219 protein-coding genes, 3 tRNA genes, 2 pseudogenes and 2 riboswitches (2 of these 226 running past the window's edge) are annotated in these 224,690 nt (G+C 62.9%); of the genes and pseudogenes, 93 read left to right on the forward strand and 131 right to left on the reverse strand.

Translation table 11 applies throughout. The annotated features are described in order from the left end of the window. From ACO06O_RS15200 to ACO06O_RS15260, 13 genes are all read right to left on the reverse strand, one after another. Positions 1 to 650: the 5' portion of an aromatic ring-hydroxylating oxygenase subunit alpha gene (locus ACO06O_RS15200; RefSeq protein ID WP_421881455.1), read on the reverse strand. 589 nt of this gene lie to the left of the window's left edge; 650 of the gene's 1,239 nt are visible here — the first part of the coding sequence; the start codon lies at positions 648 to 650; its stop codon lies off the left edge, out of view. A 141-nt stretch (positions 651 to 791) separates the two neighbouring features. Continuing rightward, a riboswitch (cobalamin riboswitch) is annotated at positions 792 to 997 on the reverse strand. Between the two features lie 84 nt (positions 998 to 1,081). After that, complete coding sequence (locus ACO06O_RS15205) at positions 1,082 to 2,599, reverse strand: class I adenylate-forming enzyme family protein (protein WP_421881458.1); 1,518 nt, start codon at positions 2,597 to 2,599, stop codon at positions 1,082 to 1,084. Between the two features lie 16 nt (positions 2,600 to 2,615). After that, a complete protein-coding gene (locus ACO06O_RS15210) occupies positions 2,616 to 3,638 on the reverse strand; it encodes an NAD(P)H-dependent flavin oxidoreductase (protein ID WP_421881461.1) in 1,023 nt (340 codons plus the stop codon). Then, positions 3,638 to 4,432, reverse strand: coding sequence for an oxepin-CoA hydrolase, alternative type (locus ACO06O_RS15215; RefSeq protein WP_421881464.1), 795 nt, complete (start codon positions 4,430 to 4,432; stop codon positions 3,638 to 3,640). The genes ACO06O_RS15210 and ACO06O_RS15215 overlap by 1 nt, the downstream gene beginning before the upstream one ends. 1 nt (position 4,433) lies before the next feature. Continuing rightward, complete coding sequence (locus tag ACO06O_RS15220; protein ID WP_421881466.1) at positions 4,434 to 4,856, reverse strand: PaaI family thioesterase; 423 nt, start codon at positions 4,854 to 4,856, stop codon at positions 4,434 to 4,436. A 6-nt stretch (positions 4,857 to 4,862) separates the two neighbouring features. Next, positions 4,863 to 5,999 carry an acyl-CoA dehydrogenase family protein gene (locus ACO06O_RS15225; protein ID WP_421881469.1) on the reverse strand — a complete coding sequence of 379 codons (1,137 nt, stop codon included), beginning with the start codon at positions 5,997 to 5,999 and terminating at the stop codon, positions 4,863 to 4,865. A 2-nt stretch (positions 6,000 to 6,001) separates the two neighbouring features. Then, positions 6,002 to 7,198: an acyl-CoA dehydrogenase family protein gene (locus ACO06O_RS15230; RefSeq protein ID WP_421881472.1), complete on the reverse strand. Its 1,197-nt coding sequence runs from the start codon at positions 7,196 to 7,198 to the stop codon at positions 6,002 to 6,004. Positions 7,199 to 7,211: 13 nt separating this feature from the next. Beyond that, a complete protein-coding gene (locus ACO06O_RS15235; RefSeq protein WP_421881475.1) occupies positions 7,212 to 8,387 on the reverse strand; it encodes an acetyl-CoA C-acyltransferase in 1,176 nt (391 codons plus the stop codon). A 3-nt stretch (positions 8,388 to 8,390) separates the two neighbouring features. Further along, positions 8,391 to 10,490: an FAD-dependent oxidoreductase gene (locus ACO06O_RS15240; protein WP_421881478.1), complete on the reverse strand. Its 2,100-nt coding sequence runs from the start codon at positions 10,488 to 10,490 to the stop codon at positions 8,391 to 8,393. Positions 10,491 to 10,623: 133 nt separating this feature from the next. Continuing rightward, entirely contained in the window at positions 10,624 to 11,460 is an 837-nt protein-coding gene (locus ACO06O_RS15245) for an IclR family transcriptional regulator (protein ID WP_421881481.1), read from the reverse strand. A gap of 9 nt (positions 11,461 to 11,469) precedes the next feature. After that, positions 11,470 to 12,810 (reverse strand): TRAP transporter large permease, encoded by a 1,341-nt coding sequence (locus tag ACO06O_RS15250; RefSeq protein ID WP_421881484.1) that lies wholly within the window; start codon positions 12,808 to 12,810, stop codon positions 11,470 to 11,472. A 16-nt stretch (positions 12,811 to 12,826) separates the two neighbouring features. After that, complete coding sequence (locus ACO06O_RS15255; protein WP_421881487.1) at positions 12,827 to 13,324, reverse strand: TRAP transporter small permease; 498 nt, start codon at positions 13,322 to 13,324, stop codon at positions 12,827 to 12,829. A gap of 32 nt (positions 13,325 to 13,356) precedes the next feature. After that, positions 13,357 to 14,412, reverse strand: a complete 1,056-nt coding sequence (locus ACO06O_RS15260) for a C4-dicarboxylate TRAP transporter substrate-binding protein (protein ID WP_421881490.1) — start codon at positions 14,410 to 14,412, stop codon at positions 13,357 to 13,359. Between the two features lie 134 nt (positions 14,413 to 14,546). Here ACO06O_RS15260 and ACO06O_RS15265 point away from each other — a divergent pair, with 134 nt between their 5' ends. The 5 genes from ACO06O_RS15265 to ACO06O_RS15285 all read left to right on the forward strand — a co-directional run bounded on the left by ACO06O_RS15265 (position 14,547) and on the right by ACO06O_RS15285 (position 20,961). Further along, positions 14,547 to 16,313, forward strand: a complete 1,767-nt coding sequence (locus tag ACO06O_RS15265) for a sensor histidine kinase (protein WP_421881493.1) — start codon at positions 14,547 to 14,549, stop codon at positions 16,311 to 16,313. Next, a complete protein-coding gene (locus ACO06O_RS15270) occupies positions 16,310 to 17,656 on the forward strand; it encodes a sigma-54-dependent transcriptional regulator (protein ID WP_421881496.1) in 1,347 nt (448 codons plus the stop codon). Before ACO06O_RS15265 ends, ACO06O_RS15270 begins: the two co-directional genes overlap by 4 nt. Positions 17,657 to 17,801: 145 nt before the next feature. Then, a complete protein-coding gene (locus tag ACO06O_RS15275; RefSeq protein ID WP_421881498.1) occupies positions 17,802 to 18,809 on the forward strand; it encodes a C4-dicarboxylate TRAP transporter substrate-binding protein in 1,008 nt (335 codons plus the stop codon). 80 nt (positions 18,810 to 18,889) lie between these two features. After that, entirely contained in the window at positions 18,890 to 19,552 is a 663-nt protein-coding gene (locus ACO06O_RS15280) for a TRAP transporter small permease subunit (protein WP_421881501.1), read from the forward strand. Next, positions 19,552 to 20,961 carry a TRAP transporter large permease gene (locus ACO06O_RS15285; RefSeq protein ID WP_421881504.1) on the forward strand — a complete coding sequence of 470 codons (1,410 nt, stop codon included), beginning with the start codon at positions 19,552 to 19,554 and terminating at the stop codon, positions 20,959 to 20,961. Before ACO06O_RS15280 ends, ACO06O_RS15285 begins: the two co-directional genes overlap by 1 nt. A gap of 11 nt (positions 20,962 to 20,972) precedes the next feature. Here ACO06O_RS15285 and ACO06O_RS15290 read toward each other — a convergent pair whose 3' ends face one another. From ACO06O_RS15290 to ACO06O_RS15305, 4 genes are all read right to left on the reverse strand, one after another. After that, positions 20,973 to 21,680: a Crp/Fnr family transcriptional regulator gene (locus tag ACO06O_RS15290; protein ID WP_421881508.1), complete on the reverse strand. Its 708-nt coding sequence runs from the start codon at positions 21,678 to 21,680 to the stop codon at positions 20,973 to 20,975. A gap of 102 nt (positions 21,681 to 21,782) precedes the next feature. Then, on the reverse strand, positions 21,783 to 21,959 hold the full coding sequence (locus tag ACO06O_RS15295) for a DUF1328 domain-containing protein (protein WP_420418408.1): 177 nt from the start codon (positions 21,957 to 21,959) through the stop codon (positions 21,783 to 21,785). Positions 21,960 to 22,001: 42 nt separating this feature from the next. Further along, positions 22,002 to 22,196 (reverse strand): CsbD family protein, encoded by a 195-nt coding sequence (locus ACO06O_RS15300; protein ID WP_421881511.1) that lies wholly within the window; start codon positions 22,194 to 22,196, stop codon positions 22,002 to 22,004. Between the two features lie 14 nt (positions 22,197 to 22,210). Then, on the reverse strand, positions 22,211 to 22,351 hold the full coding sequence (locus ACO06O_RS15305; RefSeq protein ID WP_420418410.1) for an entericidin A/B family lipoprotein: 141 nt from the start codon (positions 22,349 to 22,351) through the stop codon (positions 22,211 to 22,213). 187 nt (positions 22,352 to 22,538) lie between these two features. Here ACO06O_RS15305 and ACO06O_RS15310 point away from each other — a divergent pair, with 187 nt between their 5' ends. Next, positions 22,539 to 22,958 carry a hypothetical protein gene (locus ACO06O_RS15310; protein ID WP_421881514.1) on the forward strand — a complete coding sequence of 140 codons (420 nt, stop codon included), beginning with the start codon at positions 22,539 to 22,541 and terminating at the stop codon, positions 22,956 to 22,958. A 233-nt stretch (positions 22,959 to 23,191) separates the two neighbouring features. Here ACO06O_RS15310 and ACO06O_RS15315 read toward each other — a convergent pair whose 3' ends face one another. Beyond that, entirely contained in the window at positions 23,192 to 23,446 is a 255-nt protein-coding gene (locus tag ACO06O_RS15315; protein ID WP_421881517.1) for a hypothetical protein, read from the reverse strand. Between ACO06O_RS15315 and ACO06O_RS15320 the strand changes: the two genes are divergently transcribed. Beyond that, the gene (locus ACO06O_RS15320; protein WP_421881520.1) at positions 23,422 to 24,384 is read left to right on the forward strand and encodes an OmpA family protein; all 963 of its coding nucleotides are present in this window, start codon (positions 23,422 to 23,424) and stop codon (positions 24,382 to 24,384) included. The genes ACO06O_RS15315 and ACO06O_RS15320 overlap by 25 nt on opposite strands. Positions 24,385 to 24,458: 74 nt before the next feature. On the opposite strand, the gene ACO06O_RS15325 is transcribed toward ACO06O_RS15320, so the two are convergent. The 4 genes from ACO06O_RS15325 to ACO06O_RS15340 form a co-directional block, all read right to left on the reverse strand. Continuing rightward, the gene (locus ACO06O_RS15325) at positions 24,459 to 25,754 is read right to left on the reverse strand and encodes a DUF2254 domain-containing protein (RefSeq protein ID WP_421881523.1); all 1,296 of its coding nucleotides are present in this window, start codon (positions 25,752 to 25,754) and stop codon (positions 24,459 to 24,461) included. A gap of 133 nt (positions 25,755 to 25,887) precedes the next feature. Further along, entirely contained in the window at positions 25,888 to 26,400 is a 513-nt protein-coding gene (locus ACO06O_RS15330) for a hypothetical protein (RefSeq protein WP_421881526.1), read from the reverse strand. Between the two features lie 5 nt (positions 26,401 to 26,405). Further along, positions 26,406 to 26,768 carry a hypothetical protein gene (locus ACO06O_RS15335; RefSeq protein WP_421881529.1) on the reverse strand — a complete coding sequence of 121 codons (363 nt, stop codon included), beginning with the start codon at positions 26,766 to 26,768 and terminating at the stop codon, positions 26,406 to 26,408. Beyond that, positions 26,765 to 27,211 (reverse strand): hypothetical protein, encoded by a 447-nt coding sequence (locus tag ACO06O_RS15340; RefSeq protein ID WP_421881532.1) that lies wholly within the window; start codon positions 27,209 to 27,211, stop codon positions 26,765 to 26,767. Before ACO06O_RS15340 ends, ACO06O_RS15335 begins: the two co-directional genes overlap by 4 nt. Before the next feature lie 259 nt (positions 27,212 to 27,470). Here ACO06O_RS15340 and ACO06O_RS15345 point away from each other — a divergent pair, with 259 nt between their 5' ends. Together ACO06O_RS15345 and ACO06O_RS15350 are read left to right on the forward strand one after the other, a co-directional pair. Next, entirely contained in the window at positions 27,471 to 29,474 is a 2,004-nt protein-coding gene (locus ACO06O_RS15345) for a sensor histidine kinase (RefSeq protein WP_421881535.1), read from the forward strand. Then, complete coding sequence (locus ACO06O_RS15350) at positions 29,471 to 30,199, forward strand: response regulator (RefSeq protein WP_421881538.1); 729 nt, start codon at positions 29,471 to 29,473, stop codon at positions 30,197 to 30,199. Before ACO06O_RS15345 ends, ACO06O_RS15350 begins: the two co-directional genes overlap by 4 nt. Before the next feature lie 153 nt (positions 30,200 to 30,352). Here ACO06O_RS15350 and ACO06O_RS15355 read toward each other — a convergent pair whose 3' ends face one another. After that, complete coding sequence (locus tag ACO06O_RS15355; RefSeq protein ID WP_421881541.1) at positions 30,353 to 30,871, reverse strand: RNA polymerase sigma factor; 519 nt, start codon at positions 30,869 to 30,871, stop codon at positions 30,353 to 30,355. Between the two features lie 554 nt (positions 30,872 to 31,425). Here ACO06O_RS15355 and ACO06O_RS15360 point away from each other — a divergent pair. After that, on the forward strand, positions 31,426 to 32,655 hold the full coding sequence (locus ACO06O_RS15360) for a S8 family peptidase (protein WP_421881545.1): 1,230 nt from the start codon (positions 31,426 to 31,428) through the stop codon (positions 32,653 to 32,655). Between the two features lie 7 nt (positions 32,656 to 32,662). On the opposite strand, the gene ACO06O_RS15365 is transcribed toward ACO06O_RS15360, so the two are convergent. The 12 genes from ACO06O_RS15365 to ACO06O_RS15420 all read right to left on the reverse strand — a co-directional run bounded on the left by ACO06O_RS15365 (position 32,663) and on the right by ACO06O_RS15420 (position 45,586). Then, positions 32,663 to 34,714 (reverse strand): trypsin-like peptidase domain-containing protein, encoded by a 2,052-nt coding sequence (locus ACO06O_RS15365; RefSeq protein WP_421881548.1) that lies wholly within the window; start codon positions 34,712 to 34,714, stop codon positions 32,663 to 32,665. Between the two features lie 250 nt (positions 34,715 to 34,964). Beyond that, positions 34,965 to 35,678, reverse strand: a complete 714-nt coding sequence (locus tag ACO06O_RS15370; protein WP_421881551.1) for an ABC transporter ATP-binding protein — start codon at positions 35,676 to 35,678, stop codon at positions 34,965 to 34,967. Continuing rightward, positions 35,671 to 36,423 carry an ABC transporter ATP-binding protein gene (locus tag ACO06O_RS15375; RefSeq protein ID WP_421881553.1) on the reverse strand — a complete coding sequence of 251 codons (753 nt, stop codon included), beginning with the start codon at positions 36,421 to 36,423 and terminating at the stop codon, positions 35,671 to 35,673. The genes ACO06O_RS15370 and ACO06O_RS15375 overlap by 8 nt, the downstream gene beginning before the upstream one ends. Then, complete coding sequence (locus tag ACO06O_RS15380; RefSeq protein ID WP_421881556.1) at positions 36,420 to 37,331, reverse strand: branched-chain amino acid ABC transporter permease; 912 nt, start codon at positions 37,329 to 37,331, stop codon at positions 36,420 to 36,422. The genes ACO06O_RS15375 and ACO06O_RS15380 overlap by 4 nt, the downstream gene beginning before the upstream one ends. Next, positions 37,328 to 38,215, reverse strand: coding sequence for a branched-chain amino acid ABC transporter permease (locus ACO06O_RS15385; RefSeq protein ID WP_421881559.1), 888 nt, complete (start codon positions 38,213 to 38,215; stop codon positions 37,328 to 37,330). The genes ACO06O_RS15380 and ACO06O_RS15385 overlap by 4 nt, the downstream gene beginning before the upstream one ends. An 81-nt stretch (positions 38,216 to 38,296) precedes the next feature. Continuing rightward, entirely contained in the window at positions 38,297 to 39,463 is a 1,167-nt protein-coding gene (locus ACO06O_RS15390; protein ID WP_421881562.1) for an amino acid ABC transporter substrate-binding protein, read from the reverse strand. Between the two features lie 50 nt (positions 39,464 to 39,513). Next, positions 39,514 to 40,368 (reverse strand): alpha/beta hydrolase, encoded by an 855-nt coding sequence (locus tag ACO06O_RS15395; protein ID WP_421881565.1) that lies wholly within the window; start codon positions 40,366 to 40,368, stop codon positions 39,514 to 39,516. Next, complete coding sequence (locus tag ACO06O_RS15400; RefSeq protein ID WP_421881569.1) at positions 40,358 to 42,679, reverse strand: xanthine dehydrogenase family protein molybdopterin-binding subunit; 2,322 nt, start codon at positions 42,677 to 42,679, stop codon at positions 40,358 to 40,360. Before ACO06O_RS15400 ends, ACO06O_RS15395 begins: the two co-directional genes overlap by 11 nt. Beyond that, a complete protein-coding gene (locus ACO06O_RS15405) occupies positions 42,676 to 43,155 on the reverse strand; it encodes a (2Fe-2S)-binding protein (RefSeq protein ID WP_421881572.1) in 480 nt (159 codons plus the stop codon). Before ACO06O_RS15405 ends, ACO06O_RS15400 begins: the two co-directional genes overlap by 4 nt. Continuing rightward, positions 43,152 to 44,024 carry an FAD binding domain-containing protein gene (locus ACO06O_RS15410; RefSeq protein ID WP_421881575.1) on the reverse strand — a complete coding sequence of 291 codons (873 nt, stop codon included), beginning with the start codon at positions 44,022 to 44,024 and terminating at the stop codon, positions 43,152 to 43,154. Before ACO06O_RS15410 ends, ACO06O_RS15405 begins: the two co-directional genes overlap by 4 nt. Positions 44,025 to 44,028: 4 nt before the next feature. Further along, positions 44,029 to 44,490 carry a CoxG family protein gene (locus tag ACO06O_RS15415; RefSeq protein ID WP_421881578.1) on the reverse strand — a complete coding sequence of 154 codons (462 nt, stop codon included), beginning with the start codon at positions 44,488 to 44,490 and terminating at the stop codon, positions 44,029 to 44,031. Positions 44,491 to 44,506: 16 nt separating this feature from the next. Then, positions 44,507 to 45,586, reverse strand: coding sequence for a hypothetical protein (locus ACO06O_RS15420; protein WP_421881581.1), 1,080 nt, complete (start codon positions 45,584 to 45,586; stop codon positions 44,507 to 44,509). Positions 45,587 to 46,000: 414 nt separating this feature from the next. Here ACO06O_RS15420 and ACO06O_RS15425 point away from each other — a divergent pair, with 414 nt between their 5' ends. Continuing rightward, on the forward strand, positions 46,001 to 46,591 hold the full coding sequence (locus ACO06O_RS15425; RefSeq protein ID WP_421881584.1) for a TetR/AcrR family transcriptional regulator: 591 nt from the start codon (positions 46,001 to 46,003) through the stop codon (positions 46,589 to 46,591). A 125-nt stretch (positions 46,592 to 46,716) separates the two neighbouring features. Here ACO06O_RS15425 and ACO06O_RS15430 read toward each other — a convergent pair. From ACO06O_RS15430 to ACO06O_RS15525, 20 genes are all read right to left on the reverse strand, one after another. Next, a tRNA-Lys gene (locus ACO06O_RS15430) sits at positions 46,717 to 46,792 on the reverse strand. Between the two features lie 122 nt (positions 46,793 to 46,914). Continuing rightward, the gene (gene rodA / locus ACO06O_RS15435; RefSeq protein WP_421881587.1) at positions 46,915 to 48,069 is read right to left on the reverse strand and encodes a rod shape-determining protein RodA; all 1,155 of its coding nucleotides are present in this window, start codon (positions 48,067 to 48,069) and stop codon (positions 46,915 to 46,917) included. Continuing rightward, a complete protein-coding gene (gene mrdA, locus ACO06O_RS15440) occupies positions 48,069 to 50,045 on the reverse strand; it encodes a penicillin-binding protein 2 (protein WP_421881590.1) in 1,977 nt (658 codons plus the stop codon). The genes rodA and mrdA overlap by 1 nt, the downstream gene beginning before the upstream one ends. A 15-nt stretch (positions 50,046 to 50,060) precedes the next feature. Next, positions 50,061 to 50,585, reverse strand: coding sequence for a rod shape-determining protein MreD (gene mreD / locus ACO06O_RS15445; RefSeq protein ID WP_421881593.1), 525 nt, complete (start codon positions 50,583 to 50,585; stop codon positions 50,061 to 50,063). 52 nt (positions 50,586 to 50,637) lie between these two features. Continuing rightward, complete coding sequence (gene mreC / locus ACO06O_RS15450) at positions 50,638 to 51,483, reverse strand: rod shape-determining protein MreC (protein ID WP_421881596.1); 846 nt, start codon at positions 51,481 to 51,483, stop codon at positions 50,638 to 50,640. Between the two features lie 88 nt (positions 51,484 to 51,571). Further along, the gene (locus tag ACO06O_RS15455) at positions 51,572 to 52,615 is read right to left on the reverse strand and encodes a rod shape-determining protein (protein WP_420418487.1); all 1,044 of its coding nucleotides are present in this window, start codon (positions 52,613 to 52,615) and stop codon (positions 51,572 to 51,574) included. A gap of 268 nt (positions 52,616 to 52,883) precedes the next feature. After that, the gene (locus ACO06O_RS15460) at positions 52,884 to 53,486 is read right to left on the reverse strand and encodes a GNAT family N-acetyltransferase (RefSeq protein WP_421881599.1); all 603 of its coding nucleotides are present in this window, start codon (positions 53,484 to 53,486) and stop codon (positions 52,884 to 52,886) included. Between the two features lie 19 nt (positions 53,487 to 53,505). After that, positions 53,506 to 54,774 carry a M16 family metallopeptidase gene (locus ACO06O_RS15465; RefSeq protein ID WP_421881603.1) on the reverse strand — a complete coding sequence of 423 codons (1,269 nt, stop codon included), beginning with the start codon at positions 54,772 to 54,774 and terminating at the stop codon, positions 53,506 to 53,508. Then, on the reverse strand, positions 54,771 to 56,171 hold the full coding sequence (gene thrC / locus ACO06O_RS15470; protein ID WP_421881605.1) for a threonine synthase: 1,401 nt from the start codon (positions 56,169 to 56,171) through the stop codon (positions 54,771 to 54,773). Before thrC ends, ACO06O_RS15465 begins: the two co-directional genes overlap by 4 nt. A 9-nt stretch (positions 56,172 to 56,180) precedes the next feature. Continuing rightward, entirely contained in the window at positions 56,181 to 57,023 is an 843-nt protein-coding gene (locus tag ACO06O_RS15475; RefSeq protein WP_421881608.1) for a mechanosensitive ion channel family protein, read from the reverse strand. A 3-nt stretch (positions 57,024 to 57,026) separates the two neighbouring features. After that, positions 57,027 to 58,514, reverse strand: a complete 1,488-nt coding sequence (locus ACO06O_RS15480; RefSeq protein ID WP_421881611.1) for a carboxypeptidase M32 — start codon at positions 58,512 to 58,514, stop codon at positions 57,027 to 57,029. An 8-nt stretch (positions 58,515 to 58,522) separates the two neighbouring features. Continuing rightward, on the reverse strand, positions 58,523 to 59,242 hold the full coding sequence (locus ACO06O_RS15485) for an SURF1 family protein (RefSeq protein ID WP_421881615.1): 720 nt from the start codon (positions 59,240 to 59,242) through the stop codon (positions 58,523 to 58,525). A 5-nt stretch (positions 59,243 to 59,247) separates the two neighbouring features. Then, entirely contained in the window at positions 59,248 to 59,619 is a 372-nt protein-coding gene (locus tag ACO06O_RS15490; protein WP_421881618.1) for a DUF983 domain-containing protein, read from the reverse strand. 117 nt (positions 59,620 to 59,736) lie between these two features. Beyond that, a complete protein-coding gene (locus tag ACO06O_RS15495; RefSeq protein ID WP_421881621.1) occupies positions 59,737 to 60,576 on the reverse strand; it encodes a cytochrome c oxidase subunit 3 in 840 nt (279 codons plus the stop codon). A gap of 107 nt (positions 60,577 to 60,683) precedes the next feature. Then, on the reverse strand, positions 60,684 to 61,280 hold the full coding sequence (locus tag ACO06O_RS15500) for a cytochrome c oxidase assembly protein (RefSeq protein ID WP_421881624.1): 597 nt from the start codon (positions 61,278 to 61,280) through the stop codon (positions 60,684 to 60,686). A 10-nt stretch (positions 61,281 to 61,290) separates the two neighbouring features. Further along, the gene (locus tag ACO06O_RS15505) at positions 61,291 to 61,461 is read right to left on the reverse strand and encodes a hypothetical protein (RefSeq protein WP_421881627.1); all 171 of its coding nucleotides are present in this window, start codon (positions 61,459 to 61,461) and stop codon (positions 61,291 to 61,293) included. A gap of 25 nt (positions 61,462 to 61,486) precedes the next feature. After that, a complete protein-coding gene (cyoE, locus tag ACO06O_RS15510; protein ID WP_421881630.1) occupies positions 61,487 to 62,398 on the reverse strand; it encodes a heme o synthase in 912 nt (303 codons plus the stop codon). A gap of 91 nt (positions 62,399 to 62,489) precedes the next feature. Then, positions 62,490 to 64,106 carry a cytochrome c oxidase subunit I gene (gene ctaD / locus ACO06O_RS15515; RefSeq protein WP_421881634.1) on the reverse strand — a complete coding sequence of 539 codons (1,617 nt, stop codon included), beginning with the start codon at positions 64,104 to 64,106 and terminating at the stop codon, positions 62,490 to 62,492. 60 nt (positions 64,107 to 64,166) lie between these two features. Next, positions 64,167 to 65,045: a cytochrome c oxidase subunit II gene (coxB, locus tag ACO06O_RS15520; RefSeq protein ID WP_421881637.1), complete on the reverse strand. Its 879-nt coding sequence runs from the start codon at positions 65,043 to 65,045 to the stop codon at positions 64,167 to 64,169. Between the two features lie 336 nt (positions 65,046 to 65,381). Continuing rightward, positions 65,382 to 66,770: a DUF3422 family protein gene (locus ACO06O_RS15525; RefSeq protein WP_421881640.1), complete on the reverse strand. Its 1,389-nt coding sequence runs from the start codon at positions 66,768 to 66,770 to the stop codon at positions 65,382 to 65,384. A 168-nt stretch (positions 66,771 to 66,938) separates the two neighbouring features. On the opposite strand from ACO06O_RS15525, the gene tldD reads away from it, so the two are divergent. Both tldD and ACO06O_RS15535 read left to right on the forward strand, forming a co-directional pair. Next, on the forward strand, positions 66,939 to 68,372 hold the full coding sequence (gene tldD / locus ACO06O_RS15530) for a metalloprotease TldD (protein WP_421881643.1): 1,434 nt from the start codon (positions 66,939 to 66,941) through the stop codon (positions 68,370 to 68,372). Between the two features lie 64 nt (positions 68,373 to 68,436). Next, complete coding sequence (locus ACO06O_RS15535) at positions 68,437 to 69,033, forward strand: hypothetical protein (RefSeq protein WP_421881647.1); 597 nt, start codon at positions 68,437 to 68,439, stop codon at positions 69,031 to 69,033. 13 nt (positions 69,034 to 69,046) lie between these two features. On the opposite strand, the gene ACO06O_RS15540 is transcribed toward ACO06O_RS15535, so the two are convergent. From ACO06O_RS15540 to ACO06O_RS15550, 3 genes are all read right to left on the reverse strand, one after another. Then, complete coding sequence (locus tag ACO06O_RS15540) at positions 69,047 to 69,790, reverse strand: TVP38/TMEM64 family protein (protein ID WP_421881650.1); 744 nt, start codon at positions 69,788 to 69,790, stop codon at positions 69,047 to 69,049. A 108-nt stretch (positions 69,791 to 69,898) separates the two neighbouring features. Beyond that, positions 69,899 to 70,390 carry a 6,7-dimethyl-8-ribityllumazine synthase gene (locus tag ACO06O_RS15545; protein ID WP_421881652.1) on the reverse strand — a complete coding sequence of 164 codons (492 nt, stop codon included), beginning with the start codon at positions 70,388 to 70,390 and terminating at the stop codon, positions 69,899 to 69,901. A gap of 93 nt (positions 70,391 to 70,483) precedes the next feature. Next, a riboswitch (FMN riboswitch) is annotated at positions 70,484 to 70,642 on the reverse strand. A 7-nt stretch (positions 70,643 to 70,649) separates the two neighbouring features. Further along, on the reverse strand, positions 70,650 to 71,618 hold the full coding sequence (locus ACO06O_RS15550; protein ID WP_421881655.1) for a fatty acid desaturase: 969 nt from the start codon (positions 71,616 to 71,618) through the stop codon (positions 70,650 to 70,652). Between the two features lie 69 nt (positions 71,619 to 71,687). On the opposite strand from ACO06O_RS15550, the gene ACO06O_RS15555 reads away from it, so the two are divergent. From ACO06O_RS15555 to ACO06O_RS15580, 6 genes are all read left to right on the forward strand, one after another. After that, entirely contained in the window at positions 71,688 to 72,200 is a 513-nt protein-coding gene (locus tag ACO06O_RS15555; RefSeq protein ID WP_421881657.1) for a PAS domain-containing protein, read from the forward strand. 116 nt (positions 72,201 to 72,316) lie between these two features. Further along, complete coding sequence (locus ACO06O_RS15560; RefSeq protein ID WP_421881660.1) at positions 72,317 to 73,903, forward strand: lysine--tRNA ligase; 1,587 nt, start codon at positions 72,317 to 72,319, stop codon at positions 73,901 to 73,903. A 12-nt stretch (positions 73,904 to 73,915) separates the two neighbouring features. Next, entirely contained in the window at positions 73,916 to 74,185 is a 270-nt protein-coding gene (locus tag ACO06O_RS15565; RefSeq protein WP_420418509.1) for a DUF6460 domain-containing protein, read from the forward strand. Positions 74,186 to 74,196: 11 nt separating this feature from the next. Further along, positions 74,197 to 74,370: a hypothetical protein gene (locus ACO06O_RS15570; RefSeq protein WP_421881663.1), complete on the forward strand. Its 174-nt coding sequence runs from the start codon at positions 74,197 to 74,199 to the stop codon at positions 74,368 to 74,370. Between the two features lie 4 nt (positions 74,371 to 74,374). Further along, entirely contained in the window at positions 74,375 to 74,746 is a 372-nt protein-coding gene (locus ACO06O_RS15575) for a cupin domain-containing protein (RefSeq protein ID WP_421881666.1), read from the forward strand. Continuing rightward, entirely contained in the window at positions 74,746 to 75,366 is a 621-nt protein-coding gene (locus ACO06O_RS15580) for an MliC family protein (protein ID WP_421881669.1), read from the forward strand. Before ACO06O_RS15575 ends, ACO06O_RS15580 begins: the two co-directional genes overlap by 1 nt. Here ACO06O_RS15580 and ACO06O_RS15585 read toward each other — a convergent pair. Together ACO06O_RS15585 and ACO06O_RS15590 are read right to left on the reverse strand one after the other, a co-directional pair. Beyond that, the gene (locus ACO06O_RS15585) at positions 75,363 to 76,364 is read right to left on the reverse strand and encodes a pyridoxamine 5'-phosphate oxidase family protein (RefSeq protein ID WP_421881673.1); all 1,002 of its coding nucleotides are present in this window, start codon (positions 76,362 to 76,364) and stop codon (positions 75,363 to 75,365) included. The genes ACO06O_RS15580 and ACO06O_RS15585 overlap by 4 nt on opposite strands. 9 nt (positions 76,365 to 76,373) lie before the next feature. After that, a complete protein-coding gene (locus ACO06O_RS15590; protein ID WP_421881676.1) occupies positions 76,374 to 76,997 on the reverse strand; it encodes a glutathione S-transferase family protein in 624 nt (207 codons plus the stop codon). A 103-nt stretch (positions 76,998 to 77,100) separates the two neighbouring features. Between ACO06O_RS15590 and ACO06O_RS15595 the strand changes: the two genes are divergently transcribed. Then, positions 77,101 to 78,000 carry a LysR family transcriptional regulator gene (locus ACO06O_RS15595; protein ID WP_421881679.1) on the forward strand — a complete coding sequence of 300 codons (900 nt, stop codon included), beginning with the start codon at positions 77,101 to 77,103 and terminating at the stop codon, positions 77,998 to 78,000. An 8-nt stretch (positions 78,001 to 78,008) separates the two neighbouring features. Here the strand turns inward: ACO06O_RS15595 and ACO06O_RS15600 are convergent, their stop codons facing one another. Further along, positions 78,009 to 78,350, reverse strand: a complete 342-nt coding sequence (locus ACO06O_RS15600; protein ID WP_421881682.1) for a tRNA-binding protein — start codon at positions 78,348 to 78,350, stop codon at positions 78,009 to 78,011. Positions 78,351 to 78,480: 130 nt separating this feature from the next. Further along, on the reverse strand, positions 78,481 to 78,978 hold the full coding sequence (locus ACO06O_RS15605; RefSeq protein WP_420418517.1) for a phasin family protein: 498 nt from the start codon (positions 78,976 to 78,978) through the stop codon (positions 78,481 to 78,483). A 239-nt stretch (positions 78,979 to 79,217) separates the two neighbouring features. Between ACO06O_RS15605 and ACO06O_RS15610 the strand changes: the two genes are divergently transcribed. Then, on the forward strand, positions 79,218 to 80,495 hold the full coding sequence (locus ACO06O_RS15610) for a NupC/NupG family nucleoside CNT transporter (protein ID WP_421881685.1): 1,278 nt from the start codon (positions 79,218 to 79,220) through the stop codon (positions 80,493 to 80,495). On the opposite strand, the gene ACO06O_RS15615 is transcribed toward ACO06O_RS15610, so the two are convergent. Both ACO06O_RS15615 and ACO06O_RS15620 read right to left on the reverse strand, forming a co-directional pair. Then, complete coding sequence (locus tag ACO06O_RS15615; RefSeq protein WP_421881688.1) at positions 80,496 to 80,774, reverse strand: ribbon-helix-helix domain-containing protein; 279 nt, start codon at positions 80,772 to 80,774, stop codon at positions 80,496 to 80,498. Positions 80,775 to 80,873: 99 nt separating this feature from the next. Continuing rightward, positions 80,874 to 81,527: an alpha/beta fold hydrolase gene (locus ACO06O_RS15620; RefSeq protein WP_421881690.1), complete on the reverse strand. Its 654-nt coding sequence runs from the start codon at positions 81,525 to 81,527 to the stop codon at positions 80,874 to 80,876. Between the two features lie 163 nt (positions 81,528 to 81,690). Between ACO06O_RS15620 and ACO06O_RS15625 the strand changes: the two genes are divergently transcribed. Next, positions 81,691 to 82,716 carry a chemotaxis protein CheW gene (locus ACO06O_RS15625; protein ID WP_421881693.1) on the forward strand — a complete coding sequence of 342 codons (1,026 nt, stop codon included), beginning with the start codon at positions 81,691 to 81,693 and terminating at the stop codon, positions 82,714 to 82,716. Positions 82,717 to 82,766: 50 nt separating this feature from the next. On the opposite strand, the gene ACO06O_RS15630 is transcribed toward ACO06O_RS15625, so the two are convergent. The 3 genes from ACO06O_RS15630 to ACO06O_RS15640 form a co-directional block, all read right to left on the reverse strand. Then, on the reverse strand, positions 82,767 to 84,389 hold the full coding sequence (locus ACO06O_RS15630) for a fumarate hydratase (RefSeq protein ID WP_421881696.1): 1,623 nt from the start codon (positions 84,387 to 84,389) through the stop codon (positions 82,767 to 82,769). 64 nt (positions 84,390 to 84,453) lie between these two features. Continuing rightward, entirely contained in the window at positions 84,454 to 84,987 is a 534-nt protein-coding gene (locus tag ACO06O_RS15635) for an SspB family protein (RefSeq protein WP_421881699.1), read from the reverse strand. 116 nt (positions 84,988 to 85,103) lie between these two features. After that, positions 85,104 to 85,808: a glutathione S-transferase gene (locus tag ACO06O_RS15640; RefSeq protein ID WP_420418524.1), complete on the reverse strand. Its 705-nt coding sequence runs from the start codon at positions 85,806 to 85,808 to the stop codon at positions 85,104 to 85,106. 119 nt (positions 85,809 to 85,927) lie between these two features. On the opposite strand from ACO06O_RS15640, the gene ACO06O_RS15645 reads away from it, so the two are divergent. Beyond that, a complete protein-coding gene (locus ACO06O_RS15645) occupies positions 85,928 to 87,748 on the forward strand; it encodes an ABC-F family ATP-binding cassette domain-containing protein (protein ID WP_421881703.1) in 1,821 nt (606 codons plus the stop codon). Here ACO06O_RS15645 and ACO06O_RS15650 read toward each other — a convergent pair whose 3' ends face one another. The 10 genes from ACO06O_RS15650 to ACO06O_RS15695 all read right to left on the reverse strand — a co-directional run bounded on the left by ACO06O_RS15650 (position 87,749) and on the right by ACO06O_RS15695 (position 98,199). Next, positions 87,749 to 91,201: a pyruvate carboxylase gene (locus ACO06O_RS15650; RefSeq protein ID WP_421881706.1), complete on the reverse strand. Its 3,453-nt coding sequence runs from the start codon at positions 91,199 to 91,201 to the stop codon at positions 87,749 to 87,751. A gap of 158 nt (positions 91,202 to 91,359) precedes the next feature. Then, positions 91,360 to 91,911: a PAS domain-containing protein gene (locus ACO06O_RS15655; protein ID WP_421881708.1), complete on the reverse strand. Its 552-nt coding sequence runs from the start codon at positions 91,909 to 91,911 to the stop codon at positions 91,360 to 91,362. 54 nt (positions 91,912 to 91,965) lie between these two features. Then, positions 91,966 to 92,529 carry a PAS domain-containing protein gene (locus tag ACO06O_RS15660; protein ID WP_421881711.1) on the reverse strand — a complete coding sequence of 188 codons (564 nt, stop codon included), beginning with the start codon at positions 92,527 to 92,529 and terminating at the stop codon, positions 91,966 to 91,968. A 93-nt stretch (positions 92,530 to 92,622) separates the two neighbouring features. Further along, on the reverse strand, positions 92,623 to 93,024 hold the full coding sequence (locus ACO06O_RS15665; RefSeq protein ID WP_421881714.1) for a PAS domain-containing protein: 402 nt from the start codon (positions 93,022 to 93,024) through the stop codon (positions 92,623 to 92,625). 215 nt (positions 93,025 to 93,239) lie between these two features. After that, a complete protein-coding gene (locus ACO06O_RS15670) occupies positions 93,240 to 93,587 on the reverse strand; it encodes an antibiotic biosynthesis monooxygenase family protein (protein WP_421881717.1) in 348 nt (115 codons plus the stop codon). Positions 93,588 to 93,590: 3 nt separating this feature from the next. After that, positions 93,591 to 94,550 (reverse strand): 3-hydroxyacyl-CoA dehydrogenase NAD-binding domain-containing protein, encoded by a 960-nt coding sequence (locus tag ACO06O_RS15675; RefSeq protein WP_421881720.1) that lies wholly within the window; start codon positions 94,548 to 94,550, stop codon positions 93,591 to 93,593. A gap of 11 nt (positions 94,551 to 94,561) precedes the next feature. Further along, positions 94,562 to 95,317: an SDR family NAD(P)-dependent oxidoreductase gene (locus ACO06O_RS15680; RefSeq protein WP_421881723.1), complete on the reverse strand. Its 756-nt coding sequence runs from the start codon at positions 95,315 to 95,317 to the stop codon at positions 94,562 to 94,564. Between the two features lie 3 nt (positions 95,318 to 95,320). Continuing rightward, the gene (locus tag ACO06O_RS15685; protein WP_420418532.1) at positions 95,321 to 96,250 is read right to left on the reverse strand and encodes a 3-keto-5-aminohexanoate cleavage protein; all 930 of its coding nucleotides are present in this window, start codon (positions 96,248 to 96,250) and stop codon (positions 95,321 to 95,323) included. A 47-nt stretch (positions 96,251 to 96,297) separates the two neighbouring features. Next, a complete protein-coding gene (locus ACO06O_RS15690) occupies positions 96,298 to 97,056 on the reverse strand; it encodes an SDR family NAD(P)-dependent oxidoreductase (protein ID WP_421881727.1) in 759 nt (252 codons plus the stop codon). Then, complete coding sequence (locus ACO06O_RS15695) at positions 97,057 to 98,199, reverse strand: aromatic ring-hydroxylating oxygenase subunit alpha (protein ID WP_421881731.1); 1,143 nt, start codon at positions 98,197 to 98,199, stop codon at positions 97,057 to 97,059. 307 nt (positions 98,200 to 98,506) lie between these two features. On the opposite strand from ACO06O_RS15695, the gene ACO06O_RS15700 reads away from it, so the two are divergent. The 4 genes from ACO06O_RS15700 to ACO06O_RS15715 all read left to right on the forward strand — a co-directional run bounded on the left by ACO06O_RS15700 (position 98,507) and on the right by ACO06O_RS15715 (position 103,759). Then, positions 98,507 to 99,478, forward strand: coding sequence for an ABC transporter substrate-binding protein (locus ACO06O_RS15700; protein WP_421881734.1), 972 nt, complete (start codon positions 98,507 to 98,509; stop codon positions 99,476 to 99,478). A 97-nt stretch (positions 99,479 to 99,575) separates the two neighbouring features. Beyond that, positions 99,576 to 100,673: a quaternary amine ABC transporter ATP-binding protein gene (locus tag ACO06O_RS15705; protein WP_421881737.1), complete on the forward strand. Its 1,098-nt coding sequence runs from the start codon at positions 99,576 to 99,578 to the stop codon at positions 100,671 to 100,673. Between the two features lie 132 nt (positions 100,674 to 100,805). After that, positions 100,806 to 102,887 carry an ABC transporter permease gene (locus ACO06O_RS15710; protein WP_421881740.1) on the forward strand — a complete coding sequence of 694 codons (2,082 nt, stop codon included), beginning with the start codon at positions 100,806 to 100,808 and terminating at the stop codon, positions 102,885 to 102,887. A gap of 122 nt (positions 102,888 to 103,009) precedes the next feature. Further along, positions 103,010 to 103,759, forward strand: coding sequence for an MBL fold metallo-hydrolase (locus ACO06O_RS15715; protein WP_421881742.1), 750 nt, complete (start codon positions 103,010 to 103,012; stop codon positions 103,757 to 103,759). 18 nt (positions 103,760 to 103,777) lie between these two features. Here ACO06O_RS15715 and ACO06O_RS15720 read toward each other — a convergent pair whose 3' ends face one another. From ACO06O_RS15720 to ACO06O_RS15740, 5 genes are all read right to left on the reverse strand, one after another. Further along, entirely contained in the window at positions 103,778 to 104,803 is a 1,026-nt protein-coding gene (locus tag ACO06O_RS15720; protein ID WP_421881745.1) for an agmatine deiminase family protein, read from the reverse strand. A 74-nt stretch (positions 104,804 to 104,877) separates the two neighbouring features. Beyond that, positions 104,878 to 105,909, reverse strand: coding sequence for a tryptophan--tRNA ligase (gene trpS / locus ACO06O_RS15725; protein WP_421881748.1), 1,032 nt, complete (start codon positions 105,907 to 105,909; stop codon positions 104,878 to 104,880). Positions 105,910 to 106,017: 108 nt separating this feature from the next. Continuing rightward, a complete protein-coding gene (gene murJ / locus ACO06O_RS15730; RefSeq protein ID WP_421881751.1) occupies positions 106,018 to 107,574 on the reverse strand; it encodes a murein biosynthesis integral membrane protein MurJ in 1,557 nt (518 codons plus the stop codon). 105 nt (positions 107,575 to 107,679) lie between these two features. Beyond that, positions 107,680 to 108,915 carry a hypothetical protein gene (locus tag ACO06O_RS15735; protein ID WP_421881755.1) on the reverse strand — a complete coding sequence of 412 codons (1,236 nt, stop codon included), beginning with the start codon at positions 108,913 to 108,915 and terminating at the stop codon, positions 107,680 to 107,682. A 91-nt stretch (positions 108,916 to 109,006) separates the two neighbouring features. Next, positions 109,007 to 111,856 (reverse strand): [protein-PII] uridylyltransferase, encoded by a 2,850-nt coding sequence (locus tag ACO06O_RS15740; RefSeq protein ID WP_421881758.1) that lies wholly within the window; start codon positions 111,854 to 111,856, stop codon positions 109,007 to 109,009. Positions 111,857 to 111,998: 142 nt separating this feature from the next. Here ACO06O_RS15740 and ACO06O_RS15745 point away from each other — a divergent pair, with 142 nt between their 5' ends. After that, positions 111,999 to 112,895 (forward strand): sulfotransferase family protein, encoded by an 897-nt coding sequence (locus ACO06O_RS15745; protein WP_421881761.1) that lies wholly within the window; start codon positions 111,999 to 112,001, stop codon positions 112,893 to 112,895. Between the two features lie 19 nt (positions 112,896 to 112,914). On the opposite strand, the gene ACO06O_RS15750 is transcribed toward ACO06O_RS15745, so the two are convergent. From ACO06O_RS15750 to pcaD, 4 genes are all read right to left on the reverse strand, one after another. Further along, positions 112,915 to 113,757, reverse strand: a complete 843-nt coding sequence (locus ACO06O_RS15750; RefSeq protein WP_421881764.1) for an ABC transporter permease — start codon at positions 113,755 to 113,757, stop codon at positions 112,915 to 112,917. A gap of 17 nt (positions 113,758 to 113,774) precedes the next feature. After that, a complete protein-coding gene (locus tag ACO06O_RS15755; protein WP_421881767.1) occupies positions 113,775 to 114,638 on the reverse strand; it encodes an ABC transporter permease in 864 nt (287 codons plus the stop codon). Positions 114,639 to 114,782: 144 nt separating this feature from the next. Beyond that, the gene (locus ACO06O_RS15760) at positions 114,783 to 116,468 is read right to left on the reverse strand and encodes a methyl-accepting chemotaxis protein (protein ID WP_421881772.1); all 1,686 of its coding nucleotides are present in this window, start codon (positions 116,466 to 116,468) and stop codon (positions 114,783 to 114,785) included. A gap of 306 nt (positions 116,469 to 116,774) precedes the next feature. After that, positions 116,775 to 117,557, reverse strand: a complete 783-nt coding sequence (gene pcaD, locus ACO06O_RS15765; RefSeq protein ID WP_421881776.1) for a 3-oxoadipate enol-lactonase — start codon at positions 117,555 to 117,557, stop codon at positions 116,775 to 116,777. Positions 117,558 to 117,677: 120 nt separating this feature from the next. Between pcaD and ACO06O_RS15770 the strand changes: the two genes are divergently transcribed. The 5 genes from ACO06O_RS15770 (at position 117,678) to ACO06O_RS15790 (ending at position 120,359) form a co-directional block, all read left to right on the forward strand. After that, positions 117,678 to 118,112 (forward strand): acyl-CoA thioesterase, encoded by a 435-nt coding sequence (locus ACO06O_RS15770; RefSeq protein ID WP_421881779.1) that lies wholly within the window; start codon positions 117,678 to 117,680, stop codon positions 118,110 to 118,112. Further along, the gene (locus tag ACO06O_RS15775) at positions 118,105 to 118,506 is read left to right on the forward strand and encodes a RidA family protein (RefSeq protein ID WP_421881781.1); all 402 of its coding nucleotides are present in this window, start codon (positions 118,105 to 118,107) and stop codon (positions 118,504 to 118,506) included. Before ACO06O_RS15770 ends, ACO06O_RS15775 begins: the two co-directional genes overlap by 8 nt. 116 nt (positions 118,507 to 118,622) lie before the next feature. After that, complete coding sequence (locus ACO06O_RS15780; RefSeq protein ID WP_421881784.1) at positions 118,623 to 119,327, forward strand: hypothetical protein; 705 nt, start codon at positions 118,623 to 118,625, stop codon at positions 119,325 to 119,327. Between the two features lie 107 nt (positions 119,328 to 119,434). Then, positions 119,435 to 119,839: a Fur family transcriptional regulator gene (locus tag ACO06O_RS15785; protein ID WP_421881787.1), complete on the forward strand. Its 405-nt coding sequence runs from the start codon at positions 119,435 to 119,437 to the stop codon at positions 119,837 to 119,839. A 25-nt stretch (positions 119,840 to 119,864) separates the two neighbouring features. Continuing rightward, complete coding sequence (locus tag ACO06O_RS15790; protein ID WP_421881790.1) at positions 119,865 to 120,359, forward strand: PAS domain-containing protein; 495 nt, start codon at positions 119,865 to 119,867, stop codon at positions 120,357 to 120,359. A 201-nt stretch (positions 120,360 to 120,560) separates the two neighbouring features. On the opposite strand, the gene ACO06O_RS15795 is transcribed toward ACO06O_RS15790, so the two are convergent. Then, positions 120,561 to 121,523, reverse strand: a complete 963-nt coding sequence (locus ACO06O_RS15795; RefSeq protein WP_421881793.1) for a hypothetical protein — start codon at positions 121,521 to 121,523, stop codon at positions 120,561 to 120,563. A 110-nt stretch (positions 121,524 to 121,633) separates the two neighbouring features. Beyond that, positions 121,634 to 121,720: transfer RNA gene (locus tag ACO06O_RS15800), tRNA-Leu, on the reverse strand. Positions 121,721 to 121,866: 146 nt separating this feature from the next. On the opposite strand from ACO06O_RS15800, the gene ACO06O_RS15805 reads away from it, so the two are divergent. From ACO06O_RS15805 to ACO06O_RS15820, 4 genes are read left to right on the forward strand one after another with little or no spacing between them, the layout of a single operon-like run. Further along, a complete protein-coding gene (locus tag ACO06O_RS15805) occupies positions 121,867 to 123,120 on the forward strand; it encodes a PAS-domain containing protein (protein ID WP_421881795.1) in 1,254 nt (417 codons plus the stop codon). Positions 123,121 to 123,156: 36 nt separating this feature from the next. Next, positions 123,157 to 123,705, forward strand: a complete 549-nt coding sequence (locus tag ACO06O_RS15810; protein ID WP_420418559.1) for a SiaB family protein kinase — start codon at positions 123,157 to 123,159, stop codon at positions 123,703 to 123,705. Positions 123,706 to 123,755: 50 nt separating this feature from the next. After that, positions 123,756 to 124,136: a SiaC family regulatory phosphoprotein gene (locus ACO06O_RS15815; protein ID WP_421881798.1), complete on the forward strand. Its 381-nt coding sequence runs from the start codon at positions 123,756 to 123,758 to the stop codon at positions 124,134 to 124,136. Positions 124,137 to 124,159: 23 nt separating this feature from the next. Further along, a complete protein-coding gene (locus ACO06O_RS15820) occupies positions 124,160 to 124,858 on the forward strand; it encodes a diguanylate cyclase (RefSeq protein WP_421881801.1) in 699 nt (232 codons plus the stop codon). A gap of 21 nt (positions 124,859 to 124,879) precedes the next feature. On the opposite strand, the gene ACO06O_RS15825 is transcribed toward ACO06O_RS15820, so the two are convergent. Then, complete coding sequence (locus ACO06O_RS15825; RefSeq protein ID WP_421881804.1) at positions 124,880 to 125,878, reverse strand: NAD(P)H-dependent glycerol-3-phosphate dehydrogenase; 999 nt, start codon at positions 125,876 to 125,878, stop codon at positions 124,880 to 124,882. Further along, entirely contained in the window at positions 125,875 to 126,957 is a 1,083-nt protein-coding gene (tsaD, locus tag ACO06O_RS15830; protein ID WP_421881807.1) for a tRNA (adenosine(37)-N6)-threonylcarbamoyltransferase complex transferase subunit TsaD, read from the reverse strand. The genes ACO06O_RS15825 and tsaD overlap by 4 nt, the downstream gene beginning before the upstream one ends. An 86-nt stretch (positions 126,958 to 127,043) precedes the next feature. On the opposite strand from tsaD, the gene hemC reads away from it, so the two are divergent. From hemC to ACO06O_RS15850, 4 genes are all read left to right on the forward strand, one after another. After that, on the forward strand, positions 127,044 to 127,964 hold the full coding sequence (gene hemC / locus ACO06O_RS15835) for a hydroxymethylbilane synthase (RefSeq protein WP_421881810.1): 921 nt from the start codon (positions 127,044 to 127,046) through the stop codon (positions 127,962 to 127,964). Then, a complete protein-coding gene (locus ACO06O_RS15840; RefSeq protein ID WP_421881813.1) occupies positions 127,957 to 130,284 on the forward strand; it encodes a uroporphyrinogen-III synthase in 2,328 nt (775 codons plus the stop codon). The genes hemC and ACO06O_RS15840 overlap by 8 nt, the downstream gene beginning before the upstream one ends. Beyond that, a complete protein-coding gene (locus ACO06O_RS15845) occupies positions 130,281 to 131,546 on the forward strand; it encodes a heme biosynthesis protein HemY (RefSeq protein ID WP_421881816.1) in 1,266 nt (421 codons plus the stop codon). The genes ACO06O_RS15840 and ACO06O_RS15845 overlap by 4 nt, the downstream gene beginning before the upstream one ends. A 329-nt stretch (positions 131,547 to 131,875) precedes the next feature. Then, a tRNA-Thr gene (locus tag ACO06O_RS15850) sits at positions 131,876 to 131,951 on the forward strand. A 44-nt stretch (positions 131,952 to 131,995) separates the two neighbouring features. Here the strand turns inward: ACO06O_RS15850 and ACO06O_RS15855 are convergent. After that, on the reverse strand, positions 131,996 to 132,859 hold the full coding sequence (locus tag ACO06O_RS15855) for a LysR family transcriptional regulator (RefSeq protein WP_421881819.1): 864 nt from the start codon (positions 132,857 to 132,859) through the stop codon (positions 131,996 to 131,998). A gap of 99 nt (positions 132,860 to 132,958) precedes the next feature. Between ACO06O_RS15855 and ACO06O_RS15860 the strand changes: the two genes are divergently transcribed. Beyond that, positions 132,959 to 133,555 carry a 5-formyltetrahydrofolate cyclo-ligase gene (locus tag ACO06O_RS15860; RefSeq protein ID WP_421881822.1) on the forward strand — a complete coding sequence of 199 codons (597 nt, stop codon included), beginning with the start codon at positions 132,959 to 132,961 and terminating at the stop codon, positions 133,553 to 133,555. Between the two features lie 34 nt (positions 133,556 to 133,589). Here the strand turns inward: ACO06O_RS15860 and ACO06O_RS15865 are convergent, their stop codons facing one another. Beyond that, positions 133,590 to 134,198: a hypothetical protein gene (locus ACO06O_RS15865; RefSeq protein ID WP_421881825.1), complete on the reverse strand. Its 609-nt coding sequence runs from the start codon at positions 134,196 to 134,198 to the stop codon at positions 133,590 to 133,592. Between the two features lie 231 nt (positions 134,199 to 134,429). On the opposite strand from ACO06O_RS15865, the gene ACO06O_RS15870 reads away from it, so the two are divergent. Next, positions 134,430 to 134,780 carry a helix-turn-helix domain-containing protein gene (locus ACO06O_RS15870; RefSeq protein ID WP_420418570.1) on the forward strand — a complete coding sequence of 117 codons (351 nt, stop codon included), beginning with the start codon at positions 134,430 to 134,432 and terminating at the stop codon, positions 134,778 to 134,780. Between the two features lie 120 nt (positions 134,781 to 134,900). Here the strand turns inward: ACO06O_RS15870 and ACO06O_RS15875 are convergent, their stop codons facing one another. Further along, on the reverse strand, positions 134,901 to 135,269 hold the full coding sequence (locus ACO06O_RS15875; RefSeq protein ID WP_421881828.1) for a helix-turn-helix domain-containing protein: 369 nt from the start codon (positions 135,267 to 135,269) through the stop codon (positions 134,901 to 134,903). A 442-nt stretch (positions 135,270 to 135,711) separates the two neighbouring features. Between ACO06O_RS15875 and ACO06O_RS15880 the strand changes: the two genes are divergently transcribed. From ACO06O_RS15880 to ACO06O_RS15900, 5 genes are all read left to right on the forward strand, one after another. Beyond that, positions 135,712 to 136,236, forward strand: coding sequence for a GNAT family N-acetyltransferase (locus tag ACO06O_RS15880; protein WP_421881831.1), 525 nt, complete (start codon positions 135,712 to 135,714; stop codon positions 136,234 to 136,236). 190 nt (positions 136,237 to 136,426) lie between these two features. Continuing rightward, complete coding sequence (locus tag ACO06O_RS15885) at positions 136,427 to 137,173, forward strand: helix-turn-helix transcriptional regulator (protein ID WP_421881834.1); 747 nt, start codon at positions 136,427 to 136,429, stop codon at positions 137,171 to 137,173. A gap of 190 nt (positions 137,174 to 137,363) precedes the next feature. Beyond that, complete coding sequence (gene acnA / locus ACO06O_RS15890; protein ID WP_421881837.1) at positions 137,364 to 140,129, forward strand: aconitate hydratase AcnA; 2,766 nt, start codon at positions 137,364 to 137,366, stop codon at positions 140,127 to 140,129. Between the two features lie 121 nt (positions 140,130 to 140,250). After that, the gene (locus tag ACO06O_RS15895; protein WP_421881840.1) at positions 140,251 to 141,144 is read left to right on the forward strand and encodes a transglutaminase family protein; all 894 of its coding nucleotides are present in this window, start codon (positions 140,251 to 140,253) and stop codon (positions 141,142 to 141,144) included. 90 nt (positions 141,145 to 141,234) lie between these two features. After that, positions 141,235 to 142,002 (forward strand): DUF1223 domain-containing protein, encoded by a 768-nt coding sequence (locus ACO06O_RS15900; RefSeq protein WP_421881842.1) that lies wholly within the window; start codon positions 141,235 to 141,237, stop codon positions 142,000 to 142,002. Here the strand turns inward: ACO06O_RS15900 and ACO06O_RS15905 are convergent. Then, a complete protein-coding gene (locus ACO06O_RS15905; RefSeq protein WP_421881845.1) occupies positions 141,999 to 142,784 on the reverse strand; it encodes a sterol desaturase family protein in 786 nt (261 codons plus the stop codon). The genes ACO06O_RS15900 and ACO06O_RS15905 overlap by 4 nt on opposite strands. A gap of 117 nt (positions 142,785 to 142,901) precedes the next feature. Here ACO06O_RS15905 and ACO06O_RS15910 point away from each other — a divergent pair, with 117 nt between their 5' ends. The 5 genes from ACO06O_RS15910 to ACO06O_RS15930 all read left to right on the forward strand — a co-directional run bounded on the left by ACO06O_RS15910 (position 142,902) and on the right by ACO06O_RS15930 (position 147,074). Beyond that, complete coding sequence (locus ACO06O_RS15910; RefSeq protein WP_421881848.1) at positions 142,902 to 143,660, forward strand: gamma-glutamyl-gamma-aminobutyrate hydrolase family protein; 759 nt, start codon at positions 142,902 to 142,904, stop codon at positions 143,658 to 143,660. 21 nt (positions 143,661 to 143,681) lie between these two features. Continuing rightward, positions 143,682 to 144,473, forward strand: coding sequence for an exodeoxyribonuclease III (gene xth / locus ACO06O_RS15915; RefSeq protein WP_421881851.1), 792 nt, complete (start codon positions 143,682 to 143,684; stop codon positions 144,471 to 144,473). Positions 144,474 to 144,550: 77 nt separating this feature from the next. Continuing rightward, the gene (def, locus tag ACO06O_RS15920) at positions 144,551 to 145,090 is read left to right on the forward strand and encodes a peptide deformylase (RefSeq protein ID WP_421881854.1); all 540 of its coding nucleotides are present in this window, start codon (positions 144,551 to 144,553) and stop codon (positions 145,088 to 145,090) included. Between the two features lie 31 nt (positions 145,091 to 145,121). Beyond that, positions 145,122 to 146,051: a methionyl-tRNA formyltransferase gene (gene fmt / locus ACO06O_RS15925; RefSeq protein ID WP_421881856.1), complete on the forward strand. Its 930-nt coding sequence runs from the start codon at positions 145,122 to 145,124 to the stop codon at positions 146,049 to 146,051. Positions 146,052 to 146,081: 30 nt separating this feature from the next. Continuing rightward, entirely contained in the window at positions 146,082 to 147,074 is a 993-nt protein-coding gene (locus ACO06O_RS15930; RefSeq protein WP_421881858.1) for a 2-dehydropantoate 2-reductase, read from the forward strand. On the opposite strand, the gene ACO06O_RS15935 is transcribed toward ACO06O_RS15930, so the two are convergent. Together ACO06O_RS15935 and ACO06O_RS15940 are read right to left on the reverse strand one after the other, a co-directional pair. Beyond that, positions 147,071 to 147,862, reverse strand: coding sequence for a ferredoxin--NADP reductase (locus ACO06O_RS15935; protein WP_420420465.1), 792 nt, complete (start codon positions 147,860 to 147,862; stop codon positions 147,071 to 147,073). The two genes, ACO06O_RS15930 and ACO06O_RS15935, sit on opposite strands and share 4 nt — an antisense overlap. A gap of 177 nt (positions 147,863 to 148,039) precedes the next feature. Then, the gene (locus ACO06O_RS15940) at positions 148,040 to 148,537 is read right to left on the reverse strand and encodes a MarR family winged helix-turn-helix transcriptional regulator (protein ID WP_421881861.1); all 498 of its coding nucleotides are present in this window, start codon (positions 148,535 to 148,537) and stop codon (positions 148,040 to 148,042) included. A 108-nt stretch (positions 148,538 to 148,645) separates the two neighbouring features. On the opposite strand from ACO06O_RS15940, the gene ACO06O_RS15945 reads away from it, so the two are divergent. After that, complete coding sequence (locus ACO06O_RS15945; protein ID WP_421881863.1) at positions 148,646 to 149,566, forward strand: DMT family transporter; 921 nt, start codon at positions 148,646 to 148,648, stop codon at positions 149,564 to 149,566. A gap of 10 nt (positions 149,567 to 149,576) precedes the next feature. Here the strand turns inward: ACO06O_RS15945 and ACO06O_RS15950 are convergent, their stop codons facing one another. The 4 genes from ACO06O_RS15950 to ACO06O_RS15965 all read right to left on the reverse strand — a co-directional run bounded on the left by ACO06O_RS15950 (position 149,577) and on the right by ACO06O_RS15965 (position 153,814). Continuing rightward, a complete protein-coding gene (locus ACO06O_RS15950) occupies positions 149,577 to 150,380 on the reverse strand; it encodes a crotonase/enoyl-CoA hydratase family protein (protein WP_421881866.1) in 804 nt (267 codons plus the stop codon). 4 nt (positions 150,381 to 150,384) lie between these two features. After that, positions 150,385 to 151,350, reverse strand: coding sequence for a GlxA family transcriptional regulator (locus ACO06O_RS15955; RefSeq protein WP_421881870.1), 966 nt, complete (start codon positions 151,348 to 151,350; stop codon positions 150,385 to 150,387). A gap of 245 nt (positions 151,351 to 151,595) precedes the next feature. After that, positions 151,596 to 153,137: a trimethylamine methyltransferase family protein gene (locus ACO06O_RS15960; RefSeq protein ID WP_421881873.1), complete on the reverse strand. Its 1,542-nt coding sequence runs from the start codon at positions 153,135 to 153,137 to the stop codon at positions 151,596 to 151,598. Between the two features lie 128 nt (positions 153,138 to 153,265). Further along, positions 153,266 to 153,814: a class I SAM-dependent methyltransferase gene (locus ACO06O_RS15965; protein ID WP_421881876.1), complete on the reverse strand. Its 549-nt coding sequence runs from the start codon at positions 153,812 to 153,814 to the stop codon at positions 153,266 to 153,268. Between the two features lie 119 nt (positions 153,815 to 153,933). On the opposite strand from ACO06O_RS15965, the gene ACO06O_RS15970 reads away from it, so the two are divergent. The 8 genes from ACO06O_RS15970 (at position 153,934) to ACO06O_RS16005 (ending at position 163,229) form a co-directional block, all read left to right on the forward strand. Next, positions 153,934 to 154,353: a DUF1178 family protein gene (locus ACO06O_RS15970; RefSeq protein WP_421881880.1), complete on the forward strand. Its 420-nt coding sequence runs from the start codon at positions 153,934 to 153,936 to the stop codon at positions 154,351 to 154,353. Between the two features lie 173 nt (positions 154,354 to 154,526). Continuing rightward, a complete protein-coding gene (locus ACO06O_RS15975; RefSeq protein ID WP_421881883.1) occupies positions 154,527 to 155,084 on the forward strand; it encodes a helix-turn-helix transcriptional regulator in 558 nt (185 codons plus the stop codon). A gap of 19 nt (positions 155,085 to 155,103) precedes the next feature. Beyond that, positions 155,104 to 156,276, forward strand: a complete 1,173-nt coding sequence (locus ACO06O_RS15980; protein WP_421881885.1) for an efflux RND transporter periplasmic adaptor subunit — start codon at positions 155,104 to 155,106, stop codon at positions 156,274 to 156,276. Continuing rightward, a complete protein-coding gene (locus ACO06O_RS15985) occupies positions 156,273 to 159,644 on the forward strand; it encodes an efflux RND transporter permease subunit (protein WP_421881887.1) in 3,372 nt (1,123 codons plus the stop codon). Before ACO06O_RS15980 ends, ACO06O_RS15985 begins: the two co-directional genes overlap by 4 nt. Before the next feature lie 37 nt (positions 159,645 to 159,681). Continuing rightward, complete coding sequence (pcaC, locus tag ACO06O_RS15990) at positions 159,682 to 160,074, forward strand: 4-carboxymuconolactone decarboxylase (protein WP_421881890.1); 393 nt, start codon at positions 159,682 to 159,684, stop codon at positions 160,072 to 160,074. A 118-nt stretch (positions 160,075 to 160,192) separates the two neighbouring features. Continuing rightward, positions 160,193 to 160,456 (forward strand): glutaredoxin 3, encoded by a 264-nt coding sequence (grxC, locus tag ACO06O_RS15995; protein ID WP_420418594.1) that lies wholly within the window; start codon positions 160,193 to 160,195, stop codon positions 160,454 to 160,456. 27 nt (positions 160,457 to 160,483) lie between these two features. Further along, positions 160,484 to 161,341, forward strand: a complete 858-nt coding sequence (locus ACO06O_RS16000) for a carbon-nitrogen hydrolase family protein (protein ID WP_421881894.1) — start codon at positions 160,484 to 160,486, stop codon at positions 161,339 to 161,341. A 214-nt stretch (positions 161,342 to 161,555) separates the two neighbouring features. After that, the gene (locus ACO06O_RS16005; protein WP_420418596.1) at positions 161,556 to 163,229 is read left to right on the forward strand and encodes a formate--tetrahydrofolate ligase; all 1,674 of its coding nucleotides are present in this window, start codon (positions 161,556 to 161,558) and stop codon (positions 163,227 to 163,229) included. An 82-nt stretch (positions 163,230 to 163,311) separates the two neighbouring features. Here the strand turns inward: ACO06O_RS16005 and ACO06O_RS16010 are convergent, their stop codons facing one another. The 13 genes from ACO06O_RS16010 to ACO06O_RS16070 all read right to left on the reverse strand — a co-directional run bounded on the left by ACO06O_RS16010 (position 163,312) and on the right by ACO06O_RS16070 (position 178,775). Beyond that, positions 163,312 to 164,226 (reverse strand): DMT family transporter, encoded by a 915-nt coding sequence (locus tag ACO06O_RS16010; protein WP_421881897.1) that lies wholly within the window; start codon positions 164,224 to 164,226, stop codon positions 163,312 to 163,314. Between the two features lie 330 nt (positions 164,227 to 164,556). Continuing rightward, positions 164,557 to 166,017: an N-acyl-D-amino-acid deacylase family protein gene (locus tag ACO06O_RS16015; protein ID WP_421881900.1), complete on the reverse strand. Its 1,461-nt coding sequence runs from the start codon at positions 166,015 to 166,017 to the stop codon at positions 164,557 to 164,559. Positions 166,018 to 166,036: 19 nt separating this feature from the next. Then, positions 166,037 to 166,840, reverse strand: coding sequence for an aspartate dehydrogenase (locus tag ACO06O_RS16020; protein WP_421881902.1), 804 nt, complete (start codon positions 166,838 to 166,840; stop codon positions 166,037 to 166,039). After that, a complete protein-coding gene (locus ACO06O_RS16025; protein WP_421881905.1) occupies positions 166,837 to 167,832 on the reverse strand; it encodes a threonine ammonia-lyase in 996 nt (331 codons plus the stop codon). The genes ACO06O_RS16020 and ACO06O_RS16025 overlap by 4 nt, the downstream gene beginning before the upstream one ends. A gap of 82 nt (positions 167,833 to 167,914) precedes the next feature. Continuing rightward, a complete protein-coding gene (locus tag ACO06O_RS16030) occupies positions 167,915 to 168,856 on the reverse strand; it encodes a 3-hydroxyacyl-CoA dehydrogenase family protein (protein ID WP_421881908.1) in 942 nt (313 codons plus the stop codon). Then, positions 168,853 to 169,875 carry an ABC transporter ATP-binding protein gene (locus ACO06O_RS16035; RefSeq protein ID WP_421881910.1) on the reverse strand — a complete coding sequence of 341 codons (1,023 nt, stop codon included), beginning with the start codon at positions 169,873 to 169,875 and terminating at the stop codon, positions 168,853 to 168,855. The genes ACO06O_RS16030 and ACO06O_RS16035 overlap by 4 nt, the downstream gene beginning before the upstream one ends. Then, a complete protein-coding gene (locus ACO06O_RS16040) occupies positions 169,872 to 170,900 on the reverse strand; it encodes an ABC transporter ATP-binding protein (RefSeq protein ID WP_421881912.1) in 1,029 nt (342 codons plus the stop codon). The genes ACO06O_RS16035 and ACO06O_RS16040 overlap by 4 nt, the downstream gene beginning before the upstream one ends. After that, entirely contained in the window at positions 170,897 to 171,796 is a 900-nt protein-coding gene (locus tag ACO06O_RS16045) for an ABC transporter permease (RefSeq protein WP_421881915.1), read from the reverse strand. Before ACO06O_RS16045 ends, ACO06O_RS16040 begins: the two co-directional genes overlap by 4 nt. 5 nt (positions 171,797 to 171,801) lie before the next feature. Further along, on the reverse strand, positions 171,802 to 172,755 hold the full coding sequence (locus ACO06O_RS16050) for an ABC transporter permease (protein WP_421881918.1): 954 nt from the start codon (positions 172,753 to 172,755) through the stop codon (positions 171,802 to 171,804). A 4-nt stretch (positions 172,756 to 172,759) separates the two neighbouring features. Then, positions 172,760 to 174,301: an amidase gene (locus tag ACO06O_RS16055; RefSeq protein WP_421881921.1), complete on the reverse strand. Its 1,542-nt coding sequence runs from the start codon at positions 174,299 to 174,301 to the stop codon at positions 172,760 to 172,762. 41 nt (positions 174,302 to 174,342) lie between these two features. Then, complete coding sequence (locus ACO06O_RS16060; RefSeq protein WP_421881924.1) at positions 174,343 to 175,962, reverse strand: ABC transporter substrate-binding protein; 1,620 nt, start codon at positions 175,960 to 175,962, stop codon at positions 174,343 to 174,345. A gap of 60 nt (positions 175,963 to 176,022) precedes the next feature. Continuing rightward, a complete protein-coding gene (locus ACO06O_RS16065) occupies positions 176,023 to 177,252 on the reverse strand; it encodes a M24 family metallopeptidase (RefSeq protein WP_421881927.1) in 1,230 nt (409 codons plus the stop codon). Next, the gene (locus ACO06O_RS16070) at positions 177,249 to 178,775 is read right to left on the reverse strand and encodes an amidase (protein ID WP_421881930.1); all 1,527 of its coding nucleotides are present in this window, start codon (positions 178,773 to 178,775) and stop codon (positions 177,249 to 177,251) included. The genes ACO06O_RS16065 and ACO06O_RS16070 overlap by 4 nt, the downstream gene beginning before the upstream one ends. 79 nt (positions 178,776 to 178,854) lie before the next feature. Here ACO06O_RS16070 and ACO06O_RS16075 point away from each other — a divergent pair, with 79 nt between their 5' ends. The 4 genes and pseudogenes from ACO06O_RS16075 to ACO06O_RS16090 form a co-directional block, all read left to right on the forward strand. Next, positions 178,855 to 179,772 (forward strand): LysR substrate-binding domain-containing protein, encoded by a 918-nt coding sequence (locus ACO06O_RS16075; protein ID WP_421881933.1) that lies wholly within the window; start codon positions 178,855 to 178,857, stop codon positions 179,770 to 179,772. 175 nt (positions 179,773 to 179,947) lie between these two features. Then, positions 179,948 to 180,451, forward strand: a complete 504-nt coding sequence (locus ACO06O_RS16080) for a GNAT family N-acetyltransferase (RefSeq protein ID WP_421881935.1) — start codon at positions 179,948 to 179,950, stop codon at positions 180,449 to 180,451. Positions 180,452 to 180,494: 43 nt separating this feature from the next. After that, positions 180,495 to 180,701: pseudogene (locus tag ACO06O_RS16085) on the forward strand (integrase core domain-containing protein); the annotation flags it as partial. Positions 180,702 to 180,807: 106 nt separating this feature from the next. Further along, positions 180,808 to 181,083, forward strand: a pseudogene (locus ACO06O_RS16090) (transposase domain-containing protein); the annotation flags it as partial. A gap of 196 nt (positions 181,084 to 181,279) precedes the next feature. Here the strand turns inward: ACO06O_RS16090 and ACO06O_RS16095 are convergent. The 7 genes from ACO06O_RS16095 to ACO06O_RS16125 all read right to left on the reverse strand — a co-directional run bounded on the left by ACO06O_RS16095 (position 181,280) and on the right by ACO06O_RS16125 (position 187,551). Further along, the gene (locus tag ACO06O_RS16095) at positions 181,280 to 182,173 is read right to left on the reverse strand and encodes an alpha/beta fold hydrolase (RefSeq protein WP_421881938.1); all 894 of its coding nucleotides are present in this window, start codon (positions 182,171 to 182,173) and stop codon (positions 181,280 to 181,282) included. A gap of 61 nt (positions 182,174 to 182,234) precedes the next feature. Further along, a complete protein-coding gene (locus tag ACO06O_RS16100) occupies positions 182,235 to 183,251 on the reverse strand; it encodes a 2Fe-2S iron-sulfur cluster-binding protein (protein ID WP_421881940.1) in 1,017 nt (338 codons plus the stop codon). A 17-nt stretch (positions 183,252 to 183,268) separates the two neighbouring features. Further along, entirely contained in the window at positions 183,269 to 184,030 is a 762-nt protein-coding gene (locus ACO06O_RS16105) for a Phenylacetic acid catabolic protein (RefSeq protein WP_421881942.1), read from the reverse strand. A gap of 30 nt (positions 184,031 to 184,060) precedes the next feature. Next, positions 184,061 to 185,533, reverse strand: coding sequence for an aldehyde dehydrogenase family protein (locus ACO06O_RS16110; RefSeq protein WP_421881945.1), 1,473 nt, complete (start codon positions 185,531 to 185,533; stop codon positions 184,061 to 184,063). 14 nt (positions 185,534 to 185,547) lie between these two features. Then, positions 185,548 to 186,777, reverse strand: a complete 1,230-nt coding sequence (locus tag ACO06O_RS16115; protein ID WP_421881947.1) for a thiolase family protein — start codon at positions 186,775 to 186,777, stop codon at positions 185,548 to 185,550. After that, positions 186,774 to 187,157, reverse strand: coding sequence for a MaoC family dehydratase (locus ACO06O_RS16120; protein ID WP_421881951.1), 384 nt, complete (start codon positions 187,155 to 187,157; stop codon positions 186,774 to 186,776). The genes ACO06O_RS16115 and ACO06O_RS16120 overlap by 4 nt, the downstream gene beginning before the upstream one ends. Before the next feature lies 1 nt (position 187,158). Then, positions 187,159 to 187,551, reverse strand: a complete 393-nt coding sequence (locus tag ACO06O_RS16125) for an FAS1-like dehydratase domain-containing protein (RefSeq protein ID WP_421881954.1) — start codon at positions 187,549 to 187,551, stop codon at positions 187,159 to 187,161. A 325-nt stretch (positions 187,552 to 187,876) separates the two neighbouring features. On the opposite strand from ACO06O_RS16125, the gene ACO06O_RS16130 reads away from it, so the two are divergent. The 7 genes from ACO06O_RS16130 to ACO06O_RS16160 all read left to right on the forward strand — a co-directional run bounded on the left by ACO06O_RS16130 (position 187,877) and on the right by ACO06O_RS16160 (position 194,836). Then, a complete protein-coding gene (locus tag ACO06O_RS16130) occupies positions 187,877 to 189,460 on the forward strand; it encodes a benzoate-CoA ligase family protein (RefSeq protein WP_421881957.1) in 1,584 nt (527 codons plus the stop codon). Between the two features lie 111 nt (positions 189,461 to 189,571). Further along, on the forward strand, positions 189,572 to 190,756 hold the full coding sequence (locus ACO06O_RS16135; RefSeq protein ID WP_421881959.1) for an ABC transporter substrate-binding protein: 1,185 nt from the start codon (positions 189,572 to 189,574) through the stop codon (positions 190,754 to 190,756). A gap of 70 nt (positions 190,757 to 190,826) precedes the next feature. Continuing rightward, entirely contained in the window at positions 190,827 to 191,708 is an 882-nt protein-coding gene (locus tag ACO06O_RS16140) for a branched-chain amino acid ABC transporter permease (protein ID WP_421881962.1), read from the forward strand. An 80-nt stretch (positions 191,709 to 191,788) separates the two neighbouring features. Further along, positions 191,789 to 192,670, forward strand: a complete 882-nt coding sequence (locus tag ACO06O_RS16145) for a branched-chain amino acid ABC transporter permease (RefSeq protein WP_421881965.1) — start codon at positions 191,789 to 191,791, stop codon at positions 192,668 to 192,670. Further along, the gene (locus ACO06O_RS16150; RefSeq protein ID WP_421881968.1) at positions 192,667 to 193,407 is read left to right on the forward strand and encodes an ABC transporter ATP-binding protein; all 741 of its coding nucleotides are present in this window, start codon (positions 192,667 to 192,669) and stop codon (positions 193,405 to 193,407) included. The genes ACO06O_RS16145 and ACO06O_RS16150 overlap by 4 nt, the downstream gene beginning before the upstream one ends. 4 nt (positions 193,408 to 193,411) lie before the next feature. Then, positions 193,412 to 194,134, forward strand: coding sequence for an ABC transporter ATP-binding protein (locus ACO06O_RS16155; protein ID WP_421881971.1), 723 nt, complete (start codon positions 193,412 to 193,414; stop codon positions 194,132 to 194,134). A gap of 90 nt (positions 194,135 to 194,224) precedes the next feature. Continuing rightward, positions 194,225 to 194,836, forward strand: a complete 612-nt coding sequence (locus ACO06O_RS16160; RefSeq protein ID WP_421881974.1) for a TetR family transcriptional regulator — start codon at positions 194,225 to 194,227, stop codon at positions 194,834 to 194,836. A gap of 430 nt (positions 194,837 to 195,266) precedes the next feature. Here ACO06O_RS16160 and ACO06O_RS16165 read toward each other — a convergent pair whose 3' ends face one another. After that, positions 195,267 to 196,517, reverse strand: coding sequence for a flavin monoamine oxidase family protein (locus tag ACO06O_RS16165; protein WP_421881976.1), 1,251 nt, complete (start codon positions 196,515 to 196,517; stop codon positions 195,267 to 195,269). A 67-nt stretch (positions 196,518 to 196,584) separates the two neighbouring features. Between ACO06O_RS16165 and arsC the strand changes: the two genes are divergently transcribed. Beyond that, the gene (gene arsC, locus ACO06O_RS16170; RefSeq protein WP_421881979.1) at positions 196,585 to 196,932 is read left to right on the forward strand and encodes an arsenate reductase (glutaredoxin); all 348 of its coding nucleotides are present in this window, start codon (positions 196,585 to 196,587) and stop codon (positions 196,930 to 196,932) included. A 24-nt stretch (positions 196,933 to 196,956) separates the two neighbouring features. Here the strand turns inward: arsC and ACO06O_RS16175 are convergent, their stop codons facing one another. After that, positions 196,957 to 197,970, reverse strand: coding sequence for a hypothetical protein (locus ACO06O_RS16175; RefSeq protein ID WP_421881982.1), 1,014 nt, complete (start codon positions 197,968 to 197,970; stop codon positions 196,957 to 196,959). 149 nt (positions 197,971 to 198,119) lie between these two features. Here ACO06O_RS16175 and carB point away from each other — a divergent pair, with 149 nt between their 5' ends. From carB to ACO06O_RS16225, 10 genes are all read left to right on the forward strand, one after another. Next, entirely contained in the window at positions 198,120 to 201,377 is a 3,258-nt protein-coding gene (gene carB / locus ACO06O_RS16180) for a carbamoyl-phosphate synthase large subunit (RefSeq protein ID WP_421881985.1), read from the forward strand. Between the two features lie 165 nt (positions 201,378 to 201,542). Next, positions 201,543 to 202,016: a transcription elongation factor GreA gene (gene greA / locus ACO06O_RS16185; protein WP_421881988.1), complete on the forward strand. Its 474-nt coding sequence runs from the start codon at positions 201,543 to 201,545 to the stop codon at positions 202,014 to 202,016. Continuing rightward, on the forward strand, positions 202,016 to 202,225 hold the full coding sequence (locus ACO06O_RS16190) for a hypothetical protein (RefSeq protein WP_421881991.1): 210 nt from the start codon (positions 202,016 to 202,018) through the stop codon (positions 202,223 to 202,225). The genes greA and ACO06O_RS16190 overlap by 1 nt, the downstream gene beginning before the upstream one ends. An 83-nt stretch (positions 202,226 to 202,308) precedes the next feature. After that, the gene (locus ACO06O_RS16195) at positions 202,309 to 204,000 is read left to right on the forward strand and encodes a methyl-accepting chemotaxis protein (RefSeq protein ID WP_421881994.1); all 1,692 of its coding nucleotides are present in this window, start codon (positions 202,309 to 202,311) and stop codon (positions 203,998 to 204,000) included. Positions 204,001 to 204,010: 10 nt separating this feature from the next. Beyond that, positions 204,011 to 204,928, forward strand: a complete 918-nt coding sequence (locus tag ACO06O_RS16200) for a ChaN family lipoprotein (protein WP_421881997.1) — start codon at positions 204,011 to 204,013, stop codon at positions 204,926 to 204,928. Between the two features lie 75 nt (positions 204,929 to 205,003). After that, a complete protein-coding gene (locus ACO06O_RS16205; RefSeq protein WP_421882000.1) occupies positions 205,004 to 205,501 on the forward strand; it encodes a PAS domain-containing protein in 498 nt (165 codons plus the stop codon). A gap of 176 nt (positions 205,502 to 205,677) precedes the next feature. Beyond that, on the forward strand, positions 205,678 to 206,562 hold the full coding sequence (locus ACO06O_RS16210) for a PhnD/SsuA/transferrin family substrate-binding protein (RefSeq protein WP_421882003.1): 885 nt from the start codon (positions 205,678 to 205,680) through the stop codon (positions 206,560 to 206,562). Next, positions 206,540 to 207,439, forward strand: a complete 900-nt coding sequence (locus ACO06O_RS16215) for a phosphonate ABC transporter ATP-binding protein (protein WP_421882006.1) — start codon at positions 206,540 to 206,542, stop codon at positions 207,437 to 207,439. The genes ACO06O_RS16210 and ACO06O_RS16215 overlap by 23 nt, the downstream gene beginning before the upstream one ends. After that, on the forward strand, positions 207,436 to 208,254 hold the full coding sequence (gene phnE, locus ACO06O_RS16220) for a phosphonate ABC transporter, permease protein PhnE (RefSeq protein ID WP_421882009.1): 819 nt from the start codon (positions 207,436 to 207,438) through the stop codon (positions 208,252 to 208,254). Before ACO06O_RS16215 ends, phnE begins: the two co-directional genes overlap by 4 nt. Before the next feature lie 32 nt (positions 208,255 to 208,286). Next, on the forward strand, positions 208,287 to 209,453 hold the full coding sequence (locus tag ACO06O_RS16225; protein ID WP_421882012.1) for an alpha-D-ribose 1-methylphosphonate 5-triphosphate diphosphatase: 1,167 nt from the start codon (positions 208,287 to 208,289) through the stop codon (positions 209,451 to 209,453). On the opposite strand, the gene ACO06O_RS16230 is transcribed toward ACO06O_RS16225, so the two are convergent. After that, positions 209,446 to 209,943 carry an Lrp/AsnC family transcriptional regulator gene (locus ACO06O_RS16230; RefSeq protein WP_421882015.1) on the reverse strand — a complete coding sequence of 166 codons (498 nt, stop codon included), beginning with the start codon at positions 209,941 to 209,943 and terminating at the stop codon, positions 209,446 to 209,448. The genes ACO06O_RS16225 and ACO06O_RS16230 overlap by 8 nt on opposite strands. A gap of 142 nt (positions 209,944 to 210,085) precedes the next feature. Between ACO06O_RS16230 and ACO06O_RS16235 the strand changes: the two genes are divergently transcribed. After that, on the forward strand, positions 210,086 to 211,096 hold the full coding sequence (locus ACO06O_RS16235; protein WP_421882018.1) for a mitochondrial fission ELM1 family protein: 1,011 nt from the start codon (positions 210,086 to 210,088) through the stop codon (positions 211,094 to 211,096). Positions 211,097 to 211,183: 87 nt separating this feature from the next. Then, positions 211,184 to 212,074 carry a LysR family transcriptional regulator gene (locus ACO06O_RS16240; RefSeq protein WP_421882021.1) on the forward strand — a complete coding sequence of 297 codons (891 nt, stop codon included), beginning with the start codon at positions 211,184 to 211,186 and terminating at the stop codon, positions 212,072 to 212,074. Positions 212,075 to 212,089: 15 nt separating this feature from the next. Here the strand turns inward: ACO06O_RS16240 and ACO06O_RS16245 are convergent, their stop codons facing one another. Together ACO06O_RS16245 and ACO06O_RS16250 are read right to left on the reverse strand one after the other, a co-directional pair. Further along, positions 212,090 to 212,680: an HD domain-containing protein gene (locus tag ACO06O_RS16245; protein ID WP_420418616.1), complete on the reverse strand. Its 591-nt coding sequence runs from the start codon at positions 212,678 to 212,680 to the stop codon at positions 212,090 to 212,092. A 62-nt stretch (positions 212,681 to 212,742) separates the two neighbouring features. After that, positions 212,743 to 213,216: an Lrp/AsnC family transcriptional regulator gene (locus ACO06O_RS16250; RefSeq protein ID WP_421882023.1), complete on the reverse strand. Its 474-nt coding sequence runs from the start codon at positions 213,214 to 213,216 to the stop codon at positions 212,743 to 212,745. 118 nt (positions 213,217 to 213,334) lie between these two features. Here ACO06O_RS16250 and ACO06O_RS16255 point away from each other — a divergent pair, with 118 nt between their 5' ends. Further along, positions 213,335 to 214,204, forward strand: a complete 870-nt coding sequence (locus tag ACO06O_RS16255) for an EamA family transporter (RefSeq protein WP_421882026.1) — start codon at positions 213,335 to 213,337, stop codon at positions 214,202 to 214,204. On the opposite strand, the gene ACO06O_RS16260 is transcribed toward ACO06O_RS16255, so the two are convergent. Further along, positions 214,201 to 215,085 (reverse strand): DMT family transporter, encoded by an 885-nt coding sequence (locus ACO06O_RS16260; RefSeq protein WP_421882028.1) that lies wholly within the window; start codon positions 215,083 to 215,085, stop codon positions 214,201 to 214,203. The two genes, ACO06O_RS16255 and ACO06O_RS16260, sit on opposite strands and share 4 nt — an antisense overlap. Beyond that, positions 215,086 to 216,489 (reverse strand): dihydrolipoyl dehydrogenase, encoded by a 1,404-nt coding sequence (lpdA, locus tag ACO06O_RS16265; RefSeq protein ID WP_420418620.1) that lies wholly within the window; start codon positions 216,487 to 216,489, stop codon positions 215,086 to 215,088. 161 nt (positions 216,490 to 216,650) lie between these two features. Here lpdA and ACO06O_RS16270 point away from each other — a divergent pair, with 161 nt between their 5' ends. Together ACO06O_RS16270 and ACO06O_RS16275 are read left to right on the forward strand one after the other, a co-directional pair. Continuing rightward, positions 216,651 to 216,926: a hypothetical protein gene (locus ACO06O_RS16270; protein WP_421882031.1), complete on the forward strand. Its 276-nt coding sequence runs from the start codon at positions 216,651 to 216,653 to the stop codon at positions 216,924 to 216,926. A gap of 69 nt (positions 216,927 to 216,995) precedes the next feature. Then, positions 216,996 to 217,700, forward strand: coding sequence for a GntR family transcriptional regulator (locus ACO06O_RS16275; RefSeq protein WP_420418622.1), 705 nt, complete (start codon positions 216,996 to 216,998; stop codon positions 217,698 to 217,700). A 12-nt stretch (positions 217,701 to 217,712) separates the two neighbouring features. Here the strand turns inward: ACO06O_RS16275 and ACO06O_RS16280 are convergent, their stop codons facing one another. From ACO06O_RS16280 to hflK, 4 genes are all read right to left on the reverse strand, one after another. Next, positions 217,713 to 218,024: an NfeD family protein gene (locus tag ACO06O_RS16280; RefSeq protein ID WP_420418623.1), complete on the reverse strand. Its 312-nt coding sequence runs from the start codon at positions 218,022 to 218,024 to the stop codon at positions 217,713 to 217,715. 14 nt (positions 218,025 to 218,038) lie between these two features. Then, positions 218,039 to 218,986 (reverse strand): SPFH domain-containing protein, encoded by a 948-nt coding sequence (locus tag ACO06O_RS16285; protein ID WP_420418624.1) that lies wholly within the window; start codon positions 218,984 to 218,986, stop codon positions 218,039 to 218,041. 122 nt (positions 218,987 to 219,108) lie between these two features. Continuing rightward, on the reverse strand, positions 219,109 to 219,990 hold the full coding sequence (hflC, locus tag ACO06O_RS16290) for a protease modulator HflC (RefSeq protein ID WP_421882035.1): 882 nt from the start codon (positions 219,988 to 219,990) through the stop codon (positions 219,109 to 219,111). Further along, complete coding sequence (hflK, locus tag ACO06O_RS16295) at positions 219,987 to 221,138, reverse strand: FtsH protease activity modulator HflK (protein ID WP_421882039.1); 1,152 nt, start codon at positions 221,136 to 221,138, stop codon at positions 219,987 to 219,989. The genes hflC and hflK overlap by 4 nt, the downstream gene beginning before the upstream one ends. A 313-nt stretch (positions 221,139 to 221,451) precedes the next feature. Between hflK and apbC the strand changes: the two genes are divergently transcribed. The 4 genes in view from apbC to ACO06O_RS16315 are tightly spaced (at most 44 nt apart) and all read left to right on the forward strand, a layout consistent with a single transcriptional unit that may run on beyond the window. After that, entirely contained in the window at positions 221,452 to 222,546 is a 1,095-nt protein-coding gene (gene apbC / locus ACO06O_RS16300; RefSeq protein WP_421882042.1) for an iron-sulfur cluster carrier protein ApbC, read from the forward strand. 15 nt (positions 222,547 to 222,561) lie between these two features. Further along, positions 222,562 to 223,485: a CAP domain-containing protein gene (locus ACO06O_RS16305; protein ID WP_421882045.1), complete on the forward strand. Its 924-nt coding sequence runs from the start codon at positions 222,562 to 222,564 to the stop codon at positions 223,483 to 223,485. 44 nt (positions 223,486 to 223,529) lie between these two features. After that, positions 223,530 to 223,973, forward strand: a complete 444-nt coding sequence (locus ACO06O_RS16310; protein ID WP_421882048.1) for a DUF4399 domain-containing protein — start codon at positions 223,530 to 223,532, stop codon at positions 223,971 to 223,973. 14 nt (positions 223,974 to 223,987) lie between these two features. Further along, positions 223,988 to 224,690, forward strand: the 5' portion of a protein-coding gene (locus tag ACO06O_RS16315) for an HpcH/HpaI aldolase family protein (RefSeq protein WP_421882050.1). The gene runs 50 nt beyond the window's last position; the window shows 703 of its 753 coding nt (coding positions 1–703); its start codon is at positions 223,988 to 223,990; its stop codon lies beyond the right edge, outside the window.

Consider the following 224,690-nt stretch of genomic DNA (forward strand, 5'->3'; position numbering starts at 1 on the left):
TCGGTGAAGGTGCGGCACAGTTCCGGATGGGACCCGGAACAGTGATAGCATTCGCGGTTGTTTTCCCAGACCAGCTTCCAATTGCCTTTTTCGACAATCGTCGTCTTATGCGCGACCTTGGTATACTCCAACCGGTGCGGCAGCATATAGGGTTCGATCCGCGCGCGGACCGGGGCGAAATCGGGCGGCGCATCGCTGAAATTGACGAAGAGATAGCCGCCGACGCTTTCGCAGGCGACCGGCTTCAGCTTGAACGCGTTGGGATCGAAATCCTGGCCCATCTCGCGGGCGAACAGCAGCTTGCCTTCCAGGTCGTAGGTCCATTGGTGATAGGGACAGACCAGCCGCGCGGCATTACCCTGCGCCGATTGGCAGATACGCGAACCGCGATGGCGGCAGGCATTGTGGAAGGCGCGGATCTCGCCATCGGCACCGCGCAGGATGATCGCCTCGGCCCGGCCGACCCGGTAGGTGGTGTAATCCCCAACCTCCGGAATCTCGCAGCCATGCCCCGCGAACAGCCATTCGTTCAGGAACAGGGTGTCCATTTCCAAATCGAAAACCGCGCGGTCGCCATAGAATTCCTGCGCCAGGGAATAGCCGGGCCGACGGGCGGCCAGCAGGCCTTGCACACGGTAAGATGCGTCCATACCGAATCTCCTCAGTCATGCGCCGCATCCGGCGGCGCGGTTGGTATGGTCGCTGGTGTTCTCAAGAGGACATCCCTTCCCCGCTCCGGCAATCGGCGGCGGACGGAAGGAAAGGCACCTCGTGATCGCCACCCGCGATCCAAGAGCAGTCTTGCCTGGGCTGGTTTCCGGACTCGAAGGGAGGTGCTAGCCGAACGCGGCGCCTTCTCGGGACATTGCTTCCCAATGGCATTCGCCGCGCTTCAACCCTTCTTACCGTTGCGGGGGCAGTGCCGGGATCTCACCGGCTTCCCAATTCTCCGTCACGCCGCGAACGGCGGAACGGCACCACAAGCGCCCGGACTTTGCGCCCGGCCGGGGGTCTGGGATTTCTGTAACGCGACAGGTTAAGTGCTGGCTGCGACAGGTGCGCGATTTCCGCCCTTCAGAGCCTAGAGACGATCCCGGAAGGTCTCGATCAGGCGGTTCTTCAGGATCTTGCCGGTGGCGGCGGCCGGCAGCCGGTCGGTGATGACGATCTTCGACGGCCGCTTGTAGCTGGACAGGCTGCCGGCCACATGGGTCTTCAACTCGTCCTCCGTCACGGCGGCGGGATCGGCGACCTGGACAAAGGCCAGCACTTCCTCGTTCCCGCCCTCGACCGTGCGGCCGATCACGGCGGCCAGAACGACGGACGGATGGTCGTTCAACGCCTTCTCCACCTCCTGCGGATAGACGTTGAAACCGGACCGGATGATCAGTTCCTTTGACCGGCCGACGATGTGCAGCATGCCGTTCTCGTCGAACTTCCCCAGATCGCCGGTGCGCAGGTACCCGTCGGGCAGCAGCACTTTTGCGGTTTCTTCCGGGTTCCGGAAATAGCCCCTCATGATATGCGGGCCCCGGGTCAGGATCTCGCCGACACCGTCATTCTGACCGCCGATCGCCTCGTCCAGCTTGATATCGACACCCGGCAGGGCATAGCCGACGCTGACATCCGGATTGCCGATCGCATTGCGCGTCGCGCAGACCCCGGCCGTGGTTTCCGTCATGCCATAGCCGTTCTGCAAGGGGATGCCATAGAAGGCCTCGGCGCTGCGCTTCCAGGCCGGGTCCAACGGCGCGGCGCCCGACGAGACGTAGCGCAGCCCGCTGCCTTCCAGCCGCGTATAGCCCTGCGCCTTCGTATAATGCATCAGATGGGCATGCATCTGCGGCACGGCAGGCAGGATCGTCACATCCTCGCGCAGGGCGTTATACAGGGCCTCGGCACTGAACCGGGGTTGCAGGCGAATGCAGGCCCCGCCATGGCTGGCAGCGACGACCATGGAGGCCAAACCGAAGACATGGGTCATCGGCAAGGCGCCATAGACCGTATCCGTCGGGGTCATGTCGCGCAGTTCCGCCGACGACTTGCCGGCAAACAATAGATTGCCGTGGGTCAGCATCACGCCTTTGGGCGCGCCGGTCGTGCCGGTCGTATAAAGGACGACCCCAACCTGAGCGAGTCCCGGTTCCACCGGCTGCGGCGCGCTGTCGAAGGGTGTCGAAAACCCGACCGTGCCGAACGCCCCGTCCTGGTCTTGGGCAGCATCGGCTTTGGCATGCTCGGCCGCGTCCGGCGAGGCCTTGACCGTATAAACGACGGCACGAGGCGTCGCATGCTGGCGGATACGTTCCAGTTCCGCCGCCGTCATACGCGCGTTGGCGGGCACGGCCCAAGCGTCGAGGCGGCTGCAGGCAAAAACGAAGGCGATGGCCGCAAGGCTGTTCTCGGCCACGATCAGGACCCGGTCACCGGCGACGACCCCGGCCTCGCTCAGCACGGCCTCGGCCTGCGTCACGGCGGCAGCGTAATCGCGATAAGACAGGCGCCGGCCGTCAAAATCGATCACGGCGGGATTGTCCGGGCGTTCCGCCAGATGGCGGTCGATGTTGTGGTGGATGCGGGTCGCCTGAATGTCACTCATACCGGAACCAATCCCATTAAACGCCGACAGGACGCAGCCGCGCCAGGGCCGCCATCGCCTCACGCTCCATGCCCGCGACGATATCCGCCAACGGTTCGACCCGGTCGGTCAGGCCCAGCGATTGGCCCGCAGACAGCATGCCGCGCGATACATCGCCGGTGCGATAAGCCTCCCGCCCGATCTTGCCGGAGACATAGGGCATCAGCCCCGCGATCCCGATTTCCGGGTTCTCGGTCTCCAGCTTCGACACCAGATCGGTCGTCTCGTTCCGCAGCGTGCGGATCGTGTTACGGACCGTCTGCATGGTCAGCGCCGTGTCCAACTCGCTGGCGTCGACCAGCGCCTGCTTGTAATTGGGATGGGCTGCGACCTCTTCCGCCACCAGGAAGCGGGTGCCCACCACGACGCCCGCCGCGCCCATGGCCAGTGCAGCCACCAATTGCGATCCCGTGCCGATCCCGCCGCCGATCAGGAAGGGAATGGTCAGCCGCCGTTCGGCCAGTGCCGCGTTGATCATGCTGCCGATCATGTCCATGCCGGGATGCCCGCCGCATTCCGCCCCCACGATGGAGACCATGTCGACGCCGACAGACTGCGCCTTCACGGCATAGCGGACGCTGGGCACCTTGTGCAGGACGGTGATGCCCGCTTCCTTCAGGATCGGCATATAGGCTTCGGGATTGCGGCCCGATGTTTCGACGAACCGCACGCCCTCCTCCGCGATCAGCCGAAACACCTGTTCGGTCTGTTCGCCCTGGATCAGCTTCGGCAGCATGGAAACATTGACCCCGAAAGGCGCGCCGCCGCACAGGTCGCGGCAGGTACGGATCTCGGCGCGCAGGCGGTCCGGTTCCGGAAAGCTGGCGGCGGTGATGAAGGAAATGATCCCCGCCCGCGCCGCCGCCGAAACATACTGCGCATCGGCCAGCCACATCAGCCCGCCCGCAACGACCGGCAGGCGCGTGCCATAGGCGCGGGTCACCGGCGTATCGAAGACCGGGTCCGTCACCGGCACCGCGCCCTGACCGTCCGGCGCCATCACACACCGCCCCGCAGTTTTGCGAAATCGGGTTTGCGCTTTTCCAGGAAGGCCCCGATCCCCTCCGCGCCCTCATCGCCGCCCAGGGCGCGGGCCATGGCATCGCGCTCCCGGTCCAATTGGGAATCCGGATCCATGAAGGAGGCGGTCTCCAGCAATGATTTGATATCGCGCAGCGCATTGGCGGGTCCGGCGGCCAGGCGGGATGCATATTGCGCCGCCATGTCCATCGCGCCGCCCGGCTCGGACAGCTCGGTGATCATGCCCAGATCGTAAAGCCGGTCCGCCGTGATCGGGTCGCCCAGCATGCACAGGCGGGACACCAGTGGGCGCGGCAATTGCGCCGCCAGCCGCGCGGTCAGGCCGCCATCGGGCACCAGACCGGCCTTCACATAGGCGACGGTGAACTGCGCGCCGCGCGCGGCAATGACGAAATCACAGGCCAGCGCCAGTGAGACGCCGGCCCCCGCTGCGCCGCCTTCCACCGCCGCGATGACGGGTTTCGGGCAGGCGCGGATCGCACGGATGACCCCATGCAGACCGTCGATTGCCTCTCGCCGTCCCGCTTCGGACATCTCGCGTCGTTTCACGAGGGTCTTCAGATCGCCGCCGGCGCAGAAGAAGCTGCCCTCGCCGGTCAGAACGACCGACGCAATGGCATCATCCTGCGCGGCCTGATCTGTCGCGGCCAGGATCGTCGCATAGAGTTCCGGCGACAGGGGATTGCGGCGCGCGCCGTTGCGGTTGGTGACCACCAGCGCGGCATCGATCTTTTCCAATGTCACATCGGCCATGTCAGTTTCCTCCCCGGCGGTGCGGCGGAACCTTCTTGAACACGCCGGTTGCCGTTGCGATCAATGTTCCGGCCTCATCGGTCAAATGCCCCTCGATGAACAACAGGCTGCGCCCGCCGCCGGTGATCCGGCCGACCGCCGTGACGCGCCCGCCCTTAGCCGGTGCCACGAATTGGGTGGTCAGCGAAATTGTCAGGAAGGGAACCCGCCCGGTTTCGTCCACCGTCAGGCTGCCCGTCGCCCCGCAGGCACTGTCCAATAGCGCCGATGCGATGCCGCCATGCAGCACCCCGTGCCGGTTCAGGTGCCGATCGTCGATATCCAGCCAGCAGCGCGCACAACGGTCTGGTTGCCCGACATCGAGGACATAGCCAATCAGGCGCTGCGGCCCCGTTTCGTCGCGGATGATGCCCCCGTCGCTCACGATGGTTCAGCCTCGCGCCAGGGCGATGAACCGTTCCAAGTGGTGATCGGTATCGCCGAAACGGTGGTCGACCATCACCATGCGCTTGGCCAGATGGGCCAACCCGTATTCCTGGGTCATGCCGATCCCACCATGCATCTGGATCGTTTCTTCGGCGACCAGCCGCCCGACCCGGCCGATCAGGTTCTTGGCGGCACTCACCTGACGTTCGCGGGTCGCGCGATCGCGGTCCAGATGACCGGCCGCGTTGATCACGGCGGACCGCGCCTGTTCGATCTCGACCAGCATATCCGCCATCCGGTGCTGCAGCGCCTGGAACTTGCCCAGGGGCCGACCGAATTGCTTACGGGTCCGCAGATAGTCGACCGTCAGGTCCTTGGCGCTTTCCATCGCGCCCAGGGCTTCTGCACATAAAGCGGCAATTGCGAATGCCGCGCGCCGCTCGATCGCCGGGAAGGCCTCCCCAATCGCGCCCAATGCCGCATTCGACGGCACCTCGACATCGCGCAGCACGATTTCCGCCGCCGTGCCGCCGCCCATCACGGGATAGGCGCGGCGGGACAGGCCGGGCGTGTCGGCGGGGACCAGAAACAGGGATATCCCCGCCTCGTCCGCGACATTACCCCCGCTGCGCGCGCTGACCACCAATGTCTGTGCATTGCCGCCATTGCCGACGACGGCCTTGCGCCCGTTCAGGACGAAAGCATCGCCGCGCATCTCGGCCTTTGCAGAAACACGGGAAAGCTCATAACGCGAATCCGGCTCGCCATGCGCAAAGGCCAATTGCACGGAACCTGCAATAACCTCATCGACGATGGCCTTCTGCCCGTCGGATCCCAGATCGGCGATCAGACCGCCCGCCAGAACCGCCGTGTCCAGAAACGGCTCCACAACACCGGCGCGGCCGAATTCTTCGAATACCACGGCAAGGTCGAACCCCGCTCCACCGAATCCGCCTTCGGACTCGCCGAACAAGGCCCCGATCACGCCCAACTCGGCCAGTTCCGACCAGACGGCCCGGCTATAGCCTTCATCCTCCTGCAGGATGCCGTTCAAGGTTTCTGTGGAATACCGGTCCGCCAGATAACGCCGCAGGGTGTCCTGCAGCATCTGGCGTTCTTCGGTCAGCGCGAAATCGACCATGATTACAGTTCCAGAATTGCCTTGCTGATGATCGTCCGCTGGACCTCGTTGGATCCGCCGAAGATCGACAGTTTTCGATTGTTGAAATATTGCGGCGCGGCGGGCGTCGCATAGTCAGGGCCGATCGGCTCTTCATTATAGCCCTCGTCGAGCGCTTCGGAGACGAAGGGCATCGCATAGGGGCCGACAGCGCGGCGCGTCAGATCGTTGATCTCCTGACGAATGGCCGTGCCCTTGATCTTCAGCATGGAACTTTCGGCGCCCGGCGCCTGCCCTGCCGCCGCCTTGGCAATCACGCGCAGATTGGTCGTGGCCATGGCCATCAGATCGATTTCGATCTGCGCCAAGCGGGCCGCGAAATGCGGATTGTCGATCAGCGGCCGACCGCCGGACTGTTCCTGCCGGGCGATGCGTTTCAGATTGGCCAGACCGGCATTGGAGAAGCCGACACCCGCGATATTCGTCCGCTCGTGGGTCAGCAGATATTTGGCATAGGTCCAGCCTTCATTCTCCGTGCCGACCAGATTGGCCGCCGGGACGCGAACATCGTCGAAAAAGACCTCGTTCACTTCCGGAGTGCCTTCCAGAAGGACGATCGGGCGAACCTCGACGCCAGGGCTGTTCATGTCGATCAACAGAAAGGAAATTCCTTCCTGCGGCTTCGCCTCCGCATCGGTCCGGACCAGACAGAAGATCCAGTTCGCGTGCTGGCCCAGCGTGGTCCAGGTCTTCTGGCCATTGACGATATAGTCGTCGCCGTCGCGCACAGCGCGGGTCTTCAGCGACGCCAGATCGGACCCGGCGCCCGGCTCGGAATATCCCTGGCACCACCAATGTTCGCCATTCAGGATCTTCGGCAAGAAACGATCCTGCTGTTCCTTCGATCCGAATTTCTGCAGCACCGGCCCCAGCATGGTCAGGCCGAAGGGCACGATCCGCGGCGCGTTGGCCAGGGTCGTTTCTTCCTCGAAGATATGGCGCTGAACCGCATTCCAACCGGTCCCGCCGAATTCCACCGGCCAGTTCCCCGCCAGCCAACCGCGGGCGTTCAGGACGGCGTGCCATTCCTCATGATCCGCTTTGGACAGGCGCTTGCCCAGCCGGACCTTCTCGGACAGCCGCTCCGGCAGGTGTTCGGCCAGAAAATCGCGAACTTCCTGGCGGAAGGCGGTTTCCTCTGCGGTATAGTTCAGGTCCATCGGCCGTCCCCCGTCAGTAGATTTCGAACAGGCCTGCCGCGCCCATGCCGCCGCCGACACACATGGTGACCACGCCCAGCTTGGCGCCCCGGCGTTTGCCTTCCAGCAACAGCGCCCCGACCATCCGCGCCCCGGTCATGCCGAAAGGATGACCAATGGCGATCGACCCGCCATTCACGTTGAAGATTTCCGGATCGATGCCCAGCGTGTCGCGGCAGTAAAGGGCCTGACTGGCGAAGGCCTCGTTCAATTCCCAAAGGTCGATATCCGAGACCTTTTTGCCCGTCCGCTCCAGAAGGCGCGGCACGGCCAGGACCGGGCCGATGCCCATCTCGTCCGGCTCGCAGCCCGCGACCGCGAAACCGCGAAACGCGCCCAATGGTTCCAATCCTTCGCGTTCCGCCTCTTTCGCGTCCATGACGATCAGCGCGGCCGCACCGTCGGACAGCTGGGACGCATTCCCAGCGGTGATGAATTGATCTTCACCCCGTACCGGAGACAGCTTGGCCAAACCTTCCAGCGTCGTATCCGGGCGATTGCACTCGTCCTTCGACAGGGTGATGTTCAGTTCCGACACCGCGCCTGTCTCCTTGTCCTTGACCGCCTTGGTCAGGTCGATGGACACCAGTTCCGCATCGATGCGGCCTGCCGCTTGCGCCGCCGCCGTGCGCTGCTGAGAAGACAGCGAGTATTCGTCCTGATACTCCCGGCTGATGCCATAGCGGCGTGCGACGATGTCGGCCGTTTCGATCATGGTCAGGTAGAGGTCGGGCTTATGCGCTTCGATCCAGGTATCGCGGCTGTGCCGGACCGGCGGCTGGACCATGGAAATGGATTCGACCCCGCCCGCCAGCACGCAGGCCACGCCGTCCTGGACGACGGAATGCGCCGCCATCGCGACGGCCTGCAAGCCGGAGGCGCAGAAGCGGTTTACCGTTGTGCCGGCGACGCTGACCGGCAGACCCGCACGGATTGCGATCTGCCGGGCGATATTGCCGCCGGTCACATATTCCGGATAGCCGCAGCCGATGATACTGTCTTCGATCCGTACCGGGTCAATCCCGGCGCGGCGCACCGCCTCCGCCGCGACATGGCCGCCCATCGTCGCGCCATGGGTGCGGTTGAACGCCCCCCGGCCGGCCTTGCCGATCGGGGTTCGCGCGGTGGAAACGATGACAGCCTCGCGCATGCCTCAATCCTCGTTGTTCAAACTGTCGAAATTGCTGCCTTTGGCCACAAGCTCCTCCAGCAGCCGCGCCGGACGCCAGAAGAAGTCGTCTTCCTTCGCGAAGGTCCGGATATCGGACAGAACCGTGTTCAGCCCGATCATGTCCGCATACTTCATCGGCCCGCCGCGCCACCGCGGGAAGCCATAGCCGGACAGCAGGGTGATATCGACATCCAGCGGCCGCTTGGCGATGCCCTCATCGACGATCTTGGCGGCTTCATTGATCATCGCGGCCATATAGCGCCGGACGATTTCCTCATCGTCGAACGCGCGCGGCTCGATACCCAGTTTCGCGCGTTCCTCGGCAATGATCTTTTCGACCTCGGGATCTGGCGAGCCTTTGCGGGCACCGTCTTCGTACTTGTAGTAGCCGCGCCCCGTTTTCTGTCCGAACCAGCCGTTCTCGCAGATCCGGTCGGCATAGGTCGGCACCCGTTCGCGCGGGTCGCGGGTCGCGGCGCGGCGCTTGCGGGTCGCCCAGCCGATGTCCAGCCCGGCCAGGTCGCTGACCGCAAAGGGACCCATGGCGAAGCCGAAATTCACCAATGCCTTGTCGATCTGATACGGGCTTGCCCCGTCCAAAATCATATGATCGGCGGCGGTGCGATAGACCGCCAGCATGCGGTTGCCGATGAATCCGTCGCAGACACCCGCCCGCACCGCGATCTTTTTCAGCGTCTTGGCCAGGGCGAAACCGGTCGCCACCACTTCGGGCGCTGTCTTGTCCGCCACGACCACTTCCAGCAGTTTCATGATATGGGCCGGCGAAAAGAAGTGCAGGCCGATCACGTCCTGCGGGCGCGAGGTCATCGCGGCAATTTCGTCGATATCCAAATAGGACGTGTTTGTCGCCAGCACCGCGCCCGGCTTGCAGACGGCGTCCAGTTTGGTGAAGACGTCCTGCTTCACTTCCATGCTTTCGAACACGGCCTCGACCACCAGATCCGCATCGGACAAGGCCGCGTAATCCGTCACCGCCCGGAAAGACTTCCCGACCAGCGCGTCACGCTTTTCCTGGGTCAGTTTTCCGCGTTTGACGCTGCCGTCAGCGAGACCGGAGATCGTGCCGGCCGCTTTCACCGCTGCATCCTGATCGCGTTCGATCAGGGTCACGTCCAGCCCGTTCAGCAGCGCGCAGAAGGCGATACCCGCCCCCATCGTGCCGCCGCCGATCACCCCGATCTTTGCGACCGGACGGGGCTCGACGCCCTTCAACTCCGGCAGCTTTGCGACTTTCCGTTCAGAGAAGAATGCGTGGATCAAGCCTTCGCGCTGCGGCGAGTCCAGCAAGGTCTTGAACAGGCGCCGCTCCTCGGCCAGCCCTTCCTCGAAAGGCAGGCTCAGCGCCGCGGCGACCGCGTCGACACAGGTCGGCGGCGCGATCTGACCGCGCGCGGCCTTCGTCACTTTCGCGCGCCAATCGGCCAGAACGGCATCATCCTTTGCCGGCGGGTCCATATCGCGGATACGCCGGACGCCGCGATTGTCCGCCAGGATCTTCGCGGCAAAGGCCAAGCCGGCAGCCTCGGGGTCGGCCTCATCAGAGACCGCATCGACGATGCCCAGCTTTTCCGCCTCGGCGATCGGAACATGCCGGCCGGATGTGATCATGTCCAACGCCGCGTCAACACCGACCAGTCGCGGCATGCGCTGCGTGCCGCCCGCGCCCGGCAAAATGCCCAAGGTCACTTCCGGCAGGCCGACCCGCGCGCCCTTCAGACCGACGCGGTAATGGGCGCCAAGCGCCACTTCCAATCCGCCGCCCAGCGCCGTGCCGTGAAGGACCGCCACGATGGGCTTCATGGAGGCTTCGATACGATTGATGACGTCGGGCAGCGCCGGAGGCTGCGGTGGCTTGCCGAATTCGGAGATATCCGCCCCGGCGATGAAGGTCCGGCCGTCGCCGACGATGATCGCCGCATCGATATCGGCACTGGTGTCGACGGTTTCGATCGCGTCGGACAGGCCCTGACGGACCCCCTGGGACAGCGCGTTTACAGGCGGATTCGCCACCCGGATGACGGCGATGCGATCAGTGACGGAAACGCGAACCAAATCGGACATTTATCTTCCTCCTGGCCGGAACGGGCGACCCGCCCCGGCGACTTTCAGACCCTAGCAATCGGCATCGGAATTTCAATATTTAAAATCAAATTCCACTATGCAGAATTACTAGATTTTGCATTGTGGACGCCGTTCACCCTCGCTGCGCCAAGACAGGGGATTGACCGGTCGCCCGTTCCAGTTCCCGGACGGCGGCCCGCAGCTTCGGGCCGACCTCCTCCTGCATACGGGCATCCGTCAGGTCTTTTGGCAACGCGCCACAGGTGAAGATCACCGGTTCCGTCAGTTCATAGCTTCGGAACGGCACGGCCACGGCATTCACCGTCGCGGCAAAGCGGATTTCAGGCTGCGCGATGACATGGCCGACGGAGACGAGATCGGCATAGGCCTCGTTCCGCAATGTGCGCGCCATGTCGATCGTCAGTCCGTTTTCCCCTTCCAGATAGGCGGCGACTTCCTCGAACTCGCTGTCCGACAAGGCGGCCAGCAGAGCATGACCGGAAGACGAGCCCTTGACCGGAATGCGGTGACCGGTTTCCAGCCAGATCGACGACACGCCGCGCGGCCGCCAGGTCTTGACCAGCAGCAGCTTGCGTTCGTCCCGCACCGCCAACACGACCAGTGTCCCAGTCTCGTTGGCCAGATTCTGCATGATCGGCGACCCGACCTCGACGAAGGACATCGACGCGGTGGCGACATTGCCCAAAGCCAGCAGGGACGGGCCGAGCCGGTATCGGTCGCGCCGCCCCTCATGGGTCAGATAGCCCAACGCCTGCAAGGTGAAGGTCAGGCGCGAAACGGTCGATTTCGGCAGACCCGTGCGCTCCGCGATTTCCTGATTGCCGAGACCGTCATCGGACGCGCGGAAAGCCCGCAATACGCTGAGCCCGCGCGCCAGCGTGGTCGCGAAACGGCGATCGCCCTGATGATCGGACTCAAGCCCTTTTTTTTCCGGTTTTACCGACGACATGCTGCGGCCCTACCACATGGTGTTGGGGATCAAAAGCGACAGGATCGGGAAGGAAATGATCAGCACAAGAACGATCACATCCACCGACAGGAAGCGCAGAATGCCCGAGAAGATGCGGTCGATCGACACTTCCTTGCCGACCACGTTGGCAATCACGAAAACGTTCAGTCCAACCGGCGGCGTGATCAACCCGATCTCGAGAAGCTTGATGACCACAACGCCGAACCAGATCAGATCGAACCCGTAGCTTTCGACCAGCGGCACCATCAACGGGAGCGTCAGAACCATGATCCCGATCGGGTCCAGAAACATACCCAGCAGTAGGTATATCAGCGCAATCGCGACCAACAGCAGGAACGGCGACAATTGCGCCTCGGTCACAGACGAAACCAGATCCGGGGCCAAGCCGGTCAGGGCGATGAAGGCAACGAAGATTTTCGCCCCCGCCGCGATGAAGAAGATCGACGCCGTCTGAATGCAGGTCTCGCGCACCGACTCCCAGACCGCCTTGAAATCCAGTTTGCGCTGGGCAAAGCCGATAGCCACGGCGGCGACGACGCAGACGGCAGCAGCCTCCGTCGCGGTAAAAATGCCGCCATAGATGCCGCCGACGATGATCGCGAACAAGGTCAGCGCCGGCCAGGCCCGCGTCGCGGCGCGGAACCGGTCGCGCATGGCGACCTGACCGTCATCGGCCGGCGCGGCGGCCGGATCGCGCTTCACCCAGATATAGATGACCAGCAGGAAACCCAGCAGAGAAATGATCCCGGGCAGCACACCGGCCAGGAACAGACGGCTGATCGACGTTTCAGTGAAGATCCCATAGATGATGAACAGAACGCTGGGCGGGATCAGCGATCCCAATGTCCCGCCGGACGCCACACTCGCCGTCGCAAGCCGGGGATCGTAGCCCATACGCAGCATTTCCGGCGTACAGATCCGCCCCATGGTCGACGCGCAGGCCACGCTGGACCCGGTGATGGCGGAGAAGCCGCCGCAGCCGACGACCGAGGCCATCGCGACCCCGCCCGGCAAGCGGCTGAGCCAGACCCGCGCGGCGTAGTAGATGTCGGTCGTGATGCCGGACCGGTAGGCGATATGCCCCAGCGCCACGAAAAGCGGGATCATGCTGAGATCATATGAATGGATCAGGTCGAAGGAGTTCGAGAACACCATCGACGTGGTCGCCTTCAGGGCGCGTTCCGGCATGAAGGTGCCGGTGCGGAAGGCAAAGATGCAGAAGCTTGCCACCGCCGCGACGCCGGCGAGGGCGAAAGCGATCGGCACGCGGACCGCCAGCAGCAGAAGCACCGCGAGAAAGGCGAACAGACCGATCAGGCTGGGATCCATTTAACCGCCTACCCCTCTAATGTCCGGATTCGGCGAGGCCGGTTGTTTCCGCTCCAGCCCGGATATCCGTGACTGCCAAGGTCAGAAGCCGGATCCAACACACAGCGATGCCGACGACAAAAATGGCCCGGCCCGGCCATTTCGGCAGGTTCAGATCGCCGAAATAGAAGCTGCCGCTTGACGCCAGATGGATGAACTCCCGCCCCGCGGCGTAGATCAAGGGAAGCAGCGCCAACATGCCGACGATGGACCCGAAGATGATGCACCAGCCACGTATCCGGGCGGACAGTCTGTCGGTAAAGAAGGACACCGAGACATGATTCCGCGCGGCCGTCGTTGCGGCCAGGGGCAGAATGATCGCCGCGACCATCAATTCCCGGACCAGGACGATCGTGTCGGGCAGCGCAATCCCGAACAGGGATCGCGTGACGACGCTGGCCGTGATCAACAGGCCGAGCAGGATCACGGCGGCGGCGCCGATGCCGAGTAGAATATTCTCGCACTTACCCAGCATGGACGTACCGCCGCCTTTGCAATCCCGACCGATCAGTTACGCGTCCAAGGATAGCCTTTTTCATCCCGCTCCTGGGTGTATTTCGCGATCAGCGCGCGATATTCGGTCATCAGAGCCGCACCGTCGAGACCGATGCCATTGGCGCCTTCGACCCATTCGCCGATGAATTTCTCGCCGCTCTGCTTCAGTTTTTCCAGGTCGGCTTCCGGCAGTTCGATCACTTCGACACCGGCTTCCTTCATCTTTTCGATAGCCGCTTCGTTGGCGGCGGTAATCAGACGGCCGAACTCGTCCGCCATGCCCAGACCGGCATCCAACAGGACCTTCTGCTGATCCGCGCTCAGACCGTCAAAGGAATCCTTGTTCATGAAGATTCCAAGACCGCCGACCTGACCCCAGTTCAACAGGGTGTAGTTGTTGATCACTTCCTGCTGCTTCAGGGCAGAGACGGCATAGGAATAGCCCTGCGAGCAATCCAGCAGGCCCGTATCGAGACCCTGATAGGCCTTGTAGATGCTCATCGGCACCATGTTCGCGCCGAACTCGGCGAAGACCTTGCCATAGGCGCCGACGCCGCGAACCTTCTTGCCCGCGATATCGTCAATGCTGCGGATCGCATCGCCCTTGCAGCCGATATGCACGGCAGACGTCGTGAAGGTGCCGATATAGACCAGATTCTTTTCGGCCAGATCGGCGGCAATGGCGTCGGAATTGCGCATCAGTTCGTCCGTTGCGCGCATACCGACCCAGGCATCCGGGTTCTGGACGGGCAGGTCGGCAATGCCATAGCCGATCATTTCCTGCGGGAAGTAGACCGCGATGACCGTGCCCAGATCGGACACGCCCTGGCCGATCGATTCGACCGCGGCCGGCGCCTTGTAGAGCGCACCGCCCCACTGAATGTCGATCTTGACGTCGCCGCCGGACTTGGCGCCGACTTCATCCGCGAACCATTGAAGGGCCACGGCGCGCGCACCGCGGTTCGGCCCGGCTTCGCCGTGAATCAGAACGGTTTCGGCCGACGCGGCCGCCGCGCCAAACAGGGACATCGTTACGCCAAGCGCAAGGGTACAGGTACGGAAATTCATTGGATCGCTCCTCCCAGATGTAGTTCCACTATGTGGAATTATGTTTTACTTTTTCAGATTCGTACTGAATGCCGCTGCGACATGCAATGGTAATCTTCGTGACACCGGCCCTAGCCTGCGGGTACGAAAGTGGAATGGCGACGTGGACACTGCCCAGATTGACCCGGCCGCGCCTCGGCGCATGGCTGATCCTCGCGGTCGCGATTTTCGCGGGCGTGACCGCCATCCTGTTCGAAGTGTCGTTGGGCTATTTTCAATCCTTGGAGCTGCAACGGTCCCAGGGCCGGGTCACATTGTATCGCAGCACCCTGATCAGCGCCCTCGATCGTTATCAGCACCTGCCTTACGTCCTGGCGCGCGATCCCTATGTCATGGATGCCGCGCGTGGCGGGGACCGGGACATTCTGAACCGGCGCCTCAAGGATTTCGCGGAACAGGCGGCGCTGGACGCGATCTATCTGATGGACCGGACCGGCTTGACCGTGTCCGCGTCGAACTATGATGAGCCCCAAACCTTCCTGGGACAGAACTACGGGTTCCGTCCCTATTTTCAGAGTGCGATGCGCGGCGATCGGGGACAGTTCTTCGGGATCGGCGCGACGACGCTGCGCCCCGGATTCTTCATCGCCGAACCGGTTCGGGATTCCGATGGGCGTATTCGCGGGGTCATCGCCCTGAAGCTCGACCTGACCGGCCTGGAGACGGCCTGGAACCGGGGCGGCGAAAGTGTATTCGTGTCCAACCCGGACGGGGTGGTCGTTCTATCTTCCGACCCGGCTTGGCGCTACAAGGCCCTGGAAGCCATTCCCGATACCCGCCGCAGCGCGATCCGGAACGGTCGGCAGTTCGGGAACGAGCCCCTGACTGCCCTGCATTGGCGCCCGGACGGGCCGGATTTTGCGGTTCTGAACGACACCCGGTTCCTGCATGTGACCGCGGGCATTCCGGCGCCGCAATGGACCCTTCATTTCCTGGTCGATGAGCGCGAGGTGCTGGTCCAGGCCTGGTTCAGCGTCATCGCCGCGACCATCGTGGCGGCGTTGATCCTGGCAATCGGCCTCTATATCCGGGCGCGCCGAATCCGCGCGGCGCTCCATGCCTCCCAGGCCGCGCGCCGGAAACTGCGCCTGGCGAATATGGACCTGGCCCGCGAGATCGAAGACCGCCGTGCAGCGGAACAGCGGTTGGAAACCGCGCGGTCGGAACTGGCCCGGACCAGCAAACTGGCGGCATTGGGACAGCTCGCCGCCTCCGTCACGCATGAGCTTGGCCAGCCGATCGCGGCGATGAAGAATTATCTCGCCGCGGCAGAGATGGCACCGCGGCCGGAGGGACAGGGCCGGATCATCGAGCGCCTGACCGGAATCGTTGCGCGGATGGAGAAACTGACGGCCCAACTGCGGTTCTTTGCCCAGCCCAGCGCCGACCGGTTCAGCGAAACCGATTTGATCGCGGTGTGGCGCGGCGCGCAGGAATTGATCGCCGCCGATGCCCGCATCGCCGGGATCGACATTGTGGAACAGATGCCCCCGGGACCGATCCCGGTTCATGGCGACCGTCTGAGGCTGGAACAGGTCTTCGTCAATCTGGTGCGCAACGCCATCCTGGCCATGGCGGACAGCGCCACCAAAACCCTGACAGTCACCATCGCGGACGAGGGCCGCGACACGCGCGTCGTCATCGCCGATACCGGTTGCGGCCTGGGCGATGCCAGTCTGGAGGACCTGCAGGAGCCGTTCGTGACCACACGCGCGTCGGGCGACGGCATGGGCCTGGGCCTGGCGATTTCGGCTGAGATCGTCAAAGAGCACGGTGGAACGCTGGCAGCCCGCAACCGGGACGGCGGCGGCGCGGAATTCGCGGTCTGCTTCCCACTGATGGCGGAGGAACGCGCGGCATGACGGCCCAAACGGCGGACCGGTTCCGAATCCTCGTGGTCGATGACGACCGCGAAATGCGGGACTCCCTGGAACATCTTCTGGACGCGGCGGGCTGGCAGGTCGAAACCCTGCCGTCGGCACAGCAGGTCGAAAGTCGCATCGCCGCACTGCATCCCGACGTTGTCCTGACCGATGTCCGCATGCCCGGCATGGACGGGATGGCCTTGCTGCGCAGCCTGACGGAGCGCGACGCGCCGCCGGTGCTGCTGATCTCCGCCCATGGCGACATTCCCATGGCGGTCGAGGCCATGCGCCAGGGCGCCTATAGCTTCATGGAAAAGCCGTTCGAGCCCCGCCGCCTGCTGACGGCGCTGCGCCACGCGGCCGAACAGCACCGGCTGGCCCAGAACGCCGCGCGCCTGCGCGACCGGTTGGCCAGCCTGTCCGACCTGGACCGGGTCATGCTGGGCGATTCCAAACCGATCCGCGACCTGCGGGAGGATGTGCTGGACCTCAGCGGGACCGAAGTGTCGGTCATGCTGTTGGGCGAGACCGGAACCGGAAAAGAGCTGGTCGCGCGGTCCCTGCACGATCTGAGCACCCGCTCCGCCGGCCCCTTCATCCCGGTCAATTGTGCGACCATTCCGGTCGAGCATTTCGAAACGGCCATGTTCGGGGCGGCCGATGGGGCCAGGGGCATGTTGGCCTCAGCCGACGGCGGCACCCTATTCCTGGATGAGATAGGCGCCTGCCCGCCCGCCGCCCAGGCAAAGCTGTTGCGGGCCATCGAAACCCGGGAATTCATGGCCCTGGGCGCATCCGGCCCGACAAGATCGGATTTCCGGATCGTCTCCGCCTCCAACGAACGGCTGGATACGGCGGTCGCGTCGGGCAAATTCCGCGAGGATCTGCTGTTCCGCCTCAATACGGTGGTCCTGACCCTGCCGGCCCTGCGCGACCGTCGCGACGATATTCCCCTGCTCTATGTCCATTTCGTAGAGCAATACGCCGCGCTTTATGAGATTTCGGCCCCGCCGACCACATCGGAGGACCTGGCCGCCCTGCTGTCCCATGTCTGGCCGGGCAATGTGCGGGAACTGCGCCATGTTGCCGAACGCCGGGTCCTGGCGGCGCGGCGCGGGCGCGGATCGGTTGCGGAGGCGCTGGCCCTGGACGGGGACAGCACCGAAGTCCCGGAAACCCTGCGCGAGGCGGTTGCAGCTTTCGAAAGGCAATTGGTTGCCAAGGCAATTCAGACCCATGGCGGACGCATGGATGCGGTGGCCGAGGCACTGGGGATCGGACGGCGGACCTTGAACGAGAAAATCGTCAAGCTGGGCCTCAAGAAGGCGGATCTTCTCTAACGATTTCAACGTGTTCCGCGCGCCCTGCGGAAATCCGCAGGGCCGTGGGCGGCGGCGCGCGCTTTTTTTCATAGCGGCAAACCCCGCCCGGCCCTACGCTCGCGGCCAATAACAATCACCATCAAACCAATCCTGGGAGGATCCGATGAAATCCAAGACTTTCGGTATTGCCGTTTCTGCCGTTATCGGCCTGTCCTTCGCCACCGAGGCGATGGCGACCGAGTGGAACGTATCGCTGTGGGGCAAACGCCGCGCCTTCACCGAACATGTCGAAAAGTTGGCCGAGCTGGTCTCCGCCAAGACCAATGGCGAGTTCACGCTGAACCTGTCCTATGGCGGTCTGGCGAACAACAAGGAGAACCTGGACGGGATCTCCATCGGCGCCTTTGAAATGGCCCAGTTCTGCGCCGGCTACCACGAAGACAAGAACCCGTCGATCACCGTTCTGGAACTGCCGTTCCTGGGCGTCGACACGCTGGAGAAGGAAATCGAAGTCTCGATGGCCGTCTATCAGCACCCGGCTGTCCAGGAAGACCTGGCGCGCTGGAATGCGACGCTGCTGATGCCGTCGCCGCTGCCGCAGTACAATTTCGTCGGTGTCGGCGAGCCGCCGCGCACCCTGGCCGACTTCCAGGGCCTGACCGTCCGCGCCACCGGCGGGATCGGCAAGGCGATGGAAGCGATCGGCGCCGTCCCGACCTCGATGGACGCGACCGAAGTCCGCCAGGCCATGGACAGCGGCGTCGTGAAGGCCGTGTCCTTCGCCCCGCACGCTCATATGTCCTTCGGCACGGTCGAGAACGCCAAGTGGTGGACGACCAACCTGAACCCCGGCACCGTCAACTGCCCGGTCGTCGCCAATACCGACGCCCTGAACGCCCTGTCGGATGCCGAGCGCGACGCGCTGATGAGCTCGATCGACGAAGCCCTGAAGCATTATGTCGATTTCTACAACAACGAGACCATGGCGAAATGGGGTCCGCTGCTGGACGAAAAAGGTGTCGAACGCGTGACCTATGACGCGGCCGCCCTGGCGTCCTTCCGCGACACGGTTTCCGGCCCGGCCGCCAAGTCCTGGATCGAAGAGAACAATGCCCGCGGCCTGCCGGCGCAGGATCTCTACGATCTGGTCGACGGCCTGATCGCCAAGTAACCTGACCCCGTAACCCGGTCCGCATCCCGCCGTCCCAACCGGATGGCGGGATGCGCGCCTTTCGAGGGGAGAATTCCGACATGGCCGGACACGCCTCCATCCTGTCCGACGATTCCGCGCTGAGCCGGATCGACCGCGCGTTGTTTCGGGTCGAAACCGTTCTGGCCTTGATCGGCGGACTGGCCGTCTTCTCGCTGATGCTCCTGGCGGTCGTCAGCGTTGGCGGACGCAATTTCTTCAATCAGCCGCTGCGCGGCTATGTCGACTGGATCGAACAGGCCATGCCGCTGATCGCCTTCATCGGCGTCGCTTATTGCCAGCGCCTGGGCGGTCATATCCGCATGGACATCGCCATCGCGCGTCTGAAAGGCAGAGCGTTGTGGACGGCGGAATTCGCGTCGACCCTGGTCATGCTTGTTTTGATGATCCTTCTCGCCTGGGGAAGCTGGGCCCATTTCGAGCGTTCCTTCGATTTCGGTGCGCCGATGTGGAGCCGCGATTCCAGCCTGGACATCCGCCTGCCGCTCTGGCCGGCAAAACTGCTGGCGCCGGTCGCCTTCGCGGTCCTGTCGCTGCGCCTTGCCTTGCAGCTTTGGGGGTATGGCCGGGCCATCGTCACCGGCACCGACGCGCCGGTCGCCGTACCGCTGATCGAGGATGCCAGCACGGTCGCGGCGAACGAGGCCGCCACGGTGTCGGGATTCGAAGACGAGATGCGTGACGCGGGCGGGAGGAACGGGTGATGGATAATATCGATATCGGCCTGGCCGTTTCCGCCGGCCTGCTGTTCATGGTCGTGATCGGTGTGCGCGTCGCCTTCGCGGCCGCACTGGCCGGTCTCGCCGGCCTGATCTGGATCTTCTGGGCCAAAAAAGGCTATGACGCGAGCCAGTTCGTCTGGGCCCTGACCGTCGCGGTAAAGACCGCCGGATCGGTCCCCCATTCCAAGATTTCCTCGCAGGCGCTGTCGCTGATCCCGACCTTTATCCTGATCGGCTATCTCGCTTATTACGCGGGCCTGACAAAGGCGCTTTTCGAAGCCGCCAAGCGCTGGGTCGGCTGGCTGCCGGGTGGCCTGGGCGTCTCCACCGTCTTCGCCACGGCGGGCTTCGCCGCCGTGTCCGGCGCGTCCGTCGCGACGTCGGCGGTCTTCGCACGGATCGCGATCCCCGAAATGCTGAAGATCGGCTATGACAAGCGCTTCGCCGCCGGTGTGGTCGCCTGCGCCGGGACCATGGCCTCCCTGATCCCGCCATCGGCGATCCTGGTGATCTACGCGATCATCGTGGAACAGGATGTCGGCTCGCTGCTGCTGGCCGGATTTCTGCCGGGCGCCTTTTCGGCCCTGGTCTATGGCGCGCTGGTCGTGATCCTGGCCCTGTCCTTCAAGAATTTCGGTCCGCCGGTGCGCGGCTTCACCTGGGGCGAGCGCTTCAAGTCGCTGCCGGGAGCGCTGCCGATCTTCTTCGTCATCACCATCATCATCTTCTTCATCTACAACCCGTTCGGCGGCGATGCCTGGGGCACGCCGACGGAAGGCGGTGCCCTGGGCGCCTTCGTGGTCTTCCTGATGGCCCTGATGCGGGGCATGCGTTGGCCGCAATTCAAGGATGCGCTGCTGGAATCGGCGAAGCTGTCCGTGATGATCTTCACGATCATCTGGGGCGTGCTGATCTATGTCCGCTTCCTGGGTTTCGCCGATCTGCCCGGCGTCTTTGCGGATTGGATTTCCGGACTGGAACAAAGCCCGATGCTGACCCTGGTCCTGATCCTGCTGGCCTATGCCGTGCTGGGCATGTTCATGGATGCGATCGGGATGCTGTTGCTCACCCTGCCCGTCGTTTTCCCGGCGGTCATCGCCCTGAATGGCGGCGTCGGGGTTGCGGCAGCGGACAGTGCCTTCGGGATGAGCAGCACCGGCTGTGCCATCTGGTTCGGGATCATCGTGGTGAAGATGGCGGAGTTGTGTCTGATCACACCGCCGATTGGGCTGAACTGTTTCGTCGTGGCCGGAGTCCGTCCCGATATTTCGGTTCAGGACGTCTTCCGCGGCGCGTCGCCCTTCTTCATCGCCGACGCCCTGACCATCGCGGCACTGATCGCCTTCCCGGGGATCGTGCTCTACCTACCGGAACTGTTGCTGGGCGGATAGGGCCGGACCGATCATGTCGGCCCGGTCACTTCCTGCAGCACGCGCAGACGGTTGTGGCCGATGCTGACGAAACCGGCGCGGGACAGTTCCCCGATGCAGCGATTGGCATGGGTAACGGATATCCCGGCGCTGTCCGCGACCAGTTGCTGGTTCAGCGGCAATTCGTGGGATTTCGGATAGGGGACGCCGGCAATGGTCTGGCGCATGACGAGGTCCGCCAGCAGCAACCGGATCCGGTCCGTCGCCCGCAACCGGCCAAGGCCCACGATCTGATCGCGCATCATCGCCTCCTCCTGGGCAATCCCCCAGATGAAGGCGCCGAACAGTTTGGGGTGGACCGTGGCGATCTCCCACAACGCCGCCGAATTCAGTTGTGCGTAGTTCAGCGGCGTGATCGCACGGACGTCATGGTCGGCGACCTGGAAGAAATTCGCGGCATAGCCGACGGTATCGCCTGCCAGCAGAAAGTTAATGATCTGTCGTTCGCCATTATAAACGTCGCGCGATCGCGACGCCCAGCCGGATAGAATGATGTAGGTTCCGCGATAGGGTTGGTCGCGGCTGACCAGTTCCTCGCCCGGTGCGGCGGTATAGGTACCGTTCAGGCAGGATGCCAAGGCCTCGATGGCATCTTCCTTGGCGTCGATGACCCGGCGGAGCTTCGACCGAAGCAGGTCGGCGGGTTCGAAGCTGATGGTAGACATTGCTTCCTCGCTCATGGTGACGAAACCCCTCCCATCGGGTGACGAAAAAGCCGATCCCCGCCGGGCGCTGCCGGCGGGGATCGGGATACGCGTTTGCCGGGGGCGGCGTCTGGCGGATCAGAGCCGCGGCTGACGGCCCCGGATCGCCCCGACAATCGCGGTAATCGCGAACAGGACGATAAAGACGAAGAACAGGATCTCCGCGATACCGACAAACGTACCGGCCAGACCGCCGAAGCCGAGAACGGCCGCGATCAGCGCAAGAATAAGACAGGTGATAGCCCAACCGAGCATGGTGAATCTCCTCTTCAGGGGGTTATTGGGGGCGGGCGCCCTTCAGCGACCGAGCCAGCTTCGGACTTCCTTTTCCGCCTCGTGGCGGGTCAGTCCGTAGCTATGCTGAATCGCGCCGATCAAACGGTCCTGGTTGCCTTCGATCCGACTGATCTGGTCGTCGGTCAGTTGGCCCCATTTGCGCCTAACCTCGCCTTTCAGCTCCTTCCAGCGCCCTTCGATCATGTCCGAATTCATTACCGCCACCGGACTTACTCGGCGGCGTCCTGAATGGATTCGCCGGCGTTCTCGATATCCCGGCCCGCGCCTTCGACGGTTTCGCAGGCGGCAAGGCCCAGCGCACCGGCCAGCAGGAAAATCGGGACAGTAAGATTTCGAATTGTCTGCAACATCGTGACTTCTCCTTCCAGTACCGTTTTGCGGCGTGTGGAACGCCACTCTTGCAACAGGAACGCGTGGGTCTGGAAAAGGTTGCGTCGGTGGGTTCTGGCCCGGCTCACAAAAAATCGAACCGGTCTGCAACCTCGCGCGGGCGCGGCGCGTTGATGGGTCGAATGTCTACCTGCTCAGGAGTCGACAATGCCAAAAGGCAACAAATCCGTTTTCCGAACCGCCCTGACCGCGGTACCGCTGGCCGGAGTGATCGCACTGACGGCGACCGCCGCGTCGGCGATCCAGATTCCGGTTTCCATGCGTCTGGCGCAGGCACCGCTGCAGGTGGCCGAGGCGACCAGCAACGCCGACGAGCGCGATGAGATGGAAGCGACCTTCGAAGACTGGCAGCGCAAGGTCAAGGAAGCCGGCGGCGACCTGCAGAACTATGCCGAGGACGCGTCAGCGGAAGCCCGTGACGCGGCGGGCGACGCCTGGGACGAAATGCAACTCGCCTGGGAGGACGTGAAGGACGCGTCCGAAGACAATTGGGACGAGGCAAAAACGAAGTTCCAGGACTCGGTTTCGCGGATGGAAGCCGCCTGGAAAGAACTCACCAAGGATTAAACGCAGCGCGTGATGAGTATGGGTCCACAGATTTAACCCTACGGGATTGAAAGGGATGCGGTGGCGCCGCATCCCTTTCCGGCGACTCTAACGCCTGATCATAGGGAATATGGGTACGCAATGAAGTATTTCGCGCTCACCCTGGCGGCATTGACCATCGGACTGATCGTTTCGGCCTACATGTTGGATATGCCCGAAACGCAACAGGTCGAAAGTCACGAAACCGGCAATTTCTAACCCACCGTCATGCGGAACTCTTCCGCTTCGCGCGTCACATCATTCATTTCCATTATTTTACAAATTTCCTGTTTTATCTCTCCTGAAAAAGAAAAATCGCAACCATTCCACAGCCACCGCGTTTCTGCCACGAGACTTGGATCGGCCACTGCCCGGTCGATCCGATCGGATGGCCGCGCGCCGCTTGCGTGCTGCGCGGCCGGAACCTGAAGAGAGGAGCATCCCCATGGCTTTCCGTAAAATCCTGACATACGCGACCCCTTTCGTTCTCGTCGGCGGCATTGCCGCGACGCCGGCCTCCGCCGCGAACCTGCTGTTCCCGGACTATGCCGCCTTCAAGGACGAGGCGATTTCCGGCAAGTCCTTCGCTGCCTATCTGGCGCGCGACTATCAGGATCTGAGCGTCTATGAATACCAGGAGATGTACGATTACATCGACGCTGAGATTTATGCCGAACGTGGCATGCAGGCCCGCGCCGGCGTCGCGCCGCAACCGTTCCAGCCGGATGACTGGGACATCGACAGCGCGTCCGCCCGCAGCGACCTGAAGTCGGCGCGCCGCGACCTGGTCGCCGCCCTGAATAGCGGCGCCGGCACCATCGCGCCGGAACTGGCTGCCGAGGCGCAGTCCAAGTACGATTGCTGGGTCGAACAGCAGGAGGAAGGCTGGCAGACGCTGCATATTGCCCGCTGCCGCGAAGGCTTCCAGACGGCCATGGCGGATCTGCACAAGGCGATGATGCCGGCCGAACCGAAGGTCGAGTCCAAGACTGAAACCAAGGTCGCCCCGCCGGTCATGGAAGAATTAGCGCGCCACGTGATCTATTTCGACTTCGACGACGCGTCGCTGAACGCCACGGGTCAGACCAAGATCACCAAGATCGTCGGCGACCTGTCGATTCAGGATGACATCGAAATCTATGTCGAGGGCCATGCCGACCGCGCCGGCCCGGCGGACTATAACGCAAAGCTGGCCAAGCAACGCGCCGAGACGGTGCGCGCCGAGCTGATCCGTCACGGCCTGGAAGTCTCGAAGGTCGATTCCCTGCGCACCGAAAGCGAGGGCGAAACGGATCCGGCCGTCCAGACTGCGGATGGCGTGCGCGAACTGCGCAACCGCCGTGTCGAGATCGTGGTCAAGGGGACGATCGAGCCGGGTCAGACGGCTTCGGCCACGACCGTCAACTAACACCCCCCTGCACAGCACCTGGAAAGCCCCCGGATCCGTCCGGGGGTTTTTCTTTTGCGTGCCCCCCAACGGCATCAGCCGGTGGAATTTGATCTCCCCAAAGCGGTCCTGCGGGCGGACCAAAGCAGCGCGGCGATGGCATTCCGATCATCACGGTTTTCCACTACCCGCTTCATATCCGCCGCGATCAGCCGAAGATGCATCCGCAGGATGGCCGTATGAGCATGGTTCGAAACGAGGGCCATGCGCTGAATGGCCTCGATAAACTTCATCATGACCAAAAGATTGGGAGCGGATGCCCGGCGCAGCGGGTGCAGGGCCGTTCCGACGATTTCGTCGAGCGGGATGATCTCGTGCCATACCCGGGGCGTGTCGTCCTTGTCCCGGGTCAGTGCGCTGGGGGCGCCACGCTGTAGAATCCGGGCAAGCGACCCCGACAGATGATCGATTGCGCTGATTGCCGTATAGGCGTCGTTCACCCCCGGCGACAGCGCTTTCAATGCGATTTCGACATTCAGATGGATCGAGAATTGAATGTCGCCCTCCGGCGCGCGGGCGTCCGATACCATCACCGCGGCATGCAGATCCGCGTCGCGGTCTTCCGGAATGTCATAGAGGATGGCGAGGGGCTCATCTTCGATCAGAAACCGGCCCGGCCGGGCGAGCATCTGAATGAAACCGTCGCATCGGCATGCGACATCCATCAGGCGACCGGCATCGACCGCAGTCACATAGCCGGTCTTGACGGCCCTCAGGGCGCGTCCTTCCCGATCCGGGATCGCCTGACGATCGCCGTCGGCTTCCGTCGGTTCGTCGGCCAGAAGCCGGTCGATGCTGGACCGAAGCGAACGCTGGACCCGGCCGATTTCATTGTCGACCATGATGCGCTGGGCCGTGTCATGGACGAAATACACGACCCAGAAGAAACTGACCGTCGCCAGCATCATCCCGGCCACGACTGTCACGCGCGGCGTCTCGACATTGGTGATGCCGTGCAGCGCCAGCAGCGAATACAGGAAGGTCGCGCCGAGCAACCCGACCGTCACCTGATTCACACGGTTATCCGTAAAGGTCTCCAACAGACGCGGCGCGATGTTCCCGGCCGCCAGGGTGAAGACCACCAGGGTCAGGGAATAGACCAGGCTGAGAACCGTCATCATCGCGCCCGAGATGGTTCCCAGGACGGATTCTGCGCCCTCGCGATCAATCTCGAATATCCCTGCCGGCGACAGAACGCCGTCCAGCCAGCCCAGGGAGTCGACCAACAGAGCCAGAATGGCCAAGACGATCCCGAAGCAGCTGAGCGCCGCGGGCAAGAACAGAAACCCGCGCGTCATCCTGCGCGTTGAAATCGCCAGCCGGTCGAACATCTCTCAGCACATATCCCAAACAAACGAAAACCGGGTGCCAACCCGAAGGTCGGCACCCGGCCCAATAGATCACATTCCCGCCGATCGCGCGCGCCGCAATTTTATGCGGCGCGCCGGTCGGCACGGATCCGGATCAGGATTTATCCGGCGTGTCGCGGTTCAGAAGCTTCGGCAGGGCGAAGGCCAACCCCGCGCCCAACGCAGCGGCGGCAATACCGGACGCGACCGGATGCGTCGCGACGATCCGCTGCGTGCCGGCGACCGACCGGCGGGCGCCTTGTCCGACGCGTTGCACACCGTCGCGTGCCTTGCCGCCGATCACCCGGCCGTGCTTCGTGACCTGGGCCGCGGCGGAGGTCACGCCTTCCCGGCCCCTGCCCGCCGCGTTCATGACGGCATTGTCGCCGCCATTGACGGTCTTGGCCGCCAGCAAGCCGACACCGGTCGCGACCAGCGTCAGGGGCACGGCATTGTCCTTCACGAACTCCGCCGACGTGGCAACCGCCGAGGTGCGAGCGACCGGCTCCTCCGACCGGACGCTCTGCGCGGTCTGGGCCGAGGCGGCCTTGGCGGTTTGACGCTTCGTCTTCCGTTTGGATTTGGCGGTCGACGGTTTGGTCTTATTGGTTTTGGTCTTCTCAGCCATGGTAATCACTCCTTCTTCGAGGGGTTCGAATTCCCCGGACTCAGGTTTCGCCCTTTGGGGGTAACGGTGAAGGCAATCACGGCTCCAAGGGCGAGGAGTCCGGATACGCCCAGAAACGCGGCCCAAAGCGGGGCGACTTCGTGGAGGGCCAATGTCAACCCGATCGCCACCCATGCGGTGGCGAGGGCGGCCGTAATCACGCCTAGGAACCGCCAGGCCAACCAGGCGCCCAGCATCCGCAGATAAGGATGCGCCGCCTGGAAAATCATGCCCATCGCGACGGAAAGCATCGCCCCGGCAATCGCCTCAAAGCGGCTTTCGCCCGGCGACGAATTGGGCGTCGGGCTGGATTGAGGCTGCGCCGTCATGTCGAGTCTTGCGCGCCCGGCTTTCCGGACGGCTCATCCTGTTGAGTGGCCGGCGCGCGATATTGCAACCACAATACAGCGGCGGCTCCTGCTGCGGCGGCACCGGCCAGGAACAAGGCCGGGCGCTCCCGCGCGGCACACGACACCGTTGCGACCGCCTCTTCCGGCGTGGTGCGCAACAGACGCCGACCCTGGTTCCCCAACCAATCAGCCGCGAGATCCAACAGACCGGCCGCATCGTCGCGTTGATTGGTTTCCAGATCCTCGGCGGCCGCATGGGCAGCACTGGACGCGTCCAGCATGGCGGCCGACACGGCATTGCGCGGCTCGCCGAAGACATAGGTCAGAATCGACCCCACCAGAGCGTCCGCCGCTTCGCGGTCGGGCGCGGTGCGGGTCTGATCGTGTCCGTCAGCATGCGTTGTGTCGTTTGCGGTCTGCATTTCGGCGAACCTCCGACTTCGGTGTTACTAATCGAGTAACGTCGGACATTCGGGAAAGTTGCGCCGCGCGGCAAAAAAGTTTGCGGGCAGCGGGAATCGGCCGTGGAACCGATAAAGACCGACTTTCGTCTTATAAACATGACATATGTTGGTGCTCTTCCGGTGTGCGTCGTCTAAAACAGCACGTTGGCAATTTGGAATGCGACTAGCTGGCATGCGCTCAGGCCTCGTCGCGCGCATGCCCTGAAGGGACAAACCATTGAATCAAAAAGGCGATGACATCGCGGCCCAACCGGAGTCCGCGCAGGAGCAGTCGCCACCGACTCAGCGAACTTATACTCTCGTGCTGATGGGCGGCGCCGATTGGGCCGCCGTCCGGGCTGCCGGGGTTTCAAAGTTCCGCACCCAGGCGGAGAACTGGACGATCTTTGTCTTGGAAGGTTGGGCCCGGGACGGGCTGGCAACGACGCTGGCACGGCGCGATACCGCCGTCCGTGCGGAACGGGCCGGCGCGACCGTGCTGTCTGGCGATTTCCAGGATCTTCAGGCGCATATTGCCGGGTCGAACGAGGCCGCAAGTCATATCCTGGCGGTCCACGACGCCGGCATTCTGTCGCGCTATCAATTGCGCATGCTGTCGGCCAAATTGCGACGCCAGTTCCGCCACGCGCGGGTTTCGACGGCCCGACTGCCGGTTTCGCTCTCTTTGGGGCTGACGGCCGATTGGGACGATGACGGCGGCATCGCATCCAAGCTGCTGGGCATTGCGGGAGTCGTAGCGGGCTTTTCCGCCGCCACCTGGGCCATCAACCAATGGGAAAACATCGCGCCGCCTTCCATGACCATGCTTTTGGCGGTGCTGGTGTCAGCGGTCATGTTCGGACGCTGGGCCGGGATCGTGGCCGCCTGTCTGGGGGCGATCGTCCTGAACCTCGTTTTCATCTGGCCGCTTTGGGTCTTCGAGATTTCCGACGCGCGCAGCCTGATGACCTTGTTCATCTTCCTGGGCGTCGGCGGCCTGATGAGTTTCATCGTCGGACGGTCGTCGGACCGGGCGGTTGCCGCCCGCGACCGGCAGGTAACCGCATCGCTGCTGTTCGGCGCTGCCCGCCGAATGGCCGAGGCGAACAGCGAGGCTGACGTGGCCCGCGCCCTGGGCGACGAGTTCGGGCAGGAACTTGGATTCCGGCTGACTGTCATAACCGGCGCAGACGATCCCGATCGGGTTGAACGGCAATTGAAGGAGCAAGGCATCGAGTTCATGCCGAGCGATCTGCAAGCCGCGGCCTTCGCCTGCCATACCTCGGAACCGACCGGCGTAGGCACATCCTTCTCCGATTATGTCCTGAACTATTACGAGCCGATCGAGGCCGGTCCGGAGAACGCGCTGCTGGTTGTTTCCGGTGCCGAGGAATCCACACTGCGCCAAAGCGGTTTCCGGGTTTTGATGGAAAGCCTGTCGGACCTGATCGGCCTGACCCTATCACGGATCCGGGCGCGCGAGGCGCTGCATTCGGTACGCCTGCAATCCGAGGCGGAGCAATCCCGTAGCGCCGTTCTGGCGGCAATGTCCCATGACTTCCGAACGCCGCTATCGACGATCCTGGGCACCGCGTCCAGCCTGCAGCAGTTCCGCGCCACCTACTCCGAAGAGACGGTGGACGAGCTTCTGGGCAACATCGTCAGCGGCGCCGAACGCCTGGACAAATTTGTGCGCAAAATTCTGGACCAGACAAGATTGCAGGCGAAGCCGGAAATCGACGAGGCGGATTTCGTCGACATGACCGATGTCGTGGACACGGCCTGCGAAACACTGAACCAGAAACTGATGAACTATCGCGTCGAAGTGCTGGCGCCCGACGTCGTGCCGCTGATCCGCGGCGACGCGGCCCTTCTGGAGCATTTGATCCAGAACTTGCTGGAAAACGCGATGAAATATTCCAAGCCGAAATCGGCCATCAGCGTCCAGTTCGAGGCGACGGGGCAAGTCCTTTCCGTATCGATCACCGATCAGGGTATCGGGCTGACCCGCGAACAATGTGCCGCGATCTTCGATCCCTTCTATCAGGTCCATGCGGGCGAAGTTCGGTCGGACGGGATCGGGCTCGGACTGTCCATCTGCACGGAAATCGCGCGCCTGCACAAGGGCACCTTACGCGCGCAGAGTGATGGACTTGGGCATGGGACCACCTTTACAATAGACCTTCCCATTGAGAACGTCGTTGAAATCGACGGAGCAGGCGACCACGCGCAGACGGCATGAAGGTTTTAGTTGTAGACGATGAAGCCCAGATTCGGCGTTTCCTGAACGTCAGTCTGAGCGCCCAGGGATATGAATTGTTTGAAGCCGGCGACTGCCAGGAAGCCATCCGGCAGTTCACGACAATGTCGCCCGACGCGGTTATCCTCGATCTGGGCCTGCCGGACGGCGACGGCCTGGACGTGGTCAAGACCATCCGGTCGATCGCATCCACGCCGATCATCGTCCTGTCCGCCCGCCATGACGAAAACCAGAAGGTTCTGGCACTGGACGCCGGTGCCAACGACTATGTGACCAAGCCGTTCGGCATGCCGGAACTGCTGGCCCGATTGCGGCGGTTGATCCGCGACATGTCGGATGTGGAGGCGCAGTTCGCCGGATCCATGCTGACCAATGGTCCGATCCGCATCGATGTGACGTCCCGCAGCGTCTATGTCCACGACAAGTATGTGCGCCTGACCAAGAAGGAATTCGACATCCTGGTGATGCTGACGCGTCACGCGGGCAAGGTCCTGACCCATCAACAGATTCTGGGGGAATGCTGGGGGCCGGCCTATGTCGAAGAGAAGCAGTATCTGCGGATCTACATCAAGAACCTGCGCGACAAGATCGGCGATTCCGGTACCGATCCGGAATTACTGCTGACCGAGCCGGGTGTCGGCTACAGGCTGGTCGCCGCACAGGTCGCCCCGACGGACCGAACGGGGCCGGACGCGGAGTCGGCATAACGCCTCCACGTCCGATTCCCAACCCGGTTCTTAGTGCCAGCGCATCAGCAGAAACAGATGTGCCCGGCGCAGGTCTTCGAACAGACCCGTAAACTCGTCCTTCAGACTCGTGTAGTGCATGGACATCTTTCGTCTCCCGATCTTGGTTTATCCTCAAGCGGCCAATGCCGAAACGGCCTCGGCCGACATTCCTCCCAAATGCTTGCGCAACTTCGCGCGCGTCCGGCTCAGCCGCGATTTCACGGTGCCGATCGGCTCGCGATAGCGGCGTGCGATCGAAGATTGCGGCCGTTCCAATACCGCCAGTTCGATCAACGTCTCGCGTTCCTTCGCCGGGAAGGTCCGCAATGCCGCCGCCGTCTGTTCCAGCATCAGCTGGATGTTCTGCGGCGCGTCGACGGCTTCATCCCCGGACGCCATCTGCTCGCGGGCATAGCGCGCCTTGACGCTGTCCCGGCGCTTCCCTGACAGGAAGGTGTTGCGGGTGATCGTGAAGAGCCATCCGCGCAAGTTGGTTCCGCCTTGGAACGTATGCGCCTGCTTCAAGGCCTTCTCGATGCTTTCCTGAACGAGGTCGTCCGCGTCGTACTCGCGGCTGGGCCCCACCAGGGACAGCGCGAAGCGGCGAATATGAGGAACCTCACTCACGATATTGTCTCGTACATCACACATGAAAGACGTCTCCGTCCCGATTAGCGATGACTAGAGAATGGGGTCTGTCCCCGTAAAACTTCGATATCGCGTTCGGCCCCCGCGCGTTAAAAAACCGTTAACTGGCATTTAGGGTAATTGCGGGATGCCACATTTGTTAATATCAGAGAGACATCACTATAAATAATTGATTTAAATAATATTTTTAAATTCTTCCCCATCCCTGTTGCGGACCGAAAATGTGGCGCACCGCGCAGGATCTGCCTAAATTCGGCCGTTAACGACCGTGACCCCTTTATATGGATCACGGTTTAATCCGAGCGTTGGAACGCGCTTTTTGGTCATAAGCATTTACGCTGACACAAACGGTCCCACAGGATGCGGAGAACTGGATCGGGGGCTTTGATGAAACTGTTCGATAGACCGCCGGTGTCCCTTACCCCGGCACATGCCGTACAATAATATTTCAGTACTTTCTAACTTCGGGTGCCAATCGGATACTCCTTCGAATGCGATCTTATCGGCTTTCATTATTGGTTCTCTGTGTCGGGGTATTTAGCGCCGCAGGGTTGCCATTGGCGATCGGACAGAGCCTTCCGACCAACGAACGAGGCTGGGCCGAACTGGCCGTCGCCACACTATGCCCGGTCGACGATCTCTCCGGCATCGAGGCGCAAAGCCGGCTGCCCGGAAGCTGGCTGGTCGAAGAATCGCGCCATCCAGCCGATGGCGAACCGGGTATCGTGACGATCCGGCTAGCGCTGCCCGGCGCGGATGAGATCGGCATCGAACGGCGTCAAGCCGCCGGACGCCTGCGGCAGTTCCGGGCCTCATATTTCGCACGGATCGGCGATGAGTTGGCCCCGCGATTTCTGGCAATTGCCGATGGCGGCTGCACAATTCAGTCCGGTCGAGAAATCCGATCGGTGGAGCCCCCTTGGCTCTACCTCGACCAATTGGACGGCGACCTGACCACGCTGCGCTGGTCCGAAACCCTGCAGGCACCCTGGCCGGATGGCAGCGATCCCGGCGGCGTTCGCGTCGCGTTGGTGGATTCCGGCCTTGCCTACGATATGAACCTGTTTCGCGACCGTCTGGCGCGCGACCCGAAAGGGGTGCCCCTGGGTTTTGATTACTGGGATCTCGATCCCTGGCCCTATGACGGCGATGTTTCCCGCAGCCCTTTCCTGCCCATCCGGCACGGCACCGCGGTCGCGTCGGTCCTGGTCCGCGAGGCGCCGGAAGCAACGTTGATTCCCTTCCGCTATCCGCGTCCCGACATGTCTCGCATGGCCGATATCGTATCCGATGCGGCACGCGCCGGTGCCCGCATTCTGGCTATGCCCCTCGGCAGCAATCGGATCGACGATTGGAACGCTTTTGCCGCCGCGCTGGCCCAACATGACATCCTCGCGATTGTTTCAGCCGGTAACGACGGCCGCGATATCGACCGCAATCCGCTATGGCCGGCGGTCCTGCCCCTGGAGAACATGATCGTCGTTACTTCGGCGGACGGGTTCGGGCGCCTGGCGCAAGGGTCCAACTGGGGCCTGGACAGTGTCGACATCATGCTGCCGGCCGAGAACGTTCCGATCATCGACTTTCGCGGCGCAAGCGGGACGGCGTCGGGGTCCAGTTACGCAGTTCCCCGGCTGGCCGCACTGGCAGCGCGTCTGCTGCAGCGGGAACCGTCCCTCACCATCGACCAACTTCGGGAACGAATATTCGCACGGGCGACCCCCTCGCCTTTCGAAACCTCACCGGTCGTCGCGGTCGGCTGGATTCCCGATCCTTCCGCGGACTAGACAAGCGCTACCGCTTCGGCGGCGCCGGCGGCGGGTTGTCGAGGAACCGCCGAGCAGCCTCTGCCTGACGGGGGTCGGCGACAAGAAGTAGCTTATACGCTTCTTCCGCCAGATCCGGGTCATCTCCCCAAACCCCGGACTGAATGGCGAAGCGCAGGGCTTGCGGGTCCTTTGGCGCCATTCCCATAAGCACGCGGGCATGCTCCGTCATTTCCGCGAACCGGCCGCCGATCTGAAGCGATACCAGAAGCGAGATCCGTGCATTGATCGAATTCGGAACCTGCCGGACCGCCTGTCCGTGCATCGCGATCGCACCGTCGAAATCGCCCGATCGTCCTAGCACGCGGCCCGCATCCAGCAATTGACCGTGATTGTCGGCCGCACCACACAGCGCGCCGACTTGTCCAAGCCGGTCGCCTTCTGCGGCACCTTCGGCAATCGAATCCAAGCCCTCGGCACAGGCACGAAATGCGGCGCCCAGTTCCCGATGGCGTTCCTCCGCATCCGGATTATCGCGCAGATCCAGAAGACGCCGCACATCGACAATGGGAATGGCCTCGTACCGACCATCGCCCCCGCCGACGGCGATCGCCACCAGATTGCCGTCGCCGTCGACCAGCGCACCGCCGCTGACACCGGGCTGCATTTGGGCCGACACATGCAGCCGCCCTAGCGCCGCCCCCTCGGCGGGCAGGGCGATCAGACCGCCCGGTTCGAAGACCCGAATCTGTTGTCGCGCCACATCCGCCCCGACCGCGTGGAAGGCCGCATCGGGCTTCGGATCATCCGCGACAAGCGGTGGAATGAAACCGGAAGCCGGCAGGGACGACACTTCGATCAGGACCAGGTCGCCCGCATAGGCGGACGGAAGCACGGTACCGTTCAAGGGTCCGTCCGGTGTATGAACCACGGCATCCATGCGGTCCGCAACGACATGGCGGTTGGTCACCAGCAGCATTTCCCCAATCCGTGTCGCGCTGCCGATGGGATCGAAGCTGGAAATGGGGAACACGGCCTGACGCATTCGGCAAACCGCCGCCCCATAGGGGCAATCGTCGCTTGCCGATGGGGCCGGCGAATCCTGTTCCGTCGTCGGTGGTGAACCGCTGAACGATAGCAGGATTGTCTGTTCCGTGCCGTTCCGCTCGATCATCACCGGCACCGGCTCCGCGATATCGGCAATGACCGCGATAGCCGTGACGGCGTCTCTCGGCGTCCGAACGCGACGGTCCCGGATACGAAGGATCAGATCGCCTTCCCGAATTCCGGCGCGCGCCGCCGCCCCGTCTTCCGCCAACGCCCCCACCACCGGGGCCGCGATCCGGGTCAGTTGCGCCGCGTCCGGCGGCATCAGACGCCATCCCGGTATGGGGTAGTCGACGGCTCCATCGGCGATCAGCGCATCCACAACGCGGACCAGCAACTCCGCCGAAACCGCGAAATTGATGCCGATATTGGAATCCGCATCGGACGCAAAAATCGCAGACAGCATACCGACCAGCCGCCCCTCGGAATCCACCAGGGCCCCGCCGGACATGCCGGGATTGGTCGCCGCATCCGTCTGGACGAAGTCTTCGACCGGATTGAAGCCGGCATTCGTCACGGCCAATGCCGACACCACGCCGCAGGTTACGGACAGCCCAAGACCATAGGCGTTGCCGACGGCGCAGACCGGCTCGACCAGCGAGGGGGTCGGCGCGAGACGAAATACCGGGATTTCGGCATTCACCTGCAAAACCGCTATGTCGCTGGCGACATCTCCGGCGATCAAACGCGCCGGCAGAGTACGGCCGTCACGCAGTCGGATATCGATCCTCTCGGCCGGTTCGATGACATGCCATGCCGTCGCGACAATGCCCGGACGAACGACCACGCCGCTGCCCTCCGGCACAGTCCCCGGCGCAGCCCCGGTTCCGCCTTGCTCCCTTCCCGGCCAGACCGGCAGGACCGAAACAACGGAATCCAATGTCTCCTGCGGTGCCGCTTGCGCCTCGGGCAGCGGCGCGGACCAAGGGCCAAAGCCGACCAGGAGAATAATGGCAAACTGCAACACCCGCATGAAGCTTCCTCGCAAATGTCCGACGGTTCTGTCACGCCGCCTTACCCATACTCGACACTAGTGCGGTATTCATTCAAGTGGAACGGCGCTTGAGGATCGACTGCCAGGGACCTTCGCAGGAGAAGTCAAAAGGCACGATCCCTCGATACAGGCCGCCCAGATGCCCTAACTCGGATGCCCGATTGTGCCGATCCTATCAAACGGGTTGGGCTACCGATTCCAGGTGGGCCATAGGCCGCCTCGTATTGGCCTAGTGCCCCAGATAGGCCGCCCTGATCGCATCGTTTCCAAGGAGGTCCTTGCCGGTTCCTTCCAAAACGATGCCGCCATTCTCCAGAACGTAGGCGTAATGGGCAATGGACAGGGTCTTGGAAACGTTCTGCTCCGCCAGAATGACCGTTAGCCCAAGGGCGGTCAGGTCAGGCAGTATCTTGAAAATCTGCTTGGCTATCCCGGGCGCCAGACCAAGTGTCGGTTCGTCAAGGAGCAGGAGTTTCGGGGCGGCCATCAACCCTCTGCCCAGCGCCAGCATCTGCTGCTCACCGCCCGACAGCGTTCCGCCAAGTTGACTAGACCGTTCCCTCAAGCGCGGAAACATTTCCATGACCGCTTGCAAGGTTTCGTCTTTGACGTCACGCGCTCGCGGATTGATCGCCCCGACTCGCAGGTTCTCCAAAACCGTCATGTCCGGAAAGATCCAGCGTCCTTCCGGCACCATGGAGATTCCACCGGCCACCAGGCGTTCGGCGGACTGACCGGTCACATCCCGGCCCTCGAAAGAGACCGTGCCGGCACCGATCGGCACGATACCGCACAGCGACCGCAACAGGGTTGATTTGCCCGCCCCGTTCGACCCGATGACCGCAGTGATCCCACCTTCAACCGCCGTCAGGGAGACGCCGTGAAGCACGCGTACTTCGCCATAGCCGACATGGAGATCCTGGACCGAAAAGAAGTCAGACATCGTCGTCCGACCCCGCGTCGTCGTCTTCGCCGAAATAGGCGGACTGAACATCCTTGTTCTCCGCGATTTCCCGCGCGGTACCCTCGGCAATCTTTACGCCATGATGCAAGACGGTGATACGGTCCGACAGATCGGACAGGGCGCTGACGACATGTTCAATGATCAGCACCGTCAGGTCGTTGGCCTCCTTCACGCGCCGGATCGTCTGCATCATTTCGGTCACTTCCGTTGGCGTCAGGCCGGCCATGACCTCGTCCAACATCAGCAGTTTCGGACCCGTCCCCAGGGCACGCGCGACCTCCAGCCGCTTCCGCCCGGAAAGCGTCAAGGTCGAGGCGGGTTTGTCGGCGGCGTCCGCCAGTCCGATCTCGGTCAGAATCCGATCCGCCTCACGTTCCGCATCGGCGGTACCGACATGTTCCTGACGGCCATAGAGGATCGCGGTTTCAACATTCCGCCGGACGCTCAGGCCAGGAAAGGGCCGGACGATCTGAAAGGTGCGCGCGATACCCAGGCGGCAGATGGCGTCGGGCCGCCGACCCTGGATGGGATCGCCGTCGAAGAAGACGCTGCCGCTGGTCGGCTTCGCGTTGCCCGCGATGATGCTGAACAGGGTCGTCTTGCCCGCGCCGTTCGCCCCCATCAATCCGTGGATCGATCCGCGCTCTACAGCGAAGGACACGTCGCTTAGCGCCTTGAGGCCGCCAAAATTCTTGCAGAGCGCGTTGATGGCCAGGAGCGTCATCGCGCGCCCCCTTTCCGGTGGAGCAGACCGACCAGCCCCTTCGGCAGAAAGAGGACACAGCCGATCAGGCATAGGCCCAGCAGGATCAGATAGATTTGCGGCGAGGCATTCTGGAGGACTTCCGACAGGCCGACCAGGAACAGCGCACCCAGGATCGGCCCCCGCGCGTCACCGGCGCCGCCGATGATCGCGATCGTTACAATGGTGAACGAAATCGTCGGATTGAAGACCTGCAGCACCTCGAAATAGGTGGACCGCAGCGCCATGACGCCGCCGACCATCCCCGGAATAACCGCGGAGGCCGCATAGGCGAGCACCTTCAGGCGAACCACCGGGATTCCAATCGTCTCGGCTGCGGTCTCGTCCTCCCGGATCGCGTCCAGGCCGCGCCCGAACCGCGACCGGTGCACGGCATACAGGGCGACGGTCGCCGCGACCGCAAGCCCGACCATGATCCATAGCAGCGTATCCGGCTTCGGCGCGCCGAACAGAAGGCGGCTCGATTTGCCGAGGCCGGTTTCGACATTCAGCAGGATGTATTTCACCAGTTCCGCCAGGCCGAAGGTCAGGATCACGAAATAGGGCCCGCGCACCCGCAGAACCGGCAGCGCAACCATCAGCGCGAAAAGGCCCGCCGCCACCCCGGCCAGCGGGATCGACAGCCAGAGCGGAACGATCTTGAAGCTGAACGCGACCACATAGGCGCCGATCCCATAGGCGACGACATGGCCCAGCGAAATGTAGCCGGTCGTGCCGCTGAACAGGCTCCAGCTCTGTGTCAGGGCGATCCACATGGCGAGGTTGAGCGCGACGATGGTCCAATAGGACCCGCTACCGAGACCGAAGACCATCAACGCGGCGGCACCGGCCAGGATCGCCGCGAGGGGGAGACCATGGGCGCGTATCATGACCGGCGCGCCTTGCCGAGCAGCCCTTGCGGCCGCAAAACCAGGATGCCGACGAAGATCCCATAGATCAGGATCGACCGGAAATTCGCGGATGTCAGCGCCACGGCATAAATCTCGATGAAGGCGAGAAGGAACCCGGCCATGATCCCGCCGATTATATTGCCCAGCCCGCCCATGATGATGACGACGAAACTGGCGATGGTGAACGGAAAGCCCATGAAGGGGGAAATCTGCTCCGCCATGCTCACCAGTGCACCGGCGATCCCGGCGATCCCGAAGCCGGCCAGGATGCTGGCGGTCTGCACCCGGTCGACATTGATGCCGACGACCCGTGCGGCGTCGCGATGCTGGATCAGCGCCTTCACGGCAAGCCCGTAGATGCTGCGATTGAGGAACAGCAGGACCGCTACGAGGATGGCGACCGAAACGACCAGCGTCGCGATCCGGTTGCCGGTCATGGCAACGCCGCCGATTTGGTACACCGTATCCAGATGCTGATATGCGCGCGGGGTCGCGGTGAAGGCGAGGCTCGCAAGGTTCTGCATCACGATGGAGACGCCGAAGAAAAGGAGAAGCGAGCTTGCTTCCAACTGTGCCACCGGCTTGTTGGCGGCGAGCTGCGCGCGGAACAGGGTGCGGTAGAGGACAAGCCCGATCGCGCCGGTCAGGACGCCGACCACGGGCAGCGCCACGAGCGGCGAAAGCCCCAGCAACGAAAAACCCCAGAAAGCAGCATAGGCACCGACCATCACGATCTCGCCATGGGCAATATTCAAGAGCCGCATCGTGCCATAGACGAGATTGAGACCCAGTGCGATCACCGCATAGACCGATCCCAGGACGAGGGCCGCGAACAGCAGCTGACCGGAAAGAAGGAAGTCCACGAGAAGCCCTCGACTATGCTGACGGAAACCGTCCGGCGGTCGGCGGCACGCACTGTCCGCCGGACGGATTGCCCGATTTCCCTACCGTTTCGCGATCGGTGCCGTCGCGATGTCCTTCGGCCAGACGATCTGCATCGCCCCGTCCTGGATCTGGAGGAAGGCGGTCGGGGTGATCGCATTCTCCACACCGTCGAAGCGAACCGGACCATTGATCGTATCAAAGGTCATGGTCGAAATCGCCTCCCGCAGCTTGTCGTGATCCAGTCCGGCCTTGGCGACGGCCTGCTGCAGGATTTCGCAGGACATATAGGCCAAGGCGGAGTCCAGATAGTCCGGCGCCGCACCGTATTTCGCCACATAGGCATCGAAGAACGGCTTCGCCCGCGGCCAATCCGTCTGGCTTTCCGCCCAATGACCGACCGTGATGACGCCGTCCGCGACCGGACCGAACGCGTCCTTGAAGGCGGCAATGGTCGGCCCGATCAGCAGGAATTGATACGGTGAGGAAATCCCCAACTCCTTCGCCTGCCCCATATAGAGGAAAGCGTCGGACGGATAGGTCAGCGCCAGAACGGCATCGACATTCGCGGCCTTCAGCTGCGTCAACAGCGGCGTCATGTCCTTGATGTCCGGCGGATAGCTTTCGTTCAGCTTGACCTCGATACCGGCCGCTTCCAGGGCAGGTACGAGGAATTGCAGATTCTCCTGACTGAAGGGCAGGACGTTGGCCAGGATACCGACCGACTTGACCCCCTGCTCCTTCAACATGTCCGTCAGGGCCGGGCCGATCCGGTCCGGAATCGCGGAAGTCGGGAACCAGATGTTGCCCGGCTGAACCTCACGGATGGCGACAGACGCCGCCGTGTTGCCGACCATCGGAAAGCCGTTCTGTTCGACCACACCCGCGACGTTCAGGTGATGCGGCGTGCCCCAGGGGGCCAGCAGCAGATCGACCTTGTCGTCGTTGATCAGCTTCTCATAGATTTGCGCGGATTTGGCCGGGTCGGATTCGTCGTCATACCAGACCAGTTCGACGGGACGTTTCTCGCCCGCGACATCCAGGCCGCCGGCGGCATTCACTTGCTCAGCCCACAGATCGTAGGCGGTCATCTGCGACGGCGCCGCTTTCGAGAAGAGACCGGTATTCGCGATGGAATATCCGATCTTCAGCGGTTCGGCGGCCTGCGCCGTAAACGGCAGGGCCATGACGGCCGCCGCTGCCAGACTGTATGTAAGTTTCTTCAACATCCCCATTCTCCCAGTAATCGGACCGGTGCGGTCCACATGTTGGATTTCCGTCAGCCGGTTTTCCCGGTCTTTGACGGCGCGGATTGTTCGATAAAGGCAAGCGCGGTCCTAACCCAGACCCCGTCCGGGTCCCCTGAGGCATAGCTGGCGCCGAGATGATTGCACCCTTCCAGCGGCAGGGTTTCGACAACGCCGCCATGACGCGACAAGGCAGCGGCGAAATCCTCCGCCTGGCGGACCAGATGCGGAAAGTCTTCCGTCCCGAAGGCAACCAGAAACGGCGGTGCCCCGTCCCGCAGATAGGAAACGGGAGAGGCCGGCGCCTCGTTTGCCAACTCCGGATCGCCCAGGAAGCGCGGCCGCATCGACAGGCCGGACCCTTCGCCGAACAGATACGTACCGGAGATCGGCAGCGCCGATTTCACGACATCCGCCGGCAAGCCACGGGGCGCCTGCCAGTCCAGGCGCAGGGCGAGCAGCGAGGCCAGATGCCCACCCGCGGAATGGCCGCCGACATGAATTCTGTCGCGATCGCCGCCATAGTCGGCAATATGGTCATGCACCCAGGCAAGGGCGTCGGCGCAATCGTCGAACTGTGCCGGAAACACGTTCCCCGGGGCCAGACGATAGCCGAAAGATACCACGGTCACACCCCGCGCCGTCAGCGCGGGCGCCATGAACGCCATCCATTCCTTATAGCCGTTGGTCCAGCCGCCGCCATGAATCAGGCAAAGGACCTGACCGCTGGGCGCCGCGCTGCGATAGACCGCGACGGACCGATACGGGTCTTCGCCGAGCGGGATATCCTCGCCCTCGACACCCTCGGCAAGGCGCAACACCTCGTCATGGTATTGGGCGCCGATCGTGGTGAAAGGCTCCTGCGCGGGATAATCCTCAGGCCGCATCGTCATGCTCCGTCATCGCGCGGAAGACTTTTTCCGGTTTCATCGGCAGGCTGTGAAGCCGGTTCCCGATAGCGCTTGCGATCGCATTGGCGATGGCGGCGGGCACTGGGACAAGACCGATTTCGCCCGCCCCCTTGGCTCCGAACGGGCCGTCCGGTTCCGGCGCATCGACAATCGTCGTATGCATCCGGTAGGGCGCATCCAGCGTCGTCGGCACCTTGTAGTCGAGCAGGGTCGGATTCGCGAGTTTCGGACCGTCCCAGACCATCTCTTCACACAGCGCGAACCCCATGCCCTGAACGAAGCCGCCGTCCATCTGGCCGATGACCAGCGACGGATTGATCGCCTTTCCGACATCGACCCCGGTCCAGACCTCGTCCACTTCCGTCTTGCCGCTGACCTCGTCGGTCAGGGTGTCGACCACGGTGCAGATGAAGCTGTAGACGCCGATTTGCGGGAAGGGCAGGCCCTTGGCGATTGCCCGTTTCGGATCGACCGTCGGCTGATCGAAGACCAGCGTATGATGCCCGACGATCGGACCGCCCGCCCCCCAATGGGCGCGCAGCGAAATCTGATGGAAGCTGACTTCCTTGTCCGATCCGGTCACGCCGACCATGCCGCCCGGGCGCAGTTCCAGATCTCCGACGGCGCATTCGAGCATTTGCGCCGCATGGTCCTTCAACTGTTTCTCGACCTCCTTCGACGCGCCGACCACGGCGCGGCCGGTGGTATAGGTCACCCGGCTTGCCGTCGTGCCCCAGTTATAGGGCGACCCGTCCGTATCCGGGCTCGCCAGGCTGATCTTTTCGACCGGGACCTTCAGCGCCTCCGCACACATCTGAACCAGGACCGTATCCGACCCCTGCCCGATATCCACAGCGCCGGTATTGAGAACGATGGACCCATCTTCCAGCACCCGGACAATCGCGCCGGTGCCCAGCAGGCCGGAGATATGCGCACCCAGCGCCACCCCAGTGCCCCGGCGTTTGCCCTTAGGGGCGGGCCGGGCCGTCCGGCTGTCCCAATCCGACGCCTTACGCGCCGCCGCGATACAATCGGCGAGACCGTTCGAGGCAACCTTGCCCCCACCGAACCAGGCATCGCCCGGCTGCAGCAGGTTTTTCTCCCGCAGATCCAGCGGGTCCATGCCCAACTTCGCCGCGATTTCGTCCAGTTGCTGTTCGGCGGCGAAGGAAACCTGCGGATTGCCGAAGCCGCGATAGGCCCCAAACCGTATCTTGTTGGTGTAAACCAGCTTCCCGTGGCACTTCACATTCGGAATGCGATAGGGCCCGCGCGACATCAGCAGGCTGTAGCCCAACACGCCGGGACTGTCGTCCCCGAAGGCGCCGCAATCCAGCAGCACATCCATCTCTCGCGCGACCAGAGTGCCGTCCTTCTTCGCCCCGGTACGGCAGCGGATCTTGAACGGATGCCGCGCGCGGACGCATTCGAAATCTTCTTCCCGGTTCAGGATCAGTTTCACCGGCCGGCCTGTCACCTGCGTCAGGCGCACGACCAGCGGTTGGATATGCGGTTCCATCTTGTTGCCGAAGCCGCCGCCGATCCGCGGCGTCAGGCAGCGCAGCTTGCTCATCGGCAAGTTCAGGCTTTCGCAGACATTCGCCTGGACCCGGAACACGGACTGGTTCGCGGACCACAGCGTGATCCGGCCCTGACTGTCGATTTCCGCCAGGGCACCGACCGGCTCGATCGCCAGATGCGCCTGGGGGGCAGTCTCGAACTCGCCCTCGACGACCACATCGGCCTCGGCGAAACCGACCTCGATGTCGCCTTCGCTCAGTTCGGTATAGGAGGCCATATTGCCGTCACAGATCGCCGGGAAGACCTTGAGGTAACTTTCCAGCTCCTCATGGATAATCGCCGCGTCCGGGGCGAGGCCCGCCTCCGGCGACAGGATCGCCGGCAGTTCCTCATAGTCGACGACGACGAGCTTCGCCGCCGCGCGGGCGGTTTCCTCGTCTTCCGCCGCGACCACGGCAACGGGCTCGCCGAAATACCGGATCTTGTCCTTGGCGATGGCATGTTCGTCCTTGATGAACGCCCCCATGCGCCCATCCGGGAAATCCGCCCCGGTCAGGACCGCCGCGACCCCGGGCACGGCCAGCGCCGCCGTCAGGTCATAACCCAGGATGCGGGCATGGGCGACGTCGCTCTGTACGATGGCGGCGTGCAGCATATTCGGACGGCTGAGGTCGGCGATATATTGCGCCGCGCCGGTCAGTTTCTCCGCCGATTCAAGTTTGGCAACATTTGCGCCGACGGCGCCGAACGGGATCTCGACACTCATGCCGCCCCTCCCGTCGCCGCATCGATCACGGCATCGACCAGCGCGCGATAACCGGAGCAACGACAGAGATTGCCCGACAACGCGTCCCGGACCTCCTCCACATCGGGATCGGGATTACGCTGCAGGAAATCGTGCGCCACCATCACCATGCCGGAGGTACAGAAGCCGCATTGCACCGCATTCTGCTTCAGCAAGCTTTCCTGAACGCGGGTCAGCTCGCCGCGCGGCGCCAGGCCTTCGACCGTCGTCACCTCGGCCCCGTCCAGATTGGCGGCCAGGGTCAGGCAGGACCGCATGGGCCGTCCGTCGATCAGGACCGTGCAGGCGCCGCAAACACCTTGATTGCAACCGCGCTTGGCACCGGTCAGCAACAGATCGTCGCGCAGCACCGTCAGCAGCGTCGTCGTGCCGGCACAGGCGAGTGTCCGGGCCGCGCCGTTCACCGTCACGGTGACATTCTGGGTCTTCGTCGTCATCGCGCAGGCTCCATTTCCGTCAGGGCTTCCTCAAACGCCTTGGCAATCAGGCGAGGAACGATCTGCAGGCGATATTCAGCACTGCCGCGGCTGTCGTCGACCGGATCCAGATCCTCAACCAGGCGCGCCGCAAGGGCGGCGATACGCTCCTTACTCGGCGCCGCCCCGACAACCAGGGCCTCCGCCTCCGGACAGCGGACCGGCCCGCCGCCGCAGCCGCCGACCGCGAGCCGCAGATGCGTGACGGTTCCGGCGCCATCCAACGCCAGGACCAGGGCAACCGACGCCAGGGCGAAGTCGCCGGCGACCCGGCACAGTTTTTCATAATGGCCGACGGCCCGCTCCGGCGCCGGCGGCAGCAGAACCGCCGTCACGATCTCGCCAGACTCCACCGCGGTCTCGTACCAGCCCAGAAAGAATTCCTCTGCCGGGACGAGACGCCGGCCATCCGGACCGGCAATTTCAATCGTCGCATCCGCCGCGACCAGGGCAGGTGGGTAATCCGCCGCCGGATCGGCGAAGGAAATCGATCCGCCGATCGTGCCCATATTGCGCACCGGCGGATTGGCGATTTGGGAGGCCGCCTTCGCGACAACCGCCTGCCCGCCGGAAAGATCGCTTTCGAAGGCGGTTTCCCGATGCCGGCGCATGGCGCCGATGCGCACCGTTCCGTCCGGCGCCCGGCCGAAGTCCTTCAGCTCCGCGATCGCGGACAGGCTGACCAGCACATCCGGCTCGACCAATTTCGCATTCATCATGGCGACCAAGGTGGCGCCGCCGGAAATCGGGCGGCCGCCCTCGCCCGCATCGGTCAGGACGCGGACGGCATCGTCGACCGTGGCCGGTTTGTGGAATGTTGCCGCCATCATACGGCTACCCCGCGACCTCTTCCGGCGCCTCGGCGAGGGTCCGGAAGGATTCTTCGAATTTGCCGGCCAGTTTGGTGGCAATCTTTTTCATCATACCGGCACCGTAGCGGCCGAGCCGCCCGCTGATCTCGACATCGGCGGAATAGGACACCTCGGTCCCTTCGTCGACCGGGGCCAGGCGCATCTCGTTGACCGATTTCACCATGCTGGCGCGGGAGCCTTCCTCACCACGCGATTCCGTGCGGATGAAGGTCGGGGCCTGTTCCTCCGTGATCTCTACCACCAGGTTGAAGCGCGCCTTGATCGGGCCGACCGACACCGTGACCTGCGCGGTGTAGGAGGTCTCGTCGATCTGCTCGATCCCGTCGCAGCCGGGGACGCAGCCGACCATGACCTGGGGGTCGCGGATCAGCGACCAGACACGGTCCGGCGGGGCGCCTACAGTAAAGGATTGCTCAATACGCATCGAGGTCTCCGTCCAATCAGCGCCGCACGCGCGGCACGATCATCTTCGGATCGACCAAACGGCCTTCCTCCACCACGACTGTCCCATCCAGGCTGATCGTGCAATCGCGCATCGGAACGTCATAGTGACCGCGCGTGGTTCGCTTGCCGCCGCCCTGGGTATTCGGCCCGGTCGAGAACAGGAAATTGCCGGGGAAACAGCGCGACGCGGCGCGGCTGCGCTCCGGCCCTTCGCCATAGAGCGCAATCGAATCCCAGCGGCATTGCGGGTTGAGGCCCCAGCCGAGATGGGAAACCGCATAAGGGTCGGGATCGCCGGCGAAATCCTCCCCATCCTTCAGCCATTCGCGCATCAAGGTCGCGTCCAGCCCGCCTTCGATCTTGGTAATATGCCCCGCCTCGATGGTCAGGTGGACCGGGTCCACGACATAACGGCAGTAGGGCAGAATGATCACGTCGCCCGGCTGCATGACGACCGTGCCATGGGCGCTTTCCTCATTCGGGAAAGTGTGGATCAGGCCGACACCCCAATGGTCGAAACGGCCCGGCTCGTCCGCCATGCCATACTGGCTCATCACCGGATATTCGCCGCAGCTGTAATGAAGGTCCGTTCCGGCCTTGCTGGTGACATGCACCGACTTGGTCTTTTCGTAGATGCCGTGGGCATAAAGCACCGCCTCTTTCAAACCCGGCGGGGATTGCAACTGCTCCAGATCATCCGGCGCATCGATGATCATCTGAACGCGGACGCCGTTGTTCATCACCTGTTTCAGCCATTTGGCGAACAGCGGGACATGGAAGATCAGCACCATGTCGCAGGCCATCAGCGCCTCCAGCGTCCCCTTGCACTGGCCGACGGTCGGCACGCCGACCTTGGTCCAGCCCGGAATCTGGTTGACGCACATTTCATAGATATCGGCGCCCAACTCATCCGCCGCCGCGAAGGCCGCCTGGATGTATTCCCGGCGCGTGCCGAGGTCGGAGACGATGGCGATGGTTTCGCCCTGCTTGATGTTGCACAGCTCGAACTGCTTGCGGAACAGCATCGCCAGCTTCGCTGGGTTGACTTCCATGCTGCGGATATCTGCCTGCATCATTTGTCTCCATCCTCCACACCGAAGATCGGCATGCGTAAAACCAGACGGCGCGAACACCATCCCAATCATCTGAAATGAAGGATTCTCGACCGCGCCCGGCGTTCAGGCGGATACCGTCGATTCGAAGGGGTGGCATGAGACCGCCCGCCTTCCTTCCCATCCATTCCAGGCCGCCCGTTCCAGCGGACGGCTCCGCGTTCGTTAGGGAGAGAGTGCGCCCAGACAAGAAGGCTGTCAATACCGTTTGTTGTTCGGTTTTAAATGATAGCTCCATCACGCGTTAAATGGAAAACACGAGTTTTCCAGCTTTTTCCGTTGATTTTTGGACGGATTGAAAGTTAATTACAAAAGCACGCCATTCGGTTTTGTGCATTGTCATGCGTTTTTGACACCGAAAGACGACTGCGAGGCGGGATGGTTCAGGTAAAGAAGGCGGATGTGCGGGAGGCGATCCTCGCAAGCGCGTTTCAGCTTTTCTCGGAAAAGGATTATGCCTCCACCAGCTTGTCGCAGATTGCGAAACAGGCCGGCGCTTCAACCTCGAACCTCTATTCCTATTTCCCGTCCAAGCTCGACCTGCTCTGGGCGGTGCTGCGGCCCTGGCTGTTTCGGCAGATCGATCAGCTGGAAATGGAATTGCAGGGCATTCAGGACGGGCGCCAGCGGATCGAACGGATTCTCTTTGTCCTGTGGGGCGAGATCCCGGCGGCGGACAACAACCTGGCCATCAACCTGGTCCAGGGGGTCGCCCTGTCGAAGCCGGAGGACAATTACAGCCGCGACCTGCTGCTCTATCTCGAACAGCGTTTGACCGTCATGCTGAAGGACAGCCTACCCGAAGACCGGCAAGGCCTGCTTGGAGAGAACGATGCCTTTTCGCATCTGGCTTTCATGGCCTTCGACGGCTTCGTCCTTACAACGCGGGTAAAGGGACGATCAAAACGCCTTTCAGAGATCGTCCGCATCACAACCGACCTGCTGCTCAACGGCACCCCGCCCGACTAGATCCGTCTCCGAGGAATGCGGCCACAGAGAATGGTGCGCGGCCGGGGAGCTTACTCTTCTCCCACGAAGTCCGATTAGGACTTCTGAAGACCGGATATCTGGACGTCGGTTCGATGGGGGGAGAATGGTGGGCCACGTAGGATTCGAACCTACGACCTGCCGATTAAGAGTCGGATGCTCTACCAACTGAGCTAGTGGCCCGTCGCGAGTGCCTGGGCATTGCCGGGGCAACTGGCTCCCTCGTGAAGGTGCGCGGATTTAGCAGAGTAATTCCGGGCGGTCAATCGCCGATGGGGCACAAAATGAAGGGTGCGGCATGCTGCCTAGGATTGGCTGTCGCCCTGGCGGCCGATCCGCACGTCGCGATGGACGAAGACATTCATGATCAGGCCGAAACCGAACATAACGGCCAGCAACGCCGACCCGCCATGGCTGACCAACGGCAGCGGCAGACCGACCACCGGAATGACCCCCATCACCATGGCGATGTTGATGAACACATAGAAGGAGAAGGCGACGATGCAGCCCATGGCCAACAGGCGGCCGAACTGGCTGCGCGCGCGAAGCGCGATGCCGAAGCCGTAGGCCATCAACACCAGATAAAGCGCCATCAATCCGATACAGCCCAGCAGCCCGAATTCTTCCGCCAGCATGGTGAAGATGAAATCCGTCTGTTTTTCCGGCAGGAAGTTCAGGTGACTTTGCGACCCCTTGGTGAAGCCGCGGCCGCTGATGCCCCCGGCCCCCATAGCGATCTTGGATTGGAGGATATGATAGCCCTTGCCCAGCGGATCGGATTCCGGGTCGAACAGGACCATCACGCGCTGTTTCTGATAGGGATGCATCATCCCCCAGATGAACGGACTGGCCGCGATCCCCGCGATCCCCACCAGGGCAAATTTCCACCAGCGTACGCCGGCCAGGATGAACATGCAGACGCCGCCGCCCGCCATCACAACCGCCGTCCCAAGATCCGGTTGCCGCAGAATCAGCACCATCGGCGCCGCCACCAGCAAGCTGGGCACGACCAGATAGCTCAAGCGCCCGACATCCTCATAGGACAGTTTGTGGAAATAGCGAGCCAGCGCCAGGATGAGTGTGAACTTCATCAGCTCCGACGGCTGGAAATTGAACAGGCCGAAGACCGGCAACCATCGTTCCGCGCCGCCGGCCATCGCGCCATAGATCTCGACACCGACCAGCATCAGGAATGAAAACCCATAGGCCACATAGGCATAACGCAGGACGATCCGGATATCGATCACGGCCAGGACCAGGATCGAGACGGCCGCGACCGAATAGATCACGAACTGCTTTTTCGCCCAGGGCTCCCAGGACCCGTTCGCCGCCGAATATTGCATCGCGATGCCGATGGCGACACAGAGGCCGAGCAGAAGCCACATCGACCAGTTGATCTGCCAGATCTTCTGGGTCAGCGTCATTTCCGGTTGCCGAAGCTCGCCATGCCGGATCGCCATCAGCCGGCCCCCCCGGTTTTGACGCCGACACCGTCCGCCGTGACATAGCCCTGCAGCCGCAACACTTCCTCCAACAGGTCTCGCGCAATCGGTGCCGCAGCGCGCGACCCGCCTTCGGCATGTTCGACCACGACCGAAACGGCATAGCGCGGCGCATGGACCGGCGCATAGCCGACGAACAGCGCGTGGTCGCGCAGGCGCCAGGCAATATCCTCTCCCGACCGGATGCCTGCATCGCGTTCGGCCTGGGAAATCCGGCGCACCTGGCTGGTCCCGGTCTTGCCGCCCATGGCGTAGTCGGCATAGCGCAACGCCGATTTTCGGGCCGTGCCACGGTCGCTGTTCACGACCGCGTTCATCGCTTCCAACAGCGATTTCAGATGATCCTGCCGGAACCCCAGCGTCGGGAAATCCGGTGCGTCGCGGGTCGGTGACGGACCACCGGACGCAACCGCTTCCGCCGCTTCGGCGAGCGTCTCACCCGGAGGCATATCCTCGGCCTGCAGATCGTTCACTTCCGGTTGACCGTTCTTGTCGAAACCGTCCAGAGGATAGGCTAGGCGCGGCGTCACCGCCTTGCCGCCATTGACCAGACGCGCCGTCATCACCGCCAATTGCAGCGGCGTGGACAGCACGAAGCCCTGTCCGATGCCAACCACCAGGGTCTCGCCCATATGCCAGGGCTGGCCGCGCTTTTCCCGCTTCCAGGCCCGCGTCGGAATCAGGCCGCCGCGCTCGCCCAACAATTCGATCCCGGTCGTCTCACCCAGCCCCAGCCGGTTGCAGACTGCCGCAATGCGGTCGACGCCGACCCGGCGCGCGACGTCGTAGAACCAGACGTCGCAGGACTGCTCAATCGCCGAATGCATATCCATGGAGCCATGGCCGTGACGCTTCCAGCAATGGAAGCGCCGGTCGCCCAATTCGACATGACCGGGACAGAAGACGGTGTGATCCGGTTGAATGCCGTTCTCCATCGCCGCCAGCGCCACCGCCATCTTGAACGTGGAGCCCGGCGAGTACTGACCGGCAATAGCCTTGTTGGTGAGCGGGCCGTAGGGATTTTTGACCAGCGTCTGCCATTCGGCCGCACCGATCCCCTCGCTGAACGCATTGGGATCGTAGGACGGGACCGAAACCAGGGCCAGGACGTCGCCGCTATGGACATCCATCACAACCGCAGAGGCGGCCTTCTCATCACGGAGTCGGGCCCCCGCGAAATCCTGCAGCCGCATATCCAGCGTCAGCTTCACTTCGCGGCCCGGCTGGCCTTCCTGGCGGTCGATCTCGCGGATCACCCGGCCCAGAGCGTTGACCTCGACTTTGCTGGTTCCCGAACTGCCGCGCAGGGCCAGATCGTAATGCTTCTCGATCCCGTTCTTGCCGATGCGAAATCCCGGAAGGTCCAGCAGCGGATCGCCGTTCTGTTCGGCTTCCGATACCGCCCCGACATAGCCGACCACATGGGCCATGTGCTCGGAATAGGGGTAATGGCGGGTCTGGCCGACATCGATGCTCACCCCCGGCAAATCCGGTTGGTTGACGCCGATCCGGCTCACTTCCTGCCAGCTCAAATTCTCGGCCACGGTGATCGGCACGAAAGCGCGGCGGCTTTCGGTTTCCCGCAGCACGCGCGCCATCGTGTGTTCGTTGATGTCGATCAGCTTCGCCAGCTTTTCCAGAACCGCCTGAACGCCGCCCGCATTCTTCGCCTGTTCCCGGACCAGGACGACGCGATAGTTCTGAACGTTGATCGCCAGATAATCGCCGTTGCGGTCGGTGATAAAGCCACGGGGCGGGGCGATCAGCCGGAAATTGATCCGGTTCTCTTCGGCCAGTGTCGCATAGCGCTCGGATTCGACGACCTGGAGGTAGTAGAGCCGGCCGCCAAGCCCGCCCATTACCAGGCATTGACCGCCCATGAACAGCGCGGCACGGCGGCTGAAGACCTTGGTCCTTGTCTTTTCCGGATTCACGTTGACCGCCCCCCGTCACGCATCCGCATCGCGGGCCGGCACAAGCTTGTGCGCCTGCGACAGCAGCGCCGCCAAAGGCGGGTACAGCAGAATGGTCAGCAGCAACCCGATGGCCGATCCCGTCGGATCGATCCAGCGGCCGGACAGGATGAAGTTGCACAACCATGCCAGAACGGCGGCACCGATGGCGACCAGCATGAACCCCCACCAGACGACGCTGAAACTTTTGCCGTGGAAGAAGCGGCGCTGCGAGACCACGACCAGATAGGCCAGCAACAGGACAAGTGACGTCACGCCGGGGGGCGCGCCGGTCAGAAGATCCTGCAACAGGCCCAGCAGCAGGATGAAGAACCCGTTCAACAGATCGGGCCTATAGATCGTCCAGTAATAGACCGCGATCAGGGTCAGCGACGGCGCCACCATCGCTGCCATGGGCAGGCGCAACGGCAGGGCGCTGAGCAACACCACGCTCAACGTGCAGATCAACGGCAGCAATCCGCGCGCGAAATGGTCCAATCTGGAGAGGAATCCAGTTCTCATCGTCCGTTCGATCCAATCGATCCGGCAATCCTGCCGAATGCTTCGCAGCCGCCTATTGCAGCACGCCTTCCAAGCCGAAATCCATCAGCCGGACAAGTTCCGGGCGCTCATCGGTCGCATAGGGCTGAACCCGTACGCCATTTTCGTCGGCGCTGGAAATCACACCGACCGGCAGTCCCGGCGGAAAAGCACCGGCATCGCCGGAGGTCACAACCCGTTGCCCCGGCGTCAAGTCGGAGTTTGCGGCACCGTAGATCAGGCGCGGGAAGGCGGTATTGTCCCCGGCCAGAATGGCACGCGCGCGGGAATTCTCGATCACCACCGGCACACGGCTGTTGAGGTCGGTGATCAGCAGAACGCGGGAGGAGCGCTGCCCGACTTCTGCGACCCGACCAATCAGACCGTCGCCGGTTACCGCAGCCTGCCCCTTTTGCGCACCGTCCGTCTGACCGACATTCAGCACCAGGGAGCGCACGAAGGTGCCGCCCATGCCGATCACGCGACCGGTCACGAAGCGTTTCACGTCTTCGCGCTCAAATGCCAACAGATCGCGCATCTGAATGTTTTCGACTTCCAACCGGCGTGCGACCGCCTGCCATTGCTGAAGCCGCGCCACTTCCTGACGCAAGCGCGCGTTTTCCTGGTGAAGCTGCGCCAGGTTCCGGGCCTCGCCGACAGCATTGTTCAGAGCGTCGACCGGGCGTGTCAGTGTTTCAAGGATCGGGGCGGCGGCGTCGGTAACCTGTGTACGCGCACGCTCGAACGCTTCGGGATCCGACCGTCCCAGGACCATGAGGGCAATGGAACTGCCGAGGAAGAGCGCAAAGAGCAACCGCTGCGCCAAGGTGCGGAGCGGCTGCGCCGTTCTGATCTCAGGCCCTTTCGCGCGTTTTGCCAAGATGGCCCCCAGCCATTACCAAGACCAACCACCGCAGCGACCGGACCATGCCCTCGACGCGAATCCGTCGGCCGGGCATAGCCGCCGGTCAGTTATACATGCTGATCAGCACGTTCTTCAGCGTGCGCATCTCTTCCAGGCAACGCCCGGTCCCCAGCGCGACGCAGCTCAACGCCTCATCGGCGATCGACACCGGCAGGCCGGTCGCATGGCGCAAAACGTAATCGAGATTGCGCAGCATACCGCCGCCGCCCGTAAGCACGATGCCCTTGTCGACGATATCCGCCGCCAGTTCCGGCGGAGTCTGTTCCAGCGCGACCTTCACGGCCTCGATAATGGCGCCAACCGGTTCGGCCAGGCTTTCGGCAATCTGGCGTTCGGAGATGTTCAGCTCTTTCGGGACGCCGTTCATCAGATCGCGGCCCTTTATTTCCATCATTTCGCCGTCGCCCTCTTCCGGCGGACAGGCGGAGCCGATCTTCTTCTTGATCCGTTCGGCGGAACCTTCCCCGACCAGGAGGTTATGGTTCCGGCGGATATAGGCGATGATCGCCTCGTCCATCTTGTCGCCGCCGACGCGCACGGACCGGGAATAGACGATCCCACCCAGGGACAGGACCGCGACTTCCGTCGTGCCGCCGCCGATATCGACGACCATGGAGCCGGTCGGCTCAGTCACCGGCAGGTTGGCGCCGATCGCGGCGGCCATCGGCTCTTCGATCAGAAAGACGCGGCGCGCGCCCGCGCTTTCCGCGGATTCCTGAATCGCACGGCGTTCCACCGCCGTCGACCCAGACGGGACGCAGACGATGACCTGCGGACTGGCGAAACTGCGCCGGTTGTGGACCTTCCGAATGAAATGCTTGATCATTTCCTCGGCGACTTCGAAGTCGGCGATGACCCCGTCGCGCAGCGGGCGGATGGCCTGTATGTTGCCGGGTGTACGCCCCAGCATCATCTTCGCCTCGTCACCGACGGCGAGAACTTGCTTCTTGCCCTTTACTTCGGCGATCGCGACGACCGAAGGCTCGTTCAGGACAATTCCTCGCCCTTTAACGTAAACCAGCGTGTTGGCCGTACCGAGGTCGATCGCCATGTCGGCGGACAGAAAACCGAGTAACCGAGAAAACATAGTGGCAGCCTTAGCCTCCGACCCCTAGCAATCCAGCCGCATGCCATGTCGCTATTCAGCTATTGGATGCGGCGGCCCAACACCGCTGAAACCCGCGCGAAATGCAGCATTGCGGCGCATTCGTATAAGCTTGTGACTTACGCCGATTCAGCCATTCCGGCAATTCTTTTCTCCTCGGCAAATCCGGCAAAAGTAAGGCATTTTCGGTTTATACGCGATAACCGCCACTGCCGCGTTCAGGATTTGCGGATGATCGCGCACGGTCGCATCAGCTCTCGATTACCGGCACCGCCGGACGGTCGTCGGTGCGCAGAATCCCAAACGTGTCGTGATCCTGCCATCGCCCGGCGATGCACAGATATTTCCGGGCCCGCCCTTCCAATTGAAAGCCCGACTTCAGAAGGAGATTCCGGCTGGCCTCATTATGGACCAGGCACGCGGCTTCGACGCGGTGAAGGTTCAATTTGCAGAACGCAAAATCGAGAAGCACTTGAATGGCTTCACTCATATAGCCCCGGCGGGCGTGCTGTTCCGCGATCCAATAACCGACATTGGCGGATTCGACGACCCCGCGACGGACATTGGCCAGGGTGATACCGCCCAGCAGATCGTCCGTACCGTCGTCGACGATGAAGAATCCATAGCCGACACCCGAACGCCATTCCTGTTCAACTCGGTGCAAACGACGGCGATACGCGCCGGGCGTCAGGGCATCCCGCGGCCAGGCCGGCTCCCACGGTTCCAGGAAGGCCTTGGATCGGTCCCGGACCGCCATCCACGCGGCCTGGTCCGACACACGCGGCGGTCGTAACGCGATCCGCGGGCCGGAATATCGACATCGCGGTAATGAGTGTCGAAAGAATTGAAGCATGAATCGCGGGCTTGCTGTGTCAGGCTGCCCGCAAACGATCCGCGATCCGGTCGTAACTTTCAAGTCGCGACAACGGGCCGATGGCCGACAGGGTCGGCGTCGTGGCAAATATGCGGCGTGCCAGATCCTGCAACTCCGCCTTGCCGACCCGTTCCACCGCCGCCACCTGCTCCGCCTCGTCGAGTGCCCGGCCATGCACCAGCATCTGGTTGCCCAACTGATCGCAACGCCCGCCGGAGCTTTCACGCGACATCAACAGCGAGGCCTTGACCTGCGTGACCGCGCGGGCGATTTCCGCATCCGTCAGCGTGTCGGCCAGCCCCAGAATCTCGTCGGCCATGACTGGCACCAGTTCGCTGACATCGTCCTCGCTGGTGCCCGCATATATGCCGAACAGACCGGTATCGGCGAAAGTCCAGGCGAATGAGTAGATGGAATAGACCAATCCCCGTTCCTCTCGGATCGACTGGAACAGACGCGACGACATGCCCCCGCCCAACAGGGCCGAGAGCACATTCGCCGTGTAATATTCCGTCCCGGCAAAGGAAGGGCCTTCGAAGCCGAGCAGCAGATGGACCTGCTCGCTGTCCCGGTCCAATCGGTGTTCGCCGCCCTGATAATGCGCCTGTGGCACCTCGGAATCCTGGACCGCGCCCAGCGTTTGGAACTTCTCTTCGGCCAGGGCAAGGACGCTGTCGTGGTCGACGCCGCCCGCGGCGCAGAGGATCATGTTCCGCCCGGCATAGCGCTGGCGCATGAAGTCACGGATGGACTCGCGCGGCATCCGGCGCACGGAATCCGCGGTCCCCAGGACAGGTCGCCCCATGGATTGATCCGGATAGGCCACTTCCTGGAAGAGGTCGAAAACCAGATCGTCGGGCGTATCGTGGCACTGCCCGATTTCCTGCAGAATGACGCCCCGCTCCCGCTCCAACTCGACCTCGTCAAAGGTCGGGTTCTGAAGGATGTCGGACACGATATCGACGGCCAGGGGCAGATCTTCCGCAAGAACCTTCGCGTAATACGCCGTGTTTTCGCGGGCGGTATAGGCGTTCAAATAGCCGCCCGCCGCCTCGATCTCCTCCGCGATATCGCGGGCGGACCGGGACTTCGTGCCCTTGAAGGCCATATGTTCCAGAAAATGGGCGACGCCGTTGATCTCGGAAGGCTCTGCCCGGGTGCCCGTGCCGACCCAGACCCCTACGCTCGCCGTACGCGTACCCGGCATGGAATCCGTCGCAACCCGCAGGCCGTTCGACAGGGTATCGATCCGCACACTGCTCATCATGCACCCGCCCGGTTCGAGCGCCGGACGAAATCCTGAATGGCGTTCAATGTGTTCGGCAGCCGCTCATACCGTTCTTCGCGGTCGAACAGATCGTCCAGGCGGGGCGGCAATTGCGGCCGCACACCTGTCGCCTCCTCCACCGAATCCGGAAACTTCGCGGGATGGGCCGTGGCCGCGACGACCAGCGGCACCGACGGATCCTGACGCCGCGTCCAGCCGGCGACCACGCCGATCGCGCTATGCGGATCGACCAACTCGCCCGTGGATTCCAGAACCGCCTTCATCGCCGCGCGGCATTCCTCGTTCGACAGGCGGTGGGCGGAGAACAATTGAAGGGCCCGCTGCCAGCGTTCCTCGTCCAGTCCCAGATTGCCGGACGCGCGGAAGGTCTGCATCAGATGCGCAACCGCCGGTCCGTCCCGGTCCATCAGCTCGAACAACAGGCGTTCGAAATTGCTGGACACTTGGATGTCCATCGACGGCGACAGGGTCGGCACCACTGTCTGCATGGACATGTCATTGGCATTGAAGAACCGGGCCAGAATATCGTTCTCATTCGCGCCGACGATCAATTGCCCTATGGGCAGTCCCATCTGACGCGCGGCATAGGCAGCAAAAACATTGCCAAAATTGCCTGTCGGCACCGCGAAGGAGACCTCGCGGTCCGGTGCGCCGAGGGACAGGGCGGCGTGGGCATAATACACGATCTGGCACATGATCCGCGCCCAGTTGATCGAGTTCACCGCCGACAGGTGCATCTCGTCCCGGAAGGCCATGTCGTTGAACATCGCCTTCACCAGGTCCTGGCAGTCGTCGAACGTGCCGTCGACGGCGATATTATGGACATTCATCGCATGGATCGTCGTCATTTGCCGACGCTGCACGTCCGAGCAACGCTGATAGGGATGCATGATGAAGATATCGATGGCGTCCCGATCGCGGCAGGCCTCGATCGCGGCCGATCCGGTGTCTCCGGAGGTCGCGCCGACAATGCAGATGCGCTCCCCGCGCCGGGTGAGCACATGGTCGAACATGCGCCCGACCAGCTGCAGCGCGTAATCCTTGAAGCTGAGCGTTGGGCCGTGGAACAGTTCCATCACCCAGGTATCGGCACTCAACTGTTTCAAAGGCGCGACGGCGTCATGGTCGAAGCCGCTATAGGCGTCGGCCGCCATATCCGCGAAATCGTCCTCGTCGATCGCGTCGCCCAGATAGGGGGAACACACCCGCGCGGCCAGCTCGTCATAGGACAGGCCCCGCATCTCGCGCCATTCCGAGGCGGAGAATCGCGGCCAATCCGCAGGCACGTACAAGCCGCCGTCCCGGGCCAGGCCGGCCAGCAGAACATCGTCGAAGCCCAGATCGGGCGCCGAGCCGCGCGTACTGATATAGCGCATATGCGTTCCTTATTTTTCGGTCGGTGCGGGGATCATGTGAACGTCGCGCTGCGGGAACGGAATGCTCAGCCCGCTTTCTTCGACCTTCTCCTTGGACCAGCGCGTCATGTCCCATTTCAGGGCCCAGAAATCCGCGCTTGCCGCCCACATCCGCATGGTCAGGTTGACCGAGCTGTCGCCCAAGGTGGTGACCATGCATTGCGGCGCCGGATCCTTCAGCACCCGGTCGTCCTTCTGCATCAGCCCCATCAGGATGTCCACGGCCTTGCCGATATCGTCCTCATAGGAGATGCCGACAACCAGGTCCATCCGGCGTTTGTTGTTCCGGGAATAGTTGGTGATCTTCGAGTTCCAAAGGCTGGAATTCGGGCAAGACACATAGATCCCGTCAACCGTCGTGAACTGCGAAGTGAACAGGCCGATCTCGTCAACCGTGGCGGATACCGGACCTGCATCGATGAAATCGCCGACGCGGAAAGGACGCAGGATCAGCAACATGATGCCGGCCGCGATGTTCTGCAGCGTTCCCTGCAGGGCCAGACCGATCGCCAAACCGGCCGCACCGAGGACAGCGATGATGCTGGCGGTCTGAACCCCGAACTGGCTCAGAATGGCAATGATCGTGATTATGATGATCGTGTAGCGCACCAGACTGGCAAACAGCGGCTTCAATGTGCCATCGATGCGCTTGTACTTGTCCAGCGTGCGCCGCGTCGCACCGGACAGCCATGCGGCAAGCCAGAGACCGACGATCAGGATGATCAACGCTTCCAGAATGTTGCTGCCGTATTCCAGTGCGTTGGGGACTACCCATTCCCAAACTTCCTGCATCTGCTTCGCGGTGTCTTCCATTTCCTATTCTCCTAGATAGCGATGCCGAAGGTGCCGTTTGAAGGCGGCAGCATTCAGCGGATGCCCCGATGCACTTTGGATCAAGTCGCTTGACGAATTAAAACAGCCCTTGGAATGAATGGCACTGCGTAACCATGCCATCAAGGGTGAAAAGTCCCCATTTGCCAGGGCCCCGGGTATTTCGGGGTTGGCTTGGGCTGCGGCTTGCGCCAATTGGGCAGCAAGCATGGCGCCGAGCGTATAGGTCGGAAAATATCCGATCGCGCCGTCATACCAGTGAATATCCTGCAGACAGCCGCGCCGGTCGTCCGGCACCTCGATCCCCAACAGCGCCCGCATGCCTTCATTCCAGGCGCCCGGCAGATCGGCCAACGGCAGATCGCCGGACAGCATCGCGCGTTCCAGGCGGGTGCGCAGGATGACATGGGCCGGATAGGTCACTTCGTCGGCGTCGACGCGGATAAAGTCCGGCTTCACCCATTGTTGCAGGCGGCGGAAGTTGTGCGGCTCGTAAGCAGGATCGTCGCCCAGGATCGCGGTCGCCTGCCCGGCCAGCCAGGTCAGAAATCCGTCCGACCGGCTGGCCTGCATTTCAATGCTGAGCGATTGGCTTTCATGGACGACCATGCCCAGCGACTGCCCGACCGGCTGGCGCGCCCATTCGGCGGGTAGACCGGCCTCATATGCCGCATGGCCGCATTCATGCAGTGCCGCCATGACGGCGAACATCGGGTCCTGCTCGTCATAGCTTACCGTTATGCGCTGATCGCCGGGATAGCCGGTCGAGAAGGGATGCGCGCTGACATCGATCCGGCCATGGGTGAAATCGAAACCGGTCGCCGCTGCCAACGCCTCGACCAGGGCCCTTTGCCGATCGACCGGCACGGGCTGCGGCGCAACCGGCTGGCCCTCGCGCGCCTGTCGGTCCAGCACCAACTGCAGAAATTCCGGCAAAAACGCAGCGTAGTCGTCGAATATCGGATCGAAATCGGCGCTGCGGGTTCCCGGCGCATAGGTTTCGACCAGCGCGTCATACGGGGACAGATCGAAGACCCCCGCATAGGCCGCCGCGGTCTCCCGGGTCAGGTCCACGACTTTCTGCAACAAGGGCAGCACGGCAGCGAAATCGGATTTTGCCCGTGCCTCGCGCCAAGCATGTTCGCAGGCGCTGGTCGCTTTGCTGACTGCTTCGACCAACTTGTCGTCCAACGCAGTCGCCAGACGGTAGTCGCGGCGCATCTCACGCAGATTGGCGGACTGCCATTCCGACAGGGACGCCGCCGACGCCTCCGCATCGTCCAGCAAGACACCGATCGCGGGATCGGTGATTGCCTTGTGGCGCAGCAGTTTCATGTCCGCCAGTTGATCGCTGCGCGCATCCGCGCCGCCATGCGGCATGGTCGTCGCGGCATCCCAATGCAGGATGGTCGTGACCTCGCCCAGCACGGCGATGCGCCGGAACCGCGCCTCCAATTCCTGGTACGCGCTCATAGGATCACTCATTCCGACGGACCGCCGCGCCGGTGATAGACCAGGAAGATCACCACCAAGGCCCCTGCCAGCAGGAACCAGGTCAGCGCATACTGGAAATGGTCGTTTCGGATATCCAGGATCCATTGCTTGCCCAGCGGATAGGTGCCGGGCACATCGGTATTCCCGTCGACGACATAGAAGTTTGTCAGCGTCAGCGCCGCATCGGCTTCGATCTGCGCCTGATCAACGGAGTACCAAATGTTGTTCGACGGTTCGTTCTCGGGCAGGAAAACGCGTTGCAGCCCGGTGATTGGACGTTGGAACCGCACGATGCCTTCCACCGTAACCGGACCTTCGACCAAGCCGTTCGGTCGAGAAGCGGCTTCCTTCAATTCGAACGGGACCCAGCCGCGATTGACCAGAACGGTCGGCGCGCCCGGCACGTCCGTCCGGCGCAGCGGCGTCAGGATATGCAGGCCTGGATTGCCGTTGAGGGACCGATTCAGGAGATGAACCTCGTGGTCATGCAGAAACTCGCCGGTCAGCGTGACGCGCTGAAACTCCCAGGCGTCGATCTCCAAATCTCCGGACGGCAACACGACGGCTTCCGCCGACGCACGGCTGTGCAGCCGGTCGATCAGCGTTTCCTTCCACTCCAAGCGCTGCAACTGCCAGACCCCCAGCCAGATCAAGGCAATCAAGGCAGGCAGCGTAAAAAGCGTCGGGATCAGTTTGGGTCGTATCATGGGGATCAAAGCTCGTCGTAACTGTCGGTGCCGGTATCGCTGGCCTGGTTTACGTATTGCAGCGCAATCAGCAAACCTTTGGTTTTCGGCAACAGGATGAGGGTCAGCACGCTGACCACGGGGACCGCGACCAGGATCGGGACCCAGACCGCGGTGCCAAAGGCCAGCATAACCCATGCACCCAGGCCGACACCGATCCCGCCGATGATCAGGATCAGGAAGGGCACGGCGCCGTCACCGGCATTCTCAAACCCGTATTTCAGGCCGCAATAGCCGCAGCCATCGGCGATCTTCAGAAAACTGGAATACAGTCGGCCTTCGCCGCATCGCGGGCATTTACCGCGAAAGCCGGTCTGCCAGGGGGACAAGGGTTCCATCGTGCAACTCCCTTTCGGTCGGCCGCCCCACAGGTCGCGGGACCGCCTTGGTTCCTCCCCCAAAAACCGAACGGGCCGCCTGTCACCAGGCGGCCCGCGTGAGCAAAGTCAAGCCGATCAGCCGCCCCACCAATAGACGCAAACGAACAGGAACAGCCAGACGACGTCAACGAAGTGCCAGTACCAGGCCGCCGCTTCGAAGCCGAAATGCTTGCTCGGCGAGAAATGGCCGCGCGAGGCACGCACCAGGCAGACCAGCAGGAACAGCGTTCCGACGATAACGTGGAAGCCGTGGAAACCGGTCGCCATGTAGAAGGTCGACGAGTAGATCCCTTCGGTGAAGCCGAAGGCCGCGTGGCCGTATTCGTAGGCCTGAAGCGCAGTGAAACAGGCGCCCAGGATGACCGTAAGGGCCAAGCCCTGGATCAGTTCCTTGCGCTTGCCTTCGCGCAGGGCGTGGTGCGCCCAGGTCACGGTGCAGCCCGACAGCAGCAGGATCATCGTGTTCATCAGCGGCAGGTGGAACGGATCGAAGGTTTCGATATGCGCCGGCGGCCATTGCCCGCCATTGGCTTCCGTCCGCCAGAACTGGATTTCTTCGGTCGCGAAGATGCTGGCGTCGAAGAAGGCCCAGAAGAAGGCCGCGAAGAACATCACCTCGGAGGCGATGAACAGCGACATGCCATAGCGCAGGCCAAGCTGCACCACCGGCTTGTGGTCGCCGCCGATCGATTCCCGAACAACGTCGCGCCACCAGAAATACATGGTGCACAGAACCATGATCAGACCGATGACCGAACCGGCGAGGCCGATCGAGAAATCGCCCAGCATGGTCGGATGCATGTACCAAACCGTCCCGAATGCCAGCACGAAGCCGCTCAGCGCGCCAAATGCCGGCCACGGGCTCGGATTAACCAAGTGATAGTCGTGGTCGACCGCGTGATGATCGCCTGCCATGGCTTACCCCCGTCTTTGAGGCCCCGAAACCGTTCCGGCGCCGTCGTCACTATACCCTATTACTCCACCCCGGTCCGGCCCGGCCGTCCCGGATGTTCCGCGCGGCCTCAGTTGACCGGCGCGGGCTGACCCGACGCGGCGGTGTCGCCTGTCGGGGAAACGTCTTCCTCACCTTCCATCGGAAAGAAGGTATAGGACAAGGTGATCGTGTCCACATTGTCCATATTGCGGTCGTCGACAAGCGCCGGATCGACATAGAAGCTGACCGGCATGTCGACATTCTGACCCGGCTCCAACGCCTGTTCGGTGAAGCAGAAGCACTGGGTCTTGGTAAAATACTGGCCCGCCTTCAACGGTGTGACGTTGAAGGTGGCGGTGCCAACCGTGCGCCGGTCGGACCGGCTTTCGGCGACATAGAACGCCATGGCGGTTTCGCCGACTCGCACATCGACGCTGCGCTGCTCTGGGCTGAACACCCAAGGCAAGGCGGCATTGGTCGATGCGTCGAACCGGATCGTAATGACACGGTCGAGGACTTCTTCCGGGACTTCTGTGCTGACCTGCGTGGTCCCGGCGAACCCCGTGACCCGGCAGAACAGGTCATACAACGGCACGGCGGCGAAGCTGAGCCCGACCATGAAGCACACGGCCAGGACACAGCCGGCCATGATGCGCTTGTTCTTACGGGCGAGATCCGGATCCATGGCCCTTCCCTCAGCCGCCCATCGACGCCTGGATACCGTCCTGAATGCGGACGATGGTCACACAGAAAACGATCACGACAAAGGCGCCGACCGCGAGCGCGACCGCGATGTTGCGGCTGCGCTGACGGCGTCGGATTTCGTCATCCGTCATCGACAGTTCGCTCTGATGTTTCGCACCCATGCGGGCCTCCTTCGAAGCCATAGCCTTACCCGGCGATGCCCGCGCCGGCGTCGAGCATCATCGCCCCGAACAGCGCGAACAGATAGAAGATTGAATAGCCGAACATCCGTTTGGCCGATTTGTCCGTCGTATCGAACCAGACCGCAACCGCGGACAGCGTGAACAGCGCGCCCAGAACCGCCGCCGCCGCACCGTAGAGCGGCCCGGCGATGCCCAGCCAATAGGGCGCGATCGCGAGGGGCAGCAACAGGATCGTATAGATAAGCATCTGCAGCTTGGTTACGCGGACACCGGCGACAACTGGCAACATCGGCACGCCGGCCTCGGCATAATCACCGCGCCGATACAGCGCCAGCGCCCAGAAATGAGGCGGCGTCCAGAAGAAGATCAGGCTGAACAGGACGAGGGATTCGACCGAAATGCCCCCGGTCACCGCGGCCCAGCCGATCATCGGCGGAAACGCGCCGGCAGCCCCGCCGATGACGATGTTCTGGGGCGTCGAACGCTTCAGCCACATCGTGTAGACGAAGACATAGAACAGGATCGCGGCCGCCAGGATTCCGGCGGCCATGAAGTTTACGGCCAGGGCCATCAGGAAGACCGACCCGGCGGCCAGAACCGTACCGAAGGCCAGCGCATCGTCCGCGGCGATCCGGCCGCGCGGAATCGGCCGACCGCGCGTGCGGGTCATCACCGCATCGATATCGCGGTCGTACCACATGTTAATCGCGCCGGCGGCACCGGACCCGACGGCGATGCACAAGACCGCAACGGCGGCTAGAACCGGATGCAGATCGCCCGGCGCCAGAACCAACCCGGCGAATCCGGAAAACACGACGAGCGACATCACCCGGGGCTTCAGCAGGCGGATATAGTCGCGGACCTCCGCGCCTTTGGAATCCGCGGCCAGGCCGTCTTGCAATGCAGTATCGCTCACGTCCCTAGAACCTCAGTCAAGCATACAAGCCGAATGTCGGGATCGCCGCCGCGCCATCGGGATGTCGTCCCAGGGCGCGGCGGCGTGCCGATCAGTGACCGCCGCCACCGGTGATGCGCGGCAGGGTATTGAACGTGTGGAACGGCGGCGGCGAAGACACCGTCCATTCCAGCGTCGTCGCACCTTCGCCCCACGGATTGGCTTCTGCACGGCGGCCGGCAGCCAGCGTGTAGATCAACACGATGACGAAGAAGATCGTCGACGCGAAGGCAATATAGGCGCCAATCGAAGAGATGTTGTTCCACGCGGCGAACCCGTCGGCATAGTCGATATACCGGCGCGGCATCCCGGCGAGACCCAGGAAGTGCTGCGGGAAGAAGGTCAGGTTGACGCCGATGAAGGTGGTCCAGAAATGCACGTGACCGGCCCAGGTCGGAATTTCGCGGCCCGACATCTTACCCATCCAGTAGTACATGCCCATGAACAGCGCGAAGACCGCGCCCAGCGACAGGACGTAGTGGAAGTGGGCGACGACGTAATAGGTGTCGTGCATCTGCACATCCATGCCGGCATTGGCCAGGACAACGCCCGTGACCCCGCCCAGCGTGAACAGGAAGATGAACCCGATCGCCCAGAGCATCGGCACGGTAAAGCGGATCGAGCCGCCCCACATCGTCGCGATCCACGAGAAGATCTTGATGCCCGTCGGCACGGCAATGACCATCGTCGCCGCCGTGAAATAGGCCTTGGTATCGACGTCCAGGCCGACCGTATACATGTGGTGCGCCCAGACGATAAAGCCGACGAAACCGATCGAGACCATGGCATAGGCCATCCCCAGATAGCCGAAGATCGGCTTTTTGGAGAAGGTCGAGACGACATGGCTGAGGATGCCGAAGGCCGGCAGGATCATGATGTAGACTTCCGGGTGCCCGAAGAACCAGAACAGGTGCTGGAACAGGATCGGGTCGCCGCCCATGTCGGCGCGGAAGAATGCGGTGCCGAAGTTACGGTCGGTCAGCAGCATGGTAATCGCGCCGCCGAGAACCGGCAGAGACAGAACCAGCAGGAAGGCCGTGATCAGCATCGACCAGGCGAACAGCGGCATCTTGTGCAGCGTCATGCCCGGGGCACGCATGTTGAAGATCGTGGTGATGAAGTTGATCGCTCCCAGGATCGAGCTTGCGCCGGCCAAGTGCAGGGCAAAGATCGCCATGTCGACCGCCGGGCCTTCATGGCCTGAGAATGGTCCACCCGCACTGGAAAGCGGCGGATAGATCGTCCAACCGGTGCCGGCACCGCCGCCCAGAATTGCGGACAGGATCAGCAGCGTGAAGGCCGGGATCAGAAGCCAGAAGGAGATGTTGTTCATCCGCGGGAAGGCCATGTCCGGCGCGCCGATCATCAGCGGCACGAACCAGTTGCCAAAGCCGCCGATCAGGCCGGGCATGACGACGAAGAACACCATGATCAGACCGTGCGCGGTCACCACCATGTTCCATTCGTGGCCGTCCGACATGTACTGAATGCCGGGCTGCTGCAGCTCCATGCGCATATAGACGGACGCCGCACCGCCGATGATACCGGCGATGATCGAGAAGATGAGATACATCGTCCCGATGTCTTTGTGGTTGGTCGAATAAAGCCAACGAGCAATCCCGCGCGGGGTGCCGTGGTCGTCGTGATGCGCTGCAGTAGCGTTAGCCATCAAACTTCTCCGTCTTCCTTTGGTCGGCCCGGCTCACCTCCGGGCCACTCCTGCCCCGATTTACTGCGCGGCGCCAACCGGCGACACGGCCACTTCCGGCCCCGTGCCGGGCTTATGCGCCTGCTCGACAATGTCGTATTTCTCGCGCGCTTCGGCGGCCCAGGCTTCGAATTCTTCCTTCGGCACAACCCGAACGTGGATCGGCATGAAGGCGTGATCGGTGCCGCACAGTTCCGAGCAGAAACCATAATAATCGCCCGGCTTCTCGACAGGGCTCAGCGGGAATTCGTTCAAGCGACCCGGGACAGTGTCCATGCGCACGCCGAAATCGCTGAGCGACCAGTTGTGCAGCACATCGGCGGAGGTCATCTGCAGGCGAATCTTCGTATTCGCCGGCAGCACGATCACCTCATCCGTCTCCATCAGCCGCTTCACGCCCTGCTGCTCCGCCTCTTCATGGGTGCGGGCCGCGATATAGGCGTCGATCTTGAAGTTGCCGTGATCGGGATACTGATACTCCCAGTACCACTGATGACCGACGATCTTCAGGGTCATTTCAGAATCCTCGAAATCGTCGGTAGCATAAAGCAGCGACAATGACGGGAAGGCGAGAACGACCAGGATCACCACCGGAATGCCGGTCCAAAGCACCTCAAGCAAGGCGTTGTGCGTCGTCTTCGACGGGACCGGATTGGCGCTTTCGCGGAACCGCCAGCAAACATAGAGCAGCAGCAGCAGCACGAAGACCGTGATCACCGTGATAATCGGCATCAGCCAGTAGGTATGGAAATTGTCCATGTCGCGGGCCAATTGCGTAACCGGCTCGGGCAGGCCCAACTGCCAGGGTTCGGCCTGCGCGGCCAACGCTTGACCAGCAGTCGCCACGGCGCCAACCGCCAATGCGCTCAGTCCCGAAAGGATGGTGAAGAGCTTGCGCACCCTATTTCTCCCGTTTTAACCCCCGCGCCCGCGAACACGCCGGCGCGATGCAAACCTTGTCGCTTCGGACCGTGAAATGACCGCCATCAGGCGGCCCCTCCGTTACGGCTTTCCGAACATCCCGTATTCTACCTCGCTACGCGCCTCGTTCAAGGCGACGCCGGGTAGGGACATTCCATAGAACGCCCCTCCGGTAGCTCCGCGCGTTAAACACCAGCATCGCCCGCAAATCAACGGAATTCAGGGACTTGCGAAGAATTCTCATTTCAATCCTAAAGACCCGCCGTCCGCCTCAGCGACAGATTGTAGCACCCGCAATGCGTGGCTGGAATCGCGTCATTCGTCCCGATCCAGGCGCTTGCGGACGCGATGCAGGCCCGACCAGACCGCGACGGCGACCAGCGGGACCGCCGCGCCGATAACGTAAGGGGGATAGACGGGCAGCCCCATTTCCGACAGGGCCTTGGCGCCATAACCGATCAAACCGACCGTATAATAGGTTATGGCGGCAACAGAGAGCCCCTCGACCGTCTGCTGCAGGCGCAATTGCAGGCGGGCCCGCCGATCCATCGAACTCAGAAGTCCCTGATTCTGCTTCTCGAGCATGAAATCGACCCGCGTGCGCAGCAGATTCGCCGCCCGCGTCGCCCGGCGCGACAAATCCGCCATCCGCAGTTCGACCGATTCGCAAGTTCGGCGCGCCGGTGCCAGGCGGCGGTCGAGGAACTCCCGTATCGTTTGATAGCCCTCGTGCCGTTCCTCGCGCAATTCGTCCAACCGGGCATCGACCAGGGCGAAATAAGCCCGCGCAGCCGAGAAACGGTAGCTGTGTCCGGAATTCATCCGCTCGATCTCGGCCGAAATCTGCATCAACTGGGTCAGAAGCTCCGATTCGCGGCGTGTGCCGTCACCATTGCCCTGCTCCACGATCTGGGCCATCTCGCCGGTCAGGGAGGCGAGACCGCGGTCGATCCGCGTCAGTTCCGGCCCGACCATCCGCGCGACGGGCAGCGCGAGAAGCGCCAAATTTCGGTAGGCGACGATTTCCAGCAGCCGCTGCACCACGCGCCCCGCCTTGGCCGGCGGCAGATCGTAGGGTTTCAGCAGAATACGGTTATGGCCGTCGCCGTGAATCCGAAGATCGGACCAGACCCGGGCCGCAGAACCGGAAAGGGTGCTGGTTACCAGGCTCTCCGGCACGAACATTTCCGACAATGTCTGGACATCCGGATCCTCGCCGTCGACCGGCAGCACCGCCAGATTCGTTGCCACCAGAACCTCGCCCGGCAGGTCGGCCAGCCAATCCTTCGGCAGATACTGCGCGGCGCTGGCAGCGAAGGGCCGGTCGAACCGGCCATGGCGCAGGACCGTATAGGTCGCGAATTCCGTATGCCGTTCGAACCGCAGGCGGAACGGACCGAAATCCGCGGAAAAATGGTTCATGTCCTCGGTCGGCGGGTTGACCCCGTGCCGGTCGCAAAGGTCCTTGAGGTGCCCATGGACGCCGGAATCCTGCCCTTCTGCCAGCATGGTGGCGTACATGCTGATCCGGACCGGCGGCTCCAGCATCTCGAAGGGCCGCGCGTGCAATTCGTTGGTCAGCGCATAGCGCAACCGGTGCTCCCTGGCGAAGAGTCCGGCGCGCGGTGCGCCGGATGCGGCCGCGGTCGGCGCGTCTGCCGGCGGGGCGGGCTGCGTATCGATTGTACCCTGGGTCTTGCCCATAACGATGGCGTCCCTATCTGCGGTTCCTAGGATCGATTCACGCCGGGATGGGGCTTGCATAACCCGAACTGGCGAAGGACGCTACGGGACATTTTGCCGTAAGGTCCGGAAACCCGGCACAGTCATTCGGCGCGGCCCATGCCGTCCGCGCCTTCGGAAGGAGAGTTCATGTCCGATATCGCCATCACCGACGGCCTGTTCTACGGCCGGACCGAACTGGAACAGGACCGGGTCGCGTCCCTGGTCGCCGACAGCCTGCACGGCGCGGAAGACGGCGAATTGTACCTGGAATATGTGCAGAGCGAGAGCTTGCTGCTGGAAGACGGCAAGATCAAAAGCGCCAGTTTCGATACCTCCCAGGGCTTCGGTCTGCGCTCCGTCGTCGGGGAAGTTTCCGGCTACGCCCATTCCGGCGAATTGAGCGAAGCCGCCATAAAACGGGCGGCGGACGCGGTGCGCGCCGTTCATGGCGGCCACGGCGGAACTTTGGCCGGCGGTCCGCCGAAGACCAATATGGCGCTGTATTCCGACATCAATCCGTTGGAGACGATGAGCTTCGACGCCAAGGTCGCGCTGCTGGGCGAGATCGACGCCTATGCCCGCGCCAAGGACCCGCGCGTCAAGCAGGTATCCGCCCGGTTGGGCGCCGAATGGGCGGCGGTTCAGATCGTGCGGCCAGACGGCGAGCGCACGGCGGATATCCGCCCGTTGGTGCAGATTTATGTCAGCGTCGTCGTGGAACAGGACGGCCGCATGGAAACCGGATCCCAAGGCTGCGGCGGGCGATTGGACTTCGCGGGCTTCGTGAAGCCGGACCGCTGGCAGGCCCAGGTCGACGAGGCGCTGCGGCAGGCCCTGATCAATTTGGAAGCCGTACCGGCCCCGGCCGGGGAAATGCCGGTCGTGCTGGGCCCGGGCTGGCCCGGCATCCTGCTGCATGAAGCGGTCGGGCATGGGCTGGAAGGCGATTTCAACCGCAAGAAAACCTCGGCCTTCGCCGGATTGCTGGGCCAGCGCGTCGCCGCGCCGGGTGTCACGGTCGTCGACAATGGCACGCTGAAGGACCGGCGCGGATCGCTGACCGTCGATGACGAGGGCACGCCGACAAGCGAAACCATCCTGATCGAGGACGGCGTTCTGAAAGGTTATATGCAGGACCGCATGAATGCCCGCCTGATGGGCGTGAAGTCGACCGGCAACGGGCGCCGGCAATCCTATGCCCATTGCCCGATGGTACGGATGACCAACACCTACATGCTGGGCGGCGACAAGGATCCGGGCGAAATCCTGTCGTCGGTCGACAAGGGCATCTACGCGGTCAATTTCGGCGGCGGGCAGGTCGACATCACCAACGGCAAGTTCGTGTTTTCCTGCACCGAGGCCTATCGTATCGAAAACGGCAAGATCGGCGCGCCGCTGAAAGGCGCGACCCTGATCGGAAATGGCGCGGATGCGTTGACGAAAGTGTCCATGATCGGCAACGATCTGAAACTGGACGATGGCGTCGGCACCTGCGGCAAGGAAGGCCAGGGGGTGCCGGTCGGCGTCGGCCAACCGACCTTGCGCCTGGACGGCCTGACCGTCGGCGGCACGTCGGCCTAGACCGCATCGGCATCGGGTTCGATTGCGCGTGACGAGTGACCGGGCGGTTCGGAGGACCCATGGAATGACGCGGTGGCAGGGAATAGCGGCGATCATGCTGGCCGCCGCCTTTTTGTCCGGCTGTGACGATCAGGACAGTGCGAATAGCGGCAATACCGACGCCCTGTCCGCGCTGGCCCCGGCTGCGGGAACGTCCGGCGACGATGGCGCGCGCACTGAAACGCAAACCGTCGACAAGGTCGTCGACATCGTCACGGCGGAAGTCAGCACCGCCTGTCTACGGGAATTGCCGGAACCCTCCGTCGCCTCCGCGACGCCGGCACGTCTCACCCTGACACTCGAAAACTTCACCTATTCCTTCGAAGAGGGCCGGCACCGGTTCACCCATGACCGGCGGTTCAAGGAAACATCGGGCATCGGCCTCTACATCTATCGCGGCAAGGTCTGCGTCGAGGATGCCCAGGTCTGCGCCGATGCCTGCGTGCGCTACCGGGTCGAGCCGGGCGGCAGCCTGACCCAGCGCGGCCATCACATCGCGACCCCGGTCGATCCGGACCGGATGACGCTGCAATACTGGGCCCGCGACGATGCCGGGAACGCGTTCACCATCTTCCGGGAAATTCGGACGGACGGAGAGACCATCAAAGTCTCCGAGAACTGACTGGCCGAAAAGGTCAGGCGTCCCGCCGGCCCTTCCAATATTTGTAGGCAACCGGGATCAACGACAGCAACGCCAGCCCCGCCAGGGCCAGCACCACGTCGGGTGTCAGTACGCCGGACAGGCTGAGCGAGCCGCCCGACGCGATCACGCTGTCGAAACCGGCACCAACCTGGGCGTAAACGAAGGTGCCCGGCACGATGCCGATCAGCGTCGCCAGGACATAGACGCGCAGCCGCACATCGGCGAATGCGGGCGCGACATTGACGACGAAGAACGGGAACAGCGGCACCAGGCGCAGCACCAGAAGATAGCTGAACGCGTTATCGCGGAATCCGTCCAACAGCCGCTCGACCCGCCGTCCCGCCTTCTGCCGCAGGGCATCGCCGAAGGCCGAACGGGCGATCAAGAAAATGACGGTCGCACCGATGGTGGCCGCAACGACGGTGTAGGCGGTGCCCAACAGACTGCCGAACAACAGCCCGCCGGTCACCGTGAACAAGGTCGCGCCCGGCAGCGATGCCGCGACCATCAACGCATAGACGGCCATGTAGATCAGTACAGCGACCACCGCATGCGCGGCGACAAAGCCCTGCAGGTCCGCGCGGTGCGCCTGCAACGCCTCAAGACTGACGAACCGGTCCAATCCGGCGGCGAAGAACCCGACAAACAGCCCCCCAAGGACAAACAAGGGCAGCAATCGGCGCCACAGCGGTTTGGCGGCGGGCGTCGCGGAAGATGTGGTGGGCGGAGTCGCCATGCTCTCACTCATTTGGGTCTGACCATACTTGATAGACGGTATGGGGCGGAATGTACGTTCATTTCCGCCCCGCGCCATTGACAAGTCATGACATTCCCGTGAGGGCGATCAGGCCGCGCGGGACATGATCGGACGTTCCAGAACGGCATTGAGCGCCCCGGCCGCCTCCCTGCCCTTGGTCACAAAGTGATCGGCGAAGAACTCCGTATGGACCGCGTGCTCATGGAAATGATGCGGCGTCAGTACGACAGAAAGAACGGGCGCCCCCTCGTCCAGTTGCACCCGCATCAGCCCGTCGATCACCGCCGACGCGACGAAATCGTGACGATAAATGCCGCCGTCGACGACGAAAGCAAAGGCAACGACCGCATCCGCCTCGCCCGAACGAAGCAGGCGCTGCGCCAAAAGCGGTATCTCGAAGGCGCCGGGCACATCATAGGTCCGGATCCGCTCGCCCTCGATCCCGTTTTCACCGGCGGCTGCCACAAAGGCTGTGTGGGCGCGGTCGACAATATCCGCATGCCAGCGCGCGCGGATGGCGGCAATTACCGGTTCTTTCTGACTGACTTGGCTCGACTGGTTGTCGGTCCGCTGATTCATCTCTCGTTCCTTCCAATAGGACGTTTCAGAATCAGGGCGCACGGGTCGACGCACGCCTCGTGCGGCCGACACAAGGCCACGCGCTGCGCCATCTACCGTCCTCTTCCATCCGGACTGTGACCGTCGGCTTCGGAATCGCACCGAATCTGCTGACCCTTCCGGCCCGACGGACGGAAGGCGCTCGCGGGCTTCGGACGGATCGCTCCGCCCGTTACCGCCGGTGGGGACTTCCACCCCGCCCCGAGAACAGGCGGCCAGTCTAGTCGGAAACGGGTAACGCGCTCAATCCGCGAATGAAGTGCCGGTGGAACGGCAGATATCCCGGCGAAATCGTCTCGATTCGATTACGCAGAAGCCTGTGCGCGTCGGGCAGCCGGTGGAAAGGCACGGCCATGAAGGCGTGATGTTCGCAATGATAGGGCATGTTCCAGGCCAGAAACCTCACAATGCCAAGTGTCAGGGTCGTCCTGGTATTGCGGAACATGTCCGCGACCTGCGGGCACAGATTGTGTTCGGCCAAAAGGTAGAAGCGCAGGAAGGGCTGCCCCAACAGCACCGGGACCAGCCAGTAGGTCAGCACCGCCGCGCTGCCCATCGCGACCGAAATGGCGGCGACCGTGCCATAGAAGGCCAGATAGAGCCTTGCCTCCGTCACGACGGCGGGCGCGATCCGGTCCGTCAGGAATGGTTCCGCCGTCCGGCCCAGCGCCCGGCCGGTCAAACCGGCCACCGCCGCGCGCCAATAGGGCAACCCGCTGAGATACAGGGCGTAACCGGCGAATCCTGAAATCAGCCTTCCGGCAAGTTCGGGGTCCTGTCCCGGGATTTGCGTATACCGGTGATGGGCCAGATGAAAGGCCCGGAAATACTGCGGCGGTAGGATCAGGATCGCCCCCGCGCCCAGGGCCAGCGCATCGTTTAACCGGCGGCTGGCGAAGGCGGTGCGATGGATCGTCTCGTGCAGCGGGGCGAAGAGAAAGACCAGGAATACCCCGAGCACCGCCTGAAAGGGCAAGGCAGCCCAGGGGCCCCAGGCGCGTTGCGATGCGTAGACCGCAGCGGCGGCAAGCGCGATCAGCCCGGCATGCCCGGCCAGTTGCCGCAGACCGGCGACGTCGGACGGTGCCGAAAGCGCCTTCAAGGCGTTCCGGGTTTCCCGGTCCAATGTCCCGGCCCCGGCCCCGGCCCCGGCCCCGGCCCCGGAGGGCGGCATGACGATATCGGCCATAGAAACTCCCAAAATTGCCCATGGCGCACGCGGCGCAGACCTGTAGACTAATCACGGGAGAACGCCCTTATGAAGCAAGAATTCAGCGCCGCGATCCAACCGGCCTATGATCTGTGGAACAGTCTACGGGCCGATCGCCCCTATCCCAAATTCTCGGATCTGGAGCCGGAAACCTTGGGGAAACTCGCCGAGCACGCGATCCTTCTGACCGTGCTGGACAATGATGATGACCAGGAACCGGACTTTCTTTTCCTGGCGGTAGGGTCGCATCTGGCCGAACGGTTCGGTCCCGGCCTGTACCGCAGCCGGGTTTCGCAATTGGACGATCTGGTACTGCGGAAAACTCTGCTGACCCGCTACCGCAAGGTATTCGCGTCGGGTGAACCCGTTTACGGCAAGGGCGACCGCGAACTGGACAAACTCCCCTACAGCTACGAGGCCTTGACCATGCCTCTGGGCAACGCCGAAACGGGGCAGGTGACGCATCTTCTCGGCGTCGCCATCTATTATACGCTTCAGCAGTACCGGGCCCTGTTCGGCAAGGACCGGGTGGGCGAGAACGAAACCCTGGCACCGCAATAACATTTCAAGAATCCACATCCATGCGTATGGCCGCGTCACTGCCGCAGTTGACGCGAACACGGGCCGCGCCTAGTTTCCGGCCCGTTTTTAACCTTTACCTGAAACGAGACAGTGTGATGACCAATCTGCGCGACCTAGCCCTGAATGCCCGAGCCTGGCCTTTCGAAGAGGCGCGCAAGGTCCTGAAACGCTATGAGAAGAAGGATCCGGAGAAAGGTTACGTCCTGTTCGAAACCGGCTATGGCCCGTCGGGCCTGCCGCATATCGGGACCTTCGGCGAAGTCTTGCGCACCACCATGGTCCGCCGCGCCTTCGAACTGATGAGCGACATTCCGACCAAGCTGATCGCCTTTTCGGACGATATGGACGGCCTGCGCAAGGTGCCGACCAACGTGCCGAACCAGGAAATGCTGACCGCCGCCCTGAACAAGCGCCTGACCAAGGTGCCCGATCCGTTCGGCACGCATCCCAGCTTCGGCGAGCATAACAACGCCCGCCTGCGGGATTTCCTGGACAGTTTCGGCTTCGAATACGAATTCGCCTCGTCCACGGACTATTACTTCTCCGGCAAATTCGACGACGCCCTGATCCGCGTCCTGGAATGCTATGAGCAGATCCAGAAGATCATGCTGCCGTCCCTGCGCGACGAGCGGCGGGCGACGTATTCGCCGTTCCTGCCGGTCGATCCCGAGACCCACGAAGTCTACCAGGCACCGGTGATCGCGACGGACGCCAAGAACGGCACCATCGTCTATCGCCGCGAAGACGGTCAGGAATTCGAGACCCCGGTCACCGGCGGGCGCTGCAAGCTTCAATGGAAGCCCGATTGGGGCATGCGCTGGTACGCGCTGGGCGTCGATTTCGAGATGTCCGGCAAGGATCTGATCGACTCCGTCAAACTGTCGAGCCGGATCTGCGAGGCCCTTGGCGCACCGAAGCCGGAAACCCTGACCTATGAGCTGTTCCTGGACGAGGAAGGCCAGAAAATCTCCAAGTCGAAGGGCAACGGCCTGTCGATGGAGGAATGGCTGACCTATGCCCCGAACGAGAGCCTGGGGCTCTTCATGTTCCAGAAGCCGAAAACGGCGAAGCGGCTGTATTTCGACGTCATCCCGAAGGCGGTGGACGAGTATTATACCCACCTGTCCAAGTTCGACGACGAAGACCTGGAAAAGCGCCTGGAAAACCCGATCTGGCACATCCATCGCGGCCAGCCGCCGCATGGCGCGCCGCCGGTCAGCTTCGGTCTGCTGCTGAACCTGGCGTCGGTCTGCAATACCGAGGACAAGTCGGTGCTGTGGGGTTTCATCAGCCGCTATGTCCCCGACGCCTCGCCCGAGGCAACGCCGGAACTGGACAAGCTGGTCGGTTACGCCATCCGCTACTACCAGGATTTCGTGAAGCCGGAGAAGGCGTTCAAGGCGCCGGACGAAACCGACCGGGCGGCGCTGACCGATCTGCGCACGGCCCTGGCCGGTATGGCGGAAGACACTTCTGCGGAGGATATCCAGACCCAGGTCTACGAGATTGGCAAACAGCACCCGTATGACAATCTGCGCGACTGGTTCAAGGCGCTGTACCAAGTCCTGCTGGGCCAGGAACAGGGTCCGCGGATCGGCTCCTTCTTTGCCCTTTACGGCTTGAAGGAAACTATCGCCTTGATCGATCGGGCGCTGGCGGGCGAAGATTTGTCCGCGGCGTAAGGAAGGGACACGATGCGCACCGATCTGTCGAAAGTAATGGCGACCCTGCTGAAGCTGGCGGTGATCAGCTTCGTTGTCGGCTGGCTGCTGGTTCAGTTCGACATCACGCCGGAAACCATCTTCGACAATTTCGGCGAAACGGTTCGCAAGATTTACGATTTCGCACGCGGCGCCATTGAATGGAGCGCGGGCTATATCGTGATCGGTGCCGTCATCGTCATTCCGATCTGGTTGATCTCCGTGGTGCTGGGCATGCTGAAAGGCCGGCGCCGCAGCGAATAGGGAGTGCGTTCATGGGGCTTCTCGGGCTGATTTTCGTATTGGCCGGCATTCTGCTATGCGGGTCCGGTATCGGGTTTATCTTCGGCATTCCCTGCATCTTGCTGGGCGTGCTTCTGTGGATCCTCGCCATCATCAAAGGCGGCGTGTCCGCCCTGTTCAGCCTGGGCGGCGGCAAGAAGGACTGATGCCATGACCGACAAAGCCGGAACCCTGTTCAACCTGAACGATGTCACCCAGGGCATTCAGCGCCAATTGGCCGACGGCATCGCGGCCCGGATCTTTCCGGGGGATCAGGCCATGCTGTCCGTCGTGACCCTGGCGCCGAACGCGACCGGAACCCTGCACAGCCATCCTCAGGAACAATGGGGCGTGCTGCTGGAGGGCGAAGCCGTCCGTGTTCAGGACGGTGAGGAATTCGCGGTCAAGACCGGCGATTTCTGGCGTACGCCCGGCGGCGTCGAACACACCGTGAAGGCCGGCCCGAACGGCGCACGCATCCTGGATGTCTTCGCGCCGCCGCGGGACGAGTACCGCAAACCGGGAAGCGGTTTCGGGACCTGATGACGCGGCTGTCCGCCCTCGCCGGACTGCTGTTTCTGACCGCCTGCGCCGGGTTTCCGGCCCTGCCTTACACCGCACCGACCTATTTCGCCTATCGCTGTGATGCGGGGACTTTCGATTTGCGCCTCGGGGATGAGGCTGCCCTGGTCCTATGGAACGGGCACCGGATCGCCCTGCCCCAGGTGCCCGCCGCGTCCGGCACACAGTACCGGAACGAGGACGGTTACCTGCTCTGGCTCAAGGGCGACGCGGCCCGGTTCGAAACGCCGGATTTCCAATGGTCCGGCTGCCGGGGCGAATGGGTCGACACGCCCTGGCGCGCCGCCGCCATTCGCGGAGTCTCCTTCCGCGCGATCGGAAACGAGCCCGGCTGGCTGGTGGAAATCCATCCCGAATTCGGCGGCCAGATCGTGCTGGACACCGGAACTAACGCCCTGCCGCTGACGCAGAAGCAAGGCGTGGCGTTTCCGGCCCCGATGACCGTTGCCGGCCGCCAGGTCGATTTTGTCATTGCCGACGAGGGCTGCCGAGACACGATGAGCGGGGAATACTCGCCGCTCACGGTGACAATGACCGTAGACGGCATACCCTATTCCGGCTGCGGACGCCGCTTCGACTAGACCCAGCGACCGGTGCGTGCGATCTGCGGGGCGGGTTCGGGGTCGCTCCAGGCAAAGGGGATGCGCCCTGGGAACACCCGTCCCTCGGCGACAACGAAACGGACCATTCGGATTGCCCCGTCGAAGGTTTCGATGGCAGGGTCATCCCACAGAATCTCCGCCCGTCCGGCGAGGCTGAGAACAATGCCATCCTCGAAACCCGGGAACAGCAGGCCGGCGCGCGGATTCACAGCAATATTGCCGAAGGTATTGAACGCCCGATTGCCGTTGAAATCAGGGAAGGTAAGAACCGTGCCGTCCGGGCCGTCCTCAACCCGCACAAATCCCGGCCGACCGCCGCGATGGCTGACATCGACGCCTTCCACCGGGTCCGGACCGCCCGCGCCCGGGGAGGCACTGGCGATGAACAGCGTGTCGGCCCGTGCGATCCGGTCGCGGCCTTCCGAATCGAGAACCGCCCCCAGCCTTACAGTGTCCTGCGCCGGCGCTTCGGCGCGATACCGGGGATTGCGGGCCTGGATGTATTGCGGGCAGTTTCCGAAACTCTGGTCCACCTGAATGGTGAAACCCGCATCGTCCACCGAAGCCACCTTCCCCGTCATACGGTTGCGGCGCCGGGTGTGGAATTCGACCCCGATCACCGCGACGGGCGCGCCGGGCTGGATGCCTTGCCGGGCAGGATCGTCCGGCCCCGGCAAGGCCCCAACCCGCAACAGTTTCGGATCGGGACTGTGCAGGAAGCCGGCGGGGCCGGTCAGGACGGACGCCCAAGGCTGCCCTGTCCCATCCAATGCCCCAACGAAGAGGGTCGGCAGGGTGGCGAAGAATGTCCGATGCTGATCGGGCATATGGTCCCGGATCATGCGGCGTCCCATCCGTTCAGCCAGATTGGCGGTCCCGTCCTGGATCTGCATGGCCAGTTCGCCCGCATGATAAGGGCTGGTCAGCAAGGGCCACCCTTGGGAAGACGCACGGCCGGATTCGGGATCGCTTGTCATGCCGGCCTCCTACGCCGCCAACGGGGTTGCGCGCATGGCAACATAACCGGGCAGCGCCTCGATGCGCGCGATCCAGTCTCGGATCGCCGGATACGGGTCGAGCGATACACCGCCTTCGGGCGCATGGGCGGTATAGGAGAACAGCGCGACATCGGCGATGGTCGGCGCCTCGCCGACCAGGAAGGCGCGGTTGGTCAAATGAGTGTTCATGAATTCCAGCAAGGTGGCCGCGATGGCCTTCGCCTTGTCCGCGTTTGCCTTTACACCGAAGACGGTGATGATGCGCGCCAGGGCCGGACCGGATGCCAGGGGTCCGGCAGCCAGGGACAGCCAGCGCTGGACCGCGGCCGCCGCTTCCGGATCGGACGGATACCAGCGGCCCGACGGATCGTATTTCCGGGCCAGGTAGACCAGGATTGCATTGCTATCGGCCAAGGTCACAGCAGCATCCTGGATGACGGGCACCTGACCCAGCGGATTGAGCGCGAGGAAGTCCGGAGCCTTGTGTGCGCCGGACGCCAAGTCGACCTCGATCAGGTCTGCTTCCAACCCGAGAAGCGACAACATCAGTTCCGCGCGATGGGCATGACCCGACAGCGGGTGGCGGTAAAGTCGGATAGGGGAGGTGGTCATGTTTTTCTCCTGAGCGTCGATGGGACGGTCGGAAGATAGTTGCCTCTCCTCGAAGAAATAATATCCTCATTCTGAAAACGATATTTCCGGAATTTGGAATAATATGGATCTCCTGAAAGCCATGCGCACCCTGGTGGCGGTCGCCGATAGTGGCGGATTTTCCGCTGCGGCGCGGACGCTGGGACAGTCGCCGCCCTCCGTCACGCGTGAGATCGCCGCCCTGGAAGAACGGTTCGGTTGCAAATTGCTGGCCCGGACGACGCGCCAAGTCCGGCTGACGGAGGCGGGTGCCCGGTACCTGGCCGATGCGCGGCGCATCCTGGCCGAAGTGTCAGAGGCTGAGGCCGCGGTGGCCGGGGTTCATGGTGAGTTGCGCGGGCCGATCACGGTGACGGCCCCAGCGGCTTTCGGGCGTCTACATGTCGCACGCCGCATCACCGCCTTCGCGCTGCGCCACCCCCGTATCCGGTTCACGACGCTGTTTCTCGACCGGATGGTCAATCTGGTCGACGAAGGCGTGGATGTCGCGTTGCGCATCGCGCAATTGCCGGATTCCTCCGCGACCGCGATCCGTGTCGGCAGCGTCCGCCAGGTGCTTTGCGCCGCACCGGATTATCTGGATCGGGTCGGCCCAATCCGGGAGCCAGGCGATCTGCAACGGGTCGAGGGCATCTATACGGCAACCTTTCAGGGCCCCTGGACCCTGATCCGCGACGGCAAACCGTCCCTGGTCAAACCGCCGTCACGGTTCATTTCCAACACGATCGACGGCGCCCATGAGGCGGCACGGGCCGGAATCGGAATCGCGCGGCTGTTGTCCTATCAGGTGGCAGACGCGATTGCGGAAGGAAGCCTGGTGCCGCTGCTGCAGGAGTTCGAGCCCGATCCGGTGCCCGTTCATGTGGTCCATCTGGAAGGCCGGAACTCACCGATGCGGATCCGGTCCTTCATCGACTATCTGGTCGAGGAATTGCGTCAGGAGCCGGTCCTGCGTAATGACTGACCGTCCGGTCAGTACATCCGGCCGCCATTGGGCACATCGAGATCGGGCCGCAGCAGGACCACTTCGCCCTCTTCGTCCGGCACACCCAGAACCAGAACCTCCGACATGAACTTGCCGATCTGCTTCGGCGGGAAGTTCACCACGCCAACCACTTTCCGGCCCGGCAGGGTTTCAATGTCGTAATGCTTGGTGATCTGGGCGGACGTTTTGCGTTCGCCGATCTCCGGTCCGAAATCGACCCATAGTTTGAAGGCCGGACGGCGCGCCTCCGGGTAGGGTTCGGCGCGCAGAATGGTGCCGACGCGGATATCGACTTTCAGAAAATCGTCAAAGGAAAGCGGCTCGGACATTGGGGCTCCCGTCTCTCTGTCGGTGATCTTGGCGACAGGGTATCCGGTTTGCCCGGGAAGGAAAGGCCGCCCAAAGCAAAACGCCCCGGCACGACGGCCGGGGCGTTCCAAAACCGCTTTGACGCGGGCGTTACTTCGGCAGCTTGGACAGCGTGTCCTTCAGCTCGTCCAGGCTTTCGACGAAGCGCTTGTTGACGATGTCAAAGGCTTCGGCCTGCGACTTCGCCATCATTTCGGACAGCTCACGCATGTTCGACACGGCGGATTCGATGGTCGACTTGACCTGATCGATCTGCGCGGACGCGTCCGGCGCGCCCACCGACTTGCCCTGCAGTTCCTGCAGCGCCGCATTGGCCTCGTCCATCGTGTTCTTCAGGATTTCGCTCTGGCGCTGGAACACGGCCTGCACACCTTCGGCGGCGGTCTTGTTCGCGGCGCTCAGCGCTTCCATGTTTTTGCGCTGCGCATCGGTGATCCCTTTCAGGTCCGGCGCCTCAACACCTTGGAAGTACTTCGTGAAGTCGGCTTTCAAGAACGGGTTCTTTTCCGGATCCAGGAACGGATTGTTCTTCGGGTCCAGAAACGGATTGTTCATCGGGTCAAACGCCGAGGACGGTTTCTTCGCCATGGGGGTACTCCTCCATTCGTCGGTTAGATGGGGTCATCGTTCCGATCCCCATCGCGTAAAAATTGATGCTGCACCGCAGCAATATCTCAACACATGATGCTAATCCACGCAACGGTCAAGGATTTTTGTGCAGTGCAACAAAAATGTCGCGCCGCACTACAAACGATCAAGTCGGCGGTTGGCTTAAGGCTCAACAGCATGTCACATTAGTTTTGGGGAATACAGGGGGAGTGCGTTCCATGGAAAACCTGCAGGCGGCCGCGGGCTTCGCGGCGCTCCTCGCATGCGCCTGGGTCTTAAGCGACGGTAAGCGCCGGTTTCCGGTGCGGCTTACACTGTTATGCATCCTGCTCCAGATTGGCCTGGCGGCGGTCTTCCTCTATCTGCCCGGCATGGCGTCTTTTCTTTCCGGCCTGAACGATGGGGTCACCGCCCTGGGCGAAGCGACCCGTGCTGGAACGTCTTTCGTCTTCGGCTATGCCGGCGGCGGGCCTGCCCCGTTCGAAGGCGGCGGTGGCGCAACGAGCTTCATCCTGGCCTTCCAGGCATTGCCGGTCGTGCTGGTGATCAGTGCCCTGACCGCGCTGCTGTTTCACTGGGGCATCATCCAGGCCGTGGTCCGCCTGTGCGCCTGGGCTCTGCGCCGGACTCTCGGGATCGGCGGGGCGGAAGCTGTCAGTGCCGCCGCCAATGTCTTCATCGGCATGGTCGAGGCGCCGATCCTCGTCGCGCCCTATCTGAAACGTCTGGACCGGTCCGGGCTGTTCCTGATCATGACCGTCGGCATGGCGACCATCGCCGGGACCGTTTTCGGCATCTATGCCGGGTTCCTGTCCGGCGTCATCCCCGGCGCGGCCGGACATCTCTTTGCCGCCTCGCTAATCAGTCTGCCCGCAGCCATCATGATCGCCCGGATCATGGTTCCCGTCCCACCCGAAGTGGTCCAGAACGAACACCTGGACGTCGAACTGTCCTTTGGCGGCGAGGCGGACGGTCTGCAAGCCAGCAACATGATGGACGCGATCTCCCGCGGGACCGCGGCAGGCGTCAAACTGCTGATCTCAATCATCGCCTTGCTTCTGGTGCTGGTCGCACTGGTATCGCTCGCAGATATGATAATGGCCGCGATCCTGCCGGACGTCGCCGGCGCGCCACTATCCATCGAACGTATTTTTGCCTGGATCTTCGCGCCGATCGCCTATGCGATGGGCATTCCCTGGGCGGAAGCCGGGACGGCCGGTGCGTTGTTGGGCACCAAGACGGCCCTGAACGAATTATTGGCCTATCTGGCGCTGTCGCAATTGCCGCCGGACGCGCTGGCGCCCCGGTCGGAACTGATCCTGACCTACGCGCTGTGCGGCTTCGCCAATTTCGGAAGTCTGGGGATCATGCTGGGCGGATTGACCGCCATGGTGCCGGAGCGCCGCGCCGATCTGGTGCGTCTGGCGCCCCGCAGCCTGATATCCGGGACCCTGGCGACCTGCCTTACCGGCGCGACCGTCGGGATCCTGGTCTGATCAGTCGCCGATCGCGTCCAGCAGCACGAAGGTGCGGATCGCGCTGGACAGGTTGCCCGTGCGTTGGCGGTCGATATCGGTAACCAGTTGATTGACCGAGATACCCTTTTCGACCGCGATGGTGCGGAGCGCTTCCCAAAAGACGTTTTCCAGCGAAATGCTGGTGCGGTGGCCGGAGATCACGACAGAGCGCTTTTTGATCTCGGCCGGGTCTTCCGCGTTCTTAATCCGCGCCCGACGGGCGCTTCCGCGTGTCATGAGCATACTGATATCGTTCATGTTGCAGACCTTCGGTCCCAATGAGGCCGGACGGCGACGTCCGACATGCCCTGCAGTCTACGGTTCAGTTCTTAAGGAATACTTACCGCTTCCGTAATATCAGAGGCGTTCTAAAAAAGCCTGGATTTCCGCGCCGGCCTCGTCCAAGGCCTGGGCGTGGCTTCGTCCGGATGCCTTACGCGGTTTCAGGTCGTGATCGCCATCCTCCGCCCAGAAAACAGTTGCCGCTTTTGGCAGAGTGTAACCGGCGACATCGTCGCGGGTGCCGAACGGATCGCGTGCCCCCTGAACCATCAGGACCGGCAACCGCAGCGCGGCGAAGTGATCCGTGCGCAGACGGTCCGGCTTGCCCGGCGGATGGAAGGGATAGCCCAAGGTCACCACCGCCTGGACAATGTCCGGGCAATCCGGCTCCGCCGCCAGCAAGGTCGCCATACGGCCGCCCATGGATTTCCCTCCGATCGCCAACCGCGCGGACGGATATTGGGCCTGCGCCGCGCGGATCGCCTCGCGCCAAGACCCGATCAGAACCGGCGCGCGGTCGGGCGGCTTACGGCGGCCCTCCGTCCGGCGCAGGGCCATATAGGGGAACTCGAAGCGCAGAACGCCGATACCCCGCCCGGCGAGATCCTCCGCAATGGCATTCATGAAGTCGCTGTCCATCGGCGCACCAGCGCCATGGGCCAGGATCAGCCGCCAGGTCGCATCGGACGGGCCTTCGGCCAGGAGAGGAATTTCCACGATCTCGGTCATGGATCGAACGAACGAAATCGCCGGTCCAGCGTCAAGAGGTTGTTAACTTTCTTATGCAAAGACTTGAGTGTCAGGGACCGCGTAATAGGGTACCGTATGGCGGCTAGGGGGGACGCGAAGGTTCCGCCGAGGGGCGCCAAAGATCAATGAGGGACGGATCAGCATGTCGGATTTGGCGATTGCGGGGATTTCCAGCCTGACCGCGGGCGACGAGGAACAACTCGTCACGATGACGGTCGACAATCAGTTGTTCGGGATCCCGATCCTGCGCGTCCAGGACATCGTGGAACCGGTGCAGATCACGCCGATCCCGCTCGCTTCCTCCGCGGTGGCGGGCGTTCTGAACCTGCGCGGGCGGATCGTGACAGTCATCGACCTGCGTGTCTGCCTGGGCGCGGAACCGAAAGATCTGGACGACCGGCCGATGTCCGTGACGGTCGAACACAAGGGCGACCTCTATACGATCCTGGTCGATTCCATCGGTGACGTCCGGTCCCTGCCGCGCCGGGATCTGGACAAGCCGCCGCAGACCCTGGACCAGCGCATGCGCAAGCTGTGCTCCGGCGTGTTCCGACTGCAGGACGATTTGCTGGCGGTACTGGACGTCGAGCGTGTCCTGGACCCGACCACGATCGCCGAAGCGCCGAAGCGCCGCCCCCTGAAGCGCCACAAGACAGCGAAGAAGACCGGGCCGGGCGCCGCTCCGCGCAAGGCGGACAAGAAACCCGCGTCAAACGACGATGCGGAGCCTGGCCAAGGAAAAAAGTCTAAGGCCGCCGCGGCGCCCAAGGCCGAGGCGGCAAAGAAGCCGGCAGCCGGACAGCCCAGCCTGTTCGAAAAGCTGGGCGGCGAGTTGGGCATCGACGCGGTGGTCGACATGTTGATCGCGAAGCTGGAGGCGGATTCCCGACTCAGCCCCTTCCTACAGGGCGCGGACAGCGCAACCCAGGCCAAACACGCGAAGGCTTACCTGACCCAGACTTTCGGCGGTCCGTCGAACTATAAGGGCCCGGACCTGTCCAAGCTGCACCGCCATCTGGTGCAGGAAATGGAAATGGATGACGGCCACCTGATCGCCGTCGCCGGCTATCTGGCCGATTGTCTGAACCAGATGGGCGTTCCGGCGGAATTGATCGACGACGTCATGGCCGCCATCGAAGAAATCCGCGACGGGGTCATGGGCCGCTGACCGCGGCCTTCCCGGCTCCCGATTCGAGCTTTCGATTCCGGACTGAATCCTCAGTCCGGCATCATGCCTTGGAAGAAGTCGTTGCCCTTGTCGTCCACGACGATGAAGGCCGGGAAGTTCTCGACCTCAATGCGCCAGATCGCTTCCATGCCCAGCTCGGGATACTCGATGCATTCGACCTTCTTGATGCAGTCCTGGGCCAGGCGTGCCGCCGGGCCGCCGATGGACCCCAGATAAAAGCCGCCATGCTTCTCGCAGGCCTTGCGGACGACCGGCGACCGGTTGCCCTTGGCCAGCATGATCATGGACCCGCCCGCCGCCTGGAACTGGTCGACGAAACTGTCCATCCGGCCGGCCGTCGTCGGGCCGAAGGAACCGGAGGCATAGCCTTCCGGCGTCTTGGCCGGGCCGGCGTAATAGATCGGGTGGTTCTTGAAATAGTCCGGCAGCGGCTCACCCGCATCCAGCTTCGCCCGCAGCTTGCTGTGCGCCGCATCGCGCGCGACGATGATTGTCCCGGTCAGCGACAGTCGTGTCTTGATCGGATGCTTGGTCAGGGTCGCCAGCATGTCCTTCATCGGCATGGACAAGTCGATCTGGACCACCTCGCCCTCGAAGGCCTGATCGGTGATGTCCGGCAGATATTTCGCCGGGTCGCGCTCCAGTTCCTCCAGGAAAATCCCATCCTTGGTGATCTTGCCCAGCGCCTGACGGTCGGCCGAACAGGAAACCCCGATGCCGATCGGCAGGCTGGCGCCATGGCGCGGCAGGCGAATGACGCGGACGTCGTGACAGAAATACTTGCCGCCGAACTGCGCGCCGATGCCCATATTGCGGCTCAACTCGTGAACGACCTTTTCCATTTCCAGGTCGCGATAGCCGGTGCCGTGTTCGCTGCCTTCCGTCGGCAGGTTATCCAGATAGCGCGTGCTGGCCAGCTTCACGGTCTTCAGGTTGAACTCCGCCGATGTCCCGCCGATCACGACCGCCAGGTGATAGGGCGGACAGGCCGCGGTCCCCAGCGTGCGGATCTTCTCGTCCAGGAACTTGATCAGGCGTTCGCGTTCCAGCAGCGACGGCGTGCCCTGGAACAGGAAGGATTTGTTGGCCGATCCACCGCCCTTGGCGATGAACAGGAACTTATAGGCGTCTTCCTGTCCTTCAGCGTAGATCTCGATCTGGCCCGGCAGGTTGTTGCGGGTGTTCTTCTCTTCGAACATCGAGATCGGCGACACTTGGCTGTAACGCAGATTGTTGCGCTCATAGGCGTCCAGGACGCCGGTCGACAGCGCTGCCTTGTCCTGACCGTTGGTCCAGACGCGCCGGCCCTTCTTGCCCATGACGATGGCGGTGCCGGTATCCTGACACATGGGCAGGACGCCACCGGCCGCGATATTTGCGTTCTTCAACAGGTCATAGGCGACGAACCGGTCGTTATCCGACGCTTCCGGGTCCTTCAGGATATTTGCCAGCTGCTCCAAATGGCCGGGGCGCAGCAGATGGTTGATGTCGCGGAACGCCTCTTCCGACAACAGCCGGATGCCTTCCGGATCGACCATCAGCATTTCCTCGCCGTTAAAGTCGGCAGTGGAAACGTAACGGTCCGTCAGTTTGCGGTATTTGGTCTGGTCCGGACCGAGGGGAAGCATGTCCAGAAAGGCGGCGTCGACCATTGGGGCGGCTCCTACTTTGGCGGTTTGCTAAGCGCGGCGGCCGAATTCGCGAAGATCGGTCGCGCTATTTCTTGCGGGTGAAGTCCAGGGTAACAACGTTGTCGGTGCGGGAGTCGTCGTCGCCTTCCGGCGGATCCTCGTCCGGATCGTTATCGGTCGTCCCGGCTTCCATCTCCGCCTGGGTCGGTCCCTTTTCGTCCGATGCCGCTTCCGGATGTTCGGTGGCGATCGCGTCCTCTTCCACCTCGACATGGAATTGCAGGCCGAAATTGACCGACGGATCCGCAAAGGTGATCAGCGCGGCATAAGGAATGCGCAGATGCTCATGCTGGCGATTGAAGCTCAGCTCGACATCGAAGCCCTCGTCATCGGGCTGCAGCCCCCAGAACTGATGCTGCAGCACGATGGTCATCTCTTCCGGGTATTGGTCGCCCAGACGGTTCGGGATCATGACGTCGGGATGATCGGTCTTGAACGTGATGTAAAAATGATGATTGCCCGGCAAACCGCCCTTGGCAGCCCGTTCCAACGCCTTGCGCACCACGGAGCGCATGGCCTGTTCCACCATCTCGTTATAACCGAGTAGATCCTCGTTCATACCCTATCCATCGGAATGTCGTCGCGCACCCCCGGCGCATACCCCCGGGCGCCGCGAACCGAACCAAGCCTAGCGGGAAATCCGGCGAGGTCAAAGGCGAATTCCCGGGGCCGAAATCAGCGTTTGAGAATGGGCCAATCCCCCGGCAGGTAGCCGCCCTTGGAAAGCCGGTCGTTCCGCTCGCGCTGGACATTCTGCTCTTCCGTCGCGTCTGCGATCCATTGCCGCATCAGCGGGTGGTCCAGAATGGCATCGGTATAGGCCTTGGCCACGTCCGACACCGGCAGGCAGAAAGTATAGATTCGCGCCGCGACCGGGGCAAAGAAGGCATCGACCGCACCGAACGCGCCGAACAGGAACGGCCCACCGGACCGCAGCAGGCACGGTTCCCACATCGCCTCCAGCTTGGCGACATCGGCCAGCACCGCGTCCGACGGTTTGAAATCGGGGAAGCGGTTCGACAGGTTCATCGGGCATTCGCGGCGCAGATCGGTGAAACCGGCATGCATCCGCGCGGCCAGGGAACGGGCTTCGGCCCGGTCCAGCGCATCCGCCGGCCACAGGCCCGCATCCGGCGCGGCCTCGGCGGCATATTCCGCGACGGCCATGCTTTCGGAAATGACGCGGCTGCCGACGCGCAGGGTCGGCACGGTGCCGATCCCACCGGTCGCGGCCAGCAGACCTTCGCGATAACCCGGCTCATCCAGCCAGAACATTTCTTCTTCGAACGGCAGGCCGGATTGGGCGAGGAACAGCCAGCCGCGCAGCGACCAGCTTGAATAGGTGCGGTTTCCCAGAACGAGCGTCAGCGTATCCGTCATGATCTTGACCCCTTCGGTGAAATGGCGCGGCGAGACCTTTTCGCACAATTCGCCCGTCGGACAAGTCCCGACTTGCGATCCCTCTTGCCGTTGCCCGGCACGGGGCGTACATCGCCCCCATGGCGCGACAATTGCTCACCCTGGACGATATCCACCTGACCTTCGGCGGGCATCCCCTGCTGGCCGGCGCCGGCATTTCGGTCGGACCGGGGGAACGGCTTTGCCTGGTCGGTAGGAACGGGTCCGGCAAGTCGACCCTGCTGAAAATCGCGGCCGGACAGATCGATCCGGACAGCGGCGACCGCTGGGTCCATCCCGGCATCACCATCCGCTATCTGCCGCAGGAACCGGATCTGAGCGGGTTCGAGACGGTCCTGGCCTATGCCGAGGACGGGCTGGACCCGGTAACCGGACAGCACCGCGCCGAATATCTTCTGAATCGCCTGGGCCTGACCGGCAGGGAAGATCCCAAGACCCTGTCGGGCGGCGAGGCGCGGCGGGCCGCCCTGGCGCGGGTTCTGGCGCCGGAGCCGGATATCCTGCTGCTCGACGAGCCGACGAACCATCTGGACCTGACCGCCATCGAATGGCTGGAAGACGAGATCCAGAGCCTGAAATCGGCCATGGTCCTGATCAGCCACGACCGCCGCTTCCTGACGCGGCTGACCAATGCCACGGTCTGGATCGATCGCGGCACGGCGCGGCGGATGGACGAGGGTTTCGGCGGCTTCGAGGCCTGGCGCGACCGGGTGCTTGAAGAGGAAGAGCGCGACCAGCACAAGCTGGACCGCAAGATCGCGATGGAAGAGGACTGGCTGCGCTATGGCGTCACCGCCCGCCGCAAACGCAACCAGAAACGCCTGGGTAATCTGATCGCCCTGCGTCAGCAGCGCAAAGACCACCGCCGCGCCCAGGGCAATGTCAGCATGAGCGCCGGTGACGCCAGCGCGTCGGGTAAGCGCGTGATGGAGGCGGAGGCCCTCAACAAATCCTTCGGCGACCGCCGGATTGTGCGCGACCTGTCCTTACGCGTCCTGCGCGGCGATCGGGTCGGGATCATCGGCCCCAACGGCGCGGGCAAGACGACGCTGCTGAAACTTCTGACCGGCGAGCTGGAACCGGATTCCGGCACCGCCATCCAAGGCAGCAATCTTCAGATCGCATCCCTGGACCAGCGGCGCGCGTCGCTGGACCCGGCGACCAGCCTGCAGGACGCCCTGACTGGCGGCGGGAACGACAAGGTCATCGTCAACGGCCAGCCGCGCCACGTCATCGGCTACATGAAGGATTTCCTGTTTACGCCGGAACAGGCGCGCCAGCCGATCGGCCGCCTGTCCGGCGGGGAACGCGGTCGGCTGATGTTGGCCCGCGCGCTGACCCTGCCGTCCAATCTGCTGATCCTGGACGAGCCGACCAACGATCTGGATCTGGAAACGCTGGATCTGCTGCAGGAATTGATCGCCGATTATCCGGGCACGGTCATCCTGGTCAGCCATGACCGCGACTTCCTGGACCGTGTCGCGACCACCGTCCTGGTCGCGGAAGGCGACGGGGTCTGGCAGGACTATGCTGGCGGATATTCCGATATGGTGTCCCAGCGCGGCGGCGCGCCGACCCGCAAGCTGGCCGATCCCACCCAGAAGGCCAAAAAGGCCGACACCGCGAAGCCCGCGCCGCCGAAGGCACCAGCGGCCGACGCCAAACGGAAGCTGTCGCTGAAAGAGCGCGAGGCGCTGAAGACCCTGCCGGATCAGATGGAAAAGCTGCGCGTCCAGAAGGAAAAGCTGGAAGCCGCGATGGCCGATCCGGCCTTCTTCACCAAGGACCGCGCGGCCGCCGACCGCACGGCCAAGGCGCTGGATTCGACCCTGTCCGCCCTGGCCCTGGCCGAGGAACGCTGGCTTGAGCTGGAAATCCTGCGCGAGGAGCTGGAGGGCTGATCAGCCCTCCACCACCGCCAGCAGATCTTTCGCGTCGACCTGGGTGCCCGCCTTCACCGCGATCCGCGTGACTTTGCCCGCGCGCGGCGTGGTGATCGACGTTTCCATCTTCATCGCCTCCAGGGTCATCAGCACGTCGCCGGCCTGAACCGTCTGACCCTCGCTGACGACCATGGTCGACACGACGCCCGGCATCGGCGCGGGCACATGGCTTGAATTGCCGATATCCGCCTTCTCATTGGCCGGGGCGCTGGGCGCGACCGCCTTGTCAGCGACCCGGATGACGCGCGGCTGACCGTTCAATTCGAAGAAGACCTCGCGCTCGCCCTTCTGGTCGGCCTCGCCCACGGTCATCAGTCGGATGACCAGGGTCTTGCCCGGATCGATGTCGACCGAAACCTCGTCGCCCGGCTTCATGCCATAGAAGAAGACCGGCGTCGGCAGCACGTCCACCCGGCCGAACTCCCGCCGGTGCTTGGCATAATCGGCGAAGACCTTCGGATACATGATATGCGAGGCCAGTTCGAAATCGCCGACATGACGCTGTGCCGACTTCTGGGCCTTGGACCGTTCTTCCGCCAGATCGATCGGCGCCAGGTGTTTCCCGGGCCGGTCGGTGATCGGCGCATCGCCCTTCAAGGCCTTCGCGACCAGGGCTTCCGGCCAACCGCCCGGCGGCTGCCCCAGATCCCCGCGCAGCATGGCAACGACCGAATCCGGGAATGCGATATCCGTCGACGGGTCCAGCACGTCTTCCGGCGAAACGCCGCTGGAAACCATGTAAAGCGCCATGTCGCCGACGACCTTTGAGGATGGCGTGACCTTGACGATATCGCCGAACAGCTTGTTGACCTCGGCATACATGCGCGCGACTTCGTGCCAGCGTTCCGCGAGGCCCAGGGCGCGGGCCTGTTCCTTCAGATTGGTGAACTGACCGCCCGGCATTTCATGCAGATAGACTTCGGACGCGCCTGCGCGCAGGTCCGGTTCGAAGGCGGTGTATTGCACCCGCACCGCTTCCCAATAGTCGGAGAAGCTGCGGATGGTGGCCAGATCCAGACCGGAATCCCGATCCGTATCGGCCAGCGCCGTCGCGATCGACCCCAGATTGGGCTGCGATGTCAGGCCGGAGAAGCTGTCCATCGCGGCATCCACCGCATCGGCGCCCGCCTCGCAAGCCGCCAGCACGGTCGCCGCCGCGATGCCCGACGTATCGTGGGTGTGATAGTGGATGGGCAGCCCGGTCTCTTCCTTCAAGGCCTTTACAAGAACCCTAATTTGAGCCGGGCGGCACAGGCCGGCCATATCCTTGATGCCCAGGATATGCGCGCCATGGGACTTCAACTCCCGCCCCAGCTTGACGTAATAGTCCAGGTCGTATTTCGGGCGGCTCTTGTCGAACAGATCGCCGGTATAGCAGATCGCCGCCTCGCACAGGCGGTCGGTCTTCAGCACGGCGTCCATTGCAACTTTCATGTTTTCCGCCCAGTTCAGGCTGTCGAAAACACGGAAGACGTCCATCCCGGCATCCGCCGCCTTCTCCACGAAGTACTGAACGGCGTTGTCGGGATAGTTGGTGTAGCCGACCGCATTGGAGGCGCGCAGCAGCATCTGCAGCAGGATGTTCGGCACCTTCTCGCGGATATCGATCAGGCGGTCCCACGGGTCCTCCTTCAGGAACCGCATGGACACATCGAAGGTCGCGCCGCCCCAGCATTCCAGCGAGAACAGATCCGGCAGACGCTGGGCATAGGCCTCCGCGACCTTGACCATGTCATAGGAGCGCATCCGCGTCGCCAGCAAGGATTGGTGCCCGTCGCGCATCGTCGTATCGGTGATCAGCACACGCTGCTGGTCCAGCATCCAGTCGCGGAAGCCTTCGGGCCCGCGCTCGTCAAGGATCTGCTTCGTGCCCTTGGGCGGGTCGCGATAGAGCGTGATCGGAACGGCCGGGCTGTGGGCATGGGCCGGCGGTTTCGGACGGCCGGCGGCCTCCGGATTCTCGTTCACCGTCACATCGGCGATGAAGCGCAGCAGCTTGGTCGCCCGGTCGCGGCGTTTCGGGAAATGGAACAGCGCCGGGGTCGTGTCGATGAACCGAGTCGTGATCGTCCCCGCCGCAAAATCGGGATGGTTGATCACGTTTTCTAGGAAGGCCAGGTTCGTCGCCACGCCGCGAATGCGGAATTCCTTCAGCGCCCGGTCCATTCGGCGCACCGCCGCCTCGCGGGTCGAGGCGCGTGCCGTCACCTTTTCCAGCAGGCTGTCGTAATAGCGCGTGATGACCGCCCCGGAATAGGCCGTGCCGCCGTCCAGGCGAATGCCGAAACCGGTCGCGCCGCGATAGGCGGTGATGCGGCCGTAATCGGGCGTGAAATTGTTCTCGGGATCTTCCGTCGTCACCCGGCATTGCAGGGCGTGGCCATTCAGGCGGATATCCTCCTGGGCCGGGACGCCGGTCTCGTCTTCGACCCCGATCCGGCCGCCCAGCGCGATCAGGATCTGCGCCTTCACGATATCGATGCCTGTCACTTCCTCGGTCACCGTATGCTCGACCTGGACGCGGGGGTTGACCTCGATGAAATAGAATTCACCGGTATCGGCATCCATCAGGAATTCGACCGTGCCGGCGCCGTAGTATCCGGCCTCCCGGCACAGATTCAGCGCCGATTGGCAGATGCGGTTGCGTTTCTCGTCGTTCAGATAGGGCGCGGGCGCACGCTCCACGACCTTCTGATTGCGGCGCTGGACCGAACAGTCGCGCTCGAACAGATGGACCAGATTGCCGTGCTTGTCGCCCAGGATCTGAACTTCGACATGGCGCGCGCGCTGGACCAGCTTTTCCAGATAGACCTCGCCATTGCCGAAGGCGGCTTCGGCCTCTCGGCGGCCGGCGCTGACCTGTTCCTTCAGCTTGGACGCGTCCTCGATCACGCGCATGCCGCGGCCGCCGCCGCCCCAGCTGGCCTTCAGCATGACCGGATAGCCGATCTGCTCCGCCAGTTTGGCGCATTCGCCCAGATCTTCCGGCAGGGGCCCGGTCGCGGGCATGACCGGCACATTGGCCTTCACCGCCATTTCGCGGGCCGAGACCTTATTGCCCAGGGATCGCATGACCGAGGGCGGCGGTCCGACGAAGGTGATGCCGTTCGCGGCGCAGGCCTCCGCCAGATCCGGGTTCTCGGACATGAAGCCATAGCCGGGATGCAGTAGGGTCGCACCGGCCTTCTTGGCGGTGCGGATCACCTCGTCGATGGACAGATAGGCTTTGACGGGGCCGAGCCCCTCGCCGATGCGATAACTTTCATCCGCCTTGAAGCGGTGCAGGGAAAGCTTGTCCTCCTCCGCATAGATCGCGACCGTTCCCAAACCCAACTCGGTGGCGGCGCGCATGACGCGGATGGCGATTTCGCTGCGATTGGCGACAAGTACCTTATGCTCGGACATGGACATCCCCCGAAGAAACGACATGGCAAAGGGACGCAGCGCCCGGAGCAAGCCTGCGACTGCGTCGGTCCTATCCCGATTACTCCCCCATCACTGTATCGCCCACGTCCCGGTTTATATCAACCGCGACAAGAAGGGCAGACGAATGGGGGAGGTTTCCGGTGTCAGACGCCGATGCCGGCAATCTTCTGGAAGCTGAAAACGCTCATGATATAGCCGATGCGGGGATCGTCGGTCGTCGAATCGTTCGCCAGCAGCGGCAGGCGAAGGACGCGGGTTTGGCGGCGGTGGCCTTGAATGTTCGTGAACAGAAGTTCGACCCATTGCGACCGACCGCTTTCAACGATGTCGGTGAAATCACGGCGCATCGACTGTGCCAGCATCGCCGGCATCAAATCGTCGGAAGAAAGTCCGGTGATGTTCCGTTCATGTATCTGGTCCGCCTTGGTGCCCGTCAGCCGGAACCGGAAGCGCAAGGGGTGGCGCAAGACTTCGATCAGCATCAGCCGCGGCAGAATGTCAGACGGAAAGTCGAATGCGTCGATGTCGCGACGAAACGGGGCGGCCGCCGCGCCACGCTTGGAGTTCCAGATCCCGATCACCCGCTTGAAGAACGAATCCTGCATCACAGTGTCGAGATCAAGCGCCGTCCGCTCGCAATGAGAAACGTCCGCCAGGGTGAATCTATCCTGTCCGGCAATCGCTAGAGCGGACATAGAAATACTCCCATTCGCCAATCCGTTAAGAGGACCGATCATATGCGCCATGCGTTAATTGTTTCTGAACGCCTGACGGCTGACGGGATCAATCGGTTCGAAGGCGATCAGGATCCGGTCGACACGCAGCGGATCGCTGCCCGGGCCGCCGCCGGACAGCGGGAGCCGGAGGATTCTGTGTTCGCGCCGATAGTCCTCAACGCTTTGGAACTGCACGAACACCAGTTGCGGCACCTTTCGGTCCACCAGTTGTTCCAGGTCGGGTTGCAGATCGTCGCGCCTATAATTTCGCGCGATCTGATCGACATACTGGCCGGTCAGATTCGCATCATGGACCTGGTCCATATTGGTGCCGGTCAGCCGATAGCGGAACCGGAACGGATCATGTTCAACGCTCATCATGCCCAGATAGGGCAAGGTCGAACGTCGAAAATCGAACGCATCGATATCGGCGCGCGATGGCATCGTGCGGCCGTGCCTGACGGTTTCCCAAACCTGCAGAACTTCGGAAAGGATCGGGCTTTCCTCCGCCAACGTGATCGGCAGATGGGTTCGGTGGCAATAGGTGGCCGCGCGCAGCGAAAAAGCCGACGCAGCGGCGTTGGAGTAGGTCGTCATGGCGTCTCTGTGTGAAGGTTGGAGCCTTTGATACAAGGCTGTAACATTCAAAAGTAAAAGAGTCGGAAACAGTCGCGGGGATTTCGCTATAAATTAATCAAAATCGAATGCGAGTAGCACATGCGCCACACGGTCGGCCATCGCTTGATCGCCGGATAGGGGGAGGCGCAGGATTCGCAGGTGGCGGCTATATCCTTCGGCATTCAGGAATGACAACTCCACGAGATGCGGCGCCCCAGTTTCCACCAGATCGTCCAGATCGTGCAGCAGAATGCGCCGCAACTCCTCCGGCCGGTTCTCGTCGACATAGGTTCCCGTAAGGTTGCGGTTCTGAATTCGATCGATCGCGGTGCCGGTTAACCGATAACGGTACCGGCGCGGTTCCTCCTGGACATCCATGAGGATAATGTTCGGCAGGGCGTCAGCCTGTATTTCGGTCGGGTCCAGATCGGACTTCGCCGGTAACCCGCGCTCCGGCAGTTTCGCGCGCCACAAGGACAGAACCCCACCCAGAATCGGAAAATTTTGCGCATCCTCGATCGGAAGGCGCTTCCGCTGGCAGCTGGAGAGGTTCCACGGACGTTCGTCGCTAGTTAACGCGTTCGTTTTATTTGTCGGCGGCACGGAGAACTCCTTACCAGTTGCCGACCCTCCTTCCGGTACAATAGCGGCAAATCACCGCAAAGTCACAAGCTGCATACATTTCCTGGTCAGGCGCCGTGCCTCTGGCGGGAATCCGCGGGCGCCTGATCACGATCGGTCATGCCGTAATCGCGCAGAACCTGCGCGACCCTCAGTCGGTAACCGGCGAAGACCTGCGCGCGCCCCTTCGCCTGCGCAATGCGGTGCGGATCGGTGTTGCGCCAGGCCTCGACCGCCGCCTCGTCGCGCCAGAAGGACAGCGACAGATATTTCCCCGGCGTCGTCAAGCTCTCGAACCGTTCGACCGAGATGAAGCCGTCCATGGTTTCCAGCAAGGGCTTCAGGTCGGCTGCGATATCCAGATATTCCCCGGTCTTGCCCTCAAGAGGTTCGACTTCGAAGATGATGACGATCATTTCCTATCCCCTTTCCTTGGGTGCCGTTTCCCGCAGGATCGCCACCAGCTTTTCATCCCGTTCCGCCGCAAGCGCGCGGAAATCGCGGCCGGCTTCCTCGTCGCGGCACCCTTGCGCGATGATCCGCGCGGTTTCCGGCGTCAGTTCGGGATTGCCCATGCTGGCCCACCAGGTCGCGAAGCTGGGGCCGAAGCGTTCGATGAACATCTCCATGCCTTTGCCGTTTGTCGCCAGGTTGAACAGCATATGCGGCCCCATCACCGCCCAGCGCAGACCGGGCCCGTGCACCACGGCCTTGTCGACATCCTCAACGGTCGCCACGCCGTCGACGACCAGATGAATCGCCTCGCGCCACAAGGCGGCCTGAAGCCGGTTCGCGACATGGGCCGGCACTTCCTTCAGCACCCGGATCGTCTTCTTGCCGCAGCGGTTCTCGAAAAAATCCTCGGCCCAATCGACGGCCGCCGGATCGGTCCGTTCATTGCCCAACAGTTCGACCAAGGGGATCAGATGCGGCGGGTTGAACGGATGCGCCAGCAGGAACCGTTCCGGCCGCTTCAACCCGTCCTGCATGTCGCGCACCAGCAAGCCGGACGAACTGGTCGCCAGGATCGTTTCAGGGGCCAGCACCGGCTCAATCTCGGCATAGACCTCGTGCTTGATCGGCAGGCGTTCGGGCACGCTTTCCTGGATGAAGCCGACATCCCGGGCCGCATCCGCCGCCCGGCTGTGGAAGGTCATGGCCTCGGGATCCGCCCCGTCGACCACCGCACCCAGCGCCGTCAGCGCCGACCAGGCATTGGCGACATAGTTTCGGACCATCGCCTCGCCGCCGGGATCGGGGTCATAGACCTGAACCGTCATGCCGCGGGCCAGAAACAGCGCGGTCCAACTGGCGCCGATGGTCCCGGCCCCGATCACGCCGACCCGGTCGATTGAGGAAGGATTGGGATAAGCCGTCATGTCTTAGCCTTTCAGAACAAGGTCGGGCGCAACGGCGTCGCCACGGTCAACCCGCCGTCCACCGTATAGCATTGGCCGGTCACGAAGGCGGCCTCGTCGCCGCACAGCCAGGCAATCAGATTGGCGACATCCTCGGGCCGGCCCAGACGTCCCGCCGGCGTCCGTGCCACCGCGTCGCGGCGGGCGGCGGCGGGATCTTGCGCCAGATCGAACCCCGCATCCGCCATTTCCGTCATGATCCAGCCCGGACAGACCGCGTTGCAGCGGATGCCTTGCGCCCCGTGATCGACCGCGATGGACCGCGTCAGGCCATGGACGAAGCCTTTCGAGGCATTGTAGATCGCCATTTCCGGATCGGCATGATCCGCGCTGATCGATCCCAGGTTGACGATCGCCCCGCCCGATCCGGACATGATCGGCAGAACCGCACGGCACAGCCTGAACACCGCCGCGACATTGACGCCCATCAGCAAATCCCAATCGGCGTCGGTCGTATCGGCCACCGTCTTTTCGATCTGAACCCCGGCATTGTTGACCAGGATGTCGATCCCGCCCATTTCGGCGACCGCCCGCCGCACCAGCGTGTCGATATCCTGCTGGCGGGTCAGATCGGCGGTGACGAAGACCGCCGGCGCCAAATCGTCCGCCGCGCCGCGCCCACAGGTGACCACTTGTGCACCGTCAGCCAGAAACCGGTCGACAATGGCCCGGCCGATGCCGCGTCCGCCGCCGGTGATCAGCGCGCGTTTTCCGGAAAGCCCAGCCATGGTTCAGAAATTCACCCGGTCGCCGCCCTTAAGCTTCAACCGCTTGCGTGCCTCCTCCGGCGTCGCGACGGTCAGCGACAGATCCTCGACGATCCGGCGTATTTTGGCGACCTGATCGGCATTGCTTTTCGCCAGTTCACCCTTGGAAATATAGAGACTGTCCTCCAGACCGACCCGGACATTCCCGCCCAGGATCGCGGCCTGCGTCACAAAGGGCATCTGATGCCGCCCCGCCGCCAGGACCGACCATTCATAATCGTCGCCAAACAGCTTGTTTGCGATGCGGCGCATATGCATCAGGTTTTCCTCATCCGCGCCGATCCCGCCCATGATCCCGAAGATGGTCTGGATCAGGAAGGGCGGTTCGACCAGCTTGCGGTCGACGAAATGTGCCAGATTGTAGAGATGGCCGACATCGTAACATTCGAATTCGAACTTCACGCCGTGACCCTGGCCCAGGTCGATCATGGTGCGTTCGATATCGCCGAACGTGTTCTTGAAGATGAATTCCTTGGTGCCCTCGATATAGGGCTGTTCCCAATCGTATTTCCAATCCTTGATCTTGTCGGCGATGGGGAACAGTCCGAAGTTGAAGGACCCCATGTTCAGCGACGTCATTTCCGGACTGGCGGCGACGGCGGCGGCCAGCCGCTCCTCCAGCGTCATGCCCAGCCCGCCGCCGGTGGTGATGTTCACGACCGCATCCGTCTGCTGTTTGATGCGCGGCAGGAATTCCATGAACACTTTCGGATCGGGAGTCGGCCGGCCGTTCTCCGGATCGCGGGCATGCAGATGCAGGATCGACGCCCCCGCCTTGGCCGCCGCAACCGCGTCATCGGCGATTTCCTGGGGCGTGATCGGCAGATATTCCGACATGGTCGGGGTGTGGATGCCGCCGGTCACGGCGCAGGTGATAATGACGCTTTTGGCCATTGGGCTCTCCCTATTCTTTTCGTTTCGCGTGTTCAGACGTTCGAGGTCTACAGGCGCATCTGTTGAACCTGGGCGGACAATCCGCCGTCCAGAACCCATAGCTGCCCGGAAGCATACCCCGCCTCGTCCGATGCGAGCCAGAGCGCAAGATTGGCAACATCCTCCGGCTGGCCCCAGCGCCGCACCGGATGGACTCGGCGGACCTCGTCCTGCAGTTTGTCGATATCCCCGGCATGGCCGAAGAAGCTCTGCAGCATCGGCGTTTCGATATAGCCGGGACAGATCGCATTGCAGCGGATGCCTTCCGGCCCGTAATCGCAGGCCATGGCGCGGGTCAGGGCGTGGACGCCGCCCTTTGACGCGCAATAGGCCGCCAGATTCGGATCGGCGATAAAGCCGTCATAGGACCCGAAGGTTACGATCGACCCGCCGCCCGCCGCGCGCATCAGCGGCACTGCGTGCTTACAAGCCAGGAACGTGCCTTTCAGGTTCACGTTCATGACCCGGTCCCATTCCTCTTCGCTGGTTTCCTCGATGGTCTTTTCGATCTCGATCCCGGCGCAGGTGACCAGCACGTCCAGCCCGCCCAGGATCTCTTCCGCCCGTGCCATCACGGCGCGAACGGCCGCGTCGCGCGTCACATCAACCTGGCAATAGGTCACCCCGTCCGGCACCTGAGCGTCCTGCGACAGGTCGGCGGCAATCACCGAAGCACCCTCTGCCGCGAAACGCGCGGCGATGGCGCGTCCGATCCCCCCGGCGCCGCCGGTTACGACGGCCCGTTTTCCTTCGATCCGTTTCGTCATCTAACGGCCCGCCACCAGACCGTCGATCGCGTCCAGGACAAGGCCGTGGAAATGGTGCACGCCATGTTCCGACAGGCCGCTCCCGTCCGGATCGACCATGAACCGGCCCCGGTCGAAAGCCGGGGTCGCCATGCCCCGCTGAACGCTTTCGACGATATCGATGTCCTCGCGCTGCAGCACCTGATCGATATAGCGGATGGCCTCCATCTGGCTTTCCGTCGGCTCGGAGTTCAGGAAGTAGAAATCATAGCTTTCAAAGGTCGTCTCATGGTCGATGGGGACGACATTCAGGACCATCAGATTGCCCTCACCCGGATAGCGCAGCAGACAGATATTCGGCCACAGCCACCAGACCGCATGATCCTGCACCGATGCCCCGTCGACGCCATAGGCCGTGTTGTCCAGCCGCGTCCCGGCGCTGGCCATGTGGCTGGAATACCGGTCATGGGTCTGGACCTTGTACGTGTCCATATTGACCAGGGACACGAAATCCCGATGCGCGGTCGGGCAGTGATAGCATTCCAGGAAATTGTCGACGACCGACTTCCAGTTCGCCTTGATCGTATATTCGATGCGATGCGCATGGGTCAGCCGATCCAGGTCCGGCGCCCATTCCCGTACCTCCTTCGCCAGATCGCCGGTTTGTTCGGCCAGCGGCACCGCATCCGGGTCCAGGTTGACGAAGACGAGGTTCAGGAACTCCTCGATCCGCACACCGGTCAGGCAGAAATCCTCTTCGGTGAAATTCTCGATCTTGTCCGACCGCCGCGCGGCACGCAGCGACCCGTCCAGCCGATAGACCCAGGCGTGATAGGGGCAGGTGATCTGTTTGATGTTCCCGCGCCCCGACAACAATTCGTGGGCGCGGTGCAGACAGACATTATAGAAGGCACGCAACACCCCAGCCTTATCGCGCAACGCGACCAACGGCTGGCCCTGGATGTCGAAGGCCAGATAGTCGCCCGGATTGGCCAGGGCTTCCGCGTGACAGACGAATTGCCAGGATTTGGAGAAGATCGATTTGCGCTCCGCCTCCAGATAACCAGGCTCGACATAGGCCCGCGCCGGCAGGGACCAGGACCGCGCCGCAGCAGGATCGTACCCGTCGCGCAGGGACTTCAAATCTTGCACCGAAACCGTCATCGCGCCCTCCCGCCATTCTTGAATCTCACCGACCTGGATTTTGATCCGTCAAGTTCGGCCGCGTCCAGTCCCCGGCCGATTAAATTTTTCGATGGCGCAAATTCAGGACTTCATGGCGCACCCGGTGCGCCCTTGTTTCTGCGATGCTGCGACAGTAGGTCTGGCCACTCGTGAGGTCGGGAACAATGCTTTTGAAATTCAGGCATGACTTCCCCGACCTTAGACCTCACACTGTGGCCGAACGGGCGCACTAAGGCGTCCTGGCCAGAAAACGTTTGTACAGGGATCGAGAGGGAGACAATCGAACATGTCTTATCTTAAGCAATTGACCCGCGCCGCCGTCCTGGGCGGTGCCGCAATGCTGACCGCCACGTCGGCCCAGGCCGCCGAACTGGGCGCGACCGGTGAGCCGATCAAGCTGGCGATCAACGAATGGACCGGTCAGCACGTGACCACCCATATCGCCGGTCAGGTTCTGGAGAAGATGGGCTATTCGGTCGAATACGTGACCGCCGGCAACTACCCGCAGCATTCGGCGCTGGCCGATGGCACCATCCATGCGACGCTGGAAGTCTGGCTGAACAATGCGGGCGACATCTATCCGAAGATGAAGGAGACCGGGAACCTGGTCGATATCGGCCCGCTGAACCTGGAAACCCGCGAAGGCTGGGTCTATCCGGTGCATATGAAGGATATCTGCCCGGGCTTGCCGGACTGGGAAGCGCTGAAGGATTGCGCCGAGGCCATGGCGACGCCGGAAACCTTCCCGGACGGCCGTATTCTGAGCTACCCCGCCGACTGGGGGAATCGCTCCGCCCAGATGATCCAGGGCCTGGACCTGCCCTATGCCGCCGTTCCGGCCGGATCGGAAGGCGCGTTGGTCGCCGAGCTGAAGGCCGCTGCCACGGCGCAGAAGCCGCTGGTCATGATGTTCTGGGCGCCGCATTGGGTGCTGGCCGAAGTCGATGTCGAATGGGTCGAACTGCCGGCCTATGACCCGGCTTGCGAGACCGACGCGTCCTGGGGTCCGAACCCGAATGAAGTCATGGATTGCGGCGTGTCCCCGCCGGACACGATGAAGGTCGCCTGGTCGGGCTTCGCGGACAAATGGCCGGCTGCCTATGCCTTCCTTGAGCAGATGACCATGTCGGCGGCGGAACAGCAGAAGATGATGCTGGCAATCGACCAGAAGGGCGAGAAGCTGGAAGACGTCGTCTCCGCCTGGGTCGCAGCCAATGAAGCGACCTGGAAGCCGTGGATGGACGCGGCGATGAATTGATCGGCAAACGCCGTATCAGTTGACCGAAAGGAATGGCCGGCGGTGCAATTCTGCCCTGCCGGCCCATTCCGTCCGAATAGAATGAAGGGGGAAATACGTGTCGGATTCTACCGGTGGGGCGCCGGATTCCCGGCCCGTCAAACTGTCCTGTCGTAACATCTGGAAAGTCTACGGAACCGATCCCGCGCAGTTCTTCGACAAGGGCGACGGCAAGGTCGGGGATCCCGATGCCCATACGGCGCGCATTCGCGACGAGGGCCATATCGTCGCCGCAGGGGATGTCAGCTTCGACGTCCATGCCGGCGAAATCTTCATCATCATGGGGCTCAGCGGCTCCGGCAAGTCGACCATGGTGCGCTGCCTGTCGCGCCTCGTGGAACCGACGGCGGGGGAAGTCCTGCTGGACGGCGAGAACCTGCTGACCGCGTCGGAAAAAGAGCTGATCGAAATCCGCCGCCACAAGATGGGCATGGTATTTCAGAACTTTGGCCTGCTGCCGCATCAGACCGTGCTGCAGAACGTGGCCTTCCCGTTGAAAGTTCAAGGCGTCGGATTGGCCGAACGTGAGGCCAAGGCACGCGAGATGATTTCGCTGGTCGGCCTGGACGGGCGCGAGAATGCGTTTCCGCGCCAGCTCTCCGGCGGGCAGCAACAGCGGGTCGGCATTGCCCGCTCGCTCTGCGTCGGTCCGGAAATGTGGTTCCTGGACGAACCGTTCAGCGCGCTGGACCCGTTGATCCGCCGCCAGATGCAGGACGAGTTCGTGCGGTTGCAGACCATGCTGCACAAGACCATCGTCTTCATCACCCATGACTTCCTGGAAGCCCTCAAACTGGGCGACCGGATCTGCATCATGAAGGATGGCCGCGTCGTGCAGATCGGCACGCCGTCGGAACTGGTGCTGAACCCGGCCGACGATTATGTCGCCGAATTTACCGAGGACGTGCCCCTGGTCCGTGTCATCCGTGTCCGCGATGTCATGGAACCGATTACCGGCGACGTGCCCGGCGACGGAACTTCGGTATCCCCGGACATGTGTCTGGAAGAAATTTTGCCCGCCTTCGCCGGGACCGACCGACCATTGGTGGTCCGGGATGGTGACGGAACGGCTGTGGGCCGCGTGACCCCCGCCGGCGTGGTGAAATCGCTCGCCGCCGGCGAAAAGCGCCAGGGCGCCGCCCAGGGCGCGGCGTGAGGACATGATGATGTCACCCATCCCGCTTCATCGTGTTCCTGCGGAAGCAGGAACCTTCGTCGATCTTGCACCGGCCGCCGCCCCAAGAAGGCTCCCGCTTTCGCTGGAGCACGTCGGAGGGGAGGCGCAGGTATGAACGGACTGCCCTCCAAGCTCGACCGCACGGCCGTGATGTGGATCGGCCTCGCGGTCTTCGCCGCCTTCTGCTTCGCCCTGCGTGGCGAGTTGCGATGGTTGAGCGATTATCCCGGCACCCTCGTCATCCCCTTGGCCGCTTGGCTGAACGTCGTGATGACCTGGTTCGTAAGTACCTTCCAATTCATCTTCAGAGGCATTTCGGCCGTCATGGACGTGCCGATGGCCGCGATTCAAGCAGTCCTACATTGGCTGCCCTGGCCCGCGACCATGGCGGTGTTCACGGCCCTGGCCTTCCGCGCCGGGGGCTGGAAGCTGGCGCTGTTCACTTTCCTGTCGATGACCTACATGCTGGTCACCGGCTATTGGTTCGAAAGCATGAACACGCTGGCGCTGGTCGGCGTGTCGGTGCCGCTGTCCATCGCCATCGGCTTCGGCCTGGGCGTCCTGTCCTTCCGCAGCGACACCGCCCGCAAGATCGTCGATCCGATGCTGGACCTGATGCAGACGGTACCGGCCTTCGCCTATCTGATCCCGATCCTGCTGCTGTTCGGCTTCGGCCCGGTGGTCGGGCTGATCGCGAGCGCGATTTACGCCGCCCCGCCGATGGTCCGGAACACCATTCTGGGCCTGGAACGCGTGCCGCCCGAAATCCGCGAATCCGGGCAGATGAGCGGCTGCACCAACCGGCAGACCTTCTGGCTGGTGCAATTGCCGACAGCGATGCCGCAGATCATGGTCGGCGTGAACCAATCGATCATGGCGGCGCTCAGCATGGTCATCATCGCGGCCATTATCGGCGGTTTCGGCGATATCGGCTGGGAGGTGCTGTCGACCATGCGCAAGGCGCAGTTCGGGCAGAGCCTGCTGGCCGGCATCGTGATCGCCATCCTGGCCATGATCATGGACCGGGTAAGCCGCGGCCTGACCGATCTGGAACGCAACCTCGCCTATTCGCAATTGCCGCCGAAGCAGCGTCACGGTCACTGGATCGTCGCCGGGATCGTCGCCGTCGCCGCGATCCTGCTGGCGCAGGTTTTCCCGGAACTGAAAGTCTTCCCCGACGAATGGATCTTCCACCACGCCGTTTCGCTGTGGCTGAACGCCGGGATCGACGAGATCGTCCGGAACTATTCCGCGGTGCTGGACGGCATCAAGAACAGCGCGAATTTCTTCGTTCTGCTGCCCCTGCGTATCGGGTTGATCAAGGCGGTCTATCCTAAATTCTGGGGTTTCGCCATGACGCCGGAAATCGCGGCCCTGTACTGGGGCGCGGCCATCCTGTTGCTCGGCTATTGCGTGTGGAAGGGCAAGAAGTCCCTGGCGATCGTGATCGGAATCGCGACGCCGATCCTGTTCTGGGGACTGGACGGCACGCCCTGGCCGGTCTTCATCGCACTGGTCGGCCTGACCGCCTATCTGGCCGGCGGCTGGAAGGTCTGCGCCTTCGCCGTCGCCTCTCTGGTCTTCATGCTGGTCAACGACCTGTGGGAAGAGACGATGCGGTCGGTCTATCTGTGCGGCGCGGCGGTCTTCCTGTGCTTTTTGATCGGCGGATCGCTGGGTGTCTGGGCGGCGCATAACGACCGGGTGTCGGCCATTCTGCGGCCGGTCAACGATACGCTGCAGACCATGCCGCAATTCGTCATTCTGATCCCGGTGCTGATGTTCTTCGCGGTGGGCGAGTTCTCCGCCCTGCTGGCGGTGATCCTCTATGCCGTCGTGCCGCCGATCCGCTATGTCGAACATGGGCTGCGCAACGTCCCGGCCCATGTGGTCGAGGCGGCGAAGCAGATCGGCTGCACGCCGCGTCAGATCCTGTTCGAGGTCAAGCTGCCGCTGGCCCTGCCGGTGATCATGCTGGGCCTGAACCAGACCATCATGTATGGCCTGGCCATGCTGGTCATCGCCGCCCTGGTCGGAACCAAGGGACTGGGGCAGGCGGTCTATCTGGCGCTCGGCAAGGCGGACACCGGCATGGGCCTGGTCGCCGGCCTGTCCATTGCCCTGGTCGCGATGACCGCCGACCGCATCATCCAGGCCTGGAGCAACCGCAAGCGCAAGGCATTAGGGCTATAGTTTCTTATGAATCCGTCTTCCCCGCGAAGGCGGGGATCCAGGGCCACACGCGCGGTTCGTGCCGGGCGGCCAAGGATTCCGCCCTACGCTGGAATGACGCAAGATGGGCTGGGAGAATGGCGATGAAGGGCATTCCTGTTGCGACGCGGTGGTTCCGATCGGAACGGCTGGACGAAGGCGTCAGGCTGATCTGGGAGCACCATCTGAGCCCGGACGTTCATTGCAATATCTGGTTCATCGAAGGCCGCGACCGGAACCTGATGTTCGATTCCGGGATGGGCGTGCGGTCCCTGAAACAGGAACTGGCCTTCCTGTCGGAAAAGCCTGTCGTCTGCGTCGCCGGGCACAGCCATTTCGACCATATGGGCGGCCATTGGGAATTTGAGGAGCGGGTCGGACACGCGGCCGAGGCCGACATCATGGCCGCCCCGACTTGCGACAACACGCTGGCCGCCGACTATATCGAACCGCACCATTTCTCCGCCCTGCCCCATGACGGTTTCACCTGCGACAGCTACCGCCTGAAGCCCGCCCCCTTAACTCGGTTGGTCGACGAGGGCGATGTGATCGATCTGGGCGACCGTGTCTTCCGGGTCCTGCATGTCCCGGGCCATTCGCCCGGCTCGATCGCACTCTTGGAAGAGGCGACCGGATTGCTGCTGTCCAGCGACTGCCTCTATGACGGCAACCTTCTGGACGAACTGTGGCATTCCAACATTCCAGACTACCTGGAAAGCATGGCGCGCCTGAAAGAACTGAATGTCCGCACGGTTCGCCCCGGCCATTACGACAGTTTTGGAAAGGATCGATTGAATGACCTGGCCGACGACTATATCGCCGGCCGCCGCAAGCCGGGCTGCCCGAACGACTGACCGGTACTGACTAATGGCCTACAACGTCCAGGCGGGGGCCGCGCCCACAGGTTCCTGCTGGGTGATGCAATGGATGCTTCCGCCGCCGGTGGCCAGCGCCAGAATCGGGACTTGGACGATCTCGCGGCCGGGGAATGCTGCCTGAACCACGGCGCGTGCTTCCGCGTCGCCGGGCAGATCGAAACCCGGCATCACCACGCCGCCATTGCAGACGTAGAAATTGATGTAGCAGTTGCAGAAGTCGAAATTCTCCGTCGTCGCGGTGTCGCGGCGCGGCGCGGCCCGCAGCTCCGTGATCTCCAGCCGCCGCCCCTTGGCATCGGTCGCGTCGCGCAGGATATCGATATTCCGCCGGGCGACCGCCGCCTCGTCCGCATCCGCTTCGGGATCGATTTCCACCAGAACCTTCCCCGGCGCGGTGAAACAGGCGATGCCGTCGATATGGCCGTCGGTGCCGGTCTCGTAAGGGTTACCGGGCAGCCAGATTGTTTTCTCTACGCCCAAGGTTCGGGCAAAGATCGCCTCCGCCTTGTCGCGCCGGATGCCGGGATTTCGGTTCGGATTCAGGATGACCGTATCCGTCGTCAGCAAGGTCCCCTCGCCGTCGACATGCAAGGCACCGCCTTCCGTCGCCAGGGCCGAATGCAGGACGGGCAGGTTCAAATCGCGCAAGACCGACGCGGCGAGGGCAGCATCCTTGTCGAAATGCTCGGTCTTCCCGCCCCAGGCATTGAACCGCCAGGACACGCCGGCCCGCCCTTCCGGGGAGATCACGAAACTGGGGCCGGTGTCGCGAAACCAACTGTCGTCGACCGGATAGGCGACAACCTCAACCTCGCCGCCGCAGACCGCGCGCGCGCCTTCGGCCGCAGACGGATCGGCGATCATGCGAACCGGCTCGAACCGCGCAATGGCGCGGGCTACCGCCGCATAGTCCTTTTGAACGGATGTCAGATCCGGCGCCCACATCTCCTGCCGGTGCGGCCACACCATCCAGGTTCGAATATGCGGTTCCCACTCCGCGGGCATGCGAAAGGCCGTCATCGTTTCCCCCTTTATCTCTTTTGGGAAACGTTACCGCCGATCGGAAAGCGAAAGCTATACCCCGTTTGGATTAGCTACCGCACCAATCCGATGGTCTCGCGCACTTCCACCAGAATCGGGGCGGACAGCGCCCGGGCCCGTTCGCCGCCCTTGGCCAGGATCCGGTCGATCTCGGCGACATCTTCCAGCAGGCGGTTCATCTCGGTCGTGATCGGTTCCAGATGGGCGACCGCGGCATCGGCGAGCTGCTGCTTGAAGGCACCGAACTGACCGCCGCCGACGTCGCGCAGGGCGGTCTCGACCGTCTGATTGGTTAGCGCGGCATAGATGGTCACCAGGTTCTGGGCTTCCGGCCGGTCCTTGAATCCGTCCTTGTCGGTCGGCAGGTTTTCCGGGTCGGTCTTGGCCTTGCGGATCTTCTTCGCGATCGTGTCGGCATCGTCCGTCAAGTTGATGCGCGCCATGTCCGACGGGTCCGATTTCGACATTTTCTTCGTGCCGTCGCGCAGGGACATGACCCGGGTCGCTTCGCCCAGGATCAGCGGTTCCAGGACCGGGAAGAAATCCTCGACACTCCAGTCGTTGTTGAACTTGATCGCGATGTCGCGGGCCAGTTCCAGATGCTGCTTCTGATCCTCGCCGACCGGCACATGGGTGCCGCGATAGGCCAGAATGTCCGCCGCCATAAGGTTCGGATAGACGAACAGGCCGGTCGACGCGTTTTCCTTGTTCTTGCCCGCCTTCTCCTTGAACTGGGTCATGCGGTTCAGCCAGCCCATACGCGCGACGCAGTTGAAGTACCAGGCCAGCTCCGCGTGGTCCGGATTCTGCGACTGGTTGAACAGGATGTGCTTGTCCGCGTCGATGCCGCAGGCGATCAGCGCCGCCGCCACCTGGCGGGTCGCGTCGCGCAAGGTTGCCGGTTCCTGCCATACGGTCAGGGCGTGCATGTCGACGACACAATAGATGCAGTCGAACTTATCCTGCAGCGGGACCCAGTTGCGGATCGCGCCCAGATAGTTGCCCAGCGTCAAATTGCCGGTCGGCTGAATGCCGGAAAAGACGCGTTGCGGATGCTTAGTGGCCGAAGATGCGGCGGCGGTCATGGGATGTGGACTCCCCGAACGGTGTTGAAACGATAAGGCGCGCGGTTATCGCGACTTACCGGCCAGGGGTCAAGCGGCGGTGGCGACCGGGAATGTTATTGCGGGCGCTCAGTTGCGTTTACGCCTCAGCATCCCTCGCACCTCGCGCAGATCCGCGCCACCGAGAACCTGGGCGAGGGCAAAAAAGAGGATACCGCCCAAGGTCACGACGGCGGCCAAGCCACCGATCCGCAAAGCCAGGTTCAGGGCTGTGAAATCAGGGATCAAGATCAGGGCGCCGAACAGCGCCAGCGCCATCAGCGCGGAGGCGAGGATCAAGCGCGGCACCCGCCGACGGAACCGGCCATCCAGCGGCAGGTGACCCCGGCGACCCAGAATCCATCCCATCGCTGCCGCGTTCGCCCAGGCCGCAAGCGACGCCGCCAGCGCGATCCCGGCCGCGCCGAGAACCCGCATCAACGCAAAGGCCAGCGCCAAATTGAGCGCCATGGATAGGGCGGCGATGTAAAGCGGGGTCCGCGTGTCGCCGCGTGCGAAGAAGGCCGGGGACAGGACTTTCACCAGCACGACCGGCGGCAGACCGACGGCCATTGCCGCCACGACCTCCGCCGTCGCAAAGGCATCCCCGGCCTCGAACGCCCCGCGCCGGAACAGAACATCGACAATGGGCAAAGGCATGGCGATCAGCGCGGCGGCGGCCGGCAGGGTGAACAGCATGCCGATCTCCAGCGACCGGTTCAGGCTGTCCCGCGCTCCGGCATCGTCGCCGGCACTCAACTGACGCGACAGCAACGGCAGCAGCGCGACGGAGATGGCGACGCCGATGACGCCCAGCGGCAACTGCGCCACGCGGTCGGCATAATAGAGATGCGCGATCGCCCCGGCCGGCAGCAGCGAGGCAAGGATGGTGGAGACGACCATGTTGATCTGACTGACCCCGGCGCTGAGCACGCCCGGCCCCATGCGCCGCAGCAACAGGCGGATATCGCTGCCGATCCGGGGGCGCGGCAGGTGGAACAGGATCCCGGCCCGTTTGCAGTCCCAGGCGACCAGACCGAATTGGGCGATACCGGCGACGAAGACACCCCAAGCCAGGAACTCGGCCGGGATCATCGGGAAGTATCCGCTCAGGGACAGTAGCATCGCCGCAATCAGCACGACATTCAGCAGCATCGGTGCCGCCGCAGCCGCGCCAAACCGTCCGGCCGTGTTCAGCATGCCGGAGAGCAGGGCCGACAGCGCCATGAAGGTCAGATAGGGGAAGGTGACGGTGCTGAGCGCGACCGCCAGGGCGAAGGTTGCCTCATCATCCGCGAAACCCGGCGCCAGGACCAGGATGACGACGGGCATGAAAGCCATGGCGAGGACGGTCAGCGCCAGCATGACCAGGATCAGCAGCACCGCCGCCTCCCCGCCGAACCGCACAGCACTGTCGCGGCCTTCGCGTTCCATCCGCTTGGCATAAATCGGGACCAGGGCGGCATTCAGGGCGCCTTCCGCGAACAGCCGCCGGAACAGGTTGGGCAGGCGAAAGGCGACAACGAAGGCCTCCGCCGCCGGACCGGCGCCCAACACGGCCGCCATCATCGCGTCACGGACAAAGCCCAGCACCCGGCTGGCCATCGTCCAGCCGCCCACCGTCGCGATCGACCTCAATAGCGCCATCGCGCCTACTCCCGAAATGAAGATGCGGCAGGGTTAGCGGGATTCGAGTTGCCTGGCGAGGTTACGGTGGAACTGTGACGAACATCGCCCGATTTTTTGGCGTGTTCAGGGTCCGGAGCGGATTTCCTTGACGGCGGCAGCGACCTTACGGAACGCTTCCGCCACCTGATTGGCCGCCCCGCCCGCGTCCAGTGGTTCACCCTCGTCCGCCGGCGCAGGCCCCGGTCGATCTCCGGCAACCGCACGCAGAACCTCGGGCACGTGATGGAGATGTTTGCCGTCGGCGGCCTCCATCAAGAGGGCGGTCAGTTCGACATTCGCCAGCCTGCGGGCCTGTGTCAGTTCGGCGGCGAAGGCCCGCAGCAGGACGTACCCTACCGCGACGACGATGATTGTAATGAGCGAGGCGCGGATGGCGACCACATAGAACAGCTCCTGGGAGCTCAGCATCCGGCTTTCGAATTCCAACAGGCGGACGCGCAAATTGTCGCTCACCTTCCGAAAGTCCGCGCTTTCCGTCGCGACCGCCGTTTGCTGAAGCTGAACCGCAGCGACCAGTTCATCACGGATCTTCGAAACGGCATGTTGCGGGTTCTGGAGATCGAGCCCCAAAATCCAATCCGGTTGCCCGGCGTCCCATTTCTCGACGATGCGACGCGCCAAGAGTATTGCTTGATCGCGTCCGACATGGGGATGTTCGTAGTCTTTCCCGGTGCGCGCCAGAACCGCCACACTCAAACCGCCATCGTACCGGGTCAGCAAACCGGCCGTCACTTTCTCTGCCTTGGCGTAGTCGACAATCGATGACAGCGGCACCGCGATGCCGCCATCATCCGATCGCGTCAAACCGACCCTGGGCTGCTGGACTACGATTACAAGTTCCGTGGGGTTTTTCGTCGTCGTGTCCCGGTCGGAATACTGGTTTGCCCGGATTTCCATCAGAAACTCATACCCGCCTGATACCAGTTTGGGGTTGGTACGGATGGATTGCACGACATCGATAATTTTCAGCAGACCATCGCGGGCATCCTGCGGCAGCACATTTAAGGCCGTCTGGATCTCGGATGCGGCAGCCGAATAGGTGCTTGAAAGCTTCTCCGCGGCATCCGCGCGACGTTCCGCCATTTCGGATTGGATGGTCAGACGATGGAGCGTTTCGCGATTGCTTTCGTCATTTTCGACCGGGGAGGCCGCGACAAGCGCATCGAGCGGACTTAGGTTTTCAATCGCGAAAGAAACGCCGCCGACCCAACCGATCAACATGACGGCGAGGATCGTAATCCGGACCCAGGATTCGATCCTAAGCCGTGTCGACAGCCCGCCTTGGATTTGCTCGATCATGATCTCCCACCCCGGTCTACAACCGTACGAAGATCACAAAATGCTTTCAACTTGATTTTACAACCGGGGCTTTCCGCTCCCGGGCACGGGATTACTCCGCCGCCTGCGCCTTCTGGCGGGCGGCGCGTTTGGCCTGGGTCTTGGCCAGCGCCTTCTTCGCCAATTTGGTCGGTGGCGGTTCGGTCTTTTCTTCGCCGTCCAGCAGGGCGTAACGCAGCGCCTGGCGGATCTGGTCCAGCTTGCCCTTGTGTTCGACCTTCATGCCGAACGTATCCTTCACATAAAAGACGTCGACGACCTGTTCGCCATAGGTCGAGACCTTGGCCAGGACGATCTGAAGCCGCTGTTCCACCAGGGCGGCGGTCAGCTTGTAGAGCAGGCCGGGCCGGTCGCGGCCGTTCACCTCGATCACCGTGTGACTGTTCGACGCCTGATTGTCGATCAGGACGCGCGGCGCGACGGTGAAGACCCGGGTGCGCGACGGCAGGGCGGATTTCGCCCGTTTGATCAATTCTTCCATCGGCTTGATTTCGCCGGCCAGCGATTGGCGGATCAAGACCGACAGGCGTGCCAGACGGTCCGGCCGTGCGAAGGCCCCACCTTCCGCGTCCTGCAGCAGGAAAGTGTCCAGCGCCATGCCATCCTTCATGGTCGAAATCTTGGCGTCGACGACCGTGGCCCCGGCCAGCGCAATGGCACCCGACAGACGCGCGACGAGACCCGGGTGATCGGTGCAGTAGACCGTCAGTTCCGTCACCGCCTTGTCCATGTCGATGCGGGTTTCGAGGGTCAGCTCGTCGGTGCGCCCATTGGCCGATCGAACCAGACGCGCGTGCCGCGCCAGCGTGTCGTCGTCCAATGCCAGGTAGTAGCCTTTGCCGCCGCGGGCCAGATGGGTCGCGATCTCCGCTTCCTGCCAACCTTCCTTTTCCAGCCGCTCGGCCAGGCGCGCCTTCGCGGCCTCCGCCCGGCGGATACGCCCTTCCGATGCCGAGGCGCCGGACATCACCTCTTCCGCCCGCCAGTACAGTTCCCGCAGCAGCGTCGCCTTCCAATTGTTCCAGACATTGGGCCCGACCGCACGGATATCCACCACGGTCAGACACAGCAGCAGCCTCAGGCGTTCCGGCGATTGCACCAGATCGACGAAATCCTGAACGGTCTTCGGATCTTCCAGATCGCGCTTGGTCGCCGTCATCGACATGGCGAGGTGATGCAGAACCAGCCAGGCGACGGTTTCGGTGTCTTCCGCATTCATGCCCAGGCGCGGGCACAATTCGCGCGCAACCTCCGCGCCCAGTTCGGAATGGTCCCCGCCCCGTCCCTTTGCGATGTCGTGCAGCAGCGTCGCGACGTAAAGCACCTCACGCGACTGCACCTGGCGGATCACCTTGCTGGCGACCGGGTGATCTTCGTTCAGCAGGCCGCGTTCGATGCGGTTCAGGATGCCGATGGCGCGGATCGTATGCTCGTCCGTCGTATAGACGTGATACATGTCATATTGCATCTGCGCGACGACACGGCCGAAATCGGGCACGAACTTTCCGAACAACCCGCATTCGTTCATCTGCCGCAGGGTCTTATCCGGATCTTCATCGGCACACAGAATGTCGACGAACAGCCGGTTCGCTGCCGGATCGTCACGGAAAGCCGCGTTGATCTTGCCCAGCGCCCGCGTCACGGCGGTCAGCGCATCAGGATGCAGTTCCAGCCCATGGCGATTTGCAACACTGAAAATGCGCAGCATCTCGATCGGGTTCTCCCGAAAATACTTCTTTTCGGGAATGGACAATCGCTGACCGTCGATTGGGAACCCTTCCATCTCCCGCCGGAACAACGCTGCCGGAAGACGCAGCAGGCCCCTTCGCTTCTGGGCCGCTTCGAAGGCCGCAAGAAATATCCGGGTCAGATCCCCGACGTCTTTTGCAACAAGAAAGTAATGCCGCATAAACCGCTCGACGCCGCTACCGCCCGCCCGGTCGGTATAGGCCATCCGGTGTGCCAGTTCGGGCTGTACATCGAAGGTCAGACGCTCTTCCGGACGGTTCGCCAGATAGTGAAGGTGGCAGCGCACCGACCACAGGAAGTTCTGCGCCCGCCCGAAACGATCGATCTCGGACTTGGTCAAGCCGCCTTCGGTCGTCATCTGGGAGATATCGTCGACGCCATAGAGGAACTTCGCGGTCCAGTACAGGGTGTGCAGGTCGCGCAGCCCGCCCTTGCCGTCCTTGATGTTCGGTTCCAGCACATAACGGCTGTCGCCCATGCGCTCATGCCGGTCGTCGCGCTCGGCCAGTTTCGCATCCAGGAAATCCGTCTCCCGCCCGGCGACGACGGTTTTGCGGAAACTGGTCCGCAGTTCGGAGAACAGCGCCTTGTCGCCCCAGATATACCGGGTTTCCAGCAGGGCCGTGCAGATCGTCCAGTCGGATTTCGCCTGGCGCAGGCATTCATCGACCGACCGCGTCGAATGGCCGACCTTCAGGCCGACATCCCACAGCGTATAAAGGATTGTCTCCACCACCTGGTCGATCCGGGCGGCGGGCTTGCGCTGGTGCAGGAACAGCAGATCGATATCGGATTGCGGCGCCAACTCGCCCCGGCCGTAGCCGCCGACCGCGACGACGGCGATTCGTTCGGATTCCGTCGGATTCGGCGCCGGATAGAGATGGGCCGATATCGCGTCGTAGAGAACCCGGATCGTTTGATCGATCAGAAAGCAATTCGCACGGACGCATTCGGCCCCGTCCTGGTCATCGAAGAACCGGTTGCGGATTTCCTCGCGACCCTTGGTCAGCGCCGCCTTCAGAATCGGCAGCCACGCCGCGCGCACTTCGGCCTCGCCCTGAATGCCCTGAACGGCAGCGGCCAGTTCTTCTTGAAGCGTCAGCCGGTCGACGATGCGGCGCTGTTGCTTCACTTTCACAGTAGTATCGATCATGCCCCTAACCTAGTGGGGCAGGCGTTAAAATGGAAGCGCCTGAGACACCGTTTGACGAGTGGCACGGCGCGGTCCGAAAGGGTTCCCATGTCGCGCCCCATTCTTTAGCCTGACCGTGACGGAACGAGGGGGAGGGTCCGGGGTGAACGATGCGGTCAGATGGCAGGATATCGCCAGAGGCGTAACACGGGTGGAGGCGAAAACCGTCCTGTTCGTCACCGGCGCGGTAAAATCCGGGACAACCTGGACGCAGCTATGGCTGGACCGGCATCCGCAGATCGCCTGCCGAGGCGAGGGCTATTTCTTCAACAAGTTCGCGGGCGCGCTTCAGACCCTGTGCCGGGAAGCGTCCGACATGATCGAACAGCAGAACCAGCACAAGGGCGAGAAACTACCGGAGTTTCCGCGCATGGACCTGCCCGTCGTGCAGTATCTGCTACGTCAGTCCGTGCTGAGTTGCCTCTCCCTGTATGGCGGCGGTGACGATATCACCGTTGTCGGCGAGAAGACGCCTTCGACAATCCTGACCTTGGATACGGTCTTCGATTTGTTTCCCGACGCGCGGGTGTTGAACGTGGTGCGGGATGGCCGCGATGTCTGCATTTCGGCCTGGCACGACAATCTTCGCAAGGCGCCGGATGCGTTCAAGCAGCTGTATCCGACATTCGGAACATTTCTGCCCGACATCGCGCAGATCTGGGTCAATCATCAGGTCCCGGCCCTGAACGCGGCGGAGAAATGGCCGGGCCAGCTTCGGCAAATTCAATACGAAGATTTGCTAACCACTCCGCATGAGACGGTCGCCGCCACCTTCGATTGGCTGGGCGTCGACAGCGGTCCGGACCTTGTCGCAGCCTGTTTGGGGGCGACCGACTTCCGGAAACTGGCCGATGGCAGAAGGCCCGGAGAGGAAGACACGGATTCCTTCTTCCGCAAGGGCACGGCGGGCCAGTGGCGTGACGTCATGACCGAGGAACAGCAACGGGTCTTCTGGGAAATCGCAGGGGCCGCGATGACGGCTCAAGGCTATTCCCGGTAGTCGCACCCGGGTTGAAGCGTCAGGATTTCAGCTTGTAACCCGTTGCCAGCAGCCGCGCCGCGATCGCCAGCAGAACGGCAAAAACCGCGAGCCCGATTCCTGCACCGATCAAGGGGTCCGTCTCCGACCGGCCGGTCGCGGCCCAGCGGAACCCGTCGACCAGATAGTAGATCGGGTTGGCTTGGAACACGGCGCGCCAGGCACCTTCCGGCACCGCCGAAATCGGGAAGAACGTGCCACTGAGAAAGATGATCGGCAGCGTCAAGAAGGTTTCCTTGCCCGCGAAGGAATCCCATTTCGGCGAAAAGATCGCGTTGACCAAACCGGCCATGGAGAAAATTCCCGCGGCAAGACACAGGAACAGGAAGGCGGCCACCGGATTGTCCGGTAGATCGAAGCCGAAGGGCATCATCACCACCCCGATCATCGCGCCGACCGCGACCGCCGCCGTCACCGCGGTGACAAGATAGGACACCAGAATTTCCAACGGGCTCAACGGCGAGCCCAGAATGTCCTGCATGCCGCCGGATTCCAGCTTGTCGAACATGATGGAATACCCCGTGGTCTCAAAGGCGCGCTGCATCGCCGCCGAGGCGACCAGCCCCGCGGCCAGGAACTGGATGAAGTCCAGCCCATCCACGGTAAGCGCGTCGCCCGCCGCCAGGGTGAAGACCGATGCGAACAGAACGGCCTGGATCGCCGGACCGACGATAACCATCCCGAACCAGCGGATTTCGCGCATCGCCTCGCGCCGGATCAGGCTGATCAGGCCGATGACATTGGCCAGTCGGAACAAGCGCGGGCGCGGCGGTCCGGCATCGGCAAAGGCCGTGGTCCTGGCGCGTCCTGTCGCGGCGTCCATGTTCAGGGTCTCCGCGTTCAGTTCTTCAGCTTGTAGCCGGTATCGACCATCCGCCAGGCGACGATGGCCAGCGCCAGATTGATCCCGAACATGATCGTCATACCCATCCAGGCCGGCGCGTCGGACACGCCGATGAAACCGCTGCGGAATCCGTCGATCATATAGAAGAACGGGTTGAAGAAGGCGATCGTGTAGAAGGGTTCCGGCAGGCGCTCGATCGAATAGAATGTCCCGCTCAGGAAGGCGAAGGGCGTGATGATGAAATTCGTGATCGCGGCCATATGGTCGAACTTGTCGGCCCAGATTCCCCCGATGATCCCAATCAGACTGAGCATCAACGACGCGCTGACGCCGTGATAGAGGATCAGACCCGGATTCGTGATTTCGAACGGCACGAACAGCCACATGCACAGCCCGGTCGACAGGCCGACGATGACCCCGCGCGTCGTTCCGGCCAGCGCGTAGGCCGACACGAATTCCACCGAATTGATCGGCGGCATCAGCACATCGACGATGTTGCCCTGAACCTTCGAAATCACCAGCGAGGAGGAGGTGTTTGCGAACGCGTTCTGCACCATCGCCATGACGATCAGACCGGGCGCCAGGAAGATCGGGAAGGGCACGCCGTGGACGGTCTCCACGGCCCGGCCCAAGGCCAGGGTAAAGATCGCCAGGAACAGAAGCGTAGTTACGACGGGCGCCGCGACCGTCTGGGTCGCGACATTCAGGAACCGCCGGACTTCCTTGGAATAAAGGCTGCGCCAACCGACCCAGTTCACGGATCCAAAAGCACGCGGGCCACGGACGCCGCGGCGCACGGACTCAGCGGCGGCGGCGGGTTTCGGCGGAATGCTGCCGCCATCGGAATGCGTTGTCGTCATGGCGGCGTACCCTATTCCGAAACGGGACCAAGGCAAGCCCTACAGGGGGGCGCCAAGGAAAAAGCGTGTCGCCCGGCCGGAAAGAATCCGGTCGGGTCGCGGGGCGGATATAGGGCCGCCCCTTGGCGACGGCCAGCAAAAAAATCAGGCGGTGCCGGATTTGGCCGCTTCACCCGCGGCGCGCGCCATGGCGGCCGACATTTCATTGGCGACGCTGGTCTGCTGGCCCAGAGCGGAGGCGGTGGATGAGACGCGCTCCTGGACCAGTTCGATCTTGTGCCGGATATCGGACAGACCTTTGATCACTTCCGCCGAGACGCCGCGCAGGTTGGAAATCTCGGTATCGATCTCGGCCGTTGCCTTGCGGGCCTGATCGGCCAGGACCTTGACCTCGCTCGCGACGACGGCAAAGCCCTTGCCGGCTTCGCCCGCCCGGGCGGCCTCGATCGTGGCGTTGAGGGCCAGCATGTTGATTTGATTCGTGATCTCACCGATCGCCACGGTAATCCCGCCCATGGAATTTGCCGCACTGTCCAGGCGTTCGGTCGCGTGGCCGGTGTGGGAGACCTCGTCGACCGCGCCGGTCGTCAGGTCGTTGCATTGGTCCATGCTGGCCGCGATTTCTCGGACGGAGGCGTTCATCTGCTCCGCCCCGGCGGCGGTCTGCTCCAGCAGATTGCCGATATGCTCCGCCCGCCGGCGGGCCTGAACCTCTCGGGTCACGTCGGTCGCGAATTTCACAACCTTTACCGGTCGGCCGCTCATATCCCGGATCGGGTTATAGGTCGCCTGAATCCAGATTTCCCGACCGCCCTTACCGATGCGCCGAAACTCGCCTGATTGAAACTGTCCCTGGTTCAACGCGGCCCAGAAAGCCTTGTATTCGGCGGTATCGGCCTCGCCTTTCGGCATGAACTGCGAATGGTGCCGCCCTTTGATTTCAGAGAGCTGATAACCCACCGCATTCAGAAAGTTCTCGTTCGCATCCAGCACCTTGCCGTCCAGGTCGAAGGAAATGACCGCCTGCGACTTCTGAATGGCCTGCAACTGGCCATCGGCATCCGCCGCACGCATTTTCTCGGCCGTGATGTCGGTCGCGAATTTCACAACCTTATAGGGGCGGCCATCGGCATCGCGGATCGGGTTGTAGGATGCCTGAATCCACACTTCCCTCCCGCCACGCGCCAGGCGTCGGAACTCTCCGGCGCGGAATTCCCCACGGCGCATCGCCTGCCAGAATTCCTCATAGTCCCGACTATTCTTGGTCTCCGGGTCGACGAAGGTCGAATGGTGCCGGCCGACAATTTCCGATTCCGAATAGCCCATCGCCTTCAGGAAATTGTCATTCGCCTTACGGATCGTGCCATCCAGATCGAATTCGATCACCGCCTGGGACAGGTTGATCGCATCGATCTGGCCCGACAGGTCCGCCGATCGCTGTTTCGCGGCTGTGATGTCGGTCGCGAATTTCACAACCTTGTAGACCTTGCCGCTGCGGTCGGAGATCGGAGCGTAGGTTGCCTGAATCCAGACCTCTCGGCCGCCCTTTGCCAGGCGCTTGAACTCGGCGGTCTTGAACTCACCCTTTCGCAGAGCATCCCAGAATTGACGATAGGCCTCGCTCTCTCGATAGGCCGGATCGACGAAAATCGAATGGTGCCGCCCTTTGACCTCGTCCAGACCGTATCCCATCAGCGACAGAAAGTTCTGATTGGCGGATCGAATGGTGCCGTCCGCCTGAAATTCGATAACGGCCTGCGACCGGTTCAGCGCGCCAAGCGTCTCTTCACTGTCCCGATTCGCACCGCCAAAAATTTGCGTTAACGCCATTAGTCTGCGCCTCAATCCGATTATCTGATGGGAAAACACCTGGACCAGCCGGTGTACGACCGGATATTCGACCTCGATATTCACGACGAAGCCGCCGGTGAAATGCCGGCGGCGCATCGAAACTCAATGAGATCAAATACGGACGCTTTCGTTATCTATTAACATTTCCTTAATTGCAGACAAGCGTAATGTTATAACCTTCTCGCCATATTCATCATATAGGCGACAAATACAATTTTTGCGAATGTTCGACCTCGCATGAGCCTGAAATTCCGGTTCACGCGGCATGTCTTCGCCTTATCCTGGCTAAAGGTTCAGAAATTCGATGATGTGCCGGGCGACCGCGTCGGGCTGTTCGACGCAGGGCAGGTGCCCCGCGCCCGGAATGGCCATGTAGCTGCCATTCGGCAGCAGGTCGGCGAGGCTGGCCACCAATTCCGTCGGCGTCGCCTTGTCTTCCGTGCCGCAAAGGCACAGCGCCGGCACCTCGATCCTCGCCGTATCTTCAGTCAGATCGGCATCCCGGATGGCCGCGCAGATCCCGTTGTAACCCTGGGGTGGGATCGTCGTCAGCATGGCGTGCATGCCGGCATGAAGATCCGGGTCGCGGGTCCTGAAATCAGGGCCGAACCATCGGTCGAGTACGGACTCGACGATCGCCGTCATACCGCCGGCCGCCACGGTTTCGATCCGCGCATTCCAAATTTCCCTGGTCGCGATGATATGGCCCGTATCGCACAGGACCAGTTTCGAGAACCGATCAGGGGCCTTCGCCGCGGCGCTTTGCGCGACCATGCCGCCGACGGACAGGCCGACCAACGCCACCTGGTCGAGACCCAACCGGTCGAGGATGCCCAAAAGGTCGTCGCGCAGATCGGTCATCGCATAGGGGGCCGGCGGCGCACTGGTCAGGCCATGGCCGCGCATGTCATAGCGCAAGACCCGCACCGACGGCGGCAGACGTTCCACGACGCCGTCCCATATCCGGAAATCCGTACCCAGGGAATTCGCGAAGGCCACGACCGGCGCGCCGGCCGGTCCGTCCAGCGCAATGTGGTGGGTCAGTCCGTCAATGGTTTCGAAGCGCATGTGATCCTCCGTTCAAGCCAAAACATTTTAAGCTTGAAATAATTTTTGGAAAGGCCGACACTCCGCCCACCTAACCGGATTGGTTTCCGGAACCCTATCAGACGGGCCCAGGAAAAATCGATGGCTGCCTTCGCGACGACGCGCAAGATTTTATTCCAGCACTGCGACCCGGCGGGAATCGTCTTCTATCCGCGCTATTTCGAAATGCTGAACGCGGTGGTGGAAGAATGGTTCGACCTGGAACTGGGCGTCCCCTTCGCGGAGCTTCACGGCGCGCGGCATAGCGGGATTCCGACGGTGTCGATCGACGTGCAGTTCAAGAAGCCGAGCCGCCTGGGCGAGGAAATCACCATCGAATACGGGATCGAAAAACTGGGCGGTGCCAGCCTGACCGCGCGATTCGCCTTTCTGGGTCCGGAGGGCGACCTCCGGCTGGAAGGACGTCAGGTCCTGGTCCATACCGACCTGGAAGCGCTGAAGCCGACCCCCTTTCCCGACGATCTGAGAGCCCGAATGACGCATTTCCTTTTGGAAGAGGACGCAAGCGATGCATGAAATTCTCCATCCCTCCAATTGGAAGAAGGCGTCGGGCTACGCCAATGGCATCGCGGTCCCGGCGGACGGCAAGACGCTCTATCTGGGCGGTCAGATCGGCTGGACCGGCGATCAGCAGTTCGAAAGCGACGATTTCGTCGACCAGGTTCGCCAAGCCCTGGCCAATATCGTCGCGATTCTGGCGGAGGCCGGAGCCGGGCCGGAACATCTGGTGCGTCTCACCTGGTATGTGACCGATAAGAAAGAGTATCTGGCGCGCCTGCGCGAGGTCGGCGAGGCCTACCGCGCCGTGCTGGGTCGGAACTTTCCTGCCATGACGATGGTTCAGGTCGCCGCGCTGGTCGAGGACCGGGCGAAGGTCGAGATCGAAGCGACGGCCGTCCTGCCGTCCTGAGCCTTCAGCGCCGTTTACGCTGCACCGCACTCTGCACGCTTGACCGCCGTCCCGTTTACGGCCACACATCCAGGACGCCCGATTTGCGGCGGCACAATCCCGGATATCGCGCGCACATGCTCTGGACACTCTCGCTCGGGCTGATGATCGGAATGCAGCATGCGCTGGAGGCGGATCATGTGGCAGCGGTATCCTGCATCGCGGCGCGCGAAAAATCCGTCCGGCGGATCGTTCGCCACGGCGCGGTCTGGGGGGTGGGCCACACCGTCACCCTGATGCTGGTCGCCGGCGGCGCGTTGCTTCTGGGCGCCTCCTTGCCGGACCGGTTTTCGCTCTATCTTGAGGCGCTGGTCGGCGTCATGCTGTTCGCCTTGGGCAGCCACGTGCTCTATCGTCTGATCCGCGAAAGGGTGCATTTCCACCGCCACCGCCATGCCGACGGTACGGTTCACCTTCACGCGCATTCCCATGGCGGCGCGCCGGCGCGGCCCCATGCGCCCGGTCACGATCACGACCACCCGGCCGGACTGCCCTGGCGCACCTTGCTGATCGGCATGACCCATGGCCTGGCCGGATCGGCCGCCTTACTGGTGCTGACCGCCGCCGGATTACAGTCGCCCTGGACGGGCGCGCTTTATGTCCTGATGTTCGGGATCGGGTCGATCCTGGGCATGGCCGTTCTGTCGGCCCTGATGGCGGTGCCGCTGGCCTGGACCGCCAAGGCGATGACCTGGACCCATCGCGGCCTGCAGGGCCTGGCCGGCGGCGCGACCGCGATGCTCGGCCTCTGGATCGCTGCCGATTGTGTCACCCGGCTCTGACCGGACGCAGACACGACGGTCGCCGCGCCCCGGGCATATCTGATAAGCTTGACCGGGCCGCCGCAGGCAGGGACCCTGAGGCGGGCAAGCAAAGGGAATGAGCATCGATGACGGAAGGCCGTCGCACATTGACCAAGAACGAGGCGCTGGTCTTCGGCGCGCTGCGCAAATCGGACCAACCGATGAGCGCCTATGCGCTGTTGGACAATTTGCGGGATGACGGGCTTCGGGCCCCGGTTCAGGTCTATCGCGCGCTCGACCGGCTGGTCGAGTTCGGCATGGCCCACCGTCTGGAAAGCCTGAACGCCTTCGTTGCCTGCAATCACCCGGATTGCGATGATGCCGGCCAAACCGCCTTCGCGATCTGCGACAGTTGCGGCAAGGTCACGGAATTTTCCGATCCCGCCCTGGAAACCCGGCTGGCCGACTGGGCGAACCGGGCATCATTCGTTCCAAACCGAACGACGGTGGAACTGCGAGGTCATTGCGCGGATTGTTCCGACCGCCGCTGATCGCCGTCCGAGAAAGGCGGGTTTGGTGCAGAACGACAAATCGACGCCTCCCCAACCGGATGACGACGACCGGGAAGCGGATGCGCAATCCCCTGAAATACGGGCCTTTGCAGCGCTATGGCTATCCAAGACCTTCGGCAGCCGCCTGCCTGCCCGCACCGACCTGACCATTGAAGAATTGCAGCCCTGGCTTGGCCGGTTGCTGATCATGGACGTCTTGGATGGCGGCGCCGATTTTCGCTACCGGCTGGTCGGCACTCTCATCGCCGATGCCAATGATCGGGATCTGACCGGCAAGCGCGTTTCCGAATGCCAGTATGACGGCCATCGCGACCATGTCCTGGCGTCCTTCCGTGCCCCGATCGATGCTCGCGGTCCGGTCTTCCGGAACGGACATATGGTATGGAATCCTGCAAAGGGCTGGCGCCGCTACGAAAGCGTGCATTGTCCGCTGGCGACCAATGGCTCAGACGTCGATATGACGATTGGATTGCATGTTTATTTTCAGGATGACGCCTGACAGCACCGCCGAAATCCGTGCGATCGCCGCCAAGCAGTTCAAAACCTGGCCAACCAGGTCACCGGCAAGGTCGCGCCGGCCGTCCAGGGGCCTGCGTCTCGACCTACATCCCAGCGGGACAACATCTGATCAAACCGTTCTCTAGGAGGACGATGGCGAAAGGGCCTTGCACGATATTGTCTGCGGCCAAGCCGTATCGGCTCAAAGCACGAACAGTTCGGTCGCTGCGCCGTCCTTCTCATAGCCGCGCAGCATCAAGGTTCCGGCGCCGGCATCCATCTCCGCGGCCATCCGCGTATCGGCGTTCAGTATCGGCGCGGCAAGCCAAGCCAGCGGCGACGCCGCCGCATCCCGAATTCGGGCGCGGCGGGTCGCGTTTTCCTTGCCGCGCGGATGCCCGGTCAGGTCGCCGCTCAACCAGTCATTCGCCACCGCCTCCGGCGCGGCGTGAATTCGCGTTTCCACGCCCAGATGCTCGATAACGCAGCCCTCCCCCGGCCTCGTTCCGGCCAAGCTGAACAATGCGGGCAGCGCGATCGGGGTTTCGCGGATCATCCGGACGGCCGCAGTGTAATCCGTGCAGGTTTCAAAAACGCGCCGCGCCAAATGGGCGGGCGGCAGCGCTCTGCTGCGCCCGACCTGGACACGATCCCACAGCCAGCCCGCCGCGACCGGCCAGCCACGCTTCAGGCGCAGGGGCGCCTGATTGATCGCCAGCGAGAACCGACCCGGTGCCATCCCGGTGATCAGTCCCGCGAAACCCGGCCATGTGATGTTGTAGAACTCGCCCGCCGCGCCGGTCTGATGGGCTACGATCAGCTCCCGTCCCAGCCCGTCGAAGGGCCAGTCCAGGGTCCGGCGCATCGACATGCCGCCGGACTCGGCCTCAGCGACGGCAGTGGTGCAGCCCCATTCGTAACAGAAATTCATGAACCAGATGCCGCGCGGCATACCCGCCGCCAGCTCGGCGATTTCCGCGCGGTAGGGATTGTCCGTCCGCGCCGCCCACCGCGAACTGCGCCCATCGAACAGGGTCACGACCGGCGCCGACATCTTGCGCTTGCCGGCCACCAACAACCGCTCCGCCCCGGCCCGGTGGGACCGGCACAGTAGCGCGGCTCCGCCCTCTCGGATATCGACCAAAGGAATCACAGGCAAGGTCATCTTCTGTCTCTCTCAAGATTTGAACATTGTTCAATTACTGACAGACATAAGAAAATTCAAGACCGAATCTAACGATTTCGATCCCGCCACGCGACAATCTTTAATCGGAATGGTGCCCCCGGGGAGACTCGAACTCCCACTTCCGTAAGGAAAACAGATTTTGAGTCTGCCGCGTCTACCAATTCCGCCACAGGGGCCTCAGCCGGGTGAATAGGCGAAAAAGGGGGGACCTTCAACCGGTTTTGCGCACCATGGAAAACTGGCGCCGGAAAAGAAGGCTCGCCACGGCGGGGGCGGCTGGGCTACCCTTGGCGCGATTGTGGTGAGGGGACCGTTAGGAACGATGTCGGAGACGGCAGATAGCGCTGTGCGCCTGGGCGGTCGGCGCGATGACGATCACGCCGCCAAGCTTCTGCGCGAGGCCGCGTCGGAAATTACGCAAGGCCTGTTGGTCGTCGACGGCGATCTGACGATCACCTTTGTCAACAACCCCTATCGCCGCTTTTTCGGATTCGCCCCGGACGACCCGATCGTCCAGCCGGGACAGCCGCTGGAGGCCATGCTTTGGACCCTGGCGGCGCGTGGCGAGTATGGTCCGGGACAACCCGGCAAACATGTCGAAGACCGGCTGCGCCCGGTGCGCGACGGCAGCGAGTATTCGACGGAACGGCTGCTCAGCAACGGCCGCTATGTCGAGATCTCCGGTCATCCCCTGTCCAATGGCGGCTATGTCTTCACCTTCACGGACGTCACCGACCGGGTCGAAGAAAAGAAACGGCTGGACCAACTGGTTCGCGACCGGACGGAGGAATTGCATCAGGTCAACAGCAAGCTGATCGACGGCATCGAATATGCCCGTCTGATCCAGACCGGCATCCTGCCGCAGAAATCCTTCTTCGATGCTCAGATCGGGCCCAACTTCCTGCTGTTCAAACCGGCCGATATCGTCGGTGGCGATTTCTATATCGGTGTGAAAACGGATTACGGCACCTATGTCGGTCTAGGGGACTGTACCGGCCATGGCGTGCCGGGCGCGATGATGACCATGATGGCCGCCTCCGTCTGTCGCCGCGCGATCAACGAGACTGGGGTCGGCGGCCCGGCCGCCGTGATGATGGCGATCGACCGTATCGTACGAATCAACCTGCATCAGACCGAGGCCCAGGTCGGCCCCGACAACGGTCTGGAACTGACGCTCTGCCTGCTCGAATCCGATGTCGGCCGCGTCCGGGTCGCGGGCGCCGGGCTGGACGTCTTCGTACAGACCAAGGGCCGGATCGACCGGGTGCGCGGCACGAAGCACGGTCTGGGTTACGGCCGACAGACCAGTTCCGCCACGTCGATTCAGGAAACCGTCTTTACCGAGCGCGAGGCGGAGCGGATCTTCCTGACCTCGGACGGAATCCTGGACCAATCGGGCGGCGACAAGGGATACGGCTATGGCCGACGCCGGCTGACGGACGCCCTGCAACAGGGCGCGAATCTGTCGATCGAAGAGCAGGGCGCCCATCTGGCGGCGGATGTCGAGACCTATAGTAAGGGCTATGTGCAGCGCGACGATTTGGCCGTATTGGGCTTTTGCCTGAAACAATCGTAAAGTCGCGGCTATGAAACGTTGGCCGAAGGATGCGGCATGAATCAGAATGACATGACGGCCCTGCGCGAGATTTTCGAGCGCTGCCACATCGTTCTCAGCTTCAACGGTCCGTTTTCGCAGAGCGTGATCGAGGAGCTGGGCGAGGCGATCCGACGCCACCTGGAGGCACAGACCCAGCCGCGTAAGCGCATCGCCGACGTCTTTTCGGTCTATATCGAGGTCACCCAGAACATCCGGCATTATGCCGAAAGCTGCGGCAGGGACGACGCCCATACCGCACGGCTGAACGCCGGTACGGTGCTGATCGCACGGGAAGGCGACGAATATGCGGTGGTGTCGGGCAATCTGGTACTGAAGGACCATGCCGCCGCGCTGTCCGAAAAGCTGGATTCGGTCATAGCCATGGACGAACCGGCGCTGAAGGCCGCCTATAAGGAGCGCCTACGCGCCCCGGTCGAAGATGGGGCCAAGGGCGCGGGACTCGGTTTTCTGCAGATGGGTCGGAAGGCGTCCAGGCCGCTGTCCTACAGTCTGTCGGATGCGGATGAGGATCACGCCTTCTTCACCTTGACAGTGGTGATCTAGCGCTTGAAAAAGAAGGCCTCGTCGGGGGGCGACACTGGTTGGGGACGAGCATGGTCGAACGTATCACGATAGAAGGGACCCGGTCTTCGCCGGCGGTCGACTGCGACCCGAACAAGCGGGTCATTCATCTATCGGGCGAATCCTATCCGGAAAACACCTTCGACTTCTATCGTCCGATCATCGCCTGGCTGGACGAGATTCTGGATGAAGAGGCCGGTCTGCCGGTCACCTTGGAAATCGCGCTGTCCTATCTGAATACGGGCAGCATCAAATCCATGATGGATATGTTGGACCGGCTGGACGAGGCCCATGGCAACGGCGCCGAAGTGTCGGTGATCTGGCGTTGCGACCCCGAGAATGAGCGGGTGGTGGAACTCGCCGAAGAATTGCTGGAAGACGTCTCCCTGCCTTACGATATCGTGACGGACTGACTCCTGGATCTAAGGGAAGACCGTTGGCGGACCAGAACAAGACGGACGCGCGCATCGACGCGCTGTTGGAACGGTTGGACCAGGTCACGCCGGAGCTCCAGGCCGAGGTCGAATGGTTGGTTGGCCGTTACCGGCGACTGGACCGGAATCTGGACAAGATATCGCGGATGAGCGACCGGATGCAGGCGCAGATCCTGGATCTGAACGATCAGTTGCGCGCCGCATCGATCACCGACCCGTTGACCGGCATGGCCAACCGGCGCGGCGCCCATGACGCGCTGATCGCCGAAACCCGCGCCTATCTGGAAGCCGATCTGCCGTTCTGCGTCGCGCTGTTCGACATCGACCATTTCAAGGCAGTCAACGACACCCATGGCCATGATGTCGGGGATGAGGTCCTGGTGGATTTTGCCGCGCGCCTGTCTGGCGCGATGCGCGATCGGGACATGATCGCGCGGTGGGGCGGCGAGGAATTTCTGGTCCTGATGCCGGAAACCGGAATGGACGATGCCAGTATTCTACTGGAAGGTTTTCTGGAAATGCTGCGGGCCCGGCCGATCAAGACCGCGAACGGTCCGCTCAGGATCACCGCGAGCGCGGGTCTGTGCCGCTATATCCCCTCGGACGAAGGATATGACCGAACGGTCTACCGGGCCGACCAGGCGCTCTATGCGGCCAAGACCGCCGGTCGCGACCGATGGGTGATGGCGGAGGAGTCGTAGGCGCTATCCAGGTCAGATGGGTCAGGAGCGGAATTCGCTGGCGGTCGGCCGTTCCATCAGTTGCGCGATGGCCGCATCGACATCGAGCTTCTGGTCCAGAATGGCGTTGACCATTTGGGTGATCGGCATGTCGACGCCGGCCCGTGCCGCCAGTGCCGCAACCGCCTGGGCCGACCAATAGCCTTCCGTGACCGCGCGTCGGGCCGTCAGGACTTCGCCAATCCGCCGTCCTTCGCCCACCGCGATGCCGAACGACGTGTTCCGCGACGTCTCACTCATCGCGGTCAGGATCAGATCGCCCGCCCCCGCCAAGCCCATCAGGGTCTCGGCCCGGCCGCCTTCCGCTACGGACAAGCGCACCATTTCGGCGAGCCCCCGGCTGACCAGGGCCGCGCGCGCGTTCTCCCCCAGTCCGCGGCCGGTGGCAATTCCAGCCGCCAGCGCAATGACATTCTTGATCGCGCCGCCCAACTCCGCCCCGACTGGATCGTCGGACAGATAGGCGCGCAGCGTGCCGGATCCGACCCCCGCCTGAATGCGCGCGGCGGCGTCTTGATCTTCGGCGGCCAGCGTGATCGCCGTCGGCAGGCCGCGCGCGACCTCCGCCGCGAAGGTGGGGCCGGAGAAAACGCAGGCCCGCGCCGCCGGCAACGCCTCCGCCAGAACCTCACTCATCCGCTTCAGGGTCCCGCGCTCGATCCCCTTGGCGCAGATCGCAACCGGCAGCCCGTCCGGCAGCACCGGCGCGGCAGCTTCCGCAACCGACCGCAAAACCTGGGCCGGAACGGCCAACAGGGCAAAGTCAGCACCGCTCAGCACTTCGGCCAAATCCGTCGACGCGGCGATGCCGCGCTCCAACGCGACGCCGGGCAACCGTCCGGGATTGGACCCGGCCGCAATAGCCTCCGCGGCCTGCGCATTCCGGACCCAGATCCGGACCGGCCGGCCGGCGCGACGCGCGACACAGGCCAGCGCAGTTCCCCAGGCCCCGCCGCCCAGGACGGCTACGGTTCCGCTCATTCCGCCCCCCTATCCGATGCCGCTGCGGACAAAGTCGCCGTGGACAGTTCCGACAAGGGCCAGCGCGGGCGCGGCTTGAAGTCCAGCCCGTCCGTCAGCCCCAGACGCAGCCGCTCCAACCCGGCCCAGGCGATCATCGCCGCATTGTCGGTGCACAGGCCAATCGGCGGCGCGGCAAAGGCTATGGCTTCGTCGGTGGACAGGGATTGCAATGCCCCGCGCAAGGTCGCATTGGCGGCGACGCCGCCGGCGACCACCAGCGTGCCACCCACCCCGTTCTGCGCATGGAACAGGCGAATGGCGTTGCGCGTCCGGTCGACGATCACATCGGCCACCGCCTGCTGAAACGCGGCGGCGAGATCGTCGCGGTCCGCCGGATCCAGCGCACCGTCCGGCCCCGCAGGCAATTTGTCGGCGGCCTGCCGCACGGCGGTCTTCAGGCCCGCAAAGGAAAAGTCGCAGCCTTCCCGACCCGCCATCGGCCGGGGCAGAGAGAACCGTCCGGGATCGACCGCCAGGCGGGCGGCCTCTTCCACCGCCGGGCCGCCCGGATAGCCGAGCCCCAACAGTTTCGCGGTCTTATCGAAGGCCTCGCCGACCGCGTCGTCGACCGTACCACCCAAGCGTTCGTATTGCCCGACCGACCTGACGGACAGCAACTGGCAATGCCCGCCGCTGACCAGCAGCAACAGATAGGGAAAGGCGACATCGTCCGTCAGGCGCGCGGTCAGGGCATGGCCCTCAAGATGATTTACCGCGACGAAGGGCAGCCCGGCACCCAGCGCCATGGCCTTGCCCATGGTCGCGCCGATCATCACCCCGCCGATCAGACCGGGTCCGGCCGTCGCCGCCACCGCGTCGACCCCGTCCAGCGACAGGTCCGCTTGGCGCAGCGCCTCCGACACGATCCCGTCCAGATGAACCAGATGTGCGCGCGCCGCGATTTCCGGGACGACGCCGCCATAGGGCCGGTGGTCGTCCAATTGCGACAGAACGACATTCGCCAGGACGCGCCGTTGGTCGTCGACCACGGCCGCCGCCGTCTCGTCGCAGGAGGTTTCGATGCCCAGTACAATCATGACGCCGCAGGATGTAGCCTATGCGGACCGGATGCGCTACAGGTTCCGAAAGTTCAAGGTTACGCTACCGGCCGGAAGGACCCTTCATGGCGCCGACAATCGAGAAAGTCACACTGGGCACGCGCGGCTCTCCCCTGGCGATGCTGCAAGCCGAAGAAGTGCGCGACAAGTTAACAGCCGCCCATCCGGGCCTTCTGGTCGATATTGTCGAAATCAAGGTCGTCGGGGACCAGATCCAGGACCGGCCCCTGGCGGAAGTCGGCGGCAAGGGCTTGTTCACCAAGGAACTGGACCGCGCGGTTCTGGACGGCCGCTGCGATGCTGCCGTGCATTCGATGAAGGATGTCGAGACCTGGCTGGCCGACGGTATCACGCTGGCCTGCCTTTTGGAGCGGGAGGACGTGCGCGACGCTTTCCTGAGCCCGGTCGCGGGCAGCCTGGCCGACCTGCCGGTCGGCGCGCGGGTCGGGACCGCATCGCTCCGGCGCAAGGCGCAGATCCTGGCGCAGCGCCCGGATGTGGAGGTCGTGCTGTTCCGCGGCAATGTCCAGACACGGCTGCGCAAACTGGAGGAACGGGTCGCCGACGCGACCTTGCTGGCCATGGCGGGGCTCAACCGCCTCGGCATGGCGGAAGTGGCGACCAAGGCCCTGGCGCCGGAGGAGATGCTGCCCGCCTGCGCCCAGGGCGCGGTCGGCGTCACCCTCGCGACGAACCGGCCTGATCTCGCCGCCCTTTTCGCCCCCCTGAATCATGAGGAAACCGCGATCCGCGTCCATGCGGAACGGGCCTTCCTGGATGTGCTGGACGGCACCTGCCACACCCCGATCGCCGGATTGGCGGAGGTGCAGGGCGGCACGGTCCGGTTTCGCGGCCTGGTCGCCCGGGAAGACGGCGCGCGCGTGCTGACGGTCGAACGGTCCGGTCCGGTGGCGGATGCCGTTGCCCTGGCGCGCGACGCCGGCGCTCAGCTTCGCACCGAAATGGGTGACACGTTCTTTGACTGATACCGACGATCCCTCCCCCAGCCCGATCATCCTGGTCACCCGTCCGGCCGAGGACGCGGCGCCCCTGCTGGACGCCATCCGGGCCCTGGGCCTGGACGGTATGATCGAACCGATGCTGCGCATCGAGCCCGTTGCGGATGCCGAGGTCGACATCGATGGATGCAAGGCGCTGTTGTTCACCTCCGCCAATGGCGTACGCGCCTTTTCCCAGCTTTCCAGCCGTCGCGACCTACCGGTCCTGACCGTCGGCCCGGCCAGCGCGCAGGCGGCGTCAGAGGCCGGTTTCGAGGATGTCGAGGCGGCCGCCGGAGATGTCGACGCACTGGTCCAGTCGGTCAGGGCGCGCTTCTCACCAGGTGATGCGCCGTTCTTTCACGCGGCGGGAACCGTTACGGCCGGCGACTTGAAGGGACGCCTGGAAGCGCTCGGATACCAAGTGCGTCGGGTCCCGCTCTATCGCGCCGAACCGGCATCGGAGCTCAGCGACGCCTGTCTTTCGGCCTTCGACACCGGACGAATCGCCGCGACGACGTTTTTTTCTCCCCGTACGGCCGCAGCCTTTGTTAGGCTATTGCAGGACTCGGGCCGTGCGCCCCGTGCGCGTACGGCCTGGGCGGTTTGTCTCAGCGACGCCGTAGCGGCGGAAGCCGGAGGCGTCGAATGGACTGGGATCAGAGTCTCGGACAGCCGGGAATCGAATGCGATGATTGCCGCGATCGCCGATTTGTTCGGGGCGGTAGCATCTAACAGGGCAGGTGCCATGACGGAAGACAAGAAAACCCCGGAAGAAGAGGTCGAGGGCGACGCGGTGGCGGAGCCGGTCCAGGACCTGAACGCCGACGCCGTCATCGACGCCTTTGGCGGCATCCGGCCGATGGCGTCCAAACTGGACGTCGCGGTCAGCACCGTTCAGGGCTGGAAAACGCGCGGTCATATTCCGGATTCCCGCTGGCGCGACATCATCGCCGCTGCGGGTGCTCATGACATCGACCTCAGCGTTGCCCTACCCAATGGCGGCGCGGCACCGGCCGAAGAGCCCGCCGCGGCGGAGGAAGCCACCCCCTGGGCCGAGACGACGGAAGAACCGGCCCAGGACGTTCCGGACGACCAGGAGCCCGCGCCCACACCGGAAGTATCGGAAGAGGCCACAGACCGTGCGGCGGAAGAAGACGTAGCGGAATCGCCCGTCGCCGAAGAAACGACGACCGAGGCAGAGGCTGCCCCCCCGGCCCCCGCGACCCAGGGCGGGGGAAAGCTGGCCCTGCTGGTCGGCGTCGCGGCCCTGGCGGCGGTCGTCGCGCGTCCCGTCTGGGCGCCCTATGTCGATCCTTACCTTGCGAAATACGCCCCGCAACCGACTGCCGGGACGATCACGCAGGCCGCACCGCCGCCCGACCTGTCCGGTGAGCTCGCGGCGCTGGCCTCCGATATCGCTGCCTTGCGTCAACGCGTCCAAGGCGTGGAATCCCGGCCGGTGGCGACCGGCGGCGATTCCGATGGCGGCGCGGCGACCGCGTCTCTGGACGGCAAGCTGTCGACGTTGGAGACGGATTTGGCCGCGCTGCGCGGCGCGGTCGACGATATCCGAGCCGGGCTGGAGCGCGACACCGATACCCGCGACCGGCTGCTGGAGCGGTTGGGCGTGATCGAAAGTCTGACCCAACAGGCCACGGCCGAGGCCGAGCGGGCCATGGCCGGATTGGCCGGCGTCGAGGCGACAATCCAGCGCCAAGGCGACGCCATCGCCGCACTGGAATCGCGCCCCGCCATCGAGGGAGCAGCCCAGGCCGGTCTGGCGCTGGCCGTCGGAGACGTCGAATCCGCCATGGCGGACGGACGCCCCTTCCCGGACGCGCTGGACCGCCTGAAATCTTTGGCGGACGGCGACCCCGGTGTGACGGAGGCCGCGGCTGCATTGGACGGCGTTGCCGCGTCGGGCGTTACGACCCGCGCCGAATTGCTGGCGGCATTCCGCCGCGACGCCCCGGCGATGCAGACCGAGTTGGGCAAGACGGACGGCGACGTGTTGGACACCCTGATGGATGGCGCCCGGGCCCTGGTTTCGATCCGCCGCAAGGGCGACGCGCCGGACGACCCACCGGTCAGCCGTGCCGAAGCCGCCTTGCTGCGCGGTGACCTGACCGGCGCCGTCGCGGCCCTGACCCCGGTTCGCGGCGCGTCGGGCGCGGTCGATACCTGGCTGCAATCCGCGGAAGCCCGACTATCGGCGGAAGCCGCCCTGCGCGACCTGCGCCGGGCTGTCGCGGCGGGCCTCAGTGGCAGTGCCTCTCCCGCGAGCACGAATGGGGACGGCACATGACCTGGCGGGTTCTCTGGTTCCTGATCAAGCTGGGCGTCATCGGCGCCCTGGCGGTGTTCTTCGCGTTGGAACCCGGTCGCGTGACCTTCGACTGGCAGGGCTGGGTCGTCGACATGCCGGTCGGTGTCTTCGCCCTGATCATCCTGGTCCTGGTGCTGCTGTTCATCTATGGCGAGCGCATTCGTCAGACCGTGTTCCGCTTCCCCGGACGCTGGCGCGCTCAGCGCAAGGCCATCCGGGAGATGAAGGGCTATCGCGCCCTGACTCTGGGCATGGTCGCCGTCGCCGCAGGCGATCGCGACGAATCCCGGCGGCAATCCCGCCGCGCCAAGGACCTGCTGACCGATGCGCCGCTGACCAAGCTGCTGCAGGCGCAAAGCGCGCGCCTTTCCGGCGACGATCAGGCGGCGGTCGCCTATTTCGAGGATATGCGCGGCGATCCCGAGGTCGCCTTCCTGGGACTACGTGGATTGATGACCCAGGCACTGCGTGCCGGTGACAAGGCACGCGCCCTGGAATTGGCCGAAGAGGCACGCCGCCTGCGGCCGTCCGCCAAATGGGTGCTGCTGGAACTCCTGGACCTGCAAATCAATGCCGGGCGCTGGGCCGGGGCGTTGAAGACGCTGGACGATGCGGAACGGACGGGCGCGCTGCCCAGCCCGGAAGCGGCCCCGATCCGCGCCCGCCTTTCGGTCAAGCAGGCGGAATTGCTGTCGATCAAGGGCGAGGACGCCCCCGCCCTGAAGGCCGCACAAACTGCCCTGAAGGCGGACCCTGCCAATGCCGAAGCGGTGACCCTGGCCGCCGGCCTGATGCGCCGGTCCGGCAAGGAGCGCAAGGCCGAGAAACTGGTCGAGGACGCCTGGCAGAAGGCGCCGGGGCCGCAATTGGCGGCCGCATATCGCGATTTGGCACCGGAGGGCACCTCCGCCCTGTCCCAGGTAAAGCGCTTCGAAAAGCTCTTGAGCCTCGCGCCGGACGATGCCGAAAGCCATATGGCCCTGGCCGATATCTGCCTGGACGCCGAATTATGGGGGGAGGCCCGCTCTCACCTTGCCAAAGCCCTGGATATTGTAGGAGAGCCGGTGCCGCCGCGCCTCTGTCGTCTCTGGGCCCGCCTGGAACAATCGGAACATGGCGATCTGACCGCCGCGCATGCCTGGCTGATGCGGGCGACGGAAGCCGAGGCCGCACCGGTCCCGGCACCAGCCGACGCGCCGTCCAATCTGGGAAGCCATCGCGATGACGGGGTCGCCGTCTGAGAGGGCCCAGGCCACCGCCAAATCGCGGACAAAAAAAAGGCCGGACGGACCGGCCTGAGTCTGACTTGGAGGTAGAAGGCTGCGGATCCTGCGCGGCGGGGGACGGATCCTTTTGGATCAAAGCGCCGCTCGTTTCCGCGTCCTTCTGAAGCTAATATGGGTCACATACGGCCCGACTTAAGTGATTGCCGTCACATTGCCCCAATTTTTTCGTCTTTCCTGCCTCATTTCCCGTCGATTTGCAGTCAGGTCGGACTTGCAATGCGTCGCCGGTGCGGATAAAACCCAGCCGCCCGACGCTTCCGGCATTCGGGCGCCCGTCGTGGCGGGCCGCCATAGCTCAGTTGGTAGAGCGGCGCATTCGTAATGCGTAGGTCGGGTGTTCGAGTCACCCTGGCGGCACCACTTCTCCCCCTGACATCCGCATAAATCCCGACCGCTTCGGCCCTTCATCCGTCCTGTACTGCGTCCTTGCAGGCGGCGACGAGGCTCAAGGCGGCTTCGCTGCGTTTCGTTCTGCCCTGGCGGCCGGGCAGAACGGCATAGACTGGCAACGGAAAGCTGGGGGCATCCTCCATGATCGCCATCGCGCCGGATCGAACATGGGCATTGACGATCCGGCGCGGAAAGTAGCCGCATCCGCCATTCAGGAGAACATGGCGAAGGGACAGCCAGCCGATGCTCGCCGACAGGAACGGCCGCGGCGCATCCGGATGAAGGGCCGTGAAGGCACGGGCGAAATCCGGTCCCCAATCGGTATGGACAAGTCCCTCAAGCCGCAAGGCGCGCTCCGCGGTCAGGTCGCTGCTCCGCGCAAGTATCAGTTCCTCGTCGACGATCTTCTCAACCGTCATTCCGCCCCGGTTTTCCGGCGTATACATGAAGGCGCAATCCAGCCTGGCATTGGAGATCCTTTCCGTCAGATCGTCCTCGAACCCGACAGAACTGCGCAATGCAATGCCGGACATGGTTCGCTCGACCCTTGCCATCGCATCCGACAGGAAGGATTCCCAAATCCCGAACCGCGCCCCGACATTCAAGGTAAGGCGAAAATCTTCGGTATCGCCGAGATCTTCATGGGCCCGGTTGATCGTGTGCAGCAATTCGGTGGCATGCTTGTGAAGCCGCTGCCCCGCCTGTGTCAGGCGCGCCCCGTTCCGCCCGCGCACGAACAACGCAAGCCCGAATTCGTCCTCCAGGCGCTTGATGCGCATGCTGACCGTCGACTGGGTCAGGTGCAGCCGTTCGGAAGCCTCCAGAAAACTTCCGCAGGACGCCACCATCAAAAAGGTACGGGCAAGATCGGCATCCATGGTTTTACTTCAATAAAATCGATATCAGCCCTCAAAATACATCGTTTGTCCGAACTGTCTAATCCGTGATCTGAATGGTGGGTGAAAGGAGGCGCTTCGATGAACGACGTCGCGATCCCATCCAATTCCGCAGCGATCTATCGCTGGCGTCGGCTGTGCCGTCGGACACTGGTGGCCCGCCGGGTCGCAACCGCAGGAACCGAACGGGCCGCCGCAACAACCGTTATCGAGGCCGCGCTGACGGAAATTTTCAACCAGACGGACTACACGACGCTCGGATTCTATTGGCCGATCAAAGGGGAAGTCGATTTGCGTCCCTTTGTGCGCGACGCCTTAGCGGATCGGTTCAAACTGGCACTGCCTTACATTCCGGTCCGCAACCAACCGGTCCGGTTCCGGCGCTGGCGCCCCGGCGCCCCGATGATCCAGGGGTTCTGGAATATTCCGATTCCCGAAGACGAAACCTGCCTGTCCCCCGACATCCTGCTTATCCCACTTGTCGGCTTCGACAGCCAAGGTTTCCGATTGGGCAATGGCGGCGGCTATTATGACCGAACATTGAAATCGGCCGGGCGAAGGATTCTGAAAGTCGGCGTCGGTTTCGAGAAGACGCACCTTCCGACCATCCACCCGCAATGGCACGATATTCCGATGGATATCGTCGTCACGGAATCAGGTGCGCGCGTCTGGTCCTAGTTTGGAAGGGGGTACCATTCGGACGTCGCGGCCCCTATCCATGGGGCCGGATTTCGCCGGTATCGTGGGCGTAAAGATAGTCTTCCACCGCCGATTTGAGAGCCGTCGCCGCCTGAATCGGAATTTTATAGGCATGCCCGCCCTGAACGAGGCGGTTGTCCTGCATCACCCAGAAGCTGGGCGTCTTGCCGCGGTTTGATACGTGAACGGCCAACGGAACCGCCGCCCCGTTCGGGTTCTGCAAGGCCAAGCGCACCCCATCTTCCCGGCGTTCGCGGGCAATATCGAAACGCCAACGCTCCTGGCGCAGGACGTACCGCATCGCCTCCTCCACGAGGGCGACGGGATCGTCGGCATCGATCTTGGCCAATTGCTGCGCGACCAGAATTTCGAGCGCCTGTGAGGCGGTGGCAATATCCTCCCGATCGATACCGAGTGCCGCGTTGAGGCAGCGCGCCGCGACCTGGGCCAAGTCTTCGCCATCCAAGGTCGCCACCATGCCCCAGGTTTCCAGATCTACGTCATCGACCTGGCGGCTGCGGGACGCCTCGATACGAATCGGCGCCGCCAGCGCCTCCCCATCCGGCCCCAGCCTGACCAAAACGACGGCGTCCCGATCGGCGACGAATCGGTAATCGGCCATGAATTTTCTTCCTTCCCGGCGGATGACCCTCTAGTGGCGAAATCATATCCAAAATGGAAACAAATACACCCTATGGAAAGTCTATTAGACCGTTAAAGTTTTAAGGTGCGGCATATCAATACCGTTCACCTCACGTTTTAATAGAATCGGAAAAAATCAATCAAGTTGAATTACCGCTGGGATCGGATAATCGTTACGGCCTGGATTTGGGGGGTCGAAGGGGTTTAAGGGATGGCGCATCCGGTTGACGTTGCTGTGGGAAATCGCGTTCGGGAGTTACGTACACGGGCGGGATTGTCACAAACCGATTTGGGATTGAAACTCGGCGTCAGTTTTCAGCAGGTTCAAAAATACGAAAAGGGCGTGAACCGCATGGGAGCGAGCCGCCTGATCCAGATCTGCGAAGCGCTGAAGGTGACCGTGAACGACATTTTCGACGGCATCGCCTCCGTCACCGACGCGACGGACAAGACTTTGGCCGATCCGGAGGCAATGCGGATCGCCCGCGACATTCAGCGCATTGAAAACGAGAGCATGCGGACGGCGGTCAAGCAGTTGGTCCGTACCATGTCGCGGCTCTGACGAAGCGCCGGGCAGCGCCAACGGAAGGTCTAGCCCTGTCATCATCGCGGAAATAAAGCGGCCGCCCCGGCCAGAGAGCCGGCGCGGCCGTCTTTCTACAATTCATCAGCCGCTATGGCGTCAGCTCGCCAGACGGACTTCCGCCGCAACGTCGATCAAGCGAATGATCTCGCGGCGCATCGCGTCATCGGGAATCTGGTGCAGCTTGGTCGCCGTGGCGATCGCCTTGCGCGACAGTTTGGCGTTGTTCGGCCCTTCGTCGGCATCGACACCGTCGATCCCGTCGAAGAAGTACTCGACCGGTACGCTCAAGGCCATCGACGTCTGCAGCAGACGGCTGGCGCCGATCCGGTTGGTCCCCTTCTCATACTTCTGCACCTGCTGAAAGCTGACCCCCAGCTTATCGCCGAGATCGGTCTGAGACATTCCTTTCGCGACACGTGCTTCGCGCACACGGCGCCCAACATAAACATCCGTAGGATGCGGCATTTCAATCTCCTGTTTCGACTTGAATGAAACCGCTTCCACGAACCCGCATTTCGGGCGGTGCGACGCACGACCTATCCAGCGCGGTGACAGCACCGCGACGACGGGTTCATAGAGAGCTGGATTAAGGCCGGCTGACACCGACACCGCCGGACGTACTGTCGGGGCATTCACCCCTTGGGCCCAGACACAGGTTTGCGTCTTAGTGCGGTACCCAAATACACGGCAGAAGTGCAATTACATTACAGCGATTTGACATATGTTCAAGGAAAATCGCGTTTTTATCCACGGAACACGGTAAAAGAGTACTCGTCGGGGCCCAATGCCCCAAAAATGAACCGTAAAAGTGGAAGGTTAGACCATGACAGACGTTAAAATAGACGAACCGAGAGGTAAGGATGCCGAATCCGTGCGCGTCATTGTTGTAACAACCATGGATGACTTTATGGCGTGCAACGCCGTACGGTCGGCCGCGTTCCTGGCCAGAGGCGAGCCGTATTTCGAGGAATTCGACGGAAACGACCTGGTCAGCACGACGCATCTGCTGGCGAAATGCGGTAAGGCGCCGATCGGGACGATGCGGGTACGCATCCTGAATGCCGGAGCCGGCGGCATCGCCGCCTGGGAACGGCTGGCGATTCTGCCGAATGCCGGACGGCACGGCACCAAGGCACTGCTGGGTCTGGCGAGAACGGCGCGGGCCTACAGCGAATTCAAGGGGGTCGGATCCGTCGTTGGTGCGGTGGAAAACCCCAAACTCCTCAAATTCTGGCAGAAGCATGGATTTGAGTTGATGAATGTGCCGCCGGCAGTATACAACAATGTCGAGTATCGGCAGATTCGCCTAAATCTACGCGATCCTCAGACCGAGCCTGCGGAATCCGACGATTACGACCTTGTCGAGGCCCTGAACGGTTCGGTCGAGTATCTTGATTTCGACCGATATCTGTCGCAACACACGGGGTGGTAGCGTGCCGGGGCCGGAAATGAGTTTGGCCCACCGATATCCCGGGGAACGGGCGACCGGTCGGTTGCCCGCTGCCCCCGGCGGCACGCACAACCTCCGACCGAACAGCGGCGTTAAGTTCCCGGTAACAGGTTTCAGGCATTATATGATTTCCGAATGCACCAGAAGGTGGCCCAGAAAGTGAACCCCCTCCATGGCGGATCGTAAATCGCTCAACTCAAATGCCGTGTCGGCGCCTCTGGTGGCGTTGGGCAGCGGTTCCGCGTTGAGCGCCTTTGCGAATGCGGACTCGCCGGCATCGATCGTGCGCACCGTCAAGGCCGTGGGATTCAAATGGGCGTTCTGGCAATCCTGGGAACCTGAGGCCGTCCTGACCTGGGACGCGATGCCGGACGGCTTCCTGGAACATTATTACGGCATACAGGCCGACCGTTTCTGCCCCGTCGCGGTGGCCATCCGCCGCCGCTGGCAGAATTTCACCTTCTCCGAAGCACGCGGCACCCTGACCGGCCCTTATGCGAACGATGCCACCCGCGTTTGGGAAGCATTCGGCGTCAAGGACGGCACGGTCATCTTCGGCGGCCGCGGACAGAATGTCAGCGCCCTGATCCTGACCTCCGACAAATCTGTGGATTCCCTGTTCATGCAATACCGCGCGGAGTTGTCGATCGCCGCGGTCCGGATGGATGAATTGCTGCGCGGTCATCCGGGCCTGACCCGTACCGCGCGCGACTTCATCAATCTCAGCGACAAGCAGATGGAAGTCCTGCGCATTCAGATCGACCATCCGGAACTCAGTTTCCAGGAACAGGCGAAGCTGCTGGATATCTCGCCCCGCATGCTGGAGAAACGGCATCAGCAGATCGCAAAGCGTTTCGGCGTGTCCAGCTTCACCGCGGCCGTAGCGAAAGCCGTTGCGGACGGCGTCGGTCTCGGCTGACCTTCGGATCACTTCCCCTACCTAACCCCTGCACAAGGCCGTAAATTGGACGGGCCTATTGCGATGCAGTATAAACCGACCCATCTGTATTTCTCGGGGGGAAGAGCGGTCCGCCCGCGCCGACAAGCCCTAGAGCGCAAGGCACCGACCTCCCCGCCCCAGCCCATCTGGAACGGGAGATTTCTAAGCAATGACCATGACTGGCCAAGACAGTTTAAAGACGCGCCGCAGCCTTTCGGTGGGCGGCCGGAATTACGACTATTATTCGATCGACGCCGCTGCCGGGACAATCGGCGACGTGGCGCGCCTGCCCTTCTCGCTGAAGGTGCTTCTGGAAAACCTGCTGCGCTTCGAAGACGGCGTCAGCGTCACCACCGACGATATTCAGGCCATGGCCGACTGGCTGAAGGCCAAGGGCTCCGACCGCGAAATCGCCTATCGCCCCGCCCGCGTCCTGATGCAGGATTTCACCGGCGTCCCCGCCGTCGTCGATCTGGCCGCGATGCGCGCCGCGATGGTCAAAATGGGTGGCGATCCACAGAAGATTAACCCGCTATCGCCCTGCGACCTCGTCATTGACCATTCGGTCATGGTCGACTTTTTTGGCGGCCCGGACGCGTTCAAGAAGAATGTCGAGCTGGAGTTCGAACGCAATGGCGAGCGCTATGAATTCCTGCGCTGGGGCCAGACCGCCTTCGATAATTTCAGCGTCGTGCCCCCCGGCACCGGCATCTGCCACCAGGTGAATCTCGAATATCTGGCGCGCGGAATCTGGTCGTCGCCGGAAAAAGGCGGTGAAGCGGAGATCGCCTATCCGGACACGCTGGTCGGAACCGACAGCCACACGACCATGGTCAACGGCCTGGGCGTCCTGGGCTGGGGCGTCGGCGGAATCGAGGCCGAAGCAGCGATGCTGGGCCAGCCCGTCACCATGCTGATCCCGGAAGTCATCGGTTTCAAACTGTCCGGCAAGCTGAAGGAAGGCATGACCGCCACCGATCTGGTCCTGACAGTCACCCAGATGCTGCGAAAGAAGGGCGTCGTCGGCAAATTCGTGGAATTCTATGGCGACGGGCTGGGCAGCCTGACCCTCGCCGACCGCGCGACCATTGCCAATATGGCCCCGGAATACGGCGCGACCTGCGGTATCTTCCCGATCGACGCCGAGACGATCCGCTATCTGAAATTCTCCGGCCGCAAGGACGAGCACGTCGCGCTGGCGGAAGCCTATGCCAAGGCTCAGGGCATGTGGCGCGAAGCCGGGACCCCGGACCCGGTCTTCACCGACACGCTGGAACTGAACCTGGATACCGTCGAGCCGTCCCTGGCCGGGCCGAAACGCCCGCAGGATCGTGTCAGCCTGTCCATGGCCGCCCCGGAATTCAAGAAAGTCATCGCCGACTATCTGGGTGTCCCGTCCAATGAGGAGGAAGCCCGTCTGGCGGCCGAAGGCGGTCCGGCGCAATCGACCGACAGCGGCTGGAACACGCAGGTTCCGGTCGAGGGGGCCGATTACAAGCTGAAGCATGGCGACGTCGTCATCGCGGCGATCACCTCCTGCACCAACACCTCCAACCCCTCGGTCCTGGTGGCCGCCGGTCTGGTCGCCCGCAAGGCGCGGGAAAAGGGGCTGAACGTAAAGCCCTGGGTGAAGACCTCGCTGGCGCCCGGGTCCCAGGTGGTGACAGACTATCTGGAAAAGGCCGGCCTGCAGGACGATCTCGACGCGTTGGGCTTCGATCTGGTCGGCTATGGCTGCACGACCTGTATCGGCAATTCCGGCCCGCTGCCGGAAGCGATCTCGAAAGCCGTCGACGAAGGCGATCTGGTCGTCACGTCGGTTCTGTCCGGCAACCGGAACTTCGAAGGCCGCGTCAATCCGCAGACGCGCGGCAATTATCTGGCCTCGCCGCCGCTGGTCGTTGCCTATGCCATCGCTGGGAATATGACGATCGACATCACCAAGGATCCGCTCGGCGAGGGCAAGGACGGCAAGCCTGTTTTCCTGAAGGATATCTGGCCCACCAATCACGAGGTCGAGGAAACCGTCCGCGCCGCGCTGACCTCCGAGATGTTCCGGTCGCGTTACGGCAACGTCTTCCAGGGACCGCCGGAATGGCAGGCGATCAGCGTGTCGGGTGGTGAGACCTATGAATGGAACTCCGGCTCGACCTATGTTCAGCACCCGCCCTATTTCGAGGATATGAAGGCCGAACCGGACGCGCCGGGCGACATTCAGGGCGCCCGTCCGCTGCTGATGCTGGGCGACTCGGTGACGACCGACCACATCTCGCCGGCCGGATCGTTCAAACCGTCGACCCCGGCGGGGCAGTACCTGACCGAACGTCAGGTCCGCCCGGCCGACTTCAACTCCTACGGCTCGCGCCGCGGGAACCACGAAGTCATGATGCGCGGCACCTTTGCCAACATTCGGATCCGCAACGCCATGGTTCCGGAAATCGAAGGCGGCTTCACCAAGCACATGCCGTCGGGCGAGGCCATGCCGGTCTATGACGCCGCCATGAAGTACAAGTCGGAAGGCGTGCCGCTGGTCGTCTTCGGCGGTAAGGAATACGGTACCGGCTCTTCCCGCGACTGGGCGGCGAAGGGCACCAATTTGCTGGGCGTGAAGGCGGTCATCGTCGAAAGCTTCGAACGTATCCACCGGTCGAACCTGGTCGGCATGGGCGTCCTGCCGCTGCAGTTCAAAGACGGCACATCGTGGCAATCCCTGGGCCTCGACGGCAGCGAGACCTTCGATATCGCCGGAATCGAGGGCGGCCTGAAGCCGCGACAGGACATCATGCTGACGATCCGCAAGACCGACGGCAGCGTCCAGGAAGTTCCCCTGACCTGCCGCATCGATACCGCGGGCGAGATCGAGTACTACCGCCACGGCGGCGTCCTGCAATACGTCCTGCGCAACCTGCTGGCGGAAAGCAAGCAAGCGGCGTGACCGTCGCGTTCGATCGTTATGGGGAAGGCGGGCCGCAACACCCGCCTTCTTCGTCTTTTGGGCCGCGGCGCGGTATTATTCCCGTGCCCTGGACCCGGACTCGTCCTATATCCTCGGCGCGATGCAGATTCTGACGGTGCACCACATAACCAGCTATACCTATGACCGGCCCGTCCGGTTCGGGGAACATGCGCTGATGATGCGGCCGCGCGACAGCCACGACCTGCGCATGCTGGAAGCATCGATCGCCATTCACCCGGCGGCCAATATCCGCTGGACCCATGATGTCTTCGGCAACTCGGTGGCCCGGGTCGAGTTCCAACAGGAATCCGACCGACTGGATATCGAGAACACGATCCGGATCGAACATTACGGCCTGACCGAGCCGGATTTCTCGCCGCTGGACGATTATGCCCGCACCCTGCCCTTCCCCTATCATTCGGACGAGGTCGCGGATCTGGGCCGGTGCATGGAACGGCATTATCACGACCCGCAGCACCGGATCACCGAATGGGCGCGGCAGTTCTTGAACGGCAAGGACACGCCGGACACGCTGATGGCGATGAACGACGCCGTGCGGAAGACCTTCGCCTACGAAACGCGCGAGGCGCACGGGACCCAGACACCGAGCGAAACCCTGGACCGCGGTGCCGGGACCTGCCGGGATTTCGCCCTGTTCTTCATGGAGGCGGTGCGCAGCATCGGCCTCGGCGCGCGGTTCGTCTCCGGCTATCTCTACGATCCGGCACTGGACGCGGCGATGAAGGATCCCAACCTGCCGCTGGGCGCGGATCTGCGCGGGGCCGGGGCGACCCATGCCTGGGTCCAGGTCTATCTGCCCGGCGCAGGATGGGTCGAGTTCGACCCGACAAACGGCATCGCCGGCGGCGCCAATCTGATCCGCGTCGCCGTGGCGCGCGACCCGTCCCAGGCCTCGCCGGTGCGCGGCTCGTATTTCGGGCCGGAAGAGGCGTTTCAATCCCTGTCGATTTCGGTGAAAGTCGCGTCAGGCTGACCGCGTGCCTGGCCCGCCTCCGCTCACCAGCGCGTGATGTCACCCATATGTGATTCGGGTGTGACCGGGCTCCGTGCCTATTTTACCGTCATGACAACATCACGACGCACTCTCCTCGCGGGCGCGACCGCCGCCCTGACCGCCCCCTTCTTCGGCGCCGGAAACCCGGTTCGGGCCGCAGGCGTATCACCACTGCCCGTCGTGGTCGAGTTGTTCACCAGCCAAGGCTGCAGCTCCTGCCCGCCGGCGGAGGCGTTTCTGGCGGAACTGGCGGAGCGGCAGGAGATCATCGCCCTGGAGTTCCATGTCGACTATTGGGACTATATCGGCTGGAAGGATCCCTTTGCCGATCCGCGCTATACCGCGCGGCAGCGCGCCTATAACGCCCTGTTCGGGTCGCCCTATAACTACACGCCGCAAATGGTCGTCGACGGCCGCGCGCATGAGGTCGGGTCGCGCCGCAGTGCCGTCGAGGCACGGATCGAGGCGGCATCGATGAAACGCATGATGGACGCCCAGAAGGGCGCCGCGCCGGAATTGGTTCTGTCCCATGGCGAGGGCGATGCGCTGACCATCCGCCTGACCGGCACCCCACCGGAATCGGGCCCCTACCGCGTCACCGTCGTCGGGTTCGATTCGCGCCACCACACCGAAGTGCTGCGCGGTGAGAACAGCGGACGCAACCTGGTCAACGCCCATGTCGTGCGCAGCATGACAACGGTCGGACAGGCCTGGTCCGGCGGCGAGGCCGAATTCCGCATCGACATGTCGGAGATCGCGGGGGATGGCGGCTGCGCTGTCCTGATCCAGAACCCCGATACCGGCCGCATTGCCGCCGCCCATCGGATGATGTTCTAGGAAGCGCGCCCTTCGAACGGCCGGATCATCAAACGCCAGAACGGCCGTTCGGTTTCCCGCTCGACACCGACCTTCATGTTCAATCGCCGCCGGTTCGGGCTGAAAGATCCGAACAGACGGTCCCAGAAGCTGAACAGATTGCCGTAATTGGAATCCGTATCGCGGCGAACCGCGTGGTGATGCACCCAGTGGATCGCCGGCGTGATGACGACCCATCCGATCGCCCGCTCCAGCCCGGCCGGCAGGCGCAGATTGGAATGGGCGAAGATCGCCGCCAGCAGCACCTGAATTTCGAAAATCAGAACGCTTTCCAGCGGGATGTCGAAGGCCAGGATGAAGACCGCCCGGGCGCAAGCCGACAGCGCCACCTCCCCCCAGTGGAAGCGGATGGCTGTCGTGCTGTCCAGGGTCTCGTCCAGATGATGGATCTCGTGGAAGCGCCACAGGAAGGGAATCGCGTGATTGGCGCGGTGCCACCAGTAGATCAGGAAATCCAGAAGCAGCAGGTCCAGCACCACCCCCCAACCGCCCTGCCACCAGGGGGCGTGGGTTCCACGCCAATCCGGCGCTGCATCGGCCGCCCACAGGCTGACCGGTACGACGATCAACAGCGACACGACGACATTGGCCCCGAACAGCCCGCCATTGCTGACCAGCCGCCGCCACCGGCCCGCCCGGTCCAGCGGCACGGGCGCCGCCGGGCACAGTCTTTCGACCGCGAAGAACAACGCAATCCAGCCCGCGACGATGGCGGATTTATAGGTGAGCAGCGTTTCCGTCATGTTTTCCATCACGGATAAAGTGGGCGGATTGCCGAGACGCGGCAAGACGCGTAAGACATCGGGGCGCATCAAACCCGCGTGACCTTTCCGCGTAAATCGACAGCACAGAGGCGTTTCATGTCCATCCCCCTGATCGGCGTTTCCGCCTGCACCCGTTCCAGCGAAGGCGGCAGTCACTACCATCAGGTCGGCCACAAATATCTGTCGGCCGTTGCGACCACGGCGAAGGGCCTGCCCATGCCGATCCCGGCAATGGCGGACCAGATCGACATGGACGATCTGCTGGACAAGCTGGACGGCCTGTTCCTGACCGGAAGCCCGTCGAATGTCGAGCCGCAGCATTACGACGGTCCCGACTTCCGGCCGGAAACGGAGCGCGATCCGTTGCGCGATTCCATGACGCTGCCGCTGATCCGCAAGGCCCTGGACCGGGGCCTGCCGATCTTCGCGGTCTGCCGGGGCCATCAGGAACTGAACGTCGTCCTGGGCGGCACGTTGCACCAGAATCTGCACGAACTGCCCGGAAAGCGCGATCACCGCATGCGTCGCGACATCCCGCTTCAGGACCGCTATGACGTGGCCCACCCGGTCGACATCAAACCGGGCGGCATGCTGGAACGGCTCGCCGGAAAGACCGGTGACGTCATGGTCAATTCCCTGCACGCCCAGGGGATCGACCGGCTGGGCGATGGGCTGTTCGTCGAATGCGTCAGCGACGACGGGGTCATCGAGGCGGTCTCTCTGCCCAGCGCCAAAGGGTTTCTGTTGAGCGTGCAATGGCACCCGGAACACCCGACCGCCCTCGCCTGGCCCTTGAGCCAGGCCATGTTCAAGGCCTTCGGCGACGCGGCCCGCGCCTATGCCGCCCAAAAGTAAGAAACAGGGGACACATCACTCATGCGAATTGCGACGTGGAACATCAATTCGGTACGCCTGCGCATGCCGATCGTGGAGCAGCTGACCAAGGAAGTTGCACCGGACGTGCTGTGCCTGCAGGAAACCAAGGTCGACGATCCGCAATTCCCCTTCGATGCCGTTCGGGCCCTGGGCTATGAGCATGTCGCGATCAACGGGATCAAGGGCTATAACGGCGTCTGCATCCTGTCGAAACTGCCGCTGGAAAATGTCGGCCGCCACGACTGGACCGGCAAGGCCGACGGCCGCCATATCTTTGCGACCCTGCCGGGCGGGATCGAAATCCACTCCCTCTATGTCCCCGCGGGCGGCGACGAGCCGGACCGCGAGATCAACGACAAGTTCGGCCACAAGCTGGATTTCGTGGACGAGATGACCACCTGGTTCGGCGCAAACCGCAAGGCGTCGGACAAGATCATGGTCGTCGGCGATCTGAACATCGCGCCGCTGGAGCACGACGTCTGGTCCCACAAACAGCTTCTCAAGGTCGTCAGCCACACGCCGATCGAGGTCGAGAAGTTCACCGCCGCCCAGAACGCGTTCGGCTGGGTCGATTGCATGCGCAAATTCGTGCCCGACGACGAGAAGATGTATACGTGGTGGAGTTACCGGTCCCGCGACTGGCGCGCCGCCAATAAAGGCCGCCGTCTTGACCATGTCTGGGCGTCACCCGGGCTGGCCCAGAATGTCGGCGGCATGCGCATTTTGAGCGATGCGCGCGGGTGGGAAAAACCGTCCGACCACGTTCCGGTCATCGTCGAGGTCGCGGCCTAGAAAACCGCGCATCCCTTGACCGCGCGGCCCTTGCGGCTTACCTACGGGGTAGGACATTCACGAGTTGGAATTCGGAAATGGCGATCCTGCCGATCTTGGTCGCACCGCATCCGGTGCTGAAACAGAAATGCGAGCCCGTCGAGACGGTGGACGATGCGATCCGCACGTTGCTCGACAATATGCTGGAGACCATGTACGACGCGCCGGGCATCGGCCTGGCCGCGCCGCAGGTGGGTGTGTCGAAGCGCATTCTGGTGGTCGACTGCGCCCCGCGCGGTGCCGACCCGCAGCCGATGAAGCTGATCAACCCTGAGATCGTGACCCAGTCCGACGCGCTGTCCACCTATGAGGAAGGCTGCCTGAGCTTCCCGGAGCAATATGCCGAGGTGCAACGCCCGGCGACGGTCACGGTGCGTTATCTCGACGAGAACGGTACCCAACAGACCATCGAAGCGGACGGGCTGCTGGCGACCTGCATTCAACACGAGATCGACCATCTGGACGGGGTTGTGTTCGTCGATCACATCTCGTCCCTGAAACGTGGTATGATCATGCGCAAGCTGCAGAAACAGACCAAACTGCGCAGCAAGGAAGGCCGCGCGGCCGCCGCCGAATAACAGAGGGGCGCGCCGCCGCGGACACCGGTTCATGGCGAAATTGAGATTGGCCTTCATGGGGACCCCGGGGTTCTCCGTTCCTGCACTGGACGCTGTCGTCCGGGCCGGCCATGAAGTGGAAGCCGTCTATACTCAGCCGCCCCGCCCCGCCAATCGCGGCAAGAAGGAAACGCCCAGCCCGGTCCATATCGCGGCCGAAAAAATGGGCATCCCCGTGCGGCACCCGGTCAGCCTGAAAACCCCGGAAGCGCAGGCCGCCTTCGCCGATCTCAGGCTCGATGCGGCGGTGGTGGTCGCCTATGGGCTGATCCTGCCGAAGGCGATCCTGGAGATTCCGCGCTATGGCTGCCTGAACATCCATGCCTCTCTGCTGCCGCGCTGGCGCGGTGCCGCGCCGATCCAGCGTGCGATCCTGGCCGGAGACGACGAGACGGGCATTTCCATCATGCAGATGGATGAAGGCCTGGATACCGGCCCGGTCCTGCTGGAAGAGCCTGTGCAGATCCTGCACCGGACCACAGCGCATGACCTGCACGACGACCTGGCGCATCTGGGCGCACGGTTGATCGTCGAGGCGCTGGACGGGCTTGCCGACGGATCGATGCGCCCCAAAAAGCAACCGGAAGACGGCGTGACCTATGCCGAGAAGCTGAAAAAATCGGAAGGCTTCATCGACTGGCGGGATCCCGCATCGGATATCGACCGCCGGGTGCGCGCGCTGACACCCTGGCCGGGATGCTATTTCGAACAGGGCGGTGAGCGGATCAAACTGCTGCGCGCCCTGCCGACCTTCCCCGATCGCGATGCGCCGCCCGGCACCTTGCTGGACGATCAGGGTGCCGTCGCCTGCGGGACCGGTGCGATCCGCCTTCAGCGGGTCCAGCGCCCCGGCCGCGGACCGGTTTCCGGCGAGGACTTCCTGCGCGGCTTGCGACTGTCCCCCGGGACCGTGCTAGGCTGACGCCCAAAACCGCGCCGGGGAGGGAAATCCATGAAAGTCTGCATCTATGGCGCCGGCGCCATCGGCGGATATATGGCGGTCGCGCTGGCCGAAGGCGGGGCGGAGGTCAGCCTTGTCGCGCGCGGCCCCCATCTGGCAGCCATCCGGGAGAACGGTCTGCGCCTGCATATCGGCGGGGAGACGAAACGCATTGCCGTCGCCGCCGAGGAGGATCCGGCCGCGCTGGGCCCGCAAGACTATGTCATCGTCGCGCTGAAGGCCCATTCCGTGCCGCAGGTCGCCCGGCGAATGACGGCGCTGTTCCATGACAAAACCGCTGTCGTTACCGCCGTCAACGGCGTGCCCTGGTGGTATTTCCACGGGCTGGACGGTCCGCTGGCCGGCACGCGGCTGGACAGTGTCGATCCGGGCGGTGCGCAATGGGATGCCATTGGGCCGGACCGCGCCATCGGCTGCGTCGTCTATCCGGCCTGTGAAGTCGTCGAACCGGGCGTCGTCCAGCATATCGAAGGCGACCGCTTCACCCTGGGGGAGCCCAGCGGCGAGAAGACGGACCGCGTCGCGGCCTTGGCGGAGGCGATGCGGGCAGGTGGCCTGAAAGCCCCGGTGAAGCCGCGTATCCGCGACGAGATCTGGGTGAAGCTATGGGGCAACCTGTCCTTCAACCCGATCAGCGCGCTGACCGGCGCGACCCTGGAGCAGATCTGTGCCGATCCCGGCACCCGCGCCGTGGCCAAGGCGATGATGCTGGAAGGCCAGGCCATCGGCGAGAAACTGGGCGTGCGGTTCGCCATCGATGTCGAAAAGCGCATCGACGGGGCGGCGGCGGTCGGGGCGCACAAGACGTCGATGCTGCAGGATCTGGAACGCGGACGGGCGATGGAAATCGACGCCCTTGTAACCGCCGTTCAGGAACTGGGGCGGATCACGGACACACCGACGCCGACGGTCGACGCCGTCCTGGCGCTGACGCAGCTCCGCGGCGCGTTGGCGGGATGTTACGAGAAGCCGGGGGCGGCTTAGCCGACGAAGGCTTTTTCGATCACGAATTCGCCCGGCATGGAATTGGCGCCCTCGGTCAGGCCCGCCGCCTCGCACAGATCCTTCGTGTCCTGCAGCATGCCCATGGACCCGCAGATCATCACCCGGTCCTCGTCCTTGTTGAACGGTTTCCGGCCCAGATCTTCGAACAGCTTGCCGTTTTCGATCAGGGTCGTGATGCGGCCCGTATGGGTGTGGGCTTCACGGGTGGTCGACGTGTAGTGGGTCAGGCGCCCCTGCACCATTTCACCGACCAGGGGGTCTTCCAGCGTGTCCTTGACGATCTTCTCGCCATAGGCCAGCTCCGCGACATCGCGGCAGGTATGGGTCAGCACGACATGATCGAACCGGTCATAGGTTTCCGGATCGCGGATGACGCTGGCGAAGGGCGCGATACCGGTACCGGTCGACAGCAGATACAGGGTCTTGCCCGGCAGCAGCGCGTCCAGCACCAGCGTGCCGGTCGGCTTCTTGCCCAGCAGGATTTCGTCGCCGACCTGAATTTTCTGCAGGCGGCTGGTCAGCGGTCCGTCTTCGACCTTGATCGAGAAGAAGTCGAGCTCGTGATCCCAGGACGGGCTGGCAATGGAATAGGCGCGCAGCAGCGGCTTGCCGTCATCCTTCATCAGGCCGATCATCACGAATTCGCCGGAGCGGAAGCGGAAGCTGTCCGGGCGCGTCACGCGGAACGAGAACAGACGGTTGGTCCAGTGATGCACGTCCACGACCGTGACCGCGTTCACCGAGCCGGGAATAGCCTGTTTCTTCATTTCCATCTTGCGCCGCTCCTTCCAAAAAATCCGGCCTCCCGCCCCCATTTTGGCGGAAACCCCGGATTTCGTATTCGCGAGATATCACAAATGGCCACTTTCGCGCCAGAGGCAAGTGGTGCGTCAAAGTTTCTTCACTGTCAACTGTGAAAATAAAAATTGCACATTTTTTATTTGTTATTTCGGAGGCAGTCCCGCGATCAGCTTTTTCAACAGATCCGCCAGGGCCCGCTGCTCCGCCTCGTCCAGCCCGGTCACAGCCTTCCTCTGGGCGGCCAGATGAACCGGCAGCATTCGGTCGATCAGCTCCTTGCCCTTTGGGGTCAAGGCAATCTGGACCGCCCGCCGGTCGGTTTCATGGGGGTTGCGGACAATCAGACCCGCTTTCTCCAGCCGGTCGAGCCGCGCCGTCATGCCCCCGGACGTGATCATGGTCGTATTATACAACTCCGTCGGCGTCAGCGCGTAGGGCGCACCGGACCGGCGCAAGGTCATCAGGACGTCAAATTCCCCGGGCTTCAACCCGAACTCCGTAAAAACCGGCAACAGGAAGGTCGAACGCGCCAAATGCGTCGCCTCCGCAAGGCGGCCCAGCACTTCCATCGGCAGAAGCTCCAACCCCGGAATTTCCGCCTCCCATTGCGCCCTGGCGGCGCCTGCCCGATCTCTAGCCATAATTTACCTTGCCATTAAGATACTTGATATTAAGTAATACCCGCCAAGAGGTCCAGTCCTCATATCGCCGCCAGGTTTCGCGGCCGCCGCCCATCGGGAGACAGTAGAATGGTACAAGCCCCTTCCTCCGCCAGTCCGAATATCTGGCATGCCGTCGGATTGCTCATCGCCACCGGCTCGCTGCTGGGCCTGTCGGCGATCTGGGCCAAGGCGTCGGGCAGTGTCGGCTGGCCGCCGATGGCCCTGCTGCTCTGGGCGATGGTCGGTGGGGCGGCGATCCAGACCGTCGGGCAGGTTCTGCGCCGGCGCGTCCCGATGCCGGGCGGGTCCGCCCTCGTCTTCTCTGTCTTTTCCGGCATTCTGTTTGCCATCCCCAATGCCATGGCCTTTTCCGCCGTCCAGCATGTCGGCGCCGGATTCGTCGCCCTGTGCTTCGCCTTTCCGCTGATGCTGACCTATGCCCTGGCCCTGGCCCTGCGCCTGGACCGGTTCAACGGACAGAAGCTGCTGGGTGTCCTGTTCGGGGTCGCGGGCGGGGTGGTCCTGGCGACCGCGAAGACCGGGGTCGACGGCGGCTACAGCCCGTGGTCGCTGGTCGCGCTGGCAGTCCCGGTCATTCTGGCCATCGCCAATATCTACCGCAGCGTCTATTGGCCGAAAGGATCGGATTCGATGCAGATGTCCATCGGCATGCTGGTCTTCGGCGCGGCAACGATGGTGGCGGTACTGCTGCTGTTCGGGATCGATTTCGGGCCGGTTGCCTGGAATGCCGAAAGCGCCGGTCTGCTGGCGGCGCAATCCGTGACCTTCGCCGTGCTCTATGACGTCTATTTCCGGCTACAGAAACTGGCGGGGCCGGTCTATCTCAGCCAGATCGGATCGGTCGCGGCGGTCACCGGCATCGCGCTGGCCTATCTGATCTTCGCCGAAATCCCCAGCATCCAGCAAAGCATCGCCGCCATTCTGGTCGCCATCGGCCTGGTGCTGGTGAACCGGGCGATGACCCGACAGACCCGCGCAGCCGCCTGACGGCCGGGGGTCAGGTGCCGTCGAATTCCGGTTTGCGCTTGTCCAGATGCGCGGCGACGGCCTCCGCATGGTCGGCCGTCCCGTGCAACAGCGCCTGATAGGCGGCGCACATGGCCAGGTGATCCTCCAACGTCTGATGCGGCGCCTTGCGCAGCAGCCGCTTCGAAAGCTGCACCGCGCGCGGCGCGTTGGCGGCGATGCGGCAGGCGATGGCATGCGCTTCGGTCAGCAGGTTTTCCTGCGGCACGATGCGCGAAATCAGCCCCCAGGCCTTCGCCATCTCCGCGTCGGCCGGTTCTCCGGTCAGGATCATTTCCGCCGCCGCCGACGGCCCGATGATCCGGCTGAGGAACCAGGCGGCCCCGTCGCCGGGCGAGATACCCAGCTTGACGAAGGGGGCGCCGAACTTGGCCGCCGGGGTCGCCAGGCGGATATCGCACATGCAGACCAGATCCAGCGCCGCGCCATAGGCCGGGCCGTTGACCGCCGCGATGACCGGTATTTCCAGATTCCAGAAGGCCGGCGGCACCCTGTGAATACCGTCGGCATAGGCGCGTTCGATATCCGATGTCGTCCCGGCGAACATGTCGGTCTTGTCGCGCATATGCTTGACGTTCCCACCGGCCGAGAAGGCGCGCCCCGCCCCGGTCAGGATGACGCAGCGCACGCCCGCATCGCCCTTCACCCGGTCCAGCGCCGCCAGGAATCCATCGATCATCGGCCCGTCGGAAAAGGCGTTCAATTCGTCCGGCCGGTTCAGGGTCAGGGTCACCACCGCGCCGTCGCGATGATACAGGACACGATCCTCACTCATGGTCTCAAGACTCCGGTGCGCGGTCCCGGCGCGGGGAATGGCCGAAGAACTCGCGATAACATTTGGCGAAATGGCTGGCCGACACAAAGCCGCAGGCCAGCGCGACGTCCAGAACCGACATGCTGGTCTGGCGCAGCAGGATACGCGCGCGCTGCATGCGCAGACCGAAATAATACTTACGCGGCGTCGAATTCAGGTATTTCCGGAACAGCCGCTCCAACTGCCGGGTCGACAGGCTGACCGCCTCGGCGATCTCCTCCCGGTCCAGCGGGGTTTCCAGATTGTCCTCCATGAACTGGATCGCGCCCAGCAGTTTCGGATGGCTGACCCCGACCCGGAAACGCAGCGACATGCGCTGATGTTCGGATTGTTCGCGGATCTGTTTATGCAGGAACCAGTCCGACACATGGGTCGCCAGATCGTGCCCATGGGAATGGCTGATCATGTGCAACAGCAGATCGATCGACGCCGTCCCACCGGAACAGGTCACGATGCCGCCGTCGATCTCGTACAGCTCGTCGGTGATTTCCAGATGCGGAAAATCCTCCCGGAATCCGTCGAGATACTCCCAGTGGATGGTGCAGCGCCGGTTGTCCAACAGACCCGCATGGGCCAGCAGATAGGGCGCGGTCGACACCGCCCCGATGGTGGTGCCCAGCCGCGACAATTTTCGGACATAGTTGATCGCGCGCGGATCCTTGATCTTTTCCGCCCCGGTTCCGCCGACGACAAACAGATAGTCGAAGCGCTTGTCGATCGCGACCGACAGGTCCGGCATGATGTCGATATCGTTCGACGCCGTCACCGCCGCCCCGTCCATCGACACCAAGGTCCAGTCATACAGTTTCTTGCCCGCGATCGTATTGGCCGCGCGCAACGGTTCGACGGCGGAGGAGAACGCCATCAACGAAAAACTGGGAAGGAGAAGATACCCGAATTGCTCGGGCTCGCCGGATCCACGCATCACCATGGCAACTAGACTACCCTGACTCACAGAATCCGAAAGACGCTACATACATCTCTCGAAATGATTGATTGTGGTTCGGCAAGGCAATGCTGAGAAAGCGCGCGGAGCCAAATTGACGTGCCCTGCTCTTCCAGAACTTGCCCACGACTTGAATCGGCTTCTGTCGCACGCGATGCGACCCAGAATGAGGTTAAACCCATAATGCGAGGAAAATCGCTGCCCTCTAATCTACCTAGATTACTCTAGTCTCACGGCTCCCCGGTCCCGATCTCTTCCTTCCGCTTGGCGACATAGGCGTCGATCGATTCCAGTCGGGCCGGGTCCATCGGCGGCTGTTCGTATTCCTCCAGCACCTGCTGCCACAGCTCGGTCGCGCGCTGGGTCGTGTCCTTCGCCCCGGCGGCGGCCCAGGCCTCGCTGTTGGTCCAATCGCTGAGGATCGGCGCGTAGAAAGCGGTTTCATACCGCACCATCGTATGGTCGGTGCCGAAGAAATGGCCACCCGGTGCGACCGACGATATGGCATCCAGGCCCAATTCGTCCGGGGATGTGTCGATCGGCTGAATCATGCCGATCAGGTGCTGGATCATCTCGACATCGACCATGACCTTTTCGAAGGAGGCGACGAGGCCCCCTTCCAGCCATCCGGCGGCGTGATAGATGAAATGACCGTGCCCCATCAGGGCGCCGAACATCGCCATCATCGTCTCATAGGTCGCCTGGGCGTCGACGGTATTGGACGCGTTGCAGGCACTGGTGCGGTAGGGGACCTTGTAGAAGCGCGCCAACTGTCCGCCCGCCAGATTGGCCTTGGCGTTTTCCGGCGTACCGAAGGCGGGGGCACCGGACTTCATATCGACATTGGAGGTAAAGCCGCCATAGACGACCGGTGCGCCGGGCCGGACGATCTGGGTCAGGCACATGCCGAACAGCGCCTCGGCATTCTGCTGCACCAGGGCGGCGGCCATGGTCACCGGCGTCATGGCCCCCATCAGGGTGAAGGGCGTGACGATGGTCGCCTGGCCCAGCTCCGCCATCTGGATCGCGCCGGTCGCCATATGCTCGTCCAGCTTGCGCGGGCTGTTGACGTTGATATTGCCGATACAGGCGGGCGCGCCCATCAGGTCCTCGACCGTCTTGCCGCAGGCACGCGCCACAATCTCACAGGAATCCTTGGCCCGTCCCGCGCCGATGAGCTGATGATTGAAGGCCTTGGTCGTGTAGACCACGTTGGCCCGGGTCGAATCCATATGCCGCGAATTGGCCGGCAGATCGGTCGGTGCGACCGCCTGATTGCCCAGGAAGCGGATGCAGTTGAAGAACTGCGCGAACTTGGCCAGCGTCACGTAATCGGCGTAATTGCCGACCCGGCGGCCGCGGATCGCGTCATGGACATTGGGCGGGCCGGACACCAGGCCGAAATTGATATGGTCGCCGCCGACGGTGATCGCATGGTTCGGATCGCGCGGCGTCAGGGTGAATTCCGACGGCGCATGGGCCATCAGTTCCATGACCAGCGCCCGGTCCATCCGGACCATCTCATTGGCCCGGTCGACTTCCGCGCCCGCCTTGGCATAGAGGTCCAGCGCCTTGTCGCCATTGACCTCCAGCCCGTCGCGCTCGATCACGTCCAGGCTCGCCTCGTGGATCGCCTCGACCTGATCGGCCGATAGCGGGCACATCGGCGGATAGGGGTTGCGAAGGGTCGGGGTCCAGGGAAGCTGCTTGATGCCGGCGGCTCTGCCGCGGCGTTCGCGCATGGTCGCGCGGCGGCCGGAATGTCGGGCCATACGGTACTGTCTCCCCAAGTCATGCGCCGAAGCGTCGTTTCCGCTTAGAATCCCCCAGTCCCGACAGACCAGTGTCCAGTCTGCGACATGAATTGCTTGTTTTTGCCGTTTGTTTTGGCGCGAAGGACTCAGCTTTCCGGCCGAACCGCGCAGATTCGCTGACGGATTCCCGGTTTCGGCACATCGTCATAGCCGTGCTCATAGGCCCGCACGGTCAGACGCCCGTCGACGGCGCGCAGCAGCTCGCCCTCCTCAAGCAGATAGGCGTCCCGCGCCGGATGACCATAAGCCTCGTTTCCGCGCGCGAAGGTCTCGTAGATCAGGACGCCGCCCGGCGCGACCGCGTCGACCAGGTCGGACAGGATCGGCCGGTGCAGATAACAGGTCACGACGACGGCCCCGAACCGCCGCCCGGCCAGGGGAAAGGGCCGCCCGTCCTCCAAGTCTTCCTGAACCACTTCCGCGCCCGGGGATTGGGCTAGGTCGGCGACGGCGGATATGTCCTTGTCCAGAAAGACGGTCGGATGGCCGCGGCCATGGAACAGCCGGCCATGCCGTCCGTTGCCGCAGGCCAGGTCGAGGATCGCCGACCCTTCCGGGGCCAGTGCCGACCAGCGTTCGACCCAGGGGCTGGGGGCGGTGAACCCGGCATGGCGCTGCGTCAGATGATCCGTCATGGTCCGGCCTTTCGTATCAGATCGCTTGCAAGCCAACGCGTTTAGGGCCAAATCAAAGGTTAAGGCCCCGATTGAGGGTCAAGGCCCCGCAAGGGGTAACGGAAATATGGTCGACGGATATGATTTCGTTCAACCTTCGCTGTGCAAAGGATCATGAATTCGAAGGCTGGTTCAAGGATTCGGCCAGCTTCGATACTCAGATCGCCCAAAAGAAGATCGACTGCCCCGTCTGCGGCAGCCGCAAGGTGGAGAAGGCGCTGAGCCGCCCGAACATCTCGTCCAGCCGGACCCAGGGTGCGGCCCAGGCCGAGGCGGCCCGCAAGATGCGGGACACGCTGCGGGAGTTCCGCCGCAAGGTGGAGTCCACCCACGAACATGTCGGCGAGCGTTTCGCCGAAGAGGCGCGCAAGATCCATTACGGCGAGACGGAAGCGCGCGGCATCTACGGCGAGGCGACCGGTGAAGAAGCCCAGTCCCTTGCCGATGAGGGCATTGCCGTCGCCCAGATTCCTTGGATCGAGGAAGTCAAGGACAACTGACATCCGACGGTTGAAATAGTTCGATATTCGAACTTGTAACTCGCGGATTCGAATATATCGGTCCGATATATTTTGGCTTGATATAGGTCTTCGTCGGCATTATCTGTCCGCCGACCGAAACGATTGTGCGCTGCGGCACCCGGAACGGGATTGGCCGCGACCATCCGGACCCAATGGATACAAAGACGACATGCCTCGGAGTCCTCGCCCTCGGCGAAGCATCCGGCTATGAAATCCGCAAGGCGTTCGAGGAAGGGCCGTTCAGCCATTTCGCGGACGGTGGCTTCGGATCGATCTATCCGGCGCTGAACAAGCTGACGGATGAAGGGCTGGTCACCTGCACCGCCCATTACCAGGAAAAGCGTCCGTCCAAGAAAGTCTACCGCCTGACCGAAGGCGGCTGGGACCGGTTGGAGCAGGAAATGCGCGCCCGCATTCCGGGCGAGGACAAATACCGGTCCGACCTTCTGTTCATCCTGTTCTTTGCCGATTGGCAGGATCCCGCCTGGATCGCGCGCGTCATCGATACCCGCATCGATTTCTACCGCGAGAAGCTGGAGGCGATGAAGGAGTGTTCGACGCTCGACGGATTGATGGTCGGTCAGCGTCTTGTTCACGGTTTCGGATGCGCGGTCTATCAGGCCGCCTTGGATTATCTGGTCGAACACCGCGACGCCTTCGTGGCGGCCGCGGGCAATTGCCATGACTGCCGCCAAACCGCGGCGGAATGATCGAGCGCAGGATAGAACGATGAAATTCCCGATCAAACCCTCCTACCTGATCGCCTTCGCCCTGGCGGCAGGGTCCGCCGGCTGGATCTATTCCGGCCAGATGGAGGAAGATCCCCTCGCCGATCCGCAGGCCGAAACCGCCGAACAGCAGGCCCAGGAGCCCGCTGCCGAGACGAAGGCGCTGCCGTCCGTCCGGGTCGCGGAAAGCCGCGCCACGGATCACCGCGCGATCCTGCTGTATACCGGCCGTACCGAGGCCGACCGCCGGGCGGTTCTGCGTGCCGAGACCGAAGGCCGCGTCATCGAGGTCGGCGCCAGTGTCAGCGATCCCGTCGCGACCGGAAAGGTGATCGCGAAACTGGCGACAAACGATCGCTATGCGAAGCTGAAACAGGCGGAATCCCTGGTGCGCCAGCGCGAGATTGAATACGAGGCCGCAAGGCAGCTCGCCGGAAAGGGATTCCAGACGGAATCCAAGAAGGCGGAGGCGGAAGCCAACCTGTCATCCGCCCGCGCGTCACTGGAAGAAATCCGCGTCGATCTGGGCCGCACCACGATCGAAGCGCCGTTCGACGGGGTCATCGAGACCCGGTCCGTCGAGGTCGGCGATTACGTGCAGGTGGGCGACGAGATCGCGGTTATCGCCGATTTCGACCCGATCGTCGTGACGATCCAGGTGTCCGAACGCGAGATCTCCCGTGTCGACGCCGGTGTGACGGCGGAAATTCAGATGCTGGACGGCCAGACGCATTTCGGGCTGGTCAGCCGCATCGCCCCCACCGCCGACAGCGCCACCCGTACCTTCGAGGTCGAGTTGGAAGTCGCCAATCAGGGCGACGGGCTGCTGGACGGCATGACCGCCAAGGTCTTCCTGCCGGCGCAGGAAGTCTCGGCCCACCGCATCACCCCGGCGCTGCTGGCGCTGAGCGACGATGGCGCGGTCGGGGTCAAGGCGGTCGATGCCCAGAACAAGGTGGTCTTCTATCCGATCGAGATCGTCGAAGACACGGCTGGCGCCATGTGGGTATCCGGCCTGCCGGAAACCGTGACGCTGATCACCGTGGGTCAAGCCTATGTCGCCCCCGGCGCGACGGTGCGGCCGGTGCCGGAGGACGAGGCCGAAAAGCCCTATAGCGAACAGCCCGGCGCGTCCCAGACCCTCAGCTCCGTCCCGGCGGGAGATCCTTCGTGAGCCCGATCGACGCCGCCCTGAACCGGTCGCGTACGGTTCTCGGCACCCTGGCCTTCATCCTGATCGCCGGGGCGCTGGCCTATATCGCCATCCCGAAAGAGGCCGATCCGGATATCAACATCCCGATCATCTATGTCTCGATGCATCACGACGGCATCTCGCCCGAAGACGCCGAACGCCTGCTGGTCCGTCCGATGGAACAGGAACTGCGCGGGATCGAAGGCGTGAAGGAAATGCGGTCCACCGCCTATGAGGGCGGGGCGAACGTCCTGATGGAGTTTGAGGCCGGGTTCGACGCCGACAGCGCCCTGGACGACGTCCGGGAAAAGGTCGACCTGGTCCGTCCCGACCTGCCCGAGGACACCGACGACCCGACCGTCAATGAGGTGAATTTCAGCCTGTTCCCGGTTCTGGTCGTCACCCTGGCGGGCGATGTCCCGGAACGCACGCTGCTGCGGATCGCGCGCGACCTGCAGGACCGGCTGGAAGGCATCGGCACCGTCCTGGAAGTCAACATCACCGGCGACCGCGATGAGGTTGTCGAGGTTCTGGTCGACCCGGTTCTGGTCGAAAGCTACGGCCTGGAACCGGAAGCGCTCCTAACCCGTATCGGCAACTCCAACCGCCTGGTGGCGGCGGGCGCACTGGATACCGGCAGCGGTCGGTTTTCGATCAAGGTGCCCGGCCTGTTCGAGGACGTGAACGACATCCTGAACCTGCCTTTGGTCAACAATGGCGACGCCGTGGTCCGCATTCGCGATATCGCGGAAGTCCGGCGCGGCTTCAAGGATCCGGTCAACTATGCCCGGCTGCACGGCAAGCCCGCCCTGGCGCTGGAAGTCGTGAAGCGCAGCGGCGAGAACATCATCGAGACCATCGAGGCCGTCCGCGCTATCGTCGAGACGGAGCGGCAATACTGGCCGGTCGGGGTCGAGGTCGGGTTCTCGAACGACAAGTCCGAAGACATCCGCACCATGCTGACCGACCTGCAGAACAACGTTTTGTCGGCGATCCTGCTGGTCATGATCGTCGTCGTTGCCGCCCTGGGCCTGCGCGGAGGACTGCTGGTCGGTGTCGCCATTCCGGGATCTTTCCTGGCCGGGGTCATGGTCCTGTCGATCCTGGGCCTGACCGTGAATGTCGTCGTCCTGTTCGCGCTGATCCTGGCGGTCGGCATGCTGGTCGACGGGGCCATCGTCGTCACAGAATACGCCGACCGGAAACTGTCCGAAGGGATCGACAAAAAGGAAGCTTACGGTCTGGCCGCCAAGCGCATGGCCTGGCCGATCATCGCATCGACCGCGACCACCCTGGCGGCCTTCCTGCCGCTGCTGTTCTGGCCGGGCGTGGTCGGCGAGTTCATGAAGTTCCTGCCGATCACCCTGATCGCGACCCTGTCCGCGTCGCTGGCCATGGCGCTGATCTTCATCCCGACCCTGGGTGCCAACCTGTCCGCCGTGACCCGCATCATCGTGACCGCGGCCCTGACCGTCGCGCTGGGCGGTATGGGGTTCGGCATGGCGGGCGAGTTCGGCCTTGGTGAAATGGCGCCCCTGATCGCGCTGCCCGCCGCCATCGGCGGGCTGGTGCTGGGTCTGTGGCTGGGCGGCATCGCCGGCCGGCTGCTGGAACGGCACGAGGTCGACAATGCCAATGCCCGCGCCCTGGCCGCCCCGAAGTCTTCCGGCCAGGACGACGACGTCGATTCCACCATGGACCCGAATGCGGTGCGCGGCGTGACCGGGCTTTATGTGAAGACCCTGTCCCTGGCGCTGCGCGCGCCCTGGCTGGTTCTGTTGCTGGCCGGCGGGACTTTGGTCGGCACGATCATGGCCTATGGCACGATCGGCAAGGGTGTCGAATTCTTCCCGGAAATCGAACCGAAGCTGATGATCGTCAACGTCCACGCCCGGGGCAACCTGTCCGTCGATGAGAAGGACACGCTGACCGCCGAGGTCGAGCGCGAAATCCTGGCCATCGGCGATGAGACCGGCGAGTTCAAATCGGTCTACACGTCCAGCGGCAATTTCGAAGTCCGCGACGACGAGGCCGAGGATATCATCGGCAAGATCACCCTCGAATTCGTCGAATGGGACCTGCGCCGCCCGGCCGCCGAGATCAAGGCGGACATCCGCGAGCGCACCGCGCATCTGGCCGGGATCGTCATCGAAATCCGCCAGGAAGAGCAAGGGCCGCCGACCGGCAAGCCGGTCCATCTGCAGATGAGCGCGCGGAACCCGGCCGTCCTGGACGAAGCGGTGGAGATCGCCCGCGCCCATTTCGACACGATGGACGGTCTGGTCGATATCGAGGATTCGAACCCGATCCCCGGCATTCAGTGGGAATACAGTGTCGACCGCGCGCAGGCGTCCAAGTTCGGGGCAAATGTCGCGGTCCTGGGCAGCTTCATCGAGCTGGTCACGAACGGGCTGAAAATGTCCGACTACCGGCCCGACGATTCGGATGAGGAAATCGACATTCCCGCCCGCTTCCCGGAACAGTACCGGTCGATCGACCAGTTGGACCGGCTGCGGGTCAACACCGACCAGGGCCGCGTGCCGGCGGGCAATTTCGTGACCCGGGTCGCAAAGCAGAATACCGGCATCCTGCGCCGGGTCGACGGATCGCGCGTCGCTTTCGTGAAGGCCGATGTCGCGGAAGGTCTGCTGCCCAACGATTTCGTCAACGATCTGCGCGGCTGGCTGGAGACCCGCCCGCTGCCGGACGGCGTGACGGTCGAATTCAAGGGCGAAGATCAGGAACAGCAGGAGGCCCAGCAATTCCTGATGAAGGCCTTCGCCATCGCGCTGTTCCTGATGGCGATCATCCTGGTGACCCAGTTCAACAGCTTCTTCTCGGCCTTCCTGATCCTGTTCGCGGTGATCATGTCGACCGTGGGCGTGCTGATCGGTTTGATGGTGATTCAGGAACCCTTCGGCATCGTGATGAGCGGGATCGGCGTCATCGCGCTGGCCGGGATCGTGGTGAACAACAATATCGTCCTGATCGACACGTTCGACCGCCTGAAAAAGAGTTCCGCCACGGCACGGGACGCGATCCTGCGCACCGGGGCGCAGCGCCTGCGGCCGGTCATGCTGACCACGGTCACGACGATCCTGGGCCTGCTGCCCATGGTGTTGCAGACCAATATCGACTTCGTCACCCGCGAGGTCTCGCAGGGCGCGCCGTCGACGCAATGGTGGGTGCAATTGGCGACGGCCATCGTCTTCGGCTTGGCCTTCGCAACCCTGCTGACCCTGCTGGTGACGCCGTGCTGGCTGCAATTGCGTGCCGATATCTCTAACGCGCTGGCCCGACGCCGCGCGAAACGGGCGTCACCGATTGCGGAACCCAGCGCCGCCGAATAGGCTGCGACCCGGCAACAACGAGAATCGGGAGGCAGACATGGACAAGGAATTGTTCGAGAAGGGGCTGGAAATCCGCAAGGCCGTGGTCGGCGAGGACTACGTCAACAAGTCGCTGGAGAACGCCAATTCCTTCAACATGCCCTTTCAGGAACTGGTCACCGGCTATTGCTGGGGGCATGTCTGGGGCCGCCCGGGCCTGTCGCGCCACACGCGGTCGATGCTGAACATCGCCATGCTGTGCGCCCTGAACCGGCCGCATGAGTTGAAGATCCATCTGCGCGGCGCCGTGAACAACGGCGTCAGCCCGGAGGAGATGCAGGAAATCCTGCTACAGGTCGCGATCTATTGCGGCGTCCCCGCGGCGCTGGAAGGCTTCAAGATCGCAACCGAAGTCCTGGAAGAAATGGGCGTCGACATCCCGAAGGCGTGATCGGCGAAACCCGCCGCCGCCGGGGCCGCCCCCTGGACATTTGCCCGTCGGTATACAATCTTGCGGGATGATCGGCGCCGCGTTCCGGCGCCTCCGTCTGTATTGGGAGAGCCTAAGAATGGCCGTTGTTGAAATCTATACCCGCCCGATGTGCGGCTTTTGCTATCGCGCGAAGAAGCTGCTGGACAGCAAGGGCGTCAGCTATACCGAATACGACATCTGGGCCGAGGGCGGCCGCAAGGCAGAGATGGAAAAGCGCAGCAGCGGCGCGCAGACCGTCCCGCAAATCTTCATCGACGACGCCCTGGTCGGCGGCTGCGACGACCTGATGGCGGCGGAAGCCGACGGCAGCCTGGACAAGCTACTGGGCGCAGCCGCGTAGACCATTCGGAGGGGGAGGAGTTTGGACATGGCGAAGACGCTCAAAATCGGCCTGGTGCAGATGACCTCGACCGTTTCGGTCGAGCGCAATATCGAGATCTCGTCCGGCATGATCCGCGACGCGGCGGCACAGGGCGCCGAACTGGTTGCCCTGCCCGAGGTGGTGAACCTCATGCAGATCAATCGCGACGAATCCAAGAAGGTCGCGGCGCTGGAATCAGAAGACCCGTCGCTGGCGGCCTATCGCGCGCTGGCGAAGGAACTGGGCATCTGGCTGCATGCCGGGTCGCTGATGATTCGACTGTCCGACGACAAGCGCTTCGCCAATCGCGGCTTCCTGATCGGGCCCGACGGCGAGATTCGCGGCCGCTATGACAAGATCCATATGTTCGACGTCAATCTGGCCAATGGCGAAAGCTACCGCGAGAGTAACGGCTTCCGGCCCGGCGATCACGCGACCGTCGTCGACACGCCCTGGGGCGGATACGGCATGGCCGTTTGCTATGACGTGCGCTTCCCGCATCTGTTCCGCGATCTGGCCAAGGCCGGCGCCCGCATCCTGGCCGTGCCCGCCGCCTTCACCCGCACGACCGGCCAGGCGCATTGGCACACGCTGCTGCGCGCCCGGGCGATCGAGAACGGCTGCTTCGTCATCGCGCCCGCGCAATGCGGCGATCACGAGGACGGCCGCAAGACCTTCGGCCATGCCCTGATCATCGACCCCTGGGGCGAGATCCTCGCCGATGGCGGCGCGGCGCCCGGCGTCGTTCTGGCGGAAATCGACCTGGCCCGCGTCGACGAGGTGCGCGCCATGGTTCCGTCGCTGTCCAATGACCTGCCCTATGAAAAACCGGCGCCGGCCGGACTGGACGCGGCGGCGGAGTGATCCGGTCCGGCGTCGCGTTTTGAACAGCGCCGGCGTTCCGCCCCGTGCGCGACATCCCCATGTCGTGTTAATCGCAAAAGAAGTCGCGGGGGCGCGCTCACCCGGCCCCCGTTGCCCCTAGCAATACTGCACAGTCGATCCGGGGGGCGCGGCCGTAAGATCCGCCGTCCCTGCTCGACGCCCCGACAGTGCCAATCGAAAGGTGGGATGGATCATGAGTAAGTCCGATATCGAAATCGCCCGCGAAGCCAAAATGCAGCCGATCACCGAAGTCGGCGCAAAGCTTGGCATTCCGGCCGAACAGCTGATGCAATACGGCCCGAACAAGGCGAAGATGAGCTTCGAATATCTGGACTCGCTGAAAGGCAAGCCGGACGGCAAGCTGATCCTGGTCACCGCGATCTCGCCGACCCCGGCGGGCGAAGGCAAGACCACGACGACGGTCGGTCTGGGCGACGGCCTGAACCGCATCGGCAAGAAGGCGATGATCTGCCTGCGCGAACCGTCGCTGGGTCCGTGCTTCGGCGTCAAGGGCGGCGCGGCCGGCGGCGGCTATGCCCAGGTCGTCCCGATGGAAGACATCAACCTGCATTTCACCGGCGATTTCCACGCCATCACCTCGGCCCATAACCTGCTGTCGGCCCTGATCGACAACCACATCTATTGGGGTAACGAGCTGGGCTTCGACGAGCGCCGGGTGGCCTGGCGCCGGGTCATGGACATGAACGACCGCGCGCTGCGCGACACCGTCGTCTCGCTGGGCGGCGTCGCCAACGGCTTCCCGCGCCAGACCGGTTTCGACATCACCGTCGCCTCCGAAGTCATGGCCATCTTCTGCCTGGCCGACGGTCTGAAGGACCTGCAGGAACGCCTGGGCCGCATCGTCGTCGGCTATACCCGCGACCGCGCCCCGATCCTGGCCCGCGACCTGCAAGCCGAAGGGCCGATGACCGTCCTGCTGAAGGACGCGCTGATGCCGAACCTGGTGCAGACGCTGGAAAACAATCCGGCCTTCATCCATGGCGGCCCCTTCGCCAACATCGCCCATGGCTGCAACTCCGTCTCCGCCACCAAATCGGCCCTGAAAGTCGCCGATTATGTCGTGACCGAGGCCGGGTTCGGGGCCGATCTGGGCGCGGAGAAATTCTTCGACATCAAATGCCGCAAGGCCGGCCTGTCGCCGGAAGCGGTGGTCATCGTCGCGACCGTCCGCGCGCTGAAAATGCATGGCGGCGTCGCGAAGGACAAGCTGGGCGACGAGAATGTCGACGCCGTCAAGAAGGGCCTGGCCAATCTGGGCCGCCACATCCGCAATGTCGGCAAGTTCGGCGTCCCGGCGGTGGTCGGCATCAACCGCTTCATCAAGGACACCGAGGCAGAGTTGCAGGCGATCCAGGAATTCACCAAGACCTTGGGCGTCGAGGCCGTGGTCTGCGAACACTGGGGCAAGGGCTCCGAAGGGACCGAGGAACTGGCAAACAAGGTCGTCGGCCTGATCGACGGCGGCCATGCCCAGTTCCGCCCGCTCTATGACGACGACATGCCGCTGTTCGACAAGATCAATACGATCTGCCGCGAAATCTATGGCGCGGAAGAGGCCATCGCCGACAAGAAGGTCCGCGACCAGCTGCATCAGTGGGAACAGGAAGGCTACGGCAATCTGCCGGTCTGCATGGCGAAGACGCAGTACAGCTTCTCCACCGACCCGAACCTGCGCGGCGCCCCGTCGGGCCATGTCGTGCCGGTCCGCGAAGTGCGTCTGTCGGCCGGCGCCGGCTTCATCGTCGCGATCTGCGGCGAGATCATGACCATGCCGGGCCTGCCGCGGAAACCCGCCGCCAACTCGATCAAGCTGGACGATGCCGGCCTGATCCAGGGCCTGTTCTGATCCGCAAAGTTCGGATTCAACGGTTTGGGAAAGGGGAGGCTCCGGCCTCCCCTTTTTCTTTGTCCGGGCCGGTTGGGGGCCGTCAGCCCGGCGTGCTGCGCGCGGCGGGGGGCGGCGGCTGGCGCAGGCGGGATTCGCGCAGCGCGATATAGGTCGCGGCGGCGAAGATCACCGCGCCGCCCAGGAAGGTGAACAGGCCCGGCTGCTGCTGAAAGAAGACGAAGCCCAGCACGGCGGCCCAGATCAGCTTGAAGAAATCGACCGGCATGACGACCGCGGTCTCGCCCTGGCGCAGCGCCTCGGTCAGCGCCCATTGCGCCGCCCCGCCCAGCGCGCCGATGGCGATCAGCCACAGCCACTCCCCGCCCTGCGGCCAGGTCCAGACCGTCAGCGCGAAGGGCAGCGACAGCGGCGTCATCATCAATCCCATGTAAAGGGTAATGGTCAGCGAGCTGTCATATTGCGCCGCCCGCTTGATCACCAGCATGGCGCAGGCCCAGAGCAGCGCGGAGCCGAGCACCAGCACATGCCCCAGTTCCACGGCGGAAAAGCCTGGCCGGATGACGATCATCGCGCCCAGGAACCCGACCGCGATCGCCGCGCCCCGGCGCCAGCCCACGACCTCTTTCAGGATCAGTGCCGCCAGGCCGGTGGCAAAGATCGGCGCCGTGAAGCCCAGCGCCGCGACATCGGCCAGCGGCGTCAGGGTCAGCGCCGTGAAATAGGCCAGCATCGCGAACAGGTTGATGACCGCACGCAGCCCCAGCAACCCCGGCCGCTTCGCCTTCAACGGCGTCAGCCCATAGCGCAGAAACAGGGGCGTCAGCGCCAGGAAACCGAACAGATTGCGGAAAAAGGCGATCTCGAACGGATGGATCGTCTCCCCCGCATGCCGGATCGACGCATGCATCGCCGCAAAGCACAGGCCCGACAGAAACATCCACCCCATGCCGCGCAGATTGCCGCTGCGCCTCTCGCTATCCGTCAGTGCCCGCATATCACCCGCTTCGAAAGCCGAACCGCCAGTGTAGCCCGCTTCGAACCGAAGCCAACCCGTCCCGACCCCACCATTGCCGCCCTCGGGGCACGAGAGCTATGCGCGGGAATTAAGAGGGACGGTCGGGAAACCATCGACCTCTCACGACGCCGAAGGGGATCATGGGCGCGTTTACCGAATCCGTTCAGACGAAAGCGAATCCGAAACGGCAGAACCGTTCGTAACGACGATCAGCGAACGCCTTGACCGGCATGATCAAGATGAAAAATTCTCAAGATAGCCAGATGGAGACATGTGTCGCAGCCAGTGCGGTTCTTGTGGGTGCGACGCCTATTCAAAAGGTATTGAAAGATTCTGGCGTCGCAGGGCCCGACCCGGGGTCGATCCGGTAACCGCCGTTCCATTCCAAACACAGTCCCCATTGACCAGAACCATTCCTATGCCTTCGCTCGGTTGCATCGGATCGGTAAAGGTCGCGACATCGCGGACGTTCGCAGCATCGAAGATCACAATATCCGCCCAGCTTCCTTCATTTATCCGGCCACGATCCACGAGACCAAAAATGCGTGCCGGCAGGGACGTCATTTTGCGCACGGCCTCCTCAAGCGGAAACAGACCGACATCGCGAGCATAATGCCCCAACACCCTGGGAAAGCTGCCCCAGAGCCGGGGATGCGGGAATTCATCCTGCGGCAGCCCGTCCGATCCGATCATGGCATCCGGCCATTGCAGGATGCGCCGGACGTCCTCTTCGCTCAGCACGAAGTAGATGGCCCCCGCCGGCTGCAGCCGGTCAATTGCGTCATCCTCGCTACAGGCCAAATCGGCGGCAATGTCCGACAGAAAGCGTCCACGCGCATCGGGCATGGATTCCGACCAGGTGATCATGACCTTGTTGGATTGAGCGACGCGGTCGCGTTTCAGGACGGTCGAGGACGCGATGTACGGATAGACATCGATCGCAAGCTTCTGCGTTTTGGCGGCATGTGAAATGGCGGCCAGCGATGTGCTGCTGAGGCCGTGGTTGCATTTTCCGAGGATCTTGTGGTGTGAGATCACCATCGGAATGTCTGCGGCGCGACTTGTCTCCACCGCTTCCTGAATCGACGGCAACACGTCATCCGCCTCATCACGCATATGGGTGGCATAAAGTCCCCGATGCGCCTGGACGACCTTTGCCAGTTCGACGATTTCGGATTGCGGCGCACCCCGTGCCGGTTGATAGGCCAGACCGGTCGACAGGCCGACCGCCCCTTGTTCCATGGCGACGGCGAGCAAGGCTTTCATTTCCGCCAATTCGCTTTCGCCGGCCGCCCGGTTCAAATTGGACATCAGACTGGCCCGAAGCGACGAATGCCCGACCAGCATAACGGAATTTGTTGCCGCCGGGATGCGGTCGAGGCGATCCAGATAATCGCCCATGGACGGGAAGCGATAGGCCGCCGCATCCCCAATCAAATCCAGCGGCGGCGGCGGCGCGCCCGGTAGCGCGGCGGGCGCGATGCTGATCCCGCAGTTTCCAGCAACGACGGTGGTCACCCCTTGGCTGACCTTTTCGATCATGCAGGGAGTATTGAGCAGCGCGGTGTCGTCATGCGTATGGCTGTCAATAAAGCCCGGTGCGACGATCATGCCAGTGGCATCAATCCGCTCCCGCGCGGTACTGGCGGTCAAGCATCCGATGCGGTCTATCCTGCCGTCCCGAAGGCCGATATCGGCCGGGTAACGCGGCCTGCCGGTGCCGTCGACGACCGTACCGCCAACGATCAGCGTATCGAATTCCATCGCCATTTCCGCCTCCTGTTCCGGCCTAACTGCCCACGCGAACCGGCGCCGCCATCGCCCTGAGGGCCGCGACGACGCTATTTGGCGTCAGCAACCCTGTCCTCGGGTTCTTCGGACTCGGGATGCCCGCGATCTGGATCGAAAAACGGGTCGAATCCGACTCGACCTCGATCACATGCGTATTTCGTTCGACAGCGGGGTCCGCCCAGATTTCCGTCTCGGTCCGATCCGGCCCGATGCCGGCGAGACTGAGCCCCGCGGCGACATTCACATTGTCGGGAAAGCCCCGGGCAGCCATCCGGACACTGCCTTCGAACAGAAGCAACGCTTCCGTCAGTCCGGTCAGATCAATGCCGTTCTGCACGACATGGGGGGCCCCCGCGAAGGCACGCGGATTCTTGCGCGTTCGGATGACAACCCGGTCGATGCGTCCCTCCGCGGCGGCACGAACAGCATCGAACCCCGCCAATGCGCCGGTCGCCACGGTGATCCGGCATCCGTTCCCGGCGCATCGATCCGCGATTTCCGGATGGTCGACGAGAGTGGCGGAATTGACGGTCAGCAGATCGCAACTCTCCGCGATGGCGATCTGCGCGACGTCCAGAAAGCCCGACGAAGCCGAGCAATCGATGATCAAATCTGCGTTTCGCGCATGCCGACCAAGATCGCCCGTCAGGCCGGAACACCCCAGAGTCGACAAGACCTGCCGGAGGGTCGGTTCGTGAGTGTCCGAGACTCCGACGAGTTCGATGCCCGGCACGCCTGCAAGCAGCCGTTCCGCAACCGTCGCGCCGATTGCACCCAGTCCGGCCAGCGCTACCTTGATCATAATTGCTCTCCCCCGAGTTTCGGACCCGATAGAGCATCGCTCAGCAGGTCAGGATCGATGTTGCCGCCGGACGCGACGACCAGCGCCGGCCCGTCGCCGAAAGGTTCAGAAAGGAGGGCTGCAGCCAGTCCGGCCGCGCCGCCCGGTTCCAAAACCACCTTCAGTTCGATGGCGGCCAGACGGATGGCGGCCCGCACCTGCTCATCCGTGACAGTGACACCGTTGGCGCCGGCCTGTTGCAGAAGCCGGAAGGTCAGACGCCCCGGCTGCGTCACCAGCAAGGCATCACAGATCGACCCGCCGCGCCGGTCGTTCGCGACAATGCGGCCCGATGCCAGCGACCGACCGGTATCGTCGAACGCCGCCGGCTCCACCACCGTCAGGACGGTGGACGACATCCGCTCCGCCAGGACCAGACTGTAGCCGGCGGCAAGACCGCCCCCACTGCAAGGCACGAAAACCCGTTCGACCGCGTCGTTCCGGCGGTCCAGCTCATCCGCTGCTTCCAGCGCCGACGTCCCCTGCCCGGCAATGATGTGGGGGTGATCGAAGGGGGGAATCAGGGTGGCACCCGTTTCCGCGATGAGGGCACCCGCAATGGCTTCCCGGTCATCCTTGTCCCGGTCATATAGCACTACCCGCGCACCGCATGACTTCACCGCATCCACCTTATTGGCGGGCGCGTCGGCGGGCATGATGACGGTCGCAGATACCGACAATTGCCGGGCCGCCGCCGCCAGTGCCTTCCCGTGGTTGCCGGATGAATATGCGACCACGCCCGCGGCCCGGACATGTTCCGGCAGCGCAAGCAGCGCATTCATGGCGCCACGGTATTTGAACGACCCGGTATGTTGCAGCGTTTCCAGTTTGAGTAGGACACGGCGACCGGCCAGTTCGTTGATCCGGGCGTTTTCAATCAAGGGCGTCTCGACGATCCGGCCCGACAGCCGCCGATGCGCGGCCAGTACGGCATCATAGGTCACTTCAGTCATCAGCCCCTCCTGTCGGGCAAATCTTCCCCGTTCGCCGAAACCCTATGGCTCCGGCGCGCTACGGCTCACAATGTCGGCAGTGCTAGGGTTTGAGCGTTACGCCCTCCAGCGGCGAGCGTCTGAGCAATCGTGCGGCCTCTACGAGTATCTCGTTATAGGCGCGACGCACCGCGTCGGCCTGTTCCGGCGGCCATTGCCAGAATCCAGCACCGTTCTTCATGCCGTGACGCCCGTCATCGACCAGCTTCTGTAGACCCGGCGACGGCGTGGCGCTGGCGCACAAACCCGGATAGATCGTTCGCCCGGCCTCGAGCTGGGTGTCCAATCCGGCCATTTCCTTCTGCAGGATGGGGCCGGCGGCAACGTACCGGAAACCGAACCCGAAGCGCACCGCAGTGTCGACATCTTCCGGAGTAGCCAGACCTTCATCGATGACGGCAAAGGCCTCGCGCATCAAAGCGTGCTGAATTCGGTTCGCCAGGAAACCGGGCGTGTCGCGATTGACACGTACCGGCGCGCGGCCGACGGCACTCATACACGCGACCAGCCGGTCCATGACGGCATCGTCGGTTCGCTCGCCCTTCACCACCTCGACCAGCGGGACCAGATGGGCAGGCAGGAAGAAGTGCATGCCCGCCGTTCTTTCCGCGCCTTCCAGTCCTTCCGTGATGTCACTGATCCGGTAGCCGGATGCGTTCGAGACGACAGGCACACTCGATGGCGTGGCCTCCAGGACTTCGGTAAAGACCTTTCGTTTCAGTGCCAGATTCTCCGGCACGCATTCGATCACAAGGGCGGTCCGGTCCACCGCCACCTCGGCATAGGACCGGACGGTGCGCAGCACCCCCTTCGGCCCGGTTATGCCAAGCTGTTCAACGGCATTCTGTACGGCGGCTTGCCGTACCGCCGCCTCTTCCGGGTCGGGCTGCACGGCATCTACGTCGCATCCGTTGGCGATGAAGATCGCCGCGATGTCGGCGCCCATAACGCCCAGTCCGATTATGGTCACATGATCCGGTTTCAAATCAGCACTCCTTCATCGCTTGTCGCATTGTTCAGAGACCCGCCGTCCGGCGCATCGCGGATGTCCCAGCAAGCCGCCGTCCGGCCCGGGCGGTGAGTTCTTGTGACCGGGCGTTCGGCGCGGCACTTGTCCATCGCCCTGTCGCATCGCGGTGCAAAGGCACATCCGTCGCCAAGGTTCACCAGATCGGGTGGCGAGCCGGCGATGGTGGTCAACGGCGTCCGGTAGTCCTCCGGCCGGTCGGTCGATTGCAGAAGTCCGGTCGTGTAGGGATGCAGGGGATCGGCCATCATGGCCGCCACGGACGCCTCCTCGACGACCCGGCCGGCATACATGACGGCCAGCCTGTCAGAGATTTCGACCGCCACACCAACATCATGGGTCACGAAAATGACCGCCATATCGAGTTCGCGCTGCAGTTCCCGCAGCAGCAACAGAACCTGAATCTGGACCGTGGCGTCCAACGCCGTCGTCGGCTCGTCGGCCAGCAGCAGGCGCGGCTCGCAGGACAGCGCGAGCGCGATCATCGCGCGCTGGCGCATCCCGCCGGACATCTCATGCGGATAGGCCTTCAGTCGTTCCGTCGCCGACGGAATCTGGACGAGGTCGAGAAGGTCCCGCGCGCGGCGATAGGCGTCATGTTTCGAAATCGACCGGTGCCGCAGGATCGCCTCGGCGATCTGGTCGCCGATTGTGAAGACCGGATCCAGTGCCAGCATCGGTTCCTGAAAAACCATTGAGACCTCATCGCCGCGATAGGCACTCAAGGCCCGTGGCGACATCGCAAGCACGTCGCGGCCGCCGACCCTGACCGACCCTTCGATCGTGGTCGTCCTCGGCGGAAGCAGGCGCAGCAGACTACGCAGCATGACGCTCTTGCCCGACCCGGATTCGCCCAGAATTCCGAGTACTTCCCCCTGAGCCAGAGAAAGGTCGATACCGTTGACCGCCTGGATCGTGCCACGAGGTGTCTTGAAGCGGACCCGCAGGTCCTTCAATTCGACCAGCGGGGTGGTCATTGCACATCCTCCCCATCGGTCATTTTCAGGATGGCTTCGAAATGGTGGCAGGCAACCTGATGTCCATCGCCTAACCCGCTGTCTTCCAGCACAGGAGTTTCCGACGCGCAGCGCGCATCGGCATGCGGGCAACGGGTCCGGAAACGACAGCCGCTCGGCGGGTCGATCGGATTCGGCGGATCGCCGGTGATCGGCGCCATTTCCGTACGTCGGGCGGGATCGGCCGACGGCATCGCGGACAGCAGTGCCCGCGTATAGGGGTGACAAGGGGCGGTATACACATCCCGCGCCTCCCCGATCTCGATCACCCGGCCCAGATACATGACCAGAACTCGGTCGGAGAAATAGCGCACGATGTGAAGGTCGTGCGAGATGAAGATGTAGGTCAGCCCCAAGCGGCTCTTCAGTTCGCTCAGCAGATTGATCACCTGCGCCTCGACCGATTTGTCGAGTGCCGAGACCGCTTCGTCGAGGATCAGGATTTCGGGATCGAGCGCGAGCGCGCGGGCGATGTTCACACGCTGACGCTGTCCGCCCGACAATTCATGCGGATAGCGAGATCCGAACCTGTCCGCCGGCAGGCCGACCTGCTCCAGAATGGCACGGGTGCGTTCGCGCGCCTCCTCCCGCGACCGGCCCTGATGCCGGAGGCCGAAAGCAATCGTGTCCTGGATGGTCATCCGGGGATTCAGGGACGAGAACGAATCCTGGAACACCATCTGCAGCAGCTTGCGCATTTCCTTTACGGTCATGCCGCCGGGCGTCCCGACCGTACGATCTTTGATGCGGATTTGGCCGCCTGTCGGGTCCAGAAGCCGAATGAGAACACGGGCAAGCGTCGATTTCCCGCAGCCGGATTCACCGACAACACCGAGTGTTTCGCCGGGCCGGAGATCGAACGAAACCCCGTCAACCGCGTGAACCGCGCGTGGCCGTCCATTACTCTTCCGGCCCAGAACGAAATGCTTTTCCAAGTCCGCCACCTGCATGATCGGGCCGGCGGCCTGGCTTTGTATCTGCGTCATTGCTTTACATCCATTGCGCTGCGAATCCCGTCGGCCATCAGGTTGAAGCAGATCGAGGAAATGAAGACCAAAACCCCGGGCAGCGCCGCGACAAGCGGCTGCTGATAGATCGCGGTCCGCAGGGTATTGAGCATCAGGCCCCATTCCGGTTCCGGCGGTTTCGCGCCCAGACCCAGGAAGGAAAGGCCCGACGCCAGGATCATCGACACGGCCACCAGACTGGTCGCGTAGACGAAGACCGGTCCGAGGACATTCCCCAGTACATGTTCGCGAATGATCGAAATCGGACCGGCACCGGAGATCCGGGCCGCGTCGACATATTCCAGACTGCGGATTTGGGAAGTGACGCTTTCTGCCACACGCGCAATCGGCGCGATGAAGACAATTGTCAGGGATAGAACGGCGTTTTCGATACCCGCCCCCAGCGCCCCGGAAATCGCAACGGCCAGAAGAACTGACGGGAACGCGTAGAGGACGTCCATCATGCGCATGATGGCCATGTTCACCCGGCCGCCGACATACCCTGCGACGACCCCGAGAAGGCTGCCGATCACGAAGGCATTCAGGACGGGAAGAACCCCCATCATCAGCGACAGGCGCCCGCCATACATCAGCCGGGACAGGATATCGCGCCCCAACTCGTCCGTGCCAAGCAAATGCCCTTCCGTGCCGATCGGCTTGAGCCGCAGGAAGATGGAACTTTCATAAGGGTCGTGCGGCGCCAGGATCGGGGCAACAAGCGCCGACAGCCACAGCACGGCCAGCACCCCGAGACAAAACAGCGAGACCTTCTCCCGCAGGAAGCGGTGCAGTACGCGCCCCCAGTATCCCTGGTCCGCATATCCGGTTGAAGCGGCGACCTGAACGGCTGCGGATGCTTTATCGATATCGGTCATCGCCCTTATCCCCTCTTCATCCGCGGGTCGAGCCAGGCCTGGATCAGGTCGACGGCTAGGTTCAGACAGACAAAGATCATCGCCAGCGCCAGGATCGTTCCCTGGATGACCGGCAGGTCGCGCTGAAAGATCGCGTTGTTGAGCAGCAATCCGGAACCGGGCCATGCGAACACGGTCTCGATCAAAATCGATCCGCCAAGAAGATAGCCGAGCTGCAGTCCGGCCACGGCCAGGGCGGACGGGGCCGCGTTCTTGACGACATGGATGAATATCCGCCTTTCGCGAAGTCCCTTCGCACGCAGCGCATCCACAAATTCCTGCGCCAGAATGTCGGCGACGAGGGCCCGAACCGTACGGGTGATGATCCCGACCGGCACGACCGACATGGTAATCGAGGGCAGGATCGCATAGCGGATATGGTCCCAATCCCAGGCCCAGTCACTCATCGCCCCCGGTCCCCCGCCCATCGCCGGCAACCAGCGAAGCTCCACGGCGAAAACAATCACCAGGACAAGTCCGAGCCAGTAGTGCGGAATACAGACCCCGGCGATCGAAACCGTCGTGGCGAGCTTGTCGATCCAGCCGCCGCGAAAGTAGCCGGCGAGCAGCCCGAACAGAAATCCGGCCACGACCCCGACGACCGACGCAAAGAGCGCGAGGATAAGGCTGTTCTGAAGGGCCCCCGACAGTTCGACGAAGACGCTGCGGCCGGTCCCGATCGACACCCCCAGATTACCCTGGACGATCTGACCGAGCCACAGAACGAACTGGATCGGAAGCGGTTCATCCAGTCCGAAATCCCGCTTGACCTGGGCGACCACGTCCGGCGGCGTTTGCGGCGGCAGAATGGCGGTCAGCGGATCGCCCGGCGCGATATGCACCAGCGAAAAGCACAGCAGGCTGACCGCCAGTGCTATGGGGATCGTGAAGACGATCCGTTTGAACGTGTAACGCAGCATTCCCTTACTTTCCTTCAAACAATGGCGGCGCCTGCATCGGCAGCGACGTCTCGCAGGTTCCGGCAATTTCCAGAAGGTCGCAGTCCTGACTGTATGCCGCCGTAAGCATTGAGCCGACCGGCATACCTTCAGGTGTCAGACCGCACGGCAGCGAGATGCTGGGAAGACCGAACAGACTGGCAAACCGGACATAGGACGGTTTGTCGAAAGCCATCACCAGCGCCGCGTCGCAGCAATCCGGTGCAGCGATCGGCATGGTTGGCATGGCAATAACGTCGACCGCACGGAATGCCGCATCGACATGATGGCGGAGTTTCGTCCTGAGGGCCTGGGCCTGATCAACCAGATCCGGACCGAACAGGCCGCAGGACAGAATGCGATTACGCGCGGTTTGACCCAAAGAGTCTGGATCTGCCTGAAGAGCAGATCGCCAGGCCCGGTAGGTTTGCGCCCGGGCAAGGATCACATAGGCCGCGCTGAAATACTCCAGTGGCGGCAGATCTATCTCGCAGAACTCCACGGCATCGCTGTGCTGCGCCGCCAGTGCACCTTCGAATGCCCTGATGACATCTTCGGTCGCCGGCGCGTCCTTGCGATAGGCGTCCCGCCAAATCCCGATACGCCGGGGACCGCGCGCGGCTGTTTTTAGTCTTTCCGGTGCGGGTCCGGTCAGGGCGTCGAATGCGCGGGTGCAGGGTTCGACCTGCCGCGCCATCAATCCGATACTGTCGAAATCCGGCGACAAAGGCAGGCACCCCTCCATGGAGAAATGCCCCTTACTGGCCTTGTACCCGACCAGCCCGCACCAGGATGCCGGGCCCCGGGTCGATCCTCCAGTATCGGTACAGAGGGAAATGTCGCAAAGCCCGGCGGCGACGGCCGCTGCGGAACCCGAGGATGATCCCCCGGTATCGCGAGACATGTTCCAGGGATTTCTGGCGCGGGGAAACAGGGCTTCGGAGTCGTCCGTCTCGGCGATCGACAATTCCCAGCACACGGTCTTTCCGACGGGAACAGCGCCGGCGCCGGTCATTTCTGACACGAGCTTCGCGGATTTCTCAGCAATCCCGCCGTTTCGAAGCAGCCGGGAGTTGGCCCGGGTTGGGTGACCAGCCAGACCGAACACATCCTTGACCGTGAAGGTCATGCCGCCCAGCGCTCTCACAGGTCCCGCGCCACCGGACGCCTCTTCATCCAGACGGCGCGCCAGCTGACATGCCGTCTCGTCACATCTCTCGATAATCGCCCGAACGTCCGGATTCAGGGCATCGATCCTGGCAAGGGTTTGCCTCACCCTGTCCCCGTATCCTTTGAAGTCTCGGGGTTCGGCAGAGACGCTGCCGGACGATCCGGTTGAGGCGGGGCCTGCCGCGGCGGGGTCGAACGGGCGCTCGGCAAAGGGAGGCAACCCGAGCCTGTTTCCCCGTTCGACCACCACGGCGAGGCGATCGACGGCAGCGGCGGCAGAGATCATCTGACGTCTGGCATCCTCACAGGGGACCGTGGAGTCCGCCAGGACGTCGAGAAGGGAATCGATATCTGTCATGTGTGTCACCGCCATCGGATTCAGCCTCCTGGAATCCGCGATCAGTCCAGGGAAACCGTCGCCAGATCCTGCAGCCAGCTTTGCGCCGACACGAACCCCTTCACATTGGCGGCCATCGCCCGCGGGTTTGCGTCATGGACGACGAAAAGCCAGTAGGCCTGATCCACAAACCGTGCATGGAGTTTGGCCATCAGCTTGTCCTGCTCGGCCGGGTCGAACGTGACCCCGATCTGTTCGGACAGTTCGTCGATGACGGGATCGTTCACATGACCAAAGTTGATCCCGTTCGGCGCCGCGAAACCGCTGTCCAGCATCAGGATAAAACCGAAGAACGGATCGGTCGTGACCCAGCTGGAGTTGATACCGTCGACCCCTTTGTTCTCATCCGCCTTGGCACCGGCATTGCGGCGTGCCCGAAGCGCATTCCATTCCAGAACCTCGAAGTTCACCTTGAAGCCGACTTCGGACAGGGTCTGCTGAATGTATTCGTTCATCGGCAGCGGCAGCATCTGGCCGGAGCCCGATGCGGAGATGATGACATCGAGTTCGGCCGGATTCTCCGTGCTGTAACCAGCTTCCGCCATCAGTGCCCGCGCCGCATCCGGGTCGTATCGGATGTCGAATTCCGGATTGCCGAACCAGGGGCTTTCCGGTCCGACCGCGCCGACAGCCGGGTAGCCCAACCCGCCGACGAGTTCGACGATGCCCGCCCGGTCGACACCGAGGTTCAGCGCCTGGCGAACCCGCACGTCGTGCAGCGGAGACTCTTCCGTCGTGTTCAGCATCCAGGGCCAGACGTGAGGATACGGGCCCTTGGTGACGGTGAAGCCGGACTCGGCGATCCGTTCGACACTGTCCGGTGCCGGGGCCTCGATCCAGTCCACCTGACCCGAAAGAAGCGCTGCCGTACGGGCCGAGGCGTCCGGGATCGGGAGCAGGACCAGCCGATCGAGTTTCGGACGGCGCGCCGCATCCCAGTAGTCCGGGTTCGGCAGCAGTTCGAGGCGCTCGCGGGCAACGACGTCCTTCACCTTCCAGGGTCCGGTCCCGGACGGATCTGCCGAGAACGCGTCCCAGTCGGCGCCGACCGCATCCCAATGGGCCGGACTGGCGAAGAAGATTACCGTCAGACCATACGGGAACAGCGCGTCAGGCGATTTCGTCACGACCTCCAGCGTATGGTCGTCGACCGCACGGTAGCTTTCGACCCCGTTCAGGACGCCATAGCTTTGACCGGCCTGGCGCTCGTCATACTGCGGCGCATCCTTCTTAAGGATCTTGTCGAAATTCCAGATTGCAGCCTGCGCGTTCCAGTCGCTGCCGTCATGGAACTTGACCCCCTTACGCAGGTTGAAGGTCCATACCCGACGATCGTCCGGATTCGTCGACCAGCTTTCGGCCAGGCCGCCGACCAACGGAGACGGACGATCGACGGAGGTCAGATCCCAGGCGATCAGAGAATCGAAGATCGTGATCCCCGCGAACCGATGGCCTTCGGCGCCCCCGTTCGGTTGACCGTTTGTCGTCGGAATGTCCGACATGGTCATGGCCACGCGTAAGACGTCTTCCGCCTGCGCATTCAACGTCCACAATCCGGCGGATACGGCCGCGACAGCAGCGGTCTTTGCCGCCTTCGCGCAGAACTTCCTTAACTGTCCCATCACATTTCTCCCAATTCCAAAGTTTAGCCTGAAAGGCTCGAAAAAACCCAACGGATCGCACTAACCTGTCGGATTCCACCATTGCGCGGTGTTCTGGTTCAGCGTCTCGGCGCCGTCATCGGTGATCAGGATCGTGTTTTCGACACAGGCCGTTCCGAACCCGTGGCGCACCAACATCGGCTCGAGCGAGAACAGTTCGCCCGGACGCAGAGATTTCTCATCGCCCGGTACGAAGCGGGGCGGCAGGAACAGTGCCGTTCCGACGCCATGGGCTCGGAAGTAATAGTCCTGAGAAAATCCATACTCCGACGCCACGGCAAAGGCGGCGTCATCCAAAGCGGATTGCGGCACGCCCGGCCCCGCGACAGTCGCGGCGGCGGCGGTCATTTCGACACAGGCCTCTAGAAACGCGCGCTGAAGATCCGACGGTGTGCCTAGAACGCCGCTGCGCGCGTTGTCCGTCATATAGCCATCGAGAACCATACCGATATCGATGAAGAACATATCGCCGTCACGAGCGACGTAGTCGGTCGGACTGGCATGTTTCAAACCGGTCCGTTCGCCGGCGGTCAGAGCCAGCGGAAAAGAGGGCCCCTCCGCCCCCAGGCGCATCATTTCGCCATAGGCAAGGCCGGCCAGTTCGTTCTCACTGACCCCGGCGCGGAGATTTCTCAATACGACGTCCAGCACCCGGTCCGCCGCGACATTGGCACGTCTTAGCAGCGCAATCTCCGCGGTGCTTTTAACCGCCATAATGTCCGCGACCTCGGCACCGAGATCCCGAAAACAGACCCCGGGATGGGCTGCGTGCAGTGCCCTCAAGAGGGCGGCAGGAACCGAACCGCATGTTGCAATCGAGGCGCCGTCCGTCCGGTAGTCAGCAATCAGATCGGTCGTCAGTTCTTCCAACGGCTTGGCGTTCGGCAGATAGCGCCTGTTCCCGGTCGGACGCACATCCTCGACACAGGTCATCCAGACGCCGGACTGCATCGGTTCCGACCGCATCAGAGAATTCGTGGCCAGAGCGATTTCGCCCTTCCGGTTCAACACGACGACGGTATCGCCGACATAGCTTTCGAAATTCGTCAGATAGCGGATGAACCCGGAATCACCCGGACGACCAACCACGACCAGCACACCGATATCGAATGCGTCGAGGATCGCCCCGACACGCTGCCAGCGCGCTGCATATTCTTCGCGCGTGAAGGGCATCCGAAGATAGGGGGCCCGGCTCTGCAGGTCATGCGGCACACGCCCCCAGGCGGGACGCGTCATCGTATCCATTGTCATCTAACAGGGTTCCGTTTTGTCGATTGGGAAGGATCGGTTTCGGTCTTTGCCGTCGGGTTTGTTACCGGCATGACGGGAGACCTGGCATGCGCGGCTTCCAGTTGCGCGGCCAAAGCGAGAAGGACGGCTTCATCGCCATAGCGCCCCAAAAGCTGGATACCGACCGGCAGACCGTCCGGTGTGCGACCGAGAGGCAGCGAGACCGCGGGGGCCCCCGTCACATTGGCCAGCGTCGTATAGGATGTCTGATCGAGGAATCTCTCATAGACTTCCGGAGCGCCATGGCGTTGCGCATCAAAGTGTCCGAGCTCCGGCACACCGCCCGGCGTCGTCAGCGACATCACCACGTCGATGTTCCGGCTTTCCATCCAGCCAAAGAACCGCCGCGCCGTGCGCTGCATCGCTTCGACCGCCAGCACCAGATCGATTGCCTCGGTCTGCGATGCCAGCGCGTAGAGATGCCGATTGAAGGGATCGAGGCGCTGCTGCAAGGACGCCCCCTGGCGAACCTCCACCGCCCGGATCGAACGGCCGACACTGACTGGCCAAATCCTTCGATAGTCCGCGCGGTACGCCATAGGGTCGAATTCCAGGAATGTTCGGTCGCATCGATGACCGAGCCTTTCGCAATGTGCGGCTGCGCCGCGCAGGATCGAGAGGCAATCCGCATCCGATGCAGCGCCTGCGAACGCGTCCTCGACGACGGCGACGCCGACCGGCCCTAGCGGCGCATCGATCGCGTCCAGGAAGGTGCCATGCGGCGGCGGTGCTATGCAGCTGTCGCCGGGCGCGGGTCCTGCCAGAATGTCCAGGAAGGCAGCGCTGTCGCGTACGGTTCTGGTCAGTACCCCTTCGGACATGCCGCCGTTGACGGTTTCACCGAGTACCGGCTGAAGGGTGATCCGCCCGCGAGACGGCTTCAGGCCGACAAGGCCGCAATAGGCCGCCGGTATGCGGATCGATCCGGCACCGTCGCTGCCATGAGCCGCCGGTACGATCCCGGCCGCGACCGCCGCGGCGGAACCGCCACTGGATCCACCGGCACTGCGGGTCTTGTCCAACGGATTCGGCGTGCTGCCAAAGGCACCGTTCTCGGTGGTCGCGAGAGAATTAAAGGGGGGACAGTTGGTCTTGCCAAAGATCTGAAGGCCTGCCGCCTTGAGACGCGTTACGAGAACCGAATCCTCCTTCGCCACATCGGAGTCATAAAATCCGGTCCCGTTGCTGGTCGGCGCGCCGCGCAGTGTGGCGAAGGCGTCCTTGAGCAGGAACGGGACCCCCCAGACCGGCACATTGCGATCGGCGTCCGCGAAGGACCGCTCATCCACGTCCACGAATCGGGTAATGCAATTTAGTTCGGAATTGAGCTCGTAAGCGGCCGACCGGGCATTATCGAGCGCCCGACCTGGCGACACTTCGCCGGTGCGCAATTGTCGGCCGAGTTCGATCGCATCCGGCTCTGGCCTGCAATCTCTCCCGGTCCGGGCCACCGACCCCGCGACGCTATGTGCTTGCGTTTCCATGTCGCCATTCTTCGATTGCGACAGTTTGGAAACAAATGATAAAAAACTGTAATCTATAATTTAAAGTTATGATTTGACCATGAGCTACTGGACCCTTCCGCCCTTGAATCCACTGCGCGCCTTTGAGGCCACCGCCCGACTTGGGACGATGACAAGCGCGGCGGAGGAACTGAACGTCACGCAGGTTGCAATCAGCCGACAGGTTGCAAATCTTGAGAAGTCCATGCGTACCAAGCTGTTCTCTCGCAAGAGCCGCACCCTCCAGTTGACCCCGTCCGGGGAGATGCTGCTGGTAACCGTCACCCGCTGCTTTCGCGAGCTTCACCAGGCAGCGGAGGCGATCAATTCCGGCCCCGAACGCCATGTTCTTAAAATCTGTGGCTATACAAACTTCACAATGCGCTGGCTTATTCCGCGCCTGAAGGATTTTCATGGCCGCTATTCGGATATCGACATCCAGCTGACCTCCTCCATGGAAACCGTCGATTTCGACCGCTCCCAATTCGACGCCGCGATCCGCAGTGGAACCGGGGATTGGCCGAACTGGGATTGCGTCGAACTCGCGCCGATCGAGTTCATTCCGGTCTGCAGCCCCCAAATGGCGGGCGAGCTAGCGGCCGCCGGAATAGGGGGATTAGCGAAGACACGCTTGCTGCACTCGCTTGCCAGACGGAACGACTGGCGGATCTGGCTGAACACGATGGGGGTTGAAGGGATCGATCCGAAATCCGGGATCTTCTTCGACAATGGCAGCCTCGCTTACGAGGCGGCGCACGAAGGAATCGGGGTCGCGATTGCGCAGAGGGTTCTTGTCCTGGACGACCTTCGGGCCGGCCGTCTGGCTGCCCCGTTCCCGACCGCCGTCCCCAGCGGCGAAAGCTACTGGTTCGTGAGCCCGCAGGCCAACCGATCCCGCAAACTCCTGGTCTTTAGAAACTGGCTGGCGGAGGCCAGTCGGGACGCATTCGATTCCATCAACCTTCAGCCATTGGCCTGACCCTCATCAGTGGTCCTACGTGTCAGCATTGCTGACGTCCGACCCAGATCTGCGAAAGTCCGTTTAGGGTCAGCTGTGCCCCTGGTTCCGACCCTCCTTCGCCGACGGCCGTTAGCCAGAAGGAGACGCATTCGATCCGTGCTTTGCGGTTAGTTTAAAACTATGTTCATCGCCTATGGCAGAACTATCCGACTGCAAAACTAGCGAAGTTGTCCCGTTCTCGGCCGAAGCATCAGTTGCCGCAAAGTGGCTGAATGTGGGCTTTGGCGCGGATATGGGATACAGCCTGTCGGAGACTGAGGACTGGTGTAACCACCTCGCCCAGGCGGAATCAGAAACACTGATGATTTCGAAGATTGGGCATCGCATCGTAGGCACAGTCGTTGTTTGCGAATGCGATTTGGAGGGGTACGAGCACCTCACTCCCTGGCTCTCCAGCCTGTTCGTGCCAGAGGCGGATCGCGGCAACGGTATCGGTGCGTTGCTCGCAAGAGAAGCAACGGATTGGGCAAGCGGACAGAACCATGCAGACCTGTATCTGTACGCCAAAATGGGAAGGCTGATCCCTTACTACAAAAGTTTGGGCTGGCATATTATGGAGGACATTCAGGTTCACGGCGAAGCGTTCCAGATCATGAGGAAGTCTCTCGCACCTAATTCCCGGGACGAATTCAGCTAAGTCCGAAGAGGGCAGGGCAGCGAGCCAGACCAGACGCTATTGTGTGCAATTTGGAACGGTCATTTCGGTCCAAACCGTGTCAAAGGTTTCAGACAATACCGACTTCGTGAGGGAGACCACCAGGGACAGTCATAAATTCTATACGCTTCATGAAGCACAGGTGCTGATCGAGTACTGGCGAGTCCACTATAACACCCAGCGACCGCACAGCTCGCTTGGGTATCGTCCGTCTCCTCCGCAGGCGATACTGCCAAGCCCTGTCGGTCCGCCCGACGCTTCGCTCCAGGCGGCCCAACAGGGCACCCGAATGCGTCCGACTCTAACAATCGGGTTGGACCACTAGTGCGGGGCAGGCCATTGAAGATGGGCGCGTCGACCTCGACAACACCCCCCTGGAGCGCGCCATCCGGCCCGTGGCTCTCGGACGAAAGAACCATCTCTTCGCCGGTTCCGATGGCGGCGCGGCACGGTGGGCGACCTTCGTCTCCCTGATCGAAACCGCCAGACTCAACAATGTAGAGCCCTACGCCTACCTCAAGGATGTTCTCGAACGTATGCCCGAAGGCCATCCTGTGAACCGCGTTGACGAACTCCTACCCTGGAACTGGTCACCTCCCGCGACCAACGATTAAGCTGCGCGCGAGAAATGGACGCTTGCGAACGAAAAACCGCGTGTCCGTATCGATAGAGGAACACTATCAACTGGTTTGAATGCAACCGCCCGCACACTTTTCTAAGGTGTTCGATAATTTGGGCATCGACCTTGTGAACACGCGTCCCCAAAAAACGTGCGGCACATACACGCCGCACCTGAAGATATGTGGAATACTAGAGATTTTTCGACCTCAGCTCAGGACACTGCAGGCTCCCTGCAAGGGCCTCAAGGGTAGCTTCGTAACACAAAGCGGGTTGCTCTATTTGGAGAAAATGCGTTGTCCCGGGGATACTGCAATAGGGTAAGCGGGCTTCCTCAGCCACGGCCTCGCAGATGCCGGCCGAGGGTAGTTGGTTTTCCACTTCCGGGTCCGCACCGATGATCGATACAGGCGTATCCAGCGGCCGACAGAGCGCTGTCCAAACCGTCAGGTCGTTATTTGTTTGGTAGATACGCGCTTCGAGTTCGCGCGGACAGCTAAGTTCCCAGGAACCCGTCCGCTCATCGTGGTGCAGCGTAGCTTCGGCCAATTGTTCGGCCGCGCCGGGCATCCATCCTCGAAATTCCGGGCGCCGCTTAAACTGCTCGGCCAGAAGTGTGGGGCTGTCGTAATGTGTCGGACGGCGCTTGGCACGCCGGACCATGTCGTCCATGTGCTCATCCTCGACCGGTTGCAGCGGATGACCGTTGCGCGGATAGATCGGCGGATCGAACAGGATAAGAGAGTCCCAGCGTCCCGGAAAGCGGTCCGCATGTAGAACCGCCGTCACCGCCGACAGGGAATGAAACACGCCAGATGCTGGTTTGACGCCGAACTGCCCGTCGATAGCGTCGCGAAGCTCCTCGAAATCGAGCACGAAACGCTGCCAATTATGGGCGCTCGCTTCGTGCGGCGGGTTTTCGCCGTGATTTCGAATATCGAACAGAATAACGTCGTACTCATCGAGAAATTGGCGCCAGAAAGACACATAGCCTTGAATCGCCAAGCCGTTGCCATGCGACATGACAAGGCGCGGCCCAGCGGCATTGCCGTGTCTACGCAGGTGGATGACCGCACCGTCGGACATTGTCGCCCGGTGCAACTCTGCGGGAGACAGAATTTCTCTCCACCCGGCGCCCTCCCTGGCTTCAGCGTTTTGCGGGCAAGAACTTGTCATAAAAGATATCCTCTTTTTCCATTCCCTTGGCCAAAAGCACTTCTATCGCCGCGTCGATCATAGGGGCCGGTCCGCAGAGATACGCCTCGGCGCCGAACACCTCGCCGCCAAGTTCCTGGTCGAGCAATTCGGTTATGTTTCCGCGAAACGCTTCAACGAGACAGTCTTCGGATTCCTCTGACAAGGAGGGGAAAAAACGAAAATCCGGAAGCGTTGCGCGCCACCGTTCGGCATCATCCTTACAATAAAGCGTATCCGCAGTGCGGGCACCGTAGAACAGGCGGACCGGTCGTTTGTCCTTCTCGCTTATCGCGGCGTCCAAGATGGCCCGAACGGGGGCGAAGCCCGTTCCGCCCGCAACAAAAATGGCGGGCCTGTGGGAATTGCCGCTCAAGGCGAAATGCCCGAATGGCCCCGTAATCTCCAGCACGTCGCCGACACGCAATCTATCGCGGACGAAGTTGCTGGCGATGCCATCGGGATGGATACGGATATGGAATCTCAAGATTTCGCGACCCGGGGCGCTCGCCGCCGAAAAGGTGCGCCTGACGCCGTTCGTCGGGATCGTCCAATCGAAATATTGGCCGGCCTGAAAATCGACCGGGGACGGTGGCAGGACCGTCACTTCGACGATCTCGCGACCGTGCCAGACAATCTCCTCCACCAGGGCATTGAAGGTTTCGACGGCGGCCACGGGTTTGTCATTGTGTAGCGGAACATCGATTTCCAGGTCGCTGCGCGGAAAGCACAGGCAGGTCAGGATGTCGCCGCGCTGCCGGTCCACGTCATTGAAAATGGCTGGGTCGGCGCCGGGAATTTCTTCGACCGATCCCGTTAGGAGCCGGGCCCGGCATTCTCCGCATTCGCCGGAACGGCAGTTATAGGGTACCGGCGCCCCCGTCGCGATGCAGGCATCGAGGATAGTGGTGCCGCGATCGCAGGAAGCGACGATGTCGCTTCCTGCAATAGAAACGGAGAATTCACTCACCGCGCGATGTCCTCCGCTCAAGCCGCCACCGTTTCCCGGCGGGTGCCGGCGGCATCCAGGAAGCCGTCGATGGACTCCGGGATATCGATGCCCCAATCCTTGGTGATGAAAGCGCGAACCTGATCGTAGTAGATTTGCTTCATTTCCCGGTTCGACTGGGTCTTGATGCCCCAGTAGCGGTAGCGCTCGTTCGTATGGGATTCATCGGCGCCGAAAGACGAGAGGCCGACGGGAAGCCATTTCCAGACCGCCTGTTCGACGAGTTTGCGCCCCTCCTTACCGCGCGCCAACAGGTCCTTCACACCGTCCATGCCGAAGCCGACATGGCCATATTCTTCGTTCAAGGTCTTTTGGCTGGCCTCCCGGAAAGGCTGGTAGGGGGATTTGATGAAATGGCGGAACTGATGCGCCGCCGCACGGTCGACCAACGCTAGAAAGACCATCTGATCAGTCCATGTGTCGATCGACGTATCGAAGGTCGTCAGATGGGCCTTGTCCGCACAGACTTCGTTCCAATCGAGGTCGAGGTCGTCGAGCAGTTCGCGATAGCGGATGTGGTGGCCGTATTCCTCCATCACCGTTTTCGCCATACGCATCTTGTTGTTCGGATCTGGCGCGCGGAGGATGCTTTCTTCGAATTTATCGGCGCCGACTTCCTCGCTGACCACATGAATCGCGATCAGGTTGAGCTGCAGTTCCTGAAATTCCTTGTCCTGGGTCCGGAAATTGTCCGGGGTGACATTGCCGATACCGGCTTCTCCGAAAATTTGGTTTTGCATGACTTGTCTCCTTCTTTCGATGGGAACCGATTAGTAGAAAGTGCGGTGTTCTCGTCTGGCGTTGATGATCACGTTCTTGACCTGGGTGAAGGCCAGCAATGTCTCGAACGAGTCTTCTCGGCCGAATCCGCTGGCCTTCGTCCCGCCAAAGGCCGCGCCGGACGGGAACAGGTTGTAGCAATTCACCCAGACCCGGCCGGCCTCCAGCGCCTGTGCCGTCCGATGGGCGGTGCCCAGGTTTTCGGTCCAGATCCCGGCGGCGAGTCCGTAGTCCAGATGGTTGACGAGCCCCAGCATCTCCTCTTCCTCGTCCCATACATGCGTTGTGGCGACCGGACCGAAGATTTCGCGCGTCGCAAGGGTGGACGCGTTGTCGGTTTCGGCGAACAAGGTGGGCTGAATGAACAAACCGTTGGGGAAGCCGTCGACCTGCTGTACGGCACCGCCGGTCAAGAGTTCCGTCCCTTCCATCCGGCCTTTTTCAATCGCGGCCAAGATGCGGTCCCGATGGTCGCGGAACACGATGCAACCCACATTGGTTGCCTTGTCGAACGGATCGCCGCAGCGCAGCGTCGGCACGAGTTTGAGGACCTTCTCCAGCAGCGCGTCTTTCACCGACCGATGGACGAATATCCGGGACCCGGAGGTACAGACCTGCCCCTGGTTCAGGAAGGCGCCGAGAAGGACTCCCTGAGCGGCGTTGTCGAGGTCGGCATCCGGGAAGACGATCTGTGCGTTCTTGCCACCGAGTTCCAGCGTGATCTGTTTGGTCGACCCCGCCGCGGAGGCCATCACCCGGCGACCGGTTTCGACCGATCCCGTAATGGAAATTTTGCGAATATCCGGATGATTGACCAGGGCGTCGCCGGTCGTTCGGCCGGATCCGGTCACCACATTCACCAGACCGGCGGGAAGGACTTCGCCCAGGAGCCTGGCCAATTCGAGGGTCGACAACGGCGTATGTTCGGCGGGCTTGTAAACGACCGCGTTCCCCGCCGCCAGGGCCGGCGCGATCTTCCCCAGGAACATGTTGAGAGGGAAGTTCCAGGCACCGATAATGCCGACAACACCCAGCGGCTCCCGCATATTCATGCTCAAAACATCGCCGGAAACCTGCTGCAGGTTCCCTTCGAACACGCGGATCGCACCCGCATAATAGCGCAGGCGATCGACCGCGGTGCGCACATTGGCCAGGCTCTCGCGCCATGGCTTGCCGGTGTTCTGCGTTTCCAGCCAGGCGAACCGTTCAGCCTCCGCAAGGATTCGATCGGCGGCCAGCATCAGGGCCGCTTGCCGTTTGCGTGGGCCGCTTCGGTGCCATGCCGGCCAGGCGGCTTTGCCGGCCATGACGGCGGCGGAAACGTCGAACTCATTCGCCTCGACCACGCGACAGATCGTTTCCCCGCTGAGGGGGCTGACGATATCTCTCGTTTCGTCGGACTCGGACGGATGCCACGCGCCGCCGATGTAAAGTTGATAGGTATCCTGAATGGGAAACTGCATTTCCACTCCCCGATTTAAATTTTTTCCAGCAGATGGACCGTCGCCACGGCCGAATCCGGGCCGAGCAACCCGCCCGCCATTTGTGCCAATCCGATCCGTGCGCCCTCGACCTGCCGTTTTCCGGCCCTACCCAGCAGCTGTTCCGATACCTCTACGATTTGAGCGACGCCGGTTGCGCCGACAGGATGGCCCCGCGCGGTAAGTCCGCCGCTGACATTGACTGGCAAACGTCCGCCAAGCGTCGTGTCTCCGCGCTCGACCAGGTCGACCGCCTGGCCTCGGTCGCATAGGCCGAGTTCCTCGATATCGAAAAACTCCTGCGGAGACGTCGGGTCGTGGACCTCTGCCAACGTAACGTCCCGAGGGTCGACGCCGGCCTGTGCGAATGCCAACCTGGCGGCCCGGGCGGTTGCGCTGCCGACCGTTTCAGGATTGGGCACGGAAGAGGTCACGGCGGAGGCCGAAATCCGAACGCCGCCATTGCCGCCCCGGCGGTGCAGCTGGTCGGACACCAAAACCACCGCAGCGGCACCGTCGACCAGTCCGCCGCACATCGACCGTGTCAGCGGTTCCAACACAACTTGGTCCGCCAGAACGTCCTGCCAGGACATCAGGTCCCGCACCGCCGCCTTGTCGTTTAGCGACGCATGGAACCTGTTCTTTGCGGCACAGAGGGCGAAGTGGCGCTGTGTCGCGCCATAGGTCGCCATATAGTCCTGGGCCCGTTTCACATTGACGTCGATAAAGACCGACCGTCCGTCCGATCCGGGGATATGGTCGGTCGCCGTCGCCAGCGTCGCAAAAGGCAGGCGGCGATCCTCATGGATCAACTTTTCCGCGCCGAGGACGAGGACGCAGTCGTATTGCCCATGAGCAATTGCGCTCCACGCCAGATGCACCGCATCCGATCCGCTGGAACAGGCATTCTTGACCGTATGAACCGGCACGCCCCCGAACGGCAATTCGCGCAGCAGGATTTGACCTAGGATGGATTCCTGCCCCGTCAGCGCGCCACCAAACGCATTGCCGACATAGACTGCCTGAATATCGCCGAACTCGTATCCGCCAAACGCGATGGCGTCGCGTACAACAGGTTCGGCGATTTCGGTGAGGGACAGCGTAGGCTTTCGTCCGAAAGAACCCACACTGCCCCCCGCCACGATAACCGAGGCAATCGCAGGAGCCGTCGCGAACGCCATGCGATCATCGCCCGGTGTCGTGGCGCCGATGGCATGATCGCTCATCCCCATGTCGCGATCCCCGAGGCCGTGATCGTGCCATCGATCTTTTCGACGGAGAAACGGCACGTCACCGAACCGTCCGCCGCGACCGAGTCCACTTGTGCCGTAATGCGCAGATCTTCTTCCGGGAACACCGGAGCCTTGAACGTAATGTCCAGGCTACGAAGCGTTCCCGCCCGTTCGGTTAAGAGGCGCGCGACATGCGCTGTCGTCATCGGCCCTTGCTGCAGCACATCCGGGAAGCCGGCTGCAGCGGCGAAAGCCTTGTCGGTATGGATGGGATTCGGATCTTCGGTACCCTCTGAGAATAGGGCGATCCGAGAGCGGGTCGCGCCTTTCACCACAATGTCCAGAACCGTATCGTCGGTCGCGAAGCGTCCCATCTCACTCCCTCTCTATCAAACGTGTGATTTCGGTCAGGACCCTTTTTCCCTGGCTATCGTCATAAGCAAACTCAATATCCGCGAACCAGATCCGGCCCGACTTTCCTTGCTTCTCGACAATGCTGGCGACACGGGCTGTCACCGTCAGGGTGTCGTCCCATTCGACGGGGCGGGCCCAATCGTAGCGCTGACCGCCGTGAAGTGCCTTCTGCCGGGGAATATCGAGTTCCTCGAACAGGTTCACGCCGACGGACTCGCCGCGCAGAAAAATCATGTAAGTGGGCGGCACATTGTCCGGGACGCGATCGATGCCGGTCCCCCGCGTGATCAAATCCGCTAGGTGCCGGTTCGGCACCACCGTATAGGACGGAAACGACACGCCCTGCTTTTCCACGTTCATTTCAGGCCTCCATAAATTTACGTTTCATAAATTTACAATAACGTAAATTTTGTCAACACCTGAATTTTCGTTCTGATTCCTCCCCAATCCCAAAAGGCCCCATGCCCACCCGACACCTCCCACTGACTCTTGGTTTTCAATAATCCTTAAAGACCATGAAAACGCTCCCCAACCCTACTGCCAAGGGACAGTCTCTTGCCGAACGAATGGCAGGGGAAACACCCACTTGACAAAATTTTTACTTGTTCGTAAATTTATACAAACGTAAAAAAGCGCCGCGTCGCGTTAAGAGATGAATGGATAGGGAGGAACTCCAAGGATGCCCGCCACACTCAAAGGCAATGTTGTCGATTACATTTTCGAAGGGCTGGATGACGAGACTTTGGCGAAACCCTGTCTGATTTCGGACGGGCAGACACACAGCTACGGCGACCTCTTGGAGCATATGGACCGAGCGGGCGACATCCTGAGCGACCTCGGTGCCGCGCCCGGCGATCGGATCATGCTCTGTATACGTGACGGCTTGGACTTTCCGGCCTTCTTTTTCGGCGCGATCAAGGCGGGAATCGTTCCGGTCCCGCTCAACACATATCTGACGCCGAAAGATTACATCTACTATCTCAACGACAGCGGCGCGCGGGCGCTCGTCGTGGAAGCGGATATTTTCGAAAAGATCCTGCCCAGTTCCGGCGAGTTGACGCACAAGCCGACCATCATGACCGTTGGCGGACGGATCGACGACTATCCCTGCCTCGACGATCGGCGGACGGCACCGACACAGCCGCGCGGCACCGTGGACGCGACGCCCGATTCCACGGCTTTCTGGCTCTACAGCTCCGGCAGTACAGGTAGCCCGAAAGGCGTCCTACATACCCACGCCCATCTGTTTTGGGCCTGCGAGTTGTTCGGTCTGCCCATGCAGGGAATCTCGAGAGACGATGTCGTCCTGTGCCCGCCAAAGATGTTCTTCGCCTACGGCCTGGGCAATCAGGTCTATTTCCCGTTACGGGCCAAGGCGACCACCGTCTGTACGAGCGCACCGATCAGGCCCGAAGCTGTCTGGCGCGAATGGATCGCCCACCGGCCGACCATCTTCATGGGGGTCCCGACACTCTTTGCCGGGATGATCGCCTATGCCGAGGAACATCTGACCGCTGCCGAGGTCGCCGATGCCTGTTCCCGGACACGGTTTTGCGTCAGTGGCGGCGAAATCCTGCCGCCGACTTTGTTGAACCGATGGCGGAACCTGACCGGCCTGGACATTCTAGACGGGGTGGGGACGACCGAAATGACGCATATGTTCATCATCAACCGTCCCGGCGAAGTGATTCCTGGGTCTTGTGGCAAACCGGTACCCGGATTCGAAACCGAGCTGCTGGGGGAAGACGGTACGCCCGTTCCGCCGGGAGAAATCGGCAGCCTGTTCGCCAAGGGTCCGACGGCCGCGCTCGAATACTGGAACAAGCCGGAAAAAACGGCGGAAACCATGTGGAACGGCGGCGTCTTTACAGGCGACAAGTACTACCAGGACGACCATGGCAATCTGTTCTATGTTGGTCGCGGCGACGACATGCTGCGCATCGGTGCCATATGGGTTTCGCCGGCAGAGATTGAGAATGTCATCGCCGAACACGACGCCGTTCAGGAATGCGCGATTGTCGGCGCCCCGAACGATGACGGTCTCGTCCGCCCGGTCGCCTATGTCGTGCTGCGCAAATCCGGCAACGCGCCCGGCCTGTCAGACAGCCTGACCGACGACATCAAGAACTACGTCAAAAGCAAATTGCCCAGGTTCAAATGCCCTGCGCAGTTCGAATTCGTGCCTGATTTGCCGAAGACGGCGACGGGCAAAATCCAACGCTTCCGCCTGCGGGAACGAACCGCAGGTTCCGCGGCGGCGTAACGGGACAGATCCAGGAATACCGGCTCAACGAACGAGCCGGAGACGGTATCCGACGGGCACCCGACGGGACAGCCACGGATGAATGCCGACCATAACCCAAGGGAGAAAGAAATGTTCAAATTCTCAAGGCGCGGTTTTCTTGCGGCGGGAACCGTAGCCGCCGCCGGTGGTTTCATTCCTAACGTCTATCCGGTCCGGGCGGCCACGCCCCTCAAACTAGGCCTTGTTCTGCCCTACTCGTCCGTCTATGCGACCCTGGGCGAGGAAATCACGCGGGGTCTGGAAGTCGCCTTGGCGGAGGAGGGCGACGCGGTTGCCGGCCGTTCGGTCGAGTTGATCAGGCAGGATACCGAGGTCAATCCGAAGACAGCGATCCAGGGGGCAAACCGTCTGGTGAAGCAGGAAGGCGTCGACTTCCTGGTGGGCCCCGTCTCCAGCGCCGTGGCGGCCGCGATCCGAAATGTTGCGCATAACGGACGCACCCACCTGATTGTCGCCAATGCCGGCCACGACGGCCTGTCGCGCGATTTGTGCTCCCCCTTCATTTACCGCACCTCGTTCTCCAATTGGCAGGTCAGCGCGCCCATGGGGGATTGGATGTACAAGCAAGGCATTCGCCGCGTCATGCTCGCCGCTTCGAACTACGCCGGTGGGACGCTGATGCTGAAGCATTTCAGCGAACGCTTCAAAGCAGCAGGCGGTGAGATCGCCGGCGAGGTTTTGCCGGACCTCAAGGAAATTCAATATGCCCCCTTCCTTGAACAAATCCGCAGTTCCGGGGCCGAGGCTGTCTTCTGCTTCTTCGCCGGGAACGCGGCGGTGGAATTCGTCAAGCAGTACAGCCAATTCGGTTTGCAAGGTCAGATCCCGCTATACGGCTGCGGGTTCTTGACGACCAGCGACGTCCGCCCGGCCCAGGGCGAGGCGTCAGAGGGCGTTCGAACCACGCTGCATTATGCGGAAACGCTGGAAAATCAGCAGAATGTCGCCTTCCGGCAGGCCTTCGAAGACCGATATGGGTCCACCCCCTCCCTCTACGCGGTGCAAGGCTACGACAGCGGTCGGGCGATCGTCGAAGCGCTGAAGGTCACCGACGGCAACACCGATGACAAGAACGCCCTGTCGCGTGCCCTGGACGGCGTTGTGCTGGATAGCCCGCGCGGTCGGATGTCCTTCAGCCCGAACCACGATCCGGTTCAGGATGTTTATGTCCTGGAAGTGAAGAACGGTCAGAACGTTGTGATCGACACGGCCGCAAAGGGCCTTGCGACCCCAACGGACGGCTGCTCCCTCTGATTCAGACGAATATCGGCCACTCTTTGGATAAGAGTGGCCGACCGTCATCGCATCCGGCGAGGGGTCTCAAATGGATGAGTTGCTCGTTTCGGCCTTCGTACAGGTCTTGAACGGATTTCAGCTTGGCTTTCTCTACTTCATGTTCGCAATCGGCCTGTCCCTGATTCTTGGGGTCATGGGTGTCGTAAACCTGGCGCATGGCAGCTTTTACATGCTGGGCGCATATCTTTTCTATGCGGGCCTACAGGCAGGCATCCTGCCGATTTTGGCCGTTCTGGCCGCGCTCGCCGCCGTTGTCGCCCTATCTGCCGGTTTCGAAAAAACAATCTTTCGATCGCTACGCGACCGCAGTCACCTGGACCAGGTTTTACTCACCTACGGGTTAATCCTGATCGCCAACGAACTGATCACCATGATCTGGGGTCCCACCATTCGGTCCGTCGACGTGCCCGAAGCTTTGTCCGGCAGCATTCCCATTGGGTTCGGACGGGAATATCCGCTCTATAGAGTGTTGGTCAGCGTAATCGGTCTCATGGTCGGCCTCGGCGTCTGGCTGCTTCTGCAATTCACACGGATCGGGATTCAAGTTCGCGCAGGCGTGTTCGATCGAGAGATGACTTCGGCCCTGGGCGTCGACGTTAACCGTGTCTCGCTCCTCGTCTTCGGGTTCGGGATCGCTTTGGCGGCCTTTGCCGGCATCGTAGCGGCGCCGATCCTGTCGCTCTATCCAGGTATGGGCGAGACGATCCTGATCCCGGCCATCATGGTGGTCATCCTCGGCGGCCTCGGCTCCTTGAAAGGCGCCTTCGTCGCCGGAATCGTCGTCGGCATGGTCGAAACCCTGGGCCGGGTGACGATCCCCGAACTCAGCAATGTCACGATTTATCTGGTTGTCGCCGCCATTCTGTATCTGCGGCCCGAAGGTCTATTCGGCGCGAGGATTAGCAAGTGAAGTTTCAAAAGATCATTCCCGCAGGCGTTTTCGCAGCCCTAGTTCTCCTCCCGTTTCTGGCGTCGCCATTTCATATGGACATGGCGATCCGGATACTGATCCTGGCCATGCTGGCGCTCAGCCTCGATCTGTTGGTCGGGCATGCCAAGATGATCAGCCTGGGCCATGCCGCATTTTTCGGGATCGGTGCCTATACGGTGGCTCTACTCGCCGACAAGGCCGGCGTCCCCCCGCTCTTAGCATTGCCGCTCTCCGTGCTGACCGCCATGACCGCCGCTTTCTTGGTCGGCATCCTCGCCGTCCGGACCCGGGGCATCTATTTCGTACTGATTACCCTCGCCTTCTCTCAGGTCTTCTACTACCTGATCCATGACAGCGCATTCACCGGCGGATCCGACGGTGTCGTCCTGATGGAACGCGGCAGCTTCGATCTCCTCGGCCTTTTTGTTGTGAACCTGGATGAAGAACGTCATCTCTATTTCTTCGTTCTCGTCCTGACCGCAATCGTCACGACACTGCTTTATCTGCTGATTCACTCGCCCTTCGGTCAGATCGTGAAAGGCATCGGATTGAATGCCTCGCGGCTGGAATCCGTCGGCTTCGATACCCGACGCTACGCCCTGGTCACATTCGTCATCGCGGGCGGCGGTGCCGGTCTGGCGGGCTATCTGTTCGCGCTGCATCAGATTTTCGCCGATCCAACACTGCTCTCCTGGCATATGTCGGGTCAGATTCTGATCATGCTGGTTCTCGGCGGCAGCGGCACCCTGGTTGGCCCGATCCTCGGCGCCCTCCTCATCACGCTGTTGGAAGAGTATCTGGGCGCCTACACGTCGAATTGGAAACTCATCCTCGGGATCGTGCTCGTCCTGTTCGTCCTTCGGGTTCGCGGCGGCGTCTGGCCGTGGATCGTCCGCACCGCGACCGCCCGCGGACGCCGTGACGAGGAGGTTCAGCCATGAGTGCTATTCTAACTGCGGACAAGGTGACGCGGCGCTTTGGCGGCCTGACCGCGATCAATTCGGTCACCTGGTCTCTCAAGAAAGGGGAAATTCACGCCGTCATCGGACCGAACGGGGCCGGTAAGACGACCTTCTTGAACCTTTTATCCGGCGTCGCGCGACCGGATGGCGGCACGATAGAGATCGACGGCACGCGGCTGGACGGTCAATCGGCCCATGTTTTCGCCCGGCACGGCGTCGGCCGGTCCTTCCAGCGGACGAACATTTTCGACGGGATGACCGTAGCGGAAAACGTCAAAACCGCGGCGCTGGTTCACCTGGGCCATGCCTTCCGCTTCGTGAGGCCCTTCGCTGGCTATAAGTCCCTTGAGGAAGAGGCGGAACGGGCCCTGTCGTTGGTAGGGCTACTGGATCGGCGGCATCGGCTTGCGCACACGCTGAGCTACGGCGAACAGCGCATGCTGGAAATCGCCATGGTCCTCGCTACCCGCCCGTCCATCGTGTTGCTGGACGAACCCATGGCCGGGATCGGCTACGACGAAACCCGCCACGTCACGCAGCTAATCGCCGGATTGAAGCACGATCATTCTGTCGTCCTGATCGAACACGACCTGAGTGCCGTCTTCGCATTGGCGGACAGACTGACCGTGCTGGTAAACGGCGCCGTCGCGGCCTGCGGCTCTGTAGAAGAGGTCCGCGCCGACACGGCGGTTCAAAAAGCCTATCTGGGAGAATAAGTCGGTGACGCTCCATATCGACGAAATCCACACCGCCTATGGACATGTCAAAGTCCTGCACGGCGTTTCCCTGCGAGTCGGCGAAGGCCAAGTGGTTACGCTGCTCGGCCGAAACGGCATGGGCAAAACCACGACGATCCGCTCAATCATGGGCCTGACGCCGGCGATGAAGGGGGACATCACCTTCCAAGGCACGGCGATATCCAGAAAGACCCCGCACGGTATCGCGCGGTTGGGCATCGGCCTGGTGCCTGAAGGCCGGCGCATCTTTCCGACCCTGACGGTGGAGGAAAATCTATTGCTCGCCCAACGCAATCAACCCGATGCGAGGCGGCACAGCGCACGAGGCGCCGGCTGGACGCTTGAGGACTGCTACCACCTATTCCCGCGCTTGCGCGAAAGACGCAACAACTGGGGCGACCATCTGTCCGGGGGGGAACAGCAAATGTTGGCGATCACACGTGCCATGATGCTAAATCCCAGCCTCCTCATCCTAGACGAAGCGACTGAGGGGCTGGCGCCGATCATCCGGCAGGAAGTCTGGAAAGGCATCCAGTCGATCTGTAGCCGGGGAATTTCCGTCCTGGTTGTCGACAAACACCTGTCCGACCTGCTGGCGATCGCCTCCTACAATTACATCCTCGAAAACGGGCGCGTGGTCTTCGACGGCACGTCGGACATGTTGCAATCCGACCTTTCCGTTCAATCGCGCCATCTCGGAGTATAGGGGGAACGGTTTGATTCCGGTGTTTCGCTGGATATACTCGCGCCGGAATAGACGCGTATACCCTAGTTTTTGAAAGAAGCCGGCAAGCATATGGCAACGAACGCGCCCAAGAAGACCACACGCAAATCCATGGCGCGCCGGAATCAGATCCTACAATCTGCGATTGTCCTGTTCGATAAGCGCGGATATTCCTCGACCTCTCTGGACGACATTGCGAAGGACGTGGGTTTTACCCGCGAGGGCGTATATTACTACTTCAAGAATCGCTCGGAAATTCTCTATGAAATCATCGAACCGCAAAGCGCCTCGCTGCTATTCGGCCTGAAGGAAATCGTCGAGGACGACACACTGAGCTACGACGAAAAGCTGCGCGGCGCGATCCGAAATCACCTCGACCGGTTCGACCGCTACTGCCTGGAGATGACGGTCTGCCTTCGCGACGGTTTGATCGAGGTAGATTCCGATGTGCGACGAAAGATGATGCGATTCTGGAAGGAGTACGAAGCCATGTGGTGCGATCTTATTGAAGCTGGCCAACAAGACGGCAGCTTTCGAAAGATTGGCGACCCGAAGCTGATCGCATTCGGTATTCTCGGCATGTGCAACTGGATGGCCCGTTGGTACGATCAGGGCGGCCCATTTACGGTTGAGACGATCATTGAAAGCTTTTCTGAGTTAACGATGGGGGGATTAGCATCTTAGTAACCGAGAGTAGGTTCTCTTCTTTAAGAGAGGTATGTTAATTCTGAGCTCTCAAGTTGATACTTTTTTCAAAACGATGCCAGCTCAGCAGATCAAAGCCTAGCAACGTCTTGGCAAAGATCTAAAGGTCAAAAGGCTCCGATTACTTTAGGGTAATGGTCACGGCAAAGTCGACAAGTGTACGATAAGTCCTTAGTCCCCTCCTCTAAAAGTGGTCGGGCTTTGTCGAGAAAATTGAGCGAGTTTGAACTGCGACCCGTTTTGGACGACCCTGTATACTTGTTTCGGACACAATCGGGTGCCCTGCTCAGCCGTCGGGAGGTAGCGTAGGGCAACCCAACAGGGCTTGGAAAATGTCGGCTAAGGGTCATAAGCAAACCCACCGACCTTGAGCATCGGTCGTTCAGCAAGAACGCGATTTCAAATCCCCTCACCCCGCCCGCAACCCGCCCTGCAGCATGCGGGATACGGTGTGGGTGCCGGTGATGTAGGCGCCGTGGGCGGTGCTGAAGGCGTCGGGGGAGCAGGCTTCGCCGGCCAGTGCGAGGCGGTCGTCGAAGGGCTCCCGCAGGGCGGCGCGGGCGGCGTGGCGGCCCGGTAGGGCGGCGGAGTAGCCGCCCAGGATGTTGGGGTCGGTCGACCAGCAGCTTGAGATGGCGCCCAGGATTTTCCCGCGCAGATCGCTGCCCAGGATCTCGACGACGGCGTCCAGTGTATAGTCGATCAGCGCCGCGCGTCCGCCCTCCCGAGCGAGGTCCGCCGCCAGATCCCCGGCCAGATAGCCGCCGATCGTGTTCTGGCCGAATTCGTGGAAATTCACCCCGATCATATGCCCGGCCCTGGGCATGATATGGGCGATGACCGGCGGGTCCATGACCGGCCCGTCGGTGAACAGCGCCACCCGCTCGGCAAAGCCCAGGCGCACATCCTCCAGCGCGGCGCGCACCGAATCGGGCAGGTCCGGCGTGAACCGGATCGATCCGGACCGCAGCACGTCGGAGGACACGGTGACGATCACGGCCCGGGCGGTTAGGGTTCCGCCCGGCGTTTCGACCCGGACAGTCTCGCCAGTGCGGTCGATGGCGCTGACCGGGCAGCCGGTGCGGATCGGCAGCCCGTCCGCCAGACCGGCGATCAGCGCGCCATAGCCGTCTTTGACCGGCCAATCCTCCCCGGTTTCGGCATAGGCTTTCACATCCTCGGTCGAAATCCGCTCCGGCGGCACGCCGACGATGGCCCCGCACCAGCCGGTATAGATGTCGCGGAAGGGCGATTGGCCGTCGATCGCCGCCGCGACCGACACATCCGCCTGCACCGCCAGGGAGCGCTGATAGCATTCGGCATAGTACCGGCCACAGGCCGCGCGCGTTTCCTCGTCCTGCAGCACGCCGTCGCGATAGAGCGCCGGGGGAAAAGCGCCTTGGGTGCCATGCATCCGGATCGTCTCGCCGCGCGTCAGGGCGGCCAGCGAAAACGGGTTGCGCGAGGCGCTGTGCAGGAAATGACAGCCCAGATCGTAGGCGATGCCGCGTTCCCGGACGGTATGCGCCCGGCCGCCGATTCGGTCGGCGGCCTCCAGGATCTGCGTCTTCAGCCCGGCCGCCCGCGCCGCCAGCCCGGCGCCGATCCCCGCCGCCCCTGCCCCGACGACGATCAGATCCCATTCCGCGCTTTTCGACACTTGACCCCTCCTCCACCAGAACGACACTAGGCCTGACTTACATAACCACCGGTCCGGGAGTCTCAAGATGTCCGTCTCGATCTATCACAATCCGCGCTGCTCCAAATCGCGCCAGACCCTGACCCTGTTGCAGGACAAGGGGATCGAGCCGGAAATCGTCCTCTATCTGGAAACCCCGCCCGACGCCGCGACGATCCGCGCCCTCGTCGCCAAGCTCGGCCTCGCCAGCGCCCGCGACCTGATGCGCCGGGGCGAGGCGGTCTACAAGGAGCTGGGCCTAAAAGACGTCACCGCCGAGGACGCCCTGATCCAGGCCATGGCCGACAACCCGATCCTGATCGAACGCCCCATCGTCCTGAACGGCGCCAAGGCCAGGATCGGCCGCCCGCCGGAAGGGGTGCTGGAGATCGTTTGAGACGGGCCGGCCATCCCGGTTCAATCAACGGACATCGTTCCCGTTCGCGGCCCAGCGATATTTGGTAGGAGCCCCGAAGCGCCGCTCCAGTTCGGCGGCGGCTTGGGCGTGGGTATTCTCCGGCAGGGCCGCCAAATCGTCGAGCAGTTCGGAATCCGACGCATGGGCCCGCTTCAGTAATGCGGAACCTTTTCGATATCGTTCCAAAGTTTCCAGTTCATAACTCCAGAACCAATCCGGGTTACGCTCGACTTCCTCGTCCAGAAGAGCCCAGAAGCGGTCTACCTGTTTCAGGTCCTCGGGCACCCTTTCCCTATATCGTTTTGCAGCAAAGTCGTAACTGTCGTCGAACCGAAGCAGGCTGAGGCAAAGCCGGTCCTGCCGGTTCGGGTCGATCCGTGCGCATAACGCCGCCAATCTGTGAGATATCGCCGTGTATGCCGTGGCCTTCATCATCGCTGATGCGACACCGACCAAATCTCTCGCCTCCACCGACGACTTCACGCCATCCGACCAGTAACCGACGCGTTCGAGCTGCGCATCGAGCAGGAGCCGCTCAACACCGAGCAGCATAATGGAATGGCGCCAGATCTGTTCCGCCCGACGATCAAGGTCGCCATCCGCGGACACCGACAGTGCTGTCTCCGCCATAGCCGACTTCAGGTCCCGATACATCCCTGCCATGTCCCGCAGCGCATCGGTCGGCGCCTCGTCCAGGAAATCGGCCTCACCGGTACGCTTGCCGTCCCACCAGCGCGCGGCGGTTTCCACCGCCGCCGGCAAGCGGTCGAGGTTGTGGCAAGATGCAGGATCGGCACCGGACTCACCGCAGGCCAATTCCGGCCCAAGGGCAATCCGAATGGGGTCGAACCCTTCCTGCCGGATCAGTGAAGCATATGATAACTGGTTGATGAGCTGCCACGCCCAGCGTTGCGAGTCCGACTGTTCCTCAGCCCGGACAGCGGGGAAGCCCGCACTCACGGTCAGCAAAACCGCGGCGACACAGGGGGCAACGAAAACATCGCGTAAAAATCGCATCTGCGACAATCCCACACGGGGGCGATATTTGGCAAGAAATCCGCCATCCCGCGCTTTCCATGCCGGGGCGCTTCGTGTAGAGAACCCGCCTAGCCCACAGGGTCGCACTGCCGTATCAACGCTTCGCATTTCCGGAGGCGCGTTCGCCCATGCCCAAACGTACAGATATCGACGCCGTCATGATCATCGGGGCCGGCCCCATCGTGATCGGTCAGGCCTGCGAATTCGACTATTCGGGCACACAAGCCTGCAAGGCGCTGAAGCAGGAAGGCTATCGCGTCGTGCTGGTGAACTCCAACCCGGCGACGATCATGACCGACCCGGAAACGGCGGATGCGACCTATATCGAGCCGATCACGCCCGAGATGGTCGCCAAGGTCCTGAAGCGCGAGCGCCAGGAACATCCGGACGAAAAGCTGGTGTTGCTGCCGACCATGGGCGGTCAGACGGCGCTGAACACCGCGCTGGAGCTGGAGAAGCGCGGCGTGCTGGACCTGCTGAATGTCGAGATGATCGGCGCCGACGCCGACGTCATCGACAAGGCGGAGGACCGTCAGCGGTTCCGCGAGGCGATGGACAAGATCGGCCTGGAAAGCCCGCGGTCGCGCCAGGTCGGGACGCTGGAAGAGGCCATGCTGGCGCTGGATTACGTCAAGCTGCCGGCGATCATCCGCCCGTCCTTCACCATGGGCGGCACCGGCGGCGGCATCGCCTATAACAAGGACGAATTCCAGAAACTGGTGAAGGGCGGCCTGGCCGCGTCGCCGGTCCACACGGTGCTGGTCGAGGAATCGGTGCTGGGCTGGAAGGAATTCGAGATGGAGGTCGTCCGCGACAAGGACGACAATTGCATCATCATCTGCTCCATCGAGAATATCGACCCGATGGGCGTGCATACCGGCGATTCGATCACCATCGCCCCGGCGCTGACGCTGACCGACAAAGAATACCAGATCATGCGCAACGCCTCGATCAACTGCCTGCGCGAGATCGGCGTCGACACCGGCGGATCGAACGTGCAATTCGCGGTCAATCCGGACGATGGCCGCCTGGTCGTGATCGAGATGAACCCGCGCGTCTCGCGCTCCTCCGCTCTGGCGTCGAAGGCGACCGGCTTCCCGATCGCCAAGGTCGCGGCCAAGCTGGCCGTCGGCTATACGCTGGACGAGCTGGACAACGACATCACCAAGGTGACGCCGGCCAGCTTCGAGCCGTCGATCGACTATGTCGTCACCAAGATGCCCCGCTTCACCTTCGAGAAATTCGCCGGCGCCGACGCGACCCTGACCACGTCGATGAAATCGGTCGGCGAGGCCATGTCCATCGGCCGGACCTTCGGTGAAAGCCTGCAGAAGGCGCTGCGGTCCATGGAAACCGGGCTGACCGGCCTGAACGAGATCGAAATCGGCGAGGACCGGGACGCCTGGCGCGCGGCAATTTCCAAGCCGCTGCCGGACCGGCTGCTGAAGGTCGCCCAGGCCTTCCGCCAGGGCATGACGCTGGAAGAGATCTACAAGGCGAACAAGATCGACCGCTGGTTCCTGGCCCAGATCGAAGACATCGTGAAGGCGGAAGAGGCCGTGCGCGCCGACGGCCTGCCGAAGGACCGTCAGGGCCTGCTGCGGCTGAAGAAAATGGGCTTCTCCGACGCGCGGCTGGCGGAACTGACCGGCCAGGAGGAAAGCGCCGTCTTCGCCCTGCGCCACGATCTGAACGTACGCCCGGTCTATAAGCGCATCGACACCTGCGCCGCCGAATTCCCCAGCGAAACGCCCTATATGTATTCCTGCTATGAAGGCGACGGCCTGACCGAGCCGGAATGCGAGGCCGAGGTCACCGACCGCAAGAAGGTCGTCATCCTGGGCGGCGGGCCGAACCGGATCGGCCAGGGGATCGAATTCGACTATTGCTGTGTCCACGCGTCCTATGCGCTGGCCGATGCCGGGTATGAGACCATCATGGTCAACTGCAACCCGGAGACCGTGTCGACCGATTACGACACGTCGGACCGGCTGTATTTCGAGCCGCTGACGGCCGAGGACGTGATCGAGCTGGTCCGCAAGGAACAGGCCAAGGGCGAGGTCATGGGCGCCATCGTCCAGTTCGGCGGCCAGACCCCGCTGAAACTGGCCGGCGCGCTGGAAGCCGCGGGCATCCCGATCCTGGGCACCTCGCCAGACGCCATCGATCTGGCCGAAGACCGCGAGCGTTTTCAGAAACTGCTGCAGGGCCTGAACCTGCTGCAGCCGCCGAACGGCATCGCGACGTCCGAAGAACAGGCGGTCAGCATCGCCAACCGTATCGGCTTCCCGGTCGTCATCCGCCCGTCCTATGTGCTGGGCGGTCGCGCCATGGAAATCGTCCATGACGAGGCGGAACTGCGCCGCTACATCAATTCGGCGGTGAAGGTTTCCGGCAAGAGCCCGGTGCTGATCGACTTCTATCTGAAAGACGCGATCGAGGTCGATGTCGACGCGTTGTGCGACGGCGACGCCGTGCATGTCGCCGGCGTCATGGAGCATATCGAGGAAGCCGGCATCCATTCCGGCGACAGCGCCTGCTCGCTGCCGCCCTATTCGCTGCCCGATGCGATCGTCGACGACATGAAGCGGCAGACCGAGGCCCTGGCCAAGGCGCTGGGCGTGGTCGGCCTGATGAACGTGCAATATGCGGTCAAGGACGGCACGGTCTATATCCTGGAGGTCAACCCGCGCGCCAGCCGGACGGTGCCCTTCGTCGCCAAGGCGACCGGCGTGCCGATCGCCAAGATCGCCGCCCGCGTCATGGCCGGTGAGAAGCTGGCCGGGTTCGATCTGGTGCCGCACGCGCTGGGCGACCATATCGCGGTCAAGGAAGCGGTCTTCCCGTTCAAGCGCTTCCCCGGCGTCGACGTCATCCTGGGCCCGGAAATGAAGTCGACGGGCGAGGTCATGGGCCTGGATGTCGATTTCGCCCATGCTTTCGCAAAGGCGCAGTTCGCCTGTGGCGCCGACCTGCCGACCACGGGCACGGTCTTCGTGTCGGTCAAGGACAGCGACAAGCCGGCGGTCCTGGAACCGGCCCGGATGATGGTGGAATGCGGACTGTCGATCATCGCGACCGGCGGCACGGCACGCTTCCTGGAAGAAAACGGCGTGCCGGTCCGGCATATCAACAAGGTCCTGGAAGGCCAGCCGCATATCGTCGATTCGATCATCAACGGCGAAGTGCAGTTGATCTTCAATACGACCGAGGGACGCAAAGCCCTGGAAGACAGTTTCTCCCTGCGTCAGGCAGCCTTGTCGATGAGCGTGCCCTACTACACGACCGTCGCGGGGGTCCGAGCGGCGGCCCTGGCGATCCGCACGCTGAAACAAGGAACCCTTGAAGTCGCGCCCCTTCAATCGTACTTTAAGCGTTCGGCTTGAGGGGTTCTTCCCGACAGACGCGGGGCAATCTCACGACGTCCTGAACATGTGCCGGTCGGCGAAGAACTTGCCTTAAGGTCTTTCCCGATCGCTGGATTGTAGTGCCGAAACCCGACGCGCGATGGCGCGGTTGCCGGCGGACAAGATTGATAGTGGATTGGTAGAATGCAGAAGGTGCCGATGACGCTGCGTGGCTACGAAGCCATGACAGCGGAACTGAAGACGTTGAAGGGAACCGAACGCCCGGCGATCATCCAGGCGATCGCGGAAGCGCGCGAACATGGCGACCTGTCGGAAAACGCGGAATATCATGCCGCGCGCGAACGGCAGAGCTTCATCGAAGGGCGCATCGCGGAACTGGAAGACCAGACCAGCCGTGCCGAAGTGATCGACCCGACCAAACTGGACGGTGATTCCGTCAAGTTCGGCGCCACCGTGACCATCGCCGATTGCGAGTCGGATGAAGAATCCGTCTATCAGATCGTCGGCGAATTCGAGGCCGACCTGACGAAAAAGAAGATCTCGGTCACCAGCCCGATGTCCCGGGCCATGATCGGCAAATCGGTGGGAGACGTCTTCGAGGTGAACAGCCCAGGCGGAACGCGCGACTATGAGGTCGTCGCGGTCAAATACGCCTGATGACCGAATTCTTCGCCCCACTGACGAACTGGCTGAACGGGATCACCGGGCTCGACATCTCGATCCACGGCTATATCGCGATCCTGCTGACCCTGATCGGGGTTTTCGCGCTCTATCTCGGGCTGCTCTATCTGCTGCGCCTATCGCACCGCAGCGGTCATGACGAGATCGTCTATGATTACCGCGACCCGCGGCAGGATCTGAAATAGCCGCGGAATCCTAAGGCTATCCTACCCAGTTCTCCTTCAGACGATACCCTAGTAAGATAGGGGAAAATTTGAAGGAAACTCCCATGCTGTCCAAATTGTCGATCAATGCGAAGCTGTTGCTAATCGTGGCGGCGCTTACGCTTACCAGCGTCGTCGTGGCCTGGGTAACGCTGGACGCGATGTACAGGGCGATGGTGTCCGAGCGTCTTTCCAAGCTGAATGCGCTTACCGAGACCAGCGTCAACGCCGCCAAAGCCTATAATCAGCGTGTCACGGACGGTGAGATGACACGGGACGAGGCAATCCAGGAATGGGCCAAGGTCGTGTCGGCGATGACCTATGAGGGCAAGGAGTATCTCTTCGCCTGGGACCGCAAGGGAAATGCCATCGCCCATATCCGCCCCGATCTCCTCGGCAAGAACCTCTGGGACCTGCAGGACCCGACCGGAAAATACCTGATCCGCGATTTGTGGGAGGTCTCCCTCGCGTCGGAGGAAGGTGGCCGATACGACTATCTATGGCCCCCTGCCAAGGACGAAACCCCGATCGCGAAGGTCAGTTGGGCTCGCTATGTCGAACCCTTCGATCTGATGGTCGGGACCGGCGTCTTCATCGAAGATCTGGACGCCGCTTTCCGGGAACAGATGATCACGGTCGTGATCGTGATCGTGGTTCTGGCCGGATTTTCGATCCTGATCGCCCTGCTGATCGCGCGCGACATCGCGGGATCCCTGGGACGCGTCGCCAAGGTCATGCAGCGGATGAATGACGGCGATCTGGACGTCGGCGTGCCGGATCAGGATCGCCGTGACGCGGTCGGGAGCATCAGCCGGGCACTGGATGTCTTGCGCGCCGGCGCGAAGGAAGCATCCGCCCTTCGCGAACAGCAGGCGGAAACCAAGGCCCTGGCGGAACGTCAACGCAAGGAACAACTGGCCCGTATTGCCGAGGAATTCCGCGCATCCGTCGAATCCGTCGTTGGGAAGGTTTCCAAGGCATCCGAGGAAGTCCGCGCAGCGGCAAACAACATGTCGGATATGGCGCAGTCCACCCAGCAGCAGGCCGGCGAGGCATCCGCGGCAACATCGGAATCGTCGGAGAATGTCGCCACCGTGGCCACGGCAACGGAGGAACTGATCGCGTCGATTCAGGAAATTGGCCGGCAGACCGCAAGCGCCCGCTCCGTCAGCGAGGACGCCGTAGGGGCCACGGAGCGCTCGGAACAAACCGTTCAGGGACTGGTCGAGGCGGCCCAGAAGATCGGTGACGTGCTGGGCCTGATCGCCGAGATTGCGGAGCAGACCAATCTGCTGGCCCTGAACGCCACCATCGAGGCCGCCCGCGCGGGCGAGGCCGGGAAGGGATTCGCCGTCGTCGCCAGCGAGGTCAAGGCTCTGGCCCAGCAGACGCAGCGGGCGACCGACGACATCAACTCCCATATCGACGGTATCCGGAAAGCCGTGGGCGATGCGGCCGGGGAAATGTCAAACATCCGGGACGTCATTTCGGACGTGTCCCGGTCGGCAACCGCGATCAGCGCCGCCATCGAGCAGCAGGCCGCCGCGACCCAGGAAATCAGCCGCTCGATCCAACAGGCCGCCAGCGGCACCGAACAGGTCAGCAGCAACGTTGCGGCCGTGACCGACACGGCGCGGAACGCTGGGCAGGTGGCCGAACATCTGCTCACCGCCGCGAACGCGCTGACGCAGGATTCGGTTGTCCTTCGCGATCAGGTTACTAAGTTCCTGAACTCACTGTCCGAGCAACAGAACTGATCGCGACTTCATGATTCGACCCGCTGCCGCCCTGATCGGAATCCTGTTCGTTCTGGGGGCGGCGCGGGCCGAACCGGTTCCTGCCGGCCTTGCCGGGGCCGATATCCTGGACACTCAGCGCGGCACGCCCCTGACGGAGGAAGAGTTTCTCGAGCGGGTCCGGTCAGCGGACATCCTGTTGCTCGGCGAAGTGCACGATAATCCCGGTCACCATGCGGTACAGGCGGCGATACTGCGTCATCGCCTCGAAAACACAGACCGGCCCGCCAGTGTCGTCTTTGAAATGCTGCCCCGTTCGAAACAGCCGGCAATCGATGCCTATAGCGGCGACGCGGACGGGTTTGCCGATGCGATGGGCTGGGACGACAGCGGTTGGCCGGATGCGGCGATCTATCAGCCGGTTTTCGATGCCGCCTTCGAGGCCGGGGCACGGCTGATCGCCGGCGATCTGCCGCGCGACACCCTGAAATCGCTGTATGGCGCCGGTCCGGAAAACCTGCCGCCGGAGATTCTGAAGGTCTACCGATTGTTCGACCCGCTGCCGGAGGCGGTGCGGGACGAGATGACCGAACTGCAGTTCGACGCCCATTGCGGCGTCTTTCCCCGCGACCGACTGGCGGCCATGGTCACGATTCAGCGTGCCCGCGACGCCGCCCTGGCTGCGGCCGTGATCGCGGCTTTCGAACAGTCCGGCAGGCCGGTCATCCTGATCGCCGGGACCGGCCATACGCGCACAGATTACGGTGCGGGAAAGCTTCTGCGCCTCGGCCTGCCCGGCGTCGACATCTTGGCCATCGGCATGGTCGAGCGGGGCAAATGGGCCGGCGCGCCCGCCCCATACGATGTCGTGATCGCGACCGACCCGCACAGCCGCCCGGATCCTTGTGACAAACTGCGAAAGAGTCACGGCGGGGACCAATCCGGTTAGAGGTCCATCCGGTTAAGAGTTAGGTAACCTTTTGCGACCTAGACTTGCGGCCTTGCTGGTTAAAATGGGCCTGCCATGTCCGGGCTGGAATTCGATCTATCGGCGCTGGACCACTCCAGCATACGCATCCGGCGAATATTCGATTACTGGAACCATATCCGTGCCGGACGTCCCATGCCGGCCTGGTCCGATTTTGACCCCGCCGACATTCCCCATCACTTGCCCGGCATCATCCTGATCGATGTCGAGGCGCCACGCCCCGACGGCACATTCCCCTATCGCTATCGCGTTGTCGGACAATGGGAGGTCGACGCAAGGGGCCATAACCCGACGGGCTCGACGGTCGATGAAGGGTTTTACGGCCCCGCCCTGGAGAACGCGCTTTCCGATTACGACACGGTGCGCAGCACGGCCGGGCCGCTCTATGCCCCGCTCGATTTCATCGATTCGCGCGGGCTGCATGTCGACGAGTATTCCATCCTGCTGCCATTCACGGATAAGGGCACACAGGTCGACAAGATCCTGGTTTATTCCGAACGACGTGTCCGGCCGGACTGCGAACTACCATACTGACTGGGCCCATTCGGGCCGCTCTCACCAAGCGTGAAGGTTTCGCGACAAACCCGCGACATATTCCAGACGCGCGCGATTGGAACTTCATGCCCGCTTCACGGCAGGGCCACGATCGCTTCACGGCGACCTCCTAGCATCACCCTCCTCGACCAACATCCCGGAGAGGGGGTTCCGCCATGAAGAAATTGTTCTCGGCCCTGAGCATAGCCATGCTCGTCGGGCTTTTCGGCGCGCCGGCCAAGGCCGACACGATCAAGCTCGCCGTTACCGACCTTGTCGGTCTGGAAGAATTGCAGCGTGAGTTCGGCGAGTTCGTGACCGTCCTGGAAGACGCGACCGGCCACGAAATCGAATTCCTGCCCGTGACCAACCGCACCGCCGCGGCGGAAGCCCTGCGCTTCGGCAAGGTCGATTTCGTCCTGACCGGCCCGGCCGAATATGTCGTGATGAAGAAGCGCACGAATGCCGACATCGTTGTCGGTTTCTCGCGCCCGGACTATTTCGCGGTTCTGATCACCCTGGCCGAGAACGGCTACAATCTGCCGACCGATCTGAAGGGCCAGAAGGTCGCTCTCGGCTCCGTCGGGTCGACATCGAAGCATCTGGGTCCGATCCAGGTTCTGGCGGATTACGGCCTGAAGCCGCTGAACGATGTCGAAATCATTCACACCAAAGTGCCGGTCGCCTGGGAAGCGCTGAAAAAGGGCGATGTCGCCGCGATGGGCGTCAACCACATCAACTTCCTGTCGCTGCGTGACAAGGAAGCGGCTTCGGGCGGCCTGCCCCCCGGTGCCTTCCGTATTGTCGGCCGTGGCCCGGATCTGCCGAACGACGTGTTGATGGTCGGCCCGCATGTCGACAAATCCATCGTCGACACTTTCCGCACGGCCTTCGTCGAGCGGTCCGACGATCTGATCGCCGCGATCCTGGCCGGCGAGGACAACAAGAAGTATTCGGGGATGCGGTTCATCTCCAACATCAAAGACAGCAATTATGACTACGTCCGCGCGATGTACGACACCGCGGGCTATCCCGAATATGCCGACTTCATCGGCAACTGACCGTATCCGGGTCGTCTCCCCGTCCGATCATCCGGCCGGGGAGCAGGGGAGGGCGCCCGACGCGCCCTCCCCGCCCGCTTTCGACGGGCAGCCGCGTCCCGTCAATGCCGCAACCGCCTTGTCCGTAACCGGCTTGCGCAAGACCTATCCCGGCCCGACGGGCGCGACGACCGTGCTGCGGGGAATCGACTTCGCGGTCCAATCGGGTGAGGCCGTGGCCATTGTCGGCGCGAACGGCTCCGGCAAGAGCACCGCGCTGCGGTGCGCCCTGCGTCTGATCGAGCCCAGCGCGGGCGACGTCGTTTTGGACGGGCGCTCCATCATCGGCCTGTCCGGCAAGCGGCTGCGCGCCGCCCGGGCGCGGGTCGGCTTCGTCTTTCAGCGCCACAATCTCAGCACCCGGCTGACCGTGCTCAGCAATGTCCTGCATGGCGCCCTGGCAAGAGGCGGCGGCATGCGAAACTGGAGTCATGCCTTTGCACGCCCCGAGGAAAGAGCACGCGCCCTACACTGCCTGGATCAGGTCGGCCTTGCCGATCTGGCCGGACGGCGCGCGGACCGCCTGTCCGGCGGCCAGTCGCAGCGCGTCGCCATCGCCCGCGCCCTGATGCAGGATCCGGCCATGCTGTTCGCCGACGAGCCCGCCGCCAGCCTGGACCCGAAAGCGGGAGAGGATGTCATGGAACTGTTCGCCCGGCTGCGGGCGGAGTCGGGCATCACCCTGGTCTTCGTATCGCATAACCTGGATCACGCGTTGGCCTATGCCGACCGCCTGATCGGCCTGAAATCCGGCCGTATCGTGCTGGACAGATCCAGTAGCGGCATCCAACCGAACGATCTCGCCGGTCTCTACGAAACCGCGGAGGCCCGACCATGAGCACGTCAGACGCCCGTAGCCTGCCGCCGCGCTGGTCGAGCCCGGGCCTTGTGCCAGGCATCCTGTTCGTCCTGTTCGTCGCCTTCTTCGCCTGGTCGTTGAGCCGGGCCGGGATTTCCATTCCGGACCTGATCGCCGGCATTCCGGCCATGGGCACGATCGCGTCCGAAATGGTGCCGCCCGCCACGGACCGGTTCATGCCGATGCTGAACGCGGTGCTGACCACCTTCCAGATGGCTTTGGTCGGGGCCGTGATCGGCATCGTCCTCAGCCTGCCCATTGCCGTGCTGGCCGCACGCAACCTGTCGCCGCATCCGCTGATCTATTCCGGCACACGGGCCCTGGTCAGTTTCATGCGCACCGTGCCCGACCTTGCCTGGGCGTTGTTCTTCGTCGCGTCGGTCGGCCTCGGCCCCTTCGCCGGGACACTGGCGCTGATCGTCGACACGATCGGCTTCTGCGGCCGGTTCTTTGCCGAAAGCATGGAGGAGGCCGATCCCGGGCCGGGCGAGGCCCTGGCCGCCATGGGGGCGCGGCGGATCGATATCGTCGCCTGCGCCGTCCTTCCCGCCGCGACGCCGGGCCTGACCAATGCCGGGCTGTTCTCGCTGGAGAAAGCCGTACGGTCCTCCGTCGTGCTGGGCCTTGTCGGGGCCGGCGGGATCGGCGCGGAACTGGCCGTGTCGATGGAAATGTTCCGTTATGACCAAGCCGCGATGATCGTCCTTATGATCTTCGTCCTGGTCCTGGGCGTGGAGCGGTTCAGCGCCTGGGCGCGGGCAAAGCTGCTCGACGGGACCGCGCCCAAGCTGTAACCCTTTTCCCGATTAAAGAGGACCCACCGATCATGCCGGACAGTATCGCCACCCAGGAAAGCGTCACCCTGCGCCATACGCGCGCGCTGTTGCCCGGCGGGTTCCAGGACGGGGTTACCATCGCCATCCAGGACGGCTGCATCGTCGAGATCGGCGACGGGCCCGGACCGGCGGCGGAACTGGAGATCGACGGCCGAAACCTGACCGTTTTGCCGGGGCTGATCGACCTGCATGGCGACGCCTTCGAACGCGAAGTCGCGCCGCGTCCCGGTTGCGTCTTCCCATTGGACCTGGCGATCGAGTCGAATGATGCCAACCTGATCTCGGCCGGGATCACGACCTTCTTCTATTCCATCACCGATGGATTCGAGCCCAGTGTGCGGAACCGCGCGACGGTGCGCGGGTTGCTGGACGGGATCGAAGGCAGCCGCGAGCGACTGATGTGCGACAGCCGCATCCACATCCGCCATGAATGCGTCGCGACGGACGATCATGAGGAATTGCTGGGCTGGATCGCCGGCCGGCGGATCGACCTTCTGTCGCTGAACGACCACCTGCCGAAACCGGGCGATGCGCGCAAGCTGGACCGCTACCGGGCCGGCGCCGCGCGGCGCTTCACCATGAGCGCGGAAGATCTGGAAAGCTTCATCGCCGACCGTCAGGCCCGCCGCGACCTCGGCAATGCCCAAACGGAGGAATTGGCGGCGGCGGCCCATGCGGCCGGCGTGACCCTGGCATCCCATGATGAGCTCACGGCCGAGGACGCGGCCCGCGCGGCCGTGCTGAACGTCCGCATCTGCGAGTTCCCCCTGACCGCCGATTGTGCGGAAAAGGGACTGGCACGAGGGGCGTCCGTGGTCATGGGCGCGCCCAATCTGGTGCGCGGCGGCAGCCATGTGGGCGGCACCAGTGTGCGTGACGAAATCGCCGCCGGCCGGGTCAGCATCCTGGTCAGCGATTACTTCTATCCCAGCCTGCTGCGCGCGCCCTTCCTGATCGCCGAGCTGGGCCTGCTGCCGCTGGAGGAGGCCTGGCGCCTGGTATCCGGCAATCCGGCGGAGGCATCGGGTCTGGGCGACCGCAAGGGCCGAATCGCCGTCGGCGCGGATGCCGACCTGATCGGCGTCCGGGACGCGTCCGGCCTGCCCGGCGACATCGCCCTGGTTTCGGCCCGAAATCGGCTGCGCCGGATCAGATAATGTCTTCGATCGGGACTTCGGGGTCGACCGGGACGCCGTATTCCTGTTTCGATGCGCGAATGCCGATGGCCGACCGGACATTGGCGACATTCGGGGCAGCGGTCAGCTGACTGGTCAGGAACCGGTTATAGCTGTCCAGATCCCGCGCGACGATTTTCAACAGAAAGTCGGTATCGCCCTGCAGCATGTGGGCTTCGCGGACCAGCGGCCAACCGCGCGCCATCTCCTCGAACTGCCGCAGATCGGCTTCCGCCTGGCTGACCAGGCCGACAAAGGCGAAGACGGTGACGTCGAAACCCAGCATCTCCCCGTCCAGATCGGCGTGATAGCCACGAATGAATCCGGCCTCTTCCAATGCACGCACCCGGCGCAGACAGGGCGGAGCCGAAATACCGGCCCGTTTGGCCAGTTCCACATTCGTGATCCGGCCGTCATCCTGCAGGTCCCGCAGAATTTTCTTATCGATTTTGTCCAGTTTGGCGTGGCGCATGGCGCTGAGTGTCCTTTCAACCGGCTTCGGGGCCAAGTGGGCTGGAATTACCCTGACGGCGCGTTCCACGCAATAATATTATAGTGACAAAACGCATTTTCAGCCGCTTGCCTCAAAAGCGGGGCGCGGGCATAACCGGAGGATGAGCCGATCCGGAAACGCCCCGCCGCCTGCGGAACGCCCTGTCTGCTGGGTCCTGACCGACGGCAAGGCGGGCAATGTGAACCCCGCCCTGGGTCTGGCGGAACGCGCCGGTTTGGCAATCACCGAGATTTCCGTCGCCCTCGCCCGGCCCTGGGTCTGGTTGCCGCCGGGATTCTGGCCGCCCGGCGTGCTGGGCGTCGACCGTGCCTCGGCCGCGCGCCTGACTCCGCCCTGGCCGGATGTGACCCTGTCCTGCGGACGCCGCGCCATCGGTCCGGCTTTGGAGGTCAAGCGGCGCAGCGGCGGGCGAACCAGGACGGTCCATATCCAGCATCCGCGTATGGCGATCGACCGTTTCGACCTGTTGATCGTGCCGGAACACGACCAACTCTCCGGCCCGAATGTCGAAGTCACCTGCGGCTCCGTCCACCGCGTCACCCGCGAAAAGCTGGACGCTGCCGCACGGGAGTGGGCCGGGCGGCTGGCCCATCTGCCCGCCCCCAGGATCGCAGTCTGTATCGGCGGCAAGAACACCGCCTATCGTTTCGACGCGGCGGTGGGGCAAGCAATCGGCGCCGATCTGGCGACACTGGCACGGGATACAGGTGCGGGTCTGATGCTGACCTTTTCCCGCCGCACCCCGCCGGAAGCCGCAGTGGCGATCCGCGAGGCCCTTGCAGGCACGGCAACGGAAATCTGGGACGGACAGGGCGAAAATCCTTATTTCGGATATCTGGGCCTTGCCGACCGGGTCATCGTCACCGGCGATTCCGTCAACATGGTATCGGAAGCCGCCGCCACTGGACGCCCGGTTCAGGTCATCCGTCTGCCGATCACAGGCCGTGCCGACAAGTTCGAGCGATTTCACGCCGCAATGGAGCGTCGCGGGGCCACGCGGCCGTTCGGCGGGACGCTCGAGGACTGGGATTTTCAGCCGCCGGACGACACGCAGCGCGCCGCCGACCGCCTGTGCGCGCTGATGAGCGACAGCGGCAATTCCGCTCGCTGACCCGTTTTTCGTCGATTTTCGGGGGCGACTCTCCTAAATATGCCTTCGGGAGGCGCAATCGGCGCGTTGTAAGGTGACCCCATGCCAATGGATTGGGACAGACTGCGGATTTTTCACGCCGTGGCCGAAGCGGGCAGCTTCACCCATGCGGGTGAGAAGCTGAACCTCAGCCAATCGGCGATTTCGCGCCAGATTTCCGCGCTTGAGGAAAGCGTGCGGGTCCCGCTGTTCCACCGCCATGCCCGCGGACTGCTGCTGACCGAACAGGGCGAGATGCTCTATCGCACGGTCAAGGACGTGTTCCACAAGCTGAGCATGGCCGAAGCGCGGCTGGCCGAGACCAAGGACCGGCCGTCCGGCCCGCTGAAGGTCACGACGACCATGGCCTTCGGGTCCACCTGGCTGACCCCCCAAATCAAGGAATTCATCGACCTGTTCCCGGAGGTCGAGGTCACGCTGCTGCTGTCGGACGAGGAATTGGATCTCGGCATGCGCCAGGCCGATGTGGCCATCCGCATGTCGCCGCCGCGCCAGCCGGACCTGATCCAACGGCCGCTGATGAGCGTCAAACACCTGATCTATGGCAGCCCCGACTATTTCGCGCGGCGCGGTCACCCGAACACGGCATCCGATCTGGATCATCACGATCTGATCGTCTTCGGCGAGGAAGCACCGCAACCATCGAAATCGGTGAACTGGCTGTTGGATGTCGGCGCCCGGCCGGAAACGCCGCGCCGGCCGATCCTGCGGGTGAACAATGTTTACGGCATTTATCGCGCGGTTCGGTCGGGTCTGGGCCTCGCCGCCCTGCCGGAATTCATGCAGCCCGAACAATTGAAGCTGGAGCCGGTCCTACCGGAACTGGAAGGCCCGGTCACCCAGGCCTATTTCGTCTATCCGGAAGAACTGCGCCATTCCAAGCGCATCACCGTGTTCCGCGACTTCCTGCTGCGCAAGGTCGCGGAACACAATTTCTAAGCCCGCACCCGCACCTTATTCCGCCGCCTGGGCATTCGTGGAGCCCAGCTCCTGGTGGCCGAACTTCGATTGCGCCATGACCCGCCGCACCATGGGTTCGAAGAACTCCAGCGGCAGCGTATCGTAATCCGGGTCGAAAGCGTTCTGATCGTAGTTCTGACAGAAGTAGACGCAGGCATCGTAATAGGGATGGTCCTTGAACCGGTCCCGTGCATTGCGGTCGCCGCCCAGGAAATGGTCATAGTAATAGCCCTGGAACAGGCCGTGATGCTTCACGATCCAATAGGTCTGGTCCGACACGAAGGGCTTCAGCATCGCCGCCGCCATTTCGGAATGGTTATACGGGCTGAGGATATCGCCGATATCGTGCAGCAGTGCCGCGACGACCACTTCCTCGTCAGCACCATCGCGATGGGCCAGCGTCGCGGATTGCAGCGAATGGACATAGCGGGTGACGCGATAACCGCCCCAATCCACATCCAGGCTGCGCAATTGCGTCAGGACCCGGTCGACCAGATCGGCGTTGAATTCGTCCTCGAGGCGGCACAGCAGGCGCCAGTCCTCCTGGGTCCCGTCTTCCATTTTGGTCCAGCCGACATATTCCATCGCAAGCCTCCTTCGGTTTCCCCGATCTGACAGCGGGATGCCCGCCGCCGTCAAGGGCCGCCTTAACGAATGGGCACCAAAGGCGGTAACCGTCGATCGAACGGCGAAGACTGCACCACCGACGTATTGGTCGTCGCATGAATGATCAGACGGTCGATCAGGACTTCCAGGTCCTGCACCGTGCGGACATGGGCCTTGGCGACAAAGCAATCATCCCCGGTCACCCGGTCGCATTCCACGAATTCCGGTGTTTCCGCCAGAATTTCCGCGACCTTCTGCAATTTTCCCGGCAAGGGCCGGATACGCAGCCAGGCGGTGATCGCAAGACCGATCGCCGCCGGATCGAGGTCGATCGTATAGCCGCGCAGAACCCCGGCTTCCTCCATCCGCCGGATACGCTCCGCGACACTGGGCGCCGACAGGCCGACCATCCGCGCCAGTTCGGCATGGGCGATCCGGGCATTCTCCGCCAGTGCCGACACGATACGCATATCGGTTTCGTCCAGCGTGGCATTTTTCAAACGAAGCTTATACATGCCTTATCCTTTCGTTTCGAAGCAACTATCCCGCTTTTCTCTTTCAATATCCATTCTTTTCCCGGCCATCACCCTGCATCTTGCGCCCGACCTTAGGATTTGCCGGCAGGAGGACGGAATGACGAACGCAAACTCGGGATATGGCAGGGTCGCCGCACGGGTGCCGCCGCAGGCATGGTTCGGCGTCAGTGCCGTCTTTCACTATCTGGGTCCGTCCTTCGCGGTGCTGCTGTTCCCGGCGGTCGGCGTGCTGGGGGTGGCCTGGTTCCGGGTCGCCTCCGCCGCCGCGGCCTTCTGCCTGATCGCATCGCCCATCCGGACACTGCGTCAGGCCGACTGGAAGGGCCGTCTGCTGCTGGTGGGGCTGGGCCTATGTCTGGCGGTCATGAATACCTCCTTCTATCTGGCGCTGGACCGGCTGCCGATGAGCCTCGTCGCGGCGATGGAATTCGTCGGGACCATCGCGGTCGCGCTCTGGGGTCTGAGGACCGGCCGCAATCTGATTGCCCTGATCCTGACGGTGCTGGGGGTCGCGGTTCTGATCGACGTGAAATGGGCTTCCGACCCGATGGGTCTGTTCTGGTCCGCCCTGAACGCGCTGCTCTTCGTCGGCTATATCGTGCTGGGCCACCGCGCCGCGGCCAATGGCGCGGATCAGGGGGTTGAGCGTCTGGGCGCGGCGATGCTGATCGCCTTCATCGCCCTGATGCCCCTTGGCTTTGTTCAGGCCGTCGCCGTGCTGGACCAACCGCTGTTGATACTGGCCGGGATCGGGGTCGGGCTCTGCTCGTCGGTGATCCCGTATATCTGCGATCAACTGGCCATGTCACGACTGCCACGCGCCAGTTTCGCGCTGTTGCTGGCCCTGCTGCCGGCGACGGCGACCGTGATTGCCGCCATCGTCCTGACACAGATCCCCAGTTTCCGGGATCTGGTCGGCATTGCCCTGGTCATGGCGGGGGTGGCAATCCACAGACCGCTGCGTTAGCGCCGCGTCTCCCGCCAGGCGACGAACAGACCACCACCGATCACGAGGCCGCAGCCGAGCCAAACCGACAGGGCCGGAAACTCATTGAAGACGACGTAGCCCAGCACGGTCGCGGTCACCATTTCGAAATAGGGCATCGGCGCCATGGCCGACGCTTCCAGCCGATCGGCCGCCCAGACGATCAGACCGTGTCCCAAGGTCAGGACCGCCCCCATGATCGCGATATGGAGCCATTGTTCGGCAGTAAAGGCCTGGAACACCGGCAGGGCCAGCGGTGTCATGCCGATTGCGCCGACGATGCCCATCCAAAGCATGGTGACCATGGGCGGATTGCGCCCGGCATTCTTGCGGGCGATCAGCAGGTATAGGACCAGACAGATTGCCGCCCCGACCGCGTAGAGGGAACCGATCTCAAACCGCGCTGTGCCCGGTTTCACGATCAGCAGCATGCCGACAAATCCGACGGCAACCGCCCCCCAGCGCCACGGACCGACCCGCTCCCCCAGGACCAGACCGGAAACCGCGGTGACGATCAACGGCGCAACGAATAGGGTCGCCGTCACCGTCGGCATCGGCAGTTCCCGCAATCCGAAGAAGACCAGCACGGTCGCCCCGGCCACCGACAGGCCCAGGCCGATCTGGGTCAATGGCGCTTTCGGAAACAATGCCTTCCGGCCGTAGAAGCACAGCGCCAGTGGCAGCATGTAGACGACCTGGGCCAACCAGCGGCCCCAGCCGATCTGCAGCGGGTGGACGCCGCCGATCCCCATCGCCTTGGCGATGGCATCGGAGACCGGCAACAGCAGGAACCCCAGCCCTGCGGCCAGGAATCCCAACGTCACCCGCGCCGATGGGGCGGCGATGTCCGGACCGGCCGCCACTTACATGTGGATCGGTCGCCCGTCGACGGCCAGTGCCGCCTCCTTGACCGCCTCTGAGAAAGTCGGGTGGGCGTGACAAGTCCGGGCCACATCCTCCGCCGATCCGCCGAATTCCATGATCGTCACGATTTCCTGAATCAAGTCGCCGGCATTCGGCCCGATGATATGGGCGCCCAGAACCTTGTCGGTCTCGGCATCGGCCAGAATCTTCACGAAGCCTTCCGTCGCGTCATTCGCCTTGGCACGGGAATTGGCCGTGAACGGGAATTTGCCGGACCGGTATTTGCGCCCCTGTTCCTTCAACTGTTCTTCCGTCGCGCCGACATCGGCCACTTCCGGCCAGGTGTAGATCACGCCCGGAATGGCGTCGTAATTGATATGCGGCTTCTGACCCGCCAGCATTTCGACGACGACGGTGCCTTCATCCTCGGCCTTATGGGCCAGCATGGCGCCCGGAATGCAGTCGCCGATGGCGTAGATGCCGTCGACATTGGTCCTGTAGTGACTGTCGACCTGAATCACGCCGCGCTTGTCGCGCTCAACGCCCAGTTCGTCCAGCCCCAGACCTTCGGTATAGGGACGGCGCCCGATGCACAGCAGAACCTTGTCGCAGGACAGCGTTTCGGCATCGCCGCCCGCCGCCGGTTCCATGGTCAGTTCGACGCCGGATTTGGACTTCTTCGCGCCGGTGACCTTGGTCTTCAGCTTGAACTCCATGCCCTGCTTTTTCAGGATCCGCTGGAAGTTCTTCGACACTTCGCCGTCCATGGTTGGGACGATACGGTCCAGGAACTCGACCACGGTGACCTTCGCACCCAGACGGCCCCAGACGGAGCCGAGCTCCAGCCCGATGACGCCGCCGCCGATCACGACCAGATGTTCCGGCACCTTGTCGAATTCCAGCGCGCCCGTCGACGTCACGATGGTTTTCTCATCGACCTCGATCCCCGGCAACGGGGTCGATTCGGAGCCGGTCGCGATGATGATGTTCTTGGTTTCGACCGTCTTGCCCTTGTCTTCGCCTTCGGTGACGGAGACCTTGCCGGGCGCGTCGATATGGCCGCGGCCCTTCAGATAGGTGATCTTGTGTTTCTTGAACAGGAACTCGATGCCCTTGGTCAGGCCATCGACGATCCCGGATTTGCGCGTCATCATCGCGCCCAAATCCAGCTTCGGTTTCACCACAATGCCGTGGTTAGAAAAGGAATGCTGGGCCTCATGAAACAGTTCCGAGGATTGCAGCAGCGCCTTGGACGGGATGCAGCCGACATTCAGGCAGGTCCCGCCCAGCGCGCCGCGCATCTCCACACAGGCCGTTTTCATGCCCAGTTGCGCGGCACGGATCGCGGCCACATAACCGCCCGGCCCACCGCCGATTACAACGACGTCATAGGTATCGCTCATTTGTCGAGAACCCCCGATTTGGATGGCTGTTCCTTGGTTAGCCGGACATTGCCCCAAAGCGGTCGCAGGGGCAACCCGCCGGGGCTGCGGCAAGACGCGTCCTTTGACACCGCGCGACGGCGCCACCACATTGATATTGCCGCTGAGATAAGGAGTTTCCGATGCGTCGACTGATGCTTGTATCCGCCCTGACGATTCTGATGCCGCTGTCGGCCGGCCCGTCCCTGGCGCAGGAGGACAAGACGCCGGAAACGCTGGCCCTGGAAGGGTTGGATCGGATGATGCGTGCGCTGGAACTGTTCGTCGACACGATCCCGCTCTATGAGCCGCCGGAGGTCCTGCCCAATGGCGACATCATCATCCGGCGCATCCCGCGCGGGGACGAATCCGCACCACAGGGGGGCGACAAGGAAGAAGGCGGCGTAAAGGACATCTGACCGGAACGCCCGACGTCCCACGATTTCTGTTGCTCGCGGGCGGATCGCCGCCCACAATGTGATCACAAAATGAGCGACAGACCCGACCCTTTCCCTACCGAAGACACCTCGCCCGCCGGCACCTTGCAGGAACGGGTCTATCGCGAATTGCGTGAGGAAATCATGCTGGGGCGTTTCCGTCCCGGCGAGGCGATGACGATCCGCGGCCTGGCGGAAAAGCTGGGCACCAGCATGATGCCGGCCCGCGAAGCACTGCGACGGCTGGTGGCGGAACGGGCGCTGGACCTGTTGCCGAACCGACGGATCGCGGTCCCCCATATGACGCCGGAGACCTTCCGCGAACTGACCGAGGCGCGGGTCGCGCTGGAAGTGCTGGCGGCCCGCCGCGCCTTTCCGGAAACCGATTCAGCCTTGGCCGATCAGCTGGACGTCATCAACGACGAACAGGACGTCGCCATCGCGAAGGGCGACTGGGCGGGATATCAGGAGCGCAACCGCGCCTTTCATTTCGCACTGTACGAACGCGCGCCGGGACGGGTGCTGATGCCGCTGATCGAAAGCCTGTGGCTGCAGATCGGGCCGTTCCTGTATCTGACCCGCGAAAGCCTGGGCACGACCTATCTGGAAGACCGGCATGTCGAGGCCATCGCCGCCATTCGCGACCGCGACGAGGACGCGCTGGCCCTGGCCGTGGAACAGGATATCCGCGACGGCATGGGCGGATTGCCCGCCCTTCTGACCCAGCGGGGAGCCCGCACGGCCACAGGCCGCTAGAGGGTCAGGCAGCTAGTATTCGTTGATATCCGGGGTTTCGTCGCGCCGGCGCTGAAACATCCTACGGATCAGGAAGACCGATGCGATGGACAGAACCGCGAAGGCGATCAGCACGTCGTGCCAATCCTCCAGCAGGATCGTGTCGCTGAACCAGAACCGGTTTTCGGCATAAAGAGCGGCAGAGACCAGCGCCGCCGAAACGCCGACCGGCAGGACGAAGAGATTCAGGCCGATCAGGATGTCGGCGATGATCAGAACCATCGCCAGAATGATCCAGACTTCGGGCCGGAACAGCCAATAGGTAATCGAAACGGCGGTATCCATTGTCTAACCCGCCCTTAATTCCCGCGGCGGGAGGCAGCCAGGGTTTCGGCCAGGACCTGCAGCGACCCGACGGCGCCGGCGATATCGGTCGGCACGATGATGGTCTTGGAATTGTCCGCCGACGCGACCCATCCCAAGGCTTCGACCTGGCGCTTCATGATTTCGAAATCGACGGCGGCTTGGCCGTTCTCGGCGATGGCTTTGGCGACAAGGCGGGTCTGTTCGGCATCGGCTTCGGCCGCGACCTTGACGGCATAGGCCTTGGCATCCGCCTGAACCCGGGTGGCTTCGGCGTCCTTCTGCGCCTCATAGAGCATCGCATCGGCCGCCAGCTCGACGGAGCGCTTGTCGCCCTCCGCCTTGGCGATCGCGGCGCGGCGCTGCCTTTCGGCGTTCAACTGCTGCCGTTGGGCGTCCTTGGTCTGCTCGTCGATGATCACATCGGTGATTTCGGTCCGCGTGATCTCGATGCCCCAGACCTCCGCAGCCTGCTGCAGGTTCTTCGCGATCTCGGCATTCATCGACTCGCGCGACGACTGCAATTCGTCCAGTTCCAGCTTGCCGGCGGCGGATCGGACGATGGAGGTCGCGGCGGTATAGATCGCTTGGTCGATATTGTTGATTCGGTAGACCGAGGAGGCTGCGTCCAGCACCCGGTAGAAGACGGTGGCTTCCAGACGGACCTCGACATTGTCGCGGGTGATCACTGAAATTTCGAATTCCGGAAGCTGTCGCTCCAGAACCGAAACCCGATGCGCGACACGGTCCAGGAAGGGCACGATGAAGTTCAGCCCGGCGCTCAAGGTCTTGGTGTATTTGCCGAAGCGTTCGACCACATAGACGCGGCTTTGCGGCACGACCTTCACACCCTGGAAGACCAGGATCAGCGCGAACAGCACCAGGATCAGAACGATCACGCTGGACAGCGATTCCTGGATCAGGTTCGAAATTTCGGCACTCACAGGACATTCCTCCCCTAATCGAAAACGTGTTCTTCATACACGCTTAGCCGTTGTCGGGGGAACAAAAAACGGCCCCGGATCGTCGCCGGGGCCGTCTTTCATTCGGTCACGAAAGACCTGATTTACTGCGATTCCGGCGGCGCACCGGTCTCGTCCCGGAAGAACCGGAAGAAATCGCTGTCCGGCGGGCCGACATAGGTCGTCGTATCCCCGGAAAGCCCCTTCTGCATGGCCTGCATGGAACGCCAGAAATCGAAGAACTCGACATTCTTGCCATAGGCGTTGTTGTAGAGGCCCTGGGCTTCGGCGTCGCCTTCCCCGCGCAGGATCTCGGCTTCCCGCTGGGCTTCGGCAACGATGACCCGCTGGCGCTTGTCGCCTTCGGCCCGGATACGCTTCGATTCCTTGTCGCCCTCGGCACGGACCAGACGGGCCTCCTGCTCTCGCTGGGTGCTCATCCGATCGAAGATCGCCTTGCTGTTCTCGGCCGGAAGGTCGATGCGCTTGATGCGGACGTCGACGACCTCGACCCCGAAATCCTTCGCCTCATCGGCGACGATCCGGGTGAACTCCTCCATCAGGCGGGCGCGTTCCGGCGTCAGAACAACGGACAATTGGACCTCACCCAACACCCGGCGCAGGGCCGAGTTGATCAGCGCATCGAAACGCTGCTCCATGTTGAACTCAGTTCCGACCGTCGTATAGAAGTCTAGCTGATTGACGATGCGATAACGGGCGAAGGCGTTGACGACCAACTGCTTCTGGTCCGCCGTCGGAATTTCCTGAACCGTCGCGTCGTAATCCAGCACGCGCTTGTCGAAGAAGCGGGCCGTGTCGATGAACGGCAGCTTGAAATTCAGGCCCGGTTCGCTGATCGACCGCTGAACTTCCCCGAAACGCAGTACCAGAACCTGCTCCGTCTCACGGACGGTGAAGGCGGCGCTGGCCGTTACGACCAAGCCGGCAACGACGATGACAAGGGCAATGATGCTCTTCTTGCTCATTGGTTCGTCCCCCGCGACTGAGACTGATTCGTCAGGCGATCCAACGGCAGATAGGGCAGGACGCCCTGACCGCCGTTTTGGCTGTCATTCTGAATCAGGACCTTGTTCATGCGCTCCAGGATTTCCTCCATGGTCTGCAGGTAGATCCGGCGTTTGGTGATATCCGGCGCCTGTTCGAACTCCGTCAGGATCGACAGGAAGCGCTGCGAATCACCCAGCGCCTGGTTCACCCGTTCCTCCTTATACGCCTCGGCGGCGCGCAGGATGCGTTGCGCGTCCCCTTCGGCGGTCTGGGTGACTTCGTTGAAATAGGCGGTCGCCTGGTTGATCATCCGCTCGCGGTCGGCATTCGCCGCCTGCACGTCGCGGAAGGCGCCGATGACTTCACCCGGCGGTTCCACGCTCTGCGGGTTGACCTGGGTGATCTCGATCCCCGCCTCGTAGCTGTCCAGGATTTCCTGAATGCGCTTCTGGGCGTCCAGACCGACGGCGTTCCGGCCACGGGTACGAATGTATTCGAACCCGCTTTTCCCGACGATTTCGCGCATTGCCGCCTCGGCCGCGTTGCGAACGCTTTCCTGCGGGTTGCGGACGTTGAACAGGAAGGACTGCGCGTCGCTGATCTTCCAGAAGACCGAGAACTGCACGGCGACGATGTTCTCGTCCCCGGTCAGCATCAGGCTTTCCTCGTCGATCACGCGCTTATTGCCGTTGCTGAGATTCTGGAAACCGATATTGACCTGGTTGATCGCGGTCACATTCGGCAACAGCACTTCGCCGATCGGTGCCGGGAAATTATAGTTCAGACCTGGCTCGGTCGTTGCGACAAGCTTGCCGAACACCAGTTCCGCGCCGCGCTGTTGCGGCTCCACGCGGTAGAAACCGGTCGCCAGCCAGCCGAGAACGACCAACAGGGCCAGGGCGATGATGCCCTTGCCGCCCAGTCCGCCCGGCATCATGGATTTCAGTTTCTCCTGGCCGCGCCGGACCATTTCCTCGACATCCGGCGGTTGACCGCCCGGTCCGCGGCCCCCGCCGCCACCGGGGCGTCCCCACGGGCTGTTGGGCCCGCCACCGCCGCCATTGCCGCGATTGCCGCCGCCGCCCGAGCCACCCCAGGGGCCGCCGCTGTTATTTTCCCATGGCATCTCGTTCTATCCGTCCGCCGTTGTTGTGCTGATGCGTTCCGGCACCTTGCCCTGACCGTTCTCATGAATGTGCCCGGTCAGGGCACGCGATGGTGCGCTCCGAAATCCCCGTTTCGACCGGGTTCGCGGCGCATAACACTCGATTTTACCGGTGCAAACAACCCGTGCGTCAACCACGGACCGGATTCCAGGGCTTTGCGCCGCCTCCCCGCTTCATATATGTAGCCAAAAGGCATTCGCCAGCGCCGAACCGTGAGAATGCGGCGCTTTGTCCGACAAAATCGACCGACCGTTCCCAGGAGGACCCGCATCCATGGCCGAGATCACCGAAGACAGCGTCCGCAAGGCCTTGACCGGGATACGTGCGCCGGGCGGCGGCGATGTGGTAAGCGCGGGGCTGATCGCGGCCGTCGCGGTAAAGGACCGCATGGTCCAGGTTACCCTGGAAATCGACGATCCTGCCAAGGCAGACGCTTATGAATCCGTGCGCCGGGATGTCGAGAAGACGGTCGCCGCGATGTCCGGCGTGCTGAACGCCACCGCTGTCCTGACCGCCGAAGCGCCGAAAGGGGGCGCCCAGAAGCCGGCCGCCCCGGCGAAGAAAAAGGGGTCGGACCAGATCCACCACATCGTCGCGGTCGCCAGCGGCAAGGGCGGGGTCGGCAAATCGACCACGGCGGTCAATATCGCCCTGGCCCTGCGGCGCCTGGGCCTGACGGTCGGCATGCTGGATGCGGATATCTATGGCCCGTCGCAGCCGCGCATGCTGGGCATTTCCGGCAGCCGCCCCAATTCGCCCGACGGCAAGACGCTGGAGCCGCTGGAAAGCTTCGGCATCAAGGTCATGTCGATCGGTTTCCTCGTCGCCGAGGACCAGCCCGTCGTCTGGCGCGGCCCGATGGTCATGGGCGCGCTGCAGCAGATGCTGGACGACGTAAGCTGGGGCGAGTTGGACGTGCTGATCGTCGACATGCCGCCCGGCACCGGGGACGCGCAATTGACCATGTCGCAGAACGTGCCGCTGGCCGGTGCGGTGATCGTTTCCACCCCGCAGGACATCGCCCTGCTGGACGCCCGCAAGGGGCTGAACATGTTCCGCAAGGTCGACGTGCCGGTTCTGGGCATCATCGAGAACATGTCGATGTATGTCTGCCCCAATTGCGGCCATGAAGCGCATATCTTCGGTCATGGCGGCGCGAAGCTGGAAGCGGAGAAGCTGGGCACGCCTTTCCTGGGCGAAATCCCGCTGGAAATCGAAATCCGCGAAACCGCGGATGGCGGCAACCCCATCGTCGTATCCAAACCGGACAGCCCGCATGCCGCCGCCTATATGGCCGTAGCGGAAAAGGTCCGCGACGCGCTGGGCGCCGGGGGCGGCCGCGCGGCCCCGCGCTTCGTGACCGAGTAAACCGGGTTCGGGACGATGGCCCGGGTCGGCGGCACGACTTTCGGCGGGGCGATCTTCGCCCTGCTGACGGCGCTGTCGGTCCTGGCGCTGCCGGCACCAAGCCATGGCCAGGCAACGGATAAGCGGGACGAGACGGAATCCCGCCTGATCCAATTGATCAATGCGGCGCGGGCCGAACGCAGCCTGCCGCGCCTGAACTATGAACCCCGCCTGACACAGATCGCCCGCGAACTGACCCGGTCGATTTATGCGGGCCAGCGGCTGAACGCCCTGTCGGACGGGTTGGAGCGGCTGCTGCAGGACAAGGGCTATCCCAGCATCATGTTCGGCGGCCGCTATGCGACGACCGAGGGATCCGTCGGCGACATGCTGCGCGAATGGCTGGAAGAAGGCGGGCCGGACAGCATTTTGATCAATCCGAATGTCCAGGAAATCGGCGTCGCCTATCTGAACAGCGACGGATCGACCGTCCGGGGCATTCCAACCAACATCTGGGCCGTGGTCATCGCGGAGCCCGCCCGGCCCGCCGATGCCGATTGGCGCCGCCAGATATTGCGGCTGGTCAACCAGTTCCGCGCCGCGAACGGGCTTGGCGCGCTAAAGCCCAATGCCTTTCTGGATCGCGCCGCGATGGGCCATGCCCGCGACATGCTGGCCCGTGATTTCTTCAGCCATATCAATCCCAGTGGAATCGGGCCGGGCGACCGGGCAACGGCAGCGGGCTACAAGTATCTGCAGATCCTGGAGAACATCGCTATCGGCCAGCGCACCCCGCGTGAGGTCGTCAATGCCTGGGTCGCGTCCAAGGACGGGCACCGGGAGGCCATGCTGAACCCCTCGGTCACGGAACTGGGCATCGGCTATGTCTTCACGCCTTTCGACCCCGGCAGAATCATGTCGCGCCACTACTGGTCGATGAGCCTCGGCAGGCCCCAATAGGCGTGCTAGTCTCCCGCCGCAGCCACGGGACAGGAGATACAATCATGCGGCTATCCGCGATCGCCGCCGCATTTGCGGCCGTCATTATTCTGACCGGAGCCCTGATCGGACCGGGCCCTGCTGACGCGTCGCAGCCTCCGCCACCCGGCGCCCGGGTCTTCTTTGCCAATTTGAAGGACGGCGACACGGTGAAAAGCCCCTTCGTGGTCCAGTTCGGGGCGGAAGGCGTCAAGGTCGTCAAGGCGGGCATCACCCTTCCCGGAACCGGGCACCATCACCTGTTGATCGATCGCGAATTGACCGACGACGACAAGGGTTTCTCGATCCCCGCCGACGACAATCACCTGCATTTCGGCGGGGCGCAGACCGAGGTGGAGTTGTCGCTGCCGCCCGGCCAATACACATTGCAGCTTGTCTTCGGGGATGGCGATCATGTCCCCTATGAGCCAATGCTGACCTCCGAGAGAATCACTATAACCGTCGAGTAATAAGGGTATCTTCAATGAGCGCCGTTCAAACCCTGCGAGCCGGCGGATTTGCCGTCGGCACCATGATCATGACCGACAGCATGCTGACCGCCGAAATCGCCGCGCGGTCCGGCTTCGATTTCCTGTGTCTGGATCGCCAACACGGGCTGATCGACGATGCGCTGCTGTGGCGGCAGATCGCCGCCATTGGCGCGATCGGCAAGGCTTCACCCTGGGTTCGTGTGCCCTGGAACACCGCCGCTGACGCGATGCGCGCGCTGGACGGCGGGGCGACCGGGATCATCGCGCCGATGGTCAACAATCGGGACGAGGCCGAGGCACTGGTCCGCGCCTGCCGCTATCCGCCGGCGGGGGAACGCAGTTGGGGTCCGGTCCGCGCCGGCCTGGACGATCCCTTCGGCTATACCGAACGGGCCAATGACGAGACCTTCGTCGCCGCGATGATCGAAACCAAGGACGGTTACGAGAATCTGGAAGACATCGCCGCGACGGAACATCTGGATGCGCTTTTCGTCGGGCCGAACGATCTCAGCCTCGCCCTCGGTCACTGGCAGCCGGCCATGCCGACGGAAGATGGGGTGGTCGCGGCGCTGAAACGCATCGCCGAGGTCGCGCAGGCCCATGGTAAGATCGCCGGCATCCATTGCAGCGATGCGGCCATGGCGCGTGCGATGCGGGACTGGGGCTATCGCTTCGTCACCATCGCCGCCGATATCG

It is taken from the genome of Pacificispira sp. (assembly GCF_965228185.1).
Lineage (GTDB): Bacteria > Pseudomonadota > Alphaproteobacteria > UBA8366 > Aestuariispiraceae > Pacificispira.

What these genes read in the sequence shown, in the direction of transcription:
- ACO06O_RS15205 (WP_421881458.1), bottom strand. Translation starts at nt 2,599, where the DNA reads ATGAGTGACATTCAGGCGACCCGCATCCACCACAACATCGACCGCCAT.
- ACO06O_RS15210 (WP_421881461.1), bottom strand. Translation starts at nt 3,638, where the DNA reads ATGGCGCCGGACGGTCAGGGCGCGGTGCCGGTGACGGACCCGGTCTTC.
- ACO06O_RS15215 (WP_421881464.1), bottom strand. Translation starts at nt 4,432, where the DNA reads ATGGCCGATGTGACATTGGAAAAGATCGATGCCGCGCTGGTGGTCACC.
- ACO06O_RS15225 (WP_421881469.1), bottom strand. Translation starts at nt 5,999, where the DNA reads ATGGTCGATTTCGCGCTGACCGAAGAACGCCAGATGCTGCAGGACACC.
- ACO06O_RS15230 (WP_421881472.1), bottom strand. Translation starts at nt 7,198, where the DNA reads ATGGACCTGAACTATACCGCAGAGGAAACCGCCTTCCGCCAGGAAGTT.
- ACO06O_RS15235 (WP_421881475.1), bottom strand. Translation starts at nt 8,387, where the DNA reads ATGCGCGAGGCTGTCATCGTTTCCACCGCGCGAACCCCGATCGGCAAG.
- ACO06O_RS15240 (WP_421881478.1), bottom strand. Translation starts at nt 10,490, where the DNA reads ATGTCCGATTTGGTTCGCGTTTCCGTCACTGATCGCATCGCCGTCATC.
- ACO06O_RS15245 (WP_421881481.1), bottom strand. Translation starts at nt 11,460, where the DNA reads ATGTCGTCGGTAAAACCGGAAAAAAAAGGGCTTGAGTCCGATCATCAG.
- ACO06O_RS15250 (WP_421881484.1), bottom strand. Translation starts at nt 12,810, where the DNA reads ATGGATCCCAGCCTGATCGGTCTGTTCGCCTTTCTCGCGGTGCTTCTG.
- ACO06O_RS15255 (WP_421881487.1), bottom strand. Translation starts at nt 13,324, where the DNA reads ATGCTGGGTAAGTGCGAGAATATTCTACTCGGCATCGGCGCCGCCGCC.
- ACO06O_RS15260 (WP_421881490.1), bottom strand. Translation starts at nt 14,412, where the DNA reads ATGAATTTCCGTACCTGTACCCTTGCGCTTGGCGTAACGATGTCCCTG.
- ACO06O_RS15265 (WP_421881493.1), top strand. Translation starts at nt 14,547, where the DNA reads ATGGCGACGTGGACACTGCCCAGATTGACCCGGCCGCGCCTCGGCGCA.
- ACO06O_RS15270 (WP_421881496.1), top strand. Translation starts at nt 16,310, where the DNA reads ATGACGGCCCAAACGGCGGACCGGTTCCGAATCCTCGTGGTCGATGAC.
- ACO06O_RS15275 (WP_421881498.1), top strand. Translation starts at nt 17,802, where the DNA reads ATGAAATCCAAGACTTTCGGTATTGCCGTTTCTGCCGTTATCGGCCTG.
- ACO06O_RS15280 (WP_421881501.1), top strand. Translation starts at nt 18,890, where the DNA reads ATGGCCGGACACGCCTCCATCCTGTCCGACGATTCCGCGCTGAGCCGG.
- ACO06O_RS15285 (WP_421881504.1), top strand. Translation starts at nt 19,552, where the DNA reads ATGGATAATATCGATATCGGCCTGGCCGTTTCCGCCGGCCTGCTGTTC.
- ACO06O_RS15290 (WP_421881508.1), bottom strand. Translation starts at nt 21,680, where the DNA reads ATGAGCGAGGAAGCAATGTCTACCATCAGCTTCGAACCCGCCGACCTG.
- ACO06O_RS15295 (WP_420418408.1), bottom strand. Translation starts at nt 21,959, where the DNA reads ATGCTCGGTTGGGCTATCACCTGTCTTATTCTTGCGCTGATCGCGGCC.
- ACO06O_RS15300 (WP_421881511.1), bottom strand. Translation starts at nt 22,196, where the DNA reads ATGAATTCGGACATGATCGAAGGGCGCTGGAAGGAGCTGAAAGGCGAG.
- ACO06O_RS15305 (WP_420418410.1), bottom strand. Translation starts at nt 22,351, where the DNA reads ATGTTGCAGACAATTCGAAATCTTACTGTCCCGATTTTCCTGCTGGCC.
- ACO06O_RS15310 (WP_421881514.1), top strand. Translation starts at nt 22,539, where the DNA reads ATGCCAAAAGGCAACAAATCCGTTTTCCGAACCGCCCTGACCGCGGTA.
- ACO06O_RS15320 (WP_421881520.1), top strand. Translation starts at nt 23,422, where the DNA reads ATGGCTTTCCGTAAAATCCTGACATACGCGACCCCTTTCGTTCTCGTC.
- ACO06O_RS15315 (WP_421881517.1), bottom strand. Translation starts at nt 23,446, where the DNA reads ATGTCAGGATTTTACGGAAAGCCATGGGGATGCTCCTCTCTTCAGGTT.
- ACO06O_RS15325 (WP_421881523.1), bottom strand. Translation starts at nt 25,754, where the DNA reads ATGTTCGACCGGCTGGCGATTTCAACGCGCAGGATGACGCGCGGGTTT.
- ACO06O_RS15330 (WP_421881526.1), bottom strand. Translation starts at nt 26,400, where the DNA reads ATGGCTGAGAAGACCAAAACCAATAAGACCAAACCGTCGACCGCCAAA.
- ACO06O_RS15335 (WP_421881529.1), bottom strand. Translation starts at nt 26,768, where the DNA reads ATGACGGCGCAGCCTCAATCCAGCCCGACGCCCAATTCGTCGCCGGGC.
- ACO06O_RS15340 (WP_421881532.1), bottom strand. Translation starts at nt 27,211, where the DNA reads ATGCAGACCGCAAACGACACAACGCATGCTGACGGACACGATCAGACC.
- ACO06O_RS15350 (WP_421881538.1), top strand. Translation starts at nt 29,471, where the DNA reads ATGAAGGTTTTAGTTGTAGACGATGAAGCCCAGATTCGGCGTTTCCTG.
- ACO06O_RS15355 (WP_421881541.1), bottom strand. Translation starts at nt 30,871, where the DNA reads ATGTGTGATGTACGAGACAATATCGTGAGTGAGGTTCCTCATATTCGC.
- ACO06O_RS15365 (WP_421881548.1), bottom strand. Translation starts at nt 34,714, where the DNA reads ATGCGGGTGTTGCAGTTTGCCATTATTCTCCTGGTCGGCTTTGGCCCT.
- ACO06O_RS15370 (WP_421881551.1), bottom strand. Translation starts at nt 35,678, where the DNA reads ATGTCTGACTTCTTTTCGGTCCAGGATCTCCATGTCGGCTATGGCGAA.
- ACO06O_RS15375 (WP_421881553.1), bottom strand. Translation starts at nt 36,423, where the DNA reads ATGACGCTCCTGGCCATCAACGCGCTCTGCAAGAATTTTGGCGGCCTC.
- ACO06O_RS15380 (WP_421881556.1), bottom strand. Translation starts at nt 37,331, where the DNA reads ATGATACGCGCCCATGGTCTCCCCCTCGCGGCGATCCTGGCCGGTGCC.
- ACO06O_RS15390 (WP_421881562.1), bottom strand. Translation starts at nt 39,463, where the DNA reads ATGTTGAAGAAACTTACATACAGTCTGGCAGCGGCGGCCGTCATGGCC.
- ACO06O_RS15395 (WP_421881565.1), bottom strand. Translation starts at nt 40,368, where the DNA reads ATGCGGCCTGAGGATTATCCCGCGCAGGAGCCTTTCACCACGATCGGC.
- ACO06O_RS15400 (WP_421881569.1), bottom strand. Translation starts at nt 42,679, where the DNA reads ATGAGTGTCGAGATCCCGTTCGGCGCCGTCGGCGCAAATGTTGCCAAA.
- ACO06O_RS15405 (WP_421881572.1), bottom strand. Translation starts at nt 43,155, where the DNA reads ATGACGACGAAGACCCAGAATGTCACCGTGACGGTGAACGGCGCGGCC.
- ACO06O_RS15410 (WP_421881575.1), bottom strand. Translation starts at nt 44,024, where the DNA reads ATGATGGCGGCAACATTCCACAAACCGGCCACGGTCGACGATGCCGTC.
- ACO06O_RS15415 (WP_421881578.1), bottom strand. Translation starts at nt 44,490, where the DNA reads ATGCGTATTGAGCAATCCTTTACTGTAGGCGCCCCGCCGGACCGTGTC.
- ACO06O_RS15420 (WP_421881581.1), bottom strand. Translation starts at nt 45,586, where the DNA reads ATGATGCAGGCAGATATCCGCAGCATGGAAGTCAACCCAGCGAAGCTG.
- ACO06O_RS15425 (WP_421881584.1), top strand. Translation starts at nt 46,001, where the DNA reads ATGGTTCAGGTAAAGAAGGCGGATGTGCGGGAGGCGATCCTCGCAAGC.
- rodA (WP_421881587.1), bottom strand. Translation starts at nt 48,069, where the DNA reads ATGGCGATCCGGCATGGCGAGCTTCGGCAACCGGAAATGACGCTGACC.
- mreD (WP_421881593.1), bottom strand. Translation starts at nt 50,585, where the DNA reads ATGAGAACTGGATTCCTCTCCAGATTGGACCATTTCGCGCGCGGATTG.
- ACO06O_RS15455 (WP_420418487.1), bottom strand. Translation starts at nt 52,615, where the DNA reads ATGTTTTCTCGGTTACTCGGTTTTCTGTCCGCCGACATGGCGATCGAC.
- ACO06O_RS15460 (WP_421881599.1), bottom strand. Translation starts at nt 53,486, where the DNA reads ATGCTTCAATTCTTTCGACACTCATTACCGCGATGTCGATATTCCGGC.
- ACO06O_RS15465 (WP_421881603.1), bottom strand. Translation starts at nt 54,774, where the DNA reads ATGATGAGCAGTGTGCGGATCGATACCCTGTCGAACGGCCTGCGGGTT.
- thrC (WP_421881605.1), bottom strand. Translation starts at nt 56,171, where the DNA reads ATGCGCTATATCAGTACGCGCGGCTCGGCGCCCGATCTGGGCTTCGAC.
- ACO06O_RS15475 (WP_421881608.1), bottom strand. Translation starts at nt 57,023, where the DNA reads ATGGAAGACACCGCGAAGCAGATGCAGGAAGTTTGGGAATGGGTAGTC.
- ACO06O_RS15480 (WP_421881611.1), bottom strand. Translation starts at nt 58,514, where the DNA reads ATGAGCGCGTACCAGGAATTGGAGGCGCGGTTCCGGCGCATCGCCGTG.
- ACO06O_RS15485 (WP_421881615.1), bottom strand. Translation starts at nt 59,242, where the DNA reads ATGATACGACCCAAACTGATCCCGACGCTTTTTACGCTGCCTGCCTTG.
- ACO06O_RS15490 (WP_421881618.1), bottom strand. Translation starts at nt 59,619, where the DNA reads ATGGAACCCTTGTCCCCCTGGCAGACCGGCTTTCGCGGTAAATGCCCG.
- ACO06O_RS15495 (WP_421881621.1), bottom strand. Translation starts at nt 60,576, where the DNA reads ATGGCAGGCGATCATCACGCGGTCGACCACGACTATCACTTGGTTAAT.
- ACO06O_RS15500 (WP_421881624.1), bottom strand. Translation starts at nt 61,280, where the DNA reads ATGGATCCGGATCTCGCCCGTAAGAACAAGCGCATCATGGCCGGCTGT.
- ACO06O_RS15505 (WP_421881627.1), bottom strand. Translation starts at nt 61,461, where the DNA reads ATGGGTGCGAAACATCAGAGCGAACTGTCGATGACGGATGACGAAATC.
- ctaD (WP_421881634.1), bottom strand. Translation starts at nt 64,106, where the DNA reads ATGGCTAACGCTACTGCAGCGCATCACGACGACCACGGCACCCCGCGC.
- ACO06O_RS15525 (WP_421881640.1), bottom strand. Translation starts at nt 66,770, where the DNA reads ATGGGCAAGACCCAGGGTACAATCGATACGCAGCCCGCCCCGCCGGCA.
- tldD (WP_421881643.1), top strand. Translation starts at nt 66,939, where the DNA reads ATGTCCGATATCGCCATCACCGACGGCCTGTTCTACGGCCGGACCGAA.
- ACO06O_RS15535 (WP_421881647.1), top strand. Translation starts at nt 68,437, where the DNA reads ATGACGCGGTGGCAGGGAATAGCGGCGATCATGCTGGCCGCCGCCTTT.
- ACO06O_RS15540 (WP_421881650.1), bottom strand. Translation starts at nt 69,790, where the DNA reads ATGGCGACTCCGCCCACCACATCTTCCGCGACGCCCGCCGCCAAACCG.
- ACO06O_RS15545 (WP_421881652.1), bottom strand. Translation starts at nt 70,390, where the DNA reads ATGAATCAGCGGACCGACAACCAGTCGAGCCAAGTCAGTCAGAAAGAA.
- ACO06O_RS15550 (WP_421881655.1), bottom strand. Translation starts at nt 71,618, where the DNA reads ATGGCCGATATCGTCATGCCGCCCTCCGGGGCCGGGGCCGGGGCCGGG.
- ACO06O_RS15555 (WP_421881657.1), top strand. Translation starts at nt 71,688, where the DNA reads ATGAAGCAAGAATTCAGCGCCGCGATCCAACCGGCCTATGATCTGTGG.
- ACO06O_RS15560 (WP_421881660.1), top strand. Translation starts at nt 72,317, where the DNA reads ATGACCAATCTGCGCGACCTAGCCCTGAATGCCCGAGCCTGGCCTTTC.
- ACO06O_RS15565 (WP_420418509.1), top strand. Translation starts at nt 73,916, where the DNA reads ATGCGCACCGATCTGTCGAAAGTAATGGCGACCCTGCTGAAGCTGGCG.
- ACO06O_RS15570 (WP_421881663.1), top strand. Translation starts at nt 74,197, where the DNA reads ATGGGGCTTCTCGGGCTGATTTTCGTATTGGCCGGCATTCTGCTATGC.
- ACO06O_RS15575 (WP_421881666.1), top strand. Translation starts at nt 74,375, where the DNA reads ATGACCGACAAAGCCGGAACCCTGTTCAACCTGAACGATGTCACCCAG.
- ACO06O_RS15580 (WP_421881669.1), top strand. Translation starts at nt 74,746, where the DNA reads ATGACGCGGCTGTCCGCCCTCGCCGGACTGCTGTTTCTGACCGCCTGC.
- ACO06O_RS15585 (WP_421881673.1), bottom strand. Translation starts at nt 76,364, where the DNA reads ATGACAAGCGATCCCGAATCCGGCCGTGCGTCTTCCCAAGGGTGGCCC.
- ACO06O_RS15590 (WP_421881676.1), bottom strand. Translation starts at nt 76,997, where the DNA reads ATGACCACCTCCCCTATCCGACTTTACCGCCACCCGCTGTCGGGTCAT.
- ACO06O_RS15595 (WP_421881679.1), top strand. Translation starts at nt 77,101, where the DNA reads ATGGATCTCCTGAAAGCCATGCGCACCCTGGTGGCGGTCGCCGATAGT.
- ACO06O_RS15600 (WP_421881682.1), bottom strand. Translation starts at nt 78,350, where the DNA reads ATGTCCGAGCCGCTTTCCTTTGACGATTTTCTGAAAGTCGATATCCGC.
- ACO06O_RS15605 (WP_420418517.1), bottom strand. Translation starts at nt 78,978, where the DNA reads ATGGCGAAGAAACCGTCCTCGGCGTTTGACCCGATGAACAATCCGTTT.
- ACO06O_RS15610 (WP_421881685.1), top strand. Translation starts at nt 79,218, where the DNA reads ATGGAAAACCTGCAGGCGGCCGCGGGCTTCGCGGCGCTCCTCGCATGC.
- ACO06O_RS15615 (WP_421881688.1), bottom strand. Translation starts at nt 80,774, where the DNA reads ATGAACGATATCAGTATGCTCATGACACGCGGAAGCGCCCGTCGGGCG.
- ACO06O_RS15620 (WP_421881690.1), bottom strand. Translation starts at nt 81,527, where the DNA reads ATGACCGAGATCGTGGAAATTCCTCTCCTGGCCGAAGGCCCGTCCGAT.
- ACO06O_RS15625 (WP_421881693.1), top strand. Translation starts at nt 81,691, where the DNA reads ATGTCGGATTTGGCGATTGCGGGGATTTCCAGCCTGACCGCGGGCGAC.
- ACO06O_RS15630 (WP_421881696.1), bottom strand. Translation starts at nt 84,389, where the DNA reads ATGGTCGACGCCGCCTTTCTGGACATGCTTCCCCTCGGTCCGGACCAG.
- ACO06O_RS15635 (WP_421881699.1), bottom strand. Translation starts at nt 84,987, where the DNA reads ATGAACGAGGATCTACTCGGTTATAACGAGATGGTGGAACAGGCCATG.
- ACO06O_RS15640 (WP_420418524.1), bottom strand. Translation starts at nt 85,808, where the DNA reads ATGACGGATACGCTGACGCTCGTTCTGGGAAACCGCACCTATTCAAGC.
- ACO06O_RS15645 (WP_421881703.1), top strand. Translation starts at nt 85,928, where the DNA reads ATGGCGCGACAATTGCTCACCCTGGACGATATCCACCTGACCTTCGGC.
- ACO06O_RS15650 (WP_421881706.1), bottom strand. Translation starts at nt 91,201, where the DNA reads ATGTCCATGTCCGAGCATAAGGTACTTGTCGCCAATCGCAGCGAAATC.
- ACO06O_RS15655 (WP_421881708.1), bottom strand. Translation starts at nt 91,911, where the DNA reads ATGTCCGCTCTAGCGATTGCCGGACAGGATAGATTCACCCTGGCGGAC.
- ACO06O_RS15660 (WP_421881711.1), bottom strand. Translation starts at nt 92,529, where the DNA reads ATGACGACCTACTCCAACGCCGCTGCGTCGGCTTTTTCGCTGCGCGCG.
- ACO06O_RS15670 (WP_421881717.1), bottom strand. Translation starts at nt 93,587, where the DNA reads ATGATCGTCATCATCTTCGAAGTCGAACCTCTTGAGGGCAAGACCGGG.
- ACO06O_RS15675 (WP_421881720.1), bottom strand. Translation starts at nt 94,550, where the DNA reads ATGACGGCTTATCCCAATCCTTCCTCAATCGACCGGGTCGGCGTGATC.
- ACO06O_RS15680 (WP_421881723.1), bottom strand. Translation starts at nt 95,317, where the DNA reads ATGGCTGGGCTTTCCGGAAAACGCGCGCTGATCACCGGCGGCGGACGC.
- ACO06O_RS15685 (WP_420418532.1), bottom strand. Translation starts at nt 96,250, where the DNA reads ATGGCCAAAAGCGTCATTATCACCTGCGCCGTGACCGGCGGCATCCAC.
- ACO06O_RS15690 (WP_421881727.1), bottom strand. Translation starts at nt 97,056, where the DNA reads ATGACGAAACGGATCGAAGGAAAACGGGCCGTCGTAACCGGCGGCGCC.
- ACO06O_RS15695 (WP_421881731.1), bottom strand. Translation starts at nt 98,199, where the DNA reads ATGACGGTTTCGGTGCAAGATTTGAAGTCCCTGCGCGACGGGTACGAT.
- ACO06O_RS15700 (WP_421881734.1), top strand. Translation starts at nt 98,507, where the DNA reads ATGTCTTATCTTAAGCAATTGACCCGCGCCGCCGTCCTGGGCGGTGCC.
- ACO06O_RS15710 (WP_421881740.1), top strand. Translation starts at nt 100,806, where the DNA reads ATGAACGGACTGCCCTCCAAGCTCGACCGCACGGCCGTGATGTGGATC.
- ACO06O_RS15715 (WP_421881742.1), top strand. Translation starts at nt 103,010, where the DNA reads ATGAAGGGCATTCCTGTTGCGACGCGGTGGTTCCGATCGGAACGGCTG.
- ACO06O_RS15720 (WP_421881745.1), bottom strand. Translation starts at nt 104,803, where the DNA reads ATGACGGCCTTTCGCATGCCCGCGGAGTGGGAACCGCATATTCGAACC.
- trpS (WP_421881748.1), bottom strand. Translation starts at nt 105,909, where the DNA reads ATGACCGCCGCCGCATCTTCGGCCACTAAGCATCCGCAACGCGTCTTT.
- murJ (WP_421881751.1), bottom strand. Translation starts at nt 107,574, where the DNA reads ATGGCGCTATTGAGGTCGATCGCGACGGTGGGCGGCTGGACGATGGCC.
- ACO06O_RS15735 (WP_421881755.1), bottom strand. Translation starts at nt 108,915, where the DNA reads ATGATCGAGCAAATCCAAGGCGGGCTGTCGACACGGCTTAGGATCGAA.
- ACO06O_RS15740 (WP_421881758.1), bottom strand. Translation starts at nt 111,856, where the DNA reads ATGATCGATACTACTGTGAAAGTGAAGCAACAGCGCCGCATCGTCGAC.
- ACO06O_RS15750 (WP_421881764.1), bottom strand. Translation starts at nt 113,757, where the DNA reads ATGGACGCCGCGACAGGACGCGCCAGGACCACGGCCTTTGCCGATGCC.
- ACO06O_RS15755 (WP_421881767.1), bottom strand. Translation starts at nt 114,638, where the DNA reads ATGACGACAACGCATTCCGATGGCGGCAGCATTCCGCCGAAACCCGCC.
- ACO06O_RS15760 (WP_421881772.1), bottom strand. Translation starts at nt 116,468, where the DNA reads ATGGCGTTAACGCAAATTTTTGGCGGTGCGAATCGGGACAGTGAAGAG.
- pcaD (WP_421881776.1), bottom strand. Translation starts at nt 117,557, where the DNA reads ATGCGCTTCGAAACCATTGACGGACTGACCCACCACATTGCGCTGGAC.
- ACO06O_RS15770 (WP_421881779.1), top strand. Translation starts at nt 117,678, where the DNA reads ATGGCTGCCTTCGCGACGACGCGCAAGATTTTATTCCAGCACTGCGAC.
- ACO06O_RS15775 (WP_421881781.1), top strand. Translation starts at nt 118,105, where the DNA reads ATGCATGAAATTCTCCATCCCTCCAATTGGAAGAAGGCGTCGGGCTAC.
- ACO06O_RS15780 (WP_421881784.1), top strand. Translation starts at nt 118,623, where the DNA reads ATGCTCTGGACACTCTCGCTCGGGCTGATGATCGGAATGCAGCATGCG.
- ACO06O_RS15785 (WP_421881787.1), top strand. Translation starts at nt 119,435, where the DNA reads ATGACGGAAGGCCGTCGCACATTGACCAAGAACGAGGCGCTGGTCTTC.
- ACO06O_RS15795 (WP_421881793.1), bottom strand. Translation starts at nt 121,523, where the DNA reads ATGACCTTGCCTGTGATTCCTTTGGTCGATATCCGAGAGGGCGGAGCC.
- ACO06O_RS15805 (WP_421881795.1), top strand. Translation starts at nt 121,867, where the DNA reads ATGTCGGAGACGGCAGATAGCGCTGTGCGCCTGGGCGGTCGGCGCGAT.
- ACO06O_RS15810 (WP_420418559.1), top strand. Translation starts at nt 123,157, where the DNA reads ATGAATCAGAATGACATGACGGCCCTGCGCGAGATTTTCGAGCGCTGC.
- ACO06O_RS15815 (WP_421881798.1), top strand. Translation starts at nt 123,756, where the DNA reads ATGGTCGAACGTATCACGATAGAAGGGACCCGGTCTTCGCCGGCGGTC.
- ACO06O_RS15825 (WP_421881804.1), bottom strand. Translation starts at nt 125,878, where the DNA reads ATGAGCGGAACCGTAGCCGTCCTGGGCGGCGGGGCCTGGGGAACTGCG.
- tsaD (WP_421881807.1), bottom strand. Translation starts at nt 126,957, where the DNA reads ATGATTGTACTGGGCATCGAAACCTCCTGCGACGAGACGGCGGCGGCC.
- hemC (WP_421881810.1), top strand. Translation starts at nt 127,044, where the DNA reads ATGGCGCCGACAATCGAGAAAGTCACACTGGGCACGCGCGGCTCTCCC.
- ACO06O_RS15845 (WP_421881816.1), top strand. Translation starts at nt 130,281, where the DNA reads ATGACCTGGCGGGTTCTCTGGTTCCTGATCAAGCTGGGCGTCATCGGC.
- ACO06O_RS15855 (WP_421881819.1), bottom strand. Translation starts at nt 132,859, where the DNA reads ATGGATGCCGATCTTGCCCGTACCTTTTTGATGGTGGCGTCCTGCGGA.
- ACO06O_RS15860 (WP_421881822.1), top strand. Translation starts at nt 132,959, where the DNA reads ATGAACGACGTCGCGATCCCATCCAATTCCGCAGCGATCTATCGCTGG.
- ACO06O_RS15865 (WP_421881825.1), bottom strand. Translation starts at nt 134,198, where the DNA reads ATGGCCGATTACCGATTCGTCGCCGATCGGGACGCCGTCGTTTTGGTC.
- ACO06O_RS15870 (WP_420418570.1), top strand. Translation starts at nt 134,430, where the DNA reads ATGGCGCATCCGGTTGACGTTGCTGTGGGAAATCGCGTTCGGGAGTTA.
- ACO06O_RS15875 (WP_421881828.1), bottom strand. Translation starts at nt 135,269, where the DNA reads ATGCCGCATCCTACGGATGTTTATGTTGGGCGCCGTGTGCGCGAAGCA.
- ACO06O_RS15880 (WP_421881831.1), top strand. Translation starts at nt 135,712, where the DNA reads ATGGCGTGCAACGCCGTACGGTCGGCCGCGTTCCTGGCCAGAGGCGAG.
- ACO06O_RS15885 (WP_421881834.1), top strand. Translation starts at nt 136,427, where the DNA reads ATGGCGGATCGTAAATCGCTCAACTCAAATGCCGTGTCGGCGCCTCTG.
- acnA (WP_421881837.1), top strand. Translation starts at nt 137,364, where the DNA reads ATGACCATGACTGGCCAAGACAGTTTAAAGACGCGCCGCAGCCTTTCG.
- ACO06O_RS15895 (WP_421881840.1), top strand. Translation starts at nt 140,251, where the DNA reads ATGCAGATTCTGACGGTGCACCACATAACCAGCTATACCTATGACCGG.
- ACO06O_RS15900 (WP_421881842.1), top strand. Translation starts at nt 141,235, where the DNA reads ATGACAACATCACGACGCACTCTCCTCGCGGGCGCGACCGCCGCCCTG.
- ACO06O_RS15905 (WP_421881845.1), bottom strand. Translation starts at nt 142,784, where the DNA reads ATGACGGAAACGCTGCTCACCTATAAATCCGCCATCGTCGCGGGCTGG.
- ACO06O_RS15910 (WP_421881848.1), top strand. Translation starts at nt 142,902, where the DNA reads ATGTCCATCCCCCTGATCGGCGTTTCCGCCTGCACCCGTTCCAGCGAA.
- xth (WP_421881851.1), top strand. Translation starts at nt 143,682, where the DNA reads ATGCGAATTGCGACGTGGAACATCAATTCGGTACGCCTGCGCATGCCG.
- def (WP_421881854.1), top strand. Translation starts at nt 144,551, where the DNA reads ATGGCGATCCTGCCGATCTTGGTCGCACCGCATCCGGTGCTGAAACAG.
- fmt (WP_421881856.1), top strand. Translation starts at nt 145,122, where the DNA reads ATGGCGAAATTGAGATTGGCCTTCATGGGGACCCCGGGGTTCTCCGTT.
- ACO06O_RS15930 (WP_421881858.1), top strand. Translation starts at nt 146,082, where the DNA reads ATGAAAGTCTGCATCTATGGCGCCGGCGCCATCGGCGGATATATGGCG.
- ACO06O_RS15935 (WP_420420465.1), bottom strand. Translation starts at nt 147,862, where the DNA reads ATGAAGAAACAGGCTATTCCCGGCTCGGTGAACGCGGTCACGGTCGTG.
- ACO06O_RS15940 (WP_421881861.1), bottom strand. Translation starts at nt 148,537, where the DNA reads ATGGCTAGAGATCGGGCAGGCGCCGCCAGGGCGCAATGGGAGGCGGAA.
- ACO06O_RS15945 (WP_421881863.1), top strand. Translation starts at nt 148,646, where the DNA reads ATGGTACAAGCCCCTTCCTCCGCCAGTCCGAATATCTGGCATGCCGTC.
- ACO06O_RS15950 (WP_421881866.1), bottom strand. Translation starts at nt 150,380, where the DNA reads ATGAGTGAGGATCGTGTCCTGTATCATCGCGACGGCGCGGTGGTGACC.
- ACO06O_RS15955 (WP_421881870.1), bottom strand. Translation starts at nt 151,350, where the DNA reads ATGGTGATGCGTGGATCCGGCGAGCCCGAGCAATTCGGGTATCTTCTC.
- ACO06O_RS15960 (WP_421881873.1), bottom strand. Translation starts at nt 153,137, where the DNA reads ATGGCCCGACATTCCGGCCGCCGCGCGACCATGCGCGAACGCCGCGGC.
- ACO06O_RS15965 (WP_421881876.1), bottom strand. Translation starts at nt 153,814, where the DNA reads ATGACGGATCATCTGACGCAGCGCCATGCCGGGTTCACCGCCCCCAGC.
- ACO06O_RS15970 (WP_421881880.1), top strand. Translation starts at nt 153,934, where the DNA reads ATGATTTCGTTCAACCTTCGCTGTGCAAAGGATCATGAATTCGAAGGC.
- ACO06O_RS15975 (WP_421881883.1), top strand. Translation starts at nt 154,527, where the DNA reads ATGGATACAAAGACGACATGCCTCGGAGTCCTCGCCCTCGGCGAAGCA.
- ACO06O_RS15980 (WP_421881885.1), top strand. Translation starts at nt 155,104, where the DNA reads ATGAAATTCCCGATCAAACCCTCCTACCTGATCGCCTTCGCCCTGGCG.
- pcaC (WP_421881890.1), top strand. Translation starts at nt 159,682, where the DNA reads ATGGACAAGGAATTGTTCGAGAAGGGGCTGGAAATCCGCAAGGCCGTG.
- grxC (WP_420418594.1), top strand. Translation starts at nt 160,193, where the DNA reads ATGGCCGTTGTTGAAATCTATACCCGCCCGATGTGCGGCTTTTGCTAT.
- ACO06O_RS16000 (WP_421881894.1), top strand. Translation starts at nt 160,484, where the DNA reads ATGGCGAAGACGCTCAAAATCGGCCTGGTGCAGATGACCTCGACCGTT.
- ACO06O_RS16005 (WP_420418596.1), top strand. Translation starts at nt 161,556, where the DNA reads ATGAGTAAGTCCGATATCGAAATCGCCCGCGAAGCCAAAATGCAGCCG.
- ACO06O_RS16010 (WP_421881897.1), bottom strand. Translation starts at nt 164,226, where the DNA reads ATGCGGGCACTGACGGATAGCGAGAGGCGCAGCGGCAATCTGCGCGGC.
- ACO06O_RS16015 (WP_421881900.1), bottom strand. Translation starts at nt 166,017, where the DNA reads ATGGCGATGGAATTCGATACGCTGATCGTTGGCGGTACGGTCGTCGAC.
- ACO06O_RS16020 (WP_421881902.1), bottom strand. Translation starts at nt 166,840, where the DNA reads ATGATCAAGGTAGCGCTGGCCGGACTGGGTGCAATCGGCGCGACGGTT.
- ACO06O_RS16025 (WP_421881905.1), bottom strand. Translation starts at nt 167,832, where the DNA reads ATGACTGAAGTGACCTATGATGCCGTACTGGCCGCGCATCGGCGGCTG.
- ACO06O_RS16035 (WP_421881910.1), bottom strand. Translation starts at nt 169,875, where the DNA reads ATGACCACCCCGCTGGTCGAATTGAAGGACCTGCGGGTCCGCTTCAAG.
- ACO06O_RS16040 (WP_421881912.1), bottom strand. Translation starts at nt 170,900, where the DNA reads ATGACGCAGATACAAAGCCAGGCCGCCGGCCCGATCATGCAGGTGGCG.
- ACO06O_RS16045 (WP_421881915.1), bottom strand. Translation starts at nt 171,796, where the DNA reads ATGACCGATATCGATAAAGCATCCGCAGCCGTTCAGGTCGCCGCTTCA.
- ACO06O_RS16050 (WP_421881918.1), bottom strand. Translation starts at nt 172,755, where the DNA reads ATGCTGCGTTACACGTTCAAACGGATCGTCTTCACGATCCCCATAGCA.
- ACO06O_RS16055 (WP_421881921.1), bottom strand. Translation starts at nt 174,301, where the DNA reads ATGACAGATATCGATTCCCTTCTCGACGTCCTGGCGGACTCCACGGTC.
- ACO06O_RS16060 (WP_421881924.1), bottom strand. Translation starts at nt 175,962, where the DNA reads ATGGGACAGTTAAGGAAGTTCTGCGCGAAGGCGGCAAAGACCGCTGCT.
- ACO06O_RS16065 (WP_421881927.1), bottom strand. Translation starts at nt 177,252, where the DNA reads ATGACAATGGATACGATGACGCGTCCCGCCTGGGGGCGTGTGCCGCAT.
- ACO06O_RS16070 (WP_421881930.1), bottom strand. Translation starts at nt 178,775, where the DNA reads ATGGAAACGCAAGCACATAGCGTCGCGGGGTCGGTGGCCCGGACCGGG.
- ACO06O_RS16075 (WP_421881933.1), top strand. Translation starts at nt 178,855, where the DNA reads ATGAGCTACTGGACCCTTCCGCCCTTGAATCCACTGCGCGCCTTTGAG.
- ACO06O_RS16080 (WP_421881935.1), top strand. Translation starts at nt 179,948, where the DNA reads ATGGCAGAACTATCCGACTGCAAAACTAGCGAAGTTGTCCCGTTCTCG.
- ACO06O_RS16095 (WP_421881938.1), bottom strand. Translation starts at nt 182,173, where the DNA reads ATGTCCGACGGTGCGGTCATCCACCTGCGTAGACACGGCAATGCCGCT.
- ACO06O_RS16105 (WP_421881942.1), bottom strand. Translation starts at nt 184,030, where the DNA reads ATGCAAAACCAAATTTTCGGAGAAGCCGGTATCGGCAATGTCACCCCG.
- ACO06O_RS16110 (WP_421881945.1), bottom strand. Translation starts at nt 185,533, where the DNA reads ATGCAGTTTCCCATTCAGGATACCTATCAACTTTACATCGGCGGCGCG.
- ACO06O_RS16115 (WP_421881947.1), bottom strand. Translation starts at nt 186,777, where the DNA reads ATGAGCGATCATGCCATCGGCGCCACGACACCGGGCGATGATCGCATG.
- ACO06O_RS16120 (WP_421881951.1), bottom strand. Translation starts at nt 187,157, where the DNA reads ATGGGACGCTTCGCGACCGACGATACGGTTCTGGACATTGTGGTGAAA.
- ACO06O_RS16130 (WP_421881957.1), top strand. Translation starts at nt 187,877, where the DNA reads ATGCCCGCCACACTCAAAGGCAATGTTGTCGATTACATTTTCGAAGGG.
- ACO06O_RS16135 (WP_421881959.1), top strand. Translation starts at nt 189,572, where the DNA reads ATGTTCAAATTCTCAAGGCGCGGTTTTCTTGCGGCGGGAACCGTAGCC.
- ACO06O_RS16140 (WP_421881962.1), top strand. Translation starts at nt 190,827, where the DNA reads ATGGATGAGTTGCTCGTTTCGGCCTTCGTACAGGTCTTGAACGGATTT.
- ACO06O_RS16145 (WP_421881965.1), top strand. Translation starts at nt 191,789, where the DNA reads ATGGCGATCCGGATACTGATCCTGGCCATGCTGGCGCTCAGCCTCGAT.
- ACO06O_RS16150 (WP_421881968.1), top strand. Translation starts at nt 192,667, where the DNA reads ATGAGTGCTATTCTAACTGCGGACAAGGTGACGCGGCGCTTTGGCGGC.
- ACO06O_RS16160 (WP_421881974.1), top strand. Translation starts at nt 194,225, where the DNA reads ATGGCAACGAACGCGCCCAAGAAGACCACACGCAAATCCATGGCGCGC.
- arsC (WP_421881979.1), top strand. Translation starts at nt 196,585, where the DNA reads ATGTCCGTCTCGATCTATCACAATCCGCGCTGCTCCAAATCGCGCCAG.
- ACO06O_RS16175 (WP_421881982.1), bottom strand. Translation starts at nt 197,970, where the DNA reads ATGCGATTTTTACGCGATGTTTTCGTTGCCCCCTGTGTCGCCGCGGTT.
- carB (WP_421881985.1), top strand. Translation starts at nt 198,120, where the DNA reads ATGCCCAAACGTACAGATATCGACGCCGTCATGATCATCGGGGCCGGC.
- greA (WP_421881988.1), top strand. Translation starts at nt 201,543, where the DNA reads ATGCAGAAGGTGCCGATGACGCTGCGTGGCTACGAAGCCATGACAGCG.
- ACO06O_RS16190 (WP_421881991.1), top strand. Translation starts at nt 202,016, where the DNA reads ATGACCGAATTCTTCGCCCCACTGACGAACTGGCTGAACGGGATCACC.
- ACO06O_RS16195 (WP_421881994.1), top strand. Translation starts at nt 202,309, where the DNA reads ATGCTGTCCAAATTGTCGATCAATGCGAAGCTGTTGCTAATCGTGGCG.
- ACO06O_RS16200 (WP_421881997.1), top strand. Translation starts at nt 204,011, where the DNA reads ATGATTCGACCCGCTGCCGCCCTGATCGGAATCCTGTTCGTTCTGGGG.
- ACO06O_RS16205 (WP_421882000.1), top strand. Translation starts at nt 205,004, where the DNA reads ATGTCCGGGCTGGAATTCGATCTATCGGCGCTGGACCACTCCAGCATA.
- ACO06O_RS16210 (WP_421882003.1), top strand. Translation starts at nt 205,678, where the DNA reads ATGAAGAAATTGTTCTCGGCCCTGAGCATAGCCATGCTCGTCGGGCTT.
- ACO06O_RS16215 (WP_421882006.1), top strand. Translation starts at nt 206,540, where the DNA reads ATGCCGACTTCATCGGCAACTGACCGTATCCGGGTCGTCTCCCCGTCC.
- phnE (WP_421882009.1), top strand. Translation starts at nt 207,436, where the DNA reads ATGAGCACGTCAGACGCCCGTAGCCTGCCGCCGCGCTGGTCGAGCCCG.
- ACO06O_RS16225 (WP_421882012.1), top strand. Translation starts at nt 208,287, where the DNA reads ATGCCGGACAGTATCGCCACCCAGGAAAGCGTCACCCTGCGCCATACG.
- ACO06O_RS16230 (WP_421882015.1), bottom strand. Translation starts at nt 209,943, where the DNA reads ATGCGCCACGCCAAACTGGACAAAATCGATAAGAAAATTCTGCGGGAC.
- ACO06O_RS16235 (WP_421882018.1), top strand. Translation starts at nt 210,086, where the DNA reads ATGAGCCGATCCGGAAACGCCCCGCCGCCTGCGGAACGCCCTGTCTGC.
- ACO06O_RS16240 (WP_421882021.1), top strand. Translation starts at nt 211,184, where the DNA reads ATGGATTGGGACAGACTGCGGATTTTTCACGCCGTGGCCGAAGCGGGC.
- ACO06O_RS16245 (WP_420418616.1), bottom strand. Translation starts at nt 212,680, where the DNA reads ATGGAATATGTCGGCTGGACCAAAATGGAAGACGGGACCCAGGAGGAC.
- ACO06O_RS16250 (WP_421882023.1), bottom strand. Translation starts at nt 213,216, where the DNA reads ATGTATAAGCTTCGTTTGAAAAATGCCACGCTGGACGAAACCGATATG.
- ACO06O_RS16255 (WP_421882026.1), top strand. Translation starts at nt 213,335, where the DNA reads ATGACGAACGCAAACTCGGGATATGGCAGGGTCGCCGCACGGGTGCCG.
- lpdA (WP_420418620.1), bottom strand. Translation starts at nt 216,489, where the DNA reads ATGAGCGATACCTATGACGTCGTTGTAATCGGCGGTGGGCCGGGCGGT.
- ACO06O_RS16270 (WP_421882031.1), top strand. Translation starts at nt 216,651, where the DNA reads ATGCGTCGACTGATGCTTGTATCCGCCCTGACGATTCTGATGCCGCTG.
- ACO06O_RS16275 (WP_420418622.1), top strand. Translation starts at nt 216,996, where the DNA reads ATGAGCGACAGACCCGACCCTTTCCCTACCGAAGACACCTCGCCCGCC.
- ACO06O_RS16280 (WP_420418623.1), bottom strand. Translation starts at nt 218,024, where the DNA reads ATGGATACCGCCGTTTCGATTACCTATTGGCTGTTCCGGCCCGAAGTC.
- hflC (WP_421882035.1), bottom strand. Translation starts at nt 219,990, where the DNA reads ATGAGCAAGAAGAGCATCATTGCCCTTGTCATCGTCGTTGCCGGCTTG.
- hflK (WP_421882039.1), bottom strand. Translation starts at nt 221,138, where the DNA reads ATGCCATGGGAAAATAACAGCGGCGGCCCCTGGGGTGGCTCGGGCGGC.
- apbC (WP_421882042.1), top strand. Translation starts at nt 221,452, where the DNA reads ATGGCCGAGATCACCGAAGACAGCGTCCGCAAGGCCTTGACCGGGATA.
- ACO06O_RS16305 (WP_421882045.1), top strand. Translation starts at nt 222,562, where the DNA reads ATGGCCCGGGTCGGCGGCACGACTTTCGGCGGGGCGATCTTCGCCCTG.
- ACO06O_RS16310 (WP_421882048.1), top strand. Translation starts at nt 223,530, where the DNA reads ATGCGGCTATCCGCGATCGCCGCCGCATTTGCGGCCGTCATTATTCTG.